The following is a 220,453-nucleotide window of genomic DNA, read 5'->3' on the forward strand; positions in this document are numbered from 1 at the left end:
GTCGTCAGCATTTTTGAAATCGGGGTCGAAACCGGGCAGATGCTGGCGACTGCCGAGGTTCTGGGCGCCCTGTTCATCGGGTCGATCATCGCCGCGCTGATTGTCGAATTCGTGGGCAAGCGAGCGTCCTGAGGATGGACCTTTTCCTGTATGGCACGCTGCGCCATCCCCGGCTGCTTGACCTGATTGGCGGGCCGGGACCTGCGGTGGCGGAACCGGCCACCTTGCCGGGCTATGCCGTGGACCGGGTCCGGGACAGCCCCTTGCCGATGATCGTGCAGCGCGACGGGTCCGAGGCCGAGGGCCTGTTGTTACGCGGCCTGTCGGCGGAACAGCTGGATCGGCTGGATGCCTATGAACTTCCCTTTGGGTACGTCCGGTCGCCGGTGACGGTCCGGGCGACAGCGGGCGAATTGCCCGCTGAGGTCTATTTGCCACCGGTGGCGCAGGCGGCCAGCGGCGATCCGTGGTCGATGGATGACTGGTTTGCCGAGGATGGCGAGGTGACGCTGTACGCCGCCGAGGAGATCGCCGCCCATGCCCCCCGGCTGTCCGGGGAGGATCTGGCCCGGCAGTGGGGCATGATCCGGATGCGGGCCTATGCCCGCGCCCGCGCGGCGGCCAATGCGGCCCCGGCCACCCACCGTCGGACCTCCACCCCCGGCGATGCGCGCGTGTTGTCCGCCACGCCGCCAACTGGCGGGTTCTACAAGTTCCGGCAGGCGACCCTGTCGCATGACCGGTTCGACGGGTCCGACAGCGGCCCCTTGCCGCGCGAGGTCTTCCACGCAGTCGATGCGGCGCTGGTGCTGCCTTATGACCCGGCGCGGGGCCTTGTGCTGCTGGTTGAACAGTTCCGGGTTGGCCCTTTCATGCGGGGCGACGCGAACCCTTGGGTCCTTGAACCCGTTGCGGGGATCGTTGACGCGGGTGAAACCCCCGCCGCCGCCGCCCGCCGCGAGGCCGAGGAAGAGGCCGCGCTGGGGCAGATTACCCTGCATCATATGTTCGACTATTACGCCTCTCCGGGGGGATCGACGGACTATTTCTATTGCTATGCCGGGGTGGCTGATCTGGGCGGAGCACAGCAGTATTCCGGCGGGCTGGAAGAGGAAGCGGAAGACCTGCGGCTGCATATCCTGCCGCTGGCCGAGGCGCTTGCCCTGATCGACACGGGCGAGGTGAACGCCGGGCCGCTGATCTCGATGCTGTACTGGCTGGACCGGAACAAAGACCGGTTGACCGCCGCCCCTGCTTGAGTTCCCGCGCCCCCGCCCATACACATGGATCAACGCCCGGTTCGCCGGGCCATGCCACGCTGAATGAAAGGCCCGAAGATGCAGATCAAGCCCGACCTCGCCGCCAGTATCGGCAACACGCCCCTGATCAAGCTGCGCGCCGCGTCCGAGGTCACGGGCTGCACCATTCTGGGCAAGGCGGAATTCATGAACCCGGGCCAGTCGGTCAAGGATCGGGCGGCGCTGTTCATCATCAAGGACGCGGTGGAAAGGGGCCTGCTAAAGCCGGGCGGGACCATCGTGGAGGGCACGGCCGGGAATACCGGGATCGGCCTGGCGCTGGTGGGCGCGTCGATGGGGTTCAAGACGGTCATCGTTATCCCCGAAACCCAAAGCCAGGAAAAGAAGGACATGCTGCGGCTGGCCGGGGCGGAACTGGTTCAGGTGCCTGCTGCGCCCTACCGCAATCCCAACAACTACGTCCGCTATTCCGGGCGTCTGGCCGAGGAACTGGCGAAGACCAGGAACGAGGGCGTCATCTGGGCCAACCAGTTTGACAACGTCGCCAACCGTCAGGCCCATATCGAGACCACCGGCCCCGAAATCTGGGACCAGACCGGCGGCAAGGTCGACGGGTTCATCTGCGCGGTCGGGTCCGGCGGGACGCTGGCCGGGGTGGGCATGGCGCTTCAGCCCAAGGGCGTGAAGATCGGTCTGGCCGATCCGGATGGCGCGACGCTGTTCAACTATTACACCACCGGCGAACACAAGGCCGAGGGCGGGTCGATCACCGAAGGGATCGGGCAGGGGCGGATCACCGCCAACCTTGAAGGGTTTACGCCCGACATGGCCTTCAACATCCCCGATGCCGAGGCGCTGCCGATCGTCTTTGACCTTTTGGAACACGAGGGCCTGTGCCTTGGCGGATCGTCCGGGATCAACGTGGCCGGGGCCATCCGCATGGCCCGCGAAATGGGGCCGGGGCATACGATTGTCACGGTTCTTTGCGACTATGGCACGCGCTACCAGTCCAAGCTGTTCAACCCCGATTTCCTGAAGGACAAGGGGCTGCCGGTTCCGGGTTGGCTGGATCGTGGCCCGCAGTCGATCCCCGGTGTGTTCGAGGACATATGACAGGCCTGAGGACCCTTTGGTTCTGTTTGGGGCTGGCCCTTTGCGGGCTGGCGGCCCCGGCCTTCGCACAGGATGCACCGGAGCCGGTTCTGGCCGATCCGGCGGCAGGCCCGGTTGACGAAGGCGCGGTCCCGGCTGAGATCGAGCTGCCGGAAACCGGGCTGGACTATGCCGAATGGGAGGCGCAGGCCGAACAGGCCGAGGCCGTGATTTCCGATGGTGCCGAGCCGGCCTTCATCCTTGAAGAAACCCGTGCCTTTCTGGTTGTCTGGCGCGACCGGTTCGATGCCGTTCAGAACCGCAACGAACAACGTCTGGCCACGATCCGCGACCAGATCGCGGCGCTGGGTCCGGCACCGGAAACGGGAACCGAAGACCCGCGTGTTTCTGCCCGGCGCGATGCGCTTGACCGGCAGTTGGCCCGCCTGAGGGCGCCCGGACTGCTGGCGGCAGAGGCCCGCAGCCGCGCCAACGGCATGGTCGGCGAGATCGACCGGCAATTGCGGGACCGGCAGACGACAGAACTGACCAAGCGCGATCCGTCGCCGTTGAACCCCGCGCATTGGCCCGACGCGCTGGCCGCGGTCAGCGGGTCCGTTACCTCGGTCGTGTCCGAGGCCCATACCGTCCTGTCGATCGACGAACGCCGCAAAGCCGCATTGGACCGCTTGCCGCAATCCGTCCTCTTCGTGCTGTTGGGGATGCTGTTCATGGCGCATGGCAGGCGCTGGATGGAACGCGCGCGGGGGCTGCTGCCGCTGTCGGGGCTGCGCGCGCAGGGGGTGCGGGACTTTGTCCTGTCGCTTGGTGAACTGCTTTTGCCCATTGCCGGGATTGTCCTGCTGGTCGAGGCGGTGGATATCCTTCAGCTTCTGGGGCCGCGCGGGCGCAGCCTGCTCAACACGCTTCCCGAAGCGGCGGCGATGGTGATCACGGCCAAATGGCTGGCCCGGCGGTTGTTTCAGGAAGAGTTTGAACAGGCGCTTCATGTGGGCCCGGAGGGGCGGGCGACCGCGGCCCGGCTGACCGGGTTGCTGGGCTGGGCATTGGGGCTGTTCATCCTCGTGTCAGGGATTGTGTCGATCTCTCGGGTCGATGCGGGCGGGGCGGCGGCACTGTTGTTCCCCGTGCATCTTCTGTCGGCTGTGCTGTTGTTTCGCTTCGGTCAGTTGCTTGCCCATGGTGGGGCGTCCGGCGATGGGGCAGAGGTCGGCACCGAAGGCGGCGACGCGCTGGTGATCGAGACCACGCGCGACAAGACCTACCGGACCCGGATCTTCCGCATGATTGGCCGGGTCGCCATGATCATCGCGGGGCTGGCGCCGCTGGCCGCCCTGATCGGGTTTCGCGCCGCATCCGAGGCGGCCCTTTACCCGGCGGTCGAATCCCTTGCCCTGATCGGGGCGCTGGTCCTGTTGCAGCGGCTGATCTTCGACATCTACGGGCTGATCCTGACGGGGCGGCAATCGGGGGATGACGCGCTTGCGCCTGTGCTGCTGGGGTTTGCGCTGGTCCTTCTGTCACTTCCGGCCTTTGCGCTGATCTGGGGGGCGCGGGTCACCGACCTGACCGAGATCTGGACCCGGTTTAGCGAAGGTTTCGCAATTGGCGAGACCCGGATTTCCCCCACCGATTTCATAACTTTCGCCATCGTGTTCGCGGTTGGCTATACCCTGACCCGGCTGGTGCAGGGGACGCTGCGCAATTCGGTCCTGCCCAAGACGCGGCTGGATGTCGGCGGGCAGAATGCCGTTGTCGCCGGTCTGGGCTATGTCGGGATCTTCCTTGCGGCACTCGCCGCGATCACCGCCGCCGGGATCGACCTGTCGGGGCTGGCGATTGTCGCGGGCGCGCTGTCGGTCGGGATCGGGTTCGGCCTTCAGAACATCGTGTCGAATTTTGTCTCGGGAATCATCCTGCTGATCGAACGGCCCATCGCCGAAGGCGACTGGATCGAGGTCGGGGGGCAGATGGGCTATGTCCGGGATATCTCGGTTCGGTCCACCCGGATCGAGACTTTTGACCGGACCGATGTGATCGTGCCAAACGCCGATCTTGTCAGCGGGCAGGTCACGAACTGGACCCGCGGCAATTCGGTCGGTCGGGTGATCGTCCCGGTTGGCGTGGCCTATGGCACGGATACCGCCCGTGTCGCCGGTATCCTGCGCGAGATTGCCGAGGCAAACCCGATGGTCGTGATGGCGCCGCCGCCGAATGTCCTGTTCGTCGGCTTTGGGGCCGACAGCCTTGATTTCGAGATCCGGGCGATCCTGCGGGACGTGAATTTTGTGATGAATGTGAAATCCGAGATCAACCACGCCATCGCCAAGCGATTTGCCGAGGAGGGGATCGAGATTCCCTTTGCGCAGCGCGATATCTGGCTGCGCAATCCCGAGGCGCTTCGGGCAGATGACGCAGCCGGCAAGACGGAGGACGACAGATGACAGAGCCGCTTTTCCGCGCTGACGCCTATTTGCGGGACGCTTCCGCCAAGGTGGTCGCGATCACCGAAGAAGGGGGGATCGTGCTGGACCGGTCGATCTTCTATCCCACGGCGGGCGGACAGCCGGGCGACAGCGGGCGCCTGACCTGGGACGGTGGCGGGATCGATGTGGCCACAACGGTCAAGGGCGAAGGGGAGGCGATCGTCCTTGTCCCGGCAGAGCCGTCGGCCCTGCCGCAGGTGGGTCGCGCGGTCATGCAGGTTTTGGATTGGGAACGCCGCCACCGGCATATGCGGGTCCACACGGCCTTGCATCTTTTGTCCGTGGTGATCCCGCTGCCGGTCACCGGCGGGTCGATTTCCGCAGACAAGGGGCGGCTGGATTTCGACATGCCCGAGGCACCCGAGGACAAGGAAGCGCTTGAGGAAGCGCTGAACGAGTTGATCGGCCGCGATCTTCCCGTCGCCGACGAATGGATCACCGAGGCCGAGCTGGATGCCAATCCCGGGCTGGTGAAGACCATGTCGGTACAGCCGCCACGGGGGGCAGGACACATCCGCCTTGTGCGGATTGGTGCCGGTGACACAACTGTCGATCTTCAGCCCTGCGGCGGAACCCATGTGGCGCGCACCACCGAAATTGGCCGGGTTCGTTTGGGGAAGATCGAAAAGAAGGGCAAACAGAACCGCCGGGTCTATCTCCATATCGAAGGGTAGGGGCGCTAGTCCTCGTCCTCCTCAGCCTCGATCAGGGTGATGTCGCCCGCGTCGGCCTTTGCCCGGATCGCACCGATCAGAAGCGCCTGCGCACCTTCGCCATCGGATTTCTTGATCTTGCCGCGTTCGCCCATTTCCTCGCGCAGTTGGTCGGCCATGCGTTGCGACATGTTCGACAGGATGAAATCGACGGCGGCCGCAGAATCCCCGCCGACCGAGACGGAATAGGCCAGCGCGGTGACAAGGGCGGCGCCTTCGACCTCGCGGATGACCTTGGGCACATCGTTGGGAAGCAGACGTGCGGGGATGTCGGGGAAGGTAAAGATCGCCTTGCGGACCTCGTCGGCAAGGGCAGGGTCGTCGGTGCCAAGCGCTTCGAGCAGGGCATCGCGGGTATCGGCCCCGCTGGAATTCAGAATGGCGCCGATCCGCTGCGACGGGTGGACGTCGAAGGCGGGCATCGGGCGATTGGAGTAGTCGGCGGCGAGCGAGGCGCCTATTCGGGCCACCGCATCGGGTGTCACGGCCCCGGTTTGCGAGACGGCATAGGTGATCCGCCGGGCCCGTTCGCCGGGCAGCTTACCCAGGACCTCTGCGGCGCGGGCAACGGGGAGTTTCGACAGGGCGACGGCGCAAACCTCGGTGCTTTCGGTTTCCATCAGCGAAACGAGGTCGGGAACCTCCAGCGCCAGAACCTGCTGCCAGGGATCGCCCCCCTTGGCGCGGGCGTTTTCCTCGCGAAGCCGGGCGGCGGCTCGCGGGCTTAGGGTATCACTCAGGGCAGCCAGCGCCGCCTCGACCCCGTCGGGCGCAGTCAGCGCGACTTGTTCCAACTCTCGCGAGAATTCCTCGATCACGGTGTTGAGTGTCGTATGGTCGATGACCTTCAGACCGCCAAGTTCGCGGGTCAGTTGCAGTTGCAGGTCTTCGGGCAGTTGGGACAGCCCCAAGGGGGCACCTTCCTTCAACAACAGCTGCACCACCATCGCGGCCTTACGGCGGCGGCTGATGGTTCGTGCGGGCGGGGACGGGGTAGGGGGATCGATCGGCTGGGTTAGGGTCATCGGGTGCGGCCAGTCAGGACAGGGACACCCCGAGATGACCACGAATCCCGTAAACAGCGGGTTACGGACCCTTTGCAAGATTTGGCGGAATCCCCCGAATCGTAGCCGAAAATGCTACAAATCCGAGCCTTTGGGAATTGGTTGACGCAACGTCAACCACAGGCGCTCCGCTTGCTCGCGCGGTTGGGGATTTAGGGGTGTGTGAAGGAAATGGACATGCGGCGCAGATCTTCGCGGACCTCGGGCGAGACGGATTTCGCCTCTGCCGTCATGGTGTGCAGATCCTGAACAAGACCTTGCAACTGGTCGATCTCGGCATCGGTCAATTCCCGGTCACTGCGGGCGAAACCGGCGACAGAGCGGCTTCCGCCGTCTTCGATGCCACAGGCCATACCGTAGACAAGCCCATATTTACTTGCTTCCGACAGGACTTCGGCAGGGTCGTTGGCAGCAAGTTCGGACCAACGGATCGTTCCGTTGTTTTCAAAGCCGAAGCCGACGATCGGGTCTTGCATGACCATCCCGCGTTTGTTGTAGAGATTGATCCATTCTTTGGGGTAAGTTTGGAACAGGAACGCCGGAGTCGTGAACTGGATATGAAAAGCAATCGCAAATCCCGCCGGAGCGATGTCCTGCATGGTCGTAAGGATACGACGAATCTCTGCGGTTGTATTCATGGCGTTGCTTTTCCCCTTTTAGGTTGCCTGTCGAACACCGATAACATTAGGTAACATCACAAGAGCCTGTCATAAAACTGACGGTCCAACAATCAAAGACTGACGCCGGGAAAGATCTTCAGAGTGAGCGAAAGCCCGCAAAACGAAACATTGACTGCCGAAGAGTTGGAGCATCTTGCCCCGTCGGGGTACTACCTTGCGCTTCGGTTGGGTTTTGCCTTTCCGCTTGAAGAAATCAACGCGCTTCCGACGCAATGGATCGAACATTACACGGCCAACAGGTTCATGTTGCACGACCCGGTCATCCGCTGGGTCTATGTGAATACAGGGGCCGTCCGCTGGAGTGACATCGACCTGCCGGACCCGCAGAAAGTCTTTGAAAGGGCTTACAATTTCGGTCTGCGATTTGGTCTGGCGATCTGCTGTGCCGACGATTCCGCGGAAGGCCAGCGGTCGTTCGGGTCCTTTGCACGACCGGACAGGGAATTCACCAAGGCCGAGATCGCGCGCCTGTCCGGCCATCTGCACGCGCTGCACTTCCAAAAGGCTCCGCCAACCAACCTGACTCAGGCCGAGATCGAGGCGCTGGTGATGGTAAAGCAGGGCCTTCGCCTGAAGCAGATCGCCCATGAGTTGGGGGTCAGCGAAGGTGCCGTAAAGCAACGTATCCGCAACGCCAAAACGAAGCTCGGGGCGCAGACTGCGCCCCAGGCGGTTACTTTGGCGAGCGGATTTGGCCTGATCTGATCCATTTCCCCTGATTGATTCGCTGCTGCGCCACTCCCGTCAGGGCGGTGGAGCGTTGCCAAAACAGCGCGCCCCGCGACAAGACGTCCATCGGCGTTTTTTCGCCCTATCCCAAACATCCGGAAAACAAGGGTTTTCATCGGTTCATGGCCTGAACTGATGCAACCTTCTGTTAATGCTTAATCAAGCGTTAAGAATAGGAGAGTGATTATCACTTTGCTACAACTTGAGATAATTAAGATGCAATCTACAGGATATTGTAGCTAATACAACACAACCAAGAGGAGAGTTGGCGTGCAAAATATCACTTTCGATCTGCTGGGGATGCACCGCCATGGGGCTGCTTTCGAAGACTATCTGGCACTGCGAAAGGCATTCTTTGTGGACACGTTGAACTGGGGAATTCCACATAACGCCAGAGTGGAAATGGACCAATACGACAACCCGCTGGCGTTCTATTCGCTGGTTCTGGATGACGATGGCGAGGTGATCGCGGGCGCGCGCACCTTGCCGTGTTCCGCGAACTGGGGAAGCCATAGCTACATGCTGCGGGATGCCGCGTTGGGGACCCTTCCCGAGATACCGGCCCTGATCGAGCCGGACATGGTGACGGACACGGTTTGGGAATGCACCCGGCTGGTCGTGTCGGACAAGGTCAAATCGATGCGGGAACGGATTTCCGTGCTTGGCCTGATCGTGGATGGGCTTGTCGATATTGCCCGGCCACGCGGCGGCAAGATCCTGATGTCGCTATCAAACCTGTGGCTGCATCGGGCGCTGAACAAGCTGGGCCATCCGACAGACCTGTGGTGCGACCCCTATGTGAACGCGGATGACGGGCACAAATACGCGGTTATGGCGATGCCGGTTCCCGCCCTGCCGGATTATGTGCGGATCCCTGCGGCTGCGGCGGTTCCGACGCATCTGCCACATCCCGGCATGGTTCATGCCCCATCCTTTGGCTAGGGCAGGTCGCGGCGGTCCCCCGATTGGGCACCGCCGCGATTGATCATGCGCCGAAGACGCGGGCGAAAATCGTGTCGACGTGTTTGGTGTGGTAGTCCATGTCGAACCTCGCGTTGATGCCGTCCTCTCCGAGGGCGGCAACGACCTCTGCGTCCTGCAGAAGAAGCTCGCGGAAATCGACCCGCTCTTCCCAGACCTTCAGGGCGTTGCGCTGCACCATGGCATAGGCGTCCTCGCGGCTGACGCCGGCCTGTGTGAGGGCCAGAAGCACACGCTGGCTCATCACAAGTCCCGGGAACTTGTTCATGTTGTCGAGCATGTTGTTCGGGAAGATCAGCATTTTTTCCACAACCCCGGCCAGACGGTGAAGCGCGAAGTCCAGCGTGATGGTCGCGTCCGGGCCGATGCCGCGTTCGACGGAGGAATGGGAAATGTCCCGTTCGTGCCACAGCGCCACGTTTTCCATCGCCGGGATCACGGTCATCCGCACAAGGCGGGCAAGGCCGGTCAGGTTCTCGGTCAGAACCGGGTTTTTCTTGTGCGGCATGGCCGAAGAGCCTTTTTGCCCCATCGAGAAAAACTCGGCGCCTTCCAGAACCTCGGTCCGCTGCATGTGACGGATCTCGATTGCGACGTTTTCGATGCTGCTGGCGATGACGCCCAGCGTGGCAAAGAACATGGCGTGGCGGTCGCGGGGGATCACCTGGGTCGAGATCGGTTCCGGGATCAGGCCCAGTTTTTCGCAGACGTGCGCCTCGACCGCCGGGTCGATATTGGCGAAGGTGCCGACCGCGCCGGAAATCGCACCGGTCGCCACCTCGGCCCGCGCGTTTTGCAGGCGGGTCTTGTTGCGGTCCATTTCCGCGTAGAAGCGGGCAAAGGTCAGGCCCATGGTGGTCGGTTCGGCGTGAATGCCGTGGCTGCGGCCGACGCGGACGGTGTCCTTGTGTTCGTAGGCGCGGGTCTTGAGCGCGGCCAGAACCCGGTCCATGCCGTCGAGCAGAATATCGGCGGCGCGGACCAGTTGAACGTTCAGGCAGGTGTCTAGCACATCCGACGAGGTCATCCCCTGATGCACGAAACGGGCCTCTTCGCTACCCACATGTTCCGCAAGGTGGGTAAGGAAGGCGATCACGTCGTGCTTGGTCACGGCCTCGATCTCGTCGATGCGGGCCACGTCGAATTCCACATCCTTGGCCTTCCAAACGGCTTCGGCGTTTTCCTTGGGGATCACCCCAAGCGCGGCCTGCGCGTCGCAGGCGTGGGCTTCGATCTCGTACCAGATCCGGAACTTGGTGGCGGGTTCCCAAATTTCGGTCATCTGGGGGCGGGAATAGCGGGGGATCATCGGTGTGGCAGCCTTTATTCCTTGGGGAAACGGGATGGGGTGGGTCATACGGCGGATCGGTCCCGGTCACAACCCATCGACCCGGCAAATTGGCGGGACAGGCCAGCAGTTTGCCGCCTGTCCCGCCCGGCCTACTTGCGCCCGGGGGTGCCGCTGGCGATAGTCCCGCCATCGCGGTCGGATGGATGGGAACAACGATGCGGAGAGGAAGCCTGATGCGGGCCCTTTGGGGGCTTCTTGCCGTCATTGGTCTTGTGGTCCTTGCCCTGACGCACCTCGGCGCTGCTGTGCCGTTGGGGGACGCGCTGGCGGTTCTGCGGCCGCATGTGATCTTGCTTGGTGTGCCTGTCGTTCTTGGCCTGCTCTTGGCCCGACTGGGGCGGGTGGCCCTTGTCGCCCTTGCTGCGGTCTCGGCATCGGCCTGGTTCACCTATTCCGACTGGCACGGCACAGCGGATCGTCTGACCGGGACGGGCGCGCTGTCGATCTATCAAAAGAACCTTTTGTGGAACGGCACGGACCGCGACGCCCTGTTGCAGGACATCCGGACCTCGGACGCGGATTTCGTGACCCTGCAAGAGGTCAGCCGGGAAAACGCCGCGATCGTTGATGGGCTGGCCGACCTATACCCCCATCGCCAGATTTGTCAGAGCGCGGGCAACGGCGGCATCGCCATCTTGTCCCGCCATCCGTTGCAGGACGGGCAGGACGGGTGCCGTGCCGGAGAGGGGATCATCCTTGCCCGCGCCGACCTGCCGAACGGTGACAGCCTGTGGATCGGATCGGTGCATCTGAACTGGCCCTTCCCCTATGATCAAGCGCGGCAGGTGCCCGGCGTGATCCGGGGCCTGGCCGCGCTGGACGAGCCGGTGCTGATCGGCGGGGATTTCAACATGGTCCCCTGGGGCAGTGCCGTGCGCCAGATCGCGCGGGCAGCACGGGCCGACCGTGTCGGCGGTTACGGGTCGACCTTTCCGGGGTTTGGCTGGTTCGCGCCATTGGCCATCGACCATGTGCTGGTGCCCGACGGAACCGCCGCGCGGGCAGAGGTGCGGCCCCGGTTCGGGTCAGATCACCTTGGGGTGCTGGTCAGGCTGGATCTGCCGGGGCAAGCGCCGTCTCGATGACCGAAGCGTTTTCCATCGTCCGGTGAACCGGGCATTTATCCGCGATTTCCAAGAGCCGCTGTCGTTGGTCGTCCGATAGAGCGCCGGTCAGGTGAACGGTCCGCGTGAACCGGTCGACCCGTTCCTGTGAACCGGTCGCCGCGTCCTGTGCGTGGGATTTGTTATGCACCACCTCGACGCTGACCCCGTCCAGCGGCCAGCCTTTGCGCCGTGCGTACATCCGGATCGTCATGGAGGTGCAGGCGCCGAGCCCCGCCGACAACAGCCCGTAGGGGGAGAGCCCGCGGTTGGTGCCGCCATAGGTGATCGGCTCGTCCGCCAGAATGTGATGATGCGGCCCGCCCTGAATGTCCTGAAGGAACCCGGTTGCGTCGGCCTCGGTCACGCGTACGATCCCCTCGGGCACGCCGGGTGGCGGGGCGGGGGGGCGCAGGTCAAGGTATCGGCCCGCCCAGGCGGCGATGACCTCGGCCACATATTCGGCGTCTTCGGCCCGGCTGAGCAGATGGTCCGCATCGTCAAGGGTGACAAAACTTTTCGGATGACGGGCCGCGGCAAAGATCTGCGCCGCGTTGTCGATCCCCACGATGGCGTCAAGTGGCCCATGCAGCACCAGAAGCGCCGCGCGCAGCGCGCCAATCCCGTCCTCAAGGTCGTGGGTTTCGACATCCTGCACGAAATCCCGACCAATCCGGAACGGCCGCCCCCCCAGATTGACCTCGGCGACGCCGTCCGTCTGAATCCGGTCGATGTCGCTGCGGAAGTTCGCGGTGACATGGCCGGGGTGAAACGGGGCGCCGATGGTTGCAATGGCCCGGATGCCCTCGATCCGCTGGCCTGCGCTCAGAACGGCGGCCCCGCCCAGCGAATGGCCGATCAGCAGGCTTGGCGCCATACCGCGCTTGGACAACGCCTCTGCCGCCGCTTCAAGATCGGCGATATTGGACGAGAACGTCGTGTTTTCGAATTCGCCGCCCGAATGGCCCAGCCCGGTGAAATCGAACCGAAGCACCGCGATCCCCATGCCCGACAGCCGTGCCGCGATCCGCCGGGCGGCGGTGATGTCCTTGCCGCAAGTGAAGCAATGGGCAAAGACCGCAGTCGCCAGATGTGGCCCGTCGGGCAAATCCAGCCGGGCGGCGAGCTTGTCGCCGCTGTGGCCAGGAAAAGTGAAACGTTCGGTGGGCATCGGCGGACCTCCTTTGGATCGGACCAAAGTGGTCGGCAGGGGGCTGCCGCTCAACCCATGTTTCAGCAGTCTCTCGGGAAGGTGAGGGCCGGTAACCGGCCCGCCCTATTCGCCCATCAGCGCCGGATCGAAGGGGTATTTCGTCAGGTTCTCGAACCCGTCTTCCGTCACCAGCACCTGATCTTCCAGCTTGATGGAAAAATCGCCGCCAACCGCGCCCACTGCCGCTTCGACACACAGGACCATGCCCGGTTGCAGTTCATAGTCAAAACTGCCCGGAACCGCGTTGTCTGGATAGGCGACCAGCGGCCATTCATCGCACAGGCCCACACCATGCATCATGCAGCCGTATTTCTGCGCCTGAAACTGGTGGTCCAGCCGGTGGCAATTCGCGGTCAGCTCCGGGATCGAAACGCCGGGTTTGATCATCTGCATGTTGGTCATGATGTGTTCATGGGCGTGGCGCATGGCATAGATCATGTCCTCGCGCGGTTTCCTGTCGCCGATCCACCATGTCCGGCTGATGTCGATACAGATGCCGTAGCTGCCGATCAGATCGGTGTCGAAGGCCACGATCTCGTTGTTCTGCACGATCCGGGGGCCGCATTCCTGAAACCACGGGTTGGTGCGCGGGCCGGAGGCCAGCAGCCGGGTTTCGATCCATTCGCCGCCCCGGCGGATGTTTTCGGCGTGCAACACGGCCCAGATATCATCCTCGGATGTTTTGCCTTGGGGCACGGCGGCGCGGGCGAAATCCTCCATCGCCTTGACGGCTGTCTCGCAGGCATGGCTGGCGCAGCGCATCGCCTTGATCTCGTCGGGGCCTTTAATGGCGCGTGATTTCTCGGTCACCTCCTCGCCCGGCATGATTTCGAACCCCTGCGCCTCAAGCGCGCGAAGCCCGTGCAGCATGACCTTGTCAACGGCAAGCCGCCGGTTGCCCCCGGCGTGGTCCGCGACCAGTTTGCGCACTTCGTTGGCAAAGACATCGGCGGCCACATCCACCTTGTCGCCCCGATCGAAGTAGAACAGGTCAGCCCCGGACCGGATTTCGCGCACGAGCGGATTGAATTCGGCAAGGAAGGGCGAATTCTTGTAGTCCCACAACACCATGTAGCCGTCCGGCAGGACAAGGCAGGCGCGGAACGGGTTGTGCGTGTTCCACAGCTGCATATTGGTCGAGTCAGTAGCGTAGCGGATGTTCAGCGGGTCGAACATCAACAGGCCGGCATAGCCCCGGTCCACGATCGCCTGTGTCAGACGGTTCAGACGGTAGCCGCGCATGGCGTCCAGATCAGGAAGCTCCAGCCCCGCGGCCGCCCATTCCCCGAAGGCCAGTTGGGTCGGCCCTATTTCGATCCGGTCATTGTCATTGGGACTGCCGTCGCCCAGTCGATCACCACGGGTCGGGTCGATCTTGCGTCGGTCGCGGTAATGGTCGTTCATCTGGGCCTCCCTGCCTGCCGTGGAATGCTGCGCCGGGGGCTGGGAAAAATCCGGCCTGTTTTCGACATTTTCGGGTATGGAATCTCCGGGCTGGTCCTGCCAAGAATTCGGCATGACGCAATCTGCCCCAATCCTGCAAAGCCATATCCCGCAGATCCAGCGGGACAGGGCCGCCGCGCGGCTTCCGTCGATGGTGCCTGTCGCCCCGGGGGACTGGCTGCAGGTGGATGATGCCTATGCCGGGCAATTGGCGGAAAAGGCGCGGTTGATTGCTGCCCATCGGGACCGGGTGATGGCCTGCCTTCCTGAGGCGCGGGATGCGGCGGCGGAACTTCTGACGGTGGTTCTGGCAGAGATCGCCATGCGGCCCGATTTCGCGATGGTGGGGCATGGGATCAGGCGGCCGGATGGGGTGGTGGTGTCACCTGATCCAAAGGACCCGCTGTTGACCCTGTCGCAATTGGTGCAGGAAGACCTGTGTATCCTGCAAAAACAGGGCGACGAGCATGTTCTGACGGCGGCACTTCTGTGCTTTCCGGCCAGTTGGACGCTGGCGGAAAAGATCGGGCGGCCGTTGACCGTGATCCATGTTCCTGTCGCCCCCTATGACGACGGGATCGCGGCGCGGGTTCAACGGTTGTTTGATGGGGTGCAACCGGGGCGGCCGGTCTGGCGGGCCAACCTGTTGCGCTATGAAGACCCGACCCTGTTCCAACCCCGGGCCGAGGCCGATCAGCGCCCCGTGGGGCGCCCCGACAGCGCCTTTGAACGATCTGAACGGCAGACGGTCTTGCGGCTGCCGGGCACCAGGGCGGTCGTGTTTTCGATCCACACGCACGTTGTGCGCCGGGGTGCGATCAGTCAGGGGTAGCGAGCGTGTCACCCTTTGGGGCCGACAGGGTGACGACCTCGCCCGATTGTTCCATCCCGAACAGGCGCGTTGACAGCCCTGTGGACAGGTCAAGGTGCATCAGCCCGAAGTAGAGCAGGATGGCGAGGCCGAATTGAACGACCTTACCCAAGGGGCCGAAGCTGGCTGCCCGAAGCAGGGTGCGGAGGACAGCCAGCCGGTCTGTTCGTGGTCGCGCCATGCGGGCAGGGCGGGGGTTTGACACCGTCCTTTTACCGATCTCAGGCTGACGGGCCTGCGCTTCACGAAGGAAGTCGCTGACCTTGATGCTGCCGCCGGTTTGGTGTGACCGTCCGCGCTGCTTCTCCATGGTCAGAACAGCACTTTCAGCAGTTCCTGCCCGGCCTCCAGCTGCGATGTGCCCATCGCGGTTCCGGTCAGGGCCATCGTCCGCGCCGTCATCGAAAGGCTTTCGCGCCCCAGAGCGGCAAGCACGAACATCGCCAGACCGATCGGTAGGGAAAACGCGAGAAGCGCGGCGTTGAGGGCGTTGGTCGACAAGCGGCGTTCAAGCGGAACCGTGGTTTTCGGCTTTTCCGGAAGGGCCGACAGAAGCCGACGGATGTCAAACCAACGCCGGCGCCGGACGTGCCGGTTGCGCAAAGCGCGCTTTGCATCCCGTTCGGCCATTTCGGCATCGAAACGGGCGGTGAGCGCGGGCAACACCTCTTCCGGGCGCAATCCACATCCCAGTCGGGCCGGGACCGGCTGATGCCGGGCCTGCGGCGGTGCGTAGGTTCGTTTCAGTGTTGTGGACATCGCTCGATCTCCTGTCCGTCGTTTGACCCTTGGTGGGCCTTTTCGGTCTTGTTCATGTCAGCAGCACCAGTATCTGCGGGGTCAGATCCGAATGGGTGACACCAACCGATGCCCCTGCCAGCCCCATCATCCCGGCGCTAAGCGAGAGGCTTTCGCGGCCAAGGATCGACATGGTCAGCACGACCGCCCCCAAGGGCAGCGAGAAGGCGATGACCGCAGAATTCAGGGCGTTGACCGCAGCCCGGTGCACCAAGGGCTTAGCGAGCCTTGGAACGGGCAGTTCGTCTTCGGTCGGGTAGAGGGCCGTTCGGACCCGTGCACGGTCAAACCACTCCTCGCAGCCCTCGGGAGGGCATGGAACGGGCCGGAACGCCCGGCTTTGCACCGCGCGCCCTGACATCTTGGCGGGGCGGACGGGGACCACTGCGCCCGGCGTCGTTTGACGCGGTCGTTGGTTTGCCTGCCTTGATCTTTCCAGCGCTTTCTTCACAAGTGGGACAAGGCACTCCACAAGGGTGCCGCAGATATCCGACCCAATGGTCTGATCGACCTCGATCATCAGAAGTTCATCCGCGGGGTGGTACGACTGAACACGGTCGGCCAGGCCCCGGCATACATCGGACCGTTGACTGTACAATGGACCGAACCCGGACCCGTCCGGCCCACTTCCCACGGAAAACACAACGGCCTCGGCAAAGTCGCGAAAACAGTCGATATCCGCGAAGTCACGGCGGAAGTCGCAGAAGGCCACGCAGATGCGCAGCCCGGTCATATCGAAGATTACGAAATCGTCGGACCGGGACGACTGCGTCGCATCCAGCTCTGGGTTATTGCACAGCGTGTCCGAGAGTTCCCGGCAGAGCGCCGAGAAGTCCAGACGGGATGGTTTGGCATAGCACAAAGCCGAAATCGTACTGATGGATCCATTCTTCATGGTCAATCCTCCAGCGTTGTTTCGAAATGGTTAACACCGAAATTGTGTGGAGAATTTGGAGTGACTGTGAGCATTTTGGCGACAATCATGTCAGGCTTGGTGCCAAAATGTGAAACGGTCAGGCCCGGGGCGGGCGATTGTTGCCGGGTTTTGGCCGGGCAAAAGGAAAGGGCGCCCCGGTCGGGACGCCCTTCCTGATCTGATGGTCCAGCTGGATCAGCAGCTGTAGTACATCTTGTATTCCACCGGGTGCGGGGTGTGTTCGTAGGCGTAGACCTCTTCCCACTTCAGCGCCATGTAGCCTTCGAGCTGCCCCTTGGTGAACACGTCACCGGCCAGCAGGAACTCGTGATCGGCTTCAAGGGCTTCCAGCGCTTCGCGCAGCGAGCCACAGACGGTCGGGATCTCGGCCAGTTCTTCCGGCGGAAGATCGTAGAGGTCCTTGTCCGAGGCTGCGCCCGGGTCGATCTTGTTCTTGATGCCGTCGATGCCGGCCATCAGGAGGGCAGCGAACGCCAGGTAGGGGTTCGCGGCCGGATCGGGGAAACGAGCCTCGACGCGCTTGGCTTTCGGCGATTCCGACCACGGAATACGAACGCAACCAGACCGGTTGCGGGCCGAGTAGGCGCGCAGAACGGGGGCCTCGAAGCCGGGGATCAGACGTTTGTACGAGTTGGTCGCCGGGTTGGTGATGGCGTTCAGCGCCTTGGCGTGCTTCAGGATGCCGCCGATGAAATACAGGGCTTCCTGGCTGAGGTCGGCGTATTTGTCGCCAGCGAACAGCGGCTTGCCGTCTTTCCAGATCGACATGTTGACGTGCATCCCGGTGCCGTTGTCGCCCGAGATCGGCTTCGGCATGAAGGTCGCAGATTTGCCATAGGCCTGAGCCACGTTGTGGATGACGTACTTGTACTTCTGGATTTCGTCGGCCTGCTTGGTCAGCGTGCCGAAGATCAGGCCCAGTTCGTGCTGGCACGAGGCCACTTCGTGGTGGTGCTTGTCGACCTTCATGCCCATGCGCTTCATGGTCGAGAGCATTTCCGAGCGCATGTCCTGCGCGTCGTCGATCGGGTTGACCGGGAAGTAGCCGCCCTTGATGCCGGGACGGTGGCCGGTGTTGCCCATTTCGTATTCGGTGTCGGTGTTCCAGGCGCCGTCGATGGCGTCGACCTCATAGGAGACCTTGTTCATCGAGACCGAGAAACGGACATCGTCGAAGATGAAGAATTCGGCTTCGGGGCCGAAGTAGGCGGTGTCGCCCACGCCCGAGGACTTCAGGTAGGCTTCGGCCTTGAGCGCGGTGCCGCGCGGGTCACGGTCGTAGGCTTCGCCGGTGTCGGGCTCGACCACGTTGCAATGCAGGCAGATGGTCTTTTCCGCGTAGAAGGGATCGACGTAGACGCTTTCGGTGTCGGCGATCAGTTTCATGTCGGACTGGTCGATGGACTTCCAGCCAGCAATGGACGACCCATCGAACATGAAGCCTTCTTCAAGGAAGTCTTCGTCGACCAGATCGGACACGATGGTCACGTGCTGGAGTTTGCCCTTGGGGTCGGTGAACCGGATATCGACGTAGTCCACGTCTTCGTCGCGGATCAGCTTGAGAACGTCAGCTGCGCTCATGTTTGATACCTCTTTTGGAGTAGCAGTGTTGGAATTACAGCGCGTCGTCGCCGGTTTCACCGGTCCGGATGCGAATGGCTTGTTCGACGGGCGAGACGAAGATCTTGCCGTCGCCGATCTTGTCGGTCTTGGCAGCGCCGATGATCGCCTCGATGGCGCCGTCGACCTGATCGTCGGCCAGAACCACCTCGATCTTCACCTTGGGAAGGAAGTCGACGACATATTCAGCGCCCCGATACAGCTCGGTATGGCCCTTCTGCCGGCCAAAGCCCTTGACTTCGACCACGGACAGGCCCTGGACGCCCGCCTCTTGCAGGGCCTCCTTCACCTCGTCGAGCTTGAACGGCTTGATGATGGCTTCGATCTTTTTCATGGGCGCGACTCCCCCGTGCATGGTGTTCTAGGGCGTCTGACCACTTCCCATTCGCGGGGACAATTGGATAGGCTGTGATAGCGGTATCCGCCGGGGGCATTTCGGGTGGAGTGCCTAAATTTTGTGCAAATAGCCCGTCTGGCGGGCAGTTTGAAAACTTTGCGGGGCTCAATCCATGACCGAACTCCTCACCGCCGCCCAAATGCGCGCCATAGAACAGGCCGCCATCGACTCTGGCCGGGTGACGGGGCTGGAACTGATGGAACGGGCCGGGCGTGGCGTGGTCGAGGCCGTGTTCGAGGAATGGCCAGAGCTGGCGCAATCCCCGCACCGGGCGGTGGTCCTCTGCGGACCGGGCAACAACGGCGGCGATGGCTTCGTGGTGGCGCGGCTGCTGAAAGACTGGGGCTGGGAGGTGGAGGTGTTCCTCTACGGCGACCCCGACAAGCTGCCGCCCGATGCGCGGGTGAATTACGAGCGGTGGTTGGAGAGGGGGGAGGTCGTCGGTCTGTCTTTCCCTGCACTCACGAACGACGAGATTGACCTTGTCAGTTCAGCGATAGCTTTGGTCGGCCATGATAGCGCGGTCTGTATCGACGCGTTGTTTGGGACAGGACTTGGCCGCCCGATCGACGGCCTGCAAACATTGATCGGAGAGTCATTGTTGGGGGGATCGGCATATGACAGCCACCCTCCCTATATTGTCAGCGTTGATATTCCGTCGGGCCATTGCTCTGATAGCGGCCGTATTCTTGGTGGCAGCGACGATCTCGCGGTCGGTGCACATCTGTCAGTCACTTTTCAGTTCGCAAAGAGCGGTCATTTTCTGGATGCTGCGGGACGGAATGGTCGTCGACTTAGGATAAAGGATATCGGGATCGATCCGTGCAAGGCGCGTCGCGTGCTGGGAGCGTGGCCGGGGCCGGAAAATGAACTCGATAGGCCGGACCCGTCAATCATCGCTCAGACCATCGAAAGATACCGCTATGAGCCAGCATTCAATCGGGGGAAAAGCAGCCTCGACAAACACGCCTCTGAGCACAAATACACCCACGGCCACGCCCTGATCCTCTCTGGCGGGTCCGGTAAGGGCGGGGCGGCCCGGCTGTCTGCGCGCGGCGCGCTGCGGATCGGGGCGGGGTTGGTGACGGTGGGCTGCCCGCCGGAGGCGCTGGTCGAAAACGCGGCCCGGCTGGATGCGGTGATGCTGACGCAGATCGCGGATGGGGATGCGCTTGGCCGCGTGCTGGAGGATCAGCGGATCAATGCCCTGTGTCTTGGTCCCGGTCTTGGGCTGGATCGGGCGCGCGAGCTTGTTCCAGTGGCACTGTCGGCAGGGCGGCGGACGGTCTTGGACGCCGATGCGTTGACCGCTTTCGCCGACCGCCCGGAAGATCTGTTCCGTCTGCTGCATAAGGCTTGCGTTCTGACCCCGCACGCGGGCGAATTTGCGCGCCTGTTTCCAGATATTGCTGAACGGCTTGCCGAACCCGCCACCACCGGCCCCGCCTATTCCAAGGTGGATGCCACGCGCGATGCGGCGGCGCGGGCGGGGTGCACGGTCCTGTTCAAGGGGCCGGACACGGTGATTGCCTCGCCAGATGGACGCTGCGCGATCAACTCCGCCCATTATGACCGCGCCGCGCCCTGGCTGGCGACGGCGGGGTCTGGGGATGTGCTTGCGGGGTTCATCACCGGGCTTCTGGCCCGCGGCTTCAGCCCGCAACAGGCCGCCGAGACCGCCGCGTGGCTGCATGTCGAATGCGCGCTTTCCTTCGGGCCGGGGCTGATTGCCGAAGACCTGCCCGAGGAACTGCCGAAAGTGTTCCGCTCTCTCGACCTGTAACCCCTTCTTTGGGTCGGAAATATCCCGGGGGTGAGGCCCGCAGGGGCCGAGGGGGCAGCGCCCCCTGATGTCACCATGGGTCTTGACCCATGGGCCCCCGAACGAAAACAGCCCCGGCCGGAGGCGCGGGGCTGCTTCAAATCGGGTGGTGTCCGGCTCAGACCGAGGCGGAGGCCATTTCGACGCCGTCGGCGTAGATGATGTGCTGCTTGTCGAAGACCATTTCATAAATCTTCACGCGCGTCTTGGGCTGTTCGGCGACGAATTCGCCGTCAGCGAGGCGGGAGGCCTTGACCAGAACCTGCTTGGCCCCAAACAGCGCCTCTGCCCGCCAGTCACGCAGGTGGATCAGCGTGTCGGGCGCCACCACCATGTCCCGGTCCGGGCGGGTGTGGCCAAGGCTGCCGGCCTTGATGCGGATGCAGGCGGCATCCTCTTCGCGGATGCGCATTTCCTTCAGCACTGCCACACCCGTGTCGCGGGTGATGATGCGGTCGCCTGGGGCGATATGTTCAATCGGAAGTTCCCCTTCCATCGTCATGACGATGGCACCGGCCAGAAGCCCGGCAGAGGTTTTGGTTACAACGGCGTCTGCCGTGGCCGCAGATGCGGTCTTGATCCCTTGGTGCATGGCGGTTCCCGCTCTTGCTGATGTCTGCCTCAATCTTTTGCGGCAGAATGTGTCAAAAAATGGTTCATGTCATGCTCTTTTTGGGATGTGGTCTGACAATTTCGGGGCAAAGAATTTTCGAAAATGCCTCTCGCCTCTGCCGTTTTGCTTTGCTAGAGAACCCCCGGACGCGGGTGTGGCGAAATTGGTAGACGCACCAGATTTAGGTTCTGGCGCCGCAAGGCGTGGGGGTTCAAGTCCCTCCACCCGCACCATCATCAGGACAGAGGCAGGAAACCGCGCCCGGGCGGGTGTTTTGGGCCTTAAACGCCTTGCGCAGGTTGGCTTCGGCCAATAGAAGAGCCCCTGATTTGGGATCGGCCGCGCCCTTCGCGGCCTCTATTGACGTAGAAGGACAGAAGATGCAGGTCACCGAGACCCTCAACGAAGGCCTCAAGCGCGCCTATTCCATTACCCTGACGGCGGCCGAGCTTGAAGCCAAGGTCAACGAGAAGCTGGAAGAAGCCCGCCCCGAGGTCGCCATGAAAGGCTTCCGCAAGGGCAAGGTGCCCATGTCGCTGCTGAAAAAGCAGTTCGGCCCCCGCGTTCTGGGCGAGGCCATGCAGGAAGGCATCGACGGCGCGCTGAACAACCATCTTGAAACCTCGGGCCATCGTCCGGCTGCCCAGCCGGAAATGAAGATGACCGACGGCGAGAACTGGAAAGAAGGCGACGACGTGAACGTCGAGGTGAGCTATGAAATGCTCCCCGAGATTCCGGATGTCGATTTCTCGAAGGTCAAGCTGGACCGCATGGTCGTGAAGGCCGACGATGCTGCCGTGACCGAGGCGCTGGAAAACCTCGCCAAGACCGCGCAGAACTTCGAAGACCGCAAGAAGGGCTCGAAAGCCAAGGATGGCGATCAGGTCGTGATCGATTTCGTCGGCAAGGTCGATGGCGAAGCCTTTGAAGGCGGGTCCGCTGAAGACTATCCGCTGGTTCTGGGGTCCAATTCCTTCATTCCGGGCTTTGAAGAGGGTCTGGTCGGCGTGAAGGCCGGGGATGAAAAGGACGTGGAAGTGACCTTCCCGGCCGAGTACGGCGCAGAGCATCTGGCAGGCAAGGCCGCTGTCTTTTCCTGCACCATCAAAGCCGTGAAAGAGCCGAAGGCCGCCGAGATCAACGACGATCTGGCCAAGCAGTTCGGTGCCGAGGATCTGGCGTCGCTGAAGACCCAGATCACCGAGCGTCTTGAAGCCGAATATGCCGGTGCGTCCCGCGCGGTGGCCAAGCGCGGCCTGCTGGACGCGCTGGATGGTCTGGTTGACTTTGATCTGCCGACCACGCTGGTCGACGCCGAAGCCAAGCAGATCGCGCACCAGCTGTGGCACGAGGACAACCCCGATCACCACGGCCATGACCATGGCGAGATCGAAACCACCGACGAGCACGTCAAGCTGGCCAAGCGCCGCGTGAAGCTGGGCCTGCTGCTGGCCGAGATCGGCCAGAAGGCCGAGATCAAGGTCTCTGACGCCGAACTGACCCAGGCCGTGATGAACCAGGCCCGCCAGTACCCGGGTCAGGAGCGTCAGTTCTTCGAGTTCGTCCAGCAGAACGCCGCCTTCCGGCAGCAGCTGCAGGCGCCGATTTTCGAAGACAAGGTCGTCGATCACATTCTGGATGCCGCCAAGGTGACCGAGAAAGAAGTGTCCAAGGCTGACCTTGAGAAGGCCGTCGAGGCGCTTGAAGAAGAATAAGGTCCGGGCGCATCAGCACCGGATCGGAAAGGGCACCTTCGGGTGCCCTTTTTCGTTTGCGCGGAGCCCGGCGGAGCCATCGTTTCAGGAACGGTCGGGATATCCTGACCAAAAGACAGAAGGTTTTGTTTTGAAAATTGCCGGGGATGGGGGCACACTTCGGCCAATAATATCGATACGAAGGGACATGAAATGAAACGTATTCTTGCCGCTATGGCGATTTTGATGGGGTTTGCCGTTTCGGCGCAGGCCTGCCCCGATTTCAATCAGTGGGGTGAAAGCTATAAGGCGACCGGCCAGCAGTTGTTTCAAGAGCGTCAGTTTAACGTGGTTGCCGGTGGGTCCAACTATATCTGGAATTGCCCGAACGTCCGGCCGGGAACGGACCGGGGGGCGGGGTATTTCACGACCGCGCCCGATTTCACATTCGATCTGTCGGGGATGGGGGGCTATCAGCTGGTCATCAGTGTCGTCAGCCGCTGCGATGCCGCGCTGCTGGTCAACACCGCATCGGCCAATTGGTACTATGATGATGACGACAACGGGAACCTTGACCCGCGCATCGTCCTGACCCGCCCGGCCAACGGCTATCTGGACATCTGGGTTGGTACCTATGACGGAGAGTACTGCGACGCGGTCCTGTCGCTGGAAACCTTCCGCCGCTGATTTCAGCACCGCCAGACATGAAAAGGGCCGCGCAGGTTGCGCGGCCCTTCGTCGTTTGGGTCAGGATGGGTGGACGCCTCAGGCGTCGTCATCCCCGGCAGCCGGGGCGTCGCCATCGTCATCCATCTGGGCGCCGCCGATATCATCGAACAGCTCCTGGATTTCAAATTCAGCGGCGGCTTCTTCTTCGGCGGCCAGTTCCTGGATCGATTTGCCCGAAGCCTGAAGTTCGGCTTCTTCCGGCGAGCGCGCAACGTTCACGGCGACCGAAACGGTCACTTCCGGGTGCAGCACAACGGCAACGGTGTGCAGGCCCAGGTACTTGATCGGCTCGGACAGGACGACCTGCTTGCGATCGACCGAGAACCCTTCGGCGGTCGCGATTTCGGAGACGTCACGCGGGGTGACGGAGCCGTAGAGCGCGCCCGAGTCGGCGGCGGAGCGAATCACGACGAACTGCTGGCCATCCAGCTTTTCGCCGAGGGCTTCGGCCTCTTTGCGGGTTTCGAGGTTGCGGGCTTCCAGCTGGGCCTTTTCGTTTTCGAAACGGGCCATGTTGGCGTCGTTTGCACGAAGGGCCTTGCCTTGCGGCAGCAGGAAGTTGCGGGCGTAGCCATCCTTGACGGAGACCACTTCGCCCATCTGGCCAAGCTTGGCCACGCGTTCGAGAAGGATCACTTCCATGATGTCAGCTCCTTACTTCACTGCGTAGGGCAGAAGGGCCAGGAACCGGGCGCGCTTGATCGCCTGGGCGAGCTTGCGCTGGTTCTTGGCGCCAACGGCGGTGATGCGGGCCGGGACGATCTTGCCGCGCTCAGAGATGTAGCGCTGCAGGGTCTTGGTGTCCTTGTAGTCGATCTTCGGGGCGTTCTCGCCTTCGAACGGATCGCTTTTACGACGGCGGAAAAACGGTTTGGTAGCCATGACTTACAGTCCTTTCGGGATCAAGTTAGCGACGTTCGCGGCGTTCGCCACGGTCGTCACGCTTCTGCATCTGGACCGAGGGGCCTTCCTCGTGCGCATCGACCTTGATGGTCATCACGCGCATCACGTCGTCATGCAGACGCATCAGGCGTTCCATTTCCTGCACGGCGGCCGAGGGCGCGTCCGAACGCAGGAAGGCATAGTGCCCTTTGCGGTTCTTGTTGATCTTGTAGGCCATCGTCTTGACGCCCCAGTATTCATTCTCGACAACCTTGCCGCCGTTGTCGGCAAGCACGGTCGAGAAATGTTCGATGAGGCTTTCGGCTTGCGCGTTGGACAGGTCCTGACGCGCAATGAATACATGCTCGTAAAGCGGCATGCGGGCTCCATTTCTATCGCGGCGCATTTCATAGGGTAGGGGGTCGATGCCTTCCGCACCCCACCCACGAGAGTCTGCGCGGTTCATAAAATTACCGCGGAAGGATGCGGCCTTATACAGGTGGAGCCGCCACAGGCAAGGCGAAATCGACATCCCGAAAGCCCCGCGGAGGCGTCGGAAATCGCCGTTAATCAAGAGTAAATTTTCCAACAGCCGCCCCAGCCGCGCCAGACTTTGGCCACAGTCCTGCATTTGAGTCGAATGCGGATGGAATAGCAGGAGAGACGTCATGCAAAAGATGTCCGAAACGCACCGGGGATCGCAATCGTCACGCATGGCGGACACGCCCGCCAACGGGGTCCGCGTCGATCAGACCTATTGGGGATACGTCCTGCAGGGGCAGGGCGACGAGATGAAACTGGCGAATATTTCGGCTGGCGCTGCCTGGCTTGTCGGGATCGGGTTCATGATCGCCGCCGCCGGGATGTGGATCATGCCGGGTGCGGTTTTTTCCGGAAGCGTGCTGGGAATGAAGCTTGGGTCGTCGGTTGTACTTGCGGGGATCGGGGCGCTCTTGCTCAATTGGTCGGGCAAGACCGGGGACCAGATCGTTGAAGTGGATACAACCCGTGGCGAGATCCGGTTCGTGGTTCAGTCCCGCGTTGGGCGGCCTGCCGTCGTTGGCCGCATCGGGGTCGACGCGATCGGCGGCGTTCTGATCGATCGCAGCCGCGTCGGGCTGTGCACCCTGAAACTGCGCCTTGGCAATACCCACCGCACGATCGACCTGATTTCCGGCCCCGAAGCCGATCTGGTTCCGGTTCGTGACCGCCTTGGCCGGGATCTTCTGGTTGGTGCGCGCGGCGCCCCGTCGACCGAGAAGAGGGCGGTCAAGGAGCCCCGGCCCGATTTCTCACCCGACAGCTTGCGGAAATCCATCCCGGCCTGAACAGGGCCTTCCCCATGTCTGAAAGGCGGCCGATCCGGTCGCCTTTTCTTGTTCTGGGGCCGCGCGCGCGCTATGGCAGGAAAAACAACGGACCTCTGACGCAAGGGAAGGGACAAGAACATGCGGGCATTCGTATTTCCGGGACAAGGCGCCCAGGCCATCGGGATGGGCAAGGCGCTGGCAGATGCCTATCCGGCAGCCAAGGCCATTTTCGAGGAGGTCGACGAGGCCCTGGGAGAGAGCCTGTCGGCGCTGATCTGGGAGGGTGAGATCGAACATCTGACCCTGACCCGCAACGCGCAACCGGCGCTGATGGCGACCTCGCTGGCGGCGATGCGCGCGCTTGAGGCGGAAGGGGTCAGGATCGAAGACGCATCTTTCGTGGCGGGCCACAGTCTTGGCGAATATTCGGCGCTGGCCGCTGCGGGCGCGCTGACCGTGGCCGATACGGCGCGCCTGCTGCGCATTCGCGGCACGGCGATGCAAGAGGCCGTTCCGGTCGGTGTCGGCGCGATGGCCGCGCTTCTTGGGCTGGATTTTGCGGGGGCGACTGCGGTGGCAAAGCAGGCCGCGCAGGGCCAGGTCTGTCAGGCTGCCAACGATAATGATCCCGGTCAGGTGGTTGTGTCGGGCCACAAAGAGGCCGTGGAACGCGCTGTCGAGATTGCCAAGGACATGGGCGCCAAGCGGGCCCTGCTGCTGCCGGTTTCGGCCCCGTTTCATTGCGAATTGATGGAGCCTGCTGCCCGCGTGATGGCCGAGGCGCTGAACGCGGTGGACATCAACGAACCCAAGGTGCCGGTCGTGGCCAATGTCGAAGCCCGCGCGGTTTCCGACCCGGCGACCATCCGGTCGCTGCTGGTCGAGCAGGTCACCGGGTCTGTCCGCTGGCGCGAATCCGTGGCGTGGATGGCCGAACAGGGCGTGACCGAAGCCTGGGAGATCGGGGCGGGCAAGGCCCTGTCGGGGATGATCAAGCGGATTTCCCGTGAGATGGGAACTCGCGCCATCGGCACCCCCGAGGATGTTGCCGCCGCGGCCGAGAGCCTGCGCGGCTGAACTTCAGAAGTTACTTCAGAAAAGGAATCCAGATGTTTGATCTGACTGGGAAAAATGCCCTTGTAACCGGTGCGTCCGGCGGAATCGGCGGCGAGATTGCCAAGGCGTTGCACGCGGCTGGCGCGACCGTCGCCCTGTCGGGCACCCGCGAGGCGCCGCTGCAGGAGCTGGCCGCCGAACTGGGTGACCGGGTGCATGTGCTGCCCTGTAACCTGTCCGATGCCGAGGCGGTTACCGCGCTGCCGGGCCGGGCGGTCGAGGCGATGGGATCGCTGGATATTCTGGTGAACAACGCCGGGATTACCCGTGACAATATCTTCATGCGGATGTCGGACGAGGAATGGGCGAGCGTGCTGGAGGTCAACCTGACCTCGACCATGCGCCTGTGCAAAGGCGCCATTCGCGGGATGATGAAATCCCGCTGGGGCCGGATCGTGAATATCTCGTCCATCGTCGGGGCCACGGGAAATCCGGGGCAGGCCAACTATGCCGCGTCCAAGGCCGGCATGGTGGGGATGTCGAAATCCATCGCCTATGAGGTCGCTAGCCGGGGAATCACCGTGAACTGCGTCGCCCCGGGGTTCATCGCCACGGCCATGACCGACAAGCTGAACGACGATCAAAAGGCGAAGATCAACGGCCAGATTCCGGCCGCGCGCATGGGCACGCCTGAAGAGATTGCCGCCGCCGTTCTGTATCTGGCATCGAACGAAGCGGGATACGTGACGGGCGCCACGTTGCATGTAAATGGCGGCATGGCAATGATCTGACCCTTGGGCAAGGTGGCATCGGCTGGCCGGTCTGCGACGGTTGCATATTGGACCGTTGACCTGATCGCATAGCCGGTGTCACATGACCCGAAAGCGTTTGCCTTGGCCGATTTCTCTGCTATAGGCCACGCAGTTTTGCCGCGGCGCGCCCTTGTGCGCTGGCGGTTTCATCCCCAACTGGGGACCCATAGCCGCCCCGCGGGGCAAGCAAGAACGGGCGAAGTGCCCAAATGGAACGTGAGGAACAGACATGAGCGACGTCGCTGACCGCGTGCGGAAAATCGTTGTAGAGCACCTGGGTGTGGAAGAAGACAAGGTTGCCGAGAACGCTTCGTTCATCGACGATCTGGGCGCTGACAGCCTTGACACCGTCGAACTGGTGATGGCCTTCGAAGAAGAGTTCGGCATCGAGATCCCGGATGACGCGGCCGAAACCATCCAGACTTTCGGCGACGCCGTGAAGTTCATCTCGGAAGCCCAGTAAGCTTTCGAAGGTTTTCGAACCGGAAACGGCGCCCCGTAGGGCGCCGTTTTTCTTTGTGCGCAATGATTGCCCGCGCGCGGTCGCCAAATCGTCAGGGACTTTGCCCAATACCCTGTTCTTGGCCTCTTTCCCTTGCCCACGGATTGCCGCCTGCGCTATCAGGGGCCGAAGGAAACCTGACAGAGGTGAGGGCAGAATATGCGCCGTGTCGTCGTAACTGGGCTGGGGCTTGTGACCCCTCTTGCAGATGGTGTCGAAGAAAGCTGGACCCGTATTCTGGACGGGCAGTCCGGAGCGGGCACCATTGCCCAGTTCGATGCCAGCCATCTGACCACGAATTATGCCTGCGAAGTAAAGCGCGGCGATGGCACGGACGGCACGTTCAATGCTGACAAATACCTTGAGCCGAAAGAGCAGCGGAAGGTCGACGACTTTATCCTGTTCGGGATCGCGGCCGCGCAGCAGGCGGTTGAGGATTCGGGCTGGGTTGCCGAGACCGATGAGCAGAAGAACCGCACGGGTGTTCTGATCGGGTCGGGGATTGGTGGGCTGAAGTCCATCGCCGACACGGCCGTCATGATCAAGGAACGTGGCCCGCGTCGGGTGTCGCCGTTCTTTATCCCGGGCGCGCTGATCAACCTGATCTCTGGTCAGGTCAGCATTCGCTATGGCTTCAAGGGTCCGAACCACGCGGTTGTTACGGCCTGTTCGACCGGCGCACACGCGATTGGTGACGCCGCCCGCCTGATCAAATACGGCAATGCCGATGTCATGGTTGCCGGTGGGGCAGAGGCGGCGATCTGCGAAATCGGGATCGCGGGGTTCAACGCCTGCAAGGCCCTGTCGACCAAGCGCGCCGACGACCCCAAGGCCGCCAGCCGCCCCTATGACGCCGACCGTGACGGGTTCGTGATGGGCGAAGGCGCAGGTATTGTGGTGCTGGAGGAATACGAGCACGCCAAGGCCCGTGGCGCGAAGATCTATGCCGAGGTTCTGGGCTATGGCCTGTCTGGCGACGCCTATCACATCACCGCCCCGTCCGAGGACGGCGAGGGTGGCGAGCGGTCCATGCGGGCGGCGCTGGCCGATGCCGGCCTTCAGCCGGCGGATATCGACTATATCAACGCGCACGGCACATCGACCATGGCAGATGTGATCGAACTGGGCGCGGTCGAGCGGATGATGGGCGATGCGGCGTCCAAGGTCACGATGTCGTCGACCAAGTCGATGACCGGCCACCTTCTGGGAGCGGCTGGCGCGATCGAGGCGATCTTCTCGATCCTTGCGATCCGCGATCAGGTGGCGCCGCCGACCATCAACCTTGACAATGTCGCGGTGGAAACCAAGGTCGATCTGGCCCCCAACGCCAAGCGCGAGCGGGAAATTAACGTGGCCCTGTCGAACTCCTTCGGCTTCGGCGGCACCAATGCGAGCGTGCTGTTCGGGAAACCCTCCTGATGTGGCGGCATATCGCCTCTAACGCGCTGACATTCTTCATCATTGTCCTGTTCCTTCTGGCCGGGGTGGTGATGCTTGGCGCGCGCCAGTATTCGGAGCCAGGACCGCTGGTGCAGGCGATCTGCCTGCGGGTCGAAAGCGGCACCAACATGCGGGCCGTGTCGCGCGATCTGGAATCGCAGGGGGCGATCAGTTCGGGGTCGATCTTTCGGATAGGCGCCGATTATTCGGACAAGTCGGGCCAGCTGAAGGCCGGGAGTTTCCTGATCCCGCCGCGCGCCACGATGGAAGAGATCACCGATATCATCACCCGTGGGGGTGCCAGCACCTGCGGCACCGAGGTGGTCTATCGGATCGGGGTGACCCGGTCGGTCATTCAGGTGCGCGAGTTGGACCCGGCCGACAACCGCTATGTCGAGGTGGCAGAGTTCGAGCGCGGCGCCGAGGAGATCCCGGCCGCCTATCTTGAGGTGCAGGAGAAGTCCGACACCCGGTACCGCGTGGCCATGGCCGAGGGCGTGACCAGCTGGCAGGTGGTCGATACGCTGAACGCCATTGATACGCTTGGCGCGGATTACGAGGGCGTCCCGCCCGAAGGGTCGCTGGCCCCTGACAGCTATGAGTTCACGCCGGGCACGCCGGTCGCTACGATCATCGACCGCATGACAGACCGTCAGGCCGCGATCCTGGCAGAGGCTTGGGCGGGCAGGGCCGAAGGGCTGCCGCTGGCATCGCCGGAGGAGGCGCTGATCCTGGCTTCGATCGTCGAAAAGGAAACCGGCGGCTATGACGAGGTCCGCACGGTGGCGAGCGTATTCGAGAACCGTTTGAACCGTGGGATGCGCCTGCAGACGGACCCGACGGTGATCTATGGCATCACCAACGGCGTCGGTGTTCTGGGCCGAGGTCTGCGGCAAAGCGAGCTGCGGGCCGAAACCCCCTATAACACCTATGTCATCGAGGGCCTGCCGCCGACGCCGATCGCGAACCCCGGCCGGCTGTCGATCGAGGCGGTGATGAACCCGGAAGAAACCGACTATATCTTCTTCGTGGCCAAGACGCTTGATCCGAGGGACGGGCATAATTTCGCGGCCACGCTGGACGATCATAACCGCAATGTGGCGGCCTATCGGGCGCTGGAGGCCGAGGCGGCGGCAAACCAATAGGTTTCGAAAACCTGAATGATACCGGGCGGTTGGTTGCGCAACGCGTTGACCGTCCGCCCGGTTTCGCGTATAAGTTGTGACATGCTGGAAGACGTGTGACGCGGCCCGGGGGCGACCCTTCGGGCCGTTTTTCGTCTCAATGGACGAACCCCTAGCAAGGCACAAGACCCACATGACAACACAAGAACGGGGCCGGAATGGTGAGGTGGCCGAAGCCGAGCGAAAGCTGGGTGAAATCCTGAACGTGCTGACCAGCGCCCAGACGGTGCTGGCGGCGCAGATCACCGCAATCGAGCAAACAGAAGCAACCAAGACAACCGAGGTTCGGCAGGCGCTGCGATCGCTGCATGAGCTGTATCTGAACTTTCGCGCTGCCGAGGAGAAGTTCCATGAAAAATACGGAAGCGGCTTACGAGCCGGAGACATCGACTTTGACGCCGTCCGGGCCCAGATCGGGAGCCGTCTGGATAGCCTCCGCCGCGCGCGAAGTGCAGGAGAAGTTTCTGGAGACCCTGAATGAAGATGATTTGCGCGCGCTGCCTTATCTGTTCGAGTTCTGGGCGTTGGAGCACCAGTTGCCGCCGGAGGGAGAGTGGCGCAACTGGGTGATCCTTGGCGGGCGCGGCGCGGGCAAGACCCGTGCCGGGGCAGAGTGGGTCCGGTCGATGGTCGAAGGGTCGCGTCCGCGCGACCGGGGCCCGGCCCGGCGCATCGGCCTGGTCGGGGAAACCGCCGATCAGGCTCGTGAGGTGATGGTTTTTGGCGAAAGCGGCATCATGGCCTGTTCGCCGCCGGACCGACGCCCCCAATGGATTTCGGGCCGCAAGATGCTGGTCTGGCCGAATGGGGCCACGGCGCATGTCCTGTCGGCGCATGATCCGGAATCCCTGCGCGGGTGGCAGTTTGATGCGCTTTGGGCGGATGAACTGGCCAAGTGGAAGCGCGGTCAGGACAGTTGGGACATGCTGCAACTGGGGTTGCGGCTGGGCGATGACCCGCGTGCCTGTATCACTACGACCCCGCGCAATGCCCCAGTTCTGCGCGACCTGTTGGACCGCGAGAGCACGGTCATGACCCATGCGCCGACCACGGCGAACGCGGCCAATCTGGCGGCTGGGTTCCTTGAGGAAGTACAGCGTCGCTATGCGGGCACCCGACTGGGCCGGCAGGAGTTGGATGGCATGCTCTTGGGCGATATCGAGGGCGCGTTGTGGACCAACGACCTGATCGCTGCCTGCGCGGTGGACAAGGCGCCCGAACTGGCCCGGATCGTCGTCGCCGTCGATCCGCCGGTGACGGGCCACAAGGGGTCCGACTTGTGCGGGATCGTCGTGGCCGGGGTGGTCACCGATGGCCCGCCGCAGAACTGGCGGGCCTATGTCCTTGAGGATGCCAGCGTCGGCGCGGCCTCGCCCAACGAATGGGCGCGGGCGGCGCTTGCGGCGATGGAACGGCACGGGGCCGACCGGCTGGTAGCGGAGGTCAACCAAGGCGGCGATATGGTCGAGGAGGTCATTCGCCAGATCGACCCGCTGGTGCCCTATCGTGCGGTCCGCGCGGGCAAGGGCAAGGCCGCCCGGGCAGAGCCGGTTGCCGCGCTTTATGAACAGGGACGGGTGTCGCATATGCGCGGGCTGTCAGAGCTTGAAGACCAGATGTGCGAGATGACCACCCGTGGCTTTACCGGGCGCGGGTCGCCTGACCGCGTGGATGCGCTGGTCTGGGCACTGCATGACCTGATGGTCGCGCCCGCGGCCCAATATCGCCGCCCCCGGCTGCGGTTGTTGTGATCTTTGGGGCGCCCGTCCCGCGTGGTGGGCGCCCTAGCCGATGCCGCCGAGGCAGAGGTATTTCATTTCCAGATAGTCATCGAGCCCGTGCCGCGACCCTTCGCGCCCCTGGCCCGACTGCTTGATCCCGCCGAAGGGCGCGGCCTCGGACGTGGTCAGCCCGGTGTTGATCCCGACAATCCCGTATTCCAGCGCCTCGGCCATGCGCCAGACCCGCCGCATGTCGCGGGTGAAGAAATAGGCCGAAAGCCCGTAGTCTGTGGCATTGGCGGCGCCAAGCACTTCTTCCTCGGTCTCGAAACGGAAGAGGGGGGCGACGGGGCCAAAGGTTTCTTCCCACGCCACCTGCATGTCGGCCGTCACGCCGGTGAGCACGGTTGGTTCGTAGAACAGCGCTCCAACATCCGACCGTTTACCGCCGGTGGCGACCTTGGCACCCTTGGCGATGGCATCGGCGACATGGTGTTCGACCTTGGCCAGGGCCGCCGCGTCGATCAGCGGGCCGGTCGTGGTGTCGGCGTCGAACCCGTTGCCCAGTGTCAGCCCCTGTGCGGCCTCGGCCATGCGGGCGGCGAAGGCATCGTAGATCCCCGATTGCACGTAGATCCGGTTGGCGCAGACGCAGGTCTGGCCGTTATTGCGGTATTTGGAGGCCATCGCGCCGTCGACCGCCGCCTCAAGGTCGGCGTCATCGAAGACGATGAAGGGCGCGTTGCCGCCGAGTTCGAGCGAGAGCCGAAGGATTTTGTCCGCGCCCTGCCGCATGAGGATGCGTCCGACCTCGGTCGAGCCGGTGAAGCTGAGTTTGCGCAATTTGTCGTGGCGGCACATGGCCTGTCCCATCCCGGCGGCGTCCAGCCCCGGAACAACCGACAAGAGCCCCGCAGGCAGGCCCGCCCGTTCGGCCAGGACCGCCAGTGCGATAGAGGACAGCGGCGTCGCCTCGGCCGGTTTTGCAACCATGGCGCAGCCGACGGCCAGTGCCGGGGCCATCTTCCGCGCCAGCATGGCGGAGGGGAAGTTCCAGGGCGTTATCGCGCCCACGACCCCGACCGGCTGCCGGAGCACCATGAGTCGCCGGTCCTCGGCCATGGAGGGGATGGTCTCGCCGTAGACCCGTTTGGCCTCTTCCGCGAACCATTCAATATAGGAGGCACCGTAGAGCACTTCGCGTTTGGCATCGAAATGGGGTTTGCCCATCTCGGCGGTCAGGATCGTGGCCAGATCGTCGGCATTGTCGTGGATCAGGTCATGCAGGCGGCGCATCGTGTTGGCGCGGTCCTTGGCGGTGCGGGCGGCCCAGCTTTTTTGCACCGGTGCCGCTGCGTCAATCGCCTCGTTGATCGCTTCGGGGCCGAGGTCGGGCAGGGTTGCGACCCGGTCGCCGGTGGCCGGATCGGTCACGTCGAAGGTGCGCCCATTGGGGGCCGAATGAACCTGTCGTCCGGCAATGATCCCTGCGGCGGGAATCAGGGTCGGATCGGAAAGGCGGTCGAGCAGGGCAGGAGAGATCGACATCGGCGTGGTCCTATGGTCGGCGGTTTGGCGGCATCTGGTCATTTTCTCGTGGGGAAGAAAACCCTTTTTGACCCGATTTCCGATTGGATTTGATCATACTCGTCCGGCGCTGCATTATGGGGCCAATGTTCATGCCCGATGAAGGGAACCCCAGACGTGCCAGCCATCCCCGCAAAACAGCCGGAGCACCAGATCGTCTATCAGCGCCTGCGCGAGATGATCCTGTGTGGTGAATTGGAACCAGGGCAGGCGGTGACCATCCAGGGGCTGATCGGGACGCTGGGCGCGGGTATGACCCCCGTACGCGAGGCGATCCGCCGGTTGACCTCGGAAGGCGCGCTGGAGTTTCAGGGCAACCGTCGGGTGTCTGTCCCTGTCCTGACCCTGCCACAGCTGGACGAGTTGGCCTTTGCCCGACTGGCGCTGGAACCCCAACTTGCCTTTTGGGGGGCGGAGAAGGTTTCGACCGAACAGATTGCCCGGTTGACCGAGATCGACAACGAAGTGAACCGCGCCATCGCGCGGGGCGACGTGAAAGCCTATCTGACGAAGAACCACCAGTTTCATGCCGAGCTGTATGCGGCATCCGGCGCGACGATCATGATTTCGATCGCCGACACGCTGTGGTTGCGCATGGGACCGTCGCTGCGGGTCATGTGCGGCCGGTTCGGCACCTCCAACCTGCCGGACATGCATGAAGACGCGCTGTCAGCCCTGCGGGACGGGGATGCGGCCCGCGTTCGCGATGCGATTCACGCCGATATCGCGCAGGGGTTCGACCAGATTCGCGCCTCTCTGTCCTCCTGATCCCTTACAAATAGCCTTTGGCCCGTTGCGTGGCCCACCGCGCGGTGGGTCAGCCCGTTCTTTAGCATTTCATCCGATTGTTCCCCTCACGCACCGCAGCCCGCGTTTCCGGCGGCACGCAGGATCGAGGAGAATTGGATGTTTGACTTTCTGAAGCGGCCCGAGGCGACCGGCCCCGCCAGCATGGAGGCGAAGGCCTCGGCCACGGGCAAGGTTGTCGCGCTGGCCTCTGGCCGCGTGGCGTGGAGCCCGCGCGATGTTGTGTCGCTGACCAAGAACGGTTTTGCGGGAAACCCGGTGGGGTTTCGCGCGGTCAAGATGATTGCCGAGGCCGCCGCGGCCCTTCCGTTGGTTCTGCAGGACCGGGAACGCCGCTATGACACGCACCCGGTGCAGGCGCTGCTGTCGCGCCCCAATGCGCTTCAGGGACGGGCCGAGCTGATGGAAGCGGTCTTTGCCCAGCTTCTGCTGACCGGCAACGCGTATGTGGAGGCTGTCGCGGGCGAGGCCCTGCCGGTGGAGATGCATGTGCTGCGGTCCGACCGGATGAGCCTTGTTCCCGGCGCCGATGGCTGGCCCGTCGCCTATGACTATACCGTCAATGGCCGCAAGCACCGGTTTGCCGTCGGTTCCGATGCCAGCCCGATCTGCCATATCAAGTCGTTCCATCCGCAGGATGACCACTATGGGTTTTCGCCCTTGCAAGCCGCCGCCACCGCGATTGACGTGCATAACGCGGCCAGCCGCTGGTCTAAGGGGCTGTTGGACAATGCCGCGCGTCCGTCGGGGGCCATTGTCTATAAGGGCGCGGACGGGCAGGGCAGCCTGTCGTCGGACCAATATGATCGCCTGCTGACCGAGATGGAGACGCAGCATCAGGGGGCACGAAACGCGGGCCGACCGATGCTGCTGGAAGGTGGGCTGGACTGGAAGCCGATGGGCTTTTCGCCGTCGGACATGGAATTCCAGAAGACCAAAGAGGCCGCCGCGCGGGAGATTTCCATCGCCTTCGGTATTCCGCCGATGATGCTGGGTATTCCGGGCGACGCGACCTATGCGAACTATCAAGAGGCGAACCGGGCGTTCTATCGCCTGACCGTCCTGCCGCTGGCGACCCGGGTCTATGCGACGCTGGCGGACTGGCTGTCGGATTTCACCGATGAACGGCTGGATATTCGTCCTGACCTTGACCAGATCCCGGCCCTTGCCGCCGAGCGCGAAGCGCAGTGGCGCCGCGTGGGCGAGGCGAGTTTCCTGACTGACGCGGAAAAGCGCGCCTTGCTGGGCCTGCCCGCGCTGGAGGTCGGCGATGAAGGGTGACGTCGTGGACATGGAGGGCCGACCCCGCCGCGACCCGGCCCCGGTGTCGGATTTCTGGTTCGCGCAGATGGATGTGCGTCTGGGCAAGATCGAATTCGTGGTTGGCCGTCTGGAAAAACAGGTCTGGCTGATCGTCTGCGCCGCCTTTGCGCTGGTGGGGATCGAGGTCGTCGCGGCGCTGGTCGGCGGCAATTGAAGGGACAGGATATGGAACTGGAACACAAGTTTTGCGCCCTGGGCCAGGAGGTGCAGGTCACTGATGGTCATTTGATCGAAGGTTACGCCTCTTTCTTTGGCAAAACCGATCAGGGCGGCGATGTGGTGCAGCCGGGGGCCTATGCGGCGTCGCTGGCGCGGCTGGGCGCGAAGGGCGGAAAGGTGCGGATGCTGTGGCAGCACGACCCGACCCAGCCCATCGGTATCTGGGACGAGGTGCGGGAAGACGGCAAGGGCCTTTGGGTCAAGGGCCGGATCCTGACCGACGTGGCCAAGGGGCGCGAAGCGGCGGCCCTTGTGGCGGCGGGGGCCATTGACGGTCTGTCGATCGGCTATCGCACCATCCGGGCCACGAAGAATGACAAGGGTCAGCGGCTCTTGTCCGAGCTGGAGCTGTGGGAGGTGTCTTTGGTCACGTTCCCCATGCTTCCCGATGCGCGGGTCGGCGCCAAGGGGGACACCCCGGATGCGGCGATCCTGCGTGAGATGGCAGCGGCATTTCGCGATGCCCGCAGCCTGCTGGCCCCGGACGACTGACCGAGCCGGCGTTTCACATCAAGAAGGACTGATTGATGAGCAAACCCGAGACCAAGGCTCGGGCCGGGGAGCTTTCGTCTCCGGCTGAGGAGCTGAAGTCGGCGATCGCCGATTTCGTCACCGAATTCAAAGACTTTTCCAACGGCATTGATGCCAAGCTTCAGAAACAGGAAGAACGTATGAACAAGCTGGATCGCAAATCCCTGATGGCCGCGCGGCCTGTCCTTGCCTCGGGCGCCGAGGTTGAAGCCCCCCACCAGAAGGCCTTTGCCGCCTATCTGCGGTCGGGCGACGATGACGCGCTGCGCGGGCTGACCCTTGAAGGTAAGGCGATGTCCACCGCCGTGGCCGCTGATGGCGGCTATCTGGTGGATCCGCAGACCGCGGAGACCATCAAATCAACCCTGTCCTCCACTGCGTCGATCCGGGCGATTGCCAATGTCGTCAACGTCGATGCCACGTCGTTCGACGTGCTGATCGACCACACCGAAATGGGTGCGGGCTGGGCGACCGAGGTCGATCCGACCACCGAAACAGGCACCCCGACCATCGACCGCATCACCATTCCGCTGCACGAGCTGTCGGCCCTGCCGAAGGCGTCGCAGCGCCTGCTGGACGACAGCGCCTTTGACATCGAGGGCTGGCTGGCCGAGCGCATCGCCAACAAGTTCGCCCGGTCCGAGGCGGCTGCCTTCATCAACGGTGACGGCATCGACAAGCCGCGCGGCTTCTTGGACTACGCACAGGTTGCCAATGGCACCTGGTCCTGGGGCAATATCGGCTATGTCACCACTGGTGTTGCGGGGGACATCACCGATGGCGATCCGATCATCGACCTTGTCTATGCGCTGGGCGCTGAATACCGCGCCGGGGCCAGCTTTGTCATGAACTCCAAGACCGCCGGCCTGATCCGCAAGCTGAAGGATGCCGATGGCCGCTTCCTGTGGTCGGACGGTCTGGCCGCGGGTGAACCGGCCCGCCTGATGGGCTATCCGGTGCTGATCGCCGAGGACATGCCCGATGTGGCCGCCGACAGCGCCTCGATCGCCTTTGGCGACTTCGGCGCGGGCTACACCGTTGCCGAACGTCCGGACCTGCGCGTGCTGCGTGACCCGTTCTCGGCCAAGCCGCATGTGCTGTTCTATGCCACCAAGCGCGTCGGTGGTGCGGTGTCCGACTTTGCCGCGATCAAGCTGCTGAAGTTCGGCATCGCCTAAGGGTTGATGACCGAAGGGGCCGCCCGACAGGGCGGTCCCGCCGGGCGCGCGCCGGGGTGAAACGGCCTCGTGTTGTCCAGCTGCTCCCATCCGTCCGAGCAATACGGGGGTGCGCGGCGTGCGTCCGGTCCAATCGCCAACGTGGACCGGAGATCGGAGTAATTCCATGATGTTAGTCGAAGAGACCACGGTGCCCCAGGCGGCCCTTCCCGTGGCCGTATTCAAAGAGCACCTGCACCTTGGCTCTGGCTTTGCCGATGATGGTCTGCAGGATGCGGTGTTGGAGACCTACCTGCGTGCCGCGCTGGCCGCGGTCGAGGCCCGGACCGGAAAGATCCTGATCGAGCGGGACTTCAGCTGGACCCTGAGCGCATGGCGCGACCATGCCGAGCAGGCCCTGCAGGTGGCCCCGGTCAGCGCGATTGCCGATCTGCGGATCGCCGGGCGCGACGGGATCGAAACGAGCGTGAGTGTTCAGGCCTACCAGTTGATCCCGGATAGCCAGCGTCCGCGCCTTGCGGCGACTGGGGGCGCGTTGCCGACGATCCCGCCGGGCGGGTCGGCCCGTGTGGTGTTCATGGCGGGCTATGGGCCCGACTGGGCCGATCTGCCCGCCGATCTGGCGCAGGCTGTGCTGATGCTGGCCGCCCATTATTACGAATTCCGCCATGATATGCGGGGCACGGGCGGGGCGATGCCGCAGGGCGTGGCCGCCCTGATCGACCGCTACCGCACGGTCCGCCTGTTTGCGGGGGGACGCGGATGAGACGCCCCCGGTTGAACCGAAAGCTGGTGCTGGAGGCGCCGGTGCGCGTGCCGGACGGCGCTGGCGGCTATTCCGTGACCTGGACGGCGCTGGGCACCCTGTGGGCCGATCTTGACGCCCGCACGGGGCGGGAGGCGGCGGGCATCGCCACGCCCCTGTCCAAGGCGGCCTATCGCATCGTTTTGCGGGCCGCGCCGGTGGGATCGCCCCGCCGCCCGTTGCCGGAACAGCGGCTACGGGATGGGACGCGGGTGTTCCAGATCAATGCCGTCACCGAATGGGACGCGGATGCGCGGTTCCTTGTCTGTCACGCCCATGAGGAGGTGGTCACATGAGCTATGGCGTTGCGGCGGCGCTTCAGGCTGCCGTCTATCAGCATCTGTCGACCGATCCGGCTGTGACCGCGCTGGTCGGAACGGCGATCTATGACGCCCTGCCCACCGGAGCCCTTCCCGGGTTGTACGTGGCCCTTGGCCCGGAAACCGCGCGGGACCGGTCGGACAAGACCGGGGGTGGGGCAGAGCATGAATTCACCGTCACCGTTGTGACCGACAGCGCGGGCTTTGCCAGTGCCAAGGATGTGGCGGCTGCCATTTCCGACGCGTTGGTCGATGCCAACCTGATCCTGTCGCGCGGCGTGCTGGTGTCGCTGAACTTTTACCGGGCTGTCGCGGCCCGGGTCGAAACGGGCGACACCCGCCAGATCAACCTGGTGTTCCGCGCCCGTGTCGACGACGTCTAGCCCGTTCGGGCACCCAAACTGAAACGATCAACCAAGCGGAGTGATGGCTATGGTAGCCCAGAACGGCAAGGATCTTCTTATCAAGGTCGACATGAACGGCAGTGGCACGTTCGAAACCATCGCGGGGCTGCGCGCCACGCGGTTTTCCCTCAATGCTGAAACGGTGGATGTGACCAGCATCGAAAGCACTGGTGGCTGGCGCGAGCTTTTGGGCGGGGCCGGGGTCCGGTCCGCGTCGATCTCGGGGTCGGGCGTGTTCAAGGACGCGGGCACCGACGAACGGGCGCGGCAGATCTTCTTTGATGGGGAAACCCCCGATTTCCAGGTGATCGTGCCGGACTTTGGCATCATCGAAGGCCCGTTCCAGATCAGTTCGATCGAATATGCGGGCAGCCACAATGGCGAGGCGACCTATGAGCTGTCCATCGCCTCGGCCGGGGCGCTGAGCTTTACGGCCTTTGTCTGATGGCCAATCCGCACGCGGGCGAGGTGGCGCTGGTCATTGATGGCCAGCCCCACAGCCTGAAGCTGACCCTTGGCGCACTGGCCGAACTGGAGGTGCAGATGGGCGAGGATACCATCGTCGATCTGGTCCGCCGGTTCGAGGGCGGCGCCTGTTCCAGCCGCGATGTCATGGCGCTGATCGTGGCGGGCCTGCGGGGCGGAGGATGGCGCGGCACGGCTGCCGATCTCCTGTCGGCCGAGATCGCGGGCGGCCCGGTGGGCGCGGCGCAGGCGGCGGCGGAACTTCTGGCCCGCGCCTTCCTGCCGCCGGGATCATGAGCGGTGGTCTGGACTGGCCGGGATTGATCCGGGCAGGCCTGTGCGGGCTGCGGTTGCGCCCGGCAGAGTTCTGGGCGCTGACCCCGGCCGAACTGATGCTGATGCTGGGTCTTGATGACGGCGGGCGGGCCCCGATGGTTCGGGACCGGCTGGACGATCTGATCCGGGCCTTCCCGGATGATGTGAAAGGAAGCGACAATGAACGAGATTGACCGGCTGGACGATCTGGAGGCCGAGGTGAGCGCGCTGGAGCGCACCCTGGGCGATGCCAGCGCCATGACCCGCGCCTTCGATGCCCAACTGCGCGATGTGCAGGTCAGCATGGGCGCCGCCGTCCGCGATCTTGGCACTCTGGAACGCGGGTTTTCAGGCGGGTTGCGCAAGGCGTTCGACGGGCTTGTCTTCGACGGGTTGCGGCTGTCGGATGCGCTGGGCGTGCTGGCCAATTCTATGATCCAGACCGTCTATAACGCGGCCCTGCGTCCGGTGACCGACCATTTCGGCGGGATGCTGGCCAATGGGCTGAATTCGATCGTGTCGGGGATGATGCCCTATGCCGATGGCGGGGCGTTCTCTCAGGGCCGGGTGATGCCCTTTGCCAAGGGCGGTGTGGTGGCGCAGGCCACGGCCTTTCCGATGCGGGGCGCGACCGGGCTGATGGGCGAAGCGGGGCCAGAGGCGATCATGCCGCTGACCCGCGGTGCCGATGGCCGGCTTGGCGTGCAGGCGCAGGGCGGGGCCAATGTCACCGTCAATATGAACATCACGACCCCAGACGTTCAGGGGTTTCAGCGCAGCCGGTCCCAGATCGCCGCCCAGATGGCGCGCGCATTGGGGCAGGGCAGCCGCAACAGGTAGGGGAGCAAACAGATGGCCTTTCACGAGATCCGGTTTCCGACCTCGCTCAGCTTTGGTTCGACGGGCGGCCCCGAGCGGCGCACCGAGGTGGTGACCCTTGCCAACGGGCATGAGGAACGCAATACGCCTTGGGAGCATTCGCGCCGCCGCTACGACGCGGGCATGGGCCTGCGGTCGATGGACGATGTGGAAACCCTTATTGCCTTCTTCGAGGCCCGCAGCGGCCGGTTGCACGGGTTCCGCTGGAAGGATTGGGCCGACTACAAGTCCTGTCGCCCCTCGCAGGAGACTGACAGCGCGGACCAGTTGATCGGCGAAGGCGATCAGGTCACGACCGCGTTTCAACTGGTGAAGACCTACGAGTCGGGCGTGCACACCTATGTCCGTCCGATCCGCAAGCCGGTGGCCGGGTCGGTTCGGGTCGAGCTGAGCGGCGTGCCGCAGTTGGAGGGGACCGACTACACGTTGGATGTGACGACGGGCGTTGTCACTTTCAGCCATCCGCCGGACGAGCGGGCGCAGGTCTTCGCGGGGTTCGAATTTGACGTGCCGGTGCGGTTCGACACGGACATGATCCGCACCTCGCTTGCGTCGTTTCAGGCGGGTGAAGTGCCCGATGTGCCCGTGCTGGAGATCCGCACATGACCGCGTTGATGGACACGCTGGCCACCGGGGCCACGTCCCTGTGCCGCTGCTGGGCGCTGACCCGCCGCGACGGGGTCACGATGGGGTTTACCGACCACGACCAACCGCTGGTCTTTGACGGGATCACCTTTCGCGCCGATACCGGCATGACCGCCCGCGCGCTGGAAACCTCGACCGGGTTGTCAGTAAACAATACCGAGGCGATGGGCGTGCTGTCGGATGCGGCGATCCGCGAGGCGGATATCGACGCGGGCCGCTATGACGGGGCCGAGGTTCGGTCCTGGCTGGTCAATTGGCGTGACGTGACCGAACGGGCACTGCGGTTTCGTGGCACCATCGGGGAAATCCGGCGCGGGGCGGGGGCGTTTGACGCGGAACTGCGCGGGCTGACCGAGGCGCTGAACCAACCTCAGGGCCGCATCTACCAGCGACCGTGTTCCGCGGTTCTGGGGGACGCGGCCTGCCGGGTCGATCTGGATGCGCCCGGCCTGTCGGCTGACCTGCCCGCCGAAGAGGTGGAGGACGGTCGGCTGTTTCGCTTCGTGGGACTGACCGGGTTTTCCGACGGTTGGTTCGAAAAGGGGCAGCTTCGGGTTCTGTCGGGCGGGGCGGGTGGTCTGAACGGGGTGATCAAGGCCGACCGGATCCTCCCCGATGGCCGCCGCGAAATCGAGCTTTGGCAAGAGCTTCGCGCCGAGGTGCTGGCGGGTGATCCGCTTCGGATCGAGGCGGGTTGCGACAAGCAGTTCACAACCTGCCAGTTGAAATTCGCCAATGCACTGAATTTCCGGGGGTTCCCCGACATTCCCGGCGATGACTGGCTGGTTTCGGTGCCAACCCAGAGCGGCCAGAACGACGGGGGCAGCTACCGGTGAGCGGGCCAGAGGTGGTTGCAGAGGCGCGTCGCTGGATCGGCACGCCCTACCGCCATCAGGCGGCGACCCGTGGCGCGGGTTGCGATTGTCTTGGCCTGATCCGGGGTGTCTGGGCGGCCCTTCTGGGTGATCTGCCCGAACGGGTTCCGGCCTACAGCTCCGATTGGGCCGAACCGCAACGGCAAGAGGTGCTGTTGCAAGCGGCGCTGCGCCATCTGGTGCCCCGCCCGCTGACCGAGGCGGAGCCGGGCGACGTGCTGCTGTTTCGGATGCGGGCGGGGGCGGTGGCCAAGCATCTGGCGTTTCAAGGGGAGGTCGGAGCGCATCCGACTTTCATTCATTCCTATTCCGGGCATGGGGTCGTGGAAAATCCGCTGACCCGGCCCTGGGCGCGCCGCATCGTGGCGCGGTTTCATTTTCCTGAAAGGGGCGCGTGATGGCGACGATTGTTCTTTCTGCGGCGGGGATGGCCCTTGGCGGTTCGCTGGGCGGCTCGGTGCTTGGGTTGTCGACGGCGGTGATTGGCCGGGCGGTCGGCGCAACCCTTGGCCGGGTGATCGACAACCGCCTGATGGGGGCCGGGTCGGAGCCGGTGGAAACCGGAAGGATCGACCGGTTCCGACTGATGGGGGCTTCGGACGGGGCGCCGGTGGCGCAGGTCTATGGCCGGATGCGGGTTGGCGGGCAGGTGATCTGGGCGACCCGGTTTCTGGAGGATCGCACGACATCGGGCGGGGGCAAGGGCAGCCCGCGCCCCACCACGATCAGCTATTCCTACACCATCAGCCTTGCCGTGGCCCTGTGCGAGGGCGAGATCACCCATGTGGGCCGCATCTGGGCCGACGGGCAGGAAATCTCGCCCGATGACCTGAACATGCGCGTCTATACCGGGGCCGAGGACCAACTGCCGGACCCGAAGATGGAGGCGGTGGAGGGTGCGGGCAATGTGCCGGCCTATCGCGGCATCGCCTATGTGGTGTTCGAGGATCTGGACCTGTCCCGCTTTGGTAACCGCGTCCCGCAGTTTTCCTTCGAGGTATCCCGTCCGTCGCAGCCCGATGCGGCGCCGGAGGTGACCGACATTGCCCGCTTGGTGCCCGGCGTGGCACTGGTTCCCGGCACCGGGGAATACGCATTGGCGACCGAGCCGGTCTATGCCCGCGCTGGCGTTGGAGAAACCGCGCCGATCAACGTGAATTCGGCCAGCGGCCAACCTGATTTCGTCGCCTCGATGGACGCGCTGGAGGGCGAATTGCCGGCCTGCGGGTCGGTTAGCATGGTGGTCAGCTGGTTTGGCGATGATCTGTGCTGTGGGGACTGTGCCATCGCGCCCAAGGTCGAACAGGCGGCAAGTGACCCGGTGGAAATGCCCTGGGTCGTGTCGGGGATCACGCGGGCCTCGGCGGGGCTTGTGCCGCGCGACGGCGACGACCGGCCGGTTTATGGCGGCACCCCAGCGGATGCGTCGGTTATGCAGGCCATCGGCGATCTGACCGCGCGCGGCAAATCTGTCGTGTTTTATCCGTTCCTGCTGATGGGCCAGATGCAGGGCAACACATTGCCTGATCCGTGGTCCGGTGCTGTTGGCCAGCCGCATTTGCCGTGGCGGGGGCGGATTACCACCTCGCTCGCGCCCGGCGTGGCGGGCAGCCCGGACCAAACCGCAGCGGCCGAAGCAGAGGTCGCGGCCTTTTTCGGCACGGCGGCGCCCGGCGATTTCACCGTGACCGGCACTTCGGTCAGCTATACCGGACCGGCCGAGGCGTCATATCGCCGGTTCATCCTGCACTATGCGCACCTATGTGCCGCGGCAGGCGGGGTCGATGCCTTTTGCATCGGGTCCGAAATGCGCAGCCTGACCCAGATCCGGGGGGCGGGCGGCAGTTTTCCGGCGGTGGCGGCCCTGCGGCAACTGGCGGCGGATGTGCGCGCGATCCTTGGGCCGGGGGTCAAGATCGGCTATGCGGCCGATTGGTCGGAATACCACGGCTATCAACCGGCGGGCACGGGCGACAAGCTGTTTCACCTTGATCCGCTTTGGGCTGATCCGGAGATCGATTTCATCGGCATCGACAACTACATGCCGCTGTCGGACTGGCGCGACGGACAGGACCACGCCGACGCGGGGTGGGAGTCGATCTACAACCTCGACTATCTGCGGGCCAATGTCGAAGGCGGCGAGCTTTACGATTGGTTTTACCATTCCGAGGAGGCCCGTGCGGCGCAGATACGTACCCCGATCGTCGATGCCGACGGAGAACCCTGGGTCTGGCGGACCAAGGACATTCGGGGCTGGTGGGAAAACCATCACCACGACCGGGTTGGCGGGGTGCGCGCGGCCTTGCCGACCGATTGGGTGCCCGGATCAAAGCCGATCTGGTTCACGGAAATCGGCTGTGCTGCCGTGGAGAAGGGCACGAACCAGCCCAACAAATTCCTTGACCCCAAGTCGTCGGAATCCACCTTGCCGCGCCATTCGAACGGCCAGCGAGATGAGTTGATCCAGAACCAGTATCTTCGGGCGCTGATCGGACACTACACCGACCCGGCCAACAACCCCACCCATGCGGGGACCGGGGTGCAGATGATCGACATGGGGCGGACACATGTCTGGGCATGGGACGCGCGGCCCTATCCGGCATTTCCGGGCAATGCTGCGCTGTGGTCGGACGGCGAAAACTGGTCGCGGGGGCATTGGATCAGTGGGCGGACGTCGATCCGGACGCTGGCCGGCGTAGTGGATGAAATCTGCGCCCGCTCTGGGGTGACCGGGGCGGATGTGTCGCGCCTGCATGGGATCGTGCGGGGCTATGCGGTGACGGATGTGGATACCGCCCGCGCGGCGCTGCAACCCCTGATGTTGGCCCATGGGTTCGACGTGATCGAACGCGATGGCGTTTTGTCGTTCGTTTCCCGCGGGTTGGAAGACCCGGTTGAGGTGGATGCCGGGAAGGCCGTTCTGGTTGACCCCGACCAGCCAACGGTCGACCGAAGCCGCGCGCCTGCCGCCGAACTGGCGGGGCGGGTGCGCCTTCTGCACGTCGATCCCGACAGTGATTACGCCGCGCGCGCGACCGAGGCGATCTTCCCGGACGAGGCGACATTCGCCGTCTCGCAATCCGAATTGCCGATGGCGTTGATCGGGTCCGAGGCGCGGGCCATCACCGAACGCTGGCTGTCCGAAGCGCGGGTGGCGCGGGACCGGGTGCAGCTGGCCCTGCCGCCGTCGCGGTCTGACATCGGGGCAGGTGACGTGATCCGGTTGGACGGAGCCGACTACCGGGTGGACCGGGCCGAAATCTCGGAACATAAGATGCTGGATGCCGTGCGGATCGAACCGGCGCTGTATGACCGGCGGTTGTCGGGGGCGGACAGCTTTGGTCTGTCGTCCTTCGCGGTCCCGGTTCCGGTCGAGGGGCTGTTCATGGACCTGCCGCTGCTGCGCGGGGATGAGGTGCCACATGCCCCCCATTTTGCCGCCTTCAGCGACCCATGGCCGGGCAGCGTGGCGCTGTATTCCGCGCCTGCGGACTATGACTATGCGCTGAACACGGTTTCCCCCTCGACCTCTGTCGTGGGGATCACGGAAACCGCGATTGTTCCGGCCCAACCCGGGCTGTTTGACCGTGGTCCGGCCCTGCGGGTGCGGCTGGTCACGGGGGCGCTTGGGTCCGTTTCGGCCGAGGATGTGATCGCCGGGGCCAATGTGGCGGTGATCGGCAACGGGACGCCCGACAATTGGGAGGTCATCCAATTCGCCGAGGCAGTGCTGGTGGCGGAAGATACCTATGAGCTACGGATGCGCCTTCGGGGGCAGGCCGGGTCGGATGGGATCGCCCTGACGGGGTGGCCAGTGGGTAGCCTTGTGGTTCTGATGAACGCAACGCCGAGGCAGATCGCGCTTGCCGCCTCTGCCCGTGGGGTGACCCGGCATTTCCGCTGGGGCCCGGCCTCGCGGCCGATCGACCACGCCAGTTTCCGTCACGCCGAATATGCCTTTTCGGGCAACGGGTTGCGGCCCTATCGCGTCGGGCATCTGCGGGCCGGGGGCGGGGCGGAACCTGTCCTGTCCTGGGTCCGGCGCAGCCGTGTCGACGGCGACGGCTGGGAGGGGTTTGAGATCCCGCTGGGCGAGGATATCGAGCTTTACCGGGTTCAGGTGATCGAAGCAGGTACGGTCTTGCGCGAAGAGATCGTGACCTCACCGGGTTTCACCTACACCTCCGCAATGCAGGCGGCAGACGGGAATCCCGGCCTCTACCGGATCGAGGTGGCGCAAATCTCGGCCCAGTTTGGGCCGGGTCCGGCAGTTGGCCTTGATCTGGCGGCCTGATCGGTGCGCCCGCTTCTTCCCGGTGATCTGGATATGGCGGTTCGGGCGCTTCTTGCGGTGCCTGAACCGGACCGGCCCGGGCTGGCCCGGCAATTGCTGGACGAGGCGCAGGTGGCCGACAAAACCTGCCGCCGCCTTGGTCGGGCGCATCCCGCGTTTGGGGATGGAAGCCTCTACGAGGCGGCGCGCAGGCATCAGCGCGAAAGCCTGCCAGACTATTGCAACGACAGCTATTGCGCGGCCCTTGCCGTGCTGATCGAGGCTGTCATGGCCCGAAAATCGGCCTAGCCGCGCATGCAGGACAGGCAGCGCGGGACGGTCGGGTCGGCCTCCAGCCGGGCAGGGGGCAGGTCTTCGCCGCAGTCGGTGCAATAGCCGAACTCGCCCTCGTCGATCCGGGCCAGAGCCGCGATAATCCTTTGTCGTTGCGCCTGTCTGCGCCCGGCCTGTGCCTGCGCCATCGCCTGATTTTGCAGGGCATCCATGCGGGACAGACGGCCAACGGCCTGCTGATCCAGTTCAACCACCTTTTGCGCGTCAGCGCCACGGGCGTCTTCATCCTCCAGCCCGGCCAGAAGGGCGCGCAGTTTTTCGCGATAGAACTCAAGGTCTTGGTCATTCATTCGCGTGATCCCTTCCATCACGGCTTTGTTCTTGGCCAAGGAACCCTATCTGGGGTAGAACGCCAGTGAAAGACAAAGAGGTGCCCCATGGCCCGGACCCAACCACAGCTTGCCAATATCGATCCCGTCTGGGACCGCATCTGCCGCGAGGCCGAAGAGGCGATTGCGGCCGAACCGCTTATGGGCAGCCTGCTGCATCAGGGCATTCTGCACCACGCCTCCTTTGACCGGGCGCTGGCCTTCCGGATTTCGATGAAACTCGCCTCCGAGGAAATGTCGGAACAGATTCTGCGCGAGATCGCGGATCATGCCTTTGCCTCTGCCCCAGATCTTGTCGCGGCCTGCCGCGCTGACCTTGTCGCGGTCTATGAACGTGACCCGGCCTGCCACCGCTACATGCAGCCGCTTTTGTATTTCAAAGGCTATCAGGCGGTGCAAAGCTATCGACTGGGCCATTGGCTGTGGCAGCAGGGGCGCAAGGATCTTGCCTATTTCATCCAGATGCGGGTGTCCGAGGTGTTCGGCGTGGACATTCACCCCGCCGCGCGGATCGGCAAAGGGCTGATGATCGACCATGCCCATTCCATCGTGATCGGCGAAACCGCCGTGGTGGGCGACAATGTGTCGATGCTGCATTCGGTCACGCTGGGCGGGACCGGCAAGGAAGAGGAAGACCGGCATCCGAAGATCGGCAATGGCGTGCTGATCGGGGCCGGCGCGAAGGTTCTGGGCAATATCACGGTGGGCTGCTGTTCGCGGATCGCCGCCGGGTCGGTGGTGCTGAAGGATATCCCGTCGTCGGTGACGGTGGCGGGTGTGCCGGCCAAGATCGTGGGCGAAGCGGGATGCGACCAGCCCTCGGTCGAGATGGACCAGACCCACATCGGCAAGGACGACTGACCCTTTACGGGCCGACAGATAGGGGCCGCACCTTCGGGCGCGGCCCTTTTTCGTTTCAGGTCAGCTGGTCGTAGGCTTCCAGCGCCTTGACCCCGTACATGTAGGACGGGCCGCCGCCCATCATGATGCAAGTGGCGATGGTTTCGACGATCTCGTCTCGGGTAGCCCCGGCCTTGACCGCGCCACGGACGTGAAACCCGATACAATCGACGCAGCGGGTGGCAATGCCGATGGCCACGCATTGCAGTTCCTTGTCCTTCGTGGACAGGGCCCCGTCTGACAGGGCGGCATGGTGCATCTGGGTAAAGGCCTTGGCCGCCTCGGGGTGGGCCTTTCGGAAATCCTTGGTCAGGTCGGTCGTTTCGTTCAGTGCGGCGGTCCAGTCCATCTGGCTCTCCTGTCATTGGTGTCGCCCCCTGATAGGGCAGCAACCGGGACAGGGCTTTGCGATGGATCAACTTCTAAACGGGCGGACTTGGGACAGCCCAAAGCAGATGTGCTACCTTGGATCTACACACAGCAGATGGAGGGATGGATGACTGGCTTCTCGACCAAGGGGCGCGGCAAAACCTACGATTCGATCGTGGATACGGTGGGGGATACGCCCGTTGTCCGTATCAATCGGATCGCCCCGAAGAATGTGACGATCTATGTGAAAACCGAATCCGCCAATCCGGCGGGTTCGGTCAAGGACCGGTTGGCCCTGTCGATCATCGAAGCGGCCGAACGGGAAGGGGCGCTGAAACCGGGGCAGACGGTGGTTGAGGCCACCTCGGGGAACACCGGCATCGGTCTGGCGATGGTCTGCGCGGCCAAGGGCTATCCGCTTGTCATCACGATGGTCGAGACCTTCTCGGTCGAGCGGCGGCGTCTGATGCGTTTTCTGGGCGCGAAGGTCATCCTGACCCCGAAGGAAAAGAAGGGGTTCGGAATGTACCGGAAGGCGGAAGAGCTGGCCAAGCAGAACGGCTGGTTCTTTGCCCGGCAATTCGAGACCAAGGCGAACGCGGATATCCACGAACGGACCACGGCACGGGAAATCATCACTGATTTCGCGGGCGAGCGCCTTGATTACGTCGTGTCCGGCTACGGGACCGGCGGCACCGTGACGGGAATCGGACGGGTCCTGCGCAAGGAACGGCCGGACACGAAGATCATCCTGACCGAACCGGCCAATGCCGCGATTGTCGGCTCCGGCTCTGCCCAGGAACGGCTGGAAGACGGTTCGCCGGCAGGCAGCCACCCCAATTGGGAACCGCATCCGATTCAGGGCTGGACCCCAGATTTCATCCCGCTTGTCCTGCAAGAGGCCATCGACAAGGCCTATTACGACGAGTTGCATCCGGTGACGGGGCCCGAAGGTATGGCATGGGCAAAACGGCTGGCGGCAGAGGAAGGCATCTTTACCGGGATTTCCGGCGGGTCGACCTTTGCGACGGCGATCAAAGTGGCCGAATCCGCCCCGGATGGGTCGGTGATCCTGTGCATGCTGCCCGATACCGGAGAACGGTATCTGTCGACGCCGCTGTTCGAGGATGTCGAAGCGGTCATGACCGAAGAAGAGATCGCCCTGATGAAATCGACGCCCGGCTATCACTACGGCGTCTGATCGGGCGAGGCCGAAAGGAAAGGGCGCCCGATGGGGCGCCCTTCCGATTTCCGGAACTTGGTGATCAGGCCAGCATGACCATCGGGTTTTCAAGGTTGTCCTTGATCGCCTGAAGCAGGTTCGCCCCAAGCGCCCCGTCGATCACCCGGTGGTCGACCGAAAGGGTCACCGACATCACCGTGCCGACCGCCAGTTCACCATCCTTGCCGACGATCGGTTTCTTCACCCCGGCACCGACCGCGAGGATCGCGGCATGGGGCGGGTTGATGATCGCGTCGAAATTATCGACCCCGAACATGCCAAGGTTGGAGATCGCAAAGCTGCCGCCCTGATATTCATGCGGGGCCAGTTTGCGGTCCCGGGCGCGCGCGGCCAGATCCTTCATCTGCGAGGACAGGGCCGAGAGCGATTTGGTGTCGGCGTCCTGAAGGACCGGGGTGAACAACCCGCCTTCGATAGCGACGGCCACGGCCACGTCCGACTTTTCGAACCGCAGCACCCGATCCCCGGCCCAGACCGCATTTGCATCCGGCACCTGTTGCAGGGCAAGGGCGCAGGCCTTGATGATGAAGTCGTTGACCGACAGCTTCACGCCACGCCCTTCAAGCTGGGCGTTCAACTGGCCACGGAACTTCAAGAGCGCATCCAATTGAATGTCCCGGCGCAGGTAGAAATGCGGCACGGACTGCTTGGCCTCGGTCAGGCGGGCGGCAATGGTCTTGCGCATCCCGTCCAGCTTGACTTCTTCAAAGGGGCGGCCCTCGTAGGTCTTGAGGACCAAATCGGTCGACGGGCCAGAGGCCATGGCGGCGGGGGCAGCCGCGGCAGGCGCGGCGGCAGGGGCCGAAGCCGGAGCCGCGGCAGCGCCGGGCTGGGCGTTTTCGACATCCGCCTTCACGACACGGCCATGCGGGCCGGAGCCCTTGACGGCCGCCAGATCGACACCCTTCTGCGCCGCGATCCGACGGGCGAGGGGAGAGGCGAAGATGCGTCCACCGTCGGCAGCCTTGGGGGCTGCGGGGGCAGGGGTTGCGGCCACCCCTTCGGGGGCCGCCTTGGCGTCCGCGGCGGGCTGCGCCGCCGGGGCCGGAGCCGGAGCGGCGGCGCCAGAGCCGATATCATCGGCGCTTTCGCCCTCGTCCAGCAGGATGGCGATGGGAGTGTTGACCTTGACCCCTTCGGTGCCTTCACCGATCAGGATCTTGCCGACGGTGCCTTCGTCAACGGCCTCAAACTCCATCGTCGCCTTGTCGGTTTCAATCTCGGCGATGATGTCGCCGGACGATACGGTATCGCCTTCCTTCACAAGCCACTTGGCAAGGGTCCCTTCCTCCATCGTGGGGGAGAGGGCGGGCATCAGGATTTCGGTGGGCATGTCTCGATCTCCTTAGCGGTAAGTGACTTGTTTCACGGCGTCGATCACCTCGGCGGTGGTCAAAAGCGCGTGCTTTTCAAGGTTGGCGGCATAGGGCATGGGCACGTCCTTGCCGGTGCAGTTCAGGACCGGCGCATCGAGGTAATCGAAAGCGTTGGTCATAATATAGGCCGACAGGTGGTTGCCGATGGAACCGACGGGCCAACCCTCTTCCACGGTGACGCAGCGGTTGGTCTTCATGACCGAGGCAATCACGGTGTCGTAGTCGAGGGGGCGCAGGGTGCGCAGGTCGATCACCTCGGCGCTGATGCCTTCGGCGGCCAGCTTTTCGGCGGCCTCCATCGCATAGGTCATGCCGATCCCGAAGGAAACGATGGTCACATCCTCGCCCACACGGGCCACGCGGGCCTTGCCGAAGGGCACGGTGAAATCATCCATTACCGGCACGTCGAAGGTCTTGCCGTAGAGGATTTCATTTTCAAGGAAGATGACCGGGTTCGGGTCGCGAATGGCGGTCTTCATCAGGCCCTTATAGTCGGCGGCCGTGTAGGGCATGACGACCTTGAGGCCCGGAACCATCGCATACCACGCGGCATAGTCCTGGCTGTGCTGTGCGCCGACGCGGGCGGCCGCACCGTTGGGGCCACGGAAGACCATGGGCGCGCCCATCTGGCCGCCGGACATATAGAGCGTCTTGGCGGCAGAGTTGATCAGGTGGTCGATCGCCTGCATGGCAAAGTTGAAGGTCATGAATTCGACGATCGGCTTCAGCCCGCCAAAGGCGGCACCGGTGGCGATCCCGGCAAAGCCGTGTTCGGTGATCGGGGTGTCGATCACGCGCTTGGCGCCAAATTCGTCCAGAAGGCCTTGGGAAATCTTGTAGGCGCCCTGATACTCACCGACCTCTTCCCCCATCAGGAACACGTCTTCGTCGCGACGCATCTCCTCGGCCATGGCGTCGCGCAGGGCTTCGCGGACCGTCTGGGTCTTCATCTCGGTGCCTTCGGGCCAGTCGGGGCTGGTGTCGGGGGCCGGGGCCGCGGCGGCGGCCTGCGCCGGCACGCTGGCCGGGGCCTCGGACGCGGCGGGGGCGGCCTCGGCGGTCGGCGCGGCGCTTGCCACGTCATCCGCGCTTTCGCCCTCTTCGACGAGGACCGCGATGGGCGTGTTGACCTTCACAGCCTCGGTCCCTTCGGCCACGAGGATCTTGCCGACGATGCCTTCGTCGACGGCTTCGAATTCCATCGTGGCCTTGTCGGTTTCAATTTCGGCGATGATATCGCCGGATTTGACGGTGTCGCCTTCCTTGACCAGCCATTTGGCCAGCGTGCCTTCCTCCATCGTGGGGGAGAGGGCGGGCATAAGCAGTTCGGTTGCCATTGGGGTATCTCCTCCCGGAACTCAGGCGTAAATGTCGGTCCAAAGCTCCGCCAGCGCGGGCTCGGGGCTTTCTTTCGAAAACTCTGCGGCCTCGTTGACGATCTCTTTGATCTCTTTGTCGATCTTCTTGAGATCGTCTTCGCTCGCGTGCTTTCCGGTCAGAAGGATGCCGCGCACCTGTTCGATGGGGTCGCGTTCTTCGCGCATCTTCTGCACTTCTTCGCGGGTGCGGTATTTCGCCGGGTCGGACATCGAATGGCCGCGATAGCGATAGGTCTTCACCTCAAGGATGTAGGGGCCCTTGCCGGCGCGGCAGTGGGCGACGGCGCGTTCGCCTGCCTCTTTCACAGCCAGAACCGACATCCCGTCAACTTCTTCGCCCTCGATGCCGTAGGCGGCACCGCGACCGAAAAGCGAGGTCGACTTGGTCGACCGCTTCACGCTGGTGCCCATGGCGTATTGGTTGTTCTCGATCACGAAGATGACCGGAAGGTCCCAAAGCTCGGCCATGTTGTAGGTCTCGTAGACCTGGCCCTGGTTGGCCGCGCCATCACCAAAATAGGCGAAGGTGACGTTGTCGTTGCCCTTGTATTTGTCGCTGAAGGCAAGACCTGCGCCCAGCGGCACCTGCGCGCCGACGATCCCGTGGCCGCCGTAGAAATGCTTCTCTTTCGAGAACATGTGCATCGAGCCGCCCTTGCCCTTGGAATAGCCGCCTTCGCGGCCGGTCAGCTCGGCCATGACGCCCTTGGGATCCATGCCACAGGCCAGCATATGGCCGTGGTCGCGGTACGAGGTGATGCGCTTGTCGCCATCCTTTGCCGCGGCTTCCAGACCGACGACAACCGCTTCCTGACCGATATAAAGGTGGCAGAAACCGCCAATCAGGCCCATACCATACAGCTGGCCCGCTTTTTCCTCGAACCGGCGGATCAGCAGCATTTCGCGGTAATAGTGAAGCAGTTCATCAGCCGATACGTTCGGCTTTGCGGCGGCGTCCGCCGTTTTCTTCTTCGCGACCATGAGTCCTCCGTCCTGGCTAGCGAGATAGTTTAGCTTTAAACTATCTATAAAGCATGACGTGACGAAAAGCGAGCGTCAATGAGAAAGCCCGGCGAATAGGTGCCTTGCGCGGGGCGCAAGGGTGGGCACATCATCCCCAAGGGCCGTAATGAAGGAGGATCAGATGAAGCAGGTGGACGGCGGATGCCTGTGCGGCGCGTTGCGCGTTTCTGCGCGCGGTGCGCCGCTGCGGGTCGGAATCTGCCATTGTCGCGACTGTCGCAAACATCATGGCGCCCCGTTCTATGCCGCCGCGATCTTTCCCAAGCTTGCGGTCACGATCAGCGGATCATCCAGCAGCTACGCGGGGCGGCATTTCTGCCCAACCTGCGGATCGTCCGTCTTTGCGGTTTCGGGGGACGAGGTCGAGGTGCATCTTGGCGCGTTGGATCACTCCAGCGTCTTCAAACCGGACTATGAATGCTGGACGGACCGCCGCGAGGGCTGGTTGTCACCATTGGTCGGGGCAGGGCAGTTCGCGGGAAACCGGGACGACGGTTAGCGGATCACGATTTCATCGGCGCGGATCATGCCGAGGACGTCACGGGCCTGTTCGTCCAGGAGATCAAGGTCCAGATATTGGTCAGACAGGCGGCGGGTCAGGTTTTCCATCCGCGCGACCTCGATCTCAAGCCGGTCCAGTTCTGCCTGAAGGGCGCGGCCCTCGGCCTCCACTTCTGCCCGTTTGAACACGCCATAATCCCCTTGCACGGCGGCAAAGGTGAAATAGACGCCCAGCATCAGAAGCGTCACGAAGTATAGAAGCGTGCCCAGGCTTGGGCGGCTGCGTCTGGTCATGGTCTGCCTCGGTCCCGCCTCGTTGATCGGGCGGTTTCAACCAGAATCGCATATTCGATTCGGTTTGTGAATCCCCCAAGTGGCGTCCAGACAAAAGAAAACCCCGGCCGCACGGCGCGACCGGGGTGGATTTCAAGCGCGGCAGGTGATCAGCCCGCGATCGACGCCTCGTAGATCGACTGGATCGCGTTGCCCAGTTTCGCGTCAAACTCGGCATCCGATTGTTGCGCCGACAGGCCCTCGGTCAGGGCGCGGCTGAAGCTGGCGATCATGCCGGTGTTCTGGGACAGCAGTGCGTTCGCCTCGTCCCGGCTGTAGCCGCCGGACAGGGCCACGACCTTCAGCACCTTGGGATGATCCACCAGCGGCTTGTAGAAATTCGCCTCGGTCGGGAGAGAGAGTTTCAGCATGACCTGCTGGCCCTCGGGCAGGGCGTCCAGACAACGCAGGATCTCGTCCCGCAGGATCGCCTCGGCCTCGGCTTTGTCGGCGATGGTGATGGTCACCTCGGGTTCAAGGATCGGCATCAGCCCGTGGGATGCGACCTGCGCGCCCACGGCAAACTGCTGGTCGACGATAGCGCGGATGCCTTCGGGGTTCGCGGCGTTGATGACCGACCGTTCCTTGGTGCCGAAGATGCCCTTGGCGGCGGCACGGGACAGAAGATCGTCCAGCCCCGGCATGTCCTTCATCAGCTGCACGCCGTTTGCCTCGGCCTCAAGCCCCTTGTCGATCTTGAGGAAGGGAACCACACCCTTGTTCCACAGCGCCTGCGCCGCGGGCACGCCGCCGATGTCGCGGTCCATGGTCATTTCGAACAGGATCGCGCCAACAACCCGGTCGCCGGTGAAGGCGGGGCTTTCGACGATCCGCGACCGCATGGCGTGGATCAGGTCGAACATCTCGGCCTCGGACCCATAGGCGTCTTCTTCGATCCCATACAGGCGCAGCGCCTTGGGGGTGGACCCGCCGGATTGGTCCAGCGCGGCGATAAAGCCCTGACCGTTACGGATCGTTTCGGCCTGTTCGGTCTTCGACATGTGGTGTTTCCCTGACAGCAGATGGTTGACGGTGTTCTAGGCCACGGGGGCGCGGGGTGCAATTGCGGTCGTGGTCGCGCCTATCCCAGCGCGGCGACGCCCGGCAGGGTCTTGCCTTCCATCCATTCAAGGAAGGCGCCCCCGGCGGTAGAGATATAGGTGAAATCCCCGGCGACCCCGGCCTGATTCAGCGCGGCGACGGTATCGCCACCCCCGGCGACCGAGGTCAGGCTGCCCGCTTTGGTCAGCGCGGCGGCGGCGCGGGCGGCAGCATTGGTGGCCGCATCGAAGGGCGCGATTTCAAAGGCGCCAAGCGGCCCGTTCCAGATCAGCGTTTTGGCGGATTTCAGCACTTCCTCGATATAGGCGACGGTCGCGGGACCGGCATCAAGGATCATGGCATCGGCCGGGCATGCATCGGGGGGCAGGGTCTCATTCTCGGCCCCGGCCTTGAACTCGCGGGCGACCACGATGTCGCGGGGCAGGATGATCTCGCAGCCTGCGGCCCCGGCCTTGGCCAGAATCTCGCGGGCGGTTTCGGCCAGATCGTGTTCGCACAGCGATTTGCCCACATCCACGCCCTGCGCCGCAAGGAAGGTGTTGGCCATGCCGCCGCCGATCACAAGGTGATCCACCTTGCCGACAAGGTTGCCCAGAAGGTCCAGTTTGGTCGAAACCTTGGCGCCGCCCACCACGGCCACCACGGGCCGGACCGGGTTACCAAGGGCCGCGTCCAGCGCCGACAGTTCTTCGGCCATCAGGCGCCCGGCGCAGGACGGCAGCAGATGCGCCACCCCCTCGGTCGAGGCATGGGCACGGTGCGCGGCGGAAAACGCATCGTTGCAATAGACATCCCCGAGGCTGGCAAGGAAATTTGCCATCATCGGGTCGTTCTTTTCTTCCATCTCGGTGAAGCGGGTGTTCTCGATCAGGACAACTGTATCCATCGGCAGGGCGTCGATCTGATCGCGCGAGGGTTTTTCGATGAACGTCACGGGGCGGCCAAGCGCCTCTTCCAGCGCGGGCAGGGTCACACGCAGGCTCATGTCCGGGACGTATTTGCCCTTGGGCCGGCCGAAGTGGGCCAGAAGGATCGGGGTCCCGCCCTTGGCCAGAATGTCCTGAACGGTGGGGACGATCCGGGTGATGCGGGTGGCGTCGGTGACGCGCCCGTCTTCGACCGGCACGTTGATATCGACACGGGTCAGCACCCGCTTGCCCGCCAGGTCCATGTCGTCAAGGGTTTTCCAGGCCATGATCGCCTCCGCTAGAAATGGTTGGCCTTTCACCTACCCGCTGGGGGCAAAAGGTCAAGCATTCTGGACTCTTCAGCGCCGGGTCGCACAGCGGCCCGGCATGCGCCCGCCCGCCCCACGGCGGGCGCATTCGCGCCCACCCTGGCGTCCGCATGCCTGTTGTGGTTCTGATGGCCCGGGAAAGGCAGGATCAGCCTTGGCCGAGCACCTCGGGCAAAAGCCTTGCCGCCTCGGCCCGGATATCGGCCAGACCGCTGCGGTCCTCGCCGGGGTAGAACCGGGCGCGGGTGGCAGTGGGCATCGGCGCGGGCGACAGGATGGCGACCTGCGGGCCGGTCTTGACCGTTTCCGCCTGCCAGCTGCGGGCCAGCGCGATCTGCGCGGCCTTGGTGGCGCCATAGTGGCCAAAGAATTTCTCGCCCCCGCGCGGATCGTCGAAGAACACCGCGCGCCCCTCGGTCCCCAGCAGTGGGGCGATATAGCCCATCAGGCGGGCTGTCGCCTCGATATTGGTGGCGATGGATTTGGTCAGGTCTTTTGGCGCCAGTTGGCTGGCCGGGGCCAACGGCCCGGCGTGTACGGCGGCATGGACCCAGAGGTCCAGCTTGCCCCAGCGGTCAAAGATCGACCGGCATAGCTGCTGCATCGCTGCCTCGACGGTGATGTCCATCGGCGCAAGGGTCGCCTGACCGCCTGCCGCCTTGATCCGGTCGTCCAGTTCCTCCAGCGCGCCAACGGTCTTGGCCACGGCCACGACATGATGGGTGGGGGCCAGCGCTTCGGCAATCGCGGCGCCAAGACCGCGGGAAGCACCAGTGACAAGGGCGACGGGGCGTTCGGAAAGATCAGTCATGGGCACGCTTTGGCACGGGCCGCGCGTCTAGGCAAGGGGCGGCGGCAGGTCGACGCCCGCCTCGGCACAGCGCGCAGCAATCATCCGGTGCAAAAGGTCGTCGGGCAACGGGGTTTGGGCCGTGAAATGGACCGCCGATTTCGTGTGGGTCAGACCTAGCGCGGCAAGATCGGCGGCAAAGCGCGGGACGATCCCGCCGGAATGGGGATAGAACGAACCGTGCGCCTTCCACACGGCAAACCCGGCAACCGCTTTGCCCCCGACCCGGTAGGCGGGCATCCCGTAGGAAATGCAGGGTTGTGCGCCCGGCAGCATCGCCTCGACCCTACGGCGAAACTCGTCCAGCAGGGACCGCGCGTCGGGCGCCAGCCCTGTCAGATATTCATCAATCGTGGTGGGTTTGTCCGGCATCTGGAAAGATTACCCGGTCAGGCGGCGGCGGGCAATTCCAGCCGTTCGTCCCGGCCCCAGGCCCGCAGGACGACATAGTTCTCGCCGATTGCCATCAGGTCGCCAAGCGCGGTGCGTTCGCCCGGCATCGCCACAACGATCCGCCCGGCGCGGCTGCGCAGGAAGGCGCGGGGGCCGGCATCATCGACGCTGATTCCGATCAGCGCGGTCTCGTTCAGGGGCAGGGCCTGCGGCGCGGTCGCGGCGGCCTCGGTCTGCGGTGTGGTTGTCTGAACCTCGGATGAGGACATGTCGGTGCCTTTGTGTCTGTTGCCCCGATGATGGGGGGAAGGCGCGCCCATGACAGAGCCATGGATGAATGAAAAGTGCCGACACCGGTGGAATGCTGCGCTGCGGCGGAAACCTGCCACCGGGACGGGCGGGGCACGGCCCACGCATTCCCTTGGCAAGGCCCGTCGCGCCGAATATGTCAGTGCCAACGCATTTCAAACCAAAGGAGAGGCCCGTGGCCGAGATCAAGGACCCCGAAAACACCATCATCGTTGAACTGAAGGGTGGCCCCGTCACCATCGAGCTTCTGCCCGATGTCGCCCCGCAGCACTGCGCCCGGATCAAGGAACTGGCCCGCGCCGGGGCCTATGACAACGTCTGCTTTCACCGGGTGATCGACGGGTTCATGGCCCAGACCGGCGACGTGGCCCACGGCAATATGGAGAAGGATTTCAACCTTGGCCGCGCCGGCACCGGCGGGTCGGACCTGCCCGATGTTCCGGCCGAGTTTTCCAAGCTGCCGCATGATCGTGGCACCCTTGGCGCGGCCCGGTCGATGAACCCGAATTCCGCCAACTCGCAGTTCTTCATCAACTTCAAGGACAACCATTTCCTGAACGGCCAGTACACCGTTTATGGCCGGGTGATCTCGGGGATGGAGCATGTGGATGCGATCCAGCGCGGCGAGCCGCCGATGAACCCCGACCGGATGATCAGCATGAAGGTCGCCGCCGATGTATAAGCTGGCTGCGATCCTGACCCTTGCCGCCGGTCCGGCGCTGGCCAGCGGTCTGGACATCACAATCGAAGGCGAGGCGAACGGCACCATCCATATCGACCTGTTCGAGGATCTGGCCCCGCAGCATGTGGAACAGATCACTGCGCTGGCCGCGGAAGGCGCCTATGACGGGGTTGTGTTTCACCGGGTGATCGACGGGTTCATGGCCCAGACCGGCGATGTGCAGTTCGGCGATTCCACCGCCGAAGATTTTGACATGCGCCGCGCGGGAATGGGCGGCTCTGACCGGGGCAATCTGCCGGCGGAGTTCTCGGACCGGTCCTATGAGCGTGGCATCGTCGGCATGGCCCGTGCACAGGACCCCAACAGCGCCAATTCGCAGTTCTTCATCATGTTCGAACCGGGCTATTTCCTGAACGGGCAATACACCGTCGTCGGTGAAGTGACCGAAGGAATGGATATCGTGGACGCGATCAAGCGGGGCCTTGGCGCCAATGGCGCCGTGATTGGTGAACCTGACCGGATGACGTCCGTCACCGTGACCGACTGATCCTTTGGGCCGCCCGGGGTGCATCCGGGCGGCCTCACCCCTGATCACCCTTGGGTGAGGGGGGATAGGCAGGGCAGGCCCGGCCAAGGCATGATCCCGGAAACGGAGATGCCGATGCGACTGCCCCTTTTGTCTCTTGTCCTGACATTCGTCGCAGGTCTGACCACGGCCGAGCCGCAGTTCTGGCGGCACGAATGGCCGAACACCGATTTCACCACCACCACTGTTGAAAGCTGGACCGAGGTCCTTTCGGGTGGGCCGCCGAAGGATGGTATACCGGCCATCGACGACCCGTCGTTCCATCCCGTGGCAGAGGAAACCGTCCTGGCCCCGCGCGAACCGGTGATCGCCGTCGAACTGCCCGGCGAGGTGCCCCGCGCCTATCCGATCCGCTACCTGATGTGGCATGAGATTGTGAATGACCGGATCGGCGATACGCCCGTGACCGTCACCTTCTGCCCGCTGTGCAATTCCGGGCTGACCTTTGATCGGCGGGTTGGCGGTCAGGAACTGTCCTTTGGCGTCTCCGGCAAGCTGCGCAATTCCGACATGATCATGTACGACCGCCAAACCGAAAGCTGGTGGCAGCAGGCCGTGGGCAGGGGCATCGTCGGCGAGATGACCGGAACAGAGCTGCAAAGCCTGCCCAGCTGGATGGAGGCCTGGGAGGTTTTTGCCGCCCGCAACCCGGATGCGCTGGTGATGTCCGAACCGACGGAAGTTGCCCGCAGCTATGGGGAAAACCCCTATGTCCGCTATGACAGCGCGTTCCGCCCCTTCCTGTTCAACGGAGAGATGCCGCCGCATGACATCTCGCCGCTGGCCCGTGTCGTGCGGGTGGGCGATGCCGCATGGCCGCTCACCCGGCTGGCCGAGGCGGGCAGGATTACCGAACGGGGCGTGACCTTGACATGGGTTGCCGGACAGGCCTCTGCGCTGGATGGGCGCGACATTGGGGACAGCCGCGACGTCGGTAATGTGCGGGTCCGGGACGGGGCAGGGGACGACGTGGTGCATGACGTGATGTTCGCCTTTGCCTTTCATGCCTTCTGGCCCGAGGGGGAATGGATGCTGGGGCAGTAGCGTCGCGCCAGCGCAGGCGTTGACTTTGCCGCAGACCGGCCCTTTTGTGGCCGGATGGAACGCAAACCCGGTATCGACACATTCGGCGCGCTGGCCCTGACAGGCTTTGCGCTGCTTCTTGCCTTCAATCAGGTGGTGATCAAGGTCACCAACGGCGGGCTTCAACCGGTGTTCTTTGCAGGGTTGCGGTCGCTTGGGGCGGTGCTGTGCGTGTGGCTTTGGCTGCGCTACCGGAAGATCCCGCTGCATTTCCCGCCCGGCGCGCTGGCCGCAGGGCTGCTGACGGGGGTTCTGTTCGCCGGGGAATTTCTGTGCCTTTTCGTGGCGCTGGATCTGACCACCGTGGCGCGGTCGGGGATCATTTTCTATTCCATGCCGCTGTGGATGGCGGTCATCGCCCATTTCGCCACGCCCGATGACCGTGTCAGCCCGATAAAGCTCCTCGGGCTTGCGCTGGCGCTGGGCGGGGTGGCGCTGGCCTTTGCCGACCGGCAGGGCGGGCAGGCGTCGATCTGGGGGGATCTGGCGGCGCTGGGCGCGGCGATCGGCTGGGCCGCGACGGCGATGATGGCCAAGGCCTCGCCGCTTCGACAGGCCCGGCCAGAGGTGCAACTGTGGATTCAGGTTGCGGTCTCCGGCCCGATCCTTGTGCTGGTGGCGCCGCTGTTTGGCGACCTGGTGCGGGATCTGCAGCCGATCCACATCTGGGGGCTGGCGTTCCAGATCGTCGTCGTGGTGAGCGCCGGGTTCATCTTCTGGCTTTGGCTTTTGTCGATCTACCCGGCCTCCGGGGTCGCCTCGTTCAGTTTCCTGTCGCCGGTGTTCAGCGTGTTTCTTGGCTGGTGGCTTCTGGGCGAACGGATCACCCCCGGCATCTGGGGGGCGCTGTTGCTGGTGGCGGCGGGGATCGTCCTGATCAACCGACCGCCCCGCCGGGTCAAAGCACCCGCGCCAACTGCATAACACCGGTCAACGGGGCAAAACCGGTGCGGGCGAACAACCCGTCTGCCCGGTCGGCCTGCAGGGTGAGGATCCGCACCCCGGCGTCGCGCAATTCGGGGGCCAGCGCGTTCAGCACCTCGGTTGCTATGCCATGCCCCCGGATCGAGGGGCGGACCCAGATTTCGTTTACGCAGGCGGACAGGCCGCCCATCTCGGTCGACCAGCCAAAGGTGATGATCACATAGCCCGAAGGCGCGCGGGACGGGCCAAAGACATAGGCCGCGCCAAAGGGCGATCCGTCCAACAGGGGACGAACGCCCGCCGCGCGGCTTTCCGGGTCAGATGCGATCCCGGCCTCGCCATGGCAGCGTTCAACCAGCGCCAGAAGGCGGTCGGCATCGTCGGGGCCGCAAAGGTGGATGGCGGTCGTCACAGCCGGGCCAGCCTGTCTGTCAGCATTTGGTAAAACCCGTCCGCATGTAGGTCGCCGATGAACAGGGCATTGGGTTTACGGTCGGTCACCCGCCACCAATCCGCAACGGTCATACCCAAGGTCAGGTCCGAGGAGGTTTCGATCTCCACGTTGATATGGCGGCCTTTGAACAGATGCGGGTCGATCAGATAGGCGATGACGCAGGGATCGTGCAGCGGCGCGCCTTCGGACCCATATTTCTCCATGTCGAAGCGTTCAAAGAAATCAGTCCAGGCGGCGACCATCGTGCCGACCCGCGTGCCCATCGCGCGGAAGGCGTCGATCCGGGGTTTAGTGGTCAGGGCCTTATGGGTGACATCCAGCGGCATCACGACCAGCGGAACGCCAGATCTAAACACGATATCAGCGGCTTCCGGGTCGACGTAAATGTTAAACTCGGCTGCCGGGGTAATATTGCCCACCTCGAAATAGGCGCCGCCCATCAGGATGATTTCCTGCACCCGATCCACGATATCCGGGGCGCGGGAAAAGGCGGTGGCGATATTGGTCAGGGGGCCAAGCGGGCAAAGGGTGACGGTGCCCGCAGGTTCCGCCCGCAGCGTGTCGATAATGAAATCGACGCCGTGCTGGTCTTGCAGCGGCATGGTGGGGTCGTCCATCTTTGGACCGTCAAGGCCGGTCTTGCCGTGGACATGTTCGGCGGTGACCAGCTTGCGGCGGATCGGGGCGTCACAGCCCGCGAAGACGCGGGTCTCCGGCTTGCCCGCCAATTCGCAGACGATGCGGGCGTTCTTCTGGGTCAGGGGCAGCGGCACGTTGCCCGCGACGGCGGTGATCCCCAGAACCTCCACATCCTCGGGGCTGGCCAGCGCCAGAAGGATTGCGACGGCGTCGTCCTGTCCGGGATCGGTGTCGATGATGATCTTGCGTGGTGCCATGTCCGCCTCCGGTCTTGCCTGAAGCGGCAGACTGTCCTGTTGTTGATGGCGGCGCAAGGGGGTGGTGGGTCAAGACCCACCTTACCCGGGGGCGCGTCACCCGCCGGACCCAAGCGGATATTTGAGACCCAAAGAAGGACAGACGTCCGAACCTATCCAATTTCGTAAGGTGGGTCTTGACCCACCATCCCGTCAAACCCGGTCTTCAGCGGCCAGCCTGTCGCGCAGTTCCGGTACGCGGGGATGGTTTAACTCAAGCCCGTAAATATAGGCGTGGGTTAGAAAAAAGCAGGCGGCATCAACCGTGTTTGCCTGATCCGCCGCCTCTGCATAAAGGTCCACAAGCGCGGGACGGTCGTCCCGCGCGTGGGCCGCCAGCAGACGGTCGTCAAGGTCGCTCATTCGCTGGCGTTGCGGTGCGCTTCGATCCGGCCCGCGACCCAGTCGTGGAAGCAATGGGTCGGACCATCCATCGCCGGGCTGAACTTGCCGCCGTCGAACTGCGGCGCCATCCGGCCTTTCTGCATCCCTTCCACCACGAAGATGTCTTCGACAAAGACGGTTTTCCACTGCGTGGCGTTCTTTTCGCGCAGGGCGTCGTCGGTGTCCTTGGTCGAATAGAACAGGTGGATATGTTCGCGGGTCTTGGTCTGGGTGACCGGTTCCAGCACGATCGAGAAGCAGTGGTCCCGCTGCGCGCCCAGAAGCACGTTGGGGTAGACGGCCATGTATTCCGCGCCCGTATCCCATTTGTCCGACAGGTTGGGGAAGTCTGGGAAGACCGCGCCGTCGTCGCCCTTGATCTGGCGATAGAGCAGCGAGCCCTGACCAGAATAGAGCCCCATTTCGGCGATGTTGTAGTGGTCTTCCAGCCGGGAATAGCTGTTCAACCCGGGGTGCACCCAAGGCAGGTGGTAGCTTTCGCAGTAGTTTTCGACGGCGAGTTTCCAGTTGGTGTCGACCTCGAGCGTGAACATGCTGTCCGGCCCGCCATGTACCATCGGCTGGTCGAATTCTTTCCAACGCTCGATCAGGTCGGCGTGGATTTCCTCGAACGGGGCGGCTTGACCATCGATGTTGATGAACACGGTGCCGAACCAGATGTGGCTGCGGACCTCGTTCAACCCAAGGTCTTCGCGCACGATGGCGTCATGCTTGTTATGGCCGGGGCCGCCGACATGCGGGGTGGACACCAGCCGCCCGTCAGTCCCGTAGCACCACGAGTGATAGGGGCAGCGGATCGCGCCTTCGATCTTGCGGGCTTCCTCGACAAGGATCATGCCCCGGTGGCGGCAGATGTTTTCGAACACCCGGACATGGCCCTGCCGGTCGCGGATCAGCAGAAGCGGCACGCCGAGGAAGGTCATCGGCTTGGCGTCGCCCGGTTCGGGCACTTCGCCTTCGACGGCCAGACCGGCCCAAGTGGAAAACAGGACCGCCTTCTTTTCCTCTTCCCACAGCGCCGGGTCGACATAATGGGCGTTGGGCAGGCCGCGCGCGGTTTCAACCGGGCGGCGGACAGCAGAGATATCGGAAATCGGGGAATCCTTGGCCATGACGGCGCTCCTTGCTCAGAATCGTGGTGATCCTACTCCGAATCCGAGGAACCGGTTGCAGCAAGGCGACATAGGCCTGTATCAGGGCGACATGCGCCGGACCTGCGCCCGGCGCGGTCTTTCGGGCGATCAGGCCCCGCGGGCCAGTGCCGCAACTCCGGTGCGCGCGATTTCGACCAGACCTAGCGGGCGCATCAGATCGGCGAAGGCGTCGATCTTGTCCGAGGTGCCGGTGATTTCGAACACAAAGCTTTCCAGCGTCGAATCCACCACATTGGCGCGGAAAATGTCGGCGATCCGCAGCGCCTCGACCCGGTCGTCGCCCTTGCCGGCGACCTTTAGCAGGCCCAGTTCGCGTTCGACCGGACGGCCTTCGACCGTCAGGTCGTGGACGTCGTGCACGGTGACGATCCGGCCCAGCTGCGCCTTGATCTGTTCGATGACCTGCGGGGTGCCGGTGGTGACCACGGTGATCCGGCTCAGGTGGCCGGCATGGTCCACTTCGGCCACGGTCAGGCTTTCGATGTTATAGCCCCGGCCGGAAAACAGGCCGATGACGCGGGCCAGCACGCCCGGTTCGTTTTCCACGAGGATCGCCAGCGTGTGCCGTTCTTCCACGTCCGAAAAATCGGGCCGCAGGTTATAGGCGGAATGGCTGGTGGAGCCTTTCTTGATGCGTAGTGCAGACATGGGTCACTCCGTCCGTCAGGTCGTGGCCGGGCAGTCGAGCCCGGCGATATAGGAATTCACACCCAATTGCTGGGTGAGCGTTGTCACGGTGCAGCCGGTGAGCTGTTCGGCAGCGGCACGGGCATTGCCTGCCAGCCGTGCCTGATTGCGCAGCCCGGTTGCGTAATTTCGGATCAGGGCGCTGTCGCCCTGAACCTTGATAAAGAACACATCGCCCCCGGCCTCGACCCGCGTCGCGGCCCCGCCTTCGTCCAGCGGCAGCCCGCCGCCGGTGCAGGCGGCAAGCGCCAAGAGAAGGGCAGGGGCGCTGCGCATCAGACCAGAACCGCGCCGCCGGACTGGATCGCGCCTTCGGTCGAGGCGTCGCCCAGAAGCATTTCGTTATGCGGCTTGCCGCTCGGGATCATGGGGAAGCAGTTTTCGTGCTTTTCCACCAGGCAGTCGAACAGGACCGGCCCGTCGTAGTTCAGCATCTCCATGATCGCGTCGTCCAGATCCTTCGGGTCGGACACCTGAATGCCCTTGGCCCCGAAGGCCTCGGCCAGTTTCACGAAATCAGGCAGCGATTCCGACCAGCTGCTGGAATAGCGCTCACCGTGCAGCAACTGCTGCCACTGGCGCACCATGCCAAGCCGTTCGTTGTTCAGGATGAACTGCTTCACCGGCAGGCGATACTGCATCGCGGTACCCAGTTCCTGCATGTTCATCAGCCAGGATGCCTCGCCCGCGACGTTGATCACCAGCGCGTCGGGATGCGCCAGTTGCACGCCGATGGAGGCCGGGAACCCATAGCCCATGGTCCCGAGGCCACCGGAGGTCATCCAGCGGTTCGGATCATCAAAGCCAAGGAATTGCGCCGCCCACATCTGGTGCTGGCCGACCTCGGTGCAGATGTAGCGGTCCATGCCCTTGGTCAGCGCCTCAAGCCGCTCTAGCGCGTATTGCGGTTTGATGGTGGTTTCCGACCCGGTGTAGGTCAGGCATTTCACCGCCCGCCATTCGTTGATCTGGGTCCACCACTTGGTCAGCGCCTCGGTGTTGGTCTTGCGGCCGCGCGATTTCCAGACCTTCAGAAGGTCTTCCAGCACATGGGCCACATCGCCCAGGATCGGGATGTCAACATGGATCACCTTATTGATCGACGAGGCGTCGATGTCGATATGCGCCTTCTTCGACCCCGGCGAGAATTTCGAGATCAGCCCGGTGATCCGGTCGTCGAACCGCGCGCCGATGTTGATCATCAGATCGCAGTCATGCATCGCCATGTTGGCCTCGTACAGGCCGTGCATGCCTAGCATGCCGATCCATTTCTCGCCCGAGGCCGGGTAGGCGCCCAGCCCCATCAAGGTCGAGGTGATCGGGAAACCGGTGGCTTCGACCAGTTCGCGCAACAGCTGGCTGGCCGCCGGGCCAGAGTTGATGACGCCGCCGCCAGTGTAGAACACCGGGCGCTTGGCCTTTTCCATCGCTTCGGCCAGTTCGGTGATAGCGGAAAGATCGCCCTTCACCTGCGGCTGATAGCGCGATTTCAGCACCTTCTTTTCAGTATAGCTGCCGGTGGCGAACTGCACATCCTTGGGGATGTCGATCAGCACCGGACCGGGGCGGCCCGAGGTGGCGACGTGGAACGCCTCGTGGATGGTCGAGGCCAGCTTGTCGGTCTCCTTCACCAGCCAGTTATGTTTGGTGCAGGGGCGGGTGATGCCGACGGTATCGGCCTCCTGAAACGCGTCCGAGCCGATCATGAAGGTCGGAACCTGCCCGGTGAAGACCACGATCGGGATCGAATCCATCAGTGCATCGGTCAGGCCGGTGACCGCGTTGGTCGCACCGGGGCCCGAGGTCACCAGCGCAACGCCCGGCTTGCCGGTAGACCGTGCATAGCCTTCGGCGGCATGAATCGCGCCCTGTTCGTGACGAACGAGGACATGCTTGACGTCATTTTGCAGGAAGATTTCATCATAGATCGGTAGGACAGCCCCACCCGGGTATCCGAATACCGTGTCCACACCCTGATCCTTCAGGGCTTGAACCACCATTTTCGCTCCGGTCATCTGACGTGTCATCTGTCTCTTCCTATCTTCGACGTCGTCGTTTCACTTGTCTTGCGGCACAAAAAAGCCCCCGGGATTTGATCCGAGGGCGCATGGGGAACCGGTATGGCTGGCCTCAGGCCTCCATGCGCCAATCACCTACGATTACGAGTAGTTCCGTCATCTTTGGTTTCCGTTCCCGTGCGGGGTTTCGTGCTGGCGGGACCTTATGCATCTGCGGAAATGATGGTCAACCGTCTTTGTGGGGAAAATTTCGCCGGGTGGCCGGATTTCGCAACTTTCTTTCAGGGCGTCGGGTGCCGCGATGGGGCCGGTGGCGGCAAATCAGCGGCAATCTCGTGATTCTTGACGACTAGAAATCTTGTCGAACGATGGTTTCCGACCAAAGGTTGTTGTCGGGCGTGTCTGGTTCCGCGTGTGTTTGCGATAACATCGGGCGGAATACGCTTTCATCCAGCGCAGAGTCGCAATTGTCGCACTGAATTTTCTTGAAATCATGAAATTGGTAAGTAAACCTTACCACACGGCAGGGTTTGCGAAATTGTGGGCCCGACATGAACGAGAGGCTGGCGATTGTTTCGAAAGACGCTAGGCTCCGACACGAACCATAAGGGAGGAAAACTATGGATCGTCGCTCTTTCTTGAAAACCTCGGCCCTTGGCGGGACCGCTGCAGCCGCATCCACGCTGGCGGCTCCGGCTGTTGCGCAGGGCACCCGGACCCTGACCATGGTCACGTCCGTGCCCGACGGCTTTGCGGTTTTCGATGACGCGGCCCAGCACTTTGCCGATCTCGTCACTGCCATGACCGATGGCGCGCTGACCGTCGACAAAAAGCCGGCGGGTTCGCTCGTGGGTGCGCTGGAAGTGTTCGACGCGGTCAGCGCCGGGCAGGCCGACATGTATCACTCGGCCGACTACTACTTCATGAACCAGCATCCGGCCTACGCCTACTTCACCGCCGTGCCCTTCGGCGCGACCGGCCCGGAAATGATGAGCTGGTATCAGCACGGCGGCGGCAAAGAGCTGCACGACGAGCTGGGCCAGATCTTCGGCCTCAAGTCGTTCCTTGCCGGCAACACCGGCCACCAGCCGGGCGGTTGGTTCAACAAGGAAATCAACACCGCCGAAGACCTTCAGGGTCTGCGGTTCCGTATGCCGGGCTTTGGCGGCAAGGCCCTTGGCCTGACCGGTGCCTCTGTACAGAACATTCCGGGCGGTGAAATCTATCAGGCTCTGTCGTCGGGTGCGATCGACGGTGCCGAATGGATCGGCCCCTTCGCGGACGAACGTCTCGGGTTCCAGGAAATCTGCGAATTCTACTACACCTCGGGCTTCCACGAGCCGGGTTCGGCCCTGTCGGCCGCGATGAACCGCGATGTGTGGGACTCGCTGACGCCCTCGCAGCAGGCGATCGTCGACACCGCAGCCGCTGCAACCCACAGCTGGTCGCTGGCCCAGTCGAACGCCAACAACGCCGTCGCGCTGGAGCGTCTGAAGGCCGCTGGCGTCAAGGTTCTGCAGTTCTCGGACGAAATCTGGGATGCGTTCGGCACCGCGTCGAAGCAGGCCCTGGACGAGTTCATGGGCGACGACATCTTCGCCCGGACCCGCGCCAGCTTTGAAGCCTCGGTGCAGGGCACCTACGACTGGATGAGCGTGTCCGACAGCGTCTTCGCCAACCAGCGGAACCGCGTCAACAACGGCTGATCCTGACAGATCGCACATCAACTGAACCGGGCCAGAAATGGCCCGGTTCTTGCAAAAGGGGCGGAGGAGCCGCCTTTTGCCAACCTGCATCCGATGGAAGGGGGACAGCCCATGGGACTGGTCGAAGCGTGGGGGGGGAATCTCCTCGGGTGGATCGTCGCCAACCTGATCGAATCCGTCTACAACCTGTTTTACGCGCTGACCCATCCCGGCCTCTGGCTGGATTGGGTTACCTGGAACAACACGACGGAAGACAAGCAATCGCTGATGCGGTTGGTTTACTACGGTGCCTCGGTCGAGCTGTTCTTTGTCCTTGCGATGCTGTTGATCGTCTACACGGCCGTCGCCATCTGGCACCGGCCGCTGATGTGGGCCACGGTGCGGGGGCTTGAAAAATTCGCCAATACGGTCGGGCGCACCTTTGCCTGGGCCGGTCTGGCAATGGTCCTGATCCAGATCCTGATCATCTTTACGCAGCGGATCTTCGCGGTTGCGCAGATCACGCTCGGTTTCGGCATCGCGGTGTCCTTCGACGTCAGCTGGTGGTCCGAAAGTCTTAAGTTTTACAATGCGATGGTGGTCGCTCTTTGTGCGACTTACACCTTCGTTCAGGGCGGGCATGTGCGCGTCGATCTGGTCTATTCGGCGGTCTCGTTCCGCACCAAGAAGATCATCGACATGTTCGGCAGCCTGGTCTTCATGATCCCGGCGGGTGTCGTGATCTGGATGTATTCCTGGTTCTTCTTCTGGCGGCACATGATCGTGCCGAACGCCTCGGCTTCGGACGCGCTGGACCGGCTGGTCGCCAAGTCCGCCGCCCTGCGGTGGAACATCGAAACCACGGGGTTCAGTCCGAATGGCTTCAACGCCTACTTCCTCTTCAAGGTCCTGATCCTTGCCTACACCGGCATGATCCTGATCCACGCCGTCAGCTTCTTCTACCGGTCGTTCCTTGAATGGCGCGAAGGCGAAGCATCGGAAGGCAAATACCTTGACCGTGACGTTCTGGGCGATCCGACCGCCGAACGCGTCGCCGAAATCCACTAAAGCGTAAAGGAACGGAACCCATGCTTTTCGGACTTGATGGCGTCGAGATCGGCCTGATCATCGTTTTCCTGACGCTTTTTGCCGCGATCCTGTCGGGCTTTCCGGTGGCCTTTGCCATCGGTGGTGCCGGGATGATCGCATTCGGAATCATTGCCGCGCTGGATAATGCGGGGCTGCTGATCCACCAGGCGATTGACAAGGGGTCGGCGGAATACGCGGCCGTTGTGGCCGAGGGGATCAAACCCGGCGCGATATCCGTCTTCAGTTATCCAGAGCTTCCAAGGATCGCCGAACCGGTGTTCCCCGCAGGCTGGGAAGTGGCGATGGACCGTAACGTGTCCTTCATCGTCAACCGGATGAACGAACGGGTCTTTGCGGGCCAATCCATTGAAACCCTTCTGGCGGTGCTGATGTTCGTCATGATGGGGATCGTTCTGGAACGGTCGCGGATCGCGGATGAACTTCTGACCAAGATGGCCAAGGTCTTCGGCCCGCTGCCGGGTGGCCTGGCCGTGTCGATCGTGGTGGTGGGGGCCTTCCTTGCCGCCTCGACCGGGATCGTGGGCGCGACCGTGGTCACCATGGGCCTTCTGGCCCTGCCGACCATGCTGCGCAACAATTACTCGCCTGAACTGGCGACCGGGGTCATCGCGGCCTCGGGGACGCTGGGGCAGATCATTCCGCCTTCGATCGTTCTGGTGCTTCTGGGCACGCTGACGGGCGACCTTTATTCAGCGGCGCAGGAAGACCGGGCGCAACTGGCCGGGTGTAACGACGCGCTGACCTATCTGGGCGAACCGGCCGTGGTGTCGGTGGGCACGCTGTTTCAGGCCGCGCTTCTGCCGGGGATCCTGCTGGCCTTCCTTTACGCCGCCTATGCCTTTGGCTTTGCGCTTCTCAATCCGTCGAAGGCCCCCGCGGTCATGTTCGAGGATGAAGAGGGCATTCCCGCAACCCGCAATGACAAGCTGACCTGGTTCCTCTATGCGCCGGCCGGTCTTGTCGCGGCCTTCATCATTCTGATGCAGGTCGGCGTTCTGGGTGGCCAGAGCACCATCGTCGACACCTATTCCGACACCGGCGAGGCGGCATCGCTGCGCACCAACGTCGGCCCGGAATGTCAGGCCGCGATGATCGACCTGCACGGGCAGGAGGCCTGGGATCAGGCGGTTGCCGAACAGGCCGCCATCGACGCGGCTGGCGGGGCACAGGAATCGCGCGAACTGACCGAGGACGAGCGCGCAGAGCTGCTTGTCGACCTGCTGGACAACGCCCCGGCGCTTGGCACCGGCCTGTCGGTGATCGCGCTGCTTCTGGGGCTGCTTCTGGCGCTTGGGCGGGGGATCAACCCGACCCTGTCCGCCACCCCGCTTCTTGCCGGGGCCGTGGGGGTTCTTGGTGTCCTTCTGGTCGATGTGGCCTTCCTGACGCCGCTGACCAGCCCGGGCATGACGCTGGTGCTGATCGCTGTGCCGTTGGCGCTGGCCGCCTATGGCAGCTGGGAGGCGCTTGGCCGTCTGTTCCAGAATGATCTGTTCCGCGTCGTCTTCCCGCCGCTGGTGCTGATTGTCGCGGTGCTTGGGTCGATCCTTGGCGGGATCACCAACCCGACCCCGGCGGCAGCACTTGGGGCCGGTGGGGCGATCCTGCTCGCCTCGGCCCGGAAGCTGACCGAAGCGGGGCTGAAGCCGACGATCATCATCCGCACCGCACTGGCGATGATGGTGATGATCCTGCTGGGCACCAATTTCGACATGCGGCTGAACCAGAATACCTCGTTCGAGAACATGGTCGCCTTCCTCGTGACCTTCGCGGCCTTCCTCTACTCGATGTTCGGCCTCGGCTGGGCCTGCATCCACTTGCTGCGAGAAAACGTTCTGGGTCCGGTGGTCCGGGAAACGGCCAAGGTGACGTCGATGGTCTTCACCATCCTGATCGGGTCGCAGGTTCTGAACCTCGTGCTGATCTCCTTTGGCGGGGAACATTACATTCAGGACTTCCTGCGCTCGTTCTCGAATGAATGGACGGCCTTCCTGATCGTGATGCTGGTGCTGTTCATCCTCGGCTTCGTGCTCGACTTCCTCGAGATCATCTACATCGTGATCCCGATTGTCGGCCCGGTGATCTACGGCGGGTCGTTCGATCCGAAATGGGTCACGATCATGGTCGCGGTGAACCTTCAGACCTCGTTCCTGACGCCGCCCTTCGGGTTCGCGCTGTTCTACCTGCGCGGGGTTGCCCCGAAAGAGGTGACGACGGGCCATATCTACCGCGGGGTCGCGCCCTTCGTGCTGATCCAGGTGTTCGGGCTGCTCTTGTTGGCGCTGTTCCCGGCGGTGGTGACGATCATTCCAAACCTGTTGAACTGATCAGCGGGAGTGGCCGAAACTGAAAACGCCGGGGCATGTCCCCGGCGTTTTTTATTCTAGCGAGAGAAGGGCCACCAACCGCGCCTGCGACCAGCGTCCGGTGTCTCGTCAAGGGCGGCAAGCATGGCCGCTCTTTCGGCCTCGAGATCGGCGATCAGACCGGCCCGATCCTTTCGGAACCGGGCAGCGAAGTCGGCGTTCTTGTCGGTCCCGATCTTGGCGTGACCGGTTCTGATCGGGGTGGATTTGCCAGCCACCGGGCCGATTCCGATGGCCTTTGCGATCTCGTTGACCACGGCTTCGGGCGGGCGGGCGGTCATCCGTTCATAGCTCATCCGGACGGGCGTCAGCGGATAGTTGGCGAAGAACTTCTCGGCCTGCACTTCCATTTTGCGGATATGGCCGACCCATTTCTCGATGTCCTGCGCGTCATAGGCAAATTCATCATCCGCCCGCGCAAGCGCATCGGCATCGCCATGAACGGCGTGCCCGATCCGGCTTTGCGCCTTCTTGGACAGAGAGACGGCCTGTGCGACGATATCTTCGCGGATCAGCCAGAAATGGGTCGCGTCTTGAAAATGGGCAAGGAAGGGTTTTGGCCCGCCAAAAGTCCTGCGCAGTTGGAAAAACGTGATCTCGAACCCAAAGACCCCGCCGACTGTCCGGTCCCGTGCAATCGCCCGGGCGTAATCGTCGATATTGTCGATCCCCATGTGTCGGGCGATGTCCGGCACGAACCGCGGGCTGAACATTTCGCCGGGACGTCCAAGCCGCCCGGTCTGTTCACAGATATCCGTAAGCCAGGAACTTCCGGACCGGGGCGTGAAATGTATCACAAAGGTCTTTTCCGGCGCGGGCAACGCCAGAGCCTGCCGCAGCTTTTCGGGGTCGGCCGCAATATTGGCAAACGGATTGGGAGGCATAGCGCGATAAAATCCGGCAAATGAAGGTCCGCGCACCCTATGCCACCATTTGACAGGTGGACAAGTGCGCGCGGCTGGCAAATCCTGCACCCACATCGCGAAGGAGCAAAGCAATGGCCCTGACCCGCCTTGAACAGATCCCCGAGACCGCGCTGGACTGGCATCGCGCGGGGCGGGGCGTGGCCGTTGCAACGGTCGTCGAGACCTGGGGATCGGCGCCGCGCCCGGTGGGCAGCCAGTTGGTGGTGGACCGGGACGGCGCGATGGAAGGGTCGGTGTCGGGCGGCTGTGTCGAGGGTGCGGTAATCACCGAGGCGATCGAGGCCGTCGAGGGCGACGGCAAGCCCCGGTTGATGGAATTCGGCGTGTCCGACGATCAGGCCTTTGCCGTCGGGCTGGCCTGTGGCGGCCGGATCAAGGTGCTGGTTGAACCGGTGGGCACGGCTCTGCCGTTGCCGGTTCTGGAGGATCTCGTCGCGGAGCGCGCCGTCCGCAGGCAGGTGGCATATGTGGCGGATCTGGAAGGGCCCGCGCGGCGCCTTGCCGGGGCCGGGGATTTCCCGGACCGGTTTCGCATGGACCGGTCGGGGGTCGAAGAGGACAACCGCACCTTCGTTGCCATTCACAACCCGCCCCTGCGGATGATCATTGTCGGCGCTGTGCATATCGCCCAGCATCTTGCACCGATGGCGCGGGCCTGTGGCTATGACCCGGTGCTGATCGACCCGCGCCCGGTCTTCGGGTCCGAAGACCGGTTTCCCGGCGAGGTCATTCTGGATGGTTGGCCGGACGAGGCGATGGCAGAGGTCGGTCTTGATCCTCGCACCGCCGTTGTGACCCTGACCCATGACCCAAAGCTGGACGATCCGGCGATCCGTGCCGCGCTTGGGTCCGACGTGTTTTATCTTGGTTGCCTTGGATCGACCCGCACCCATGCCAAGCGGGTGGACCGGTTGACCGAAGCGGGGTTCGGCCCCGACGACATCGCCCGCATCCATGCCCCCGTCGGGTTGAACATCGGTGCGCGGTCCCCGGCAGAGATTGCCGTGTCGGTCATGGCCCAGATCACCGAACGGCTGCGGAAAGGGTAGGGCGGTGGAGTTCGGTCCGATCCCTGTGGCCGCGGCGCGCGGCGCGATCCTTGCCCATTCGCTGGACCTGACGTCGGGGCGGCTGCGCAAGGGCCGGGTACTGACCTGCGAGGATCAGGCCCTGCTGCGGGCCGATGGGGTGGCCACGGTCATTGCCGCGCGGCTGTCGCCGGGCGATCTGCATGAAGACGCGGCGGCGACGCGCATCGCGGCGGCGGTGGCGGGGCAGGGGCTGCGGGTGACGCAGGCGGCGACGGGGCGGGTGAACCTTCACGCGACGGGGCCGGGGATTGTCCGGGTCGATCGGTCGGCGGTCGATGCGCTGAATGCTGTCGATCCTATGATCACGCTGGCCACCGTGCCGGAATGGCACCGCGCCGATCCGGACGGAATGGTCGGAACGGTCAAGATCATCGCCTACGGGGTGGACGGAACGGCGGTGGATCGCGCGGCGGCGGCGGGGGCAGGGGCGCTATGCCTTTTGCCGCCGGTCTTTCGGACGGTGACCCTGATCGAGACGACGACCACCGATACCGATCCCAACCCAAAGGGGCGGGCCGCGATGCAGGGGCGGCTGGACCGGCTGGGGATCGGGCTGGACGGGCGGGTGATCGTTCCACACCGAGCCGATGCCATCTCCGACGCCCTGCACGCGGCCGAGGGCGAGGTGCTGATGATCCTGACCGCCTCTGCCACCTCTGACATTCATGATGTGGCTCCGTCGGCCGTGGGGCTGGCCGGGGGGCGGGTGGACCGGTTCGGTATGCCGGTCGATCCGGGCAACCTGCTGTTGATCGGCGCGATGGGGTCAAAGCCGGTCATCGGCCTGCCCGGTTGTGCCCGCAGCCCGGCCCTGAATGGCGCCGATTGGGTGCTCGAGCGGGTCTTGTGCGGTGTGCCCGTCGGGGCCGCTGAAATCGCGGCGATGGGGGTCGGCGGTCTTTTGAAAGAGATTCCCACCCGGCCCCAGCCCCGGACCCTGCCAAGGGGCTAGGACCGGCCCCGCGCCGCAGATTCGCCGAAAAGGGGCGAATTTGTCTGAAAGCCCGCGTTTGGTATGCCGTCGCATACTGCGCAGATGGTCGCACCCCGCGCCAAACCTTTGAAAACAGGTGCCCGACCGCCCCATCTTTCCGCGTCAAGGCGGTTGCCCCGTTATTAAGGCTCTGCTACATCCCCCCTGATTTTGCCGCCCAGCCGACATGGCCGGGCCCACGAACCTGCCCTCCCGCTGACCGAGACCCGGACCAGCGGGCAGGGCAAACTAACATCGGAAGGGTGGACGTGTCCGAACCAGCTTCGATCTCCTCCGGCATCGCGCAGCGCTATGCGTCCGCGGTGTTCGACCTCGCCAAAGACAGCAAGGGGCTGAAGGGCCTCGAATCCGACATCGACGCATTGTCGGCCGCACTTGACGGCTCTGACGACCTGCGGGCGCTGATTTCCTCGCCGCTTTACAGCCGCGACGAACAGGCCGGCGCGATGGCGGCCCTTGCCAAAAAGATGAAACTTTCCGGCATGACCGGCAATACGCTGGCGCTTCTGGCGTCCAAGCGTCGCCTGTTCGTGCTGCCTCAGCTGCTTGCCACGCTGCGCGACAAGCTGGCCGAGGAAAAGGGCGAAGTGACGGCCGAGGTGATCTCGGCCAAGGCCCTGACCAAGACCCAGTCGGACAAGCTGGCCAAGACCCTTGCCGCGCAGGTCGGGAAGACCGTGATAATCAATACGACCGTCGATGAAAGCCTCATTGGCGGTCTTGTCGTTAAAGTTGGCTCGAAGATGATCGATACCTCGATCCGCTCCAAGCTCAACGCTCTCCAGAACACCATGAAAGAGGTCGGATAATGGCGATCCAAGCTGCAGAAATTTCTGCGATCCTGAAGGACCAGATCAAGAACTTTGGCCAAGAGGCCGAAGTGGCCGAAGTGGGCCGGGTGCTGTCGGTTGGCGACGGGATCGCCCGCGTGTACGGCCTCGACAATATTCAGGCCGGTGAAATGGTCGAATTCCCCGGTGGTATCCGCGGGATGGCGCTGAACCTCGAAGCCGACAACGTCGGCGTCGTGATCTTCGGCTCTGACCGGGACATCAAGGAAGGCGACACCGTCAAGCGCACCAAGGCCATCGTGGACGTGCCGGTTGGCGACGAGCTGCTGGGCCGCGTTGTGGACGGTCTGGGCAACCCGCTGGACGGCAAGGGCCCGATCAAGACCAAGAAGCGCGGCGTTGCCGACGTGAAGGCCCCGGGCATCATTCCCCGTAAATCGGTTCACGAACCGATGGCGACCGGCCTGAAATCCGTCGACGCCATGATCCCGATCGGCCGTGGCCAGCGGGAACTTATCATTGGTGACCGTCAGACCGGCAAGACCGCAATCGCGCTCGACACCATTCTGAACCAGAAGTCCTACAACGAAGCCGCCGGCGACGACGAGAGCAAGAAGCTTTACTGCGTCTACGTGGCCGTTGGTCAGAAGCGGTCCACCGTGGCCCAGCTGGTGAAAAAGCTGGAAGAAAACGGCGCACTGGAATACTCGATCGTCGTGGCCGCCACCGCGTCCGACCCGGCGCCGATGCAGTTCCTTGCCCCCTATGCGGCAACCGCGATGGCCGAACACTTCCGTGACAACGGCCGCCACGCTCTGATCATCTATGATGACCTGTCCAAGCAGGCCGTTGCTTACCGTCAGATGTCGCTGCTTCTGCGTCGTCCGCCGGGCCGCGAAGCCTACCCGGGCGACGTGTTCTACCTCCACTCCCGCCTGCTGGAGCGTTCGGCCAAGCTGAACGAAGACTTCGGCGCCGGTTCGCTGACCGCTCTGCCGGTCATCGAAACCCAGGGCGGCGACGTGTCGGCCTTTATTCCGACCAACGTGATCTCGATCACCGACGGTCAGATCTTCCTTGAAACCGAACTGTTCTATCAGGGCATCCGCCCCGCCGTGAACACCGGTCTGTCCGTGTCCCGCGTGGGCTCCTCGGCGCAGACCAACGCGATGAAGTCGGTCGCCGGTCCGGTGAAACTGGAACTTGCCCAGTACCGCGAAATGGCCGCCTTTGCGCAGTTCGGTTCGGACCTTGATGCCGCCACCCAGCAGCTGCTGAACCGTGGTGCCCGCCTGACCGAGCTGATGAAGCAGCCGCAGTATTCGCCGCTGACCAACGCGGAAATCGTCTGCGTCATCTACGCCGGCACCAAGGGCTACCTCGACAAGATCGCAGTCAAGGACGTTGGCCGGTTCGAAGCCGACCTGCTGCGTCACCTGCGCGGCAAGCACGCCGACCTTCTGGCCTACCTCACCAAGGAAGACCCGAAGATCAAGGGCGAGGCCGAGGACAAGATCAAAGCCGCTCTGGACGAATTCGCCGCCGATTTCGCCTAAACCCCGGCTTTGGATAAGGAGACAAGGCAGTGCCAAGTCTTAAGGACCTGAAAAACAGGATCGAGTCGGTCAAATCGACCCGCAAGATCACCAAGGCCATGCAGATGGTGGCCGCCGCGAAACTGCGGCGGGCACAGGATGCGGCCGAACAGGCCCGTCCCTATACCGAGCGTTTCAATGCTGTGGTGTCGGGGCTTGCGGCCTCGGTGGGCGGGTCGAATTCCGCACCGAAGCTTCTGTCGGGGACCGGCAGCGATCAGATCCACCTTCTGGTGGTAATGACCGCTGAGCGGGGCCTCTGCGGTGGCTTCAACTCCTCGATCGTCAAACTGGCCAAGCTCAAGGCGGAAGAACTGACCGCCAAGGGCAAGACCGTGAAGATCATGACCGTCGGCAAAAAAGGCCGTGAACAGCTGCGCCGCGACTTCGGAAATCTTCTGATCGCGCACGTGGATCTGTCCGAGGTCAAGCGCATCGGCTATGCGAATGCCCAGGACGTCGCCCGCGACATCCTGAGCCGCTTCGAAGGCGGTGAGTTCGACGTGGCGACGATCTTCTATTCGCAGTTCCAGTCGGTGATCAGCCAGATCCCGACGGCGCAGCAGATCATCCCGGCCGCCTTCGACGCCGAAGACGACGGGGCCAGCACGCTTTACGACTACGAGCCCAGCGAAGAGGCCATTCTCGCCGACCTGCTGCCGCGTGGTGTGGCGACGCAGATCTTTGCTGCCCTGCTGGAAAATGCCGCCTCGGAACAGGGTGCCCGGATGTCCGCCATGGACAACGCCACCCGCAACGCTGGGGAAATGATCGACAAGCTGACCATCGAGTTCAACCGCTCGCGTCAGGCTGTGATCACCAACGAGCTGATTGAAATCATTTCGGGCGCCGAGGCGCTCTAAAGAACCGGAGAAACGAATATGGCAAACGCAAAAGGCAAGATCACGCAGGTGATTGGCGCCGTTGTGGACGTGCAGTTCGGGGATCAGCTGCCGGCGATCCTTAACGCACTTACCACGGACAACAACGGCAAGAAGCTGGTTCTTGAAGTGGCCCAGCACCTTGGCGAAAACACCGTCCGTACCATCGCGATGGACGCGACCGAAGGTCTGGTCCGTGGTCAGGAAGTGGTCGACACCGGCTCGCCGATCTCGGTGCCGGTTGGCGACGCGACCCTGGGCCGCATCCTGAACGTCGTGGGCGAGCCCGTGGACGAAAAAGGCCCGGTGAAGGCGAAGGAAACCCGCGCCATCCACCAGCCCGCCCCGGAATTCGCTGACCAGTCGACCGAATCCGAAATCCTGGTCACCGGGATCAAGGTTGTGGACCTTCTGGCCCCCTACGCGAAGGGCGGTAAGATCGGCCTGTTCGGCGGCGCCGGCGTGGGCAAGACCGTTCTCATCATGGAACTGATCAACAACATCGCAAAGGTGCACTCGGGTTTCTCCGTGTTCGCCGGTGTTGGTGAACGGACCCGTGAAGGCAACGACCTTTATCACGAAATGATCGAATCCGGCGTTATCGTCCCCGATAACCTGACCGAATCCAAAGTGGCCCTTGTTTACGGCCAGATGAACGAGCCGCCGGGGGCCCGTATGCGCGTCGCCCTGTCCGGTCTGACCCTTGCGGAACAGTTCCGCGACCAGTCCGGCACCGATGTTCTGTTCTTCGTCGACAACATCTTCCGCTTCACGCAGGCCGGTTCCGAGGTGTCCGCACTTCTGGGCCGTATCCCTTCGGCCGTGGGCTACCAGCCGACGCTGGCCACCGACATGGGCGCCCTGCAGGAACGCATCACCTCGACCAAGGCAGGCTCGATCACCTCGGTTCAGGCCATCTACGTTCCCGCGGACGACCTTACCGACCCGGCGCCGGCAACCTCGTTTGCCCACCTCGACGCCACCACCGTTCTGTCGCGTGCGATTTCGGAACTCGGCATCTACCCCGCCGTGGACCCGCTCGACTCCACCTCGCGTCTGATGGATCCGGCGATCGTGGGCGAAGAGCACTACGAAGTCGCCCGTTCGGTTCAGGGTATCCTTCAGCGCTACAAGTCGCTGCAGGACATCATCGCCATTCTCGGCATGGACGAACTGTCGGAAGAGGACAAGCTGACCGTGGCCCGCGCCCGGAAGATCCAGCGCTTCCTGTCCCAGCCGTTCGACGTGGCGAAGGTGTTCACCGGCTCCGACGGTGTGCAGGTGCCGCTTGAAAAGACCATCGCGTCCTTCAAGGCCGTGGTGAACGGTGAATATGACCACCTCCCCGAAGGTGCCTTCTACATGGTTGGCGACATCGAGGAAGTGATCGCCAAAGCCGAACGCATGGCGGCCGCCGCCGCCTAAGGAGGCCAATTAGATGGCAGAGATGCTGCAATTCGATCTCGTGTCGCCCGAACGGAAGCTTGCTTCCGTTCAGGCCCGCGAGGTCCAGATTCCCGGTGCCGACGGGGACATGACGGCCATGGCCGATCATGCTCCGACGATCACCACCCTGCGCCCCGGCATCCTTCGGGTCGTGCATGGGTCCGGGGCCGACGAATACCTCGTGTCCGGCGGCTTTGCCGAGATCACGCCGGAAGGCGTCTCGGTTCTGGCCGAACAAGCCCTGCCGAAAGACGAAGTGACCCAGGACGCCTTCAACGGCATGCTGGCCGGCGCCCGCGAGGCGCATGAGATCGCCAAGTCTGACGACAGCGCCAAGGTTGTCACCGACCTTCAGGCGGTGGGCAGCCAGCTGGGTCTGTCGGCCAGCTGATCGGCTGACTGATACCGGAACGATACACTGGGCCCCGCGGGAAACCGCGGGGCCTATACTTTTTCAACTGGACGGTGAACCATTGACGGTGTTCTTCATCGCCTTAGTTTTTTCGAAAATTAACCATTAGTCCGCGATACCGATTGCACAATGAAACGTTTGCGCAACTATCTTGTCGGCGTCGACCACGGAGAAGTGGTCCTGTTTTCCGACTTTGAACATGACGGGGTCATGTGGACGGGGCAGGGACCGCGCCAGACCCGTGCCGTTGTCATGTTCTCCGAAGCGTTCAAGACCCCGCCGGTCGTGACCTGCTGGCTGACGATGTGGGACGTGTCCAACGAAACCATCGCCCGCATGGATATTCAGGCCGAAGACGTGACCGAACGAAGCGCCGCGCTGGTGTTCCGCACCTGGGGCGACACCAAGGTCGCCCGCGTGCGGGTGTCGTGGCAGGCCATCGGTGAATTGCCGCACGACGACGATTGGACCGTCGACTGACATGAAAAGGGGCGCCCGCGGCGCCCCGAATTCTGTCGGTCTGTCAGGTCGGATTAGCCCGCCTGATACATGCCTTCGTAGATCGGCACGAGCGTTTCATGTTCGAACAGCGACGACACCGAGGTGCCGTTCCAGATGTTCAGAATCGCCTGGGCGAACATCGGCGCGGTCGGAACGATGCGGATGTTGGGGCAGTTCTTCACCGGCTCGGTCGGTTCGATCGAATCCGTGATGACCAGCGATTTCATCACCGATTTGGTGATCCGCTCGACCGCGGGGCCGGACAGAACGCCGTGGGTGATATAGCTGTGCACTTCGGTCGCGCCATGTTCCATCAGAACCTCGGCGGCCTTGCACAGGGTGCCGGCGGTGTCGCAGATGTCATCGACGATGATGCATTTCTTGCCGGACACATTACCGATCACGGTCATTTCGGCCACTTCGCCCGGCTTTTCGCGGCGCTTGTCGACGATCGACAGGGGCGCGCCGATCCGCTTGGCCAATTCGCGGGCGCGGGCCACGCCGCCCACGTCGGGCGACACCACCATCACGTCCTGTAGCTGGCCTTTGAAGTGGTGCATGATGTCCAGCGCGAAGATGGGCGATGCATAGAGGTTATCGACGGGAATATCGAAGAAGCCCTGAATCTGGGCGGCGTGCAGGTCCATCGTCAGAACCCGCTCGATGCCGGAGGTGACCATCATGTTGGCAACCAGCTTGGCCGAGATCGGCGTGCGGGCCTTGGCGCGGCGGTCCTGACGGGCGTAACCGAAATATGGGATCACGGCGGTGATCCGGTCGGCCGAAGACCGCCGCATCGTGTCGGCGATGATCAGCAGTTCCATCAGGTTGTCGTTGGCCGGGTTCGACGTGGGCTGGATGATGAACATGTCCTCGCCGCGGACGTTCTCGTAGACCTCGACAAAGATTTCCTGGTCATTGAACCGTTCGACGCGCGCGTCCACCAGCCCCACGTTCATGCCCCGGTGCATGGACATGCGCCGCGCCATCGCCTTGGCCAAGGGCAGGTTGGCGTTTCCGGAAATCAGTTTCGGTTCGGTCATGGTCGGCATGTCGATAGGGTCCCCAGGTTCTGCCTTCCGTCCCGGTTTGGTGACGGAATCGTGACGTTGACACCGCGTAGCACAGGGATACGGTCAGGCAAAGAAAACCTGAGCAGGGAGTGGGCAAATGCCGCAGATTGATTACTTTTTCACGACGATCTCGCCCTATACCTACCTTGCGGGTGACCGGCTGGAACAGATCGCGGCGGCCCATGGGGCAACGATCACCTACAAGCCGATGGATATCGTGGGGCTGTATGCCCGGACCGGTGGCCAATTGCCCAAGGACCGGCATCCGAACCGTCAGGCCTATCGCCTGCAGGATCTGCGCCGGAGCGCGGCCAAGGCCGGGATGCCGCTGAACCTGCAACCGATGTTCTTTCCGACCAATGCCGCGCCGTCCTCCTATGCCATCATCGCCGCGCAGGCGGCGGGTGGGGGCGACGTGGGGGCGCTGGTGCGCGCCTTCCTGCGGGCGGTCTGGGCCGAAGAGAAGGACATCAGCCAGGATGATGTGATCCGGGCCTGCCTGTCCGGGGCCGGGTTCGATCCGGGGCTTGCCGACAGCGGGCTATTGATGGGGGCGGAAACCTATGCCGCCAATCTGGAAGAGGCGGTCAATCGGGGCGTCTTCGGCGCGCCGTTCTACATCACCGACGGGGATGAACGGTTCTGGGGGCACGATCGGCTCGAACATCTCGACGATCATCTGGCGGGGCGGCTCTAAAGAGCGGCCCAGGCCGACCCCTGCGCCAGAGGCTTGGCTGTTACCCCTGCGCGAGCAATTCCAGAAACCTGTCGGTTTCCGCCGGGTCCGCGCTCCAGTCCAGGACGAAACGACCCAAAAGCTGCTCCTCCGGGTCGCCGCTAAACGCGTCCCCGTCCCAGACATAGTAATGCACCCCGGCGCGCAGCATCTTGGCGTGCAGATGGCGCGGGAACCGGGCGAAGACGGTGTTCGCATCGGCCGGATGGGCGAGGGTCACCTCGGGGTGGGTGGCAAACCCGTCCGCCAGTCGCGCGGCGGCGGCATTGGCGGCGCGGGCACTGTTCAGCCACAGGTCGTCCTGCAAATAGGCCTGCATCTGTGCGGCCAGATAGCGGTGCTTGGAAAACAGATGGGCGCCCCGCTTGCGGCGCAATTCGAATTCCCACGCCTTGGCCGGGTCAAAGAAGATGCAGGCCTCGACCCCAAGACAGCCGTTCTTGGTGCCGCCAAAGCTGACCGCGTCGATGCCGGCCTTCCACGTCATCTCGGCCGGGGTGCAGCCAAGGGCCACCAGCGCATTGGCAAACCGCGCCCCGTCCAGATGGGTCTTCAGGCCGAAATCGCGGGCGATACCGGTGATCGCGCGGATCTGGTCCAGCGAATAGACGGTGCCGCGTTCGGTCACCTGCGTGATCGACACCGGGCCGCGCTGCGGGCCATGGACGCCCCGGCTTTCCTCGGTGGCGATGGCGGCGCGCAGGGCCTCGGGGTCCATCCGGGCGTCCGTGTCGTCCACCAGCGTCAGCTTGGTGCCGCCGGTGAAGAACTCCGGCGCGTTGCATTCGTCTTCGTTGATATGGGCCATGGAGGTGCAGAACACCGTGTCCCAGGGGTTGGTCAGCGTGGCAAGGATCAGCGCATTCGCCGCCGTCCCGGTGCCCACCAGATAGACTGCGGCCTCGGGCGCCTCGAATATGTCACGGATGCGGGCCTGCACGGCTTCTGTCACGCTGTCGGTGCCATAGCCGCCGGCATAGCCCGCATTGGCGGCGATCAGCGCCTCAAGCACTTGCGGATGGGCCGGGCCCGCATTGTCGGATGCAAATTCCATTTTAGAGCGGCTCCTCGATCAGGTGGTCTTCCCAGTCTTCCTCGGCCACCTCGTATTCGGGCACGGTGATGCCCTGCACCGACACACCCGCCGCATGGACGGAGGCCGGGTCGCCGGAAATCAGCGGGTGCCAGTGAAACAGGTCGCGGCCTTCGTGGACCAGCCGGTAGGCGCAGGTCTGGGGCAACCAATACAGGTTGTCGATGATGGTCTTTGGGGTCAGGACGATGCATTCCGGCACGAACTGATGCCGGATGTCGTATTGGCTGCACAGGCAGCTGTCATCGTCCAGAAGGCGGCAGGCGACGCGGGTCAGCACGACCTCGCCGGTCTCTTCATCCTCCAGCTTGTTCAGGCAGCATTTGCCGCAGCCGTCACACAGCGCCTCCCATTCGTCCTTGGTCATCTTGGACATGGGGACGTTGGCCCAGAACCGGGGGCGCAGCCCGTCGCGCGCGGGTCCGTCAGACATCGGCCAGGATCTTTCGGGCGCGGGCGCAATCGGCGTCCATCTGGGTGATCAGCGCCTCAAGGCTGTCGAACTTTTCTTCCGGGCGCAGGTAGTCGATCAGGGCGACAGACAGGTCTTCGCCGTAAAGATCGCCCTTGAAGTCGAACAGGAAGGTTTCGCAGTTGGGGTGGTTCTCGCCAAAGGTCGGCCGCACCCCGATCGACGCGGCCCCGTCATAGCTGCCCGCATGTGGGCCGGTCAGCACATCGACCTTCACCGCGTAGACGCCAAAGTGGGGCGGGTGCAGCCCGGCGATGGACATGTTCGCGGTCGGATAGCCAAGGTCGCGGCCCCGCTGGTCGCCTCGGATCACCGCCCCGTCGATCCGGTGCCAATGGCCCAGCATTGCCGCCGCGTCGCGCGGGCGGCCCTCGCCAAGCGCCTGCCGTATCGCGGTCGAGGAGACCTCTCCGGTGCCGACCTCGACCAGGGGCAGGACGGTGACGCCAAAGCCCATCTCGGCCCCGAAAGCCCGCAGCATCCCGGCGTCTCCGGCGCGGTTCTTGCCGAAAAAGAAATCCTCGCCCACGACGACATGGCGCAGGCCCAGTCGGTCGGACAGGATGGTCCGCGCGAAGTCCTCGGGCGTCAGCGAGGCAAGCGTGTCGTTAAAGGTAATCTCGAACAGCAGGTCGATGCCGATCTTCGCCATCCGGTGCGCCTTGGCTTCGGCGCTCATCAGGCGGAAGGGGGGCATGTCGATGCCCTTGACGCTGGCAAAATATTCACGCGGGTGGGGTTCAAACGTCATGACGGCCAGCGGCGCGCCCAGTTCGTCGGCCACGGCGCGGGTCGCGTCGATCACCGCCCGGTGGCCCAGATGGACCCCGTCGAAATTGCCGATGGCCGCGACCGCGCCGCGATTGGCGGGATCAATGAAGAGGGTGTCACGAAGAATACGCATGACCGCTTGGGTAGCCGCATGACGCGGAGGGCGCAAGACGGCCCGTGCCCCGGTATGCCAAGGAATGCATTCGCGGCGCGAAAGCAGGCTAATTTCGCCCATGTCTTTTCCCCGTTCCGGCTGGTCGCAAACAAGACGCACGCGCGGCGAATCCGGGAGTAGCAAGCAAACAGAGGTGCCGCCGTGAGGCGGAGAATTGGGAAGCCGGTGAAAGGCCGGCACTGCCCCCGCAACGGTAGGGACGGGAAGGTCATGACGGATACCACTGGGTCGCCCCCGGGAAGGTGTCATGACCGGGCCGACGGGCCCCGTCCAAGTCCGGAAACCAGCCTCTGAAAACGTCAACCGCGGGCGGCGGTCTTGGGCGGCTGGTCAGGTTTTGCCTGCCGCTTTCCCTTGTCCGCCAAACGCTTAACCGATGCCGCGGGGCTGCGGCGGAAAGGCAACCATGCTGCGTGACAGCGAGATTCTGACCAAATTGATGACCCGGGCCCCGGCCCATTCCCTTGAACAGGCGCTGTATACCGATCCGGGCGTGTTCGATCTGGATATGCGCCAGATCTTCTATCGCAACTGGCTGTTCGCGATCCCCGCCTGCGAGATCCCGAAGACCGGAAACTATGTCACCCACAAGGTCGGCCCCTATAATGTCATCATCGTGCGCGGCGGCGACGGCGAGGTGCGCGCCTTTCACAACGCCTGCCGTCATCGCGGGTCGGTCGTCTGCAACGCCAGGAAGGGAACCGCGCCGAAACTCGTCTGTCCCTATCATCAATGGACCTACGAACTGGATGGGTCGCTGCTGTGGGCCCGCGACATGGGCGCGGAATTCGACGCCTCGCGTCATGGGCTGAAGCCGGTTCATTGCCGCAACCTTGCCGGGCTGATCTATATCTGCCTTGCCGATGAGGCGCCCGATTTCGACATCTTCGCCGATGTGGCGCGGCCCTATCTGGCCCCGCATGATCTAAACGACGCAAAGATCGCGTTTGAATCCTCGATCGTTGAGAACGGCAACTGGAAGCTGGTCTGGGAAAACAACCGCGAGTGCTATCACTGTGGCGGCAATCACCCGGCCCTGTGCCGTACCTTCCCCGAAGACCCGTCGATCACCGGGATCGAAGGCGGCGAAACCCCGCCCTTCATGCAGGCCCATATGGACCGCTGCGAGGCTGCGGGCTTTCGGTCGGCGTTCCACCTTTCGGCCTCGGGGCAATACCGTCTTGCCCGTGTTCCCCTGAACGAAGGCGCGGAAAGCTATACGATGGACGGTAAGATCGCGGCGACGAAGAAGCTGGGTCAGATCCCGTTCAACGACGCGGGCAGCCTGTTGAAGTTCCATTACCCGACCACCTGGAACCATTTCCTGTCGGATCATTCCATCGTCTTCCGCGTCACCCCGCTGACCCCGACCACGACCGAGGTCACGACCAAATGGCTGGTGCACAAGGACGCGGTCGAAGGGGTCGATTATGACCTCGACCGGCTGACCGAGGTCTGGATCGCCACCAATGACGAAGACCGCCGCGTGGTCGAAGACAACCAGCAGGGCATCAATTCGCCCGCCTATGTGCCCGGTCCCTATTCGGCCCGGCAGGAAAGCGGCGTGATCCAGTTCACCGATTGGTATGCCCGCACCCTTGTGCAGGCCCTGACCGGCAAAACCCTGATCGCGGCGGAGTAGACATGGGACTTCAAGCAAATTTTACCGCCCTTGAGGAAGCGGCCATCTGGTCCGACAGCGAACCGCTGGAATGCGTGACCGTGGTGCCCGAGGCCCCCAATACTGCCACCTTCAGCTTTCGCGCCGCCTCTGGCGCGACCTTCCGGTTCCGGCCCGGTCAGTTCCTGACGCTGGAGTTGCCGGTGCCGGGGGAAACGATCTGGCGCACCTATACAATCTCGTCCTCGCCGTCGCGGCCGCTGTCGATCTCGGTCACGGTCAAGGCGCAGGAGGGCAGCATCGGCACCCGCTGGATGCTGGACCATCTGCGGCCGGGGATGCGGATCAAGGCCAGCGGTCCGGCGGGCATCTTCACCTTGCCGCAGCCGCCTGAAGGGAAATACCTGTTCATCTCGGCCGGGTCGGGGATCACCCCCAGCCTGTCGATGACCCAATACCTGTTCGACCGGGGGCAGTCGCCGGATATCTGCGTGGTCAACTGCGCCCGCAGCCCGTCCGAGATCATCGCCCGCCGCCAGTTCGAGCACATGGCCGCCCGGGTTCCGGGGATCAAGATCCATTGGGTCGTGGAACAGGACGACCCCTATGGCGTCTGGACCGGCTATCGGGGCCGTCTGACCCAGATCATGCTGGGGATGATGGCGCAGGATTACATGGACCGCGATGTCTATTGCTGCGGGCCAGAGCCGTTCATGCAGGCCGTGCGCGAAATGCTGATCGGCCTTGGCTATGACATGAGCCGCTACAATCAGGAAAGTTTCCAGGCCCCGGTCGAGGAAGCGGCTGACGCCCCGGAACTCGACGACGTGATCCCCGAGGCGGACGCCCTTGCCGAGGTGATGTTCAGCCTGTCGGGCAAATCCGCCACCTGCCGGGAAACCGATACGGTGTTGTCCGTGGCCAAGGCGGCGGGGTTGAACATTCCGTCTGGCTGCACCTTCGGCATCTGCGGCACCTGCAAGGTCCGCAAGACCGAGGGCGAGGTGGTCATGGTCCACAACGGCGGCATTTCGGACGATGACATCGAGGCGGGTTATATCCTTGCCTGCTGTTCGAAACCGCAGGGCCGGGTCGCCATCGACGTCTGACCCCGGATCGGGCCGCACCCTGCGACGCGGGGTGCGGCGCCCATCGCCCGCTGGGGGCATCCGTTGACAAGGGCGGTCCGATTGCCGCTAATCCCGGCATGAAGGTTTTACGGTTTCTGTTGCGTCTTGTCGGGGTGGCCCTGTTTCTGGGCGGGCTCTATGTCACTTTGTTTTTCGGGTTGGCGCTGTCGCAACTGAATGGCCATTCCCCAAGTGTTGGTGAAATGGCGTTCATGGCGATCATGGCGCTTGGTATCGTAGGGCCACTGATGGTTCTGGGGGTGCATCTTGCCTATTGGCGGTGGCGCAGGCCACGGCGGTCGGACGTGGCGTTTCACGTCCTTGTCTGGCTTCTGACCATTCCGGGGCTGACCTACTTGCCGCTGTTCGCGCTGATCTCCGCAGCCCTATCTTCGATTTTCATCGCAGTCGGGCGGGGGGAACCAAGGGCCTAGCGGCACCCGCAGGCGCGTTTGGCCCGGTCAAGCTTCGTCACAACTCAGTCGAACTTGCGGCTGGGAGCCAACACGGTCGCTTCGCCAATCAGGACCTTCTTGCCGTTCACCAGACAGCGGGTATCCATCGTCACCCGCCGCTTGGAATGGTCGATGCCGGTCACTTCGACCTCGGCCAGAACCATGTCGCCGGGCCGGACGGGGCCAAGGAATTTCAGGCTTTGGCCCAGATAGACCGTGCCATGCCCCGGAAGCTGTTCCCCGATCACCGCAGATACCAGCCCGGCGGTCAGCATCCCATGGGCGATCCGGCCTTCAAAGATGGTGTCCTGCGCATAATCGTCGTCCAGATGCACCGGGTTCCGGTCGGTCGATACTTCGGCGAACAACTCGATATCGCGGTCGGTCACCACTTTGCGCAGCGACCGCACCATGCCGATTTCAATGTCTTCGATGCAGATCGTCCCGCGGGGGGCATTGTCCAGCATGTCGCGCTCCATCAGGTAACAATTAGTCCAGTTCGTATCCGATTTTGAAACTTAATTACTTTGCAACTGCAGAAAGATCAAGGGGGATTCGGTTCGGGCAGCCGGAAATGATCCACCCCCAATGGGGGCGGATGACGGGGGCGATGTCAGGAAAATCAGCGCAGGAAGCCGATGGCGTAAGTTGGTGTTACCTGTTCCGCCGCGACCAGATCGTCCAGCGCGGCCGGGTCAGGCTGGTCCGTTGTCTTGGTCTCTGCCGCGGCAAGGCCGCCGGTGATGAACAGGCTGTCGATGTCTTCGCCCTGCGCGCCAAGGATATCGGTGCGAATGCCGTCGCCGATGGCGATGATCCGGGGGTCAGAAACCGCCCCGTCCAAGGCGGCATAGCGGCGGCGCGCGAGGTCATAAATCGGCGGGTGCGGCTTGCCGAAATACAGGCTCTCTCCCCCCATTTCTGTATAGAGGCGCGCCAATGCCCCGGCGCACCATTCACGGGATTCGCCCCGGTCGACTACGATATCAGGGTTGGCGCAGAGAAGTTTCATGCCCTTGGTCTTGGCATAAAGGAACTCGGGCCGGTTGACGTCCGGGTCGGCGTGCGGGTCGAAAGGGCCGCAACAGACGATGCCCTCTGCCTCGTCCAACGGAACCTTACGCACCGGGACCGGGTTGTCGATGATCGCCAACGGCTCGAAAAAGCTTTCGTCATGCGCCTCGCCCATGAACCAGACCTTTTCACCAACCGCCCCCCGGAACATGGCCGCGCGGGCGCTGTCGCCGCTGGTGGCGATGCTGTCCCAGGCGTCGTCTGGAATCCCCAGACGGTCGATCTGGACGGCGACGGGGCCACGGGCGCGGGGGGCGTTGGTCACCAGAACCACTTTGCCGCCACGGGCGCGGAACCCCTGCATCGCCGCGACGGCGTCGGGGAAGGCGCGCAGCCCGTTGTGCATACAGCCCCAAAGGTCCACGAAAGCCACGTCGTATTGGTCCGAAATCTCGGCGAAGGTCTGGATAATGCGGGTCATGGGCCTGTCCTTGTTCGTTCGCCCCGTTCCTAGCACGTCACGTCAACCGGGGCGAGGGGCTGGACGCCGTCCGCTGGGCGCGTAGTATCCGCCGGAACCTGAACCAGTGAGGCTGTGCATGACCGACGAATCCCTTCCCTTTGACGTAACCCGTCTGGACAAACTGGCCGAGGTTGCCGTGAAGGTCGGCCTGCAATTGCAGCCCGGTCAGGATCTGGTGATGACGGCCCCGGTCGAAGCATTGCCGCTGGTGCGCCGGATCGCGGCGGCGGCCTATCGGGCGGGGGCGGGCGTGGTGACGCCGATCCTGTCGGATGAGGGCGTGACGCTGGCCAAGTTCAACAACGCAAGCGACGAGGCCTTCGACCGCGCGCCGGACTGGCTTTATGCCGGGATGGCCGAGGCATTCGCCAATAATGCCGCGCGTCTGGCGATTTCGGCGGACAACCCGATGCTGCTGAAAGGGCAGGACCCCGAGAAAGTGGCCCGCGCGGGCAAGGCCAATTCGATGGCCTATCGCCCGGCGCTGCAAAAGATTGCCAATTTCGACATCAACTGGAACATCGTGTCCTATCCCGGCAAGGCCTGGGCGAAACAGGTCTTCCCGGACCTGCCGGAAACCGAGGCCGTTGCGGCACTGGCCAAGGCCCTGTTCGCGGCCAGCCGCGTTGACCGCGACGATCCCATCGCCGAATGGGAGGCCCATAACGCCCGCCTGAAGGCCCGCACCGAATGGCTGAATGATCAGGCGTTTTCGGCCCTGCATTTCACCGGAGGCGGCACCGACCTGACCGTTGGCATGGCGGATGGTCATGCGTGGAAGGGTGGCGCGTCCAAGGCCAAGAACGGCATCACCTGCAACCCGAACATCCCCACAGAAGAGGTGTTCTCGACGCCCCATGCCCAGCGGGTCGACGGGGTCGCCAAGGCATCGAAGCCGCTGGTGCATCAGGGCACGCTGATTTCCGATATCTCGGTTCGCTTCGAAGGCGGTCGCATCGTCGAGGCCACGGCGAGCGAGGGCGAGGCGGTGTTCCGCAAGCTGATCGAAACCGACGAGGGCGCGGCGCGTCTGGGAGAGGTGGCGCTGGTGCCCCATTCCTCGCCCATTTCGCAATCGGGCCTGCTGTTCTTCAATACGCTCTATGATGAAAACGCCGCCTGCCATATCGCGCAGGGGCAGTGCTATTCCGATTGCTTCAAGGACGAGATCGCCAGCAACCCCGAGGCGGTGACCGCCGGGGGCGGCAACACCAGCCTCATCCACGTCGACTGGATGATCGGCGGGCCCGAGACCGACATCGACGGGATCAAGCCCGATGGCACCCGCGTGCCGGTGTTCCGCAAGGGCGAATGGGCGCAGTAGGGGCTTTGACTGGACTTTCGGGCCTGTGCTGCTAGAGCGGGGCAAGCCCGAAAGGAAAGATCAATGACAACTTGCCTCCTGTGCGGCGCCGACGGCGCCATTGCCCATGATATCGCCGCGACGGATCTGTCCGCGCCCCTTTGCGCCACCTGTCTTGCCGGGGTGGAAGATGGGCCGCAGGACGCGCCCCATTGGCAGTGCCTGAACGAGGCGATCTGGTCCACCGAACCGGCGGCGCAGGTTCTGGCGTTTCGGCTGCTGAAATCCCTGCCCGAGGCACCCTGGGCCCGCGATCTTCTGGACATCGCCTATCTGGAGCCCGAGGTGATGGCACTGGCCGAGGCTGGCATATCCGGGGTGCCCGACATCATTCACCGCGACAGCAACGGCGCGGTCCTTGCGCAGGGGGATACGGTCGTCCTGATCAAGGACCTGCCGGTCAAGGGCGCGGGCTTCACGGCCAAGCGTGGCACGGCAGTGCGAGGCATTTCGCTGGTGCCGGACAACGCGGGCCATATCGAAGGCCGGGTCGAAGGCCAGCGGATCGTCATCCTGACCCAATTCGTGAAGAAAAGCTGATCGTCTACCCGCGCAGGTGCCGGGCATAGCCCAAGGCGAACAGGGCTTCGGGGATCACGGCGACAAAGATCCCCATCCCGACCCGCCCGGCGGCAAATTCGGCCAGCCCAAGCCCGACGAGCCCGGCCATCATTGCGAAGACAGACAAGGCAACGCCACGCCGCATCGGTCCTTCGGGCAGGTCGCGGGTTGCATAGACCATGCCACCAAGTCCCACGAACAGGACGGCCGCCCGTCGCGCCATGACCGCCGCCTCTGTCACCGGGTCCAGCCCGAAGGTGGCGGCGAAGAAACCGGGGGCCACCATCAGGCCAACCGCAAGCGCCGCGCAAAGGGCGGTGGTGGCAATGGCAAGCGCACGAAAACTCATCAGGGGTTCCAAATGAAAAGGGCCGCGAAACGCGGCCCCTTCCATATCAGACTTTCAGGTTCGGGATGATCTGCTTTTTCCGGCTCATGATGCCGGGCAGGACCACCGTGTCGCCGCTGACCGTCGCGCCAAAGCTTTTCTCGGCCACGGTTTTCACAAGGTCGTTCGGAACCAGCAGGGTGGCTTCCTCGTTCAGGATGTCGACCACGAACAGAAGCACCTGATCGGCACCGTCTTCAGCGGCCACATCGACCATCGACGCCATCAGGCTGTCCTTGCGGTCCAGCACAATCTTCGGCGCGGTGGTTTCCAGAACCGAGACCCGGAACTGCTTGCCACCGACTTCGTATTCCTTGGAATCCATCCGCAGCAGTTCAGCATCCGAGAAGGCCGAGACATCGGATTTCGCGGCGAACATTTCGGCGGCGTAGTCAGGGATCGAGATGCCCAGATCGGCAGCCAGCGCCTCAGCCAGCGCCTTGTCGGTCGGCGTGGTGGTGGGCGAACGGAATTCCAGCGTGTCGGACAGGATGCAGGACAGCATCAGCCCCTTGATCGCCTCGGGCATGGCGTCGGCATCGTCGCCCATCAGGTCGTGCATGACGGTCACGGTGCAGGCCAGCGGGCGGATGGTGATGTCGATCGGCCCTTTGGTTTCCAAACCGCCAACCAGCTTGTGGTGGTCGATGATCGCCTGAACGTCGGCGTTGTTGATGTTGGTGGGCAGCTCGGCGGGGTTGTTGGTGTCCACGATCACGCAGGCCTGATCGTCGGCCACATCCGCGATGATCTCGGGCAGGTCAAAGCCCCAGCGCTGCGCGACAAAGGCCGCTTCGGTGTTGGGCTGGCCCAGAAGCCGGGCTTCGGCCGGCTGGCCCTTGTGCGACAGGTACCAGGCCCAGATCAGCGGGGCGCCGGTGGAATCGGTGTCGGGGGCCTTGTGCCCGAAAACGAGGGTGGTCATGGGTTATCGTCCTGACGTTCAGATGTGTTTCGCGCGCCTTATAGGCAGGGGCAGGGGGCTTGTCACGGGGGACGGTTCGCCGCATGGATCAGCCCCGCCATGCGGGCAGGTCATGGGTCTTGCGTCCGGCCTGTCTTTGGCGTCGGATGCGCCCATGAAGGAACGCGATCTATACCCGCCGTTGAAAGCCCATCTTGAGGCGCAGGGCTATACCGTCAAGGGCGAGGTCGGCGCGGCCGATGTGGTGGCGCGACGCGGGGCGGAAGAGCCGCTAATTGTCGAATTGAAACTGGGGTTTTCCTTGGCGCTGTTTCATCAGGCCATTGCCCGGCAGGCGGTCAGCGACCAAGTCTATATCTGTGTGCCGACCCCGAAAAAGGCCGCCCGAGACAACGTGAAACTGGCCCGGATGCTGGGGCTGGGGGTGATCTTTGTCCGGCCCCGCGACGGGTTCGTCGAGGTGCAATGCGACCCCGGCCCCTTTCGCCCCCGAAAGTCAGCAAAGAAATCGGCCCGGCTTTTGCGCGAATTCGACCGGCTGCGCGGTGACCCGAACGATGGCGGCGCAACCCGGCACGGGATCGTCACCGGCTATCGGCAGGATGCGCTGGCCTGCGTCCGGTTCCTTGCTGTGCACGGGCCGTCGCGTGGGGCCAAGGTGGCGGATTGGGCTGAGGTGCCGCAGGCGACCCGGATCATGGCCGACAACCATTATGGCTGGTTCGAACGGGTCGCGCGGGGTGTCTACGGGCTAACCATGGAAGGTCAGCGCGGGCTGGCCGACTGGGGCGAGGGGCCGGACTAGCGCACTTACCTTCGCCGGTGCGCGAAGCGAACCGGCATGCGCCCGCCCGCCCCACGGCGGGCGCATTCTGCGCCCACCCGGTCGGTCACATGCCTCTGCTGAGCTACACCGTCTGTTTCAGCGCCTTGGCATCCAGCGCCGCGTTGAAGGCGGCGGGGGACATCCCTTCGGACAGGGCGCGGCGGAACAGGGCGGCCTGCGATTCCGGGGCCAGCCCGCCCACCGGCGGATCGCGGTCAAGATTGGTCGGGAAGGGATAGCCCTCTGCCGTGGCGGAAATGGCGGCGTCGATCTCCTCTGCCGAGATGCCCGAAATCCCCTTGTGCAGCACCGGATACAGCAGGCGGCACATCCGGTCGCGGTTGATCGCCTCAAGCGACCGGCCAAAGGCCGAGGACACCTGCACAAGGTTCACGAACCTTTCCTGATCCGCGGTCCGGTTGGCCCCGGCGGCATGGAATAGTGCGGGGTTGAAGAAGATCGCGTCGCCCTTTTCCAGCGGCAGTTGCACGAAGTTCTCTTCGAAATAGTCGCGGAAGGCGGGCAGGCGGTAGGCGGCGTATCCGGCGCGGTAGGCCTGGCTGAATGGCAAGAGCTTGGTCGGGCCGCTTTCCACCGGCATGTCGCAATGGGCGATGCCGCCCTGAAGGGTCATCACCGGCGACAGGTCGTGTACATGGGCCGGGTAGCGGGCCGAGATATCCGCCGTCTGGAACCCAAGGTGATAGTCCCGGTGCGCCTGCTGCGCCGCGCCGCCCGGATGCACAAGGTTCACCTGCGCGGTCATCTGGTAGTTCGGACCCAGCCACGCCTCGCAGGCGGCGTCGATGTTCACGTTGCCGAAGTAGCGGGCAAAAATCTCGGGGTCGGCCTCGCACAGTTTTTGCAGGCTGTTCCAGACCCGGTCGTTCGACCCGGCGGCGGCAAAATGGTCGGCGGCGGTATGGCCGTCCTTTTCGTCGGCGATGATCTGCATGTAGATTTCGGTCGCCCGGTCGATGGGCGCGGTATCGGCATAGGCGCCCTTGATGACGAAAACCCCCGCCGACCAGCGCAGAAGATGCGCCCATTCCGCCAGAAGGTGGGGCCGGGCCGCCGTGTCGGACAGGGCGGGGCGCAGGGCGCGGGCCTCGTAGATTGCGACGTTCTGGTCCACCGCTGCCGCATGGGGCACATCGCTGATGGACAGGGTCTGTTCACACAGGGCCTTCAGGTCGTTCAGGTCGCAGTCTTCGGCCCGGAAGAAGGCGGGCGCGGTCTGGCTCAGGTCTTTCATCTTCGGTCCTCCCGTTCGCATGTCCGGGTCAGGCTATCCCCGGCGCGGGATTGCCGTCAGCGCCGAAATCCATCAATAATCCATCAATGACCCATCGCTTTCCAATCAAGGAGATCGCCGCGCAGGCGGGCCTGTCTACTGCGACCGTGGACCGGGTGATCAATGGCCGCCCCCACGTCAGCCCGCAAACGCGGGCGCGCGTGGCCGCAGCCCTGCGCGAGCTGGAGGGTCAAGAGGCGCAACTGTCCGCGCGGGGACGTCGGCTGTTCGTCGATCTGGTGGTCGAGGCGCCGCGCCGGTTTTCGGCCGAGATCCGCGCCGCGACCGAGGCTGTTCTGCCCCGTCTGGGCGGGGCGGTCCTGCGGCCCCGGTTCGATTTTCACGAACGGATGGAGGCGGCGCAGACCGTGGCGATCCTTGACCGGATCGCTGGGCGGGGCAGTCAGGGCGTGGTTCTCAAGGCGCGGGATACCGGGCCGATCCGCGCCGCCATCGGCCGGCTGGCCGCGCGAGGCATCCCTGTGGTCACGCTTCTGACCGATGTGGAAGCGCCCGGTCGTCTGGCCTATGCCGGGCTGGACAATGCCGCGGCCGGGCGCACGGCGGCCTTTCTGATGGCGCAGATGCTGGGCGGGCAGCCCGGCGTGGTTCTGACCACCATGTCCGACAGCGCCTTCGCGGGCGAGGAGGCCCGGTTTGCCGGTTTCGCCGCCGACCTTGCCCGTCTGGCCCCGGGCCTTGTGATCCGCGACGCCAGCGGCGGCGGCGGGCTGTCCGACGGAACGGCAGAGAAAGTCGGGCAGGCGCTGGCCGATTTGCCCGACATTCGCGGGGTCTATTCCATGGGGGGCGGCAACCGCACCATCCTTGCCCAGCTGGACAAGGCCGGGATCGCGCCGCAGGTCTATATCGCCCATGATCTGGACCGGGAGAACCGCGCGCTTTTGCGGCAGGGGCGGCTGACCGTCGTTCTGGAACACGACCTGCGGGCAGACATGGAAACCGCGTTCCGGCATTTGCTGGCCGCGCATCGGATCGGGCCGGGGCCGGACCGGCCGGGCCCATCGGACATCCGGGTGATCACCCCCGCGAACCTGCCCGGCGTCTGACATGAAAAGACCGCCCGCGTCTGCGACGGGGCGGTCCTTCTCTCGGATGGGATCGGGCGCTACTTCAGCGGGCCGATCATCATGACCATCTGGCGGCCTTCCATCTTCGGCATGTTCTCGATCTTGCCGTGTTCTTTCACGTCCTCGGCAATCCGGTGCAACAGCTCGCGGCCAAGATCCTGGTGGGCCATCTCGCGGCCACGGAACCGCAGGGTCACCTTCACCTTGTCGCCGTTCTCAAGGAACTTGTACACATTGCGCATCTTCACTTCGTAATCATGGGTGTCGGTCCCGGGGCGGAACTTCACTTCCTTGATCTCGATGATCTTCTGCTTCTTGCGGGCCTCGGCCTCTTTCTTCTGGGTCTCGTACTTGAACTTGCCGTAATCCATGATCTTGCAGACCGGCGGATTGGCATTGGGCGAGATCTCCACGAGGTCAAGGCCGGCCTCTTCAGCCAGGTCCATTGCCTTCGCGGGATGAACGACGCCAAGGTTTTCACCTTCGGCACCGATGAGGCGGATTTCAGGGGCCCGAATGCGATCGTTGACGCGGGGGCCGGTGTCACGCACCGGGGGTGCGTTATGAGGTCTGCGAGCTATGGTTTTTACCTTTCGAACATTGAAGAATTCGGCCTGCAAACTAGACCTCGGGCCGCGGGACCGCAACCCGCAAAAAACGGCCGCTCAGCCAATAATTGCGGGGGGAGAATGGTGTTTTCGTTCCCGCTTCCGTATCTTTGCTGCATCTGACATAGAGTAGGTCGAATCTCCCTTGGGGGGAATTCCGTTTTGAAAGGGATCGTGAGATGAGAGCGACAATCATTATTGTCATCGCCGCCGTGCTTGGATTTTTCGGCTACCAGTATGCTGCAAACGGCCGTGGGCCGGTGGAGGCCGTCAAGGCGCTGACCGGTCAGACCGAGGAAGCCGCCGCGACCGCCGAGGAAATGGCGACCGAAGCCGCTGACGAAGCTGCCGAAGCCGCAGAGGAAGCGACCGAAGAAGCTGCCGAAGTGGCCGACCAGGTGACCGAGGCGGTTGAAGAAGCCGTCGAGGAAGCAACCACCGCCGTCGAAGAGGCCGTAGAAGACGCCACCGATGCGGTGACCGAGGCTGTTGAAGGCGTTGTCGACGACATCACCGGCGCCGCCGACGAGGCGACCGATGCCGCCGCAGAGGCCGTTGAAGAGGCTGCAGATGCAGCCGAAGGTGCTGCCGAGTCCGCCGAACGCGTCGCCGATGACGCCGCCGCCGCGACGGAAGACGCTGCCGATGCCGCCGCCGACATGGCCGATGACGCCGCGGCCGCGACCGAAGAAGTTGTGGACGATGCCGCCGCTGCCACCGAGGAAGCTGCTGACGCCGCTGCCGACATGGCTGATGACGCCGCTGCCGCGACCGAAGAAGCCGTGGACGATGCTGCCGCCGCCGCCGAGGAAGCTGCTGACGCTGCCACCGACATGGCCGACGATGCCGCCGCTGCGACCGAGGATGCCGCGACCGACATGACCGACACTGCCGCCGATGGCACGGATCTGTCGTCGCTGCTGACCGCCGACGGCTTCGATGCCGCCAAGATCGTGGAAGCGATCGAAGCCTCTGACCTTGGCGCGCTGCAGAAAACCGCGCTGACCACTGCCGTGAACCAAGCCGCCGACAACCCGGATCTGGTCGAAGGCGTGATCACTCAGGTGAAAGAAGCGCTGGGGATGTAATCCCCGCCTTATCCAAGAACGAAGGGCCGCCCAATTGGGCGGCCCTTTTCATGTCCGGCAGTCGGTGACGTCAGTCAAGGAACGCCTTTTCCACCACGTAATGCTGCGGCTTGGAGTTTGCCCCTTCGACAAGCCCGTAGCCTTCCAGCATCTCTTTGAGTTCGAGGTTGAAGGCAAGGTTGCCGCAGATCATGGCACGGTCGGTTTCCGGCGACAGGGGCGGCACGCCAAGGTCTTCAAAGGCCTCGCCCGAGCGCATCAGGTCGGTGATCCGGCCCATCTTGGGGCTTTGTTCGCGGGTGGTGGTGGGGTAGTATTTGATCTTCTTCCAGAACCCTTCGCCGATCACCTCGTTCAACAGCTCGTCTTCTTTCAGGCTGTCGATGATATTGCGGCCATAGGTCAGTTCGCCCACCTCGCGGCAGGTGTGAGTGATGATCACCTCGTCGTAATCCTCGTAGGTCTGCGGCTCCCGCAGGAGCGAGGCAAAGGGCGCAAAGCCGGTGCCGGTGGCAAAGAACCAGATCCGCTTGCCCGGCAGAAGTGCGTCATGCACCAGCGTGCCCACGGGTTTCGGGCGCAGGATCACCTGATCGCCGGGCTGGATGTGTTGCAGCTTCGACGTCAGCGGCCCGTCTTGAACCTTGATGGAATAGAACTCCAGCTCTTCGTCCCATGCGGGCGAGGCAATGGAATAGGCCCGCAGAAGCGGTTTGCCGTTGTCGCCCATCAGACCGATCATCACGAATTCGCCCGAGCGGAACCGCAGGGATTGCGGGCGTGTGACCCGGAAGGAAAACAGGCGGTCGGTATAGTGCTGCACCTCGGTCACGGTCTGCGCGTCGGGCAGGGTGGGGGTGGCTTTCACGGCGGTGGTTTCGGTCACGGGCATCAACTCTGTCATATTTCGCTCGCGGCATGTATTGATGCCACGTCCCCTTCTAGTCTTTGATCTGGGTCAGTTAAAGGGACTTACCCGCGCAGGCGGCGCTGGTAGTCATGGGATTGCCAGTTGGCGCGGACCAGCCATTGGTCCTCGGGCTGGCGGGCGGCCAACTCGGCGCTGATCTCGACCTCGTCAAACCCGACGCGGCGGGCCATCGCATATTGGTCGGCGATCACATGGCCACGGGCGCGCAGCCGCCCGGTATAGCCACGGGCGCGCAAGAGCCGGGCAAGGGTGAAGCCCCGCCCGTCGGAAAAGGCCGGAAAGGCGATCCGGATCAGGCCGATCCGCGCACCGGACAAGTCCAGCCTCGCAAGGTCGGCATCCGGGGCAAGGTCCAGCCCGATGGCGCCGCCGTCATTGGCGGGCAGGGCATCGGGCGTCACGATATCGCCGGTCCAGTCATCAGGGCCAAAGCCCGCGTCGGTTACGATCACGTTCATTGTCTTGTCCTCTCAGGCGGCGTCGGTGGTGACCGGGCCGCGCACGATCTTGCCATCCACGAAATGGATGCCGCATTCGGTCTTGTCGCTGCCGCGCCAGCGGCCCGCGCGCGGGTCTTCCCCGTCGTTCACGCGGGTGGTGCAGGGGGCGCAGCCGATGGATGGGTAGCCTTTGGACACCAGAGGGTGACGGGGCAGGCGGTTTTCGGCGATGTAATCCTTCACATCCTCGGTGCCCCAATGGGCCAGCGGGTTGATCTTGATCCGCCCGGTGCCGTCCTCGGCCTCGAAGAATTGCAGGGCCTCGCGCTTGCCGCCCTGATACCGTTTGCGCCCCGTGATCCAAGCGTCGAACCCGGACAGGGCCTGTTGCAGCGGCACCGTCTTGCGCAGAGAGCAGCAGGCATCGGGGTCGTGCAGGTGCAACAGCCCCTCGTTGTCGTCCCTGAACACAGCTTCGCGCGTCGGGCGGATGATCCGCACGTCTTCCAGCCGCAACCGTTCCGCCAGTTCCTGCTGATAGACCAGCGTCTCGGCGAACAGCATTTCGGTGTCGATGAACAGGACCGGGGTTTTCCGGTCGATCACCGACACAAGATGCAGCAGAACAACCGATTCCGCCCCGAACGAAGACACCAGGGCGATCTTGCCGATCTCGGCGTCGCCCAAGGCGCGTTCCAGCACGGCGGTGGCGCCATGGTGGCGGTAGCGGTCATTCAGCCCGGCAACTTTATTGGTCAGGTCAAGCGGCATCGGCCTTTTCCTCCGCTTCATAGAGCGCGGATTTGAACGGAGTCATGCCCACCCGGCGGAAGGCCTGAAGAAAGGTCTCTTCGGGGCTTTCGCGCAGGGAAACATAGGCGCGGACGATCCGTTCGATCGCGGGGACGATTTCATCGGCGGAAAAACCGGGGCCGGTCTTTGTGCCGATGGCGGCGTCTTCGGTGCCGTCACCGCCAAGGGTGATCTGGTAGTTTTCCACCCCGGCGCGATCCAGCCCCAGAATGCCGATATGGCCGACATGGTGATGACCGCAGGCGTTGATGCAGCCCGAAATCTTGATCTTCAGCGGGCCGACCTCGTGCTCCAGCTTCAGTTCGTCAAAGCGGGTCGCGATCTCTTGCGCGATCGGGATCGACCGGGCGGTGGCAAGGGCGCAGTAGTCCATGCCGGGGCAGGCGATGATGTCCGAGGCCAGCCCGATATTCGCGGTTGCCAGCCCTGCGTCGCGCAGGCGGGCGTAGACCTCGGGCAGGTCGGATTTATGGACATGCGGCAGGATCACGTTCTGTTCGTGGCTGATCCGCAATTCGCCGTGGCCAAAGACCTCGGCCAGATCAGCAAGCGCGCGCATCTGGTCTGATGTGGCGTCGCCCGGCGTCTGCCCATGCGCCTTGATCGAGACCGAGACGATGGCATAGCCCTCCGCCTTGTGCTGGGCCAGGTTGGTATCGGTCCAGCTGCGGAAGGCCGGGTTCGCGGCGCGGGCGGCCTCGTATCCACCCGTCGGCTTGGTCACGAAGGCGGGCGGCTGGAAGTGTTGTTCAATCTCGGCCAGAAGGTCCTGATCGACGCCGGTGAAGGCGGGACGCAGTTCCGCGAACCGGTCCTCGACCAACCGGGAAATCTCTTCGATTCCATGCTCGTGCACGGTGATCTTGACGCGGGCCTTGTATTTGTTGTCGCGTCGGCCCAGCAGGTTCCAGACCGAGACGACCGCCTCGACATAGGGCAACAAATCAGCCTGCGGCAGGAAGTCCCGGATCACCTTGCCGATCATCGGGGTGCGGCCAAGCCCGCCGCCGACGATCACCTCGAACCCCGGCTCGCCCGCGTCGTTCAGGACCATGCGCAGCCCGATGTCATGGGCGCGGGTCACGGCGCGGTCGTTGGGGCTGCCGGTGATTGCGATCTTGAATTTGCGCGGCAGGAACTGAAACTCCGGGTGGTCGGTAGACCATTGGCGCAGCAGTTCCGCCACGGGGCGCGGATCGGCGATTTCATCGGCAGCTGCGCCCGCGAAATGATCGGCGGTCACGTTGCGGATGGTATTGCCGCTGGTCTGGATCGCGTGCATCCCCACATCGGCCAGCGCGTCAAGGATATCCGGTACATCAGCCAGTTTGGGCCAGTTGTACTGGATGTTCTGACGCGTGGTGAAATGGCCATAGCCCTTGTCCCAACGGTCGGCGATATAGGCTAGCTGGCGCATCTGGGCGGGGTTCAGGGTGCCATAGGGCACGGCCACCCGCAGCATATAGGCGTGCAGTTGCAGATACAGCCCGTTCATCAGGCGCAGCGGGCGAAACTCGTCCTCGGTCAGCGATCCGTCGATCCGGCGGTTCACCTGGGCCCGGAACTGGGCCACGCGTTCGTGGACGAATGCGGCGTCAAAGTCGTTGTAGTGATACATCTTACACCTCTGCCTGCTTGCCGTGGGCATAGTTCGACGGGCCGCGGGTGCGGAATGCCTCGCGGAAGTGGATGGGTTCGGGGCCGGTCTGGCCGGGCTTGGCATCGGCAAGGTAGGGGCCGACGACGTGGTCGGGTTGGGACAGGGCGAACAACAGCCGGATATCGGCGTGGGCCTCGTCCTCGATCAGTTCTGCCTCTGCCATGTCGCGGGTCCAGCGGTCGTCCTCGGTCAGCCAGATGGCATCGCCGTCCAGAAGGGCGTTGGCAGTAACAACCTTGGGGGTGAAGGGGCGGCTCATTGGGTGGCCTCTTTCAGCTCGGGTGTGGTCAGGGCGGCCAAGGCGGCGCGGGGCGCAAGGCCAAGGAAGGTCAGGGCAGGGCCGGACAGATTGGCGCGGGTCAGGTCCGGTTCCAGGTTGGACAGCGTGGTGGACAGAACCCGGCTGTCGGGGCGGCTGGCGTTTTCAATCACGGTGACCGGGGTTGCCGGGTTCGCGCCATGCATCAGCAGGCGGCCCTGAATGAAACGGGCGGATTTCTTGCCCATGTAGATCGCAGCGACCTCTCCGGGCCGGGCCAGCGCGCGCCAGTCGTGGTCGCAGAACCCCTTGGTGTCATGGCCGGTCAGAAAGCGGACCGATGAATTGCGGTGCCGCTTGGTCAGGCTCTGGCCGATCTGGGCCACGGCGGCGGAGGCGGCGGTGATCCCCGGCACGATGTGCCAGTCGATCCCGGCGGCGTCCAGCGCGTCGATCTCTTCGTCCAGACGGCCAAAGACGGTCGGATCCCCGGCCTTGAGCCGCACAACCTGTGCGCCCCCGGCGGCGTGTTCCACGATCAGCGCATTAATGTCCGACTGGCTGGTGGAGGTGCCAAAACCCTCTTTGCCGACGTCGATCATCAGCGCCTCGCGCCGGGCAAGTTCAAGGATCTCGGGCGAGACAAGCCGGTCGTAGATGACCACATCCGCGGTATCCAGCGCCTTGCGGGCCTTGAGGGTCAGCAGGTCCGGGTCACCGGGGCCCGCGCCGACAAGGGCGACGTGGCCGTCGCGGCGGGCCTGCATGACATGGGTGTCCAGCAGGTCGGACAGGGCTCGGTCCACCGCCGGTTCGCCGCCCTGATCCAAGGCGCGGGGGCCATCGCGGAAGTAATAGTCGGCCCAGAAGTCGCGCCGCTTGCGCCCCATCGGCAGCACATCGGCGGCATGGCGGAAGGCCTTGCCGATCCGCGCCAGCAGCCCCAGCGTCGCAGGCAGTCGTTCTTCCAGATCGGCCTTGATCGCGCGGGCCAGCACGGGGGCTGCGCCTTCGGTGCCGATGGCGACGGTGACGGGGTCCCGGTCGACGATGGCGGGGGTGATGAAGTCGGACCCATGCAGGTTATCGACAATGTTCACCAGCGCGCCCTCGGCCCGGGCAATCCCGGCCACGCGGGCGTCTTCCACTTCGTCCTCGGCTGCGCCATAGACAAGCGCGGCACCGCGAGCGTCCCCCGTGGTCAGGGCGCGGGGGATCAATGCAATCTTGCCGTCATACGCAAGGCGCAGAAGATCGGGGTGGGGCGCATCGGCATAAACCTCGACCTTCGCCTCTGTCTTGGTCAGAAGGCGCAGCTTGGCCAGCGCGGCCTCGCCACCGCCGGCAAGGACGATCCGGGCGTTCTTGACGTCCAGGAAAATCGGGAAGTGCTGCATCGGGTCATGTCCTATGGTCGAAATCTGACCCCAATATAGGAAATTGTCCCTGTATTTGGCTATTGCACCGCAGAAATAAGGACGTATGTTCACATCCATCGCCCGGCGATAGCTTCTGTTCCAAACTGCGGAGAAAACCGGAATGGCGTTTCGAATTGACGATATGGATCGGAAAATCCTTGGCGAATTGCAGCGTGACGCCGGGCAGTCGCTGGATGAAATCGCCAAGAATGTCGGGTCGTCCAAGACCCCGGTCTGGAACCGGATTCGCAAGATGAAAGAGGCCGGGATCATCGGTCAGCAGACCGTCTTGCTGGATGCCGAGGCGCTGGGGTTCGAGGCGACATTCTTTGTCCTGATCCGCACGTCCGAGCACGAGGCGGATTGGCAGAACAAGTTTCTTTCCGCCCTGCGCGACCGGCCCGAGGTGCAGGAGGCACACCGGCTGGCGGGCGATATCGACTATATCCTCAAGGTGCGGGTCAAGAACGCGCGGGCCTATGACGTCTTCTATCAGGCGCTGATTTCCGAGGTGAAGATCCACAACGTCACCGCCCTTCTGTCGATGGAAGAACTGAAATCGACGGTTTCCCTGCCGCTCTGATCCGCTTGGCTCTGGTCAAGGCCCGTGCCGGTTTCTAGGGTTGGCCCATGTTCGCGCCCCGTCTGCGCCGCCTTGCGGTGATCCTGTCCTTTCTTGCCGCCGTGGCCGCCGTTGCGGGCGGGGTCTGGGCCTATGGCTATGCCGGGGCGCTGCGGCAGCTGCAAAGCCGGGGCCAGTCGGACCTTGCCCTTGCCGGTGATCGGCTGACCGGCGAATTGCAGCAATTCCGGTCACTTGCGGTGTTGATGGCCGATCACCCCACAGTGACGGGGCTGCTGGCGGGGACGGTTGATCCGGCCACCTCCCGCGCCCTGCTGCTGGAGGTCGCGGACAAGACCGGATCGCTGGATGTGATCGTCGTGGACCAAACAGGCCGCGAACGCGCCGCGGCCAGTGGCACACCGCCCGATCCCCACGCTGGGCGGCCCTATTACGAACGGGCGATGGATGGGGCGCTTGGCGTCTATCATCAGTTGTCGGACCGCTACGGTCGGCGCACGTTCCTCTTCGCCGCGCCCGTGTTTTCCGAAGACGGCCCACCATCCGGGGCGGTTCTGGTGTTGGCCGATGTCGAGGAAGTCGAGGCCGTTTGGCGCGGCGACCGCCCCACGGTGTTCTTCACCGACGAACTGGGTGTCATCTTTGTGTCGAACCGATCTGAATTGGTGTTTCGGTCCCGCACCGGGGACATGCGCGCGGCAGGGCAAAGCGCGGAATACCCCACCGGGCGGATCATGCCCTTTGTCCATTACGAGGCCCGCCTGTGGCAGGGGATGGACCTGTGGCGGGTCGATGCGGGCCGCTATGTGCCGGAACGGGCGTTGCATCTTGAACTGGACCTGCCGGTGATCGGCCTTGTGGGAGAGGCGCTTTTGGACGTGGCCCCGGCGCGGCAACTGGCTCTGTTGCAGGCAACGGTCACGGCGGCGCTGTGTCTTGCCTTTGGGGCGCTGCTGTTTCTGGCTACCGAACGCCGCCGCACCCTGGCGGAAGCGAACCAGAGGCTTGAGGCGCGGGTGGCGCAGCGGACGGCCGAACTGTCCGACCTCAACGCCGACCTGCTTCGCGAGGTGGCGGAACGGACCGCCGCCGAAGCGCGGTTGAAGAAGGCGCAGGCGGACCTTGTACAAGCGGGCAAGCTGTCGGCGCTGGGGCAGATGTCGGCGGGCATCAGCCATGAATTGAACCAGCCCCTGATGGCGATCCGGTCCTTTGCCGAAAACGCCGAAGTCTTTCTGGCCAAGGGAAAACAGGATGTGGCCGCCCAGAACCTGACCCGCATTTCCGACCTGGCCCGTCGGATGGGTCGGATCATCCGCAACCTGCGCGCCTTCGCCCGACAGGAAAGCGAAGCCCTGTCGGACGTGGATATCACCGCCGTCGTCGATGTTGTCCTTGAGATGGCAAGCGCAAGGCTGACCCAATCGACCGTCACCGTGATCTGGGACCGCCCGTCCGGCCCGGTCATGGTCCGAGGTGGAGAGGTGCGCCTGCAACAGGTGATCCTGAACCTTGTCACCAATGCGGTCGACGCGATGGAAGAGACGGGCGAGAAGCGGCTGGAGATTGGGGTGTCCTCCGAGGGGGCGAAGGTGTTCGTGACCGTGCGGGACACCGGCCCCGGCATTGACGAGCCGGAAAAGATATTTGATCCCTTCTATTCGACAAAGACCGTGGGCAGCGGCGACGGCATGGGGCTTGGCCTGTCGATTTCCTACGGGTTGGTGCAAAGTTTCGGGGGCAATATCCGGGGCCGCAATCACCCGGACGGCGGCGCGGTCTTTACCGTGGAACTGGCCGGGGTGGCCGGGAAGGGGGGCGCATGACGCGCAAGGTTCTTCTGGTGGACGATGACCGCGAGGTGCGCGAGGCGCTTGGCCAGACGCTGGAACTGGCCGATCTGGACCCGATCCTTGCCGGCAGCTTTGTCGAGGCGAAGGACCGGATCGAACCGGGGTTTGACGGGGTGATCGTCACCGATATCCGGATGCCGGGCCGCGACGGGTTTCACCTTCTGGATCACGCGCGCAAGCAAGACCCGGACCTGCCGGTGATCCTGTTGACGGGTGAAGGCGACATTCCCATGGCGGTTCGCGCGATGGACGCGGGCGCCCATTCGTTTCTGGAAAAACCCTGCGCCCCGTCCGACCTGATCGCGGTCGTCGAAAAGGCGCTGGACCAGCGGCGCGCGGTTCTGGAGGACCGGCGCCACAAGCTGGAAATGGAAAGCGGCGATGCGGCGGCGCGGATGCTGTTCGGTACGTCGGACCTTGCCCGCGACCTGCGCGGCCGCGTCCGCACCGTGGCCCGCGCCAGCGCCGAGGTTCTGGTCACCGGAGAGCCGGGCAGCGGCACCCCCAAGGTGGCCGAGGTGATCCACCTTCTGTCCGCCGCCGCCCGCCATCCCTTTGTCAAACGGGCCGGGGCCGGGCTGAGTGTCGAAGGTCTGGCGCAGGCGATCGACGCCGCGCAGGCCGGATCGCTGTATATCGACGAGGTGGGGGCGATGCCGTTGGGGGTTCAATTCGACCTGCTGGACCGGCTGGAAAACGGGGTGCAATGCCGTGTCATCGCGGGCACCACCGGCGATCTGGCCCGTGATGTCGGGGCAGGGCGGTTCAACGCCGACCTCTATTACCGGCTGGACCTGATGCGGGTCCGCATTCCGGCGATCCGGGAACGGACCGAAGATATTCCCGTGCTGTTCCGCCATTATGTCGCCCAGGCCTGCGAACAGGCGAACCTGCCGGTTCCGGCGATCCAGCCGGATGTTCTGGCCCGTCTGATGGCGCAGGACTGGCCGGGCAACGCGCGGGCCCTGATGAACGCCGCGATGCGCTTTGCCTTGGGGCTGGGCGAGGTTGAAGAAGCCGAAGGGTTGGGTCTGGCCGAACAAATGGCGCGGGTCGAAAAATCGCTGCTGATCGCCGCCCTGCGTCGGGTGCAGGGCAACGCAACCGAAGCGGCGCGCGCCCTGAAACTGCCGCGCAAGACCTTCTATGACAAGCTTACCCGGCACGAAATCCGGGCCGAGGACTACAGGGTTTAGCACCCCCACGGTTCCGCCAGAGCATCCCGGCGCGGGGACCATAGCGGCGAGTCGATGGGCCGGTGTGTGCGGAAATCCGCACGGTTACCGGTAACCTATGTGCGGTTTTCCGCCCTTGGGTGCCAGGCGGCAGCGGTCGTCGCCCCAGCTTTGCCTCATAACTATATGCGATGGAACGAAAAATCCGGTAGCTGCGAAGAATTTCATCATTTCTTGCACCGGTCGGGGCAGGTCGGGGCACACTCTTGGCGCGCCCCGTAGTTTGCGGGGGTCACATATGTCTCATGGGAGGAGACCACATGAAATTCGCAAAACTCGCCACCTCTGTCGCTGCCATCGCCCTGACCGCCGGTCTGGCACAGGCCGACCCGATGGGCTGTGACGATGGCGAAATCGTCGCCAAGTTCAGCCACGTCACCAACACCGACCGTCACCCCAAGGGTATTGCCGCGACGCTTCTGATGGAGCGGGTCAACGCCGAGATGGACGGCGTGATGTGCATGGAAGTTTTCCCGAACTCCACGCTGTACAACGATGACCAGGTGCTTGAAGCCATGCTTCAGGGCGATGTGCAGCTTGCCGCGCCGTCGCTGTCGAAATTCGAACAGTTCACCAAGCAGTTCCGCATCTTCGACCTTCCCTTCATGTTCACCAACATCGATGCGGTCGACGCCTTCCAGACCTCGGAAACCGGTCAGGCAATGAAGGACAGCATGCAGCGCCGCGGTCTTCAGGGCCTAGAGTTCTGGCACAACGGGATGAAGCAATTCTCGGCCAACGTGCCGCTGATCTCGCCGTCGGACGCGTCTGGGCTGAAGTTCCGGGTGCAAACCTCGGACGTGCTGGTTGCCCAGATGGAAGCCCTTGGCGCGAGCCCGCAGCCGATGGCCTTCTCGGAAGTTTACGGTGCCCTGCAAACCGGCGTTGTGGACGGACAGGAAAACACCTGGTCGAACATCTATGGCCAGAAGTTCTTTGAGGTGCAGGACGGGATCACCGAAACCAACCACGGCGTGATCGACTATCTGGTCGTGGCCTCGGTTGACTGGCTGGACAGCCTTGAACCGGCGACCCGCGACCAGTTCCTGACCATCCTCAACGAGGTCACCCTTGAGCGCAACGCCGCCGTGGGCGCGGTGGATGCCGCCGCCCGTCAGTCGGTTCTGGATGCCGGTGGCGTGATCCGCGAACTGAGCGCCGAACAGCGTCAGGAATGGGTCGATGCGATGAAGCCGGTCTGGGAACAGTTCCTCGAGGACGTCGGCCAGGAAAACATCGACGCCGCCCAGGCGATCAACGCCTCTCTCTAAGGGCTGAAAACCCGGCCCGGCGCGCCCGAACGGGACAGCGCCGGGCCCTTTCCAACACCGAACACGGGGGGCGCCGGTTTTGCCGCCGCCCCCGACTTGCACAGGGTGGGGATATCCATGTCATCGTCAGGCACAACACCGCGCGGCCCGGTCGGCCGTATCGTCCACGAGCTGGAAGAAAGCATGATTGCCCTGCTGCTGGGCCTCATGACCGTGGTGACCTTCGTCAACGTGGTCATGCGCTACGGGTTCAACAGCCAGCTGATCTGGGGTCTTGAGGTCACGCTGATCCTGTTTGCGTGGCTGGTCCTGTTCGGGATCAGCTACGGGTTCAAGGTGGTGTCGCACCTTGGGGTAGACGCGCTGATCAACATCGTGCCCGCGCCCGCGCGCCGGGTGATGGGTATTCTTGCCGCCGCTGCCTGTCTGGCCTACGCCTTCCTGTTGCTGAAAGGGGCCTGGGACTATTGGGCACCCTTCGCCGGGCTGGATGCGACCTCGGGCCGCTGGTTCCCGACCGGGTTCGAAAACTCACGCGATCAGGGCTGGTATGAAACCGAACAGGTGCCGATCCCCTTCGCCAAAGAGTGGCTTGAGGCCAATTTCAACCTTGGCGAGGACTACGAGAAACTGCCGCGGTTCGTTCCCTATGTGATCCTGCCCGTCGGCATGGCGCTGATGCTGTTCCGCATCGCGCAGGCCACTGTGCGCCTGATCCGGGGCGACATCGACTGCCTGATCGTCAGCCATGAAGCCGAAGACGCGGTGGAAGAAGCCGGTCGCGAATTGAACAAGGAAGCCCGCTGATGGACGTCGTCATCCTGTTTGCAATGGTCATCGCCCTTCTGGCGGTCGGGGTTCCGATTGCCGTGGCGCTTGGCCTGTCGTCCACCATCTTCCTGCTGATGTTCTCAGACAGCTCCTTGGGGTCTATCGCCCAGTCGCTGTATCAGGCGATGGCGGGGCACTATACGCTTCTGGCCATTCCCTTCTTCATCCTCGCCTCGAGCTTCATGTCCACGGGTGGGGTGGCACAGCGGATCATCAGCTTTGCCATTGCGGTGATCGGCCATGTGCGGGGCGGTCTAGCGATTGCGGGTGTTCTGGCCTGTATGCTGTTCGCGGCGCTGTCCGGGTCATCGCCCGCGACGGTGGTCGCGGTTGGGTCTATCGTCATCGCCGGGATGCAGAAGGTGGGCTATTCCAAGGATTTCGCCGCCGGTGTGATCTGTAACGCAGGCACGCTGGGCATCCTGATCCCGCCTTCCATCGTGATGGTCGTCTATGCTTCGGCCACCGATGTGTCGGTCGGTCGGATGTTCCTTGCGGGCGTCATTCCGGGCCTCTTGGCGGGCTTCATGCTGATGGCCGCGATCTATGTGATCGCGCGGGTCAAGAACCTGCCCAAGGGCGAATGGCTGGGCTGGACCGAGGTCTTCTCGACCATCCTTGATGCGTCCTGGGGCCTGTTCCTGATGGTGGTGATCCTTGGCGGGATCTATGGCGGGGTCTTCACCCCGACAGAGGCTGCCGCGATTGCTTCTGTCTATGCCTTCCTTGTCGCGGTCTTCGTCTATCGGGACATGGGGCCGCTGAAGGGCAAGCCGTGGATCCCCGAAGAGGACAAGGACCGGGCGCTTCTGGGGCTGCGGGTCTGGGGCTTTACCCTTGTCTCGACCATCATCTATGTCGTGGCCGCCTTCATGCTGGGCGCGCCGATCATGAACGGGGTCTGGGGCGGTCTGGCCTTCCTCGTCGTGGCGGTGATCCTTGGTGGAACCATGCACAAGGCGGTTGCCGCGGGCTGGGGCCAGAAACTTTCTGCCGCCGTGGTGGTGATCTTTGGTGTCCTGCCGCTTCTGTTCGTCCTGCGCGGCATCTGGGGCAGCGATAATTCGGTCGCGATGGATATCATCCTGACCGTCCTTGCGGTGATCATCCTTGTCCTGCCGCCCGCTGTTTTTGCCTTCGCGCTGCTGCGGTCCGCGGAACGGCTGGTCGCCTCTGGCGCCAGCTTCGAGGACAGCCTGATGTCGGGTGTCGGCCATCTGGTCCGGGCGAACCTGCAGAACCTTGCCATGTTCGTGCCCGCGCTGGTCCACAAGGACACCAAGCATACGCTTCTGGAGGCGGGCAAGCTGACCATCATGCTGATGTTCATCATCGCCAACGCGCTGATCCTCAAGCACGTGCTGACCGACGAACAGGTGCCCCAGCACATCACCGAGGCGATGCTGGCTGCGGGTCTTGGCCCGATCGCCTTCCTGATCGTGGTGAACGTGATCCTGCTGATCGGGGGTCAGTTCATGGAACCCTCGGGGCTGATCGTGATCGTGGCGCCGCTGGTGTTCCCGATTGCGCTGGAACTGGGGATCGACCCGATCCACCTGGGCATCATCATGGTGGTCAACATGGAGATCGGGATGATCACCCCGCCGGTCGGCCTGAACCTCTTCGTCACCTCCGGTGTGGCGGGGATGCCGATCATGCGGGTGGTCCGGGCGGCGCTGCCGTTCCTGATGGTCCTCTTCGTCTTCCTGATCATGGTGACCTACATCCCGTGGCTGTCGACCTTCCTGCCGACCAGTCTGATGGGTCCCGAGATTATCGTGAGGTAGAGGGCACTTATGCCTACTGGCCCGGGCGACCAGCCCGGGCCGCGCCCGTCCCGCCCCATGGGCTGGCGCATTGCACCGTCACCAATTGCTCAGCCGCCGGGATGGTGTTGGACCATAAATCGACATAGCGGCCACGAACCCAAGCGCCCACCCCGGGACGGGCGCGTCCCTCGGTTCAGCTTGCCTCAAGTGCTTCGATGATCGGGCTGAAATCAGCGGCCTTCAGGCTCGCGCCGCCCACCAGCGCCCCGTCCACATCTCCCACTGCAAATATCTCGGCCGCGTTCGACGGTTTCACCGACCCGCCGTAAAGGATGCGGAACCCGTTGCCGTCCTCGCCAAACCGCTTCACCAGTTCGGCGCGGATGAAGCCATGCACCTCGGCGATCTGGTCAAGGGTAGGGACCTTGCCGGTGCCGATGGCCCAGACAGGTTCATAGGCGATCACGGTGTTGACGGCAGTGGCGGCATCGGGAGTGGACCCGGCAAGCTGCGTGCCCACAACGTCCAGCGTCTGGCCGCCGTCACGTTCGTCCAGCGTTTCGCCAATGCAGATCACCGCGACCAGCCCGTCCGCCAGCGCGGCCTCGGCCTTGGAGCGGACCTGCGCATCGGTTTCGCCGTGGTCTGTGCGCCGTTCGGAATGGCCAAGGATCACATGGGTCGCCCCTGCGTCCCGCAGCATCGCGGTCGAGATGTCGCCGGTATGGGCGCCCTTGGCGGCGGCATGGCAGTCCTGCCCGCCAATGGAAACGGGGCCCGCGACCTGCGCCATGCGGTCGATCAGCGTGGCAGGGGGGCAGAGCAGCAGATCGACGCCGGGGGCAGGGTGGGCGGCGGCCAATGCGGCGACCTCGGCCAGATCGGCGGCAGTGCCGTTCATTTTCCAGTTTCCGGCAGCAAGCTTGCGGCGCATGGGGACCCTCCTGTTATCGCTCACGCTGTCTGTAGCAAGCGCAGGGGCAGAGTGCTAGAGGCAGGCGAGCGCGGCGCGGGCAAGGCGGCAGGCCTCGTCGGGGTCGTCCAGCGCGGCATCAGGCAGCCGCCAATAGGGCATCGCCGTGGTCTTCTTGCCATCGCGGGAATAGGTCCAGAGTTCCCAGCATTCCGCCGTCATGTGATCGGCCCAGTCGCCTGCACCCTTGAGCCACAGCGAGGCGTCCGAATGCAGGATCGCAAAGATGGTCCCATCGGAATAGAGGCACAGGCCCCCCATCATCTTGCGATGGGTGAGCGGGCCAAGCCCGTCGAACAGTTCCAGTGCAAAGTCGATATCGGCGGCGGAAACGCTCACCGCGCAGCGCCAAGGGATTCGTCGAACTTGATCGACTCGCCGCAGCCGCAGGCATCCACCACATTGGGGTTCTTGAACTTGAACCCGGATTCGAGAAGCGAGGTTTCATAGTCGATCTCGGTCCCGAAAAGGAACATCTGGGCCATGGGGGCGATGATCACCTTGGCCCCGTCCTGTTCGACCACCTCGTCATGGGCTTCGACGACATCGACGTAGTCCATGGTGTATTCCATGCCCGCGCAGCCGCCCTTCTTCACGCCGATGCGCAGGCCCGCATGGTCGCCCTTCTGCATCAGCTTGGCGATCTGGGCCGCGGCGCGCGGGGTGATGGTGACAGGCGATTTTCCGGGAATGCCGAACATGGGGGTCTCCTTTGATCCCAATCTAGGGATTTGGGGTCAAACTACAAGCCGACTGGACTCGGGCAGCCGTTGCTTCGATTACTGTGCCGCAACTGTCAGGAACGCAAAGAACTTTGCCACAAATGCCAAAGAATAAAAGATCATTGCCCCTCGAAGAAGTCTTGTCTTGCTGCGAATTATTTGCGCCAAGGAAAGCAGTTGCGCCGCAGCATTCTCAGGGTTGTTACTGAAGTGTGATATTACAGCCGAGGGGGTTTCAAGTCGTGAAATTACAGGCCAAGAATTTTCAAATGCGTTAAGTCTTGATCGAGGAACCAACACGACGCCGCAGCAAGTCAGCCCACTCAGGAAGAAGAAGAGGGCAGCCCAGTCGAAAAACTCCGCGGGCTTACCGAAGAGCGCCACCGCAATCGTACCCATTGCAACCAACGCCGTTACCTTGTTGTCGTAGGACCGAAGTACGCCTTGGAACTCGGCAATTTTGTCATTCAGTTCTTTCATACAGCAAGAGTATGAAGGGAAGGCGCAAACGCAACTTAAATTGGTTGCGTTTACCGGTGTGCAGCCAAAAAAGGGTGCGCTTTACATGAAGCCCAGTTCCAGCCGCGCTTCGTCGGACATCATGTCCATGCCCCATTGCGGTTCCCAGGTCAGTTCGACCTCGACATCCTTGACCCCGGCAACCGGGCCGATGGCGTCGGAGATCCAGCCGGGCATTTCACCGGCCACGGGGCAACCGGGGGCGGTCAGGGTCATGATGATCTTCACCTCGTTTTCATCATTGATATCAATGGTGTAAACAAGGCCAAGGTCGTAGATATTGACCGGGATTTCCGGGTCATAGACCGTGCGGCAGGCCTCTACGATGCTATCGTAAAGCGGATGATCCGTCGATGACGGCTGGATCAGCGGTGCGCCTTCAAGGTGGCCGGTGGCTTCGGTCATGATGCAGGTCCCATAATTCCTGACCGTTCATATAGGGTTTTGCCGCGGGGGCGTAAAGGGCGCGAAGAAAACCAACTGTCTTCGCGCCCGAACGACCCTATTCGCCGTAGGGCACCCAGATGTTCTTGACCTGCGTGGCCCGGTGCAGGAATTCGCGCCCTTGCCCGGCGGGACCGGTGAAATCGCGGATGCCCGCCACCTCGGTCCAGGTTTGCTTCAGGTTCCCGGCCGAGGCGGTTTCGACCATCGTGCAGCCCTCGGCGCTGCCGAAATACCACATGGTGGCCACGTCATCGTGGTCGGCCAGCGTTTTGGCCAGTTCGTCGCGCGGGCCGGTGACAAGGTTCACAACACCGCCCGGCAGGTCCGAGGTGTCGAAGACCTGATACAGGTCGGTCGCGGCCAGCGGATGCGACTGGCTGGGCAGGGCCACAACAGCGTTGCCCATCGCGATTGCGGGCAGAACCAGCGACATCAGCCCCAAGAGCGGCAGGCTGTCCGGGCAGGACACGCCCACCACGCCCAGGGGTTCGTTCATCGCCAGCGTGACATAGGGGTTTGACGTGGAATGCACCGCCCCGTCGAATTTATCCGCCTGCGCGGCATACCAGAAGGCCCGGCGCAGGGTTGCGTCCACCTCGGCCTCGGCCGTTTTTTTCGACTGGCCAAAGCTGTGCAGCCGGTCGGCGAATTCCTCCGCCCGCGCCGACAGGTTTTCGGCGAGGTAGTAGAGGACCTGCGCCCGGTTGTGGCCGGTCGCCTTGCCCCAGCCCGCGGCCTTATGCGCGGCCTCGACCGCGTTGCGGATGTCCTTGCGGTTGCCAAGACCGGCCATGCCGACAGGCCCCTTCGGCCCCATCACCTGATAGACATATCCACTGTCGGGCCGGGCCTGTTTGCCGCCGATGTACATCTTTGCGGTGCGGTCGATCGGCTGCGCCGGGCCGGACAGCGCAGGCAGCGGGTCGGGCGTGGCGGGGGCGGCTTCGGGCTTGCCCGGTTTGCCGGGGCGGGCCGGGCGCAGATAGGCCATCATGCCCTCGCGCCCGCCTTCACGGCCAAAGCCGCTTTCGCGGTAGCCGCCGAACCCGGCGGCGGCGTCAAACAGGTTGGTCGCGTTGATCCAGACCACGCCTGCCTTGACCTTGGCCGCCACATCCAGCGCAAGGTTCACGTTTTCCGACCAGACCGAGGCCGCCAGCCCGTAGTTCGTCGCATTGGCCAGCGCCAGTGCGTCTTCGGGGGTGCGGAAGGTGGTCAGGGTGACCACGGGGCCAAAGATTTCCTCGGTTGCGAGGATATTGGCCGGTTCCACGTTCTCGGCCAATGTGGGCGGATAGAAACAGCCCTGCGGCGCGGTGCCTTGGGTAATCGCCGCCCCCGATGCCTTGCCCTGATCCACAAGGCTGGCAATCCGGTCAAGCTGCACCGGATGCACGATCGCCCCCATGTCGATGCTTTTGTCCAGCGGGTCGCCGACGCGCAGTTTCGCCATCCGCTGTTTCAGCAGATGGGTGAAGCGGGGCGCGATGCTTTCGGCGACAAGGATGCGCGACCCGGCGCAGCAGACCTGCCCCTGATTGAACCAGATCGCATCGACCACGCCTTCGACGGCGGCGTCGATATCGGCGTCGGCAAAGACGATGAAAGGGGATTTGCCGCCCAGTTCCAGCGTCAGCCCCTTGCCCGATCCGGCGGTCTGGCGGCGGATGATCCGGCCCACCTCTGTCGAGCCGGTAAAGGCGACCTTGTCGATGTCCTTGTGGCCGACAATGGCCGCGCCTGTTGCCCCGTCACCGGTGACGATGTTCAGCACGCCCTTGGGCAAGCCGGCCTCTGCCGCGATTTCGGCCAGCGCCAGCGCGGTCAGGGGGGTGTATTCGGCGGGTTTCAGGACGACGGTGTTGCCCGCCGCCAGCGCCGGGGCCACCTTCCATGCCAGCATCAGCAGCGGGAAGTTCCACGGGATCACCTGCCCGCAGACACCCTGCGGCGTGGCGCCGGGGAATTCATCGGCCAGGATCTCGGCCCAGCCCGCGTGGTGATAGAAATGGCGCGCCACCAGAGGCACGTCGATGTCGCGGGTTTCGCGGATCGGCTTGCCGTTGTCGATGGTTTCCAGCACGGCAAGGAAGCGGGCGTGCTGCTGCACATGACGGGCCAGCGCATAAAGGTGCTTGGCGCGGGCGTGGCCGGGCAGGGCGGCCCATTTCGGCTGGGCGGCGCGGGCGGCCTTGACGGCGGCATCCACATCCTCGGCCGCGCCTTGGGTGACTTGCGCGATCTCGGCCCCGGTGGCGGGGTTCGACACGGAAAAGGACTGTCCCGGTTTGGTAAATTGGCCGTTGATGAAATGGCCAAAGCCGCCGGAATGCTTATCCAGCCAGCTTTGCGCAATCTTGGCGTCTTCGGGGGCGGGGCCGTAGTCCATGGTCTCGAGGATCTCTGTCAGGGTGGGCATGGGGTGGCTCCTTTACGCGATCGCGTGGCGGTGGGCGGCGGCGTAGCGGCCCGTAACATGGTGTACTAGCTGGCGTTCGATGTCGCCCAGCATGGAAGAGGCGCCGAGCCGGAACATGTCCGGTTGCAGCCAGCGGTTGCCCATTTCCTCTTTCATCAGGATCTGCCAGGCGATGGCGTCCTTGGCGGATTTCATGCCGCCCGCGGGTTTGAACCCCACGTCGTGCCCGGTGGCGTCCCGGTAATCGCGCAGGGCACGCACCATGGTCAGCGACACGGGCAGGGTGGCGTTGACCCCTTCCTTACCGGTCGAGGTCTTGATGAAATCCGATCCGGCCTGCATCGCCACCATCGACGCGGCGTAGACGTTGCGCAGGGTTTGCAGGTCACCGGTGGCGAGGATCGCCTTCAGATGGGCATCGCCGCAAGCCTCGCGCATGGCGGCGACCTCGTCATAAAGTGCGGACCAGTCCCGATTCAGCACATGTTCGCGGGTGATGACGATGTCGATCTCTTCCGCGCCTTCCTCGACCGCATAGCGAATTTCGGCCAGCCGCAGGTTCAGCGGCATCAGCCCCGCCGGAAACCCGGTCGCGACCGAGGCGACGGGGATGCCGGTGCCTTTCAGCGCCCGGACCGCATGGCCAACCATGGTCGGGTAGACGCAGACCGCGCCGGTGTGCAACAGATCCAGCTCGAGGCCCGCCATGATATGCGGGGCAAGCGGCTGGCGGGCCTTGGCGCAGAGGCGCCGGACCCGGCCTTCGGTATCGTCGCCCGCCAATGTTGTCAGGTCGATGCAGCGGATCGCGTTCACCAGCCAGGCCGCCTGCCAGGTCTTCTTGACCGTACGGCGGGTGGTCAACTGGGCGGCGCGGCGTTCGGCGGCGGTGCGGTTCACGCCGTGGCCTTCGAACATGGCGGTATCCAGCGCCATGCCGGGATTGCGGGCGTGGTTGGCCCCGTGTTGGGGGGTGTCGGTCATTGGGATGTCTCCAATGCATGGGCGGCGGTGGCCGCGTCGGTGATGAGTGTATTGACGAAACCCGCGCGCAAGGCGGCACAGGCGATGGCATGTTTGTCGGTGCCGGTGACAACGCCAATCCGGCGGTCGTGGCGGCCCAATTGGTCCAGTTTCAGCCCGATGGTCCGCGCGTCGATTCCGGCGGATGCAATCTGCCCGTCGGCGGTCACAAAGCGACCAAGGATATCGCCCACCGCACCCGCGACCCGCAGCCGGGCAATCTCCTCGCCGGTAAGATTGCCGGAATGCAGGTGGGCGCTGTCGTCGGTCATCGCGCCCATGGAAAAGCACAGGACCGGGGCGGACCGGGCCAGCGACAGGACATCGGCGACGATCCGGTCGTCTTCCAGCACGCGGGCGGTTTCGGCCCGGCCAAGGATGGCGGGGACGGGCAGGGGCGTGAACCGGCCCTGACCCTTGCGGGCAAAGGTGGCGGCCACGTCGTCATGGCCGCTGGCCTGCGGCTTCGGGGCGACGGTGCCGTTGATCTGCACCACCCGAACCCCATCGGCCCAGCCCATCGGCAGCCAATGGGCCACCTGCGCCATGGTCCGGCCCCAGCTGACCCCGATCAGCTCGGGCGTGGGGCGCAGGGCGGCCAGATAGCGGCCGGCGGCCTGTGTCACTGCCTCGGGCCCGGCCTCGGTCCCGATGACCACGGCATCGCGCAGGCCAAACCGGGCAACCAGCGCAGCCTCCAGCGCCGGCTGGCGCAGGTCGGGCGGCAGGATTTCGATCCGGACGATGCCCTGATCGCGGGCCTCTTGCAGCAGGCGGGCGACCTGCCAACGGTTCAATCCGGTTTCCGAGGCGATCTCGGTCTGGGTGCGGTCCTCGGCCCAGGCCATGCGCGCGACCTGCACCATCAGATGGGTGCGGGTGTCGTCCTGGGGCAGGCGTTGAGCTTCGGCAGACATGGGGATTCCTTTGGTGCAGCACGATTGGTATATCACAACTGTGACGAAGTTCAACATTTGTGATTTAGCGGTCAGCGGGGGCTTTCTTTCGGCGGGATTTCGGCTATCACCCGCCCGACCCAAATGCGGACCGATCCCATGACCAAGTTCTCCTTTGATCTGAAAGCGACCGACGGGAAGGCCCGGACCGGCGTGATTCACACGCCGCGCGGCGATATCCGCACCCCTGCCTTCATGCCCGTGGGCACGGCGGCCACGGTCAAGGCGATGATGCCGGAAAGCGTGGCGGCAACGGGGGCCGATATCCTGCTGGGCAATACCTATCACCTGATGCTGCGGCCCACGGCGGAACGGATTGACCGGCTGGGCGGGCTGCACAGGTTCATGAACTGGAACAAGCCGATCCTGACCGATTCCGGTGGGTTTCAGGTGATGAGCCTTGCCGAGTTGCGTAAGCTGACCGAGAAGGGCGTGACCTTTCGCAGCCATATCGACGGATCGCGGCACGAGATCACCCCGGAACGGTCGATGGAGATCCAGAAGCTGCTGGGGTCCGACATTGTCATGGCCTTTGACGAATGCCCGGCGCTGCCCGCCGACCGCGACAGGATCGCATCCAGCATGCGCCTGTCGATGCGGTGGGCGCAGCGGTCGCGCGATGCCTTTGGCGACCGGCCGGGCCATGCGCTGTTCGGTATTCAGCAAGGCGGGCTGGAAGAGGACCTGCGCGCCGAAAGCGCCGAGGCCCTGACGCGGATCGGGTTCGACGGCTATGCCATCGGCGGGCTGGCCGTGGGCGAGGGGCAAGACGCGATGTTCGCGGCGCTGGACTATGCGCCGGACCAACTGCCGGTGGACAAGCCCCGCTATCTGATGGGGGTGGGCAAGCCCGGTGATATCGTCGGCGCGGTGAAACGCGGTGTCGACATGATGGATTGCGTGCTGCCCAGCCGGTCAGGCCGCACCGGGCAAGCCTGGACACGGCGCGGGCAGGTCAACATCAAGAACGCCCGGCACGCGGACGACCCGCGGCCATTGGACGAACATTGCACCTGTCCGGCCTGCACCAATTATTCGCGGGCCTACCTGCACCACGTCTACCGGTCGCAGGAAATGATTTCGGGAATGCTGCTGACCTGGCACAACCTGCACTACTTCCAGGAGATCATGCAGGACATGCGCGAGGCGATTGCCGAAGGGCGGTTTGCCGCCTGGGAAGCGGCGTTTCACGCTCAGCGGGCTGAGGGCGATATCGACCCGGTCTGATAGCCGCAACGGCGGGTGCGCGTGACGGCGGACAGCAGGCTTCGGTCGCGCCCGCCATCGACCCGATGCCGCAACAGGGCCAGATCGTCGGCCAGATCGTCATCCAGATAATGGGCCAACATCTGCAGGTAGCTGGGCCGGGCATAGACCTGCCGCCAGATCACCTTGGTCCCCGACCCGTGATCCAGAAGGTCGATGGTGTTTTCATTCTCGGTCGACGGGTCGCCCGCGTCGATCCGCGACCGCCAGTGCTGGCGGGTCTCGGGGATGGATAGAAGGATGTCCACAACCTCGGTCACCGACTTTCGGGACCATTCGTGGGTCAGGTGGAATTGTCCGGGCGCATCACCTTCGGCGACATTTGTCAGGGTCTTCTGGAAATAGCGACCCGCGGCGTCCGGGTCGATCACGATGGCCGACCAGACAGCGGCCCTTGGGGCGTTCAGCACGATGGTGCGTTCCCGGTGCAGCGGGTCGAAGTGGAACAGCCTGTCGATCAGCCCGCTACGAATCGCGAGGAAGTGCAGCAGGTTCGGCAGGACAAAGATACCGATTGTCAGACCTGCGTGCCTGGCAATAAAGGTCAGGGCAGAGGGCCAGAGCGTGGCAAGCAGGATCAGCAGGATCAGGACAAGCGCCAGCTGTTCGACAAAGTGGCGGGCGCCGGGCCAGATCGCCGCCCCCAGGACCAGCCCGAAGGCGGCAAAGCAGGCGAAGATACCAGACAGGGTCGCATAGGACGACAACAGCATTTCCAGCGCTTCCGGCAATTTGTCGGGATTGCCGAAGATGCTTTTGCCGACCAGCAGAAGCAGGAGCAGAAGCCCCACCGATAGAACGATCCCTGCAAAGAGAATGACCCGTCCGCGCTGCCGCCAAAGCCGCCCGCCCATCAGGCGGGCTTGCCTGTCAGGGCCTGCGTGGGGACCACGGTCCAGCGGTGGTTGCGCTGCAATTGGGTGGCGAAATTGTGCAACTCGTCCCCGAAGCAGTCGTCGAACCAATGTTCAAAAGCCAGCCGGATCGGCATTGCTTCCTGTTCCAGCCGGGTTTCAACCTCGCAGCGGCCAAGTTCGGGTTCGTTCAGGCAGATGGTCATCATCACGTCGTCGGCGCCGGTTGGGTCCACCCGTTCCAGAAGGTAGCGCGCCCGCTTGTGCGGCACCCGTTCGAGGAAGGTCAGGGTCATTTCCTCGGGCGTGTCATCGGGACGGGCGAAGCGCAAATAGATGGTTTCAGCATCATCCGCGTCCTTGTCGAAATCGACAAGACGGCCGGTCCAGTGATCTTCGGGGTGAGATTCGCCAGGGATCACGGCGTTCCAGACCTGAACGGCGGGCAGATTGACCAGCGACTTGCGGGTGCTGACAAGGCCGAGGCGCAGCGGCAACCGGTCGGTCCATGACCCGTGCAGCGCGGCATGGGCGGCAAGGATACAGACAATCGCGGTGCCGGGAAAAATCTGGGCGGGTAGGGGAAGAAGTGCGGCGATCACAAGACCCAACGACAGGCTTTCCGCCATGCCGCGATAGTTTGGGGCCAGCACGATGATGAACAGCCCGATGACGGCCAGCAGAACGCCGGTTCCGATCGCCCCGAGACCGGGGCCGAACAAAAGGGCGTGGGCCAGCATTCCCGCGACCCCGGCAAAGATGATCCGACGCTTCTGGCGAAGGAGGTAGGTGAGCATAGGCACGATCCTGACGGTCTTGTTTGGCGTCACCTTGACCGCGAAATCTGGCAAGACAGCGGCGCGGAGCGGGTGATTTTCGCGCGAACCCTGCCAATCGGACAGATTTCCCGACGATGGTCCCTTGCAGCGGGTCGATGCCAAAGGCATTCTGCGCCGACCCAGACACGGTTGATTTGGCGGCACACCGGCCCCATTTGTTAAAACCGAGAAGAGGAGACGCCGGTGGCTGCCACCAAACGGGGCCCGGTCGCGTCTTGCCAGAACAAGGAAACGAGCATGCAAGAACCCCTCGCCACGTCCTACCCGGTGCTGCCGCTGCGCGACATCGTGGTGTTCCCGCACATGATCGTGCCGCTGTTTGTCGGCCGCGAGAAATCGGTGCGGGCGCTTGAGGAGGTCATGGCCGACGACAAGCAGATCCTGCTGTCCAGCCAGATCGACCCGGGTCAGGACGACCCCGATGAAAACGGGATTTACAAGGCCGGCGTGCTGGCCAATGTCCTGCAACTGCTGAAATTGCCCGATGGCACCGTGAAGGTGCTGGTCGAAGGCAAGGCGCGGGTGCGGATCACCGAATTCCACGAAAACGACCGGTTCTTCGAAGCAAGCGCCGAATATCTGACCGAATTCCCCGGCGAGGAAAGCGAGCTGATCGCCCTTGTCCGGTCGGTTTCGGAAGAGTTCGAACGCTACTCGAAAATCAAGAAAAACATTCCGGAAGAAGCACTTGCAGCGGTTTCTGAAACCTCTGAACCGGCGCGGCTGGCCGACCTTGTGGCAGGCCACCTTGGGATCGAGGTTGACCAAAAGCAGGAGCTTCTGGAAACCTTGTCGATCAGCGAGCGACTTGAGAAGGTCTATGGCCTGATGCAGGGCGAAATGTCGGTCCTGCAGGTCGAGAAGAAGATCAAGACACGCGTCAAGAGCCAGATGGAGCGCACCCAGCGCGAGTACTATCTGAATGAACAGATGAAGGCCATTCAGAAGGAACTGGGCGACGGCGAGGAAGGCGCGAACGAGATTGCCGAGCTGGAATCGCGGATCGCCGAAACCAAGCTGTCCAAGGAAGCCCGTGACAAGGCCGAGGCGGAGCTGAAAAAGCTCAAGTCGATGTCGCCGATGTCGGCAGAGGCAACTGTCGTGCGCAACTACCTTGACTGGATGTTGTCCATCCCGTGGGGCGTGAAATCGCGCACCAAGAAAGACCTTGGACATGCCGAAAAGGTTCTGAACGCCGACCACTACGGCCTTGAAAAGGTTAAGGAACGCATTGTCGAATACCTTGCGGTCCAGCAGCGTTCGAAAAAGCTGAAGGGGCCGATCATGTGCCTTGTCGGCCCTCCGGGCGTCGGCAAGACCAGCCTTGGCAAATCGGTGGCCAAGGCCACGGGACGCGAGTTTATCCGCATCAGCCTTGGCGGCGTGCGCGATGAAAGCGAGATCCGCGGCCACCGCCGGACCTATATCGGGTCGATGCCCGGCAAGATCATCCAGGCGCTGAAGAAGGCGAAGACCACCAACCCGCTGATCCTTCTCGATGAGATCGACAAGATGGGGCAGGATTTCCGGGGCGACCCGGCGAGCGCCATGCTTGAAGTGCTGGACCCGGAACAGAACTCGACCTTCGTGGACCACTATATGGAGGTGGAATACGACCTGTCGAATGTCATGTTCCTGACCACGGCGAACTCCTACAACATGCCCGGCCCGCTTCTGGACCGGATGGAGATCATCTCGCTGGCCGGCTACACCGAGGACGAAAAGCGCGAGATCGCGCGCCAACACCTGCTTCCGAAAGTGATGAAAAACCATGGGCTTAAACCCAAGGAGTTCACGCTGGATGACAGCGCCCTGACCGCGATGATCCGCACCTATACCCGCGAAGCCGGGGTGCGGAACCTTGAACGCGAAATCGCCAAGGTCGCCCGCAAGGCGGTGACCCGGATCGTCAAGGGCGAAACCAAACTGGTGGAAGTCACTGACGCCAATATCGATGATTTCCTCGGGGTGCCGAAGTACCGCTACGGTCTCGCTGAAAAGGAAGATCAGATCGGTGTGGTCACCGGGCTTGCCTATACCTCAGTCGGGGGCGAGATCCTGTCGATCGAGGCGCTGCGCCTGCCGGGCAAGGGCCGGATGAAGACAACCGGGAAATTGGGCGATGTGATGAAGGAATCCATCGATGCGGCCAGTTCCTATGTCCGGTCCATCGCGCCGCAGATCGGGGTAAAGCCGCCGAAGTTCGACCGCTTGGACATCCACGTCCACGTGCCGGACGGGGCGACGCCCAAGGACGGACCGTCGGCCGGTCTGGCGATGGTGACGGCGATCGTGTCGGTGCTGACCCAGATCCCGGTGCGCAAGGACATTGCCATGACCGGCGAGGTGACGCTGCGCGGCAATGCCAGCGCCATCGGCGGGTTGAAGGAAAAGCTGCTGGCGGCCCTGCGCGCCGGGGTGAAGACCGTGCTGATCCCGACCGAGAACGAAAAGGACCTGCCCGAGATCCCGGACAACGTGAAAGAAGGGCTGGAGATCATCCCGGTCAGCCATGTGTCCGAGGTTCTGGAACACGCGCTTGTGCGCAAGCCGGAGCCGATCGACTGGGACGAGGAGGCCGAGGAAGCCGCAGCGGCGGAACGGGCCTTGTCCGGATCGCCGGAGGATGGCGCGTCGGCCACTACCCACTAAGGGCCCTTGGAGAGTAAGCAAAAGGCGCGGTGAAAACCGCGCCTTTTGTCTTTCAGGTCAATGCGATGAACCTATCAGGTTTCGGGCAGTGAATCGGACGTCGAGGACGACATCGCCGCCGCGATCAGCGCGATCAAGATCAGCGGAATGATCAGTCCAGCGGAAGAGGAGGAGCCAGCCTGCTCTTCCACGATCACCGGGGCCATTTCCATCACGGGCTCGGCCATGCCACCGGCGAGGGCGGCACCGGCGGTGCCCAAAAGGGTGGCGGCGGACGCGAGGATTTTCTTCATCTTGGTCTCCTAGTCTTTCAAACGTTGCTTCGCGGATCAGAGATCTTCGGACCCGGTCGAGCTGGACATCGCCGCCGCGATCAGCGCGATCAGGATCAGCGGGATGATCAACCCGGCGGAAGAGGAGGAGCCAGCCTGCTCTTCCACGATGACGGGTGCCATTTCCATCACGGGTTCGGCCATGCCACCGGCGAGGGCGGCACCGGCGGTGCCCAGAAGGGCGGCGGCGGACGCGAGGATTTTCTTCATGAAATACTCCTACCTATCAGAAAAGGGGTTTGGACGGGTCAGTTGATGTTGGTCGATTCCGACGAGGACGACATCGCCGCCGCGATCAGCGCGATCAGGATCAGCGGAATGATCAGCCCAGCGGAAGAAGAGGAGCCAGCCTGCTCTTCCACGATCACCGGGGCCATCTCCATCACGGGTTCGGCCATGCCACCGGCAAGTGCCGCGCCGGCAGATCCGATAAGGGCGAAAGCAGAGATTGCGAATTTTTTCATGTCTAATGTCCTTTGTTCCTTCCGGCGACGTTGGGCAGCCCACCGGTATTGATGATACTGAAACTGTGGCCCGTCCAACCCCAACGGTCAAGCATGGCATTCCATGCCCCGGCGGGAATGCCGCCTTTCGGAACAGGATTTCGCTGGCATTTCCCGCCTGCACGGATCAACATCGCGCAAACCGGTCGCGAAAAGCGGAATGGAAAGGCAGGCATCGAGAATGGCAAAGACAGCAAAGCCGCAGGGCGCGTCGCTGCAAGTGGTGGGCGCCTCTGCGCCGACAGAGGCGGGCGAGCCGCTGGGACGCAAGGAATTCGTTGCAAAGGTTGCGGCCGAGAGCGGGATGAAGCCGAAAGACGCCCGCGCGGCGGTCGATGCGGTGCTTGCGGCGCTGGCCTCCTCGTTACGGGCGGGCGAGGAATTGAACCTGCCGCCGCTGGGCAAGGTCAAGCATGTGAAAGCCAAGGATATTGGGACCGCGCGGGTCGCGACGATCCGGGTTCGTATCCCCGAACAGGGGCCGAAAAAAGCGGGATCAGACCCCCTTGCAGAGACGGGCGAGGAAGGCTAAAGACCCGCCAACGGGTGATTAGCTCAGTGGTAGAGCGCTTCGTTCACATCGAAGATGTCAGGAGTTCGAATCTCTTATCACCCACCATTCTTCTTTTGAAACGCGTCCGGACCGGGCGCGTTTTTGCTTTCGGGGGTCAGGCGGGCGGGCTATCCCAAGCGCATGAGCCTGCCCGAGATCATCATCGCCCGCCACGGACAAACCGAATGGAACCGCGCTGGCCGCTGGCAGGGCGGACTTGATTCGCCCCTGACGGCCAAAGGTGAGGATCAGGCGCGTGGTTTGGGTGAAATTCTTGTCCGAGAGGGGATTGGCCCGGACGGATGGAACTTCCTGACCAGCCCGCAAGGGCGGTCGGTCGACACCGCCCGGATTGCGTTGGTCGGGATCGGGGCCACGGCGCAAGTTGTTCATGATTTGCGGGAAATCGACGTCGGGACATGGGCAGGTCTGACCGTAGATGAGATCGACAGCAGATGGCCGGGGCCGGAAGACGAGCGCTTCATCGACAAATACACCCGTGCTCCGGGCGGCGAATCCTTTGACGCGCTTTGGGATCGGGCCGGGGTGATCCTTGGGTCGCTGAACCGCCCGACGGTCCTGTTCACCCACGGGATGACCTCGCGTTTCCTGCGAACCCGGGCGCTGGGGATGAGCCTTGCCGATCTCATGGACGTGCCGGGCGGGCAGGGGTGCCTGTTCCGTATCCGCGATGGGGCGCACGAGGTGCTTTGGCCCTGACGCACAGGCCCTTGCAGGGGCAGGCGGAAGCGGCTAAACGGCGCGGGCCGGGTGGTTAGCTCAGTTGGTAGAGCGCTTCGTTTACACCGAAGATGTCGGGGGTTCGAGTCCCTCACCACCCACCATTCCCCAGCTACCAATCCATGTGGAAATCGAACCAGTCCTGAACCTGTTGCAGGCGGCTGCGGGCGACGGGAATTGCGGCAAGGTCCGGAAGGTCGAAGCCGGGCAGGTGAATAGTTGCACGTGCGCCGTCGCGTGTCAGCCGGGGGCAGGCGTGGCGGCACACCCACCAGGACCGGTGCGGGCGGACGCCGTCGCTGTCGTGCAGCTGGTCGATCACATCTCCAAGCTTGGCGCGTTGAACGAGGGTTTCCTGTTTCGTCACGACGCGCAGGTAATGCTCCTCGGACGCGATGTAGCGCAGATTGTCGACCCGGATGCGGCGATCGCCGACTTCAATCATGCGCGGAGACATGTCCGGTGTTCTTGCGGGGGCATCCTGGTTGTCCGGCTTGGCGGCAGGGGGGATGTGCGGCGACAGATCAAAGGTCGACAGAAGAAACCGCATGAACAATGCCTCGACAATCAGAAGCGTGATCAGAAGAAAAGGGAAGGCCGTGAGGTGATCGAACCGGTAACTGTCGTCTACCAACCCCATTTGCGCCTAGAGCATCACGAAGAAGACGGCGGTGAATTCCACGGTTGTCAGAATTGGCAGGTAGATTTTCGGCGTTGGCCGTCCGTAGGTCAGGGCCGACAGGCAGGCAAAGACCAGTAGCTTGCTGAGCACCAGGAGACCTGCGGCGACCTGCCAGATCAGCACTTCGTAGAGAAGGGGCATATGCCCCCTGTAACCATGCGGGTTAGTGCCAAAGATCGCGATGGCCACGAGGCTGACCAGCCCCAAAGTTCGCCAGTTGCAGATCAGGGTCCAGATTTGGGCGAAGGACAGCGGATGAACCCTGCCAAACATGTCAACCAGACGCATTTCATGACAAAACCGTGGCGAACGGCGGATCTTTTGATCAACTTGATGGATGAGTACGGGCTGGGGTTCGGTTTCGTCCATCGAGTGGTCTGTAATCTGTTTTCCGGTGTTTTCAGGTTAACGAGTTGGCCCCTAGGCGCGGTCGCCGCAAAGGTTGACCGCGCGCCTGTGCCGCGTGCCCTGCACTTGTGATCAAAACTGCCGGCCACGCTAGCGTCTTAGCATTTCCCGATCAACAGTGTCGTTGGACGCCTCACCGAGAATTCAAGTGGATTTTACCAAATCCGGGCCGGTGTTGACGCACGGTTTTCTTGTATGTTGGAAAATCGGAAAATTGCGCCGAACGGCGCTTGACGGGGGGCGGGCCTGCCCGTAGAAGGCGCCTCACGTTCGGTCGAATGGCCGAAAGACAGATACGCGGTTGTAGCTCAGTTGGTTAGAGTACCGGCCTGTCACGCCGGGGGTCGCGGGTTCGAGCCCCGTCAACCGCGCCACTGTCTTTCTTGCCCGACGCAGACGTATGCGCGGTTGTAGCTCAGTTGGTTAGAGTACCGGCCTGTCACGCCGGGGGTCGCGGGTTCGAGCCCCGTCAACCGCGCCACTTTCCCCTCCCGATGGACGATGAAAGACCAGAACACCTCTGCGTGGTCTCGGGCTTGTTATATTTGTAAAATGGAATATGTTTGGACTGCTGACAGGAGGGTCCCGTGCAGTTTCTTGATCAAATCCCGTGGAATATCGTCATCATCGCCGCCCTGACGCTTGGGCTGGCGCCGTTCTTTCCGGAGCCGCATATCTGGGAAAAGCTGAAGATGCTGGTGGCCGGAACGCTGTCGCGTCCGGTCGATATCTTTGACTTGCTGATGCATGGCGCACCGTGGCTTTTGTTGATTGCCAAGGGGCTGCGGGAAGTGTTGCGCGGCCAGGGGGCCTGACCGCGCAGTTCATTTGCCGGTGACGATTAGCGCGACAGGGCGTCCAGCACCCGCGCCCAGCTGCGGATGCCCTTGTGGAAACTCTGGACGTCGTATTTTTCGTTCGGGCTGTGGATGGCGTCGTCGTCATTGGCGAAACCGATCAACATGGCGTCCATCCCGAGGATCGTCTTGAAGTAGCCGGCGATCGGGATCGACCCGCCCATGCCGACCAGCACCGCCTCGCGGTTCCATTCATCGGACAGGGCCTGCCGCGCCAGTTCAAACTCGGGCCGGTCGGTATTCATGACCGATGCGGGCGCCCCTTCCAGATCGTTGTCCCAGGTCACGCGCGCATCCGGCGATAGCCGGTCTTCGACATGCTTGCGCACCTTGACCCGCAGGTCGTCGGGGTCCATGTCGCCCACCAGCCGGCAGGTGATCTTGCAATGCGCCTCTGCCGGGATCACGGTCTTGGACCCGGCCCCCTGATATCCGCCCCAGAGCCCGTTCACCTCGAGCGTGGGGCGCGACCATTGCTGTTCCAGCGTGGAATAGCCCGCCTCGCCATGGGGGCGGCTGTAGCCGACGGAGTTGAGGTAGGTGGCTTCGTCGAAGCCCGAGTTCTCCCACTGACGCAGGATCTCTGCCGGGACCTCGTGGACACCGTCATAAAACCCCTCGACCGCAACCCGGCCCGTATCATCATGGAACGAGGCGACGATGCGGGCGATTTCCTTCAGCGGGTTCAGGCCGGGGCCGCCATAATGCCCCGAATGCAGGTCGATCCTGGGGCCGTGGATGGTGAATTCATCCTTCAGCATCCCCCGCAGTTGCGAGGCAATGGACGGCACGCCGGGCGAGACCATGGAGGTGTCGCAGATCAGGGCGATGTCGCTGGTCAGCTCTTCGGCGTTGTCCTTCATGAAAGGGATGAGCGAGGGCGAGCCCGATTCTTCTTCGCCCTCAAAGAAGAAGGTGATCGAGCAGGGCAGGGTGCCATTGACGGCGGTCCAGGCGCGGCAGGCCTCGACGAAGGTCATCAACTGGCCTTTGTCATCGGACGATCCGCGCCCCCGGATGACCTTGCCGTTCGGGGTGTCTTCGATCCGGGGATCGAACGGCGGGGTCTTCCACAGGTTCAGCGGGTCCACGGGCTGCACGTCATAATGGCCGTAGAACAGAAGATGCGGACCGTCCCCCCGTACGTGGCCCACCACCATGGGGTGGCCGGGCGTGACACGCTTTTGCGCATCGACGCCCATGGATTGCAGGTCGGCCACCAGCCAGTCGGCGGCCTTGTCGCACTCTGCCTTATAGGCCGGGTCGGTCGAGATAGATTCGATCCGCAGAAGGGTCATCAACCGGTCGATGGCGGCGTCCAGATCGGTGTCGATACGCGACAATACCTGATCGAGGCTCATGTCAGGGGCTCCGTGTTTGTTTGAATTTGGGGGCAGGTTACGCCCCTTGTGGCCACTGTCCATGGCAAACCCTGTGCGATTATGCGGAAGGGGCGGCAAATTGTAGCGTATTGCGACAGGGGGCATGGGGTTATATGACCCTTGAAACACCTTTGGCCCCTCGCGCCAAAGAGGCTGCTGCAAGGACGACCCATGGATTACAACGCCCAGCTTGACGCCGCGCTGGACCGGCTGCATTCGGAAGGCCGCTATCGCACGTTCATTGATATCGAGCGCAAGCGCGGGCATTTCCCCCATGCGGTCTGGACCCGGCCTGACGGATCCAAGCAGGATATCACCGTCTGGTGCGGCAATGATTACCTTGGCATGGGGCAACACCCGGCGGTCCTGTCGGCCATGGCAGAGGCGCTGGAAGCGACCGGTGCCGGGTCGGGCGGCACGCGCAACATTTCCGGCACCACCGTCTATCACAAGCGGCTGGAGGCAGAGCTTGCTGACCTTCACCAGAAGGAAGCGGCGCTGCTGTTCACCTCGGCCTATATCGCCAATGACGCGACGCTGAGCACCCTGCCCAAGCTGTTTCCGGGGCTGATCATCTACTCGGATGAATTGAACCACGCCTCGATGATCGAAGGCATTCGCCGCAATGGCGGGGCCAAGCGCATTTTCAAGCATAACGATCTGGCCGACCTGCGGGCCAAGCTGGAAGCCGACGACCCGGCCGCGCCCAAGCTGATCGCCTTTGAAAGCGTCTATTCGATGGATGGCGATTTCGGCCCGATCGAGGCCCTGTGCGATCTGGCCGACGAATTCGGCGCGCTGACCTATCTGGACGAGGTGCACGCGGTCGGCATGTATGGCCCGCGCGGCGGTGGCGTTGCCGAACGCGACGGTCTTCTGGACCGGATCGACATCATCAATGGCACGCTGGGCAAGGCCTTTGGCGTGCATGGCGGCTATATCGCGGCCAGTGCGAAAATGTGTGACGCGGTGCGGTCTTACGCGCCGGGCTTCATCTTCACCACCTCGCTTCCGCCGGTTGTGGCGGCAGGGGCGGCGGCGTCGATCCGGGTTCTGAAGGAAGACCAGTCGATCCGGGACCGGCACCAAGAGGCGGCTGCGGTTCTGAAGCTGCGGCTGAAGGGCCTTGGCCTGCCGATCATCGACCACGGCAGCCATATCGTTCCGGTGATCGTCGGCGATCCGGTGCATACCAAAAAGCTGTCGGACATGCTGCTGGATCAGTTCGGCATCTACGTGCAGCCGATCAATTTCCCCACCGTCCCGCGCGGGACAGAGCGGCTGCGCTTCACCCCGTCGCCGGTCCACGGGCCGGGCGAGATCGACAAGCTGATCAAGGCGATGGACGCGCTCTGGTCCCATTGTGCGCTGAATCGCGCCGAAATGGCGGGTTAAGATTTTTCGGCGGGTGCGCCCGGTTTTGGTGTATGCTAGGCGCAATTAAAGCGCTTGGGAAAACTCGAATCGATTCCCATTGCGCAGAGGCAAATTGGGCAGTTTGGGACAGCCGGATGATTTTGAAGGGCTTCAAGCGCAAGCAAGCCGTCGAGGAAGTTGAACCCAAAGGGTTCGATGCCTACGAGCTGCGTCTTGGGGACCTCATGCGCGGTGAGCGGGCGACCCTGGGCAAGAGCCTGCTGGACGTTCAGCGCGAGCTGAAAATCAAGGCCGCTTATATCGCAGCTATCGAAAACGCCGACCCGTCGGCCTTTGATACCCCCGGTTTCATCGCGGGCTATGTGCGGTCCTACGCCCGCTATCTGGGTATGGATCCGGATCAGGCATTTGCGACCTTCTGCAAGGAAAGCGGATTTTCCACGGCGCATGGCATGTCGGCGGCGGCTTCTTCGGTCCGGCCGACGCGTGAAGAACGGCTGGGAAACCGCGGCGACGCGGATATATTCGCAACCCCCGCCACGCCCTTTGCCCCCGGCAAGGACGCCTTGCTGTCGCATGTAGAGCCGGGCGCGGTCGGGTCCGTTCTCGTGCTGGTCCTGCTGATCGGCGGGCTGGGCTTTGGTGCCTGGACCGTGTTGCAGGAAGTCCAGAAGGTTCAGTTCGCCCCGGTGGAACAGGCCCCCGTTGTGGTGGCCGATGTGGACCCGCTGGCCGGTGGCGCGGGTGCAGGCGACGCGGTCGCCGTCTTTACCCCGCCCTCGACCGAGGCGCTGGACCGGCTTTACCGTCCGCAGGCGCTGGACGTGCCGGTTCTGGTCAGCCGCGATGGTCCGATCTCGACCCTTGATCCGGCCTCGATCGGCAGTTTCGCCCCCGAGGCGGCCGAGTTCGCCACCGATCTGGCCGTTCTGCCCACCGATGTGGCCGAAGGCAGCCCGGTGCGCGTTACCGACGGGCCGGTGCCCGAGGTGCAGATCGTCGCCGTGCGCCCGGCCTGGGTCCGGGTCCGGTCCGCCGATGGCACCGTGATCTACGAAGGAATCATGGAGGCCGGCGCCACTTATGACCTCGCCCAGACCGAGGAACCCGCGACCCTGCGCGTCGGCGAATCCGGGGCGATCTATTTCGCGGTCAACGGGGTCCACTACGGCCCCGCCGGGGACACCGGCACAATCACCTCGAACCTGGCACTGTCGGTCGACAATCTGACCACCGCTTACCAGGTGGCGGACCTGAGCGGCGACGCCGACCTTGCCGCCGTGGTCAATGTGGCCGAAGTCACCACCGACTGATCCCTGACAATCCGCGCCCGCGCCTGTTGCCCTTGGCCCCGGGGCGGCTTACCTATGCGCGGACAGTTTCGGCCACCATTCAGGACGCCCCGATGACCCACAACCCCGTCCGCCCCTGGCGCAACATCGACCGCCGCAAAAGCCGCCAGATCATGGTGGGCAACGTGCCGGTCGGGGGGGATGCGCCGATTTCCGTGCAGACGATGACCAACACGCTGACCACGGATGTAAAGGCTACCATCGCGCAGGTGCAGGCGGCGGCCGAGGCCGGGGCGGACATCGTCCGCATCTCGGTCCCGGACGAGGCCTCCTCTAAGGCATTGAAAGAGATCGTTGCGGAAAGCCCGGTGCCAATCGTGGCGGATATCCATTTCCACTATCGCCGGGGGATCGAGGCGGCAGAGGCGGGCGCGGCCTGCCTGCGGATCAACCCCGGAAATATCGGCAGCCCGGACCGGGTGCGCGAGGTGATCAAGGCCGCCCGCGACCACAACTGTTCGATCCGGATCGGGGTGAACGCCGGCAGTCTGGAAAAGCACCTTCTGGACAAATACGGCGAACCCTGTCCGGCGGCGATGGTCGAAAGCGGGCTGGATCACATCAGGATCCTGCAGGACAACGATTTTCACGAATTCAAGATCAGCGTGAAGGCGTCTGACGTGTTCCTTGCCGCCGCCGCCTATCAGGAATTGGCCGAGGCGACGGACGCCCCGATCCACCTTGGGATTACCGAAGCCGGGGGGCTGATGACCGGCACCATCAAATCGGCCATCGGGCTGGGCAACCTGTTGTGGATGGGGATCGGTGACACGATCCGCGTCAGCCTCTCCGCTGATCCGGTGGAAGAGGTGAAGGTCGGCTATGAGATCCTGAAGTCGCTGGGTCTGCGGCACCGGGGCGTGAATATCATTTCCTGCCCCTCCTGCGCCCGGCAGGGGTTCGACGTGATCAAGACGGTCGAGGCGCTGGAAGACCGGCTGGCCCATATCAAGACCCCGATGAGCCTGTCGATCATCGGCTGCGTCGTCAACGGGCCCGGAGAGGCGCTGATGACCGACGTGGGCTTTACCGGCGGCGGGGCCGGGTCGGGCATGGTCTATCTGGCGGGCAAGCAAAGCCACAAGATGTCCAACGACCGGATGATCGACCACATCGTCGAAGAGGTCGAAAAGAAAGCGGCCGAGCTGGAGGCCGCCGCGAGTTCCGAGGCGAAATGAGTGATTTAATCGATCAGCTTGAAACCCTCATCGCGATGCACCGGGAACGGGGACGCCCGATTGCGAAATATGCCAAGCGAAAGCGCCCTGACCCGCGCCGGAGGGCGATGATCGAGTCCCTTGCGGATTGGGTGCCGGAGGACCTGTTCCTGCTCTACGAACGGTATGATGGTGCCGAACCGCCCCAGACCATGTGGCAGGGACTGGGCAATTTCTTTGGTCCGTTCTTTTGGCATGCGTCGGACATTCTGAAGATCATAAATAGGACCTCGAAGTTGCGAACACCTTTCCCTCTTTGCGACGAGATCGCTCTCTGTCAATCGGTCAGTGCACCAGACCTGACACTTTCGCCGATTGGACATAGCTATGTCCTTACAGCAACTCGGTCTCCGAATAGCGATGTTCGCTATCCAGCATTCGATACTCTTGGCTCAATGATCGAAACCTACATCGCGGCCATGAATGCGGGTGTCTGGAGCTTCGCGGAAGACGGATCGAGCCGGATCGACAAGGCGGAATTCGCGGATCTGGTCAGCCAGTTCAACACTCATTGCGACTTTTGGGCGTTGGACCGGGATGGGAAGGCGGATTTCGATATGCCGGCCTATGAACGCGGCGAGCGTCGGCCCAGACTGGAACCGGTTTCCGGTCAAGACCTGCTTGCGGCTTCGGGGTTTGACCTCAGGGCGTAGCGCCGCAGCTGTTGGACATTCGTGCCTAACCTTTTGCCCCCAGGACGGACAAACCGAAGGGCGTCCTAGAAATCGGCGACGGGGCGCATTTCCAGTTCAACTACTGATCGGCCAACCAAAGACAAGAAAGGCGGGCTAGGGCCCGCCTTTCTGCGTTTCAGGGCATCGGATGGTCAGCCATCGGCCCGCAGCGAGGCGGCGTATTGCTGCATCACGTTCAGCGGCACGTAGCCGCGCAGCATCTGGTCATCCATCACGAAGGTCGGGGTGCCCGAGATGTTCAGCCGTTGGGCCAGCAGCCGGTTCTCTTCCAGCACCCGCGTGACCTCGTCACTGGTCATCCGCTCAAGGATCGGGTCAGGCTCCAGTCCAAAGGTCTCGGCCAGCCGCACAAGGCTGTCGGCGGTGATATCGCCCCGCACCTGCATCAGCGCGTCATGCACGTTCTTATACGCATCGTCGCCATGCAACTGATGCACCGCGACCGCGAAGCGCGACGACAGGACCGACTGTTCGCCAAGGATCGGGAATTCCTTCAGGATGAAGCGGATGTTGCCATCCTGCGCGACCAGCGCCTCGACCTCTTCGAAGGCGCGTTTGCAGTAGGTGCAGCGATAATCCATGAACTCGACAAGGCTGATGTCGCCCTCGGGGTTGCCGCCGACCCAGGAGAACCCGTCGTTGAACAGGGCGTCCGCATTGGCGCGGGCAAGATCCTCGTCGGCCTGCGCCTCGGCCACGGCCTGACGGTCTTCCAGGACGGCGATCGCCTCCATCAGAACCTCGGGGTTTTCCAGAAGATAGGCCCGCACTTCGTCGCGGAAGGCTGCGCGTTCCTCGTCGGTCATCGTGGCCATGTCAAAGGCACTGGCCGACCCGGCCAGAAGACCAAGGGCAAGGGCAGCGGGGGCGAAAAGGCGTTTCAGCATGTCATCTCCGTGTCAATTGTTCCGCAGCAACAAGCACATCCTGCGCCCGCTGCCAACCCACACTTCCGCGAGGAAGCTGATCCGCCGCACGGCCCGCGTGGAGTGCCGCATCGGACATCCGGCCCATGAGCGCATAGCGTTCGGCGATGGCCAGCGAGGCAAGTCCCGGTTGCCCGGCGCGGGCATGGGCCTGTGCCAGATCCCGCAGCACCCGGGCGTCCTGCCCATCGCGGTCGCGCGCCCGCTGCAAGGCCTGCAGCGCCCGCGCGTCGCCATCGGCGGTGTCCAGCGTCAACAGTGCCCGCCCGTAGCCGCCAAGGATCAGCGCATTGTTCTGGGCAAGGTTCACCCCCCGCCCGTAGGCATTGACCGCCGCCGCGAACTGCCGGTTTTCCAGCAGGATCTGCCCCTGCAATTCCGCGATGAAGGGATCATTGGGGTAGGCGGCGGCAAGCTGGTTGATCGCCCGGATCGCCCCGTCGCGGTCGGGCTTGCGATGCAGCGCGATGGCGGCCCGCATCTGGCTGATGAGGTCGGTGTTTCCGCGCACCCGGCGCAGGGTCCAGTTGGAGTTCTGGGTAAAGGCCGACAGTTTCCCCTGCGCCCGCGCGAACCAGTAATCGGCGGTGGTGCTGTCGGCGGCCCGCCCGGTATTGGCGGCCACCAGTCCGCGCAACTGCCGCATCCGGTCGCTGGTCAGCGGATGGGTCCGGACATAGGGGTCTTGCCGCCCGACCGACAGCGCCTCTTGCCCCCGGAAGATGTCCAGCACCTCGACCGCGGCCTGACCATCGACCCCGGCGGCCAGCATGAACCGCAGGCCGGATTGGTCGGCGGCGGATTCCTCGGCGCGGGTGTGGGAAAACAGGACCCGCTGGGCCGATCCCGCCGTGCCCGCCGCGATCCCCGCCGCCGCGTCCGCATTGCCCGAGGCCGCCGCGGCGATGGCCAGCGCCACGCCCAGCCCCGCCGCCGTCTGCGCGTTGCGGATATTGGCCCCGCGCCGGGCAATATGCCCGTTGGCGATATGCGCGGCCTCGTGTGCGATGACCGATTGCAGCTGCGCCGCGCTTTCCAGTTTCAGGATCAACCCAGAATGGAGAAAGATCGCCCGTCCGTCGATGACGAAGGCGTTCAGCGACCGGTCATCGACGACAAGGATGCGCGTGTTGGAGGGCGACAGACCGGCGGCCAGAAGGATCGGCCGGGCCAGTTCCGACAACGCGTGTTCGATATCCGGATCGCGCAGAAGCGAGGCCGCGCGGACAGGCTGCGCCACCGTCACCGCCCAGAAAAACGCGGCAAGGATCAGCTTGAAGGGGGAAAGGTGCATTGACGGGCCAAGCCTCCTACGGGCAAGACAGGGGTAAGATACAAGAAACCAGAATGAGGCGGTCAGGTGCGGAACTCAAGGCGCGGCGAGGTCGATCCCTTCATCGTCATGGATGTGATGGAACAGGCGCGGCAGGCCGAGGCCGCCGGACGTCATATTATCCATATGGAAGTGGGCCAGCCGGGCACCGGCGCCCCGAGTGAAGCGCTACAGCGGCTTTCCGCCGACATGGCCCATGGGCCGCTGGGATATACCGTGGCCCTAGGTCTGCCAGAGCTGCGCGCCCGCATCGCCGGGCATTACAAGGACTGGTATGGCGTCGACCTGAACCCGGAACGGGTGGTCATCACCGCCGGGGCCTCGGGCGCGTTCATCCTTGCCTTCACCGCGCTGTTCGATACGGGCGCGCGGGTGGGTCTGGGCGAACCCTGCTACCCGTCCTACCGGCAGATCCTGAAATCCATGGATATGCAGCCCGTCGGCATCCCGACCCATATGGACACGCGGTTTCAGCCGGTCCCGGCGGATGTGGCCACCCATGATCTTGACGGGCTGATCGTCGCCTCGCCCGCCAATCCCACGGGCACCATGCTGGGCCGGGATGACCTTGCCGCGCTGGCGTCGGCCTGTTCGGCGCATGGAACCGCGTTCATCTCGGACGAGATCTACCACGGGGTCGGAGAGGTCAGCCCGGTGACCGCGCTTGAGGTCACCGACGATGTTTATGTCATCAATTCCTTTTCCAAGTATTTTTCGATGACGGGCTGGCGGGTCGGCTGGATGGTGGTCCCCGAGGCGCATGTCCGCACCATCGAACGGTTGGCGCAAAACCTGTTTATCTGCCCCTCGCACGCGGCGCAGCGGTTGGCGCTTCACGCGATGGACTGCACGGCAGAGCTGGAGGCCAATGCCGCCGTTTACCGCGAAAACCGCCGGTTGATGCTCGAGGGGTTGCCGAAGGCCGGGTTCACCCGGATCGCGCCGCCCGATGGGGCGTTTTATGTCTATGCGGATGTGTCTGACTATACCGACGACGCGCTGGGGTTTGCCAAGGAGATCCTTGATCAGGCCGGGGTCGCGGTCACGCCGGGGCTGGATTTCGATCCGCACCGGGGCCACCGCTGGCTGCGGTTTTCCTATGCGCGGGCCACGGCGGACATCGTCGAAGGTCTGGACCGGTTGCAGGCCTTCATGAAAGGCCGGACATGATCCGCGCACTGGCCCTGATCCTTGCGCTGGTGCTGCCCGGTCTGGGGCAGGCGCAGGACCTGACGGCGCTCGCGCGGCTGGACGTGGGCCAAAGCGCGGTGCGCGATACCCGGGCCGGGCCAGAGGTGGACCTGTTCCTGTCACAGCCGGTTCCGTGGCGGGCGTTTACCCTGACTGATCCCGCCCGGCTGGTCCTTGACTTCCGTGAGGTGGATTGGCGCGGCGCGACGGCCGAAACCCTGCTTCAGGGCAGGGTCGGGGCCAGCGACCTGCGGTTCGGCACCCTGCGCCCCGGTTGGTCCCGGCTGGTGCTGGACCTGACCGGCCCCTTTGCCATCGACACTGCCGGGATGCGCGTGTCCGAGGTGGACGGAACGGCCCATCTGACCGTGGCCCTGCACCGCGTCACCGAGGCAGAGTTCGTGGCGGCCAGCGGTGCCCCGCCCGAAGGGCCGGAATGGGCGGCGCTGACCCTTGCGGACCCGACCTTGCCGGCCCCGGACCCCGCCGAACCCGGTGTCCTGACCGTGGTGGTGGACCCCGGCCACGGCGGCATCGACCCCGGCGCCGAACGCGACGGGCTGCAAGAGGCGGACCTGATGCTGCGCCTTGGTCTGGATCTGGCCGAGGCGATCAACCGGTCCGGCACCATGCGCGCGATCCTGACCCGGACGGACGACAGCTTTGTCCCGCTGGAGGCGCGGATGACCGTGGCCCGGCAGGTCGGGGCGGATGTGCTGATCTCGCTGCACGCGGATGCGCTGGAAACCGACGCGGCGCAGGGGGCGTCGGTCTATACGCTGACCGAAGAGGCGCTGGACCGCGCCTCGGCCCGGATGGCGGAACGGCATGATCGGGGCGATCTTCTGGCCGGGTTGGACCTGTCGGGGCAGGATGACACGGTTGCGACAGTGCTGATGGACCTTGCCCGGCTGGAAACCGCGCCGCGCACGGACAGGCTGGCCACGGCGCTGGTGTCCGGACTGCGCCAATCCGGCGCGACGCTGAACAGCCGTCCCCGGCGCGAGGCGATGCTGGCGGTGCTGACGGCGGCGGATTTCCCATCGGTCCTGATCGAGGCGGGGTTTCTGTCCAACACGGACGACCGCGCCGCGCTGACCCTGCCAGAAGGCCGGGCCAAGATCGTGTCGGGGATCGTTGCGGCCCTGCAAAGCTGGGCCGCAGAGGAACAGGCGCGCGCGGCCCTTATTCGTCAGTGAACCGCGCCAGCCAGACCGTGCGGCCGCCGCATTCGGGGTCTTGCGGTTTGAAATCCACCACTTCGAACCCTGCCTTCGTCAGAAGCGCCCGGTAATCATCGGGTGACAGAGAGGCGTGATAAACCGGTTCGCCTGCAATACTGCCAATTTCTTCGCCCTCCTCGGGGCCAGAGGTGAACATCAGCGCAGCGCGGGGGGCGGCGTGGCTTGCAAATGTGGAAAACATCGCCCGCTGGTCCCGCGCGGACAGGTGGAAAAAGCTGTCCCAGGCAAGGATCGCATCGAAGGGTTCGCCAAGGGCAAGCCCGCGCATATCGGCGTGAATCGCCCGCGCCCGCGGCAGGGCCTGCCGAAACAGCGCAATCATGGCCGCAGCCCCATCAACCCCGGTGACGGTCAGCCCGCGTTCCGACAGGTATTGCGCGATCGGGCGGCCCGATCCGCAGCCCAGGTCCAGCACCCGCCGCCGCGAGGAATGCAGCGGCGTATGGGCAATCATCCGATCCAGCCAGCGCTTTTCCACAAGACTGCGATCCCGGCTTTTCGCCCAATCGGGGCCGTGAGATTCGTAGGTGGGCAGGATCAGGTCGGGGGTGCTCATGCGGGCATCTGCACCGGCGCCGGGGATGGGTGCAATGGGGTGTGACGGGGCCGTGCGAAAACTGGCGCAAACCAGCCGATCCGGGCCCATCGCCTTTTGACCTTGCCCGCCGGTCCCCATATAAGCGGACCAGATCAGAGCAAGGCGATATCGGTGCTGCGTTTCATCCTGTCCTTCTTCGGGGCCATTTTCTCGATGGCAACCCTTGGCCTTGGCATGGCCGCCCTGACGCTGGGCGCCATTTTCTATATGTATGGCCGTGACTTGCCCAGCCATGAGGTGCTGTCGCAATACACCCCCAAGACCATCAGCCGTATCTATTCCGGCGAGGGCCAGATCATCGACGAATTCGCCGTCGAACGCCGCCTGTTCACCCCGGCCGAAGAGATTCCCGATATCGTGAAATTCGCCTTCGTCTCGGCGGAAGATCAGAATTTCTACAGCCACCCGGGCTATGACATCCGTGGCATCGCGGCCGCCTTTGTCGAGGCGGTGCAAAGCCGGGGCGAAGACCTGCGTGGGGCGTCGACCATCACCCAGCAGGTGATGAAGAACTTCCTTCTGTCGGCGGACCGGACGGTGGAACGCAAGATCAAGGAATTGATCCTTGCAGTGCGGATCGAACGGGCGATGGACAAGGACCAGATCCTTGAACTTTACCTCAACGAAATCTTCCTTGGTCAGAATTCCTATGGGGTCGCCGCCGCCGCGCAAACCTATTTCAACAAACCGCTGGCAGAGCTGATCCCGGCAGAGGCGGCCTATCTTGCCGCCCTCGCGCAGCGGCCCGGCAACCTGCACCCCGTGCGCCAGTATGACGACGCGGTGTCGCGCCGGAACTACGTGCTGCGGCGTCTGGCCGAAGATGGCTATATCACGCCCGAGGTTGCCGCCGAACAGCAGGCCTTGCCGTTGTTGACCGTGCAGTCGGGCGATATTGAAAGTTTCCGGTCGGCCCTGCCGCCACGCGACTATTTCACCGACGAAATTCGCCGCCAGCTGAGCCGCAACTTCGGTGAGGAAGAGTTCTTTACCGGCGGTCTGTCGATCCGCGCCACCATTGACCCCGATCTTCAGGTGACCGCCGCCCACGCACTGCAACGGGCGCTGGAACGGTTCGACCGGGGGCAGGGGCGTTGGACCGGCACCGGCAAATCGATCGAGGCCGAGGCCCTTGCGACCGAAGAGGGCTGGCGCGCCGCGCTCGCTTCCACGCAGGTGCCCCGCGACGTGACGCTGGATGGACAGTGGCATCCGGCGGTGGTGCTGGAAGTGCAGGACCAGCAGCTTGTCATCGGGATCGAGGACATCGCTCTGGACGATCCGCGCGGAAACACCGTTCCCCGGTCTGACACCGGCTGGTTCTCGGGCAATCTGTTCGACAATTTCAGCGTCGGCGACGTGATCCACGTGAGCGAGGCGACATCGGGCGGGTCGTTCGATCACTGGACCCTACGGCAGGTGCCCGAGGTGCAGGGCGGCTTCATGGCGATGGATGTGAACAGCGGCCGGGTTCTGGCGATGCAGGGGGGCTTTTCCTACCAGCATTCGGTGTTCAACCGCGCCACGCAGGCCCAGCGGCAGCCCGGGTCCAGTTTCAAGCCCTTCGTCTATGCCGCCGCGCTGGACAGCGGCTATTCCCCCGCGACGATCGTGGTTGACGCCCCCATCGAGATTCAGACCGGTGCGGGCATCTGGCGCCCGACTAACGCATCGAACCAGTTCTACGGGCCGACCCCGCTGCGAACCGGTATCGAACAGTCGCGAAACCTGATGACCGTGCGTCTGGCGCAAGAGGTGGGGATGGATGTCGTCGCCGAATATGCCGAAAGGTTCGGCGTCTACGACAACATGAACGCCTTCCTGTCGGCTTCGCTCGGGTCCGAGGAAACCACCCTGTTCAAGATGGTCGCCGCCTATGCGATGTTTGCCAACGGCGGCGAGCGGGTCGAGCCGACACTGGTTGACCGCGTTCAGGACCGTCTGGGCAACACGGTCTATCGGCATGACCAGCGCGACTGCCCGGACTGTTCTCTGTTGAACCTGCCCGAAGGTCAGGCCCCGGCGGTCGTGTCGAACCGCGACAGGATCATGAACGCGGTGACCGCCTATCAGCTGACCTCGATGATGCAGGGGGTGGTGCAGCGCGGCACGGCCAGCGGGTCGGTCAACCTGCCGGTTCCGACCGCGGGCAAGACCGGGACAACCAACGATTCCAAGGACGTCTGGTTTGTCGGCTTCACGTCGAACATCGTGGCGGGCTGCTACATCGGCTATGACACGCCCCGGCGGATGCCCGGTGCCTCGGGCGGCGGCATGTGCGGCCCGGTGTTCCAGGAATTCATGACCGAGGCGGTGGCCCGGTTCGGCGGTGGCCCCTTCAACGTTCCCGAGGATTGCCAGTTCATCAAGATCGACCGTTACACCGGTGCGCGTCTGCCCAACGATGCAGGCGGGCCGAATGTCGTCAGCGAATGTTTCCGCGCGGGCGAGGAACCGGTGTTCGGCATCATGTTCGACGGGGGCTTTGCCATGGCCGCCGATCTGCCGCTGTTTGACGAGGTGCCGCAGGCTGGTCGTCAGGTCACCACCTCGGACGGCGGCACCGCGACCGTGGGGCCGAAGGCCAGCTTTGGCACGCTGTCGTCCGGCGGGCTTTACTGACGCCGCCGCTTGCCCGTCCGGTCGGGGCGGGCTATCACCCCCTTCGAACCAACACCCGGAAGACCCATGCGCGCTGAAACCCAGAATATCGTCACGGCCATTGAAAAGTCGCTTAACCTGCTGGCCCAGCGGATGGATTGGGAAACGGCGGAATACCGGCTGGAAGAATTCAACGCCCGTGTCGAGGACCCGAACCTGTGGAACGATCCGGAGGCGGCGCAAAAGCTGATGCGCGACCGGCAGATGCTGGTCGATTCCATCACCGGCTACAAATCCATCAAGCAAGAGCTTCAGGACAATATCGACCTGATCGAACTGGGCGAGATGGAAGACGACACTGAGGTGGTGACAGAGGCCGAGGCCGCGCTGAAGGCGCTTCAGGCCAAGGCCGCCGAAAAGGAGCTGGAGGCGCTTCTGGACGGCGAGGCTGACGGCAACGACACCTTCCTTGAAATCAACGCCGGTGCAGGCGGGACCGAGGCCTGCGACTGGGCGCAGATGCTGCAACGGATGTATGTCCGTTGGGCCGAAAAACGCGGCTACAAGGTGGAACTTCAGTCGGAAGAAGCGGGCGCCGAGGCCGGGATCAAATCCTGCGCCTACAAGATTTCGGGGCCCAACGCCTATGGCTGGCTGAAATCCGAAAGCGGCGTGCATCGGCTGGTCCGCATTTCCCCGTTCGGCAAGGGCACGCGCGAAACCTCTTTCGCGTCCGTCTGGGTCTATCCGGTCGTGGACGACAATATCGAGATTGAAGTGAACCCGTCCGACATCCGCATCGACACCTACCGGTCGTCGGGCGCGGGCGGGCAGCACGTGAATACCACCGATTCCGCCGTGCGGATCACCCACCTGCCCACCGGGATCGTGGTGACCAGTTCGGAAAAGTCGCAGCACCAGAACCGCGATATCGCGATGAAGGCCCTGAAATCGCGTCTGTACCAGATGGAACTGGATCGGCGGACGGCGGATATCAACGCCGCGCACGAGGCCAAGGGGTCGGCCGGCTGGGGCAACCAGATCCGGTCTTACGTGTTGCAACCCTACCAGATGGTCAAAGACCTGCGGACTGCGCATGAAACCAGCGACACGCAGGGCGTGCTGGACGGGGCGCTGGACCCGTTCATGGCCGCCACGCTGGCCCATGGGGTGTCCGGCAAAAGCCGGGCCGAAGCCACGGCCGAGGACTAAGCCGCAGTCTTCACGCGCGTCAGGCTTGACAGGTGCCCCCTGTCGGGTGGTCATATATTCCAACGGAGGAATGCATGACCGACATCCTGACAGAAGCGGGCCCGCCGCCCAGCCCCTTGCCTGCGACCCGCATGGTCAGGCTGGCAGATATCCGAGATTGCCTGAAGGCCGGGGTACGGGACTTTCGCGCCGCGCCACAGTTCGGGCTGTTCTTTTCGGCCGTCTATGTTCTGGGCGGGTTCGGGATGCTGTGGCTGTCTGCGGGCCATGTGACATGGGTTCTGGCCACCTCGCTTGGCTTCCCTCTGGCCGCGCCTTTCGCGGCAGTTGGCCTGTACGAAGTTTCCCGGCGGCTAGAGGCGGGGTTGCCGCTGAACTGGTCCGACATCCTTGGCGTGGTCTGGCAGGAACGCACCCGGCAGATCCCCTGGATGGGGGCGATCATCGTGATCTACTTCCTGTTCTGGACTTTCCTCGCCCATATGCTGTTCGCGGTCTTCATGGGCCTGTCCACAATGACCAATATCTCCTCAAGCTATGAGGTGTTCCTGACGCCGAACGGTTTGACCATGATCGCGGTTGAATTGGGGGTCGGCGCGGTGCTGGCCTTCCTTCTGTTCGCCATGACGCTGACCAGCCTTCCGCTGCTCCTTGAGAAAGAGGTCGATTTCATCTCGGCCATGCTGCTGTCGATCCGGGTGGTGTCCGAAAACCTGCCGGTCATGCTGGTCTGGGCGGTGATCATCGCGGTGCTGTCCATCATCGCGTTGATCCCGTGGTTTCTGGGGCTTATCGTGGTGCTGCCGATATTGGGCCATGCCACATGGCATCTTTACCGGCGCGCGCTGGAACACCCGGAATAAAGCGTCATGCGAAAAACCTGAATCACCTAGCGCTGCCTGAAATCCAAGATTTCAACGCGTTAGGTGATGCTTGTTGCTTTGGGTATTTCGTCAGACGCTTTGGAAACGAAAACGGGCGCCCAAGGGGCGCCCGAAATGCATTGGGATGATCGCGTGATCAGTCGGCCTTGTCGGCGGCGGCTGCCTTGGACTTGCCACCGTTCACGTCCAGCGGGTTGTCCTGACGCTGCACGGAGCCTTCGAAATGGGCGCCGCTTTCGATCGCGATGGTCTTGTGGATGATGTCGCCTTCGACGCGTGCGGTCGAGGTCAGGCGCACCTTCAGGCCGCGCACACGGCCCACGATGCGGCCATTAACGACCACGTCATCGGCAATGACTTCGCCCTTGACGGTGGCGGTTTCACCGACGGTCAGCAGGTGGGCGCGAATGTCGCCTTCGACCTGACCTTCGATCTGGATGTCGCCGGTGGTCTTCAGGTTGCCCTTGATCGTCAGGTCCGACGACAGGATCGACGGCGCCGGTTTCGACTTCGGCGCAGAGGATTTGAAATCTGCGGGCGGGATCGTCGCGGAAGACGTCACCGGCGCGGCAGGGGTTTCTGTTTCGGATGCCTTCGGCCCCGGCTCGTTGATTTTGCTCTTAGAAAACATCTCGTCCAGCTCTTATATAGATCATGGGATTGACAGGTTCACCATCGACGCGAACTTCGTAGTGTAGATGAGGTCCGGTCGAACGTCCGGAATTCCCCATATCACCGATCCGGTCCCCGCGCGAGACCCTTTGGCCGACTTCGACCCGAATGGCGTTAAGATGCGCATAGCGGGTTTCGATGCCAAATTCGTGGCGGATCTTGATCAGGCGACCATAGCCCGACGACCACCCGGCATGGACCACAACGCCGTCGGCGGTGGCGTAGACGGGCGTGCCCACCGGACCGGCCATATCGGTGCCAGCATGCAGGCGGCCCCAACGCTGACCGAACCCAGAGGTGAAGCGGTAGTTGGACCGCACCGGGATATCGAAAGGAAGCTGTTCGGCGGCGATCCGGTACAGGTTGATCCGGTCCATCGCTCCAAGGATCTGATTGGCGCGCAGCGTATCGGCATCCGGTTCTTCGCCGCGGGTCGAGAATTGGATCGGCATCAAGGGCCCGCCCTGTCCGGAATAGCCCCGGCGCACCTGATCAATCAGCCGATCCGGGTCCATCCCGGCGGCGCGGAACATGTTGTCCAGCGGTTCGACCGAGACAAGCATCGCCTCTTCCAGCTGCCGGAAGATCTCGTCGTTGCGGTCCTGAAGCAGGCGCAATTCAAGCTGCATGTCGGCGGCGGTTTGCAGGGCTTCTTGCGCGTCCGCTTCGATCTGGTCGCGTTCAGCGGCTGTCTTGGACAGCGCATCGGCAAGGATATCGACGGTCGAGGTCAGTTCGCTGTCGCCTACGATGCCCGGCACTGCGCCCTCACCGTTTTCGATGGCCAGCGTGATTTCCTCAAGTTCTGACTCAAGCGCCTGCCGGTCCTGCATCGTGCGCCGCAGCGTCGCCTGAATCACTTCGATCCCGGTTTCCAACTCGCGCCGCCGATCTTCGGAGGCCAGGAGTTCCGACTGCATCGCCGAAATCTGTTCAAGGGCAGAGCTGAACCGGGCCTGTGCGGCGGCGGCCTCATCGGCGCGCATGTCGCGTTCCTCGCTCAGCGCGTTCAGCCGGTCTTCGTACACCATCTGGTCGCGCTGCGCCTGCGCCCGGAAGTTCCCGGCGCCGATCGAATCCATCAAAAGGATCGCGGTTGCGATGATGGTCCAGGCGACAAGCAGGGTGCCACCGGTCCAGATCACAAGCTGGGTTTCAGGCTTCAGCCGGATGAACCGGGTTTCCGCGTCAGACCGCAAGAACAGGCGCTTTTCAGGGAACCGGCGTTCCAGCGCGTCATGAATTTTCTTGATCAGTCGTGACTTCAACTGCCCGGTCCCGTCCATCCCGTTTTCGACACTCCGGCCCATCTGCCGGGTGCGTCCCGAAGGGTGTTAGCCTCCACTTCGCCCGGTCGCAAGATTTTTGAGCAAATTTGCACAGCTAGACCCCGGAGGGCCGCTGTCTGGGCGGTATTCTGCCTAGGGCGCGCGGCCCTTCGCTGGCGTCTCCTCGGCCAGCGGCCAGTAGAAATCCGGGGGCAGTCCGGCCTCGGCCCGCTTCTCCTCGTTGAAGGGGGGCTTCAGCGTCGAATGAAAATAGGTGCGGACAAGATCGTGGAAGGCGTCTTTCGGGTCCAGATCGTGGCGGCCGCAGAGGAAATGAAACCACTTGGACCCATAGGCGACGTGGTGCACCTCTTCGGCATAAATAACTTCAAGCGCCTCGACCGCCGCCGCGTCGCCCGCCCTGCGGAAGATGTCGATCATGCCGGGGGTCACATCCAGGCCCCGCGCCTCCAGCACCATCGGGACAACGGCCAGACGGCCCATCAGGTCGGTTGCCGTGTCCTCGGCCGCGCGCCACATGCCCGCATGGGCGGGCAGGGCGCCATAGTGGCTGCCCAGCCGGTTCAGACAATCGCAGATCAGGTTGAAATGCTTGGATTCCTCGTCCGCGGCCTTCACCCAGTCGTCATAGAACCCGATCGGCAGGCGGGTCTCCGAAAACCGCGCGATGATGTCCCAATGCAGGTCAACCGCGTTCAGTTCGATATGCGCAACGGCGTGCAACAGGGCGATCCGGCCCTGCGGGCTGCCGGGGCGGCGGCGGGGCACGTCACGGGGCGGCAGCAACTCTGGCCGGTCGGGACGGGCCGGTTGGTCTGGCGGGGTCGCGGTGCCCACCGGGATCGGGGTGCCCGCATCGCGCGCGGCAAACCAGCGGGCGGCATGGCGGCGGGACAGGGCGGTCTTTTCGCGGCCATCGGCGGTGCGCAGCACCTCTTCGGCCATCTGGGCAAGGGTCTGTGTCATGACCCGCCTTCTGCCCAGTCGGGGGGCGGCCGGTCAAGTCCTTGCCGCCCGCGCCCCCCAGCCTGCGTTTGTTCGTCACCCCTGTGCGGACGCGAGTTTGCTCAGGTAGTCGAGTTCAATTTCAAGATCCGCAGTTGCTTTCACTTTGCTGCGCGCCCTGATCTCCTCGGCCACGACCTTGCGGACCTTTGCGAATTCCTTCGCCTCCGCCCGAGCCAGACCAGCACTTGTGCTGTCACCCGCATAGGTGTCAACACTCCAGCCCGCGGTTCCCAAAATCTCGCAGGCACTGCCTTTGTGGCTCAGGCCATAGGGCTGGCTGTAAATCACCTCCCCCGGTTCACCGCCACCGGCAGACGGGGTCGTGACGTAGCTTCGTTCGCCAAGGCACAGGCTGTAGTCCGCTGTCCTGAGCGCCGTTTGCGCCGTCAGAAGTGTGTCGCCGATTTCCGGAAGCGCGGCGACAAGCGATTCCGAATGTGCATCTGACCAATGCTGTAGCCCGCTGGCGGCGTGGATAGCCAAGCGGAATGCATTGTGGCGGATGAACAGCTTCCCAAGAACCACCTTGGTTTCGTCGGTCATGAAATCCGGCGGGTTCCGCAGTGTCCCTACAAAACGATAGTCCAGCGCCTCGACCAAACTCAGGGCCCCTTTGGCAAAAGTCGGGTCCCCGGTCTCGGTCCAGGCGCGGACTGCCTCGCCGACACCGTAGACATCGGCTGCAAAGACCCTGGCCGTCTCCTCGTCCAGCACGGCAAAGACGTGGGCCTTCACGTCCTCCACATCCTGCTGAACCTTCGCGATCTCGGACCGCAGCTCTTCTAGCTGCTGCGGTGTCACAGACCGTTGCCCACTGGGTTTCGGAGACCCGAACTTGATCACCGCGAATACCGTTGCGGCTACAATCAGGCCAGTTCCCAAATCCTTGTTGCCTGTGTCCTCCAAGGCCAATTCTCTCAACATGCTCAACAAATCTCCCTTCGTTGAAAGGGTCAGATTGGAAATATTATTGAGGGAATTCAAGGCTAAAAGTCAGAGCGAGCGCACCGCCTCAAGCACTTCTTCGGCGTGGCCGGGGACTTTGACCTTGGGCCAGACCCGGGCGATCTGCCCGTCCGCGCCGATCAGGAAGGTGGCCCGCTGGATGCCCATGTAGGTCTTGCCGTACATGTTCTTTTCGACCCATGTGCCATAGCGTTCGCAGGTGTCGCTCTCTTCGTCCGAGGCAAGGATCACCGAAAGCCCGTGTTTGTCGCGGAACTTGTCGTGTTTCTTGACGCTGTCCTTGGATACCCCGATCACCACCGCGCCTGCGGACTCAAACGCGGAGGCATGGTCGGTGAAGGCAATCGCCTCTTTCGTGCAGCCGGGGGTGTCATCCTTGGGGTAGAAATACAGGACGACGGGTTTGCCCTTGAGGTCCGACAGCGCGATGGTGCCGCCACCGTCGCGGGGCAGGGTGAAGTCGGGGGCGGCGGCGCCGGGTTCTGGCATCGACATGGCGGGGTCCTTCCTATTTGCCCGGCCGGTGCCGGCCGGGGCTGTTTTCGGTCCCGATTTGTTTTAGAGCGGGATGAGAAAAGATAAAGGGCGGCCCGACGCCCGGTGCGGGATCACGATGACCGAAGACGCAGGCGCGGAAAAAGAGACAGAGGAGACCGGCGCCCGCCGCCCGTCCCCCCGTCCGCCGCATCACGGGCCGTGGTTCTACCTGCGCGCGGGTCTTCTGATTGCCGTGCTGGCGCCGGTCCTTTTCGCCATCGTGGCCCTGTTCCTGATCGTCGGACGCGAGGTTGACGCGCCCAGCTGGGTCGTCTCGCGGATCGAGGCCGAGGCCAGCGCGGTTCTGGGCGGCGGCAGTCTGGACTTCGACCGGATGACCGTGACCATCGGGCGCGATCTGCATCCGACCGTGGTCCTGGAGCAGGCCAGCCTGCGGGATGCGGATGGCGCGCCACTGGCGCGGGTGCCCCGGATCGAAACCCTTGTGTCGCCGCGCGGGCTGATCCTGCGGCAGGATGTTCTGGTGCAGGAGGTGCGGGTCAGCGGCGCAGAGATTGCGCTGCGGCGATCCGCCGACGGGTCTGTTGCGCTGTCCTTCGGGACATCTGCGGGGCCGCTGCGCGAAGCGCCCGGCCTATTGGCCCTGATGGACGAGGTCGACCGCGTCCTTGAGGGCCCGAGGTTGGAGGCGCTGGAGCAGGTGAGCGTCGACGGGGTCATCGTGAATTTCGCCGATGCGCGGGCCGGGCGCAGCTGGACCGTGGATGGGGGCCAGATCAACCTTGACCTGCGGGGTGGTGAAACCGCGTTGCGGGCGGATCTGTCGCTGTTGTCGGGGCGGTCTTTCGTGACCGGGGTGATGATCAGCTATGCCAGTCCGCGCGGCAGCCGTGCGGCGCAGATGGGCCTGTCGATCACCGACGGGGCGGCGGCGGACCTTGGCAGCCAGTTCCCGGCGCTTGGGTGGCTTGGGGCGCTTGATGCGCCGCTGTCTGGCAACCTCCGGGCGGAACTGGACAGCGCCGGGGCCCTTGGTCCGGTCAGCGCGACGCTTGAGATCGGCCCCGGTGCCCTGCAGCCCACCCCGGCAACCCGCCCGATCCCCTTTGAAACCGCCAAGGCCTATCTCACCTATGACCCGGCACAGGCCGAGGTCCGCTTTGACCGGCTGGATGTGCAATCGGACTGGGGGGGATTCTCGGCCGAGGGGGTCAGCTATCTGCGGGATATGCGCGACGGCTGGCCCGGTGCCCTGATCGCCCAGTTCAACCTTGGCGATCTGAGCCTGAACCCCGATGGGGTCTTTCCCGAACCCCGGCGGCTGGACCGCGCGGCGCTGGATTTCCGGCTGCGTCTTGATCCCTTCTCGATCGAGGTGGGGCAATTCCTGATCGCGGCAGAGGGGCAAGACATCGTTGGCGCGGGCCGCATCCGGGCGGCGGAAGACGGTTGGCAGGTGGCGGCAGACCTGCGTGCCGATACCCTGCGCCCCGAGGTGGTCATGTCCTTCTGGCCCGAAGTGGTGAAACCGCGCGCCCGCACATGGTTTGCCGACAACTTGATCGCGGCCACGATCACCGATCTGTCGCTCGGGTTTCGCTGGACCCCGAACGTGCCGGTCCGCATGGCAGGCAGCGCGAATTTCAGGGGCACCACCCTGCGCTATATGAAAACGCTTCCGGTTCTGGAGCAGGCCGCCGGGTTCCTGACCATCGACGGCAGCAGTTTTGTCGCCTCGGTCGAGGAAGGGTATGTCATGGCCCCGCAAGGGGGGCGGATCGACCTTGCCGGGTCTGTCTTCTCGGTCGCTGACATTACCCGCCCTGGTGCGCAGGCCGAGGTGGGCTTGACGCTGGACAGCACGATCACCGCCGCCCTGTCGATCCTTAATCTGCCACCGTTTGAGTTCCTGACAAAGGCGGGGCTGCCCGTCGACCTGGCGGATGGCCGGTTTGCCGGGGGCGGGCGCCTGTCGTTGCCGCTTCGGCCCCGTCTTGGGCCGGACGAAGTCGTCTTTGATCTGTCCGGTCAATTGCGCGACGTGCGGACCGACAGGCTGGTGCCCGACAGGATGCTGGCGGCCAGCCGCTTGACGGTTACTGCCGACAATGCGGGGCTGGCGATTGGTGGCGCGATCCGGCTGGGACAGGCGCAGATGACGGGCGAATGGACCCGCGCCTTTGACCCCGACAACGACGGGCTGAGCCAGGTCGCGGCGGCGGTGACGCTGGACCCGGCGTTCCTGTCCGAATTCAACATCGGCCTGCCCGCAGGAAGCGTGGCCGGGTCGGGAACCGGGGTTCTGGCGCTGGACCTGCGGCCCGATACTGCGCCGTCCTTCACACTGCGGTCGGACCTGACCGGGCTGCGCCTTGGACTGCCGGCAATCGGCTGGACCAAACCAGCGAACCAGCAAGGGGTGCTCGAGGTGACGGGGCGTCTTGGGGCCGTGCCGGTGATTGACCGGCTGACCATCGACGCGGGCGGGCTGCGTGCCACGGGGGATATCGCCCTGCGCGAAGGCGGCGGGCTGGAGGCGGCGCGGTTCGACAGGGTCGTGGCGGGGGGATGGCTGGACGGGCCGGTTGTCCTGCGCGGGCGTGGGCCGGGTGCCGCGGTCGGGATCGAAATTTCGGGTGGTACCTTTGACCTGCGGCGCGCGCAGTTCGGGGACAGCGCGGGGCAGGGTGGGCCGATGGCGATCGTGCTGGACCGGCTGCAAATTTCGGATGGGATCGCCCTGACCGGTTTTGCCGGGCAATTTGACGGCGCGGGCGGGTTTTCCGGGCAATTCACCGCGCGCCTGAACGGGGGCACGCCGCTGCGTGGGTCTATTGTTCCCTATGAGGGCCGGTCGGCCGTGCGCATTCTCAGCGACGACGCGGGCGGGGTGTTCCGGTCGTCTGGGCTGTTGGAGAATGCGCAGGAAGGGGCCTTTGAGATGGTGCTTTTGCCCACCGGGGCAGAAGGGACCTATGACGGCACGATGGCGGCGACGGACCTGCGGGTCCGGGACGCCCCGGCACTGGCCGCGCTTCTGGATGCAATCAGCGTCGTGGGGCTTTTGGGGCAATTGGACGGGCAGGGCCTGTCGTTCACCAACGTCGATGCGAAATTCCGGATCACGCCCGACCGGATCGTGGTCACCGAAGGCTCTGCCGTGGGCCCGGGGCTTGGCATCTCGATGGACGGGGTCTACATGCTGGGGCCAAAGCGGATGGAGTTTCAGGGGGTTATTTCGCCCATCTACCTTCTTAACGGCATTGGATCGGTGCTGACCCGGCCCGGCGAGGGGCTGTTCGGCTTTACCTACCGGTTGGACGGCGTGGTTGGAAACCTGCGGGTGTCGGTCAATCCGCTGTCCGCGCTGACGCCGGGCATGTTCCGTGAAATCTTTCGCCGTCCGCCGCCAGAACTGAACCAATAGGACCAGACCGTGAAGCTGAGCGACTTCGACTTTGACCTTTCCGAAGACCTGATCGCAACCCGGCCCGCGCGGCCCCGGTCGTCGGCCCGGCTGCTGCTGGCCGTTGGCGACGGGATCGACGACCGGCATGTGTTCGACCTGCCCGATATCCTGCGGCCCGGCGACCGGCTGGTGCTGAACGACACCAAGGTGATCCCGGCCCGCCTGACAGGCCTACGGCGGCGCAGCGGCCCCGAAGGTGAAACCGAGGCCCGGATCGAGGCGACACTGCTTGAGCCCCGCGCCGACGGAACCTGGGGCGCGCTTCTCAAACCGCTGAAGAAGGTCCGTGATGGCGAGGTGATCGTGTTTTCCCCGGACCTTTCCGCAACCGTCGAGGGCCGGGCCGACGGGCAAGGGCATCTGCGGTTCAACCTGACCGGCGAGGATTTCGACACGGCGCTGGCCGAGGCGGGGGCGATGCCATTGCCGCCCTATATCGCGGCGTTGCGGGCGCCGGACGAACAGGACAAGCAGGATTACCAGACCGTCTGGGCAAGGAATTCCGGGGCGGTGGCCGCGCCCACGGCCTCGTTGCATTTCGACGAACCGCTGATGGCGGCGCTGGCCGTGCGGGGCGTGGACCTGACCCATGTCACCCTGCACGTCGGTGCGGGCACCTTTCTGCCGGTCAAGGTCGATGACATTCGCGACCACAAGATGCACGCCGAATGGGGCGAGGTGACGGAGAAGGCCGTGGCCGACATCATGGCGACCAAGGCGGCGGGTGGTCGGGTGATCCCGGTCGGGACCACGGCGCTGCGGCTGATCGAAAGTGCGGCAGTGGGCGGCACGCTGACCCCGTGGCGGGGCGAGACGGATATCTTCATCACGCCGGGGTTCACCTTCAACGTGGCGGATGGGCTGATGACCAACTTCCACCTGCCCAAATCGACCCTGATGATGCTTGTGTCCGCCTTCATGGGGGTGGACCGGATTCGCCGGATCTACGACCATGCAGTGGCCGGGAAATACCGCTTTTTCAGCTATGGGGATGCCTCCCTGCTATTGCCGGGCGGGCAATAGGGCTGGTTTGCACCCAGCAAATACCTGCCATGCCACCAGCCCCCTTTAGCTGGATGCGAAAATAGTTTAACGTCAAACTAATTTCAGATGGAGGAGGCTCTGATGGCCGCGAAAGAATTCGACCTTATCGTGATCGGCGCTGGTCCCGGCGGCTATGTGGCCGCGATCCGGGGCGCGCAGCTTGGGCTGAAGGTTGCCTGCGTCGAGCGGGAACACCTTGGCGGCATCTGCCTGAACTGGGGCTGTATCCCAACCAAGGCGATGCTGCGGTCGTCGGAAGTGTTCCACCTGATGCACCGGGCCAAGGAATTCGGCCTGAAGGCCGACGGGATCGGCTACGACCTGAACGCTGTCGTGCAGCGGTCGCGCGGTGTCGCAAAGCAGCTGTCGGGCGGCATTGGCCACCTGTTCAAGAAGAACAAGGTGACCGTGGTCATGGGCGAGGCGAAACTGGCCGGGAAGGGCAAGGTTTCGGTCAAGACCGACAAGGGGACCGAGGACCTGACCGCCAAGTCGATCATCGTCGCCACCGGCGCCCGCGCCCGCGAACTTCCGGGGCTTGAGGCCGATGGCGATCTGGTCTGGACCTACAAGCACGCGCTGACCCCGCCCCGGATGCCGAAGAAGCTGCTGGTAATAGGGTCCGGCGCAATCGGCATCGAATTCGCCAGCTTCTACAACACCCTTGGCGCTGACACGACCGTGGTCGAGGTGATGGACCGTGTCCTGCCCGTCGAGGATGCCGAGATCAGCGCCTTCGCCAAGAAGCAATTCGTCAAGCAGGGCATGAAGATCATGGAAAAAGCCATGGTTAAGCAACTGGATCGCACCCCCGGCAAGGGCGTCGTCGCCCATATCGAGGTGGGCGGCAAGATCGAGAAGATGGAGTTTGACACCGTCATTTCCGCCGTGGGGATCGTCGGCAATGTTGAAGGTCTGGGCCTGGAAGAGGCGGGCGTGAAGATCGACCGCACCCATGTGGTGACCGATGAATATTGCCGCACCGGGGTCGAGGGGCTTTACGCCATTGGCGATATCGCCGGCGCGCCCTGGCTGGCGCACAAGGCCAGCCACGAAGGCGTCATGGTCGCCGAACTGATCGCGGGCCAGAAACCCCATGCGATCAAGCCGAATTCGATCGCAGGCTGCACCTATTGCCATCCGCAGGTGGCCAGCGTCGGCCTGACCGAGGCGAAGGCCAAGGAGCAGGGCTATGAGATCAAGGTTGGCCGCTTCCCCTTCATCGGCAACGGCAAGGCCATCGCCCTGGGGGAACCCGAGGGCATGATCAAGACCGTGTTCGACGCCAAGACCGGCGAACTACTGGGCGCGCATATGGTTGGCGCGGAAGTGACCGAGCTGATCCAGGGCTATGTGGTGGGCCGCCAGTTGGAGACCACCGAAGAAGACCTGATGCAAACCGTCTTCCCGCACCCGACCCTGTCGGAAATGATGCACGAGGCGGTTCTGGATGCCTACGGTCGCGCGATCCACTTCTAGGCCGATCGCCCAATAGGAAAAGCCGCCGCGCAGGGATGCGCGGCGGCTTTTTTCGTTCTTGGGGAGGGGATTAGCGGGTGATCTCGCCCCCTGCCTGCGCCCAATGGGCCAGCCCGCCGATGTTGTGCACATCCTTGTGGCCCATCTGCCCCAGCGCCTGTGCGGCCATCGACGACCGTGCGCCAGAAGCGCAGTAAACCGCGATGGGCTTGCCGCTTTTGAGTTCGGCGAGGCATTCAGGGCTGGACGGGTCCGCCTTCATCCGCAGCACGGCCAGCGGCACATGCAGCGCACCCTTGGCCTTGCCGGACATGGCGACCTCGCCGCCATCGCGAATGTCGAGAACGACAATCTCGCCGGCGGCGGATTTCTGGATCGCCTCTGCGGCGGTCATGCCCGGCGTCGCGGGCTGAGACGAAAACATGCGAAACATTTTGGGCATCCTTGGTATGGCTGTGTTACGGAAGGTATATACATTAGAAAAATGAAATGTAAAGACCGACGCTCCAAATTGCTCAAGTTTCGTAGATGTAGCCCGCGTAGATCGTGTGATCGACCGAGTTGGCGACGTAGATCCGGTGGCGCTGAATCCACGGCGCGGGATTCCACGGGATCGTGTAGTCGCCGGGCGCGGACCCGTCGCTGGGCGGTATGACCTGCGGCATGTATTCGTGGTTGACCACATAGTCGAAGGCCACCGCATCCAGCCCACCGGGCGCGCCGGGGGCGGGCACCGTGCCGCGTTCATTGCCGAAGGGGTCAAGCACGACGATCTCATCTGCGTTCTTGTCTGCCAGTAGCCAGCCGATCCCCGCCGCCGACGCACCCGAAATATTGCGCCCCGGATAGTCCCGCTGCCCCAGCTTGACCCCGCTTAGCGAGCGAAGCTCGACCCGGTTGCCACCGCCGCGGATGAAGAAGAACCCGTTGGTGCCGATCCCCTCGGCATAGGCCGGGATGTCATCGTCCAGCGAGAGGTCGATGTCGGCCACTGCCTGTTCGGTGACCGGGTCGAAGGCCATGACCTGATGCATGTTGGTCGTGCCATTGGCGCAGGCCACGATGTTGCGGATCGGGTCGAAGGCGAAACCGGAGATGACATTCCAGCCGGGCGGGTTGTCATGTTCCTTGTAGGTGTGGTCCAGCGCCAGCGACAGATAGGTGATCGGGTCTTCGTAGGTCGTCTGGTTGAGATACAGGACCATCGGATCGCCGCTGACCTTGGCGACGGTCAGGGCAACCGCCTCGTCATTTCCCAGATAGGGAAAGGGGCCGGTATTGGTGACTTCGAAATGGAGTGCCATGAATTCATCCTTTCGTGAAGAAATGAGAGAGAATGACCCAAGGTTAACGCCGGTTGGCCCGTGCCGCAGGTCCGGAGAACCTGACCGAATCCGTCCCAAACACCCAATTGTTCGCGCAATGTTCCGCTTTTTTGGTTGGAGACTCGCGCCCGGTCCACTATCTGTTAACGCTGAGTGGCCCCGGGGGATCAGATGCCGGAACTGAAGTATATCGAGGTGCGCGGTGCGCGCGAACATAACCTCAAGAACATCGACGTGGATATTCCGCGCGATCAGCTTGTGGTGATCACCGGGCTGTCCGGGTCGGGCAAGTCATCGCTTGCCTTCGACACGATCTATGCCGAGGGGCAGCGGCGCTATGTCGAAAGCCTGTCGGCCTATGCGCGGCAGTTCCTTGATATGATGGAAAAGCCCGATGTGGACCACATCAGCGGGTTGTCCCCGGCGATTTCCATCGAGCAGAAGACCACGTCGAAGAACCCCCGGTCGACCGTCGGCACCGTCACGGAAATCTACGACTATATGCGGCTTCTGTTCGCCCGCGTCGGCACCCCCTACAGCCCCGCAACCGGCCTGCCGATCGAGGCGCAGCAGGTGCAGGACATGGTCGACCGGATCATGGGGATGGAGGAAGGCACGCGCGGCTATCTGCTGGCCCCCATCGTGCGGGACCGCAAGGGCGAATACCGCAAGGAATTCCTTGAACTGCGCAAGCAGGGGTTCCAGCGGGTCAAGGTGGACGGGCAGTTCTACGAATTGGACGAACCGCCGACGCTGGACAAGAAATTCCGCCATGACATCGACGTGGTGGTGGACCGGATCGTCGTGCGCGCAGGGCTGGAAACCCGGTTGGCCGACAGTTTCCGCACCGCGCTGGACCTTGCCGACGGGATCGCCATTCTGGAAACCGCGCCGACCGAAGGCGAGCCGGAGCGGATCACCTTCAGCGAAAACTTCGCCTGTCCGGTGAGTGGCTTCACCATTCCCGAAATCGAACCGCGCCTGTTTTCCTTCAACGCGCCCTTTGGGGCTTGCCCGTCCTGCGATGGGTTGGGGGTAGAGCTGTTCTTTGACGAACGGCTGGTGGTGCCGGACGTGACCCTACGGATTGCCGATGGGGCGCTAGCGCCGTGGCGCAAGGGCAAATCCCCCTATTTCCTGCAAACGATCGAGGCGATTGCCAAACACTACGGGTTCGACAAGAACGCCCGCTGGAAAGACCTGCCCGAAGCGGTGCAGGAGGTGTTCCTGCGCGGATCGGGCAAAGAGGAAATCCCGTTCCGCTATGACGAAGGCGGGCGCGTTTATCAGGTGACCCGCGCGTTCGAGGGTGTGATCCCCAATATGGAACGCCGGTACCGCGAGACCGACTCGAATTGGATCCGCGAAGAGTTCGAGCAGTACCAGAACAACCGTCCCTGTGGCTCTTGCGGCGGCTTCCGCCTGCGGCCTGAGGCACTGGCCGTGAAAATCGGCGGGCTGCACGTGGGGCAGGTGGTGCAAATGTCGATCAAAGAGGCGCTGGCCTGGGTCGAAGCGGCCCCGGAGAGCCTGACCACGCAAAAAAACGAGATCGCCAAGGCGATCCTGAAGGAAATTCGCGACCGGCTCGGGTTTCTGAACAACGTCGGCCTTGATTACCTGACGCTGTCGCGGAATGCGGGCACGCTGTCGGGAGGGGAATCGCAGCGGATCCGGCTGGCCAGCCAAATCGGGTCGGGGCTGACCGGGGTACTTTATGTGCTGGACGAACCGTCGATCGGTCTGCACCAGCGCGACAACGACCGGCTGCTGACCACGCTGAAGAACCTGCGCGATCAGGGCAATACCGTCATCGTTGTCGAACATGACGAAGAGGCGATCCGCGAGGCGGACTACGTTTTCGACATCGGGCCGGGGGCCGGGGTTCATGGCGGGCAGGTGGTGGCCTGCGGCACGCCGGCCGAGATTATCGCAAACAAGGCGAGCGTCACCGGCGATTACCTTGCCGGACGGCGCGCGATCGAGGTGCCGAAAACCCGGCGCGACGGCAACGGCAAGACCGTGACCGTGGTCAAGGCGACGGGCAACAACCTGCAAGAAGTGACGGCGGAGTTTCCGCTGGGCAAGTTCGTCTGCGTGACCGGCGTCTCGGGCGGAGGCAAATCCACCCTGACGATTGAAACCCTGTTCAAGACCGCCAGCATGAAGCTGAACGGCGCGCGGCAGACGCCCGCGCCGTGCGAGACGATCAAGGGGCTGGAGCATCTGGACAAGGTGATCGACATCGACCAGCGGCCCATCGGGCGCACGCCGCGGTCGAACCCCGCGACCTATACCGGTGCCTTCACGCCGATCCGCGACTGGTTTGCGGGCCTGCCCGAGGCGAAGGCCCGCGGTTACAAGCCCGGTCGGTTTTCGTTCAACGTCAAGGGTGGGCGCTGCGAGGCCTGTCAGGGCGATGGGGTGATCAAGATCGAAATGCATTTCCTGCCCGATGTCTATGTCGAATGCGAGACCTGCAAGGGCAAGCGATACAATCGCGAAACTTTGGAAATTCACTTTAAAGGCAAGAGCATAGCCGACGTTCTTGATATGACGGTTGAAGAGGCTCAGGAGTTTTTCCGGGCGGTTCCGAGCATCCGCGAGAAGATGGATGCGCTGATGCGGGTGGGCCTTGGTTATATCAAGGTCGGCCAGCAGGCGACGACCCTGTCCGGGGGCGAGGCGCAGCGGGTCAAGCTGTCCAAGGAACTGGCGAAGCGGTCAACCGGCCGGACCCTCTATATTCTGGACGAGCCGACCACGGGCCTGCACTTCGAAGACGTGCGCAAGCTGTTGGAAGTGCTGCATGAATTGGTGGATCAGGGCAATACGGTGGTGGTGATCGAACACAATCTGGATGTGATCAAGACTGCCGATTGGCTGATCGATATTGGTCCGGAAGGCGGCGACGGTGGCGGAAGGATTGTGGCGCTTGGCACGCCCGAAGAGGTGGCCAAAGTGGCAGAGAGCCATACCGGCCACTACCTTGGCCCGATGCTTAGCCCCGGACGGGTCGCGGCAGAGTGATCCAAAGGCGCGGCTGCCGCCGCATTCCTATTATGAAATCGGTACGGCGTCGCGCCGACCTATCCTATACGCCAAATGAAAAGAGGGGGCTGTCTGCCCCCTCTTGGCCCGTGGGGCCAATTCACCCCCGAGGATATTTATCAACCCAAAGAAGAGGTTATCAGCCCTTCTTCATCGGGCAGGTGGAGATTCCGAGCATCGTGTAGATCGGGCAGGACCCGATCAGCCCGGTCACCAGCGGAATGATCCCGAGAAGATAGAGCCAGCTGTAGGCCCCGTCGGAGTTCATGAAATAGCCCAGGATCAGTGCCGCCCCAAGGACGACCCGCAGAATGCGGTCGATGTTGCCTTCGTTCTTCTTGAGCATGTGCCCATCCTCCAGTTCAGGTTATGAGCCGATCCTAGCGTAGTGCGGCCTGCCTGTCTGTGACTAGATCACCGAAGATCACCCGCGACCGCGTTTTTCGAACCGGGGCAACATGGCCGAGAAATCCATGCCGCGTCCGTCTTCATCTTCGACGAATTGCCGGTAGAGCGCCAGCGCGGCGGCCCCCATGGGTGTATCCGCATCCACCGCCTCTGCCGCCATTTGCGACAGCCCAAGGTCCTTGAGCATCAGCTCTGCCGCGAAACCGGGCTTGTAGCCGTTGTCGGCGGGCGAAGTCGGGCCGACCCCCGGGGCCGGGCAATAGGCGTTCATGGTCCAGCTGTAGCCCGAGGAGGTGGAAACCACGTCGAACATCTTTTGCCGGTCGAGGCCCAGCTTATCGGCCAGCGCAAAGGCTTCGCAGGTGGCGATCATGGTGACGCCGAGGATCATGTTGTTGCAGATCTTGGCGGCCTGACCCGCGCCAGCATCGCCGCAATGGACGGCCTTTTGGCCCATGATGTCGAACAGTGGCTTGACCCTGTCGAAGGCGACGGCCGGGCCGCCTGCCATGAAGGTCAGCGTGCCGGCCGCCGCGCCGCCGACCCCGCCCGAGACCGGCGCGTCGACCGCCATCAACCCGGCCGCTTCGGCGGCGCGGGCCACGGCACGGGCGCTGTCCACATCCACGGTCGAGCAATCGAGGTGCACCGCGCCCGCCGCCATTACCGGGTGGATCTCGGCGGCGACCGATTGCAGGATTGCGCCGTTGGGCAGCATGGTGATCACCACGTCGGCCCCCTTGGCGGCCTCGGCCGCGGTGGCGGCCATGGGCATGCCTTCGGGGCGGGCGGCCAGATCGAAGCCGGTCACAGCATGTCCGGCGGCGATCAGGTTCTGCGCCATCGGCGCGCCCATGTTTCCAAGTCCGATGAAGCCGATATTCATGAGCCGTCCCTTTCATCGTCGAATTGCAGTTCGTCCGGTCCCAGCGGGCCGGTCATGGCGTGTACGTCCCCACCGGGCACCGCCCGCCAATCCTTGTGCGCCCATTTGGGGGTGCGGTCCTTGTCGATGATGGCGGCGCGAATCCCTTCAAGGAAGTCGCCCTGTTCCATCGACCGGTGGGTAAAGCGGTATTCCTGCCGCAGCGCCGTGCGCATGTCGTCCCTGATCCGGGCCCGGTGGACGCATTCCACTGCCGAGGCCATGGCAAGGGGCGCGTTGCGGTCCATCAGTCTTATCGCGTGCCGGATGGGTTCGGGCCAGTCGTCTTCGGCGGGCAGCCCCCGCCAGATATCGCCCAGCGTTTCGCCGCCGAAATAGTCGTCGATCACCGGTTGCCAACCGGCAAGCCGCGCGGCGGGGGCAGGGCGGGCGGCGCGGTCTACCGCCTCCCAGTCGCCGGTTTGGCAGAGGGCTGTTTTCAGGGTGTCCCATTCCGCTTCGGGGATGAAGTAATCCGCGAAGCCGGCAAAGATCGCATCGCCCGCATCCATCCGGTCGCCGGTGGTGCCAAGGTATTCGCCGATCCGTCCCGGTGCGCGGGCCAGAAGAAGCGTGCCGCCCACGTCCGGCAACAGGCCAATGCCGCATTCGGGCATGGCAATCTTCGATGTCTCCCCGACGATCCGGTGCGATCCGTGGCAGCCGACGCCGACGCCGCCGCCCATCGTGAACCCTTGCAGGAAACTGACCACGGGCTTCGGAAATTCGAACAGCCGCGCGTTCATCCGGTATTCATCGCGCCAGAACCGCCGCCCGTAGGAATAGTCGCCCGCCGTGCCGGTGGCATACATTTCCGCGATATCGCCGCCCGCGCAGAACGCCTTGTCACCGGCCCCGTCGATCACCAGAAGCGCGACATCGTCGTCCCTCGCCCAGTCCTTCAGCGCGGCGTCGATGGACATGCACATGTCATAGGTCAGCGCGTTCAGGGCCTTGGGCCGGTTCAGGGTGATCCGGCCCGCGCGCCCGTCTTTTCGGATCAGGATGTCTTCGGTCATCTGGCCACCATCTGGCGGGCGACGATCATCCGCATGATTTCATTCGTGCCTTCCAGGATCTGGTGGACCCGCAGGTCGCGGACGATCTTTTCGATGCCATAGTCGGCAAGATAGCCATAGCCGCCGTGCAGCTGAAGGCATTGATCGGCGACCCGGCTGCCGGCCTCGGTCACGAATTTCTTGGCCATGGCACAGAATTTCGTGGCATCCGGCGCGCCCATGTCAAGTTTCCATGCCGCCTGCCGCAAGAAGGTGCGGGCGGCCTGTAATTCGATCTCCATATCGGCCAGCCGGAATTGCAGGGCCTGAAACTGGTCGATGCTTTGGCCAAAGGCCTTTCGTTCGGCCATATAGGCCAACGTGGCGTCCAGCGCCGCCTGTGCTGCCCCAAGGCTGCAGGCAGAGATGTTCAGGCGGCCGCCGTCCAGCCCCTTCATGGCATAGGCAAAGCCCTTGCCCTCTTCGCCCAGCAGGTTGCCTGCGGGCACGGTGCAGTCATCCATCTGGACCTGGCGGGTGGGTTGCGATTTCCAGCCCATCTTTTGTTCCAGCCCGCCGAAGGACAGGCCGGGGGTGCCATCCTCGACCACCAGGGCGCTGATCCCCTTGGGACCGTCCGCGCCGGTGCGGGCCATGACGATATAGGCGTCCGAATACCCCCCGCCCGAGATGAAGGCCTTGGTTCCGGTCAGGCGGTAGCCCTGATCGTCCTTTTCCGCGCGGCTGCGCAGTGCGGCCGCGTCTGACCCGCTGCCCGGTTCGGTCAGGCAGTAGGAAAACACGGTCTCCATCGTCAGGGCCTTGGGCAGGAACCGCGCCTTGATCTCGTCCGAGCCGAAATCGTCCAGCATCTTGGCGCACATGTTGTGGATCGACAGAAAGGCCGCGACACTGGCGCAGGACATCGACAGGGCCTCGAACACCAGCGTGGCATCAAGGCGCGACAGGCCTGAGCCGCCGGAGTCTTCGGAAACGTAAAGCCCGCCAAAGCCAAGTTCCCCGATCTCGGGCCATAGCTCTTTCGGGATCGTGCCCTCGGCCTCCCAGTCTCGCGCGTTTGGCGCGATCCGGTCGGCACCGAACGCGCGGGCCATGTCAAAGATGGCTTCCTGTTCCTCGGTCAGGGCGAAATCCATTGCGGCCTCCCGTCAGCAAATGAACGCTTGTTCAATTTATGCCGGAGGCCCGTCACGCTTGCAAGGGGGTGGCAGCGCTAACTCACCGTGATCTTGCCTTTCATCGCCCGGTGGAACTGGCAGATGTAGTCGAATGTTCCCTCGGCCTCGAAGGTGAGGCTGACGCTGTCGCCGCGATTCAGGCGGCCGGTGTCGAAACTGCCGTCGCTGGCAGTCGCGGTATGGGGGGCGCCGTCGCGGTTGGTAAAGACGACCGTATCGCCGACGCCGATGGTCAGGTCGTCGGGGGCGAAAGCAAAGCCTTCGATCGCCACCTCGTGGGTCATGGCGTGCGATGCGGCGCGGGCCGTGCCGGATAGGGCGGCAAGCGGGGCGGCGGCAAAGAGGGCAAGGGTGGTGCGTCGGGTCAGGTGCGGCATGGTCAATCCTCCTGTTGATGCCGCTAGCCTAACACAGGTCGGCCTTCAGCCCGTGAAACCTTTTCGTGAGGGTCACAGGTCGGCGTGGAATTCCTCGATCAGGTGGGACACCACCGCCCGCATCTGCCCGTCGTGATCATCGCCCCGTGCCTCTGCCGCTGCGCAGACGGCCCGCTGGCGTTCGGCGCTGGTGCCGCCTTCGACGATGCCCATGACCTGCTCCAACTCGGTCGCGCAGCGCAGGACGCCCGCGTCTTCGGCCACCAGGTCTATTAGCTCGGACATGAGTTCCCGGAACGGCACGATCTCGGCGCGGCCAAAGTCGATCAACCCCTCGGTCACGCCATAGCGCTGCGCCCGCCAGCGGTTTTCGCCGATCAGGAATCGGTCATAGATGCGCCAGCGCTGGTTCTTCATCCGCAGGCGCCACAGCATCCGGGTCAGCGACTGGATCACGGCGGCAAGGGACAGGGTATGTTCCAGCCGGGGCTGCACATCGCAAATCCGTGCCTCGAGCGTGGGGAAGCGGGCCGAGGGGCGCAGGTCCCACCAGATTTTCGAGCTGTCTTCGATGATGCCCAGATCAATAAGGGCCGACACCGACCGGTCGTATTCCCCCCAGCTTTCGAACTGCGGCGGCAGGCCGGTGCGGGGCAGGTTGTCGAAGACCGAGATCCGGTAGCTGGCCAGCCCGGTATCGCGCCCCTGCCAATAGGGGGACGAGGTGGACAAGGCCAGAAGATGCGGCAGGAAGTAGGACAATTGCCGCATCAGATCGGCCCGCAGGTCGTTGTCCCCCAACCCCACGTGCACATGCATCCCGCAGATCAGCATCCGCCGCACGACGCCGCCAAGGTCGCGTTGCAGGCTGTCATAGCGGTCCTTGCGAGTGTGGTGCTGGTCCTTCCAATCGGCAGAGGGGTGGCAGGACACGGCGATGGGCGCGAGGTTGTAGGTTTTCGCCACCCGCGCCACGGTTGCCCGCAGCCGCCGCAGGTCTTCACGGGCGTCGCCGATGGTGGCGCAAACCCGGGTTCCGATCTCGATCTGGCATTGCAGGAATTCGGGGCTGACCTGTCCTTCCAGCTCGGCCACGCAGGCCTCCATCAGACCTTCGGGCGCCTGGGCCAGTTGCAGGCTGTCGAGGTCCACCAGCAGGTATTCCTCTTCGATCCCAAGGGTGAAATCCGGTTCCTGCATGGAGTGCTCCTGTCGTGGCTTTCAGACAGTTGAGCAGATGCGCCCCGCTCGGGCAAGCAAGGTCAGTCTGTTGGCGGGGCCGACAAAAGACTGTCGTCCGGTTCCAACCCCAAAAAATCAAAGGCTTCCTCTGCCGTGCGGAAGACCGCAAGTTCAGAGGGCAGTTGCCCGTCCGTCAGGCTTTGATACATGCGCCCGATTCCAAACGACAGGTCGTCCGGCGCCAGGATCGCGGCGCGGGTGCCCTTTGGCCGGTTCGCGTAATGCGGGATCTGGTGCAGCACCATCTGGAACATGGCCTTGAAGTCGATATCGAAGCCAGTCGCGGTGGTCATGTTCATCAGGATGCGCAGGTCCGGCGCATAGTCCGGGTCCTTGAGATATCTGTCGAAAGATTCGAGGTATTGGTCGGGCGTCACCTCGCCGCTGTAGGTGACGCACACAAGGTGCAGGTTAGGGTGAATCTTGTAGCTGACCGTCATACCCTAGGGGTCACAGCAATTCACAACATAATCAACCTAAAAGCGAATGCGGCCGCAACGTTAGGTTGCGGCCGCCCTGTTTTCGGGACTGGTTGGATCAGTCCATGGCCTTGAAGTTGAACTCGCCGCCTTCCTTGATCCCCGAGGGCCAGCGCGAGGTGACCGTTTTCGTCCGGGTGTAGAAACGGAAGCTGTCCGGCCCGTGCTGGTTCAGGTCACCAAACATGGATTTCTTCCAGCCGCCAAAGGTGTGATAGGCCAGCGGAACCGGGATCGGCACGTTGATCCCCACCATGCCGATGTTGACGCGGGCGGCGAAATCGCGGGCGGTGTCACCGTCGCGCGTAAAGATCGCGGTGCCGTTGCCGTATTCGTGGTCCATCGCCAGCTTCAGCGCTTCCTCGTAGGATTTCGCGCGGACGGTCGACAGAACCGGGCCAAAGATTTCCTGACGATAGATGTCCATGTCGGGGGTGACGTGGTCGAACAGGTGCGGCCCGACAAAGAACCCGTCCTCATACCCCTGAAGGCTGAAGTTGCGGTTGTCGACGACCAGTTTCGCGCCCTGTTCCACGCCCGAGTTGATCAGGCCAAGGATACGTTCCTTGGAGGCGGCGGTCACGACCGGGCCCATGTCCACATCGTTGCCAGCGGTATAGGGACCAACCTTCAGCGCCTCGATCCGGGGCACCAGTTTTTCGATCAGCCGGTCGGCGGTTTCATCGCCCACAGGAACGGCGACCGAGATGGCCATGCAGCGTTCGCCAGCGGCGCCATAGCCCGCGCCAACCAGCGCGTCGGCGGCCTGATCCATGTCCGCATCTGGCATGACGATCATGTGGTTCTTGGCACCGCCAAAGCACTGGGCGCGTTTGCCGGTCGCGGTCGCACGGCTGTAGATATACTGCGCGATCGGGGTGGAGCCGACAAAGGACACGCCCTGAATGATCTCGCTGTCAAGGATGGCGTCCACCGCTTCCTTGTCGCCGTTGACGACCTGGAAGCAGCCTTCGGGCAGCCCGGCCTCGACAAACAGTTCGGCCAGCATCATCGGGACCGAGGGGTCACGCTCGGACGGTTTCAGGACCACGGCATTGCCGCAGGCCAGCGCCGGGCCGACGTGCCACAGCGGCATCATGGCCGGGAAGTTGAACGGCATGATCGACCCGACCACGCCCAGCGGCTGGCGCATGGAATACATGTCGATGCCGGGGCCGGCGCTGTCGGTGAACTCGCCCTTCAGCATCTGCGGCGCGCCGATGCAATATTCGATCACTTCCAGCCCGCGCTGAAGGTCGCCCTTGGCGTCGGGGATGGTCTTGCCATGTTCGCTGGACAGAACTTCGGCCAGCTTGTCCATGTCGCGGTTCATCAGCGCGACCATCTTCATCATCACGCGGGCGCGTTTTTGCGGGTTGGTCGCGCCCCAGGCCACCTGGGCCGCCGCCGCGCGGGCGATGAAATCGTTGGTCTCGGCGGCGCTGGCCATGGCGCATTGCGCCTGCACCTCGCCCGTGGCCGGGTTGAAAACATCTGCCGTGCGGCCCGAGGTGCCGCTGACGACCTTGCCGTCGATGAAATGTCCGATCTCGCGCATCGGTATCCTCCCTGATGGGTGCGCCCGCGCGGGATGGCGGGCGATGAAAACTGCCCCCCTTATAGCCTTGCAAATTTCCCGGTAGAAGCGCTAGCTTTCCAAAATGGTCTTGCATTTATGCAAAACGAGGGCGCGATGCCGAATTGGGATGATCTGAAGGTGTTCCTGGCGGTTGCGCGGGCCGAAAGCCTGTCGTCTGCGGCACCTGTTCTGAAGATGGACCCGGCCACGGTCAGCCGCCGGATCGCGCGGCTGGAGGACGAGCTTGGCGCGGCGCTGTTCCTGAAATCGCCGCAGGGCTATGCCCTGACCGATCTGGGCGAACGGATGCGGGACCGCGCGGCCGAGGCCGAGGAGACCATGAAACTGGCCTTCGACGAGGGCCAGAAGACCACCGAGGGCCTGACCGGGCAGATCCGCATCGGTGCGCCGGATGGCAGCGCGAACTACATCCTGCCGCAGGTCTGCGCGACGATCCAGAAGGCCAACCCGGGGCTGGAGATCCAGATCCTTGCCCTGCCGCGGGTCATCAACCTGTCCCGGCGCGAAGCGGATATGGCCATCACCGTAAGCCCGCCCGAGGCTGGGCGGCTGACCGTGCAGAAGCTGACCGATTATCACCTTCATCTGGCCGCCCACGCCGATATTGCCGCCAGGATCCGGACCATGGCGGACCTGAGGGGCGTGCCCACGGTCGGCTATATCCCCGATATGATTTTTGACCGGGAACTCGACTATCTGGGCGACCTTGGGGCAGGGGGGGTGCAGATGGCGTCGAATTCGGTCGCGGTGCAGGCGATGATGTTGCGGGCAGGCGGCGGCGTCGGGTTCATCCACGATTTCATCATGCCGGTGGCGCCGGAATTGCGCTTTGTCCTGACCGGCGATGTTGCCCTGACGCGGTCCTTCTACCTTGTCCGGCATGCCGCCGACCGGCGCAACGACCGGCTGAACCGGTTCGCGACCGCGCTGGCCACCGGCGTCCGGGCCGAGGTGGCCCGGCTGGAGGCCCGGGCCTTCGACCCAGAGGGCCGCGATCATTTGAGTGCTTGACAGGATGGGCCGGACGGGGGGACGCTGGACCCATAACGAAGGTCAAGGAGCCCCATCATGCTTGTTCAGCAAATCCTGAAAGCGAAAGCCAATGCCGGAATTTTGTCTGTCACCCCCGACAGTTCGGTGCAGGACGCTCTGAAGGTGATGTCGGACAACCGGGTCGGGACCGTGGTGGTGTCCAAGGACGGCAAGAGCCTTGATGGCATCCTGTCCGAGCGCGACGTGGTACGCGAGGTGGGCCAGCGCGGCGCCCCGGTTCTGCAGGACCCTGTCAGCGCGATCATGACCGCCAAGATCATCACCGCAAGCGAAGACCAGACCGCGCTGGCGATTCTGCGGGTCATGACCGAGAAGCGGTTCCGCCACATGCCGGTGATGCGCGACGGGGAAATGGTCGGCCTGATTTCCATCGGTGACGTGGTGAAGGGACGGCTGGAAGAGCTGGCCATGGAACGCAATGCCCTTGAAGGGATGATCATGGGTCACTGACCGCGCGTCAGCGCGGGCCAATGCCGCACTTGCAAAATGGCGCGCAATATTGTTGCGTGCGCATCAGCACCGCGTCGCTGAAAGGAAGATCATGCGTATTGGCCTGTACCCCGGCACATTCGACCCGATCACGTTGGGCCATATCGACATCGTCCGGCGGGCCTGTTCGCTGGTCGACCGGCTGGTGATCGGCGTGGCGATCAACCGCGACAAGGGGCCCTTGTTCAATCTGGAAGAGCGGGTGGCCTTCATCGAACAGGAGGTCGTGCCGATCGGGGCCGACGTCGGGTGCGAGATTGTCGTGCACCCTTTCGAAAACCTGCTGATCGACTGCGCCAATGATGTTGGTGCCTCGGTCATCATCCGTGGCCTGCGCGCCGTGGCCGATTTCGAATACGAATATCAGATGGTCGGGATGAATCGGGTGCTCGATTCCTCGATCGAGACGGTCTTTCTGATGGCCGAGGCGCGGCATCAGGCGATTGCCTCGAAACTGGTCAAGGAAATCGCCCGGCTGGGCGGGGATGTTTCGAAATTCGTGACCCCCGCCGTGCGCGAGGCGCTGGAAGCCCGGCTGCGCTAGCCGAACTTGTTGTTGACCGCGGGGAAGGCGGTGACGACCGATCCGGATTGTGCCGACCCGACCCAGATTCTCTGGGTCCCGATCTTGGCCAAACCGACCCAGTTCAGACCGAATTTCGCTTTCATCTGCCGGTAGATGTCTGCCTCTTTCCCGCCGTGCGCGCCGGTGCCGAAGTGGCAATAGTCGGACCAGGCGTCGCGGATATAGTCCTTGGCCTGATTGATTGTCGTGCCAAACGGGAAGAACGTGCTGGTCTTGCTGTTACCGTAGATTTCCACATCGGCCTTGAAGACCCCGCTTCGGCTGTCCTGTTCTAACAGCCTGACGGTCATGGCACGGTTGACGCCCGCGCCGATCAGGCGCCCGGCGGCATCCTGATTGAGCGCGAGCTGTCCGGCCGACATCGGCGCCCCGTTGCGGGTGAAGTAGTTGGTCAGGTGCAGGCCAGAATGGGTGTGCCCCCTTTGATCGCCGGTCATCATGTGCCCGTCAAAGGTGCCCGCGAATGTCAGAGCCGGCACGGTCACATTGCCCGGCTTTACGCCCAGCTTGTCAGTCATCTGAAAATCCTTTCGTGCAATAATGCGACAAGGCTATTCAGGTTGAGGTTGCAAAGCAAGAACGCCGCTGCGGGGGGCAGCGGCGTTCCAAATCTTGGTCATTCAGGCGTCTGATCAGATCAGCTTGCCCATGGCGACAGCGGTGTCGCTCATCCGGTTGGAGAAGCCCCATTCGTTGTCATACCAGGTCAGGATGCGGACCATGTTGCCGTCCAGAACCTTGGTCTGGTCCAGATGGAAGACCGAGGAATGCGGGTCGTGGTTGAAATCCGAGCTGACCAGCGGTTCGTCGGTATAGCCAAGGATGCCCTTCAACGGGCCATCGGCGGCGGCGATGATCGCGGCGTTGACCTCTTCCACCGTGGTGGCGCGGGCGGCTTCGAACGTCAGGTCGACGACCGACACGTTCGGGGTGGGGACGCGGATCGCCACGCCGTCCAGCTTGCCGTTCAGTTCCGGCAGCACCAGACCCACGGCCTTGGCCGCACCGGTCGAGGTCGGGATCATCGACAGGGCGGCGGCGCGGGCGCGGTACAGGTCCTTGTGCATCGTGTCCAGCGTCGGCTGGTCGCCGGTGTAGCTGTGGATCGTGGTCATGAAGCCCTTGGTGATGCCGATGGCATCGTTCAGCACTTTGGCCACCGGCGACAGGCAGTTGGTGGTGCAGGAGGCGTTCGACACGACGATGTCATCGCTTGTCAGCGTGTCATGGTTCACGCCGTAGACGATGGTCTTGTCCGCGTCCTTGCCGGGGGCAGAGATCAGAACCCGGCTGGCGCCGTTTTCAAGATGCGCCTGACAGGCTTCCTTGGAGGTGAAGATGCCGGTGCATTCCATGACGATGTCGATATGGGCCCAGGGCAGGTCCGCGGGGTTGCGGATTGCCGTTACCGCGATCGGGCCACGGCCCACGTCGATGGTGGTTTCCGTGGTGGTCACGGTCGCCGGGAACCGGCCGTGCACGCTGTCGTAGCGCAGCAGGTGGGCGTTGGTCTCGACCGGACCCAGATCGTTGATGGCGACCACTTCGATATCGGTGCGGCCCGATTCAATGATCGCGCGCAGCACGTTCCGCCCGATGCGTCCAAATCCATTGATGGCAACCTTAACGGCCATGTCGGTCTCCTTTCCGGGAGGTGATGTCGGATGTTGGCGCTAACATTGCGATTTAAGCGGAAAGGTCAACCGCCTTTATGGGGTATTCGGGCCGGATCGGCGGGGATCAGCGCCAGAATTTCAGGTATTCGATCAGGGAAACGCCCCAGCGGGCGAGTTGCAGGCCGATTTCGGTCCCAATGCGCTGGTCGATAATGATCGCCACAATCAGCAAGACAAAAAGGATCAGGGCAAGACGGGTGGTCATGGACCGGTTCTAACCCGCGGGATCGCCGCCGGATAGCCCCTTGCCGTGGCCCTCGGCGTTGGGTTGGAACTCCATCAGGTCGTCCAGAAGCAAGGACAACAGCTCGCCCCGGTTGCTTGCGCCGGCCTTGCGGTAGATCGCATTCAGATGTGACTTGACCGTGCCTTCGGCCGATCCGCGCAGGCGGGCGATATCGGCAATCGACAGGCCCTTGATCGTGAAATGGGCCACATCCCGTTCCGAAGGCGTCAGCCCCCAGCGGTCAAGATGCGCCTCGATCACCTCGTGCAGCGCCTTGGAGGCCTGCGACACCTGCCGTTCAAGATGGGCCGTGCGTTGCAGCATCCCCGACAGAACCCGGATTTCGAACAGGATGCCCGCAATCAGGGCGACCACCGCGATGAATTCGATGCCGAAGTGGCTGGTGAAGAACCCAGCCAGCCCCATTTCAAACCCATCCGCGACCACGTCGAACAGGAAGAAGGCGGCGCAAAGGGCCTGCGCCACGATCAGGAGCGAAACAAACAAGGGCCTGTCGAAAATCGGGGTTTTCATTCCGCAATCGTAGCATTGGCCGGAACGGACTTGACACCTGTTATCATCGCCTGAGGCAAATTGACACCGGTGCGGCGGCTTTCCCAGACAACGGCAACAACATGCGCCACGACCGAGATTTCGGCCCAGGTGACAAAGACCTCGTGGGCCTCTTCAACCCATTCGATCCCGAAATAGGCGTTGGTGGTCATCATGTAGCCGGTCGCTCCGATCACCAGCATGGCAGCCAGAAGGTTCAGGATCATCAAGGCACCAAGGGGCGTATGCCCGAGGTGAACCCGGGTGCGCCCTGTCGCCATGTCCCCCATTTGCCCGACAACCCCGGCGCGGGTTGGCCAGAAACTCGAGAATCGGGCAAAGCGGGGCCCGACCAATCCCCACAGGATCCGGGCGCCGACCAGCCCCACGACGATGTATCCAAGGGTTTCGTGAAGGTCCTTTTCGGGATTCGTGAACAGGGCGTTGGCCGCGAAACACACGACAACGGTCCAGTGAAAGACCCGGACGAACGGATCCCAGATGCGGTATTTGGTCATGATTGCTGTCCTTTGAGATGGCAGGCCGGGCCGGGGCGGGCCCGACCCGGTTCCAACGATCAATCGTTGTCGTTGCGGTCGACGATGTTGAAGTCGGCGTCGAGGAACAGTTCGAACTGTTCGCCATCCTTGAGGGCATAGACCTCGAAGTAACCATCTTCGGTCTTGATCCGGCGGACCTCATAGCCGTCGGCGACCATCAGTTCGGTGATCTGGGTGCGGATTTCGTCGGTCAGAACCGGCTCAGCGCCCGAGGCAAAGGCAAAGTTGGCAGGCCCGATCAGGGCGAGGGCGAGGATAAGTTTCTTCATTGCGTTGGTCCTTTTCACGATGTGCGGGCACCGGATTGGCGCACCGTCGGGACCAAGGATTTGCGTCGTCACGCCGACAGACCATTCGCCCAAGGTTTAGGTCGGGCGGGGCATCACGACGGTTCAGGGGCCTCAAACCCAGGTTCAGAGAAAAACCGCCGAGGCGCTGGCCTTCTGGAATGGATCGGCTCGGGGTGCGTTGTTTCGGCGGCATTGTGCCGCTGGCGGCGCCGCACAGTGTGACGCCGTCAAAATGAAAACTCCTGCCGCGGGGGAACCGGGGCAGGAGCCTATTGCGTAGGTTTAGGCGAAAGTCGCGGGATATTACGCGCCAAGACGTCCCATATGGGCGGCGACATCGGCCATCCGCGCCGAGAAGCCCCATTCGTTGTCGTACCATGCCAGCACCCGGACCAGCCGCTTGCCCGAGACCTTGGTCTGGTCGGGGGCGAAGATGGAGGATTGGGTGGTGTGGTTGAAGTCGATCGACACTTTCGGCTCCGGGTCATAGGCCATGACCATGCCCATGTAGCCCGATGCGGCCTCGCGCACGATTTCGTTGACGTCATTCACGGTCACGTCCTTGCCCGCGACAAAGGTCAGGTCCACGGCGCTGACGTTCGGGGTGGGGACGCGCATGGCCGTCCCGTCCAGCTTGCCCGCCAGTTCCGGCAGAACCTCGCCCAGGGCCTTTGCGGCACCGGTGGAGGTGGGGATCATCGCCATGGCGGCGGCGCGGGCGCGGTACAGGTCACTGTGGCGACGGTCCAGCGTCGGCTGGTCGCCGGTGTAGCTGTGGATGGTGGTCATCAGCCCGCTTTCGATGCCGATGGCGTCGTTCAGCACCTTGGCCAGCGGGGCAAGGCAGTTGGTGGTGCAGGACCCGTTCGACACCATCCCGTCGTCGGGCAGCAGGTCGCGGTGGTTGACGCCGTAGACGACTGTGCGGCCCACGTTCTTGGCCGGGGCCGAGATCAGCACCTTCTTCGCGCCGCGATCCAGGTGGACCTTCGATTTCAGGCCGTCGTTGAATTTGCCGGTGCATTCCAGAACCACGTCGACCCCGGACCAGTCCAGCTCTTCGGGGTTGTAGGTGGACATTACCTCGATCGGGCCACGGCCAAGGTCCATCGTGTTGCCGTTCACCCGGACATCGCCGCCGAACCGGCCGTGAACGCTGTCGTAGCGCAGCAGGTGGGCGTTGGTTTCGATCGGGCCGGTGGCGTTGATCTTGACCACTTGCACATCGTTGCGGGCGCTTTCCGCGATATGGGCGAGGGTGCAGCGTCCGATGCGGCCGAAGCCATTGATGCCGACGGTGACGGTCATGGGGGCGTCCTTTCGAGCATGCCTTAGGTTGGGGCCTCGTTAGTCGGTCATGCCGCATGTGCAAAGAATAAAATTCAATCCCGCCAATATGTTAACGGTAACAGGTCCAATCGGTCACAGGTGCGCGCTAACGGTTAGCGCGAACATGGGCGCATCGAGTTTGGGCTTGCGTCAGAGGTGAGTCGCGTTAGGAAAGGTGACAGTACATGTATGAGGGCAGGACATGAGCGGACTTCTGGCGCTTCTGGACGATGTAGCGGCGATCGCAAAGGTTGCGGCGGCGAGCGTGGATGATGTGGCCGGAATGGCGGCCAAGGCGGGGTCCAAGGTGGCTGGCGTCGTCATCGACGATGCCGCGGTCACCCCGAAATACGTGCACGGCTTCGATGCCAAGCGCGAGCTGCCGATCATCTGGCGCATCACCAAAGGGTCGCTGTTCAACAAACTGGTGATTCTGTTGCCGCTGGCCCTGATCCTGAACGCCTTTGCGCCGTGGATGGTGACGCCGCTGTTGATGCTGGGCGGGGCCTACCTGTGTTTTGAAGGCGCCGAGAAGGTGTTTCATTGGCTGTTCCCGCATGGCGACGCCCATGTGGAGGCGGACCTTGACGTCAAGGACCCGGCCCATCTGGAAGAAGAACGGGTGAAGGGTGCGATCAAGACCGATTTCATCCTCTCCGCCGAGATCATGACCATCACCCTGTCGGCGATCGAAGCCGACGGCTTCTGGATGGAGGCGGCGACGCTGGCTGTCGTGGCGGTGGCGATCACGCTGGTAGTCTATGGGTCGGTCGCGCTGATCGTGAAGATGGACGACATTGGCCTCTATACCGCCGCGACCGCCCGTACCCGGTTCGGCCAGAACCTTGGCCGGGGGTTGGTCAAGGCGATGCCGCGCCTGATGAAGGTTCTGTCCATCATCGGCACGGTGGCGATGCTGTGGGTTGGCGGGTCGATCATCGTGCACGGGCTGGAAGTGACCCACCTGTGGGCCTGGCCCTATGAGACGATCCACCATTGGGCCGAGATGGCGGCGCATGGGGTGTCCGCATCGTGGCAGGGGTTCGCCTCATGGGCGGTCACGGCTTTCAGCGACGGGGTGATCGGTCTGGCCCTTGGCCTTCTGCTAATCCCGGTGGTGACCCGAGTGATCGGGCCGGTCATGGCGCGGTTCAGCGGGAAACCCGCCGCACATTAATTCCGGGCCAGCAGGCTGTTCACGGTATAGACCTGCGCGACAGCGTCCTCTTCGAAGGGGCGCCAGATCGGGTCGCGGTAGACGCATCCCAACCCGCAGACCTGCCGGGCCGTCCGGGTCGCATAGTCCACATGCCAGACCCGCCCACCGGGGGTCGAAATATATCCGTCCATCCCGAAATCGAAATCGCTTTGCAGGTCGGCGACCGAGGGAACCTCGTTGTCATAGGCAAAGGAATAGGAGCCGTGGGTGTGGTAGCTGGCAAAGATGCGCGGGTCGTCGGGGATGGAATAGTCGCAGCTTGCGAAGGTGCCGCGCACGGGCGGTGAGGCCGCGAAACTGCCGTCCGGGTTCACAAGGAAATAGCCGCAAAATTCCCGCTGCTCGCGGATCGAGATGCGCTGCAATTCGTCAAGGAACGACCGGGCAAAGGCGGCAGCCGCCGCTTCGGGCGGGTTCGGGACGGGGATGCGGCGTTGTGGCTGGACCTGACCACCGGTCGGGCGGTTTTCAACCACTTCCCCCTTGGGGGAAATCGGCGCAGGCCCGCCAACATAGCTTGCGTCGCAAGCTGCGAGGGCAAAGGCGGAAAGCGCGGTGAAGGCTATGGTCCGGATCATCGCGCTTTCCTGTCGTTTTGGTGTCAGCCCAGCAGGGCCTTGGCCTTGTCTGCGGCCGCTTCGGCGGTGATGCCGAACTTTTCGTAGAGGACGGTATCGGGGGCAGAGGCACCAAAGCCTTCCATCCCGATGAAGCCGGCCTTGGCCTCACGCCCGCGTTCACCCAGCAAGAGCGCATCCCAGCCCTGACGCACGCCCGCCTCGATCGCGACGCGGACCGGCCCGGCGGGCAGCACCTTGCGGCGATAGGCTTCGTCCTGCGCGGCGAAGAGTTCCATGCAAGGGACCGAGACGACACGGGTGCCGATGCCTTCGGCCTCAAGCGCGTCGCGCGCCTTCAGCGCGATGCTGACCTCGGAACCGGTGGCCATCAGGATCACCTGACGCTTGCCGGTGGCTTCGCCCAGAACATAGGCCCCGCGCGACACGAGGTTCTGCGATTTGTATTCGGTCCGCACGGTCGGCAGGTTCTGCCGCGACAGGGCCAGAACCGTCGGGGTCGACGTCTGGGTCATGGCGATTTCCCAGGCCTCGGCGGTTTCGGCGGTATCGGCGGGGCGGATCACCAGCATATTCGGTGTGGCCCGCAGCATGGCCAGATGTTCGACCGGTTGGTGGGTCGGGCCGTCTTCGCCAAGTCCGATGCTGTCATGGGTCATGACATAGGTGACCGGAACGCCCATCAGGGCCGACAGGCGCATCGCCCCACGGGCGTAGTCGGTGAAGCACATGAACGTCCCGCCATAGGGCCGGGTGCCGCCATGCAGCGCCATGCCGTTCATCGCCGCGGCCATCCCGTGTTCGCGGATGCCGTAATAGACATAGCGACCCTTGCGGTCGGTCGGGTGGAAGACACCCATATCGGCGGTCTTGGTGTTGTTGGACCCGGTCAGGTCCGCGGACCCGCCGATGGTTTCCTTCATCACCGGGTTGATCACCGCCAGCGCCAGTTCCGACGACTTGCGGGTCGCGACCTTGGGTTGGTCCTCGGCGACCTGCTTTTTCATGCTGCGCACGACCGAGGCAAGTTTCTTCGGGGCCTCAGCGGCGTAGGCGCGGTTGAATTCGGCCTGACGGCTGAGCGACAGGGTCTGGAATTCCGCTTCCCATGCGGCGCGGGCACCGGCGCCACGGGCGCCCATGGCTTCCCAGCCGGCCTTGACCTCTGCCGGGATCTCGAACGGGCCGTAGGGCCAGCCATAGGCCTCTTTCGCGGCCTTCAGCTGGGCGGCATCGGTCAGGGCGCCGTGCCCCTTGGATGTGTCCTGTGCGGCGTGGCCAAGGGCGATGTGGGTCTTGCAGGCAATCATCGACGGACGCGGATCGGCCTTGGCGGCGGTGATGGCGGCGTCAATGGCTTCGGGGTCGTGGCCGTCGATTTCCTGCACATGCCAGCCAGACGCCTTGAAACGGGCGACCTGATCGGTCTTGTCGGAAATATCGACGGTGCCGTCGATGGTGATGTTGTTGTTGTCCCAGAAGACGATCAGGTGGTCGAGTTCCTGCATCCCGGCAAGGCCGATGGCTTCCTGGCTGACGCCTTCCATCAGGCAGCCGTCCCCGGCCATGACATAGGTGTAGTGATCGACGATCTTCTTGCCGTAGCGGGCGCGCTGGTTGGCTTCGGCGATGGCGAAACCGACCGAGTTGGCAATGCCCTGACCCAGCGGGCCGGTGGTGGTTTCGATGCCGCGGGCATGGCCGTATTCCGGGTGGCCGGCGGTCTTGGCGCCCCACTGGCGGAAATTCTTGATTTCGTCGAGGGTGATGTCCTCGTAGCCGGTCAGGTAGAGCAGCGAATAGAGCAGCATGGACCCGTGGCCGGCGGACAGGATGAACCGGTCGCGGTCCGGCCAGTTCGGGGCCTTGGGATCAAAGCGCAGGTGCTTCTCGAACAGAACCGTCGCCACATCGGCCATGCCCATCGGCATGCCGGAGTGGCCGGAGTTCGCGGCAGCCACGGCATCAAGCGTGAGCGTGCGGATGGCGGCGGCTTTCATCCAATGATCGGGGTGCGCGGTGCGCAGGGTGGCAATATCCACGGGCTGTTCCTCTGCTGGATCGCAAAATGTCGCAAGCGTCATAGCAGGCAAGGGCGCAAGATCAAGCCGCAGCGGGCTGCCCTTATGCCGCAACGGGCGAATATGCCGGGATATTTGCGGGGCTGGGGGGGATCGCATAGGCTTTTCAAAAGCGGTTCGATTCGGCCCGGTCGACGCTGGGCGACCTGGGCCGACGAAAAACGGGCATCAAGGACAGGCAGATGAGCGAGATTTCAGATTTCGAAAGCAGGATTGCCGCGGCGCTTGACCGGATCCGATACAGTGCAGAGCGGCTGACGCGGCCGGTCCAGACGGAGCATGCAGAGCCTGCCGATCATTGGCCCCATGACCCGCAAGACGCGGACCCGGCCGCCGCGCCGGCCGAGGCAGGGCCGGACCCGCGTGTGGCCGAGTTGGAAAAGAAGCTGGAGGAAGAGCGGCTTGCCAATGCCCAGCTGGAAGAGCGGGTGCGGGCGTTGAAAGAGCGGCAGGATGGCCGTGTGGCCGAGCTTGAAGCCGCGGCCGAAGGCAACCTTGCCAAACTGGCCCGGTTCGAAAAGGACATCAACCGCCTGCGCGAGGTGAACGCCGAGCTGCGCGCCAACAATGGCCGCCTGCGCGAGGCGCTGGAGGACGGGATCACCGAGCCGGAGTTGATCAACCGCGCCATGGCCGCCGAACTGGACGCGCTGCGCGCGCTGCGGCAGGCAGACGCGACCGAAGTGGACGCCGTGCTGGATGAACTTCGGCCGCTGATAGAGGGGGCAAGCTGATGCCGCACGTGGAAATCAGGATCGGGGGCCGCAGTTTCGAAGTGGCCTGTCAGGACGGCGAGGAGCAATTCCTGCACGCCGCTGCCGCCATGCTGGATACCGAGGCCGCAGCACTGTCGTCGCAGATCGGGCGGATGCCGGAATCGCGGATGCTGCTGATGGCGGGGCTGATGCTGGCGGATAAGACCGCGGGGCTGGAGGACAGGCTGCGAGAGGCCGAGACCCGCACGGCGGAGGCGCTGGCTGAACTGACCCGGCTGAAGGAAAACCCGCAGAAGGTGGAGGTGCCGATCGTTCCGGCCTCGGTCACGGAAACGCTGGCCGAACTTGCCGCGCGGGCGGAATCCCTTGCTGACGAGATCGAGGAACGGGTCGACTCATGAGCCTTCTGACCTTCGGAAACCCGGTTTTCGCTGTCTTCGCAATCTGCGCGGCGCTTGGGGTTCTAAAGGTTATGGGGCAGGGGTGGTGGACCGTGCGCCAGATGTTCGCGGTCAATGGCGGCTATGCGACCCCGGAAGACGCGGACGCCGGACTGATCAACCCGGACCCGCGCCCCGGGCAGCTTGATCCGCATGAACCGGTCGAACGGTCCCGCCGGATGCACCGCAATGATCTTGAAAACATCCCGGCCTTCTGGGTTGCGGGGCTGTTGTTCACGATGACGGACCCGGTGGCCTGGGTCGCATACATCCTGATGGTTGGGTTCGTCGTGGCGCGGGCCGGGCACGCCTTCGCCTATTGGACCGCAAAGGGGCACGACTTGCGCGCCACCTTCTACACCCTCGGGTCCTTGTCCGTCATTGCGATGGGTGTTTGGGTTGCGGTGGTTGGCGTAATGTCGCTGTGACGCACGCGGCCGAAGTGCCGCAAGTCTTGTCCTGAAACGAAAACGGGGGGCCAAAGCCCCCCGAATATCTTGCCGCTCCAACGCTTGCCTTACTGGTTCGCAGCGCGGATCTGGTCGGCCTTTTCCTTGTCGTAAGCGACACCGTGCTGTTCGAACAGCTGGTCCAGCTCGCCCGAGAGGGTCATTTCCGTCACGATATCGCAGCCGCCGACGAATTCGCCCTTTACGTAAAGCTGGGGGATGGTCGGCCAGTCGGAATATTCCTTGATCCCCTGACGGATGCCTTCGTCGGCCAGAACGTTCACGTCCTTGTAGTCGACCCCCATGAAATTCAGCACGCCCGCCACGCGGGACGAAAACCCGCATTGCGGCATGGAGGCGGTGCCCTTCATGAACAGCACGACATCGTTGCCGGTCACGGTTTCCTTGATCTGGTCTTCAGCGCTCATCTTGATGTTCCTGTCATTCGGGGGCTTTGGTGGTCAGGGCCAGTGCGTGCAATTCGCCGTTGGACCCGTCCATCTTGCCCTTGAGCGCGGCATAGACCGCGCGTTGCTGCTGCACCCGGTTCATGCCGCGAAAGCTTTCGTCGACCACAAGTGCTGCGAAATGCGCCCCGTCATCACCCTGCACGGTAATCTGCGCATCGGGGAAACTCTCGCGGATCAGGTGTTCGATCTCTTCGGCGGTGATGGCCATCTTGGTGCTCTCCTCGTCTTCTTCCCAGATGTAGAGCGGGGCAGGAGGGGCCGCAAGGGGGCGGCCCCGGTTGCCTAGCCGAACGCGGCTTCAAAACTGCCGCGGAAGATCGCGGACAGCTCGTCCAGCGCGGCCTCGCTGCTGCCGAAACGCACCTTGTCGCCGCCGAAACGTCCGACCGTGGTGATCGGCACGCCCGCGGCGCCGGCCTCGGTCATCAGGGCTTCGGCCTTGTCGAAGGAACAGGCGATCAGGTAGCGGGCCTGATCCTCGCCAAACAGGGTCGGGGTATCGTCCGCGTCCACCGTCACGCCGACACCCGCGGCCTCGGCCATTTCGAAGGCGGCCAGCGCCAGCCCGCCGTCGGCGATGTCGGAACAGGCGTCGATCAGCGCGTGGTTGGCACGAATGAAATCCCCGTGCTTGCGCTCCGCGTTCAGGTCCACATGGGGCGCGTCGCCGTCTTCGCGGTTGAAGACCTCTGCCAGCAGGGCGGTTTGGCCAAGGTGACCCTTGGTTTCGCCGATCATCAGCAGAACATGCCCGTCCCGCGCGGTCCCGGCGATTAGTTCCTCGGGGGAGGAGATCAGGCCAACGGCGCAGATCGTCGGGGTCGGCAGGATGCCTTGCCCGTCGGTTTCGTTATACAGCGACACGTTGCCCGAAACAATCGGGGTGTCCAGCGCAAGGCAGGCCTCGCCAATGCCGCGCAGGGCGCCGACGAACTGGCCCATGATTTCCGGCTTTTCGGGGTTGCCGAAGTTCAGGTTGTCGGTGGTGGCCAAGGGTTTGGCCCCGACCGCGCAAAGGTTGCGGAAGGCTTCGGCCACGGCCTGCTTCCCGCCCTCGACCGCGTTCGCCTTGACGTAGCGCGGGGTCACGTCCGACGTGAAGGCGAGCGATTTCTGGGTGCCGTGCACCCGCACGACGCCCGCGCCAAGGCCCGGCGCCTGCGTGGTGTCACCCATCACGCGGCTGTCGTATTGTTCATAGACCCACTGCTTCGACGCATAGTTGGGCGAAGCGATCAGCGCCTTCAGCCCGTCGATCGGGTCGACACCCGGCACGTCGTCCATGTCGGCGTTGACCACGGGTTCGTTCCACGGCCGGTCGTATTCCGGGGCAGAGCCGGCCAGACGGGCCAGCGGCAGATCGGCCTTGCATTCGCCCCCGTGCATGATCAGGAACCGGTCTTCGGGGATGGTTTCGCCGACGATGGCGAAATCGAGGTCCCATTTTTCGAAGACCGCGCGCGCCTCGGCCTCTTTCTCCGGGCGCAGCACCATCAGCATCCGTTCCTGGGATTCCGACAGCATCATTTCGTAGGCGGTCATGCCCTCTTCGCGCTGTGGCACGTTGTCGAGGTCGAGCCGGATGCCCAAGCCCCCCTTGTCGCCCATTTCAACGGCAGAGCAGGTCAGCCCCGCCGCGCCCATGTCCTGAATCGAGATCACGGCGCCGGTCTGCATCAGTTCCAGCGTAGCCTCCATCAGGCGCTTTTCGGTGAAGGGGTCGCCGACCTGAACGGTGGGACGCTTTTCTTCAATGGTGTCGTCAAACTCGGCACTGGCCATGGTTGCGCCGCCAACACCGTCGCGCCCGGTCTTGGCGCCAAGGTAGACCACGGGCATCCCCACGCCAGAGGCGGCGGAGTAGAAGATCTTGTCGGCATCGGCCAGACCGGCGGCAAAGGCGTTCACAAGGCAGTTGCCGTTATAGGCCGGGTGAAACCGGACCTCGCCCCCGATGGTCGGGACGCCAAAGCAGTTGCCGTAGCCGCCCACGCCTTCGACAACGCCATGCACCAGCTGGCGGGTCTTGGGGTGGTCCTTTTCCCCGAACGAGAGAGAGTTCATCGCCGCAATCGGCCGCGCCCCCATGGTGAACACGTCGCGCAGGATACCGCCAACACCCGTCGCCGCGCCCTGATAGGGTTCGATGTAGGAGGGGTGGTTGTGGCTTTCCATCTTGAAGACCACGGCCTGCCCGTCGCCGATATCCACGACGCCCGCGTTTTCGCCGGGGCCGCAGATGACCTGCGGGCCTTCGGTGGGCAGGGTGCGCAGCCATTTCTTCGACGACTTGTAGGAACAATGTTCGTTCCACATCGCCGAAAAGATGCCAAGCTCGGTAAAGGTTGGTTCCCGGTTCAGGATGCGCAGGATCTCGTCGTATTCGTCGGGCTTGAGCCCGTGTGCGGCGATAAGATCAGCGGTGATCTGCGGTTCCTGCATGGTGGTCCCCCGGGGCTGTGCTGGAATTGGCGCCCTAATAGGGCAAGCGAGCCAAGGGGGGAAGGGCCGTGGCGCCGCACCAGCGCGTTTTTTCACAGTGCACAATGCTTTGGCACAAAAAAAATTGCCGGGCACAAGGCCCGGCAAGTCCAACAGGGAGGTATGAAGTTGATGAGCGTTTCAGCATCACCGGCTTCGAGATTTCAGATAGGGTCGCTTCAGTAGGCAATCAAGGAAAAAACGGCCACAAAACGACATGCCCGATATGCACCGATTGCATAGCTCGACGTCAGGTCTCCTCCGCCAGAACGCGCATCCGGCGGCGATGGGCAAAAATCTCGTCCTGCACGAAGTCGCGGAAGGCCGAAACGCGCTTCGACTGGCGCAGCTCTTCGGGGTAGGCAAGGAACACGGGAACCTCACCGGATTCAACGTCAGGCAAGACCCGGATCAGGTTCGGGAAATCCTCGGTCAGGTAATCGGGCAGAACGCCGACACCGACATTCGCCAGAATGGCCTGAAGCGCGCCGAAGTAGTTGTTCACGGTCAGCAGGCTTTGCGGTTCGAACGTCAGAAGGTGCTGGACCAAGGTCGACCCGGCCGACACCTGGAACGAATTGGGTGACTGGCAGATCAGCCGGTGGTTCGGCATGTCCGACAGGGAATCGATGGGTTTGTGGGAATCAAGATAGTCCTGCGACGCGTAAAGGCGCATCCGCACGCTCATCAGCTTCTTACGGATCAGGTCGGCCTGGCTGGGCTCTTTCATGCGGATCGCCACGTCGGCCTCGCGCATGGGCAGGTCCAGCACCCGTTCTTCCAGCATCAGGTCGATCTTCAGGTCAGGATACATTTCATACAGCTTGTGCAGACGCGGGGCGAGCCACAGCGTGCCGAAGCCCGTCGTGGTCGTCACCTTCAATTCGCCGAACACCTCTTCTTCGCTGTCGCGGATGCGGGCAGCGGCGGCGTCCAACCGTTTCAGCATGGATTTCGTCGCGTCGAACAGAAGTTCGCCCTGTTCGGTAAGAATCAGGCCCCGCGCGTGGCGGTGAAACAGGGTGGTGTTCAGCGACTCTTCCAGCGCGCGGATCTGGCGGGACACGGCGGATTGGCTCAGGTGCAGTGTATCGCCCGCATGGGTCAGGCTGCCCGCATCGGCCACCGCGTGAAATATTCTTAGCTTGTCCCAGTCCATGACGTTTCCCTGTTGTCGCCGTTACCGCTCGCGAAGTTTCATCTGTTACTTTGGCTAACATGCCTCATGCAACTATAAGTGTCAGGTGTTTATCGGGAAAAGAGGGCGGAAAATCCCCTTGGTAGGTCAGCAATTTTGACCTATAATGGGGGGAGGACCACAGACCGTCAGGGAGGACGCCATGACCCGGGCCGAAATCAGTCTTCACGACAAATACGATCTGGAAAAGCGGCAGGTGCTGCTGAACGGGACGCAGGCGCTGGTCCGGCTGATGCTGATGCAGAAGGCGCGGGACGCGCGGGCCGGGGCGAACACGGCGGGCTATGTGACGGGCTATCGCGGCTCGCCCCTTGGGGCGGTGGATCTGCAGATGGCAAAAGCCAAGACCGATCTCGATGCCGCGCAGATCACCTTTCAGCCGGGTTTGAACGAAGACCTTGCCGCAACAGCACTTTGGGGGACGCAGCAGGCGGAATTGCGGGGCGAGGGCAAATACGACGGCGTGTTCGGCCTGTGGTATGGCAAAGGCCCGGGCGTGGACCGGTCGGGCGACGTGATGAAACACGCCAATATGGCGGGCACCTCGCCGCTGGGCGGGGTCATCATGGCGATGGGGGACGACCACACCGGCGAAAGCTCAACCGTCTGCCACCAGTCCGATTGGGCCATGGTCGATGCCTATATGCCGGTTCTGTCCCCCGCCGGGGTTCAGGAAATCCTTGACTACGGGCTCTATGGCTATGCGCTGTCGCGCTATTCCGGGCTTTGGGTCGGGCTGAAGACGATGAAGGACACGGTCGAGGTGACCTCGGTCGTGGATGGCGATCCGCACCGCCTGTCCTTCGTGACGCCGGACGATTTCCCGATGCCCGCGGACGGGTTGAACATCCGCCTTGGCGATCACTGGATCGCACAAGAGGCGCGGATGATCGACCACAAGAGGTTCGCCGCCGAAGCCTTTGCCCGCGCTAATAAAATTGATCGCAGGGTCTGGGGCAAACCCGGCGCGAAAATCGGGTTTGTCGCCGCAGGCAAGAACTGGCTTGACCTTGTGCACGCGCTGCAAATGCTGGGTCTGGACGAGGCCGAGGCCGAACGGCTGGGGATCACCACATATAAGGTCGGGCAGACCTTCCCGCTGGATATGACCAGCTTCCACGAATGGGCCGAAGGGCTGGACCTGATCGTGGTGGTCGAAGAAAAACGCAAGCTGATCGAGGTGCAGGTCAAGGAAGCGATCTTTGACGACCGGCGCGGTCGGCGCGTCTATGGCTGGCACAAGGGCGACACCTGGGAACATGGACGGCAGGTGGAACTTTTCCCGACCCGGATGTCGCTGGACCCGGTGCTGATTGCCGAACGGATCGGGGATATCCTGATCGAGGAGGGGCGCGGCACCGATCGGGTCAAATCCGCGCTGGAGGCGCTACAAACCGCCAAGACGGCCGACAACGCCCCCGAGATCGCCAGCCGGACGCCGTATTTCTGTGCCGGCTGTCCGCACAACACCTCGACCCGGCTCCCGGATGGGTCGCGCGCCTATGCCGGGATCGGCTGTCATATCATGGCGCTTTGGATGGACCGCGAAACCAGCGGCTACACCCATATGGGCGGCGAAGGGGCCAATTGGGTGGGCGAGGCGCCGTTTTCCACGCGCGACCATGTGTTTCAGAACCTTGGCGATGGCACCTACAACCACTCGGGCCTGATGGCGATCCGCTTTGCCGTCGCGGCGGGCACGAACATCACCTACAAGATCCTCTATAACGATGCTGTCGCCATGACCGGCGGGCAGCAGAACGAAGGGGATCTGAGCGCGGAACAGATCTGCCGCGAGCTTCAGGCGATGGGCGTGAAGAACGTGGCGCTCGTCCATGATCCGAAAGAGGAAATTGACCTTTCGGTCTTTCCTTCCGGGTTGATGATCCACGAACGGGATGAATTGCCCGCTGTCATGGAAAAGATGCGCAATATCAAAGGTGTATCGGCCATTGTTTATGTTCAGACCTGCGCCGCCGAAAAACGGCGCCGCCGCAAGCGGGGCAAGTTTCCCGATCCGGACAAGCGGGTCTTCATCAACACCAATATCTGTGAAGGCTGCGGCGACTGCGGCGTACAGTCGAACTGCGTCGCCATCGTTCCGGTCGAAACCGAACTGGGCCGCAAGCGCGCGGTGGACCAGTCCGCCTGCAATAAGGATTTCAGCTGTCTCAAGGGGTTCTGCCCCTCTTTTGTGACGATCGAAGGCGCAAAGCCGAAAAAGGCGGCCACCGCCCAGCTTGACCTGCCGGATATGCCCGAGGCTGATTTCGGGCCGATCGCTGGCACCCATAACGTGGTCATCACCGGGGTCGGCGGCACCGGGGTTGTCACCATTGGCGCGATCCTTGCGATGGCCGCCCATGTGGACGGCAAGGGTGCGGGCATGATGGAAATGGCCGGGTTGGCGCAGAAGGGCGGCGCCGTTCACATTCATTGCCGTTTGGCGGAAAACCCTAGCGATATCAGTGCGATCCGGGTCGCAACGGGCGAATGCGACGCCCTGATCGGTGGCGATCTGGTGGTCAGCGCAGGGGCCAAGACACTTGGCCTGCTGCGTCCGGGCACCGCCCGTGCCGTGGTCAACAGCCATGACATCACCACCGGGGAATTCACCCGCAATCCGGATTTCCGCATCCCGACCGAAGATCTGACCCTGTCCTTGCAGGCCCGGCTTCAGGACCGTTTGGCGCTGTTCGATGCCTCGGCCCTTGCCGCCGCCCTGTTGGGGGATTCCATCTATTCCAACATGATGGTCTTTGGCGCCGCCTGGCAGGCGGGGGCGATCCCGCTGTCACGCAAGGCGATCCATCGGGCGATCGAGCTGAACGGGGCCGGGGTGGAGGCCAATATCCGCGCCTTTGAGATGGGGCGTTGGGCGTTTCTTCATCCCGAAGATGTGGTTAGAATGATCGGCGAAGGACCGGTCGAAAAGCCATTGACCTTGCAGGAAAAAATCGACTTCCGGGCAGAGGCGCTGACGGTCTATCAAGGCCCGGCACTGGCCCGCAAGTATCGTGATTTCGTGGCCCGGTTCGATAGCCCCGCGATGAAAGAGGCCGTGGCCAAGTCCTATCACAAACTCTTGGCCTACAAGGATGAATACGAAGTCGCCCGGATGCATCTGGACACCGAAGCGAAGGCGCGAGAGGCCTTTGATGGTGACCTGCGCCTGTCCTATCACCTTGCCCCGCCGATCCTTGGCGGGACGGGGGCAGACGGACGCCCGAAGAAACGGCAATTCGGCCCGTCCACGCGGATGCTGTTCAAACTTCTTGCCCGGATGAAGGGGCTGCGCGGCACGCCGTTGGACATCTTCGGCTATACGTCGGAGCGGCGGACGGAACGCGCCCTGATTGCCCTGTTCGAAGCGGATATGGATCGGGTTCTCGCTCTTGGGGGCCGTGTGAATGCGGATGCCGCGCTGGCGCTTGCCGCGCTTCCGCAGACGATCCGTGGATTTGGTCCGGTCAAGGCCGCAAACATCGAAAAGGCCGCGAAACAGCGCGACAATTTGCTGGCCGCGCTGGAATCCGGCCCGGAAAAACTGGCGGCGGAGTAGCTGTCACAAGGCTGAAACTTTCGCTGGATAACCTAGCGTCAACCGCACTAGAACATGCGCGACGATTCAGCCTTGGATTGCCCGATGAACGACCGCCAGATCGCCCGTGACATCAGCTATGCCAGCGCCGTGCAAAGCCGAAAGGCACGCGCGGTGGTCCGGGTGATGGAGAACGCCACGGGCCGGCTGCGCCTGATCCGCAAGGCGCGGGGCTATCAGGAGGAGGTGGCGCGGGGCCGGGATTTCTGGGCGGTGCTGTTCGACCGTTACGGGCTGAGCCTTGAGATCGTGGGTGGCAGCCTTGACAACATCCCCGAGACCGGGCCGCTGGTGGTGGTGGCGAACCACCCCTATGGCATCCTGGACGGGCTGACGATGGGGCGGATCCTGTCCGAGCGACGCGGGGGTGATTTCAAGATCTTGGCGAATAGCGTCTTTTGTCGCTCGCCCGATCTGCAGCGGGTGATCCTGCCAATCTCCTTTGACGAGACGAAAGAGGCGGCCAAGACCAACCTTGAAACCCGGGCAGAGGCGCAACGCTATCTGGCCGAAGGGGGCGCGGTCGGCGTGTTTCCCGGCGGCACGGTGTCCACCGCGGCCCGCCTGTTCGCGCCGCCGATGGACCCCAGCTGGCGCAATTTCACCGCCAAGATGGTGCAGCGGTCTGGCGCCGTGGTCGTGCCGATCTTCTTTGAGGGGCGCAACAGCCGCTTGTTCCAACTGGCCAGTCGGCTGCATAGCACCCTGCGTTTGGGGATGCTGATCCGCGAATTTCGCGCCCGTGTCGGCACCCCTGTCCGGGTCGTGATCGGTGCGCCGATCCCCGCCGAACGGCTGGCCGAATTCAAAGGCGATTCAAAAGCCTGCATGGATTTCCTGCGCAAAGCGACGTATGAGCTGAGTCCTGATCCGGTTGATCCCAACCGCGTCGGCTATGAATTCGAGGCGAAATACAAAGGGCGCGGCAATGGCGGTCGGAGTTTTTGACAGTGGTTTGGGCGGGCTGACGGTTCTGGACGCGGTGCAAAAGCGCCTGCCGGATGTGCCGTTCGTCTACTTCGCTGACAGCGCCCATGCGCCCTATGGGGTGCGGGACGCCGATGACATCTATGAGCTGACGACCGCCGCCGTGCAGCGGCTGTGGGACGCAGGCTGTGATCTGGTGATTCTGGCCTGTAACACTGCCAGTGCCGCCGCCCTGCGCCGGATGCAGGAAAGTTTCATTCCGCGTGACAAGCGGGTTTTGGGCGTCTTCGTGCCGTTGATCGAGGCGCTGACCGAACGTAACTGGGGCGACAATTCCCCGCCGCGCGAGGTTGCGGTGAAGCATGTGGCGCTGTTCGCCACGCCCGCCACCGTGCGCAGCCGCGCGTTTCAGCGTGAACTCGCCTTTCGCGCCATCGGCGTCGATGTCGAGGCGCAGGCCTGTGGCGGTGTGGTCGACGCGATCGAAGAGGGCGACACGATTTTGGCAGAGGCGCTGGTGCGGTCCCATGTGGACGCGCTCTTGCGCAAGATGCCGGAACCCGATGCCGCGATCCTTGGCTGCACCCATTATCCGCTGATGGAAGAAACGTTTCAGGATGCGCTGGGGCAGGGGGTGAAAGTGTTCAGCCAGGCCAATCTGGTGGCCGAAAGCCTGGCCGATTACCTTGGGCGGCATCCGGCGATGATCGGGCCGGGGACCGAGAGCGGCTTCCTCACCACAGGCGATCCGCGCAAGGTGTCGGACCGGGCGACGCAGTTCCTGCGACGACAGGTCAGTTTTACCGCCGCCTGATGCGGCGCGGGCGCACATTGCCCAAAGCCATCACAGCCCCTAAATACCCTCCTGTAACGGAGCATGACATGACCAAGACCGTCGCCATTCTGGGCGCCTCGGGATACACCGGCGCCGAACTCGTGCGAATCATCGCAACCCACCCTTCGCTGCGGATCGGGGCCCTTTCGGCTGACCGCAAGGCCGGGATGGAGATGGCGGATGTGTTTCCGCATCTGCGCCATCTGGATCTGCCGACCCTTGTGACCATCGACCAGATCGACTGGTCCGGGATCGACCTTGCCTTTGCCGCGCTGCCCCACGGGTTGTCGCAGGCGCTGGTCAAGGACTTGCCGCGCAGCGTCAAGATCGTGGATCTTGGCGCAGATTTCCGGCTACGCGATCCGGCGGATTACGAAAAATGGTATGGCAAGCCCCATGACGCGCCCGAGCTTCAGCCCGAGGCAGTCTATGGCCTGACCGAGTTCTACCGCGACGAGATCAAGGGCGCGCGGCTGGTTGCGGGCACGGGCTGCAACGCGGCGACGGTGCAATTTGCCTTGCGCCCGCTGATCGAAGGCGCGCTGATTGATCTGGATGACATCATCTGCGATCTGAAGAACGGAATTTCCGGCGCGGGCCGCAGCCTGAAAGAAAACATGCTGTTTGCCGAACGGTCCACCGATGTGGCGGGCTATAGCCAAGGCGGCAAGCACCGGCATCTGGGCGAGTTTGATCAGGAATTCACCATGATCGCGGGCCAGAAGGTGGAAATTCAGTTCACCCCGAACCTTGTGCCGATCAACCGGGGCATCCATGCATCCTGCTACGTCAAGGGGGACCCGCAGGCGATCCATGCGGCCCTTGCGGCGCGTTACGCCGATGAACCCTTTATCGTGGTCCTGCCCTTTGGACAGGCGCCGCAGATGGGCCATGTGGCCGGGTCGAACTTCTGCCATATCGGCGTGGTGGGTGACCGAAAGCCGGGCCGGGCGCTGGTGGTGTCGACCCTTGATAACCTGTGCAAAGGGTCGTCGGGGCAGGCGGTGCAAAACGCGAACCTGATGCTGGGCTTTGACGAAACAACCGGGCTGATGCTGGCCCCGGTATTCCCATAGGGGCGACAGATGGCGGGATTGAAGAACCTCAAGAAACGGCGGCGGGTGCAGGTGATAGCGCTGGCCTTCGTTGCGCTGGCAATCTCGGCTGTTCTGATCGGCTATGGCTTCAAGGACGGGATCAATTTCTTCCGCTCCCCGTCCGAGGTGATCGCCGAACCGCCCGCGGAAACCGAGGTGTTCCGCATCGGCGGGTTGGTCGAGGAAGGCAGCCTGATCCGAGGGCAGGGCGAAACCGTGACCTTCAACGTCACTGATGGCGGTGCGTCGATCCCGGTCAGCTATACCGGCATTCTGCCGGACCTGTTCAACGAAGGGCAGGGCATGGTCGGGCAGGGCCGCTATGTGAACGGCACCTTCGAGGCGGTCGAGATTCTGGCCCGCCACGATGAAACCTACATGCCCAAGGAAGTCATCGACGCGCTGAAGGAACAGGGCACCTACGTCGAACCCGAAAGCTGACGGGGGCGCGCAACGCGCGGTCCCAAAGCCGGGATTTAACGGATTTTCCGCAGCCTGTGCCTGATCAACAGGCGAGGCGCGGAAATGCAGACTGTCCGGCAGATAGCAGAGGCCATCGTCGCCCGCGAGGGTGGCTATGTGAACGATCCCGACGATCCCGGCGGGGCCACGAAATACGGGGTCACCATTCATACGATGCGCCGTCTGGGCCGCGATCTGACCCATGATGGGCTGATCGACGCGCGGGATGTTCAGGCCCTGGGCCGGGAAGAGGCCACCCGCATCTTCATCGACCACTATTACCGCGCGCCGGGGATCGACCGTCTGCCGCAGGCGATTCAGGCCTCGGTCTTTGACATGTATGTCAACGCGGGCAGCCATGCGGTGAAAATCCTGCAACGGCTGATCCGGGATATGCGGATCGAGATTGCCGTCGACGGGGTGATCGGGCCGCAGACCGTTCAGGCGTCTTTTGCCGCCGAAGCTGCCGCGCCGGGCCATTTCGCCGATGCCTATGGGATCGCGCGGCGCAACTATTACTACGCCTTGGCCGATGCCCGCCCGGCCAGCCGCAAATATGCCCGGCGCCGCGACGGCGGCAAGGGCGGCTGGATCACCCGGGCCGAGGAATTCATCTCGCCGAAGTATCACCTGACGGACGCCGAACACCGGGCGCGGGTGGCGGCATGGGGCTGATGTCGAACATCCTGGGAGTCCTGTTCGGGGACGGGCGCAACGTGGTGGTGGAAACCATGGGGGCCTTTCGCGAGAATGCCGAGGCCGGGGCAGCGCGCGACGCCCACGCCAAATCCGAAAGCCTGTCGCAATTCGCGGCGGAATTCGCGCATCCGCGCAAAGGCATCTTCGACCGGTTCATCGACGGGCTGAACCGCCTGCCGCGCCCGCTGTTGGCCTTTGGCACGCTGGGCCTGTTCGTCATGGCGATGGTGGACCCGATCTGGTTTGCCAGCCGGATGCAGGGGATCGCGCTGGTGCCCGAACCGCTGTGGTGGCTGATGGGGGCGATCGTCAGCTTTTATTTCGGGGCGCGGCATCAGGCCAAGGCGCAAGAGTTCCAGCAATCCGTTGTCCTGACCGCCGCACAGGCGGGCGAGGTCAGCCGCCGGGTCCGCGCGATCGAGGCGCTGGGGGCCGGCGCCGCCCTGACCGCGCCCGGCACGCCCGAGGAGCAGGCGGAAGAGGCGCTCGCCCTTGCCCCGAACCCGGCCCTGACCGATTGGAGGAGCGCCCGCGATGACCAATGAAGACTGGGGCCGGACCATCGAACGGCGTCTGGCATCGCTTGAAACCCGCAACGCCGTGGACGAGGTGCACCGGATCAACGTCGAAACCCGGCTGTCCGCCATCGAGGACACGCTGAAATGGCTGGTCCGGCTGGTGATGGGGGCCATCATCATGGGCGCGCTGGCCTATGTGCTGCGCGGCGGTCTGTCGCTGGGGGGTTGAATATATGCCTCAGACAAAATGTCTCGCCCCGATTTGATTGGGCTTTCCCCGCCCCTGCGCTAGAACGGGGGCATGATAGCAGAGCTTGGACATTTCACCCTGATTCTGGCGGCCCTTGTGGGGGTTGCCCAAATGATCGTTCCCATGGTCGGGGCCAGCAAAGGCTGGCGCGGCTGGATGGGATTTGGTGACCCGGCCGCGACGACGCAGTTCCTTCTGGTAGGCACCTCTTTTGCGGCGCTGACCTATAGTTTCGTGATCTCGGATTTCTCGCTGAACCTCGTGTTCCAGAACTCCAACTCGTTGAAGCCGATGCTGTACAAGGTTTCGGGCGTCTGGGGGAACCACGAAGGGTCGATGCTGCTGTGGCTGTTTATCCTGACGCTGTTCGGCGCCTGTGCCAGCTGGTTTGGCGGCAATCTGCCGGCCACGCTGAAGGCGCGGGTGCTGTCGGTTCAGGCGGCGATCGGAGTGGCCTTCTATGCCTTCATCCTGTTCACCTCGAACCCGTTTACCCGATTGTCGGTGGTGCCCTTTGACGGGCGCGACCTGAACCCGTTGCTGCAGGACCCGGGGCTCGCCTTCCATCCGCCGTTCCTCTACCTCGGCTATGTCGGGCTTTCGATGTCGTTCTCCTTTGCCGTCGCCGCGCTGATCGAAGGCCGGGTCGATGCGGCCTGGGCGCGCTGGGTCCGACCCTGGACATTGGCGGCCTGGTTGTTCCTGACCGTGGGGATCGCGCTGGGGTCGTGGTGGGCCTACTACGAATTGGGCTGGGGCGGATTCTGGTTCTGGGATCCGGTGGAAAACGCGTCCTTCATGCCCTGGCTGATCGCCGCCGCGCTGCTGCATTCGGCCATCGTGGTAGAGAAACGTGAAAGCCTGAAAAGCTGGACGATCCTTCTGGCGATCCTTGCCTTCGGGTTCTCGCTGCTGGGGACATTCATCGTCCGGTCCGGCGTCATCACGTCGGTCCACGCCTTCGCCAATGATCCCGAGCGCGGCGTCTTTATCCTGATCATCCTTGCGATCTTCCTAGGCGGGGCGCTGACCCTTTATGCCGCGCGGGCCGCGTCGATGGAGGCAAAGGGCGTCTTTTCGGTGGTCAGCCGCGAAAGCGCGCTGGTCGCCAACAACATCCTTCTGGCGGTGTCGGCTTTCGTGGTCTTCATCGGCACGCTGTGGCCGCTGCTGGCCGAGGTCGTGCTGGGCCGCACCCTGTCTGTCGGGCCGCCGTTCTTCAACGCGGCCTTCACCCCCTTCATGGTGGCGCTGGCGCTGATCCTGCCGGTGGGCGGTATCCTTGCGTGGAAACGTGGGTCTTTGGCCAAGGCGATGCGGCCGCTGTGGCCGGTGGTCGTGCTTGCGGTGGCCCTTGGCGGGCTGGTCTTTGCGATGCAGACCGGGCGCACGGCGCTTGGCCCTGTTGGCGTGGCGCTGGGGGTCTGGGTCGTGTTCGGGGCCATCACCGATATCTGGATGCGGACCGGGCGCGGGGCGCTGGCCGACCGGCTGGGCCGCCTGACCCGCCTGCCGCGCGCGGATTGGGGCAAACTGCTGGCCCACGCCGGCCTTGGCATCACCATCTTCGGGATTGCCACCCTGATGGCCTGGGAACAGGAAGACATCCGCACCGCGCAGGTGGGCGAAACTTTTACCGTCGGTCAATGGGATATTGAACTGCGCGCGGTGCGCGAACGGGTCGAGGGGCCGAACTATATCTCGACCATGGCCGAAATGGTCGTCTGGCGCGACGGGGCCGAGGTGACGACGCTTTACCCCGAAAAACGGTTCTACCCGGTGGCCGGAATGCCCACGACCGAGGCGGCGATCCGCAACGGGATTTTGCGAGACATCTACCTTGTGATCGGCGATCCGCAGGATGGCGGCGGCTATGCGGTGCGCACCTATATCAAACCCTTTGCCAATTGGATCTGGGGCGGCGCGATCCTTATGGCGCTTGGCGGCATGGTGTCCCTGACCGACCGGCGGTTGCGGGTCGCGGCAGGGGCGGCCAAGACGCGGGTCGCCAATGGCGGGGTGCCTGCCGAATGAAACGCCTGATCCTGATCCTTGCCTTGCTGGCCTCGCCCCTTTGGGCGGTGCAGCCCGATGAAATTCTGGACGATCCGGCGCTTGAAACCCGCGCCCGCGAAATTTCCAAGGGATTGCGCTGCCCGGTTTGCCAGAATGAAAGCATCGACGAATCCAACGCGGCGCTTAGCCGGGAATTGCGCATCCTTCTGCGCGAACGTCTGGTGGCAGGGGACAGCGACGCCGAGGCGGTGGATTTCATCGTCACCCGCTATGGCGAGTTCGTGCTGCTGAACCCCACGCGGGACGGGGCCAACCTGATCCTGTGGTATGCCGCGCCGGCGATGCTGATTATCGCGCTTGGGATCGGCTGGGCGACGATCCGGCGCCGCGGCGGCAAAGAGGCCGAGACCCTGACCGAGGACGAAAAGGCCCGGCTCGACGAAATCCTGCGGTCGTGACGCCGGGTTTGGCTTTTCTGAACCGACAAGTTCACTAGGTTAGGCGGCAGACAAGACCGCAAAGGGATTCCAATGGAATATCAGGCCATCCGCTCTGTCCTGAAGGACGATATCGCCACCATCACGCTGAACCGGCCCGAGGTGATGAACGCGCTGAATACCCAGATGCGGGCCGAGATCACCCATGCGGTGCGCGAGGCCGAGAAGTCCGCCCGCGTCGTGGTGATCACCGGTGAGGGCCGGGCCTTTTGTTCGGGGCAGGATCTTGGCGACAATACCAATGCCGCGAACATGGATCTGGAGCGGGTTCTGCGCGACGAATACGTGCCGATGCTGAACGCGATCTACAATTGCCGGGTGCCGACGATTGCGGCCGTCAACGGGGCGGCAGCCGGGGCAGGGGCGAACCTTGCGCTGGCGGCCGATGTGGTCATCGCCTCGGAGGACGCGTTTTTTCAGCAGGCCTTTACCAAGATCGGCCTGATCCCCGATGCCGGGGGAACCTGGTATATGCCGCGGCAGGTCGGCCTTGCGCGGGCCATGGGGGCGATGCTGTTTGCGGACCGTATCCCGGCGACGCAGGCGCGCGATTGGGGCATGATCTACGAAGCGGTCGCCCCGGCCGAATTCGAGACCCATTGGAAGGGTCGCGCCACGCAACTGGCGATGGGGCCGACGGTGGCCTATCGCCAGTTGAAGAAGGCGCTGGCCGATACCTTCGAACATACGCTGGACCAGCAGTTGTCGGTCGAGGCAAAGCTGCAGGGCCGCTGTGGCAAGACCCGCGATTTCCAGGAAGGCGTTCTGGCCTTCCTGGAAAAACGGCCCCCGCACTACGAAGGGCGCTAGCGCCGCCGCAGGCTGCGGATGATGGCCTCGGCCTCGGCGGGCGGGGTCGTCTCGACCCGCCGATAGACGGACCCATCGGCGGTCCGCGTCGCAAGCCCAAGGTCGATCAGGGTGCGGCGCAGCATGACATGGTCGCCAATGTCGCTACGGGCCATGATGACCTCGTTCACTTCCCGTTCGCTCATGGGTTGCCGGGCGGGTAGGGCCGCCCAAAGCGCCCAAAGGGCAAGGGTCCGGGCCGAGGCCTGTTTGGGCCAACGGACAAGAACCCCAGCCTCGTCGAAACACCGAAGCGCGCGTTCCATCGCGCGGCCCCGCAGGGCCGGGTCGCTTTGAACGCCGGTGTCGCGGGCATGGGCGCGCAGGTGCTGATGGTTGCGGAACCCAGCCGCGCGGGCAATCGCGCCTAGCATGGCGCTGTGCCCGGGGGTGGCGTCCGGCGGTAGGGCAAGTTCCCTTCGCAGCATCTTTGCAAAGGTCGAAAGGTCGTCAATGACGACGGGTATCGCGGTCTGCGACATAAGAGAGCACTCCTGCTTTGGTCAGTGCCGCCCGGACAGGGTCCGGGGTCGATGGCCGCCCTTGTCGATGGCACCGAAGAAGGGGTGCGATCGGTTGGTCGTGGCAGGTTTAGCGTGTCCTGTGACGGATGGCGGCGCCTGGGTGAAATGCGGACCCTGACGCCCAAATAGGAAATACCGCTGCAGATTACAAGAAGAAGGCCGCCCGGTGGGGCGGCCTTGTCTGGTTCAGCGTCTGGTTCAGCGCTTTTCGATGTCGACGTAATCGCGGCTCGCCTCGCCCAGATACAGCTGCCGGGGGCGGCCGATCTTGAGTTGCGGATCGGCAAGCTGTTCTTTCCACTGCGAAATCCAGCCCACGGTCCGCGCCAGCGCGAAGATCGGGGTGAACATCGAGGTGGGAAAGCCCATCGCGTCAAGGATGATGCCGGAATAGAAGTCCACGTTGGGATACAGCTTCTTCTCGACGAAATAGGGGTCTTCCAGCGCGATCCGCTCCAGTTCCTTGGCGACCTGAAGCGTCGGGTTGTTTTCGATCCCCAGAAGCGCCAGCACCTCGTCGGCGCTTTCTTTCATCACCTTCGCGCGCGGGTCGAAGTTCTTGTAGACCCGGTGGCCGAAGCCCATCAGGCGGAAGGGGTCGTTCTTGTCCTTGGCGCGGGCGATGTATTCGGGGATGCGGTCGACCGTCCCGATCTCGCGCAGCATTTCAAGGCAGGCCTGGTTGGCGCCGCCGTGGGCCGGGCCCCAAAGGCAGGCGATCCCAGCGGCGATACAGGCAAAGGGGTTCGCGCCCGAGGAGGAGGCCAGACGCACCGTCGAGGTCGAGGCGTTCTGTTCGTGGTCGGCGTGCAGGGTAAAGATCCGGTCCATCGCGCGGGCCAGGATCGGGTTGACCTGGTATTCCTCGGCCGGGACCGCAAAACACATGTGCAGGAAGTTCGACGCATAGTCGAGGTCGTTGCGCGGATACACGAACGGCTGGCCGATGTGGTACTTATAGGCCATCGCGGCGATGGTCGGCATCTTCGCGATCAGGCGGATCGAGGCGACCTCGCGCTGGTGTTGGTCGTTGATGTCGGTGGAGTCGTGATAGAAGGCCGACATTGCGCCAACGACACCCACCATGGTGGCCATCGGGTGCGCGTCGCGCCGGAACCCACGGAAGAAGTAATGCATCTGTTCGTGGATCATCGTGTGGCGGGTCACGAGGTTCTCGAACTTCTCCAGCTCGTCCGCCGAAGGCAGATAGCCGTAGAGCAGCAGGAAGCAGACCTCGAGGTAGTGAGACTTCGAGGCAAGCTGGTCGATCGGGTAGCCCCGGTGCAGCAGTTCGCCCTTGTCCCCGTCGATAAAGGTGATGGTCGAGTCGCAGGATGCGGTCGAGGTAAAGCCCGGATCGTAAGTGAACACCCCGGCCTGACCGTAAAGCTTGCGGATATCAATGACGTCGGGCCCCGCGGTTGGCGAATGGATCGGCAATTCGAAGGCTTGCCCGTCAATCGTCAGCGTGGCGGTCTTGGTCGTTTCGGCCATGTATATCCCCTCGTCTCAGGAACCGGCACGCAAGGATTGCGTCCGGGCGGTTTCTTGGTCGCCGCCCGAAGCATTATCGTCAAGGTGTGACGAAAGTCTTAGGCGCCGATATCGGTCAATCGGGCGATGGTTTCGTCCCGCCCGAGGACCAGCATCATGTCGAAGACGCTGGGCGAAACAGCCCGCCCGGCGAGTGCGGCCCGCAAGGGGCCTGCAAGCTTTCCGAGCTTCGTGTCATGCGCCTCTGCGACGGCAGCCACAAGCCCTTCTAGGCTTTCGCGATCCCAGCTAGCATTTTGCAACTGCGGCGTCAATTCACTCAGTATACCACGGGATACAGAGTCGAGCGCCTTGTCGGCCTTCTCGTCCCGGTCAATAGGCCGGCTTGTCAGGATAAAATGCGCCTTTTCAAGGAGTTCGGGGAAGGTCTTGGCCCGTTCCTTCAGGCAGTACATCCCGCGCGACATGCCGTCACGCTGTTCCCCGGTCAGTGCGTTTTCACCCGTGGCTGCAAGAAATGCCTCTAATTCGTGCAGCAGTGCAGCATCGTCACCCGCGGCGATGTGCTGGCCACAGAGATTTTCCAGTTTCTTGAAGTCAAACCGCGCGGGCGAGCGCCCGATTCCCGGCAGGTCGAACCACTCCATCGCCTGCGCATCGGTAAAGAATTCGTCGTCGCCGTGGCTCCATCCCAGCCGGGCGAGGTAGTTGCGCATCCCCGCCGCCGGGTAGCCCATCTGTTGGTATTCGGCGACGCCGGTCGCACCGTGCCGTTTTGACAGTTTCTTGCCGTCGGGCCCGAAAATCAGTGGGATATGGGCATAGACGGGCAGGGGCCAGCCCATGCCCGCATAGATCAGCATCTGCCGTGCGGCATTGTTCAGGTGATCGTCGCCCCGGATCACATGGGTCACGCCCATGTCGTGGTCGTCCACCACCACGGCCAGCATATAGGTCGGCGTGCCGTCGGACCGCAGCAGGATCATGTCGTCCAGTTCGGAGTTGCGGATCGTCACATCGCCCTGCACCTGATCGCGGATCACGGTTTCCCCGTCCAGGGGCGCCTTGATCCGCACAACGTAGGGCGCATCGGGGTGGCTGGCGGGGTCGGCATCGCGCCAGGGGCTGCGATACAGCGTCGATTTGCCCTCGGCCCGGGCAGCCTCGCGGAAGGCCTGAATCTCGTCCTGCGAGGCAAAGCATTTGTAGGCCGTGCCTGCTGCCAGCAATTCATGCGCCACCTCGGCGTGCCGGTCGACACGGGCGAACTGGCTGACCGCCTCGCCATCGTAGTCCAGCCCAAGCCACTCCATGCCCTTCAGGATCGCCTCGGTCGCCTCGGGGGTGGACCGTTCCCGGTCCGTGTCTTCGATCCGCAAGAGGAACTTGCCGCCGCGCCCACGCGCATAAAGCCAGTTGAACAGCGCGGTGCGGGCCGTGCCGATGTGCATGTATCCCGTGGGCGACGGGGCGATCCGGGTGACGACCTGCTGTTCGGACATGGGGTATTAACCTTTCGCTAACCAAGGCGGATTTAGGCTTGCGGGATACTAAGGCCGGGGGGCAAGGGCAAGTCTGTCCGCAGTTGGAAGGGGATTACCCGTGGGCATCGCGCCGGGACAGCAGATGGCCGAGATCTGGATCAGGCAGCGCGGATCGCTATTCGGCTGGGCACCGGTGGTCTTGTCGATCGGGATCGGGGCCTATTTCACGCTTCCGGTCGAACCGTCCCTGTCACTCTACGTCATCCTTGGCGGCGTGATCGCTGTAGCACTTGGCCTGTCGCGCTGGCTGCCCTATCTGGCGCGGCCCCTGGCGGTGGCAGTCCTTCTGCTGTGCCTCGGGCTGGCCTGGGCCGGCATCCGGGCGCAGTCGGTTGCGGCCCCGGTCTTGGGTTTTCGGTACTACGGCACGATCGAAGGGCGGATCGTCGTCGTGGACAGGTCGCAATCGGATGCGGTGCGTCTGACGCTTGACCGGGTCGTGCTGGACCGGATGAACCCGGACCGGCGGCCAGACCGGGTGCGGGTGTCGCTGCACGGGCAACAGGGGTTCATCGACCCGGTGCCGGGGATGCGGGTGATGATGACGGGGCATCTGTCGCCCCCCTCTGGCCCGGTTGAGCCGGGGGGATTTGATTTCCAGCGCATGGCCTGGTTCGACCGGCTGGGCGCGGTGGGATACACCCGCACGCCGGTTCTTGCGCTCGCCCCGCCGAAGGGAGGGGCAGAGCTGTGGCTCTACCGGCTGCGCATGTCCATTTCCGCCGGGGTACAGGCGCGGCTACCGGGGGAAACCGGGGCCTTCGCGGCGGCGATCCTGACCGGCGACCGGTCCGGCATGGGTCGCGACACGCTGGACGATCTGCGGGCCACGAACCTTGCGCATCTTCTGGCCATTTCGGGGCTGCATATGGGGTTGCTGACCGGCTTTGTCTTCGGGGCGGTCCGGCTGGGGCTGGTTCTGGTGCCGGGGTTGGCCCTGCGCCGGCCGGTCAAGAAATACGCGGCGATTGCCGGGTTGTTGGCCGGGGCCTTCTATCTGGCCCTCTCGGGCGGGAATGTGGCCACCATGCGGGCCTTTGTCATGGTGGGCGTGATGTTCGTCGCCGTCCTGCTGGACCGGCGGGCCCTGACCCTGCGGGCGGTGGCCATCGCCGCGCTGATCGTGTTGGCGATCCACCCCGAGGACCTGACCGGGCCGGGGTTCCAGATGTCCTTTGCCGCGACCACGGCGCTGGTGGCGGTCTTTGAGGCGCTGCGGGGGCGCACCGACTGGTTGCCGCGCTGGCTGCGCCCGGTCTTTGCCGTCGTGGTGTCCTCGGCCGTGGCGGGGCTTGCCACCGCGCCCATTTCGGCGGCGCATTTCAACCAGATTTCCCATTTTGGCCTGATCGCCAACCTTCTGTCGGTGCCGTTGATGGGGGTGCTGGTGATGCCCGCCGCCGTGCTGACCGCCTGCCTGTCGCTGATCGGGCTGGAGGGGGTGGGGTTGTGGCTGATGGATTTGGGCCTGCGCTGGATTCTCGGCGTCGCCCATCGGATCGCCGGCTGGGACGGGGCTCTTGGCCATGTGCCCAGCCCGGGTGGCTGGGTCCTGCCGCTGATCGCGCTGGGGGGGCTGTGGCTGATCCTCTGGCAGGGGCGGGGGCGCTGGCTTGGGCCGGTGGTGATGGGTTGCGGTTTCTGGCTCTGGTCCGGGGTCGACCGGCCGGTTCTGCTGGTCACAGATACGGGCGGGCTGATGGGGGTTATGACCGATGACGGGCGGGCCCTGTCGCGGCCCTCGGGCGACGGGTTCGCGGCAACGGCCTGGCTGGAAAACGATGGGGCGCCCGTTGCGCAAGAGATCGCAGCGGCACGGCCGGGGATCGACGCGACGGGGCGGGAATGGCGCGTCCGGCTGGAGGCGGGAACCGTTTTGCTGGTGCGAGGCAAGACCGCGCTGGACGCGCTGGAGGGATGCGGCGGGGCCGAAGTGTTGATCACCGATCAACGGCTGGCGGGCGATCGGCCCTGTATCGCCTACGACGCAAACCGATTGCGGGCGACCGGTGCACTGTCGATCCGCGAGGGCGCGGATGGGCTGGAGATCGTCACCGCCCATGAGGTGGTGGGCGAGCGTCTGTGGAACGGCGGGGCTGCGCCCCTTAGCCTGCCATGGCGGCCTTGAACCGCAGCAGCGTTGCAGCCGGATCGTCGGTGCTCCAAATCTCGTCGCCGATGCCAAAGAAATCCGTATGCGGGGCGATGGCGCGGATCAGATCCTCGTCCAGCGCGCCCTCGGCCACGACCGGCACTTCGATCATCTGGCTCCACCATTCGAACAGTTCCTGCTCGGCCCGGGTGCCGGTGCCAAGCGGGCTGTCCCCGACCGGGCCAAACGACACATAGTCCGCGCCCAGTTCCCCGGCGGTCATCCCGTCGTGGCGGGAATTGCCGCAGAAGGTGCCGACGATGGCATCTTCGCCCAGATCCTTGCGGGTCTTGCGGACAGAGCGCGACCCATCGGTCAGGTGGACCCCGTCAAGGCCCAGCCGTTCGACCATCAGCACATGGCTGTCGATCACCAGCGCCACGTCGCGGGCATGGGTCACTTCGCGTAGCGCGTCGGCGGCGCGTGACAGGCGGTCTTCGTCACGTGTGGCCAGCGCGAGGCGGACACAGGCGATATCGGTCACGTCAAGGCAGGCGGCCAGCCGGTCGGGATAGCCCGACAGGTCCAGTTCGGGCGGGGTGATGAGGTAGATTTGCGGCAGGTCGGTGTCGTCGCTCATGTCCTTGCCCCCTTTGGCCTTTGTCCGGTTCCGCGCCGCTATAGCCCATGGAGCGGAACGGCGGAAGGGGGATGGTGGGTCAAGACCCACCTTACAGGTGCCGCCGATTTCGTAAGGTGGGTCTTGACCCACCATGGCCGCCAGTCCCTTGTCAGCCGCGCCGCCCCGGCCTATCAGGCGGCACGACGTGCAAGGAGCCCGCCATGATCAGCCCGACCCCGCAACCCGCCTTTGTCCTGATCCGCCCGCAGATGGGCGAAAACATCGGCGCGGCCGCCCGGGGCATGTGGAATTTCGGGCTGGAGCGGATGCGGATCACCAGCCCGCGCGACGGCTGGCCCAATTCGCGGGCGGTGGCCATGGCCTCGGGCGCGGGGCGGCTTCTGGACGAGGCGCAGCTTTTCGAAACCACAGCCGAGGCGGTTGCCGATTGCACCTATGTCTACGCCACCACCGCGCGGCCCCGCGGGCTGACCAAACCGGTTCTCAGCCCCGAGGAAGCGCTGCGCGATGCCGCCGCCCGGACCCGCGAGGGCCAGAAGGTCGCGGTGATGTTCGGCCCGGAACGGGCGGGGATGGAAAACGACGATATCGCCTTGGCCAATGCGATCATCAACGTGCCGGTCAACCCCGAGTTCTCCTCGCTCAACCTTGCGCAATGCGTCCTGCTGTGCGGCTACGAATGGCGGCGTGCCAGCACCGAGGTCGTGGCCTCGCGGATGGAGATGGCAGGCGAATGGGCCGAGCAGCACGAGGTCGAAAAGCTGGCGGAACATTACGAGGAACGGCTGGACGAGGCCGGGTTCTTCTATCCCGAGCACAAGGCGCCTTCGATGAAGCTGAACCTGCGCAATCTTTGGTCCCGGATGCCGCTGACCCGGCATGACGTGCAGATGCTGCATGGCGTGATGCGGCAGATGGTGCGCTGGAAGGACCGCGGCTAGGCGGGCCGGGGCGCGTCTGGCCCTAGCGGTCGGGATCGGACCAATCGGACGTGGGCGCGTTGCGGCGCTGAAGCCGCAGTGCAAGGCCCACGGCAACCCCGACGCCAACCGCGACCGACAGATCCACCAGCACCGTCAGCCCCATTGTCAGGACCAACAGGAACCGGTCGGATTTTCGCAGGGCAAGATAGCCGCGCCATTTGTGTGGCTCGCTCATGTTCCAGGCAGTCAGGATAAGAAGCCCGGCTAGTGCGGGCATCGCGATCTTGCTGACCAGACCCGCAGCAAAAAGCAGGGCGGCCAGAATCGTCACGGCATGCACCAGCCCGGCGACGGGCGTCGTGCCGCCTGCCCGGACATTCGTCGCAGTGCGGGCGATGGCGCCAGTGGCGGGTAGCCCCGCGAAAAGGGCAGAGCCGATATTGGCCACCCCCTGCGCCAGAAGTTCCGCATTCGGACGATGCCGCCCGGCGATCATCTTGTCCGCGACCATCGCCGAGAGAAGGGATTCCACGCCGGCAAGAAAGGCGATGATGACGGCGGAGGGCAGCACCTCTACCACTTTTGCAAGCGAAAATTCGAGCAGTGAGGGCCATGGCAGCGCGTTGGGCAGGGTGCCGAACCGCGACTCGATTGTCTCGACCGGCAGGTCGGCAAGGACGACAAGGGCGGATGTCGCGGCAATCCCGACAATCAGGCCGGGCAGTTTTGGCGCGGCGCGCCGGAACAGGACGATAAGAACCATGGTCCCCAGACCGATGGCCGCGGAAACCGGCGTCACCGTTGGCAGGGCGTGCCAAAGGGCCGCTACCTTTGCGACAAACTCTGCCGGGACTTCCGACATCGACATGCCAAGAAGGTCCTTGATCTGGCTGGTGGCGATAATGATCGCAATCCCGATGGTAAAGCCGTGCACGACCGGTTCTGGAATGTGCCGGATCAGGTTTCCGGCCCGCACCGATGCGGCCCCCAACAGGATCAGCCCGGCAAGCAATGTTGCAAGGACCAGTCCATCGTAGCCGTGTTCGGCGATGACACCGAACACCACGACAATGAAGGCGCCGGTGGGTCCGCCGATCTGCACCCGGCTGCCCCCCAGCAAGGATATCAGGAATCCGCCCACGATTGCCGTGACAAGTCCCGCCGCCGGGTCCGCGCCCGATGCGATGGCAATGGCAAGGCTCAATGGCAGGGCGACCATCGCGACGGTGATCCCAGCGACAAGGTCCTGCGTGAACGCCTGAAAGGTATACCCCGGAAGCGTCGATAGAATCTTTGGCTTCAATCTCGCCTCCCTTGGCGGTTATGCCCAGTCCGGTTTCCGCTTTTCCAGAAACGCCGTGATCCCTTCGTCGGTATCCCGGTTCAGCATGTTTTCCACCATCACCGCGCCGGAATAGGCATAGGCCTCGGCGGTGGTCAGTGTTGCCTGTTCGTAAAAGGCCCGTTTGCCCACGCGCACCGCGCTGGCCAGTTTCGCGGCCACGGTTTCGGCCAGCTCGCGCGTGGCCGCGGCCAGTTGGTCCGCCGGGACCGCCTTGTTGATCAGGCCGATCTCCTTGGCCTCGACCGTGTCGATCAGGCGCCCCGTCGTCAGCATTTCGAACGCGGCCTTGCGCGGCACGTTGCGGGTCAGCGCCACCATGGGCGTCGAACAGAACAACCCGATGTTCACCCCGTTGACCCCGAATTTCGTGCCCTCGGCGGCCACCGCCATGTCACAGGTCGCGACAAGCTGGCAGCCCGCGGCCACCGCCACCCCATGCACCTGCGCGATGACCGGCTGGGGGATGGTCTGGATCGTCTGCATGACCTTCGAACAACGGGCGAACAGATCGGCGAAATAGGCGGCACCGGCGTCCTCTGCCTGTCGCCCGGCCTGCATTTCCTTCAGGTCGTGCCCGGCGCAGAACGCCTTGCCCGCGCCGGACAGGATAACCGCGCGGATGTCGGGCGACGCGCCGATGTCGTCCAACGCCTCTTGCAGCGCGGCAAGCATCCCGTCGGACAGGGCGTTCAGCCGGTCGGGCATCACCATGTGCAAATGGGCCACGCCGCCGCTGACGTTGCGTTCGATATGGGTCATGACCTTGTTCCTTGTTCCGAATTCGGGGCAACCTTAGGCCAGTCAATGGGGCAGGGGAAGCCGATGCAGATCGTGATGGACAAAGGGTCGCTGGAGGCGTTCCTGATCGAACATTTTCCGCAGGTCGGGCCGGAGTTTGCAATCGACGCGGTGACCGAGGACGGTATCCGGGTCCGGCTGCTGACCGATGACAAACACCTGCGTCCCGGCGGAACCATTTCCGGCCCGTCGATGTTCGCGCTGGCCGATGTGGGGGTTTATCTTGCCATCCTCAGCCGGATCGGCCCAAAGGCGCTGGCGGTGACGACAAATTGTTCCATTGATTTCATGCGCAAGCCCGAGGCGGGCAAGGACCTTGTGGCCGATGTGCGCCTGCTCAAGCTGGGGCGGGTTCTGGCGGTGGGAGATGTGCTGATGCGGTCGGATGGCGCGGGCGCACCGGTGGCGCGGGCCTCGATGACCTATTCGATCCCTCCGAAATGATGGGGTAAAATAATACCTATTTTGCAAGTCATTGTAATTGCGTAATTTATTCGAATAACTCCCGCTTGACTGCGCAATCCGGCCCTATATAACCCGCCCATCCCAATGACGGGCAGGGTTTCTGCCCCCACAACGCATCTGGTGAACAATGAAGACTTTCTCTGCTACTCCGGCAGACATCGACAAGAAATGGATCCTGATCGACGCTGAAGGCGTTGTTCTGGGCCGTCTCGCCTCGATCGTCGCCATGCGGCTGCGCGGCAAGCACAAGCCGTCCTTCACCCCCCATATGGACATGGGTGACAACGTTATCGTCATCAACGCCGACAAGGTTCAGCTGACCGGCAACAAGCGGTCGGACAAGATCCATTACTGGCACACCGGGCATCCGGGCGGCATTAAGAACCGTTCGGCCGGTCAGATCCTCGAAGGGGCACACCCCGAGCGTCTGGTCACGCTGGCGGTCAAGCGCATGCTGCCGGGCAACCGCCTGAGCCGCAAGCAGATGACCAACCTGCGCGTTTTCGCCGGTGCCGAGCACGGCATGGAAGCCCAGAAGCCCGAAGTTCTGGACGTCAAGTCCATGAACAAGAAGAACACGAGGGTCTAAGACATGGCTGATCAGATCAATTCGCTCGAAGAGCTGGGCGCCGCCACTGGTGAAGCCGTGGTTGAAGTTTCCGCCCCCCGCGAGCCGGTTCGTGACGAACTGGGCCGGTCCTATGCCACTGGCAAGCGGAAGGACGCGGTTGCCCGCGTCTGGATCAAGCCGGGCTCCGGCAAGGTCACCGTCAACGGCAAGGAGCAGAAGGAATACTTCGCGCGTCCCGTGCTGCAGATGATCCTGCGCCAGCCGTTCCAGGTTGCCGGCGTCGACGGTCAGTTCGACGTTTACGCCACCGTCAAGGGCGGCGGCCTCTCCGGTCAGGCCGGTGCGGTCAAGCACGGCATCTCCAAGGCGCTGCAGCTGTACGATCCGTCGCTGCGCGGTGCCCTGAAGGCTGCTGGCTTCCTGACCCGTGACAGCCGCGTCGTTGAACGTAAGAAGTACGGCAAGCGCAAAGCCCGCCGGTCCTTCCAGTTCTCGAAGCGCTGATCCCTTACAGGATACAAATTGGAAAAGGCCCGTGCGATGCGCGGGCCTTTTTCCTTATCCGAGCTTGCGGCGGATCAGCCGCAGGGCGGGTCGTTCGATGAACCGCATCAGAAGGGCGGCGACCCCAAGGCTGATGATCGCGGTCACGATCCATGTCGCCAGCACATGCAGCGTTGTGGCCTGTCCCAAAAGCGCGTGATCGGTGCCCCGGAACACAAGGATCGCGCCCACCGCCAGAAGCGGCATGTGGAACAGGTAGATCCCGAAGATATTCACCGAAAACGGCCGCGCGATCTGCGCAAGCCGGTCGGACGCACCCCAGCCCCGCGCAAGCCCGACCCACAGCAGCAGCGCCGCGCCGATGGAAAACACCGGGATCGCCAGTCCGAAGTAGAGCCGCCACGGGGTTTCCCCATCTGGCATCACCGCCCCGAGCCATGAGGTCGGGTCATGCGCCGGGATGCCCGCCGTGACCCAGCACAGAACGGCGCCAGCCAGCCCCAGCGGAAGGGCGTAGCGCCGGGCGAAGGTCATCGCCCGGTCCCGATGCCGCACCAAGACCCAGGCCAGTCCCAGCCCCGCGATGAAGGGCGGCAGCCGGAACCAGAGTCGGAAATACAACTCGAACCCGGCATCGGTGGGTTGTCGGGTGGCGTAGAGGTCGTGCAGCATCCAGGCAAAGGGGTCGTCGCTGGCCCAGATGAACCCAAGCCGGGCCAATGCGCTGGCGGCGAAGGCAACACCGATCCAGAAAAGCGGCCTACCGGTTCGAAACAGCCCGGCAACAGCAAAGGGCAGGAGGATGTAGACGATCATCATGACTTCCATGGTCCAGCCGACGGGGACCACGTTCATGTCATCGACGATATAGCCCACGAAGGCCGCCGATTGCAGGATTTGCAGTGCCGTCGCCCCCCCGGCCAGCCCGAAGAACAGGACCGCGAACCAATAGAGCGGCAGGATGCGGCTGACCCGGCGGACGTAGTAGTTGCGCAAGTCGATCCGGCCCGCCTCGTGCCGTTCTGAAATCAGACCGACCCCCAAGAGGAAGGCCGAGACGAGGAACACAAGGTCCACGCCAAAGGCCTGCCACGCGAAATCCAACACGCCGGGCAGGCGGGCGACCACACCGGGCAGGTCCTCGGGCGGGGCAAAACGGATGATGCCGAACAGCACGTGGAACAGGACCACCTGAAGGATCGCCACGGCGCGGAACAGGTCGATCCAGTTGCGGGCGGCCTTGTCGTCAAGAATGGGTGTCATGGGTTACTTGTCCGGTGGGATCAGGCCCAGCCCGCGCAGATAGACGCCGATGCCGGATTCCAGCAGGTCTTCGGGCGGGAAGGGCGATTTGGTGCCGGGGCTGCCGCGCGCGAACAGTTCGACCACCCCGTGGCTAAGCGCCCAGATATGGGCGGAAAACATCTGTGGCGGTGGCCGTTTTTCCGGCGGGATCTGCATGGACAGTTCCACGGCGGCCTTTTCCAGCACCCCCATGGCGCGGGTCGCGACGGCGTGCAGTTCTGGTGTGCGCTGGATCGAAATGCCGCTTTCGAACATCGCCACGTAATGTCCCGGAAACCGGCGGGCAAAGGCAAGATAGGCGCGTCCCGTCGCCTCGAACGCGGACAGCGGGGTGGGCTTGCCGTTGTCGTAGGCGTGTTCCATCAGGTCGGCGAAAATCTCGTAACCCTGCCGGGCGGCCTCGGCGATCATGTCCTCGCGCCCTTCGAAATGGCGATAGACCGCCGCCGGGGTGACGCCCGCCTCGCGCGCGGCCTCGGACAGGGTAAACCCGGTCGGGCCCTTCTCTTCGATCAGGCGCAGACAACCGGCGATCAGCGCTTCGCGCAGGTTTCCGTGATGATAGCCGCGTTTAGCCATGCCAGATGTCCGGGCCGCCGGCGATCTTCGGATCGACCGTGCCAAGGGCCGCGCTGTCCTTGCGGGCGTAGTCCAACTGGCACAGCACCGACCGGATCGCATTGACCCGGGCGCGGCGTTTATCGTCTGACCGGACCACCGTCCAGGGCGCGTGGTCGGTATGGGTGCGGGTCAGGGTCTCGCCGATGGCGTCGGTATAGGCGTCCCAGCGCGACAGGCCCTTGACGTCGATCGACGACAGTTTCCATTGCTTGAGCGGGTCCTGTTCCCGGTCGAGAAAGCGGCGCAGCTGCTCTGCCCGGCCCACGTTCAGCCAGATCTTGAACAGCTTGATCCCGTCGTCCACCAGCATCTTTTCGAATTCGGGCACCTGTGCGAACCAGGCTTCGCGCTGTTCAGGGGTGCAAAAGCCAAAGACATGTTCCACGACGCCCCGATTGTACCAGCTTCGGTCGAAGAAGGCGATTTCCCCGGCTGCGGGCAGATGCGCGATGTAGCGCTGGAAATACCATTGGGCGGCTTCGGTTTCGGTGGGTTTTGACAGGGCGACCACGCGGGCGCCGCGCGGGTTCAGGTTTTCGCGGAACCGCTTGATCGTGCCGCCTTTGCCTGCGGCATCGCGGCCTTCGAAGACCACGGCAATCCGTTGGCCCGTATCCTTTACCCAGCGTTGCATCCGGACTAGCTCGACCTGAAGCGCCTCTAGCGCCTCTTCGTATGCGCCCTTGTTCCAAAGCCTGTCATAGGGGTAGCCGGGATCGAGGATATCCTTCTTGCCGCCGTCCCTGATCGCCGCGCGGACCTGTTCCGGGGCCTCATCGCGAGAATAGCTGCTGATCGCGCCGTCGAAAGGAAGTTCCATGCCCGTCGTCGCCTTGTCTCTTACTGCTTTGCGCCACTATGGGCCGGGGGGCGGGTTAACGCAATCCGGCCCGGTCGGCGGCGCGGTCAATGGCCGCGATCACCACCTCGGGGTGGGTGTGGTGCGGCATATGCCCGGCGGCCGGGATCTCGGTCAGGTTGGCGCCGGGGATGATCCGCGACACGGGCCGCGCGTGGATGTCGATGGGCACAATGGTGTCGGCGTCCCCGTGGACCAGTTCAACGGGCAGCGACAGGGTGGGGTAGTGCGCGGACATGGCGACGACGAAGGGCCGCAGGTGGTTCACCTGCCGGGCATTGGCGCGGATCGTGTCGCGCCGCAGGGTCAGGGCCGGGGCGACATGGTGGCCATAACCGTCGGGCGCGGGGGCCGGGGCAAAGATCTCGGCGATGGTGTTTTCGACATAGCTGTCGGGCACGAAGGCACTCAGCAGCGGGGCCAGAACCGCGCCGCCGAAGGGCGTGCCGACATAGCGGTAAAGCGGACCAAGGTCGCCGGGCCAGGGCAGGGCGACCCCGCCCACGCTGACCAGCCCCGCGATATTGTTGGGGTGGTTCAATGCCCAGGCCAGGGCCACCGCCCCGCCATAGGAATGGCCCAGCACCAGCGGACGATCCGCCCCCAGCTTTGCCGCGGCCGCCTGTAGCAGTGCCGCCTGTTCCGCCGGGCTTTCGCCGCGCGGGGCGAAGGCCGCGTTGAACCGGTCATCGACCCGGTCGGAATAACCAAGGCCGGGCCGGTCAAAGACGATCACCCGGTAGCGGTCGGCCAACATCGGCGCGAAGGCAAAGGTCATGTCCCGCGTGCTGCCGCTGGCCCCATGGATCAGCACGAGGTCCGGCCCCGATCCCATGACAACCGCGTGGACGGTGCGGCCGTTCACATCCACCAACTGCCCGGTCGGTGGAAACTCGGCCCGGGCAAGCCGTTCGTGCCGCGCCGCGCGCCAGTGCACCAGCGCGACGAAGACAAGGGACAGAACAAGGACGATAACAAGGATACGCATGGGCCAAAGCCTAGGTCACGACGCCGGAAATGCCAGACCGACCCGGCGTCAGCTGCGCCAGTCGGTGGATTTGCTGCCAATCTCCGCCATGTCATAGGGCGTGGTCAGATAGACCTCGGAAATCCAGTTGCCGTAAAGCAGATGCGCGTGGCTGCGCCAGCGGTTCTGCGGCGCCTGCGACGGATCATCGTCCGGGTAGTAGTTCGCGGGCACGTTAATCGGCGTGCCGTTGGCTACGTCGCGGTCGTATTCCTGCTTCAGCGTATCGCTATCGTATTCGAGATGGTTGAAGATATAGAGCGCGCGATGGCCCGGGTCTTCGACCAGCGCCGGCCCCGTCTCCTCGCTGTCGATCAGGATGTTCAATCCGGGTTTCGACAGGATTTCGTCGCGCTTCATCTCGGTCCAGCGGCTGACCGGCATGACCATATCGTCCGAGAACCCGCGCAGGTAGGGCGAGGACGGCACGCAGTTGCGGTGCCGGATGCAGCCAAAGGCCTTGTGGTCCAGCATGTGTTTCTGGACCCCGTGGAAATGGTTGATCATCGCCATCCCGCCCCAGCAGACGCCAAAGGTGGAATGCACATGGGTCCGCGTCCATTCAAAGACGCGGGTCAGTTCCTCCCAATAGGTCACCTCTTCGAACGGCAGGTGTTCGATGGGGGCGCCTGTGATGATCAGCCCGTCCAGTTTCTCGCCCGAGGCTTCGATCTCCGAAAACGGGCGATAGAACTCCTCCATATGTTCGGCGGCGGTGGTCTTGGTCTGATGTTCGGACATGCGGATCAGGACGAACTCGATCTGCAAGGGCGTGGCGCCGATCAGCCGGGCGAACTGGTTCTCGGTCTGGATCTTCTTCGGCATCAGGTTCAAAAGCCCGATCCGGATCGGCCGGATGTCCTGATGGTCGGCCGCGTCCACGTCCATCACCATCACGCCTTCGCGCTTGAGCACGGCGTGGGCGGGCAGGGTGGATGGCAGCTTGATCGGCATCAGTCAGCTCCGGTTGAATGTCTGGAAGGTCAGGTAGATAGGCGGTTCAGCCCCGCATCTCAAGGGCGTCTGCAATCACCTTTTCAAAGTCCGCGGCGGTCTGGACCGCGCCCATCTTTTCGGCGCAGACGGTCAGGCCCCAGCGGTCCGCCATGGCGCGGTAGCGGGGCTGGCGGTGGGCCAGCGCACGGGCATAGGTCCAGCGGATGAAGGCATCCGGGTTCACGGCGTTTTCGGCGCAACCCTGTTCGGCCAGGTAGTCAGTCCAGCATTGGGTCAGGAATTCGGGCTGATAGGCCATGGGTTTCGGCGCGCGGTCGAACCGGCGGACCAGTTCGGCGGTATGCGCGTCGGAGCCTTCGATCCAGACCATCAGGGTCTGGGCCGAGAGTTCCGCCATGATCGGATCGTCCGGGTTGTCCGGGTCCACCCATTCGCAGATCGACCCGCCCGTATCGCAGACGAAATGCGGGTAGCCATACAGCCCCTCGGCCCGGTCGATGAAGTATCCGGTGTCCATCAGCGCGTTGATCTCGGCCCGGCGAAACTGGTCCTGCCTGCGGCGGTATTCGGCGATTGGGGTGCCGCCCGCCTCCGGGTTGCCCGGCTTGCCCAGATAGGTCGACACCGGGGTCAGGTTGTTGAAGGTGATGTTGGACCCGATGTAGATCGAATCCGACATCAGTAGATCGCGCAGGAATGGCACTTTCATCGCTTCGCGCTTGGCGTTGTCGGCGATGAATTCCCCCATGTAGCGGGTGCCGATCCGGTAATCGACGGAATAGTGGAACCAGTCGCCCTGCGCCCGCAGGACGTTGGACAGATGGGTCTTGCCCAGCCCGGACATTCCGAACAGAAGAACGCGCTTGCGCGGGGCGTTGAGCCAGTCAGAGGCGGTGTCGTAAATCATGCGCCCTGCCTAGACGGTCGGGCCCGCCCTGTGAAGATGGATTGTGCAACGAAAAACCCCGCCCGAAGGGGGCGGGGCCGTGTTTCCGGATCGCGGAGCGATCAGAAGGTGGTGGACAGTTTGACGCCGATTGCAATGGCACTGTTGTCGCTGAAATCCGCGCCCGCGCCGCTGGTCGTGGCATCGCCGATCATCAGGTAACGCACCCCGCCGCTGATCTCGGTTCCGTTGCCAAGGTCATAGGCAGCACCGATCTGCAGGCTGAGGTAGCCGTCGGTCGGGGACAGGTCGGTGACCGGGTCGCCCACGGTCTTTTCGTAGCCGATGGCGACAGAGCCGGACAGCTGATCCGAGAACCGCCGTCCGACACCAAGGCTGTAGGTGATCGTGTCCTGATCGTAGGACAACAGCGGGTTGGCGGGATAGCCGAAGGGGTTCAGTTCGGTCACGGTCCAGTCCACCCAGCGGATCGAGCCGAACAGCAGCGTGTTGGCGGCGATGCCGGTCTGGAAATCAAGGTTGACGGATTGCGGCAGCGTGGCTTCGGTCGACGGGACCGGGCCAAGCGCAGGGGTGGTCAGCGTGGTCGGCAGCGACACGTCGATGGCCGAGCTGTAGGTCAGGGCCACGCGCAGGGCGATTTCCGGTTTCTCATAGGCGCCGCCGATGACATAGCCGGTGCCCGTCGCATTCGAGAAATCCGCCGCATAATCGACGCCGGGGCCGTTGGTCGGGTCGTTGACCGCGACATTGCCGCCGATGCTGAGCATCCGAAGGCCACCGTGCACGCTGAAGGCGTTATTCAGCTTGTAGCGGCCAAGCGCGGTGAAGGACATCGAGGTCACTTCGGCCGCCGTTTCATAGAGCGCATAGCCCGGGTCGGCATAATCGACCGACGCGCCGAACGGCTGGTCCATGATCAGTGCAAACGACAGCGCATCGTTCACGTCGGTTTTGACCGCAAAGCCAATCTGGCTGTAGGCCGGCGCCACATTGCCAGAACCCGCAAGACCGGTAAACGACGGGTTGGGGCCAACCCCGGTGACGCTTGGCGTGACGTAGCCAAAGCTGAGTTCCGCATGGTTGCCGTCTTCGAAAATCGCGCCGATCCCCTGGCCGGATCGGTCAAGACCACCGGCCTGCGCCAGCGTGGTCGTCATCAACAGGGCTGCACTGCCCGCCAGAAACTTGTTCATTGTTGTCCTCCCGTCGCACGGGTTGTGGCCCATGCTGTTCCTCTCCTGCGCGAACACTAGGGATGGAGCCGTTTTTCGGTCAATTCTTTACGCAACGTCAGGTTGGGTGAAGCGCCGTAGCGTCACAAAAATGTCCCGCGCGTTAACCTTTTGCCGCCCGGACGTTGATCCAGTTGGCGGCAAAGATGACGGCCGCGCCGACGAAGACCAGCGCGTCGATCGGCTCGGCGTAGACCAGCATTCCGATGATCGCGATCAGCGGCAGGCGAGCAAAGTCGAAGGGCATGACAAAGGACGCCGGGGCAAGGCGCAGCGCCGTGGTAAGGCAGAAATGCGCGAGCAACCCGGCGCATCCGATCAGGAACAACCATGGCGCAGTCGCGGCGGACGGAAACATGAAATCCCCATCGTAACCCGCTGCAATCGCGCCGAAAATGGCTTGCAGGACTGTGAGATAAACAAGGATACCGGTGATGGTTTCGGTGCGCGTCAGGCGGCGCGTCAGCACAGCCGTCAGCCCGAACCCGACCGCCGAAAGGGCCGCCGCCCCCAATCCCCAGGACAGCGCGTCGGGGCTGGGCCTTGCCACGATCAGGATACCGACGAAGCCAAGCGCCGCGGCGATGGCGCCGGTTCGGGTGATCCGTTCGCCCAGAACCAGCGGGGCCAGCAGGATTGCCCAGATCGGCGTGGTGAATTCCAGCGCAAAGACCTGCGCCAGCGGGATCGCGGTCAGGGCATAGAACCAAAGGTTCTGACCCGAGAAATGTGCAAGGTTTCTAACAAGATGCAACCCGAACTTCGCACGGCTGACCTGTCCCAGAGTACCCGCATAGCCCGCGACCGAAAAGACGATCACGATCCCGACGCAGGACCGGTAGAACATGATCTCGAAGGTATCGAGCTCGAACGAGACCGCGCGCCCGGCCACGGCCATCGAGGTGAACGAGACGATGGCCCCGATCATCCAGAAGGCCGCGCGGATGTGCGGCGCCATGATCAATCGTCCGTTTCAGAGATCTGGTAGTCGCGCGGAATGCCCGCGCTGACCTTGGCCCAGTCGGAGGACCCGGCGCGGGCCTGATGGGCGTCAAACGCGGCCCGGTCGGTGAACAGTTCCGCAACCATGAACCGGCCCGTGACGCTGTCGCTTTCGACCACATTGAATTCGATGCAACCCGGCTCGGCCCGTGTCAGGGAGATATGCGTGGGCAGGGCGGCACGGATGTCGTCCAGCCGCTCTGCCGGCACGTCGATATGTCCCGTCAGCCGGATCATTCGAGTTCGATCGTCCCCGGCGGTTTCGAGGTGCAGTCGTAGAACACGCGGTTCACGCCTTTCACCTCATTGATGATCCGGGTGGAGGTTTCTCCAAGGAATTCATGGGTGAAGGGGTAATAGTCGGCGGTCATCCCGTCGACAGAGGTCACGGCCCGCAGCCCGATGGCATAGTCATAGGTCCGCCCGTCGCCCATCACGCCCACGGTCCGCATCGGCAGGATCGCAGCGAAGGCCTGCCAGATCTCGTCATACAGCCCGTGCTTGCGGATCTGGTCGATATAGACCGCATCGGCTTGGCGCAAGATGTCCAGCTTTTCACGGGTAATCTCGCCGGGACAACGGATGGCAAGGCCGGGGCCGGGGAAGGGGTGACGCCCGATGAAATGGTCGGGCAGACCCAGTTCGCGGCCCAATGCGCGCACCTCGTCCTTGAACAGCCCGCGCAGCGGCTCGACCAGTTTCAGCCCCATCTTTTCCGGCAACCCGCCGACATTATGGTGCGATTTGATCGTGACCGAGGGGCCGCCCGAGAAGCTGACGCTTTCGATCACATCGGGGTAGAGCGTGCCCTGTGCGAGGAATTCGGCGCCTTCGATCGTATCTGCGTATTTCTGGAACACGTCGATGAACAGCTTGCCGATGGTCTTGCGCTTCACCTCAGGGTCGCTGACCCCCTCCAACTCTCCCAGGAACAGGTCGGATTCGTCGGCGTGGATCAGGTTCAGGTTGTAGTTGTCGCGGAACATCGCGACGACCTGTTCGGCCTCGTTCAAGCGCAGCAGGCCGTGGTCCACGAAGACGCAGGTCAGCTGATCGCCGATCGCCTCGTGCAGCAGGATGCCGGTGACAGAGCTGTCGACGCCGCCGGACAGGGCGCAGATCACCTGCTTGTCTCCAACCTGTGCGCGGATCGTTTCGATCATTTCCTCGCGGTAGGCGCCCATGGTCCAGTCGCCGGAGAATCCCGCAAGACGCACGAAGTTTTCATAAAGCTTCGCGCCGTTCGGGGTGTGGTGCACCTCGGGGTGGAACTGAACCGCAAAGAAGTTGCGCGCGGGATCGGCGGTGATGGCGAAGGGCGCGCCGGGCGAGGTGCCGAAGACCTCGAACCCGGGGGCGATTTTCGACACGTGGTCACCGTGGCTCATCCAGACCTGTTCGCGCCCGCCGTCGAACCAGCCCTCAAGAAGCGGCAGCTTGGCATCGGTCGGGGTGACATAGGCGCGGCCGAATTCGGCGGTGCCATGGCCCGATTCCACAAGGCCGCCAAGGCATTGCATCATGACCTGCTGGCCATAGCAGATGCCCAGAATCGGCACCCCAAGGTCGAACACCGTTTCCGGTGGCCTGGGCGACCCGTCGCGGGTGACGCTGTCGGGCCCGCCCGAGAAGATCACCGCCTTTGGCGCAAATTCGGCCAGGAAGGCGTCGGTGACGTTCTGGTAGGGGTGGATTTCGCAATAGACGTTCAGCTCGCGCAGGCGCCGCGCAATCAGCTGCGTGACCTGGCTGCCGAAGTCGATGATAAGCAGTTTTTCGTGGGACATGCTGGACATGCCGCCTGATAGGCTTGACCCGCGATTTGCGCAAGCCCTTCGCGTGACGGGGCGGCACGGCGCGGTCTGACCCGTCAATGTCGCTTTTGCCCCTAGCAGGACGCAATTCAAGCACAGGGGTTTGGCTGTGCGGCGTATCAGCATCCCACATACCTTACGGAGGGAATCAAGATGTCGGATGTTGCAGCTGCTGGTGGTGGTCGTCGCACACGGGGTGGTGGCGGCGCAGCCCGCCGGGCCGAACGGTCCGCGGTCAGTGTCGAAACCGCGAAATATATCGAACGCAACATCCCCAACCTTGATATCCTGCACCCCGAAGCGGTGGAGATCATCGAAGCCAACGCCGAATTGATCCTGGAAGAGATCGGCGTCAACTTCGTTGAAAATCCCGCCGCGCTTGAGCGCTGGCGCGAGGCCGGGGCCGATGTGGATGGCGAACGCGTCCGCCTGCCCAAGGGGCTTGCCCGCGAGCTGATCAAGACCGCCCCGTCGGAATTCACACAATACGCCCGCAACCCGGAGCGCAACGTGGTCATCGGCGGCCGGAACCTTGTTCTTGCCCCGGTCTACGGCCCTCCCTTCGTCCGCGACATGGACGGCGGCCGCCGCTATGCCACGATCGAGGATTTCCAGAAGTTCGTGAAACTGGGCTATATGTCCAAGTGGCTGCACCATTCGGGCGGCACGGTCTGTGAACCGACCGACGTTCCGGTGAACAAGCGCCACCTTGATATGCTGCTGGCCCACATGACCCTGTCCGACAAGCCCTTCATGGGGTCGGTGACCGAGCCCAGCCGGGCGCAGGATTCGGTCGATATGGCGTCGATCCTGTTCGGGGCGGATTTCGTCCAGAACAACACGGTGATGACCTCGCTGATCAACATCAACTCGCCCATGACCTTTGACGGGATCATGATGGGCGCGTTGGAAGTCTTTGCCGCGAACAATCAGGCGTCGATCATTTCGCCCTTCATCGTCGGTGGCGCCATGGCGCCCGTGTCGGTGACCGGCACCCTGACCCAGACGCTGGCCGAGGTTCTGGCCGGGGTCGCCTATAGCCAGTTGGTCCGCAAGGGTGCGCCGGTGATTGCCGGCACCTTCGTGACCTCGATCGACATGAACTCTGGCGCGCCGACCTTCGGCACGCCGGAAGCCAGCCAGATCACCTATGGCATGGGTCAGATCGTGCGCCGCCTTGGGCTGCCCTACCGGTCGGCCGGGTCGTTCACCGGCTCGAAGCTGCCCGACGCGCAGGCCGCCTATGAAACCGCGAACAGCCTGAACATGGGCCTTCTGTCCGGCGTGAACTTCATGCTGCACGCCTGCGGCTGGCTGGAAGGGGGCCTTGTGTCCAGCTTCGAGAAATTCGTGATGGACGCCGACCAGTTGGGCACCCTGCACAAGATGGCCGAGGGTGTGAAGTTTGACGAAAACGCGCAGGCTCTGGACGCGATCCGCGAAGTGGGACCGGGCGGCCATTACCTTGGCTGCGCCCACACGCAGGCCAACTTCAAGACCTCGTTCTGGCGCTCCGACCTGCTGGACTACAAGCCCTTCGAACAGTGGGACGAAGAGGGCGCGCGCGATACGATGACCCTTGCCAACCTGCGCGTGAAGAAGCTGCTGGAGCAATACCAGAAGCCGGCGCTGGACGCAGGCATCGAAGAGGCGTTGAACGCCTATGTGGCGGAAAAGAAAGCGTCGATGCCCGATGCCTTCATGTGATCCAGACTGACCATCGGGGCGCCTTCGGGCGCCCCTTTCATGTTGCAGGTCAGGCGCGGGTCACGGCGCGCAGAATGCGGGCCTCGCCCATGATCGCGATCAGCACCTCGACATGGCGGGCTATGGAATAATCAGCACGGTCCTCGCGCCGTTTTGTGTCCAGTTCGCGCTCAAGCTCCAGAAGATGAAGAATCGCCTCGCCCGGGCGGGGCGGTGCCGGGCGACGCAGAATTCGGCCCAGATGCTGATCCCGGCTGTAGTCATCCACCCCGATCCGGGCCGACTGAACAAGGAGTTTGGGCCGGTTCAGCTGGCCGACGAGTCCGAGAATATCTAGCATGGTGCCCCCTTTGGCTTAACGAATTTGTTCGAAAAGTGACACAACTATGGCGTGTGTTGCGCCATCGACGATTCCAGCGAACGCAATCGTTACGGGCGTTTAGACTTTCTAAACCATGCTGATCCATGGCTGCCCTGTTAAGGTTTAGGTAAGAAAATCAACTTTAGGTTGTTACCGGTACCAGAAAGGTGCTGCCGGATGCTGGGTCCGACCAAGGGGGTAACGGATGGCTGCCGAAGATCGGCTTTCTGTCGTGGTGCGCATGCCCGATTGGGTTCCGCACGCGGCCCTGAATTACCTTGTCCATACCGAAATGGGCCTGTCGATCCGTGCGCTCGCGCGGGCGTCGGATTGTCATGCCTCGACCATTCTCAGGCAGGTGCGGCGTTATGAAAACCGGCGCGACGATCCGCTGGTCGATGATGCCCTGCGACGGTTGTCCCGGCACGTTCCCAAACCATCGGACCAAGGCGAGGAGGCGGCCCAACCCATGACGATAGATATCCGCAGGTCGGCGATCGGGGTCGATGACAAACCGTCAGAGGCCCGGATTGCCGCCGAGGGGCTGCGCATCCTGCGCCGTCTGTGCGAAACCGGTGCGGTTCTTGCGGTGGGCCGGGACATGGATACCGCCGTGGTCGTGCGCGACGTGCCCGGCGGCGACACGACCCGGACTGCGACCGTCGGCTGCGACGTGGCACAGGCCATGGCGCTGCGCGAATGGATCGCCTGCGCCGAGCCGGGCGCGCGGGTGGTCCGTTACCGCATCACCAACACCGGACGCGCCGAGTTGAAGAAACTGATGGCGGCGGACGAAAACCGCGCGGTGCAGGGGTTCTCCGAGGCGCGCGCCGAATTTCGCGGCCGTGCCGCCGAGATCGAGGATCTTGCCGGGGACGATGGCCTTGATGGGCGCGGAATGCGCTACACCCTTGGGGAAAGCCCGCTGATCGGCCTGTCCCGCCGCCGCGACAAGGATGGCCAGCCGTTCCTGACCCGGGATCTGGTGGCGGCCGGGGAACGGCTGCGCGAAGATTTCGAACTGGCCAGCATGGGCCCCAAGGTGACAACCGACTGGACACGGTTCCTGACCGGACCGTCCCGTGGTGTTGGCGGCGGCGGGCAGGGCGGTGCAGAGGCCGCCCATGGGCGCGTCGCCGCGGCGCTGGCCGATCTTGGACCGGGGCTGGGCGACGTGGTGCTGCGCTGTTGTTGCTTTCTTGAAGGGCTGGAACAGGCCGAAAAGAAACTGGGCTGGGCGGCGCGATCCGGAAAGATCGTGCTGCGCATTGCCCTGCAACGGTTGCGCAGACATTACGAGGAAACCCAAGGGAAATACGGGCCGAAGATCGGCTAGGCGCGTCCGGTTTGATCCCAGCGCAGCCCGGCCTTGCACCGGGCCGCGTTGCCTTGGGCCGCGCTTGGGATTATGTGGGGGGAAACGCCGGCCGGAGGAGCCCCCATGCGTGACCTGAAAATCCCAGAGCAGCGCCACCCCGAAAAGGCGCATCGCCCGGACAATCCGCAACCGCGCAAGCCGGAGTGGATCAGGGTTAAGGCCCCGACCAGTCAGGGGTATAAGGAAACCCACCGCATCATGCGCGAGCATAAGCTGGTGACGGTCTGCGAAGAGGCGGGCTGTCCCAACGCCGGCGAATGCTGGAGCCAGGGTCACGCCACCATGATGATCATGGGCGAGATCTGCACCCGTGGCTGCACCTTCTGCAATATCGCCACCGGCCGCCCCGATGCGCTGGACCAGTTCGAGCCGGGCCGCGTGGCCGATGCGGTGCAGAAGCTGGGGCTGAACCATGTGGTGATCACGTCGGTAGACCGGGACGATCTGCAAGATGGCGGGGCCGAACATTTCGCCCAGACGATCCGCGCCGTCCGTCACCGCAGCCCGAACACCACAATCGAAATCCTCACGCCCGATTTCCTGAAATGCGATCCTTCGGTTCTGGAAACCGTGGTCGCGGCGAAGCCGGATGTGTTCAACCACAACCTTGAAACCGTCCCGGGCCTTTATCCCGAGGTGCGCCCGGGTGCCCGCTATTTCCATTCGCTGCGCCTGCTACAGCGGGTCAAGGAACTGGACCCGACCATGTTCACCAAGTCGGGGATCATGGTGGGGCTGGGCGAGGATCGTCAGGCCGTGATGCAGGTGATGGACGACATGCGTGCCGCCGACATCGATTTCCTGACGATCGGCCAATACCTGCAACCCACGCCCAAGCATCACGCCGTTGAACGGTTCGTCCATCCGGATGAATTCAAAGCCTATGAAAAGGCCGCCTACGGCAAGGGGTTCCTGATGGTGTCGGCCACGCCGCTGACCCGCTCCAGCTATCACGCAGGGAACGATTTCGCCCGCCTGCGCGAAAACCGGATGAACAAGCTGGGCCGCGCCTAGCCCGCGATCGGGAAACTGGTCTGGATTTGCAGGGTTCCGTTGATCCCGGCGACCGCCTTGACGAAGCCGCGCACGGCATAGCCCTGCGTGTGCGTCGATCCCGCACCCATCCGGCCCGCGTTGTTGCGTCCAAGATGCCCCGCGCCGCCGCCCTTGTCGCTGTCGTCATGGGCGCTGGAAATCTTGTATTTCCGGTGCGGTAGCGGCGCTTCCATGACGCAATCCTTTTCCCCGATTTCCAGCCGTTGCAGCGCGATCTGGCCCTGCATCGAATTCAGGATCTCGGTCGTCGCGGAAACCTGATCGTCAAAGGTCCAATAGGTGCCGGTGGTCCGGGGTTCGCCGGGCGTGTTCACCCGCGCGCGCTGGTCCAGAAAACTTGCCCCGCCGTGCACGCTTGCGTGGGCCGGGGCCGGGGACCGTTGGGTTCGTCCCCCCGGGCCGACACCTGTCATCATCCGGTTGCCGCCGTAAATTTGCAGCATCCCGCGGACTTCCATTTCAGTATATCGTTTGCGATAGCTGGCCATCTGACCCTCCCCCTTGGCGTCGCCTATTTCCGAAAATCGCACCCTTTTCGGGATCGTTACCCGGACAGGGTGATCCCCTCGCCGCTGCAAGGCAAGGTT

229 protein-coding genes, 5 tRNA genes and 1 riboswitch (1 of these 235 cut by a window edge) are annotated in these 220,453 nt (G+C 63.6%); of the genes, 119 read left to right on the plus strand and 115 right to left on the minus strand.

Annotation, left to right across the window (positions count from 1 at the left end):
- The 5 genes from EU803_RS05395 to EU803_RS05415 form a co-directional block, all read left to right on the plus strand.
- Positions 1-132: the final stretch of a TrgA family protein gene (locus EU803_RS05395; RefSeq protein WP_129680572.1), read on the plus strand. 309 nt of this gene lie to the left of the window's left edge; 132 of the gene's 441 nt are visible here — the last part of the coding sequence; the start codon falls outside the window, past its left edge; it ends in the stop codon at positions 130-132.
- Between the two features lie 2 nt (positions 133-134).
- Positions 135-1,259 carry a gamma-glutamylcyclotransferase gene (locus EU803_RS05400; protein WP_129680574.1) on the plus strand — a complete coding sequence of 375 codons (1,125 nt, stop codon included), beginning with the start codon at positions 135-137 and terminating at the stop codon, positions 1,257-1,259.
- 78 nt (positions 1,260-1,337) lie between these two features.
- A complete protein-coding gene (locus EU803_RS05405) occupies positions 1,338-2,372 on the plus strand; it encodes a cysteine synthase A (RefSeq protein WP_129681574.1) in 1,035 nt (344 codons plus the stop codon).
- Positions 2,369-4,816, plus strand: a complete 2,448-nt coding sequence (locus EU803_RS05410; protein ID WP_129680576.1) for a DUF3772 domain-containing protein — start codon at positions 2,369-2,371, stop codon at positions 4,814-4,816. The genes EU803_RS05405 and EU803_RS05410 overlap by 4 nt, the downstream gene beginning before the upstream one ends.
- Positions 4,813-5,532: an alanyl-tRNA editing protein gene (locus EU803_RS05415; RefSeq protein WP_129680578.1), complete on the plus strand. Its 720-nt coding sequence runs from the start codon at positions 4,813-4,815 to the stop codon at positions 5,530-5,532. Before EU803_RS05410 ends, EU803_RS05415 begins: the two co-directional genes overlap by 4 nt.
- A gap of 5 nt (positions 5,533-5,537) precedes the next feature.
- On the opposite strand, the gene EU803_RS05420 is transcribed toward EU803_RS05415, so the two are convergent.
- On the minus strand, positions 5,538-6,596 hold the full coding sequence (locus tag EU803_RS05420) for a FliG C-terminal domain-containing protein (RefSeq protein WP_129680580.1): 1,059 nt from the start codon (positions 6,594-6,596) through the stop codon (positions 5,538-5,540).
- 191 nt (positions 6,597-6,787) lie between these two features.
- The gene (locus EU803_RS05425) at positions 6,788-7,234 is read right to left on the minus strand and encodes an autoinducer binding domain-containing protein (RefSeq protein ID WP_207209169.1); all 447 of its coding nucleotides are present in this window, start codon (positions 7,232-7,234) and stop codon (positions 6,788-6,790) included.
- A 162-nt stretch (positions 7,235-7,396) separates the two neighbouring features.
- Between EU803_RS05425 and EU803_RS05430 the strand changes: the two genes are divergently transcribed.
- On the plus strand, positions 7,397-8,020 hold the full coding sequence (locus EU803_RS05430) for a LuxR family transcriptional regulator (RefSeq protein WP_242494289.1): 624 nt from the start codon (positions 7,397-7,399) through the stop codon (positions 8,018-8,020).
- A 294-nt stretch (positions 8,021-8,314) separates the two neighbouring features.
- A complete protein-coding gene (locus EU803_RS05435; RefSeq protein WP_129680585.1) occupies positions 8,315-8,986 on the plus strand; it encodes an acyl-homoserine-lactone synthase in 672 nt (223 codons plus the stop codon).
- A gap of 43 nt (positions 8,987-9,029) precedes the next feature.
- Here the strand turns inward: EU803_RS05435 and purB are convergent, their stop codons facing one another.
- Entirely contained in the window at positions 9,030-10,334 is a 1,305-nt protein-coding gene (purB, locus tag EU803_RS05440) for an adenylosuccinate lyase (protein WP_129680587.1), read from the minus strand.
- Positions 10,335-10,549: 215 nt separating this feature from the next.
- Between purB and EU803_RS05445 the strand changes: the two genes are divergently transcribed.
- Positions 10,550-11,461 carry an endonuclease/exonuclease/phosphatase family protein gene (locus EU803_RS05445; protein ID WP_165352785.1) on the plus strand — a complete coding sequence of 304 codons (912 nt, stop codon included), beginning with the start codon at positions 10,550-10,552 and terminating at the stop codon, positions 11,459-11,461.
- Here EU803_RS05445 and EU803_RS05450 read toward each other — a convergent pair.
- Together EU803_RS05450 and dddP are read right to left on the minus strand one after the other, a co-directional pair.
- Positions 11,424-12,650, minus strand: a complete 1,227-nt coding sequence (locus tag EU803_RS05450) for a bifunctional alpha/beta hydrolase/OsmC family protein (protein WP_129680591.1) — start codon at positions 12,648-12,650, stop codon at positions 11,424-11,426. The genes EU803_RS05445 and EU803_RS05450 overlap by 38 nt on opposite strands.
- Positions 12,651-12,755: 105 nt before the next feature.
- Positions 12,756-14,096: a dimethylsulfonioproprionate lyase DddP gene (dddP, locus tag EU803_RS05455; RefSeq protein ID WP_129680593.1), complete on the minus strand. Its 1,341-nt coding sequence runs from the start codon at positions 14,094-14,096 to the stop codon at positions 12,756-12,758.
- A 112-nt stretch (positions 14,097-14,208) separates the two neighbouring features.
- Here dddP and EU803_RS05460 point away from each other — a divergent pair, with 112 nt between their 5' ends.
- A complete protein-coding gene (locus EU803_RS05460; RefSeq protein WP_129680595.1) occupies positions 14,209-14,967 on the plus strand; it encodes a DUF3445 domain-containing protein in 759 nt (252 codons plus the stop codon).
- Here EU803_RS05460 and EU803_RS05465 read toward each other — a convergent pair.
- From EU803_RS05465 to EU803_RS05485, 5 genes are all read right to left on the minus strand, one after another.
- Positions 14,954-15,187: a hypothetical protein gene (locus EU803_RS05465; protein WP_129680597.1), complete on the minus strand. Its 234-nt coding sequence runs from the start codon at positions 15,185-15,187 to the stop codon at positions 14,954-14,956. The two genes, EU803_RS05460 and EU803_RS05465, sit on opposite strands and share 14 nt — an antisense overlap.
- A 131-nt stretch (positions 15,188-15,318) precedes the next feature.
- Entirely contained in the window at positions 15,319-15,765 is a 447-nt protein-coding gene (locus tag EU803_RS05470) for a hypothetical protein (protein ID WP_129680599.1), read from the minus strand.
- 52 nt (positions 15,766-15,817) lie between these two features.
- Positions 15,818-16,699, minus strand: coding sequence for a hypothetical protein (locus tag EU803_RS05475; RefSeq protein ID WP_129680601.1), 882 nt, complete (start codon positions 16,697-16,699; stop codon positions 15,818-15,820).
- A gap of 216 nt (positions 16,700-16,915) precedes the next feature.
- Positions 16,916-18,322 (minus strand): type I glutamate--ammonia ligase, encoded by a 1,407-nt coding sequence (gene glnA, locus EU803_RS05480; RefSeq protein WP_129680603.1) that lies wholly within the window; start codon positions 18,320-18,322, stop codon positions 16,916-16,918.
- Positions 18,323-18,356: 34 nt separating this feature from the next.
- Positions 18,357-18,695, minus strand: coding sequence for a P-II family nitrogen regulator (locus EU803_RS05485; protein WP_129680606.1), 339 nt, complete (start codon positions 18,693-18,695; stop codon positions 18,357-18,359).
- A gap of 175 nt (positions 18,696-18,870) precedes the next feature.
- On the opposite strand from EU803_RS05485, the gene EU803_RS05490 reads away from it, so the two are divergent.
- Complete coding sequence (locus tag EU803_RS05490) at positions 18,871-20,541, plus strand: NAD(P)H-hydrate dehydratase (RefSeq protein WP_129680608.1); 1,671 nt, start codon at positions 18,871-18,873, stop codon at positions 20,539-20,541.
- 157 nt (positions 20,542-20,698) lie between these two features.
- Here EU803_RS05490 and EU803_RS05495 read toward each other — a convergent pair whose 3' ends face one another.
- Positions 20,699-21,172, minus strand: a complete 474-nt coding sequence (locus tag EU803_RS05495; RefSeq protein ID WP_129680610.1) for a Hint domain-containing protein — start codon at positions 21,170-21,172, stop codon at positions 20,699-20,701.
- A 169-nt stretch (positions 21,173-21,341) separates the two neighbouring features.
- Between EU803_RS05495 and EU803_RS05500 the strand changes: the two genes are divergently transcribed.
- The 3 genes from EU803_RS05500 (at position 21,342) to EU803_RS05510 (ending at position 23,574) form a co-directional block, all read left to right on the plus strand.
- A tRNA-Leu gene (locus EU803_RS05500) sits at positions 21,342-21,426 on the plus strand.
- A gap of 147 nt (positions 21,427-21,573) precedes the next feature.
- A complete protein-coding gene (tig, locus tag EU803_RS05505) occupies positions 21,574-22,908 on the plus strand; it encodes a trigger factor (RefSeq protein WP_129680612.1) in 1,335 nt (444 codons plus the stop codon).
- A 192-nt stretch (positions 22,909-23,100) separates the two neighbouring features.
- On the plus strand, positions 23,101-23,574 hold the full coding sequence (locus EU803_RS05510; protein WP_129680614.1) for a hypothetical protein: 474 nt from the start codon (positions 23,101-23,103) through the stop codon (positions 23,572-23,574).
- A gap of 78 nt (positions 23,575-23,652) precedes the next feature.
- Here EU803_RS05510 and rplI read toward each other — a convergent pair whose 3' ends face one another.
- The 3 genes from rplI to rpsF are packed head-to-tail and all read right to left on the minus strand — an operon-like array spanning position 23,653 to position 24,877.
- The gene (gene rplI / locus EU803_RS05515; protein WP_129680616.1) at positions 23,653-24,258 is read right to left on the minus strand and encodes a 50S ribosomal protein L9; all 606 of its coding nucleotides are present in this window, start codon (positions 24,256-24,258) and stop codon (positions 23,653-23,655) included.
- Between the two features lie 12 nt (positions 24,259-24,270).
- Complete coding sequence (gene rpsR / locus EU803_RS05520) at positions 24,271-24,498, minus strand: 30S ribosomal protein S18 (protein WP_129680618.1); 228 nt, start codon at positions 24,496-24,498, stop codon at positions 24,271-24,273.
- Between the two features lie 25 nt (positions 24,499-24,523).
- Positions 24,524-24,877, minus strand: coding sequence for a 30S ribosomal protein S6 (gene rpsF / locus EU803_RS05525; protein WP_129680620.1), 354 nt, complete (start codon positions 24,875-24,877; stop codon positions 24,524-24,526).
- A 289-nt stretch (positions 24,878-25,166) separates the two neighbouring features.
- Between rpsF and EU803_RS05530 the strand changes: the two genes are divergently transcribed.
- From EU803_RS05530 to EU803_RS05560, 8 genes are all read left to right on the plus strand, one after another.
- Positions 25,167-25,826: a hypothetical protein gene (locus tag EU803_RS05530; RefSeq protein ID WP_129680622.1), complete on the plus strand. Its 660-nt coding sequence runs from the start codon at positions 25,167-25,169 to the stop codon at positions 25,824-25,826.
- Positions 25,827-25,946: 120 nt separating this feature from the next.
- Entirely contained in the window at positions 25,947-26,885 is a 939-nt protein-coding gene (gene fabD / locus EU803_RS05535; protein ID WP_129680624.1) for an ACP S-malonyltransferase, read from the plus strand.
- A 32-nt stretch (positions 26,886-26,917) separates the two neighbouring features.
- The gene (gene fabG / locus EU803_RS05540) at positions 26,918-27,655 is read left to right on the plus strand and encodes a 3-oxoacyl-[acyl-carrier-protein] reductase (RefSeq protein WP_129680626.1); all 738 of its coding nucleotides are present in this window, start codon (positions 26,918-26,920) and stop codon (positions 27,653-27,655) included.
- A 250-nt stretch (positions 27,656-27,905) separates the two neighbouring features.
- Positions 27,906-28,139: an acyl carrier protein gene (locus tag EU803_RS05545; protein WP_129680628.1), complete on the plus strand. Its 234-nt coding sequence runs from the start codon at positions 27,906-27,908 to the stop codon at positions 28,137-28,139.
- A 198-nt stretch (positions 28,140-28,337) separates the two neighbouring features.
- On the plus strand, positions 28,338-29,597 hold the full coding sequence (gene fabF, locus EU803_RS05550; RefSeq protein ID WP_129680630.1) for a beta-ketoacyl-ACP synthase II: 1,260 nt from the start codon (positions 28,338-28,340) through the stop codon (positions 29,595-29,597).
- Complete coding sequence (gene mltG, locus EU803_RS05555; RefSeq protein WP_129680632.1) at positions 29,597-30,763, plus strand: endolytic transglycosylase MltG; 1,167 nt, start codon at positions 29,597-29,599, stop codon at positions 30,761-30,763. Before fabF ends, mltG begins: the two co-directional genes overlap by 1 nt.
- Before the next feature lie 172 nt (positions 30,764-30,935).
- On the plus strand, positions 30,936-31,283 hold the full coding sequence (locus tag EU803_RS18790; RefSeq protein ID WP_242494290.1) for a hypothetical protein: 348 nt from the start codon (positions 30,936-30,938) through the stop codon (positions 31,281-31,283).
- A complete protein-coding gene (locus EU803_RS05560) occupies positions 31,252-32,553 on the plus strand; it encodes a terminase family protein (protein WP_242494291.1) in 1,302 nt (433 codons plus the stop codon). The genes EU803_RS18790 and EU803_RS05560 overlap by 32 nt, the downstream gene beginning before the upstream one ends.
- A gap of 33 nt (positions 32,554-32,586) precedes the next feature.
- Here EU803_RS05560 and EU803_RS05565 read toward each other — a convergent pair whose 3' ends face one another.
- Positions 32,587-34,071, minus strand: a complete 1,485-nt coding sequence (locus EU803_RS05565; protein WP_129680636.1) for an NAD-dependent succinate-semialdehyde dehydrogenase — start codon at positions 34,069-34,071, stop codon at positions 32,587-32,589.
- A 156-nt stretch (positions 34,072-34,227) separates the two neighbouring features.
- Between EU803_RS05565 and EU803_RS05570 the strand changes: the two genes are divergently transcribed.
- The 17 genes from EU803_RS05570 (at position 34,228) to EU803_RS05650 (ending at position 47,458) form a co-directional block, all read left to right on the plus strand.
- Entirely contained in the window at positions 34,228-34,878 is a 651-nt protein-coding gene (locus EU803_RS05570; protein ID WP_242494292.1) for a GntR family transcriptional regulator, read from the plus strand.
- 138 nt (positions 34,879-35,016) lie between these two features.
- Positions 35,017-36,198 carry a phage portal protein gene (locus EU803_RS05575; RefSeq protein WP_129680640.1) on the plus strand — a complete coding sequence of 394 codons (1,182 nt, stop codon included), beginning with the start codon at positions 35,017-35,019 and terminating at the stop codon, positions 36,196-36,198.
- Entirely contained in the window at positions 36,188-36,394 is a 207-nt protein-coding gene (locus tag EU803_RS05580; RefSeq protein WP_129680642.1) for a hypothetical protein, read from the plus strand. Before EU803_RS05575 ends, EU803_RS05580 begins: the two co-directional genes overlap by 11 nt.
- 11 nt (positions 36,395-36,405) lie before the next feature.
- A complete protein-coding gene (locus EU803_RS05585) occupies positions 36,406-36,951 on the plus strand; it encodes an HK97 family phage prohead protease (protein ID WP_129680644.1) in 546 nt (181 codons plus the stop codon).
- Between the two features lie 35 nt (positions 36,952-36,986).
- Positions 36,987-38,168, plus strand: coding sequence for a phage major capsid protein (locus EU803_RS05590; protein ID WP_129680645.1), 1,182 nt, complete (start codon positions 36,987-36,989; stop codon positions 38,166-38,168).
- Between the two features lie 166 nt (positions 38,169-38,334).
- On the plus strand, positions 38,335-38,934 hold the full coding sequence (locus EU803_RS05595; RefSeq protein WP_129680647.1) for a phage head-tail connector protein: 600 nt from the start codon (positions 38,335-38,337) through the stop codon (positions 38,932-38,934).
- Positions 38,931-39,269 (plus strand): head-tail adaptor protein, encoded by a 339-nt coding sequence (locus EU803_RS05600; protein WP_129680649.1) that lies wholly within the window; start codon positions 38,931-38,933, stop codon positions 39,267-39,269. Before EU803_RS05595 ends, EU803_RS05600 begins: the two co-directional genes overlap by 4 nt.
- Positions 39,266-39,676 (plus strand): DUF3168 domain-containing protein, encoded by a 411-nt coding sequence (locus EU803_RS05605; protein WP_129680651.1) that lies wholly within the window; start codon positions 39,266-39,268, stop codon positions 39,674-39,676. The genes EU803_RS05600 and EU803_RS05605 overlap by 4 nt, the downstream gene beginning before the upstream one ends.
- Before the next feature lie 49 nt (positions 39,677-39,725).
- A complete protein-coding gene (locus tag EU803_RS05610) occupies positions 39,726-40,142 on the plus strand; it encodes a phage major tail protein, TP901-1 family (RefSeq protein WP_129681578.1) in 417 nt (138 codons plus the stop codon).
- A complete protein-coding gene (locus EU803_RS05615) occupies positions 40,142-40,459 on the plus strand; it encodes a gene transfer agent family protein (RefSeq protein ID WP_129680653.1) in 318 nt (105 codons plus the stop codon). Before EU803_RS05610 ends, EU803_RS05615 begins: the two co-directional genes overlap by 1 nt.
- The gene (locus EU803_RS05620; protein ID WP_129680655.1) at positions 40,456-40,671 is read left to right on the plus strand and encodes a rcc01693 family protein; all 216 of its coding nucleotides are present in this window, start codon (positions 40,456-40,458) and stop codon (positions 40,669-40,671) included. The genes EU803_RS05615 and EU803_RS05620 overlap by 4 nt, the downstream gene beginning before the upstream one ends.
- Positions 40,658-41,317 carry a phage tail tape measure protein gene (locus EU803_RS05625; RefSeq protein WP_129680657.1) on the plus strand — a complete coding sequence of 220 codons (660 nt, stop codon included), beginning with the start codon at positions 40,658-40,660 and terminating at the stop codon, positions 41,315-41,317. The genes EU803_RS05620 and EU803_RS05625 overlap by 14 nt, the downstream gene beginning before the upstream one ends.
- 12 nt (positions 41,318-41,329) lie before the next feature.
- Entirely contained in the window at positions 41,330-41,962 is a 633-nt protein-coding gene (locus tag EU803_RS05630; protein WP_129680659.1) for a DUF2460 domain-containing protein, read from the plus strand.
- A complete protein-coding gene (locus EU803_RS05635) occupies positions 41,959-42,837 on the plus strand; it encodes a DUF2163 domain-containing protein (RefSeq protein ID WP_129680661.1) in 879 nt (292 codons plus the stop codon). Before EU803_RS05630 ends, EU803_RS05635 begins: the two co-directional genes overlap by 4 nt.
- Complete coding sequence (locus EU803_RS05640; RefSeq protein WP_129680663.1) at positions 42,834-43,274, plus strand: NlpC/P60 family protein; 441 nt, start codon at positions 42,834-42,836, stop codon at positions 43,272-43,274. Before EU803_RS05635 ends, EU803_RS05640 begins: the two co-directional genes overlap by 4 nt.
- Complete coding sequence (locus EU803_RS05645) at positions 43,274-47,170, plus strand: glycoside hydrolase/phage tail family protein (protein ID WP_129680665.1); 3,897 nt, start codon at positions 43,274-43,276, stop codon at positions 47,168-47,170. The genes EU803_RS05640 and EU803_RS05645 overlap by 1 nt, the downstream gene beginning before the upstream one ends.
- Before the next feature lie 3 nt (positions 47,171-47,173).
- Positions 47,174-47,458, plus strand: coding sequence for a hypothetical protein (locus tag EU803_RS05650; RefSeq protein ID WP_129680667.1), 285 nt, complete (start codon positions 47,174-47,176; stop codon positions 47,456-47,458).
- Here EU803_RS05650 and EU803_RS05655 read toward each other — a convergent pair.
- Positions 47,455-47,793, minus strand: a complete 339-nt coding sequence (locus EU803_RS05655) for a TraR/DksA C4-type zinc finger protein (protein WP_129680669.1) — start codon at positions 47,791-47,793, stop codon at positions 47,455-47,457. The two genes, EU803_RS05650 and EU803_RS05655, sit on opposite strands and share 4 nt — an antisense overlap.
- 87 nt (positions 47,794-47,880) lie before the next feature.
- Between EU803_RS05655 and cysE the strand changes: the two genes are divergently transcribed.
- The gene (gene cysE, locus EU803_RS05660; protein WP_129680671.1) at positions 47,881-48,693 is read left to right on the plus strand and encodes a serine O-acetyltransferase; all 813 of its coding nucleotides are present in this window, start codon (positions 47,881-47,883) and stop codon (positions 48,691-48,693) included.
- 55 nt (positions 48,694-48,748) lie between these two features.
- Here cysE and EU803_RS05665 read toward each other — a convergent pair whose 3' ends face one another.
- Complete coding sequence (locus EU803_RS05665) at positions 48,749-49,081, minus strand: carboxymuconolactone decarboxylase family protein (RefSeq protein WP_129680673.1); 333 nt, start codon at positions 49,079-49,081, stop codon at positions 48,749-48,751.
- A gap of 147 nt (positions 49,082-49,228) precedes the next feature.
- Between EU803_RS05665 and cysK the strand changes: the two genes are divergently transcribed.
- The gene (cysK, locus tag EU803_RS05670) at positions 49,229-50,302 is read left to right on the plus strand and encodes a cysteine synthase A (protein ID WP_129680674.1); all 1,074 of its coding nucleotides are present in this window, start codon (positions 49,229-49,231) and stop codon (positions 50,300-50,302) included.
- A 64-nt stretch (positions 50,303-50,366) separates the two neighbouring features.
- Here the strand turns inward: cysK and EU803_RS05675 are convergent, their stop codons facing one another.
- From EU803_RS05675 to pdhA, 3 genes are read right to left on the minus strand one after another with little or no spacing between them, the layout of a single operon-like run.
- A complete protein-coding gene (locus EU803_RS05675) occupies positions 50,367-51,677 on the minus strand; it encodes a pyruvate dehydrogenase complex dihydrolipoamide acetyltransferase (RefSeq protein ID WP_129680677.1) in 1,311 nt (436 codons plus the stop codon).
- Positions 51,678-51,689: 12 nt separating this feature from the next.
- Positions 51,690-53,057 carry a pyruvate dehydrogenase complex E1 component subunit beta gene (locus EU803_RS05680; RefSeq protein ID WP_129680679.1) on the minus strand — a complete coding sequence of 456 codons (1,368 nt, stop codon included), beginning with the start codon at positions 53,055-53,057 and terminating at the stop codon, positions 51,690-51,692.
- Between the two features lie 21 nt (positions 53,058-53,078).
- Entirely contained in the window at positions 53,079-54,080 is a 1,002-nt protein-coding gene (gene pdhA, locus EU803_RS05685; RefSeq protein ID WP_129680681.1) for a pyruvate dehydrogenase (acetyl-transferring) E1 component subunit alpha, read from the minus strand.
- 163 nt (positions 54,081-54,243) lie between these two features.
- On the opposite strand from pdhA, the gene EU803_RS05690 reads away from it, so the two are divergent.
- Complete coding sequence (locus EU803_RS05690) at positions 54,244-54,621, plus strand: GFA family protein (protein WP_129680683.1); 378 nt, start codon at positions 54,244-54,246, stop codon at positions 54,619-54,621.
- Here EU803_RS05690 and EU803_RS05695 read toward each other — a convergent pair.
- The 6 genes from EU803_RS05695 to EU803_RS05720 form a co-directional block, all read right to left on the minus strand.
- Positions 54,618-54,917: a septum formation initiator family protein gene (locus EU803_RS05695; protein ID WP_129680685.1), complete on the minus strand. Its 300-nt coding sequence runs from the start codon at positions 54,915-54,917 to the stop codon at positions 54,618-54,620. The genes EU803_RS05690 and EU803_RS05695 overlap by 4 nt on opposite strands.
- A 149-nt stretch (positions 54,918-55,066) precedes the next feature.
- On the minus strand, positions 55,067-55,957 hold the full coding sequence (locus tag EU803_RS05700) for a fructose bisphosphate aldolase (protein WP_129680687.1): 891 nt from the start codon (positions 55,955-55,957) through the stop codon (positions 55,067-55,069).
- An 80-nt stretch (positions 55,958-56,037) separates the two neighbouring features.
- On the minus strand, positions 56,038-57,213 hold the full coding sequence (locus tag EU803_RS05705; RefSeq protein ID WP_129680689.1) for a phosphoglycerate kinase: 1,176 nt from the start codon (positions 57,211-57,213) through the stop codon (positions 56,038-56,040).
- Positions 57,214-57,403: 190 nt separating this feature from the next.
- Complete coding sequence (locus tag EU803_RS05710) at positions 57,404-58,066, minus strand: SDR family oxidoreductase (protein WP_129680691.1); 663 nt, start codon at positions 58,064-58,066, stop codon at positions 57,404-57,406.
- A 27-nt stretch (positions 58,067-58,093) separates the two neighbouring features.
- Positions 58,094-58,477, minus strand: coding sequence for a DUF1801 domain-containing protein (locus EU803_RS05715; RefSeq protein ID WP_129680693.1), 384 nt, complete (start codon positions 58,475-58,477; stop codon positions 58,094-58,096).
- Between the two features lie 17 nt (positions 58,478-58,494).
- On the minus strand, positions 58,495-58,767 hold the full coding sequence (locus tag EU803_RS05720; protein ID WP_129680695.1) for a hypothetical protein: 273 nt from the start codon (positions 58,765-58,767) through the stop codon (positions 58,495-58,497).
- Between the two features lie 215 nt (positions 58,768-58,982).
- Here EU803_RS05720 and EU803_RS05725 point away from each other — a divergent pair, with 215 nt between their 5' ends.
- From EU803_RS05725 to EU803_RS05740, 4 genes are all read left to right on the plus strand, one after another.
- Positions 58,983-59,489 (plus strand): peptidylprolyl isomerase, encoded by a 507-nt coding sequence (locus tag EU803_RS05725; RefSeq protein WP_129680697.1) that lies wholly within the window; start codon positions 58,983-58,985, stop codon positions 59,487-59,489.
- Positions 59,482-60,036, plus strand: coding sequence for a peptidylprolyl isomerase (locus EU803_RS05730; RefSeq protein WP_129680699.1), 555 nt, complete (start codon positions 59,482-59,484; stop codon positions 60,034-60,036). Before EU803_RS05725 ends, EU803_RS05730 begins: the two co-directional genes overlap by 8 nt.
- Positions 60,037-60,150: 114 nt before the next feature.
- Positions 60,151-61,119, plus strand: coding sequence for a DUF3179 domain-containing protein (locus EU803_RS05735; RefSeq protein WP_129680701.1), 969 nt, complete (start codon positions 60,151-60,153; stop codon positions 61,117-61,119).
- A gap of 54 nt (positions 61,120-61,173) precedes the next feature.
- Positions 61,174-62,082, plus strand: a complete 909-nt coding sequence (locus EU803_RS05740) for a DMT family transporter (RefSeq protein WP_129680704.1) — start codon at positions 61,174-61,176, stop codon at positions 62,080-62,082.
- Here the strand turns inward: EU803_RS05740 and EU803_RS05745 are convergent.
- The 7 genes from EU803_RS05745 to EU803_RS05775 form a co-directional block, all read right to left on the minus strand.
- Positions 62,057-62,494: a GNAT family N-acetyltransferase gene (locus EU803_RS05745; protein ID WP_129680706.1), complete on the minus strand. Its 438-nt coding sequence runs from the start codon at positions 62,492-62,494 to the stop codon at positions 62,057-62,059. The genes EU803_RS05740 and EU803_RS05745 overlap by 26 nt on opposite strands.
- A complete protein-coding gene (locus EU803_RS05750; protein ID WP_129680708.1) occupies positions 62,491-63,432 on the minus strand; it encodes a nucleoside hydrolase in 942 nt (313 codons plus the stop codon). The genes EU803_RS05745 and EU803_RS05750 overlap by 4 nt, the downstream gene beginning before the upstream one ends.
- Positions 63,433-63,624: 192 nt before the next feature.
- Positions 63,625-63,834: a hypothetical protein gene (locus EU803_RS05755; protein ID WP_129680710.1), complete on the minus strand. Its 210-nt coding sequence runs from the start codon at positions 63,832-63,834 to the stop codon at positions 63,625-63,627.
- Positions 63,831-64,988 (minus strand): aromatic ring-hydroxylating dioxygenase subunit alpha, encoded by a 1,158-nt coding sequence (locus EU803_RS05760; protein WP_129680712.1) that lies wholly within the window; start codon positions 64,986-64,988, stop codon positions 63,831-63,833. Before EU803_RS05760 ends, EU803_RS05755 begins: the two co-directional genes overlap by 4 nt.
- Positions 64,989-65,117: 129 nt before the next feature.
- Positions 65,118-65,678 (minus strand): acetolactate synthase small subunit, encoded by a 561-nt coding sequence (ilvN, locus tag EU803_RS05765; protein WP_129680714.1) that lies wholly within the window; start codon positions 65,676-65,678, stop codon positions 65,118-65,120.
- A gap of 15 nt (positions 65,679-65,693) precedes the next feature.
- Positions 65,694-65,993 carry a hypothetical protein gene (locus EU803_RS05770; RefSeq protein ID WP_129680716.1) on the minus strand — a complete coding sequence of 100 codons (300 nt, stop codon included), beginning with the start codon at positions 65,991-65,993 and terminating at the stop codon, positions 65,694-65,696.
- The gene (locus tag EU803_RS05775; RefSeq protein ID WP_129680718.1) at positions 65,993-67,744 is read right to left on the minus strand and encodes an acetolactate synthase 3 large subunit; all 1,752 of its coding nucleotides are present in this window, start codon (positions 67,742-67,744) and stop codon (positions 65,993-65,995) included. The genes EU803_RS05770 and EU803_RS05775 overlap by 1 nt, the downstream gene beginning before the upstream one ends.
- Before the next feature lie 611 nt (positions 67,745-68,355).
- Between EU803_RS05775 and EU803_RS05780 the strand changes: the two genes are divergently transcribed.
- From EU803_RS05780 to EU803_RS05790, 3 genes are all read left to right on the plus strand, one after another.
- A complete protein-coding gene (locus EU803_RS05780) occupies positions 68,356-69,441 on the plus strand; it encodes a TRAP transporter substrate-binding protein (protein ID WP_129680720.1) in 1,086 nt (361 codons plus the stop codon).
- A gap of 111 nt (positions 69,442-69,552) precedes the next feature.
- Complete coding sequence (locus EU803_RS05785; protein WP_129680721.1) at positions 69,553-70,488, plus strand: TRAP transporter small permease subunit; 936 nt, start codon at positions 69,553-69,555, stop codon at positions 70,486-70,488.
- 20 nt (positions 70,489-70,508) lie between these two features.
- Positions 70,509-72,857, plus strand: a complete 2,349-nt coding sequence (locus tag EU803_RS05790) for a TRAP transporter large permease subunit (protein ID WP_129680723.1) — start codon at positions 70,509-70,511, stop codon at positions 72,855-72,857.
- A 56-nt stretch (positions 72,858-72,913) separates the two neighbouring features.
- Here the strand turns inward: EU803_RS05790 and EU803_RS05795 are convergent, their stop codons facing one another.
- Entirely contained in the window at positions 72,914-73,780 is an 867-nt protein-coding gene (locus EU803_RS05795) for a Stf0 family sulfotransferase (RefSeq protein ID WP_165352786.1), read from the minus strand.
- 119 nt (positions 73,781-73,899) lie between these two features.
- Here EU803_RS05795 and EU803_RS05800 point away from each other — a divergent pair, with 119 nt between their 5' ends.
- The 8 genes from EU803_RS05800 to EU803_RS05835 all read left to right on the plus strand — a co-directional run bounded on the left by EU803_RS05800 (position 73,900) and on the right by EU803_RS05835 (position 81,512).
- Positions 73,900-74,871 (plus strand): XdhC family protein, encoded by a 972-nt coding sequence (locus EU803_RS05800; protein WP_129681580.1) that lies wholly within the window; start codon positions 73,900-73,902, stop codon positions 74,869-74,871.
- Positions 74,872-74,875: 4 nt separating this feature from the next.
- The gene (locus tag EU803_RS05805) at positions 74,876-75,865 is read left to right on the plus strand and encodes a molybdopterin-binding protein (RefSeq protein WP_129680728.1); all 990 of its coding nucleotides are present in this window, start codon (positions 74,876-74,878) and stop codon (positions 75,863-75,865) included.
- A 290-nt stretch (positions 75,866-76,155) separates the two neighbouring features.
- Positions 76,156-76,716 carry a F0F1 ATP synthase subunit delta gene (locus EU803_RS05810; RefSeq protein ID WP_129680730.1) on the plus strand — a complete coding sequence of 187 codons (561 nt, stop codon included), beginning with the start codon at positions 76,156-76,158 and terminating at the stop codon, positions 76,714-76,716.
- Positions 76,716-78,254, plus strand: coding sequence for a F0F1 ATP synthase subunit alpha (atpA, locus tag EU803_RS05815; protein WP_129680732.1), 1,539 nt, complete (start codon positions 76,716-76,718; stop codon positions 78,252-78,254). The genes EU803_RS05810 and atpA overlap by 1 nt, the downstream gene beginning before the upstream one ends.
- A gap of 29 nt (positions 78,255-78,283) precedes the next feature.
- Entirely contained in the window at positions 78,284-79,156 is an 873-nt protein-coding gene (locus EU803_RS05820) for a F0F1 ATP synthase subunit gamma (RefSeq protein ID WP_129680734.1), read from the plus strand.
- 18 nt (positions 79,157-79,174) lie between these two features.
- Complete coding sequence (gene atpD / locus EU803_RS05825) at positions 79,175-80,599, plus strand: F0F1 ATP synthase subunit beta (RefSeq protein WP_129680736.1); 1,425 nt, start codon at positions 79,175-79,177, stop codon at positions 80,597-80,599.
- A 13-nt stretch (positions 80,600-80,612) separates the two neighbouring features.
- The gene (locus EU803_RS05830) at positions 80,613-81,011 is read left to right on the plus strand and encodes a F0F1 ATP synthase subunit epsilon (RefSeq protein ID WP_129680738.1); all 399 of its coding nucleotides are present in this window, start codon (positions 80,613-80,615) and stop codon (positions 81,009-81,011) included.
- 150 nt (positions 81,012-81,161) lie between these two features.
- A complete protein-coding gene (locus tag EU803_RS05835) occupies positions 81,162-81,512 on the plus strand; it encodes an H-type lectin domain-containing protein (protein WP_129680741.1) in 351 nt (116 codons plus the stop codon).
- A gap of 53 nt (positions 81,513-81,565) precedes the next feature.
- Here the strand turns inward: EU803_RS05835 and EU803_RS05840 are convergent, their stop codons facing one another.
- The gene (locus tag EU803_RS05840; protein WP_129680743.1) at positions 81,566-82,585 is read right to left on the minus strand and encodes a ribose-phosphate pyrophosphokinase; all 1,020 of its coding nucleotides are present in this window, start codon (positions 82,583-82,585) and stop codon (positions 81,566-81,568) included.
- A 118-nt stretch (positions 82,586-82,703) separates the two neighbouring features.
- Here EU803_RS05840 and EU803_RS05845 point away from each other — a divergent pair, with 118 nt between their 5' ends.
- Positions 82,704-83,303, plus strand: coding sequence for a 2-hydroxychromene-2-carboxylate isomerase (locus EU803_RS05845; protein WP_129680745.1), 600 nt, complete (start codon positions 82,704-82,706; stop codon positions 83,301-83,303).
- 40 nt (positions 83,304-83,343) lie between these two features.
- Here EU803_RS05845 and EU803_RS05850 read toward each other — a convergent pair whose 3' ends face one another.
- Genes EU803_RS05850 through EU803_RS05860 form a run of 3 tightly spaced genes read right to left on the minus strand, consistent with a single transcriptional unit; the run spans position 83,344 to position 85,811 of the window.
- A complete protein-coding gene (locus EU803_RS05850; protein WP_129680747.1) occupies positions 83,344-84,396 on the minus strand; it encodes a beta-eliminating lyase-related protein in 1,053 nt (350 codons plus the stop codon).
- Position 84,397: 1 nt separating this feature from the next.
- On the minus strand, positions 84,398-84,868 hold the full coding sequence (locus EU803_RS05855) for a YcgN family cysteine cluster protein (RefSeq protein WP_129680749.1): 471 nt from the start codon (positions 84,866-84,868) through the stop codon (positions 84,398-84,400).
- Positions 84,861-85,811 (minus strand): bifunctional riboflavin kinase/FAD synthetase, encoded by a 951-nt coding sequence (locus EU803_RS05860; protein ID WP_129680750.1) that lies wholly within the window; start codon positions 85,809-85,811, stop codon positions 84,861-84,863. Before EU803_RS05860 ends, EU803_RS05855 begins: the two co-directional genes overlap by 8 nt.
- A gap of 156 nt (positions 85,812-85,967) precedes the next feature.
- Positions 85,968-86,160, plus strand: a riboswitch (cobalamin riboswitch).
- A gap of 99 nt (positions 86,161-86,259) precedes the next feature.
- Here EU803_RS05860 and EU803_RS05865 point away from each other — a divergent pair.
- From EU803_RS05865 to EU803_RS05875, 3 genes are all read left to right on the plus strand, one after another.
- On the plus strand, positions 86,260-87,495 hold the full coding sequence (locus EU803_RS05865) for an aromatic ring-hydroxylating dioxygenase subunit alpha (protein ID WP_129680752.1): 1,236 nt from the start codon (positions 86,260-86,262) through the stop codon (positions 87,493-87,495).
- A gap of 2 nt (positions 87,496-87,497) precedes the next feature.
- A complete protein-coding gene (locus tag EU803_RS05870; RefSeq protein ID WP_129680754.1) occupies positions 87,498-88,583 on the plus strand; it encodes a hybrid-cluster NAD(P)-dependent oxidoreductase in 1,086 nt (361 codons plus the stop codon).
- Positions 88,584-88,681: 98 nt separating this feature from the next.
- Entirely contained in the window at positions 88,682-89,038 is a 357-nt protein-coding gene (locus tag EU803_RS05875) for a hypothetical protein (RefSeq protein WP_129680756.1), read from the plus strand.
- 44 nt (positions 89,039-89,082) lie between these two features.
- On the opposite strand, the gene EU803_RS05880 is transcribed toward EU803_RS05875, so the two are convergent.
- Both EU803_RS05880 and EU803_RS05885 read right to left on the minus strand, forming a co-directional pair.
- Positions 89,083-89,526: a MaoC family dehydratase gene (locus EU803_RS05880; RefSeq protein ID WP_129680758.1), complete on the minus strand. Its 444-nt coding sequence runs from the start codon at positions 89,524-89,526 to the stop codon at positions 89,083-89,085.
- A 155-nt stretch (positions 89,527-89,681) separates the two neighbouring features.
- Entirely contained in the window at positions 89,682-90,554 is an 873-nt protein-coding gene (locus EU803_RS05885; protein WP_129680760.1) for a TIGR01459 family HAD-type hydrolase, read from the minus strand.
- A 118-nt stretch (positions 90,555-90,672) separates the two neighbouring features.
- Between EU803_RS05885 and EU803_RS05890 the strand changes: the two genes are divergently transcribed.
- Positions 90,673-91,920 (plus strand): aminopeptidase, encoded by a 1,248-nt coding sequence (locus tag EU803_RS05890; protein ID WP_129680762.1) that lies wholly within the window; start codon positions 90,673-90,675, stop codon positions 91,918-91,920.
- 63 nt (positions 91,921-91,983) lie between these two features.
- On the plus strand, positions 91,984-92,499 hold the full coding sequence (locus tag EU803_RS05895; protein WP_129680764.1) for an alkylphosphonate utilization protein: 516 nt from the start codon (positions 91,984-91,986) through the stop codon (positions 92,497-92,499).
- A 4-nt stretch (positions 92,500-92,503) separates the two neighbouring features.
- On the opposite strand, the gene EU803_RS05900 is transcribed toward EU803_RS05895, so the two are convergent.
- The gene (locus EU803_RS05900; protein WP_129680766.1) at positions 92,504-92,869 is read right to left on the minus strand and encodes a hypothetical protein; all 366 of its coding nucleotides are present in this window, start codon (positions 92,867-92,869) and stop codon (positions 92,504-92,506) included.
- Positions 92,870-92,915: 46 nt separating this feature from the next.
- A complete protein-coding gene (locus EU803_RS05905) occupies positions 92,916-93,833 on the minus strand; it encodes a manganese-dependent inorganic pyrophosphatase (RefSeq protein ID WP_129680768.1) in 918 nt (305 codons plus the stop codon).
- 154 nt (positions 93,834-93,987) lie between these two features.
- On the opposite strand from EU803_RS05905, the gene EU803_RS05910 reads away from it, so the two are divergent.
- Positions 93,988-94,638 carry a DUF2161 family putative PD-(D/E)XK-type phosphodiesterase gene (locus EU803_RS05910; RefSeq protein WP_129680770.1) on the plus strand — a complete coding sequence of 217 codons (651 nt, stop codon included), beginning with the start codon at positions 93,988-93,990 and terminating at the stop codon, positions 94,636-94,638.
- Positions 94,639-94,741: 103 nt separating this feature from the next.
- On the opposite strand, the gene EU803_RS05915 is transcribed toward EU803_RS05910, so the two are convergent.
- On the minus strand, positions 94,742-95,914 hold the full coding sequence (locus EU803_RS05915; protein ID WP_129680772.1) for a phytanoyl-CoA dioxygenase family protein: 1,173 nt from the start codon (positions 95,912-95,914) through the stop codon (positions 94,742-94,744).
- Between the two features lie 86 nt (positions 95,915-96,000).
- On the opposite strand from EU803_RS05915, the gene EU803_RS05920 reads away from it, so the two are divergent.
- Positions 96,001-97,023, plus strand: coding sequence for a LacI family DNA-binding transcriptional regulator (locus EU803_RS05920; RefSeq protein WP_129680774.1), 1,023 nt, complete (start codon positions 96,001-96,003; stop codon positions 97,021-97,023).
- Positions 97,024-97,082: 59 nt separating this feature from the next.
- On the opposite strand, the gene infC is transcribed toward EU803_RS05920, so the two are convergent.
- Positions 97,083-97,595: a translation initiation factor IF-3 gene (infC, locus tag EU803_RS05925; RefSeq protein WP_347400078.1), complete on the minus strand. Its 513-nt coding sequence runs from the start codon at positions 97,593-97,595 to the stop codon at positions 97,083-97,085.
- A 236-nt stretch (positions 97,596-97,831) separates the two neighbouring features.
- On the opposite strand from infC, the gene EU803_RS05930 reads away from it, so the two are divergent.
- Positions 97,832-98,740 (plus strand): hypothetical protein, encoded by a 909-nt coding sequence (locus EU803_RS05930; RefSeq protein ID WP_129680776.1) that lies wholly within the window; start codon positions 97,832-97,834, stop codon positions 98,738-98,740.
- Between the two features lie 70 nt (positions 98,741-98,810).
- Here the strand turns inward: EU803_RS05930 and EU803_RS05935 are convergent, their stop codons facing one another.
- The 6 genes from EU803_RS05935 to cysG all read right to left on the minus strand — a co-directional run bounded on the left by EU803_RS05935 (position 98,811) and on the right by cysG (position 104,240).
- Complete coding sequence (locus EU803_RS05935) at positions 98,811-99,644, minus strand: ferredoxin--NADP reductase (protein WP_129680778.1); 834 nt, start codon at positions 99,642-99,644, stop codon at positions 98,811-98,813.
- A 68-nt stretch (positions 99,645-99,712) separates the two neighbouring features.
- The gene (locus tag EU803_RS05940) at positions 99,713-100,129 is read right to left on the minus strand and encodes a DUF934 domain-containing protein (RefSeq protein ID WP_129680780.1); all 417 of its coding nucleotides are present in this window, start codon (positions 100,127-100,129) and stop codon (positions 99,713-99,715) included.
- A 12-nt stretch (positions 100,130-100,141) separates the two neighbouring features.
- Positions 100,142-100,882: a phosphoadenylyl-sulfate reductase gene (locus EU803_RS05945; protein ID WP_129680782.1), complete on the minus strand. Its 741-nt coding sequence runs from the start codon at positions 100,880-100,882 to the stop codon at positions 100,142-100,144.
- Positions 100,872-102,542, minus strand: a complete 1,671-nt coding sequence (locus EU803_RS05950; RefSeq protein ID WP_129680784.1) for a nitrite/sulfite reductase — start codon at positions 102,540-102,542, stop codon at positions 100,872-100,874. Before EU803_RS05950 ends, EU803_RS05945 begins: the two co-directional genes overlap by 11 nt.
- 1 nt (position 102,543) lies before the next feature.
- Positions 102,544-102,843, minus strand: a complete 300-nt coding sequence (locus tag EU803_RS05955; protein ID WP_129680786.1) for a DUF2849 domain-containing protein — start codon at positions 102,841-102,843, stop codon at positions 102,544-102,546.
- Positions 102,840-104,240: a siroheme synthase CysG gene (cysG, locus tag EU803_RS05960; protein ID WP_129680788.1), complete on the minus strand. Its 1,401-nt coding sequence runs from the start codon at positions 104,238-104,240 to the stop codon at positions 102,840-102,842. Before cysG ends, EU803_RS05955 begins: the two co-directional genes overlap by 4 nt.
- Before the next feature lie 142 nt (positions 104,241-104,382).
- On the opposite strand from cysG, the gene EU803_RS05965 reads away from it, so the two are divergent.
- The 6 genes from EU803_RS05965 (at position 104,383) to EU803_RS05990 (ending at position 111,821) form a co-directional block, all read left to right on the plus strand.
- On the plus strand, positions 104,383-104,844 hold the full coding sequence (locus tag EU803_RS05965; protein ID WP_129680790.1) for an Lrp/AsnC family transcriptional regulator: 462 nt from the start codon (positions 104,383-104,385) through the stop codon (positions 104,842-104,844).
- 47 nt (positions 104,845-104,891) lie between these two features.
- Positions 104,892-106,670 (plus strand): ATP-binding protein, encoded by a 1,779-nt coding sequence (locus EU803_RS05970; RefSeq protein ID WP_129680792.1) that lies wholly within the window; start codon positions 104,892-104,894, stop codon positions 106,668-106,670.
- Positions 106,667-107,893 carry a sigma-54 dependent transcriptional regulator gene (locus tag EU803_RS05975; RefSeq protein ID WP_129680794.1) on the plus strand — a complete coding sequence of 409 codons (1,227 nt, stop codon included), beginning with the start codon at positions 106,667-106,669 and terminating at the stop codon, positions 107,891-107,893. Before EU803_RS05970 ends, EU803_RS05975 begins: the two co-directional genes overlap by 4 nt.
- Positions 107,894-108,192: 299 nt before the next feature.
- Positions 108,193-109,203 carry a DctP family TRAP transporter solute-binding subunit gene (locus EU803_RS05980; RefSeq protein WP_129680796.1) on the plus strand — a complete coding sequence of 337 codons (1,011 nt, stop codon included), beginning with the start codon at positions 108,193-108,195 and terminating at the stop codon, positions 109,201-109,203.
- Positions 109,204-109,320: 117 nt separating this feature from the next.
- Positions 109,321-110,010 carry a TRAP transporter small permease gene (locus tag EU803_RS05985; protein ID WP_129680798.1) on the plus strand — a complete coding sequence of 230 codons (690 nt, stop codon included), beginning with the start codon at positions 109,321-109,323 and terminating at the stop codon, positions 110,008-110,010.
- Positions 110,010-111,821 carry a TRAP transporter large permease gene (locus tag EU803_RS05990; RefSeq protein WP_129680800.1) on the plus strand — a complete coding sequence of 604 codons (1,812 nt, stop codon included), beginning with the start codon at positions 110,010-110,012 and terminating at the stop codon, positions 111,819-111,821. The genes EU803_RS05985 and EU803_RS05990 overlap by 1 nt, the downstream gene beginning before the upstream one ends.
- Before the next feature lie 175 nt (positions 111,822-111,996).
- Here the strand turns inward: EU803_RS05990 and tpiA are convergent, their stop codons facing one another.
- The 8 genes from tpiA to EU803_RS06030 form a co-directional block, all read right to left on the minus strand.
- A complete protein-coding gene (tpiA, locus tag EU803_RS05995) occupies positions 111,997-112,737 on the minus strand; it encodes a triose-phosphate isomerase (protein WP_129680802.1) in 741 nt (246 codons plus the stop codon).
- 54 nt (positions 112,738-112,791) lie between these two features.
- The gene (locus EU803_RS06000) at positions 112,792-113,115 is read right to left on the minus strand and encodes a TfoX/Sxy family protein (protein ID WP_129680804.1); all 324 of its coding nucleotides are present in this window, start codon (positions 113,113-113,115) and stop codon (positions 112,792-112,794) included.
- Positions 113,112-113,477 carry an iron-sulfur cluster assembly accessory protein gene (locus EU803_RS06005; protein WP_129680806.1) on the minus strand — a complete coding sequence of 122 codons (366 nt, stop codon included), beginning with the start codon at positions 113,475-113,477 and terminating at the stop codon, positions 113,112-113,114. The genes EU803_RS06000 and EU803_RS06005 overlap by 4 nt, the downstream gene beginning before the upstream one ends.
- 78 nt (positions 113,478-113,555) lie before the next feature.
- On the minus strand, positions 113,556-113,978 hold the full coding sequence (locus tag EU803_RS06010; RefSeq protein ID WP_129680808.1) for a hypothetical protein: 423 nt from the start codon (positions 113,976-113,978) through the stop codon (positions 113,556-113,558).
- Between the two features lie 81 nt (positions 113,979-114,059).
- Positions 114,060-114,422, minus strand: a complete 363-nt coding sequence (locus EU803_RS06015; protein WP_129680810.1) for an SUF system Fe-S cluster assembly protein — start codon at positions 114,420-114,422, stop codon at positions 114,060-114,062.
- A 97-nt stretch (positions 114,423-114,519) separates the two neighbouring features.
- Positions 114,520-116,883 (minus strand): aldehyde dehydrogenase family protein, encoded by a 2,364-nt coding sequence (locus EU803_RS06020; protein WP_129680812.1) that lies wholly within the window; start codon positions 116,881-116,883, stop codon positions 114,520-114,522.
- A 12-nt stretch (positions 116,884-116,895) separates the two neighbouring features.
- Complete coding sequence (deoC, locus tag EU803_RS06025) at positions 116,896-117,819, minus strand: deoxyribose-phosphate aldolase (RefSeq protein WP_129681584.1); 924 nt, start codon at positions 117,817-117,819, stop codon at positions 116,896-116,898.
- A gap of 44 nt (positions 117,820-117,863) precedes the next feature.
- The gene (locus tag EU803_RS06030) at positions 117,864-118,823 is read right to left on the minus strand and encodes a sugar-binding transcriptional regulator (RefSeq protein WP_129680813.1); all 960 of its coding nucleotides are present in this window, start codon (positions 118,821-118,823) and stop codon (positions 117,864-117,866) included.
- A 138-nt stretch (positions 118,824-118,961) separates the two neighbouring features.
- Here EU803_RS06030 and tgt point away from each other — a divergent pair, with 138 nt between their 5' ends.
- Positions 118,962-120,089, plus strand: a complete 1,128-nt coding sequence (tgt, locus tag EU803_RS06035) for a tRNA guanosine(34) transglycosylase Tgt (protein ID WP_129680815.1) — start codon at positions 118,962-118,964, stop codon at positions 120,087-120,089.
- On the opposite strand, the gene EU803_RS06040 is transcribed toward tgt, so the two are convergent.
- Positions 120,056-120,982 carry a hypothetical protein gene (locus tag EU803_RS06040; RefSeq protein ID WP_129680817.1) on the minus strand — a complete coding sequence of 309 codons (927 nt, stop codon included), beginning with the start codon at positions 120,980-120,982 and terminating at the stop codon, positions 120,056-120,058. The genes tgt and EU803_RS06040 overlap by 34 nt on opposite strands.
- Entirely contained in the window at positions 120,982-121,779 is a 798-nt protein-coding gene (locus EU803_RS06045) for a hypothetical protein (protein WP_129680819.1), read from the minus strand. The genes EU803_RS06040 and EU803_RS06045 overlap by 1 nt, the downstream gene beginning before the upstream one ends.
- A gap of 279 nt (positions 121,780-122,058) precedes the next feature.
- Between EU803_RS06045 and lon the strand changes: the two genes are divergently transcribed.
- The gene (gene lon, locus EU803_RS06050) at positions 122,059-124,473 is read left to right on the plus strand and encodes an endopeptidase La (protein WP_129680821.1); all 2,415 of its coding nucleotides are present in this window, start codon (positions 122,059-122,061) and stop codon (positions 124,471-124,473) included.
- A gap of 74 nt (positions 124,474-124,547) precedes the next feature.
- On the opposite strand, the gene EU803_RS06055 is transcribed toward lon, so the two are convergent.
- From EU803_RS06055 to EU803_RS06065, 3 genes are read right to left on the minus strand one after another with little or no spacing between them, the layout of a single operon-like run.
- A complete protein-coding gene (locus EU803_RS06055; protein ID WP_129680823.1) occupies positions 124,548-124,766 on the minus strand; it encodes a hypothetical protein in 219 nt (72 codons plus the stop codon).
- A gap of 36 nt (positions 124,767-124,802) precedes the next feature.
- Positions 124,803-125,015 carry a hypothetical protein gene (locus EU803_RS06060; RefSeq protein ID WP_129680825.1) on the minus strand — a complete coding sequence of 71 codons (213 nt, stop codon included), beginning with the start codon at positions 125,013-125,015 and terminating at the stop codon, positions 124,803-124,805.
- Positions 125,016-125,053: 38 nt separating this feature from the next.
- A complete protein-coding gene (locus EU803_RS06065) occupies positions 125,054-125,269 on the minus strand; it encodes a hypothetical protein (RefSeq protein ID WP_129680827.1) in 216 nt (71 codons plus the stop codon).
- A gap of 220 nt (positions 125,270-125,489) precedes the next feature.
- Between EU803_RS06065 and EU803_RS06070 the strand changes: the two genes are divergently transcribed.
- The 4 genes from EU803_RS06070 (at position 125,490) to EU803_RS06085 (ending at position 126,706) form a co-directional block, all read left to right on the plus strand.
- Complete coding sequence (locus EU803_RS06070) at positions 125,490-125,840, plus strand: HU family DNA-binding protein (protein WP_165352787.1); 351 nt, start codon at positions 125,490-125,492, stop codon at positions 125,838-125,840.
- Between the two features lie 12 nt (positions 125,841-125,852).
- A tRNA-Val gene (locus tag EU803_RS06075) sits at positions 125,853-125,927 on the plus strand.
- Between the two features lie 75 nt (positions 125,928-126,002).
- Positions 126,003-126,581 (plus strand): histidine phosphatase family protein, encoded by a 579-nt coding sequence (locus EU803_RS06080; protein WP_129680831.1) that lies wholly within the window; start codon positions 126,003-126,005, stop codon positions 126,579-126,581.
- Positions 126,582-126,630: 49 nt separating this feature from the next.
- Positions 126,631-126,706 (plus strand) — tRNA-Val (locus EU803_RS06085).
- Positions 126,707-126,714: 8 nt separating this feature from the next.
- On the opposite strand, the gene EU803_RS06090 is transcribed toward EU803_RS06085, so the two are convergent.
- On the minus strand, positions 126,715-127,242 hold the full coding sequence (locus EU803_RS06090; protein WP_129680832.1) for a LytTR family DNA-binding domain-containing protein: 528 nt from the start codon (positions 127,240-127,242) through the stop codon (positions 126,715-126,717).
- Between the two features lie 6 nt (positions 127,243-127,248).
- Positions 127,249-127,653, minus strand: coding sequence for a hypothetical protein (locus EU803_RS06095; RefSeq protein ID WP_129680834.1), 405 nt, complete (start codon positions 127,651-127,653; stop codon positions 127,249-127,251).
- Positions 127,654-127,989: 336 nt separating this feature from the next.
- Between EU803_RS06095 and EU803_RS06100 the strand changes: the two genes are divergently transcribed.
- The 3 genes from EU803_RS06100 to EU803_RS06110 all read left to right on the plus strand — a co-directional run bounded on the left by EU803_RS06100 (position 127,990) and on the right by EU803_RS06110 (position 128,507).
- A tRNA-Asp gene (locus EU803_RS06100) sits at positions 127,990-128,066 on the plus strand.
- A gap of 30 nt (positions 128,067-128,096) precedes the next feature.
- Positions 128,097-128,173 (plus strand) — tRNA-Asp (locus EU803_RS06105).
- A 106-nt stretch (positions 128,174-128,279) separates the two neighbouring features.
- Positions 128,280-128,507 carry an RND transporter gene (locus EU803_RS06110; RefSeq protein ID WP_129680836.1) on the plus strand — a complete coding sequence of 76 codons (228 nt, stop codon included), beginning with the start codon at positions 128,280-128,282 and terminating at the stop codon, positions 128,505-128,507.
- A gap of 26 nt (positions 128,508-128,533) precedes the next feature.
- Here EU803_RS06110 and EU803_RS06115 read toward each other — a convergent pair whose 3' ends face one another.
- Positions 128,534-129,910, minus strand: coding sequence for a M20/M25/M40 family metallo-hydrolase (locus EU803_RS06115; RefSeq protein WP_129680838.1), 1,377 nt, complete (start codon positions 129,908-129,910; stop codon positions 128,534-128,536).
- Between the two features lie 192 nt (positions 129,911-130,102).
- On the opposite strand from EU803_RS06115, the gene hemA reads away from it, so the two are divergent.
- The 4 genes from hemA to EU803_RS18710 all read left to right on the plus strand — a co-directional run bounded on the left by hemA (position 130,103) and on the right by EU803_RS18710 (position 134,530).
- Complete coding sequence (gene hemA, locus EU803_RS06120; protein ID WP_129680840.1) at positions 130,103-131,326, plus strand: 5-aminolevulinate synthase; 1,224 nt, start codon at positions 130,103-130,105, stop codon at positions 131,324-131,326.
- A 116-nt stretch (positions 131,327-131,442) separates the two neighbouring features.
- Positions 131,443-132,621, plus strand: coding sequence for a helix-turn-helix domain-containing protein (locus tag EU803_RS06125; RefSeq protein WP_129680842.1), 1,179 nt, complete (start codon positions 131,443-131,445; stop codon positions 132,619-132,621).
- 92 nt (positions 132,622-132,713) lie between these two features.
- Complete coding sequence (gene ispG, locus EU803_RS06130) at positions 132,714-133,838, plus strand: flavodoxin-dependent (E)-4-hydroxy-3-methylbut-2-enyl-diphosphate synthase (protein ID WP_129680844.1); 1,125 nt, start codon at positions 132,714-132,716, stop codon at positions 133,836-133,838.
- The gene (locus tag EU803_RS18710; RefSeq protein WP_207209170.1) at positions 133,835-134,530 is read left to right on the plus strand and encodes a hypothetical protein; all 696 of its coding nucleotides are present in this window, start codon (positions 133,835-133,837) and stop codon (positions 134,528-134,530) included. The genes ispG and EU803_RS18710 overlap by 4 nt, the downstream gene beginning before the upstream one ends.
- A gap of 173 nt (positions 134,531-134,703) precedes the next feature.
- Here EU803_RS18710 and EU803_RS06140 read toward each other — a convergent pair whose 3' ends face one another.
- Together EU803_RS06140 and EU803_RS06145 are read right to left on the minus strand one after the other, a co-directional pair.
- Positions 134,704-135,459, minus strand: a complete 756-nt coding sequence (locus EU803_RS06140) for a DsbA family protein (protein ID WP_129680848.1) — start codon at positions 135,457-135,459, stop codon at positions 134,704-134,706.
- Position 135,460: 1 nt separating this feature from the next.
- Positions 135,461-136,792: a M48 family metalloprotease gene (locus tag EU803_RS06145; protein WP_129680850.1), complete on the minus strand. Its 1,332-nt coding sequence runs from the start codon at positions 136,790-136,792 to the stop codon at positions 135,461-135,463.
- A gap of 66 nt (positions 136,793-136,858) precedes the next feature.
- Here EU803_RS06145 and EU803_RS06150 point away from each other — a divergent pair, with 66 nt between their 5' ends.
- Positions 136,859-138,001: an aminotransferase class I/II-fold pyridoxal phosphate-dependent enzyme gene (locus EU803_RS06150; RefSeq protein ID WP_129680852.1), complete on the plus strand. Its 1,143-nt coding sequence runs from the start codon at positions 136,859-136,861 to the stop codon at positions 137,999-138,001.
- Complete coding sequence (locus EU803_RS06155) at positions 137,998-139,221, plus strand: N-acetylmuramoyl-L-alanine amidase (protein ID WP_129680854.1); 1,224 nt, start codon at positions 137,998-138,000, stop codon at positions 139,219-139,221. The genes EU803_RS06150 and EU803_RS06155 overlap by 4 nt, the downstream gene beginning before the upstream one ends.
- On the opposite strand, the gene EU803_RS06160 is transcribed toward EU803_RS06155, so the two are convergent.
- Positions 139,208-139,822 carry a class I SAM-dependent methyltransferase gene (locus EU803_RS06160; protein ID WP_129680856.1) on the minus strand — a complete coding sequence of 205 codons (615 nt, stop codon included), beginning with the start codon at positions 139,820-139,822 and terminating at the stop codon, positions 139,208-139,210. The genes EU803_RS06155 and EU803_RS06160 overlap by 14 nt on opposite strands.
- 153 nt (positions 139,823-139,975) lie before the next feature.
- On the opposite strand from EU803_RS06160, the gene EU803_RS06165 reads away from it, so the two are divergent.
- From EU803_RS06165 to EU803_RS06175, 3 genes are all read left to right on the plus strand, one after another.
- The gene (locus tag EU803_RS06165) at positions 139,976-142,486 is read left to right on the plus strand and encodes a PBP1A family penicillin-binding protein (RefSeq protein WP_129680858.1); all 2,511 of its coding nucleotides are present in this window, start codon (positions 139,976-139,978) and stop codon (positions 142,484-142,486) included.
- A 66-nt stretch (positions 142,487-142,552) separates the two neighbouring features.
- Complete coding sequence (prfB, locus tag EU803_RS06170) at positions 142,553-143,677, plus strand: peptide chain release factor 2 (RefSeq protein ID WP_129680860.1); 1,125 nt, start codon at positions 142,553-142,555, stop codon at positions 143,675-143,677.
- A 74-nt stretch (positions 143,678-143,751) separates the two neighbouring features.
- Positions 143,752-144,540 (plus strand): DUF2189 domain-containing protein, encoded by a 789-nt coding sequence (locus EU803_RS06175; protein ID WP_129680862.1) that lies wholly within the window; start codon positions 143,752-143,754, stop codon positions 144,538-144,540.
- A 157-nt stretch (positions 144,541-144,697) separates the two neighbouring features.
- Here EU803_RS06175 and EU803_RS06180 read toward each other — a convergent pair whose 3' ends face one another.
- The 5 genes from EU803_RS06180 to bcp all read right to left on the minus strand — a co-directional run bounded on the left by EU803_RS06180 (position 144,698) and on the right by bcp (position 148,991).
- The gene (locus tag EU803_RS06180; RefSeq protein ID WP_129680864.1) at positions 144,698-145,192 is read right to left on the minus strand and encodes a polymer-forming cytoskeletal protein; all 495 of its coding nucleotides are present in this window, start codon (positions 145,190-145,192) and stop codon (positions 144,698-144,700) included.
- Positions 145,182-146,501, minus strand: a complete 1,320-nt coding sequence (locus tag EU803_RS06185) for a M23 family metallopeptidase (protein WP_242494314.1) — start codon at positions 146,499-146,501, stop codon at positions 145,182-145,184. Before EU803_RS06185 ends, EU803_RS06180 begins: the two co-directional genes overlap by 11 nt.
- 153 nt (positions 146,502-146,654) lie before the next feature.
- On the minus strand, positions 146,655-147,488 hold the full coding sequence (locus tag EU803_RS06190; RefSeq protein ID WP_129680866.1) for a ferritin-like domain-containing protein: 834 nt from the start codon (positions 147,486-147,488) through the stop codon (positions 146,655-146,657).
- Positions 147,489-147,563: 75 nt separating this feature from the next.
- Positions 147,564-148,514 carry a hypothetical protein gene (locus EU803_RS06195; protein ID WP_129680868.1) on the minus strand — a complete coding sequence of 317 codons (951 nt, stop codon included), beginning with the start codon at positions 148,512-148,514 and terminating at the stop codon, positions 147,564-147,566.
- Between the two features lie 9 nt (positions 148,515-148,523).
- Entirely contained in the window at positions 148,524-148,991 is a 468-nt protein-coding gene (gene bcp, locus EU803_RS06200; protein WP_129680870.1) for a thioredoxin-dependent thiol peroxidase, read from the minus strand.
- Positions 148,992-149,064: 73 nt separating this feature from the next.
- Here bcp and EU803_RS06205 point away from each other — a divergent pair, with 73 nt between their 5' ends.
- The 3 genes from EU803_RS06205 (at position 149,065) to lpdA (ending at position 154,986) form a co-directional block, all read left to right on the plus strand.
- Positions 149,065-152,421 (plus strand): DUF3971 domain-containing protein, encoded by a 3,357-nt coding sequence (locus EU803_RS06205; protein WP_207209171.1) that lies wholly within the window; start codon positions 149,065-149,067, stop codon positions 152,419-152,421.
- A 9-nt stretch (positions 152,422-152,430) separates the two neighbouring features.
- Complete coding sequence (gene queA / locus EU803_RS06210) at positions 152,431-153,486, plus strand: tRNA preQ1(34) S-adenosylmethionine ribosyltransferase-isomerase QueA (protein WP_129680872.1); 1,056 nt, start codon at positions 152,431-152,433, stop codon at positions 153,484-153,486.
- Positions 153,487-153,588: 102 nt separating this feature from the next.
- A complete protein-coding gene (lpdA, locus tag EU803_RS06215; RefSeq protein ID WP_129680874.1) occupies positions 153,589-154,986 on the plus strand; it encodes a dihydrolipoyl dehydrogenase in 1,398 nt (465 codons plus the stop codon).
- Positions 154,987-155,056: 70 nt separating this feature from the next.
- On the opposite strand, the gene EU803_RS06220 is transcribed toward lpdA, so the two are convergent.
- Together EU803_RS06220 and EU803_RS06225 are read right to left on the minus strand one after the other, a co-directional pair.
- Positions 155,057-155,419 carry a rhodanese-like domain-containing protein gene (locus EU803_RS06220; protein ID WP_242494293.1) on the minus strand — a complete coding sequence of 121 codons (363 nt, stop codon included), beginning with the start codon at positions 155,417-155,419 and terminating at the stop codon, positions 155,057-155,059.
- An 82-nt stretch (positions 155,420-155,501) separates the two neighbouring features.
- Entirely contained in the window at positions 155,502-156,290 is a 789-nt protein-coding gene (locus tag EU803_RS06225) for a hypothetical protein (RefSeq protein WP_129680876.1), read from the minus strand.
- 192 nt (positions 156,291-156,482) lie between these two features.
- Between EU803_RS06225 and uvrA the strand changes: the two genes are divergently transcribed.
- The gene (uvrA, locus tag EU803_RS06230) at positions 156,483-159,341 is read left to right on the plus strand and encodes an excinuclease ABC subunit UvrA (RefSeq protein WP_129680878.1); all 2,859 of its coding nucleotides are present in this window, start codon (positions 156,483-156,485) and stop codon (positions 159,339-159,341) included.
- A gap of 160 nt (positions 159,342-159,501) precedes the next feature.
- Here uvrA and EU803_RS06235 read toward each other — a convergent pair whose 3' ends face one another.
- The 8 genes from EU803_RS06235 to EU803_RS06270 form a co-directional block, all read right to left on the minus strand.
- Positions 159,502-159,708, minus strand: a complete 207-nt coding sequence (locus EU803_RS06235; protein ID WP_129680880.1) for a DUF2892 domain-containing protein — start codon at positions 159,706-159,708, stop codon at positions 159,502-159,504.
- 78 nt (positions 159,709-159,786) lie between these two features.
- Entirely contained in the window at positions 159,787-160,656 is an 870-nt protein-coding gene (gene mmsB, locus EU803_RS06240) for a 3-hydroxyisobutyrate dehydrogenase (RefSeq protein WP_129680882.1), read from the minus strand.
- Entirely contained in the window at positions 160,653-161,714 is a 1,062-nt protein-coding gene (locus tag EU803_RS06245) for an enoyl-CoA hydratase/isomerase family protein (RefSeq protein WP_129680886.1), read from the minus strand. The genes mmsB and EU803_RS06245 overlap by 4 nt, the downstream gene beginning before the upstream one ends.
- A complete protein-coding gene (locus tag EU803_RS06250; RefSeq protein WP_129680888.1) occupies positions 161,711-162,850 on the minus strand; it encodes an acyl-CoA dehydrogenase family protein in 1,140 nt (379 codons plus the stop codon). The genes EU803_RS06245 and EU803_RS06250 overlap by 4 nt, the downstream gene beginning before the upstream one ends.
- A gap of 77 nt (positions 162,851-162,927) precedes the next feature.
- Positions 162,928-163,269, minus strand: a complete 342-nt coding sequence (locus EU803_RS06255; RefSeq protein ID WP_129680890.1) for a cupredoxin family copper-binding protein — start codon at positions 163,267-163,269, stop codon at positions 162,928-162,930.
- A gap of 72 nt (positions 163,270-163,341) precedes the next feature.
- Positions 163,342-164,469 (minus strand): carboxylate-amine ligase, encoded by a 1,128-nt coding sequence (locus tag EU803_RS06260; protein WP_129680892.1) that lies wholly within the window; start codon positions 164,467-164,469, stop codon positions 163,342-163,344.
- 62 nt (positions 164,470-164,531) lie between these two features.
- Complete coding sequence (locus EU803_RS06265; RefSeq protein ID WP_129680894.1) at positions 164,532-164,951, minus strand: STAS/SEC14 domain-containing protein; 420 nt, start codon at positions 164,949-164,951, stop codon at positions 164,532-164,534.
- A 97-nt stretch (positions 164,952-165,048) separates the two neighbouring features.
- Complete coding sequence (locus tag EU803_RS06270; protein ID WP_129680896.1) at positions 165,049-166,548, minus strand: CoA-acylating methylmalonate-semialdehyde dehydrogenase; 1,500 nt, start codon at positions 166,546-166,548, stop codon at positions 165,049-165,051.
- 135 nt (positions 166,549-166,683) lie between these two features.
- On the opposite strand from EU803_RS06270, the gene EU803_RS06275 reads away from it, so the two are divergent.
- The 3 genes from EU803_RS06275 to coaD all read left to right on the plus strand — a co-directional run bounded on the left by EU803_RS06275 (position 166,684) and on the right by coaD (position 168,676).
- Entirely contained in the window at positions 166,684-167,601 is a 918-nt protein-coding gene (locus EU803_RS06275; RefSeq protein WP_129680898.1) for a LysR family transcriptional regulator, read from the plus strand.
- A 57-nt stretch (positions 167,602-167,658) separates the two neighbouring features.
- Positions 167,659-168,093 carry a CBS domain-containing protein gene (locus EU803_RS06280; protein ID WP_129680900.1) on the plus strand — a complete coding sequence of 145 codons (435 nt, stop codon included), beginning with the start codon at positions 167,659-167,661 and terminating at the stop codon, positions 168,091-168,093.
- 91 nt (positions 168,094-168,184) lie between these two features.
- Positions 168,185-168,676, plus strand: coding sequence for a pantetheine-phosphate adenylyltransferase (gene coaD, locus EU803_RS06285; protein WP_129680902.1), 492 nt, complete (start codon positions 168,185-168,187; stop codon positions 168,674-168,676).
- On the opposite strand, the gene EU803_RS06290 is transcribed toward coaD, so the two are convergent.
- The 7 genes from EU803_RS06290 to gap (EU803_RS06315) form a co-directional block, all read right to left on the minus strand.
- Complete coding sequence (locus tag EU803_RS06290; RefSeq protein WP_129680904.1) at positions 168,673-169,236, minus strand: hypothetical protein; 564 nt, start codon at positions 169,234-169,236, stop codon at positions 168,673-168,675. The two genes, coaD and EU803_RS06290, sit on opposite strands and share 4 nt — an antisense overlap.
- 114 nt (positions 169,237-169,350) lie before the next feature.
- Positions 169,351-170,352: a type I glyceraldehyde-3-phosphate dehydrogenase gene (gene gap / locus EU803_RS06295; RefSeq protein WP_129680906.1), complete on the minus strand. Its 1,002-nt coding sequence runs from the start codon at positions 170,350-170,352 to the stop codon at positions 169,351-169,353.
- A gap of 106 nt (positions 170,353-170,458) precedes the next feature.
- A complete protein-coding gene (locus tag EU803_RS18515; protein ID WP_165352788.1) occupies positions 170,459-170,599 on the minus strand; it encodes a hypothetical protein in 141 nt (46 codons plus the stop codon).
- Positions 170,600-170,608: 9 nt separating this feature from the next.
- Positions 170,609-171,154, minus strand: coding sequence for a LuxR C-terminal-related transcriptional regulator (locus EU803_RS06300; RefSeq protein WP_129680908.1), 546 nt, complete (start codon positions 171,152-171,154; stop codon positions 170,609-170,611).
- Entirely contained in the window at positions 171,151-171,690 is a 540-nt protein-coding gene (locus EU803_RS06305; protein ID WP_129680910.1) for a cytochrome b/b6 domain-containing protein, read from the minus strand. Before EU803_RS06305 ends, EU803_RS06300 begins: the two co-directional genes overlap by 4 nt.
- A gap of 59 nt (positions 171,691-171,749) precedes the next feature.
- Entirely contained in the window at positions 171,750-172,001 is a 252-nt protein-coding gene (locus EU803_RS06310) for a PepSY domain-containing protein (RefSeq protein WP_129680912.1), read from the minus strand.
- Positions 172,002-172,325: 324 nt separating this feature from the next.
- The gene (gene gap / locus EU803_RS06315) at positions 172,326-173,330 is read right to left on the minus strand and encodes a type I glyceraldehyde-3-phosphate dehydrogenase (protein ID WP_129680914.1); all 1,005 of its coding nucleotides are present in this window, start codon (positions 173,328-173,330) and stop codon (positions 172,326-172,328) included.
- 223 nt (positions 173,331-173,553) lie between these two features.
- Between gap (EU803_RS06315) and EU803_RS06320 the strand changes: the two genes are divergently transcribed.
- Positions 173,554-174,528 carry a DUF808 domain-containing protein gene (locus tag EU803_RS06320; protein WP_129680916.1) on the plus strand — a complete coding sequence of 325 codons (975 nt, stop codon included), beginning with the start codon at positions 173,554-173,556 and terminating at the stop codon, positions 174,526-174,528.
- Here EU803_RS06320 and EU803_RS06325 read toward each other — a convergent pair.
- Together EU803_RS06325 and tkt are read right to left on the minus strand one after the other, a co-directional pair.
- Entirely contained in the window at positions 174,525-175,148 is a 624-nt protein-coding gene (locus EU803_RS06325) for a DUF4329 domain-containing protein (RefSeq protein WP_129680918.1), read from the minus strand. The two genes, EU803_RS06320 and EU803_RS06325, sit on opposite strands and share 4 nt — an antisense overlap.
- A gap of 23 nt (positions 175,149-175,171) precedes the next feature.
- Complete coding sequence (gene tkt, locus EU803_RS06330; protein WP_129681591.1) at positions 175,172-177,190, minus strand: transketolase; 2,019 nt, start codon at positions 177,188-177,190, stop codon at positions 175,172-175,174.
- A gap of 221 nt (positions 177,191-177,411) precedes the next feature.
- On the opposite strand from tkt, the gene EU803_RS06335 reads away from it, so the two are divergent.
- The 3 genes from EU803_RS06335 to EU803_RS06345 are packed head-to-tail and all read left to right on the plus strand — an operon-like array spanning position 177,412 to position 178,813.
- A complete protein-coding gene (locus EU803_RS06335) occupies positions 177,412-177,963 on the plus strand; it encodes a hypothetical protein (protein ID WP_129680920.1) in 552 nt (183 codons plus the stop codon).
- Positions 177,963-178,346, plus strand: coding sequence for a cell division protein ZapA (locus tag EU803_RS06340; RefSeq protein WP_129680922.1), 384 nt, complete (start codon positions 177,963-177,965; stop codon positions 178,344-178,346). The genes EU803_RS06335 and EU803_RS06340 overlap by 1 nt, the downstream gene beginning before the upstream one ends.
- The gene (locus EU803_RS06345) at positions 178,343-178,813 is read left to right on the plus strand and encodes an MAPEG family protein (protein WP_129680924.1); all 471 of its coding nucleotides are present in this window, start codon (positions 178,343-178,345) and stop codon (positions 178,811-178,813) included. Before EU803_RS06340 ends, EU803_RS06345 begins: the two co-directional genes overlap by 4 nt.
- Before the next feature lie 89 nt (positions 178,814-178,902).
- Here the strand turns inward: EU803_RS06345 and grxD are convergent, their stop codons facing one another.
- The 4 genes from grxD to EU803_RS06365 form a co-directional block, all read right to left on the minus strand.
- On the minus strand, positions 178,903-179,262 hold the full coding sequence (grxD, locus tag EU803_RS06350; RefSeq protein ID WP_129680926.1) for a Grx4 family monothiol glutaredoxin: 360 nt from the start codon (positions 179,260-179,262) through the stop codon (positions 178,903-178,905).
- A gap of 13 nt (positions 179,263-179,275) precedes the next feature.
- Entirely contained in the window at positions 179,276-179,512 is a 237-nt protein-coding gene (locus tag EU803_RS06355) for a BolA/IbaG family iron-sulfur metabolism protein (protein ID WP_129680928.1), read from the minus strand.
- 74 nt (positions 179,513-179,586) lie between these two features.
- On the minus strand, positions 179,587-181,746 hold the full coding sequence (gene purL, locus EU803_RS06360; RefSeq protein ID WP_129680930.1) for a phosphoribosylformylglycinamidine synthase subunit PurL: 2,160 nt from the start codon (positions 181,744-181,746) through the stop codon (positions 179,587-179,589).
- Positions 181,747-182,035: 289 nt separating this feature from the next.
- Positions 182,036-182,944 carry a LysR family transcriptional regulator gene (locus EU803_RS06365; RefSeq protein WP_129680932.1) on the minus strand — a complete coding sequence of 303 codons (909 nt, stop codon included), beginning with the start codon at positions 182,942-182,944 and terminating at the stop codon, positions 182,036-182,038.
- A gap of 181 nt (positions 182,945-183,125) precedes the next feature.
- Here EU803_RS06365 and EU803_RS06370 point away from each other — a divergent pair, with 181 nt between their 5' ends.
- The 11 genes from EU803_RS06370 to EU803_RS06420 all read left to right on the plus strand — a co-directional run bounded on the left by EU803_RS06370 (position 183,126) and on the right by EU803_RS06420 (position 194,695).
- Positions 183,126-186,545: an indolepyruvate ferredoxin oxidoreductase family protein gene (locus EU803_RS06370; protein ID WP_129680934.1), complete on the plus strand. Its 3,420-nt coding sequence runs from the start codon at positions 183,126-183,128 to the stop codon at positions 186,543-186,545.
- 84 nt (positions 186,546-186,629) lie between these two features.
- Positions 186,630-187,532, plus strand: coding sequence for a lysophospholipid acyltransferase family protein (locus EU803_RS06375; RefSeq protein ID WP_129681593.1), 903 nt, complete (start codon positions 186,630-186,632; stop codon positions 187,530-187,532).
- Positions 187,513-188,325, plus strand: coding sequence for a glutamate racemase (gene murI / locus EU803_RS06380; protein WP_129680936.1), 813 nt, complete (start codon positions 187,513-187,515; stop codon positions 188,323-188,325). Before EU803_RS06375 ends, murI begins: the two co-directional genes overlap by 20 nt.
- Before the next feature lie 68 nt (positions 188,326-188,393).
- Positions 188,394-189,422, plus strand: a complete 1,029-nt coding sequence (argC, locus tag EU803_RS06385) for an N-acetyl-gamma-glutamyl-phosphate reductase (RefSeq protein WP_129680938.1) — start codon at positions 188,394-188,396, stop codon at positions 189,420-189,422.
- Positions 189,423-189,440: 18 nt separating this feature from the next.
- The gene (gene ccmE, locus EU803_RS06390) at positions 189,441-189,884 is read left to right on the plus strand and encodes a cytochrome c maturation protein CcmE (RefSeq protein ID WP_129681595.1); all 444 of its coding nucleotides are present in this window, start codon (positions 189,441-189,443) and stop codon (positions 189,882-189,884) included.
- Positions 189,885-189,968: 84 nt separating this feature from the next.
- Positions 189,969-190,580 (plus strand): holin-associated N-acetylmuramidase, encoded by a 612-nt coding sequence (locus EU803_RS06395; protein ID WP_129680941.1) that lies wholly within the window; start codon positions 189,969-189,971, stop codon positions 190,578-190,580.
- Positions 190,571-191,149, plus strand: coding sequence for a holin family protein (locus tag EU803_RS06400; protein ID WP_129680943.1), 579 nt, complete (start codon positions 190,571-190,573; stop codon positions 191,147-191,149). The genes EU803_RS06395 and EU803_RS06400 overlap by 10 nt, the downstream gene beginning before the upstream one ends.
- On the plus strand, positions 191,139-191,351 hold the full coding sequence (locus tag EU803_RS06405; protein WP_129680945.1) for a hemolysin XhlA family protein: 213 nt from the start codon (positions 191,139-191,141) through the stop codon (positions 191,349-191,351). The genes EU803_RS06400 and EU803_RS06405 overlap by 11 nt, the downstream gene beginning before the upstream one ends.
- Positions 191,352-191,423: 72 nt before the next feature.
- A complete protein-coding gene (locus EU803_RS06410) occupies positions 191,424-193,406 on the plus strand; it encodes a heme lyase CcmF/NrfE family subunit (protein WP_129680947.1) in 1,983 nt (660 codons plus the stop codon).
- On the plus strand, positions 193,403-193,846 hold the full coding sequence (locus EU803_RS06415; RefSeq protein WP_129680948.1) for a cytochrome c-type biogenesis protein: 444 nt from the start codon (positions 193,403-193,405) through the stop codon (positions 193,844-193,846). The genes EU803_RS06410 and EU803_RS06415 overlap by 4 nt, the downstream gene beginning before the upstream one ends.
- 72 nt (positions 193,847-193,918) lie before the next feature.
- Positions 193,919-194,695, plus strand: coding sequence for an enoyl-CoA hydratase-related protein (locus EU803_RS06420; RefSeq protein ID WP_129680950.1), 777 nt, complete (start codon positions 193,919-193,921; stop codon positions 194,693-194,695).
- Here EU803_RS06420 and EU803_RS06425 read toward each other — a convergent pair.
- The 3 genes from EU803_RS06425 to gltX all read right to left on the minus strand — a co-directional run bounded on the left by EU803_RS06425 (position 194,692) and on the right by gltX (position 198,254).
- Positions 194,692-195,216: a DUF2087 domain-containing protein gene (locus EU803_RS06425; protein ID WP_129680952.1), complete on the minus strand. Its 525-nt coding sequence runs from the start codon at positions 195,214-195,216 to the stop codon at positions 194,692-194,694. The two genes, EU803_RS06420 and EU803_RS06425, sit on opposite strands and share 4 nt — an antisense overlap.
- A gap of 240 nt (positions 195,217-195,456) precedes the next feature.
- Entirely contained in the window at positions 195,457-196,752 is a 1,296-nt protein-coding gene (locus EU803_RS06430; RefSeq protein WP_129680954.1) for a citrate synthase, read from the minus strand.
- Between the two features lie 98 nt (positions 196,753-196,850).
- The gene (gene gltX, locus EU803_RS06435; protein WP_129680956.1) at positions 196,851-198,254 is read right to left on the minus strand and encodes a glutamate--tRNA ligase; all 1,404 of its coding nucleotides are present in this window, start codon (positions 198,252-198,254) and stop codon (positions 196,851-196,853) included.
- A gap of 100 nt (positions 198,255-198,354) precedes the next feature.
- On the opposite strand from gltX, the gene EU803_RS06440 reads away from it, so the two are divergent.
- Positions 198,355-200,424: a ComEC/Rec2 family competence protein gene (locus EU803_RS06440; protein ID WP_347400079.1), complete on the plus strand. Its 2,070-nt coding sequence runs from the start codon at positions 198,355-198,357 to the stop codon at positions 200,422-200,424.
- Here the strand turns inward: EU803_RS06440 and EU803_RS06445 are convergent.
- Complete coding sequence (locus EU803_RS06445) at positions 200,402-201,028, minus strand: thiamine phosphate synthase (RefSeq protein WP_129680958.1); 627 nt, start codon at positions 201,026-201,028, stop codon at positions 200,402-200,404. The genes EU803_RS06440 and EU803_RS06445 overlap by 23 nt on opposite strands.
- Positions 201,029-201,231: 203 nt before the next feature.
- Between EU803_RS06445 and EU803_RS06450 the strand changes: the two genes are divergently transcribed.
- On the plus strand, positions 201,232-201,972 hold the full coding sequence (locus EU803_RS06450) for an RNA methyltransferase (protein WP_129680960.1): 741 nt from the start codon (positions 201,232-201,234) through the stop codon (positions 201,970-201,972).
- Positions 201,973-201,994: 22 nt separating this feature from the next.
- Here EU803_RS06450 and EU803_RS06455 read toward each other — a convergent pair whose 3' ends face one another.
- Together EU803_RS06455 and EU803_RS06460 are read right to left on the minus strand one after the other, a co-directional pair.
- Entirely contained in the window at positions 201,995-203,257 is a 1,263-nt protein-coding gene (locus tag EU803_RS06455; RefSeq protein ID WP_129680962.1) for a SulP family inorganic anion transporter, read from the minus strand.
- Positions 203,258-203,275: 18 nt separating this feature from the next.
- A complete protein-coding gene (locus EU803_RS06460) occupies positions 203,276-204,058 on the minus strand; it encodes an enoyl-CoA hydratase (protein WP_129680964.1) in 783 nt (260 codons plus the stop codon).
- A 63-nt stretch (positions 204,059-204,121) separates the two neighbouring features.
- On the opposite strand from EU803_RS06460, the gene EU803_RS06465 reads away from it, so the two are divergent.
- The 3 genes from EU803_RS06465 (at position 204,122) to rpsI (ending at position 205,637) form a co-directional block, all read left to right on the plus strand.
- Positions 204,122-204,541, plus strand: coding sequence for a PaaI family thioesterase (locus EU803_RS06465; protein WP_129680966.1), 420 nt, complete (start codon positions 204,122-204,124; stop codon positions 204,539-204,541).
- Positions 204,542-204,689: 148 nt separating this feature from the next.
- The gene (rplM, locus tag EU803_RS06470; protein ID WP_129680967.1) at positions 204,690-205,151 is read left to right on the plus strand and encodes a 50S ribosomal protein L13; all 462 of its coding nucleotides are present in this window, start codon (positions 204,690-204,692) and stop codon (positions 205,149-205,151) included.
- Between the two features lie 3 nt (positions 205,152-205,154).
- Entirely contained in the window at positions 205,155-205,637 is a 483-nt protein-coding gene (rpsI, locus tag EU803_RS06475; protein ID WP_129680969.1) for a 30S ribosomal protein S9, read from the plus strand.
- A 54-nt stretch (positions 205,638-205,691) separates the two neighbouring features.
- On the opposite strand, the gene EU803_RS06480 is transcribed toward rpsI, so the two are convergent.
- The 10 genes from EU803_RS06480 to guaA all read right to left on the minus strand — a co-directional run bounded on the left by EU803_RS06480 (position 205,692) and on the right by guaA (position 215,346).
- Positions 205,692-206,900 carry an acyltransferase gene (locus EU803_RS06480; protein WP_129680971.1) on the minus strand — a complete coding sequence of 403 codons (1,209 nt, stop codon included), beginning with the start codon at positions 206,898-206,900 and terminating at the stop codon, positions 205,692-205,694.
- 3 nt (positions 206,901-206,903) lie between these two features.
- Positions 206,904-207,521: a TetR/AcrR family transcriptional regulator gene (locus EU803_RS06485; protein WP_129680973.1), complete on the minus strand. Its 618-nt coding sequence runs from the start codon at positions 207,519-207,521 to the stop codon at positions 206,904-206,906.
- Positions 207,514-208,383, minus strand: coding sequence for a polyphosphate kinase 2 (ppk2, locus tag EU803_RS06490; protein WP_129680975.1), 870 nt, complete (start codon positions 208,381-208,383; stop codon positions 207,514-207,516). The genes EU803_RS06485 and ppk2 overlap by 8 nt, the downstream gene beginning before the upstream one ends.
- Positions 208,384-208,438: 55 nt before the next feature.
- Positions 208,439-209,410, minus strand: coding sequence for an alpha/beta hydrolase (locus EU803_RS06495; protein WP_165352790.1), 972 nt, complete (start codon positions 209,408-209,410; stop codon positions 208,439-208,441).
- A gap of 48 nt (positions 209,411-209,458) precedes the next feature.
- On the minus strand, positions 209,459-210,403 hold the full coding sequence (gene metA, locus EU803_RS06500; protein WP_129680977.1) for a homoserine O-succinyltransferase: 945 nt from the start codon (positions 210,401-210,403) through the stop codon (positions 209,459-209,461).
- A gap of 46 nt (positions 210,404-210,449) precedes the next feature.
- Positions 210,450-211,313 carry an ATPase gene (locus EU803_RS06505; RefSeq protein ID WP_129680979.1) on the minus strand — a complete coding sequence of 288 codons (864 nt, stop codon included), beginning with the start codon at positions 211,311-211,313 and terminating at the stop codon, positions 210,450-210,452.
- A 101-nt stretch (positions 211,314-211,414) separates the two neighbouring features.
- Positions 211,415-212,509: an outer membrane protein transport protein gene (locus tag EU803_RS06510; RefSeq protein ID WP_129680981.1), complete on the minus strand. Its 1,095-nt coding sequence runs from the start codon at positions 212,507-212,509 to the stop codon at positions 211,415-211,417.
- A gap of 142 nt (positions 212,510-212,651) precedes the next feature.
- On the minus strand, positions 212,652-213,506 hold the full coding sequence (locus tag EU803_RS06515; RefSeq protein WP_129680983.1) for a DMT family transporter: 855 nt from the start codon (positions 213,504-213,506) through the stop codon (positions 212,652-212,654).
- A gap of 2 nt (positions 213,507-213,508) precedes the next feature.
- The gene (locus EU803_RS06520) at positions 213,509-213,787 is read right to left on the minus strand and encodes an antibiotic biosynthesis monooxygenase (RefSeq protein WP_129680985.1); all 279 of its coding nucleotides are present in this window, start codon (positions 213,785-213,787) and stop codon (positions 213,509-213,511) included.
- Positions 213,784-215,346 carry a glutamine-hydrolyzing GMP synthase gene (gene guaA / locus EU803_RS06525; protein WP_129680987.1) on the minus strand — a complete coding sequence of 521 codons (1,563 nt, stop codon included), beginning with the start codon at positions 215,344-215,346 and terminating at the stop codon, positions 213,784-213,786. Before guaA ends, EU803_RS06520 begins: the two co-directional genes overlap by 4 nt.
- Before the next feature lie 171 nt (positions 215,347-215,517).
- Here guaA and EU803_RS06530 point away from each other — a divergent pair, with 171 nt between their 5' ends.
- Positions 215,518-217,071 (plus strand): trimethylamine methyltransferase family protein, encoded by a 1,554-nt coding sequence (locus tag EU803_RS06530; protein ID WP_129680989.1) that lies wholly within the window; start codon positions 215,518-215,520, stop codon positions 217,069-217,071.
- 49 nt (positions 217,072-217,120) lie between these two features.
- Here the strand turns inward: EU803_RS06530 and EU803_RS06535 are convergent, their stop codons facing one another.
- Entirely contained in the window at positions 217,121-217,411 is a 291-nt protein-coding gene (locus tag EU803_RS06535) for a DUF6477 family protein (protein ID WP_129680990.1), read from the minus strand.
- 226 nt (positions 217,412-217,637) lie between these two features.
- On the opposite strand from EU803_RS06535, the gene EU803_RS06540 reads away from it, so the two are divergent.
- Both EU803_RS06540 and lipA read left to right on the plus strand, forming a co-directional pair.
- Positions 217,638-218,768 carry a DUF6456 domain-containing protein gene (locus EU803_RS06540; RefSeq protein ID WP_242494294.1) on the plus strand — a complete coding sequence of 377 codons (1,131 nt, stop codon included), beginning with the start codon at positions 217,638-217,640 and terminating at the stop codon, positions 218,766-218,768.
- Positions 218,769-218,873: 105 nt separating this feature from the next.
- Positions 218,874-219,824, plus strand: a complete 951-nt coding sequence (gene lipA / locus EU803_RS06545; protein ID WP_129680992.1) for a lipoyl synthase — start codon at positions 218,874-218,876, stop codon at positions 219,822-219,824.
- Here the strand turns inward: lipA and EU803_RS06550 are convergent.
- On the minus strand, positions 219,821-220,354 hold the full coding sequence (locus EU803_RS06550; RefSeq protein ID WP_129680994.1) for a hypothetical protein: 534 nt from the start codon (positions 220,352-220,354) through the stop codon (positions 219,821-219,823). The two genes, lipA and EU803_RS06550, sit on opposite strands and share 4 nt — an antisense overlap.
- Between the last annotated feature and the right edge of the window lie 99 nt (positions 220,355-220,453).

This window comes from Loktanella sp. IMCC34160 (assembly GCF_004145845.1).
Lineage (GTDB): Bacteria > Pseudomonadota > Alphaproteobacteria > Rhodobacterales > Rhodobacteraceae > SELP01.

What these genes read in the sequence shown, in the direction of transcription:
- EU803_RS06080 (WP_129680831.1), top strand. Translation starts at nt 126,003, where the DNA reads ATGAGCCTGCCCGAGATCATCATCGCCCGCCACGGACAAACCGAATGG.
- EU803_RS06355 (WP_129680928.1), bottom strand. Translation starts at nt 179,512, where the DNA reads ATGGCCATCACCGCCGAAGAGATCGAACACCTGATCCGCGAGAGTTTC.
- EU803_RS06420 (WP_129680950.1), top strand. Translation starts at nt 193,919, where the DNA reads ATGGAATATCAGGCCATCCGCTCTGTCCTGAAGGACGATATCGCCACC.
- EU803_RS06445 (WP_129680958.1), bottom strand. Translation starts at nt 201,028, where the DNA reads ATGAGCGACGACACCGACCTGCCGCAAATCTACCTCATCACCCCGCCC.
- grxD (WP_129680926.1), bottom strand. Translation starts at nt 179,262, where the DNA reads ATGAGCGCTGAAGACCAGATCAAGGAAACCGTGACCGGCAACGATGTC.
- EU803_RS05545 (WP_129680628.1), top strand. Translation starts at nt 27,906, where the DNA reads ATGAGCGACGTCGCTGACCGCGTGCGGAAAATCGTTGTAGAGCACCTG.
- deoC (WP_129681584.1), bottom strand. Translation starts at nt 117,819, where the DNA reads ATGGCGCTGGATACCGCCATGTTCGAAGGCCACGGCGTGAACCGCACC.
- EU803_RS06305 (WP_129680910.1), bottom strand. Translation starts at nt 171,690, where the DNA reads ATGACCAAATACCGCATCTGGGATCCGTTCGTCCGGGTCTTTCACTGG.
- EU803_RS05595 (WP_129680647.1), top strand. Translation starts at nt 38,335, where the DNA reads ATGATGTTAGTCGAAGAGACCACGGTGCCCCAGGCGGCCCTTCCCGTG.
- rpsF (WP_129680620.1), bottom strand. Translation starts at nt 24,877, where the DNA reads ATGCCGCTTTACGAGCATGTATTCATTGCGCGTCAGGACCTGTCCAAC.
- EU803_RS18710 (WP_207209170.1), top strand. Translation starts at nt 133,835, where the DNA reads ATGAGTGATTTAATCGATCAGCTTGAAACCCTCATCGCGATGCACCGG.
- EU803_RS06095 (WP_129680834.1), bottom strand. Translation starts at nt 127,653, where the DNA reads ATGGACGAAACCGAACCCCAGCCCGTACTCATCCATCAAGTTGATCAA.
- EU803_RS05735 (WP_129680701.1), top strand. Translation starts at nt 60,151, where the DNA reads ATGCGACTGCCCCTTTTGTCTCTTGTCCTGACATTCGTCGCAGGTCTG.
- EU803_RS05590 (WP_129680645.1), top strand. Translation starts at nt 36,987, where the DNA reads ATGAGCAAACCCGAGACCAAGGCTCGGGCCGGGGAGCTTTCGTCTCCG.
- argC (WP_129680938.1), top strand. Translation starts at nt 188,394, where the DNA reads ATGACCAAGACCGTCGCCATTCTGGGCGCCTCGGGATACACCGGCGCC.
- EU803_RS05710 (WP_129680691.1), bottom strand. Translation starts at nt 58,066, where the DNA reads ATGACTGATCTTTCCGAACGCCCCGTCGCCCTTGTCACTGGTGCTTCC.
- lon (WP_129680821.1), top strand. Translation starts at nt 122,059, where the DNA reads ATGCAAGAACCCCTCGCCACGTCCTACCCGGTGCTGCCGCTGCGCGAC.
- EU803_RS06290 (WP_129680904.1), bottom strand. Translation starts at nt 169,236, where the DNA reads ATGACTGACAAGCTGGGCGTAAAGCCGGGCAATGTGACCGTGCCGGCT.
- EU803_RS05740 (WP_129680704.1), top strand. Translation starts at nt 61,174, where the DNA reads ATGGAACGCAAACCCGGTATCGACACATTCGGCGCGCTGGCCCTGACA.
- EU803_RS06310 (WP_129680912.1), bottom strand. Translation starts at nt 172,001, where the DNA reads ATGAAGAAACTTATCCTCGCCCTCGCCCTGATCGGGCCTGCCAACTTT.
- EU803_RS05460 (WP_129680595.1), top strand. Translation starts at nt 14,209, where the DNA reads ATGACGCAATCTGCCCCAATCCTGCAAAGCCATATCCCGCAGATCCAG.
- EU803_RS05940 (WP_129680780.1), bottom strand. Translation starts at nt 100,129, where the DNA reads ATGAACGTGATCGTAACCGACGCGGGCTTTGGCCCTGATGACTGGACC.
- EU803_RS06495 (WP_165352790.1), bottom strand. Translation starts at nt 209,410, where the DNA reads ATGCGTATCCTTGTTATCGTCCTTGTTCTGTCCCTTGTCTTCGTCGCG.
- EU803_RS06065 (WP_129680827.1), bottom strand. Translation starts at nt 125,269, where the DNA reads ATGAAAAAATTCGCAATCTCTGCTTTCGCCCTTATCGGATCTGCCGGC.
- EU803_RS06325 (WP_129680918.1), bottom strand. Translation starts at nt 175,148, where the DNA reads ATGATCCGGACCATAGCCTTCACCGCGCTTTCCGCCTTTGCCCTCGCA.
- EU803_RS05890 (WP_129680762.1), top strand. Translation starts at nt 90,673, where the DNA reads ATGACCGACGAATCCCTTCCCTTTGACGTAACCCGTCTGGACAAACTG.
- EU803_RS05645 (WP_129680665.1), top strand. Translation starts at nt 43,274, where the DNA reads ATGGCGACGATTGTTCTTTCTGCGGCGGGGATGGCCCTTGGCGGTTCG.
- EU803_RS06415 (WP_129680948.1), top strand. Translation starts at nt 193,403, where the DNA reads ATGAAACGCCTGATCCTGATCCTTGCCTTGCTGGCCTCGCCCCTTTGG.
- glnA (WP_129680603.1), bottom strand. Translation starts at nt 18,322, where the DNA reads ATGAGCGCAGCTGACGTTCTCAAGCTGATCCGCGACGAAGACGTGGAC.
- EU803_RS05510 (WP_129680614.1), top strand. Translation starts at nt 23,101, where the DNA reads ATGAAACGTATTCTTGCCGCTATGGCGATTTTGATGGGGTTTGCCGTT.
- EU803_RS05955 (WP_129680786.1), bottom strand. Translation starts at nt 102,843, where the DNA reads ATGAGCCGCCCCTTCACCCCCAAGGTTGTTACTGCCAACGCCCTTCTG.
- purL (WP_129680930.1), bottom strand. Translation starts at nt 181,746, where the DNA reads ATGCAGGAACCGCAGATCACCGCTGATCTTATCGCCGCACACGGGCTC.
- EU803_RS18515 (WP_165352788.1), bottom strand. Translation starts at nt 170,599, where the DNA reads ATGACCACCCGTCTTGCCCTGATCCTTTTTGTCTTGCTGATTGTGGCG.
- bcp (WP_129680870.1), bottom strand. Translation starts at nt 148,991, where the DNA reads ATGTCGATGCCAGAACCCGGCGCCGCCGCCCCCGACTTCACCCTGCCC.
- EU803_RS05830 (WP_129680738.1), top strand. Translation starts at nt 80,613, where the DNA reads ATGGCAGAGATGCTGCAATTCGATCTCGTGTCGCCCGAACGGAAGCTT.
- tpiA (WP_129680802.1), bottom strand. Translation starts at nt 112,737, where the DNA reads ATGCGCCGCAAGCTTGCTGCCGGAAACTGGAAAATGAACGGCACTGCC.
- atpA (WP_129680732.1), top strand. Translation starts at nt 76,716, where the DNA reads ATGGCGATCCAAGCTGCAGAAATTTCTGCGATCCTGAAGGACCAGATC.
- EU803_RS05900 (WP_129680766.1), bottom strand. Translation starts at nt 92,869, where the DNA reads ATGAGTTTTCGTGCGCTTGCCATTGCCACCACCGCCCTTTGCGCGGCG.
- EU803_RS06155 (WP_129680854.1), top strand. Translation starts at nt 137,998, where the DNA reads ATGATCCGCGCACTGGCCCTGATCCTTGCGCTGGTGCTGCCCGGTCTG.
- EU803_RS06220 (WP_242494293.1), bottom strand. Translation starts at nt 155,419, where the DNA reads ATGTTTCGCATGTTTTCGTCTCAGCCCGCGACGCCGGGCATGACCGCC.
- EU803_RS05565 (WP_129680636.1), bottom strand. Translation starts at nt 34,071, where the DNA reads ATGTCGATCTCTCCTGCCCTGCTCGACCGCCTTTCCGATCCGACCCTG.
- EU803_RS06280 (WP_129680900.1), top strand. Translation starts at nt 167,659, where the DNA reads ATGCTTGTTCAGCAAATCCTGAAAGCGAAAGCCAATGCCGGAATTTTG.
- EU803_RS05400 (WP_129680574.1), top strand. Translation starts at nt 135, where the DNA reads ATGGACCTTTTCCTGTATGGCACGCTGCGCCATCCCCGGCTGCTTGAC.
- EU803_RS06405 (WP_129680945.1), top strand. Translation starts at nt 191,139, where the DNA reads ATGACCAATGAAGACTGGGGCCGGACCATCGAACGGCGTCTGGCATCG.
- EU803_RS05945 (WP_129680782.1), bottom strand. Translation starts at nt 100,882, where the DNA reads ATGCCGCTTGACCTGACCAATAAAGTTGCCGGGCTGAATGACCGCTAC.
- EU803_RS05835 (WP_129680741.1), top strand. Translation starts at nt 81,162, where the DNA reads ATGAAACGTTTGCGCAACTATCTTGTCGGCGTCGACCACGGAGAAGTG.
- EU803_RS06400 (WP_129680943.1), top strand. Translation starts at nt 190,571, where the DNA reads ATGGGGCTGATGTCGAACATCCTGGGAGTCCTGTTCGGGGACGGGCGC.
- EU803_RS06030 (WP_129680813.1), bottom strand. Translation starts at nt 118,823, where the DNA reads ATGTCTGCCGAAGCTCAACGCCTGCCCCAGGACGACACCCGCACCCAT.
- EU803_RS06430 (WP_129680954.1), bottom strand. Translation starts at nt 196,752, where the DNA reads ATGGCCGAAACGACCAAGACCGCCACGCTGACGATTGACGGGCAAGCC.
- EU803_RS05580 (WP_129680642.1), top strand. Translation starts at nt 36,188, where the DNA reads ATGAAGGGTGACGTCGTGGACATGGAGGGCCGACCCCGCCGCGACCCG.
- EU803_RS05615 (WP_129680653.1), top strand. Translation starts at nt 40,142, where the DNA reads ATGGCCAATCCGCACGCGGGCGAGGTGGCGCTGGTCATTGATGGCCAG.
- EU803_RS06460 (WP_129680964.1), bottom strand. Translation starts at nt 204,058, where the DNA reads ATGACCCATATCGAACGCAACGTCAGCGGCGGCGTGGCCCATTTGCAC.
- EU803_RS06535 (WP_129680990.1), bottom strand. Translation starts at nt 217,411, where the DNA reads ATGCTAGATATTCTCGGACTCGTCGGCCAGCTGAACCGGCCCAAACTC.
- EU803_RS06205 (WP_207209171.1), top strand. Translation starts at nt 149,065, where the DNA reads ATGAGAAAAGATAAAGGGCGGCCCGACGCCCGGTGCGGGATCACGATG.
- EU803_RS05485 (WP_129680606.1), bottom strand. Translation starts at nt 18,695, where the DNA reads ATGAAAAAGATCGAAGCCATCATCAAGCCGTTCAAGCTCGACGAGGTG.
- EU803_RS05840 (WP_129680743.1), bottom strand. Translation starts at nt 82,585, where the DNA reads ATGCCGACCATGACCGAACCGAAACTGATTTCCGGAAACGCCAACCTG.
- EU803_RS05425 (WP_207209169.1), bottom strand. Translation starts at nt 7,234, where the DNA reads ATGCAGGACATCGCTCCGGCGGGATTTGCGATTGCTTTTCATATCCAG.
- EU803_RS05475 (WP_129680601.1), bottom strand. Translation starts at nt 16,699, where the DNA reads ATGAAGAATGGATCCATCAGTACGATTTCGGCTTTGTGCTATGCCAAA.
- EU803_RS06265 (WP_129680894.1), bottom strand. Translation starts at nt 164,951, where the DNA reads ATGACGGTCAGCTACAAGATTCACCCTAACCTGCACCTTGTGTGCGTC.
- fabF (WP_129680630.1), top strand. Translation starts at nt 28,338, where the DNA reads ATGCGCCGTGTCGTCGTAACTGGGCTGGGGCTTGTGACCCCTCTTGCA.
- EU803_RS05700 (WP_129680687.1), bottom strand. Translation starts at nt 55,957, where the DNA reads ATGTCGAAGACCGAACAGGCCGAAACGATCCGTAACGGTCAGGGCTTT.
- EU803_RS05495 (WP_129680610.1), bottom strand. Translation starts at nt 21,172, where the DNA reads ATGCACCAAGGGATCAAGACCGCATCTGCGGCCACGGCAGACGCCGTT.
- mltG (WP_129680632.1), top strand. Translation starts at nt 29,597, where the DNA reads ATGTGGCGGCATATCGCCTCTAACGCGCTGACATTCTTCATCATTGTC.
- EU803_RS05665 (WP_129680673.1), bottom strand. Translation starts at nt 49,081, where the DNA reads ATGGACTGGACCGCCGCACTGAACGAAACGACCGACCTGACCAAGGAT.
- EU803_RS06250 (WP_129680888.1), bottom strand. Translation starts at nt 162,850, where the DNA reads ATGGATTTCGCCCTGACCGAGGAACAGGAAGCCATCTTTGACATGGCC.
- gap (WP_129680906.1), bottom strand. Translation starts at nt 170,352, where the DNA reads ATGGCCGTTAAGGTTGCCATCAATGGATTTGGACGCATCGGGCGGAAC.
- pdhA (WP_129680681.1), bottom strand. Translation starts at nt 54,080, where the DNA reads ATGGTCGCGAAGAAGAAAACGGCGGACGCCGCCGCAAAGCCGAACGTA.
- EU803_RS05870 (WP_129680754.1), top strand. Translation starts at nt 87,498, where the DNA reads ATGGGACTTCAAGCAAATTTTACCGCCCTTGAGGAAGCGGCCATCTGG.
- EU803_RS05655 (WP_129680669.1), bottom strand. Translation starts at nt 47,793, where the DNA reads ATGAATGACCAAGACCTTGAGTTCTATCGCGAAAAACTGCGCGCCCTT.
- EU803_RS05405 (WP_129681574.1), top strand. Translation starts at nt 1,338, where the DNA reads ATGCAGATCAAGCCCGACCTCGCCGCCAGTATCGGCAACACGCCCCTG.
- EU803_RS06375 (WP_129681593.1), top strand. Translation starts at nt 186,630, where the DNA reads ATGAACGACCGCCAGATCGCCCGTGACATCAGCTATGCCAGCGCCGTG.
- dddP (WP_129680593.1), bottom strand. Translation starts at nt 14,096, where the DNA reads ATGAACGACCATTACCGCGACCGACGCAAGATCGACCCGACCCGTGGT.
- EU803_RS06320 (WP_129680916.1), top strand. Translation starts at nt 173,554, where the DNA reads ATGAGCGGACTTCTGGCGCTTCTGGACGATGTAGCGGCGATCGCAAAG.
- EU803_RS06015 (WP_129680810.1), bottom strand. Translation starts at nt 114,422, where the DNA reads ATGACCGAAGCCACCGGCCACCTTGAAGGCGCACCGCTGATCCAGCCG.
- EU803_RS06140 (WP_129680848.1), bottom strand. Translation starts at nt 135,459, where the DNA reads ATGCTGAAACGCCTTTTCGCCCCCGCTGCCCTTGCCCTTGGTCTTCTG.
- EU803_RS05465 (WP_129680597.1), bottom strand. Translation starts at nt 15,187, where the DNA reads ATGGCGCGACCACGAACAGACCGGCTGGCTGTCCTCCGCACCCTGCTT.
- EU803_RS05470 (WP_129680599.1), bottom strand. Translation starts at nt 15,765, where the DNA reads ATGTCCACAACACTGAAACGAACCTACGCACCGCCGCAGGCCCGGCAT.
- atpD (WP_129680736.1), top strand. Translation starts at nt 79,175, where the DNA reads ATGGCAAACGCAAAAGGCAAGATCACGCAGGTGATTGGCGCCGTTGTG.
- EU803_RS06125 (WP_129680842.1), top strand. Translation starts at nt 131,443, where the DNA reads ATGATTTTGAAGGGCTTCAAGCGCAAGCAAGCCGTCGAGGAAGTTGAA.
- EU803_RS05750 (WP_129680708.1), bottom strand. Translation starts at nt 63,432, where the DNA reads ATGGCACCACGCAAGATCATCATCGACACCGATCCCGGACAGGACGAC.
- EU803_RS05715 (WP_129680693.1), bottom strand. Translation starts at nt 58,477, where the DNA reads ATGCCGGACAAACCCACCACGATTGATGAATATCTGACAGGGCTGGCG.
- EU803_RS06225 (WP_129680876.1), bottom strand. Translation starts at nt 156,290, where the DNA reads ATGGCACTCCATTTCGAAGTCACCAATACCGGCCCCTTTCCCTATCTG.
- tig (WP_129680612.1), top strand. Translation starts at nt 21,574, where the DNA reads ATGCAGGTCACCGAGACCCTCAACGAAGGCCTCAAGCGCGCCTATTCC.
- EU803_RS06060 (WP_129680825.1), bottom strand. Translation starts at nt 125,015, where the DNA reads ATGAAGAAAATCCTCGCGTCCGCCGCCGCCCTTCTGGGCACCGCCGGT.
- EU803_RS06425 (WP_129680952.1), bottom strand. Translation starts at nt 195,216, where the DNA reads ATGTCGCAGACCGCGATACCCGTCGTCATTGACGACCTTTCGACCTTT.
- EU803_RS05790 (WP_129680723.1), top strand. Translation starts at nt 70,509, where the DNA reads ATGCTTTTCGGACTTGATGGCGTCGAGATCGGCCTGATCATCGTTTTC.
- EU803_RS06520 (WP_129680985.1), bottom strand. Translation starts at nt 213,787, where the DNA reads ATGATCCGGCTGACGGGACATATCGACGTGCCGGCAGAGCGGCTGGAC.
- EU803_RS18790 (WP_242494290.1), top strand. Translation starts at nt 30,936, where the DNA reads ATGACAACACAAGAACGGGGCCGGAATGGTGAGGTGGCCGAAGCCGAG.
- EU803_RS06115 (WP_129680838.1), bottom strand. Translation starts at nt 129,910, where the DNA reads ATGAGCCTCGATCAGGTATTGTCGCGTATCGACACCGATCTGGACGCC.
- fabD (WP_129680624.1), top strand. Translation starts at nt 25,947, where the DNA reads ATGCGGGCATTCGTATTTCCGGGACAAGGCGCCCAGGCCATCGGGATG.
- EU803_RS06505 (WP_129680979.1), bottom strand. Translation starts at nt 211,313, where the DNA reads ATGATTTACGACACCGCCTCTGACTGGCTCAACGCCCCGCGCAAGCGC.
- EU803_RS05915 (WP_129680772.1), bottom strand. Translation starts at nt 95,914, where the DNA reads ATGAAAGACCTGAGCCAGACCGCGCCCGCCTTCTTCCGGGCCGAAGAC.
- ilvN (WP_129680714.1), bottom strand. Translation starts at nt 65,678, where the DNA reads ATGTCTGCACTACGCATCAAGAAAGGCTCCACCAGCCATTCCGCCTAT.
- EU803_RS05445 (WP_165352785.1), top strand. Translation starts at nt 10,550, where the DNA reads ATGCGGGCCCTTTGGGGGCTTCTTGCCGTCATTGGTCTTGTGGTCCTT.
- gltX (WP_129680956.1), bottom strand. Translation starts at nt 198,254, where the DNA reads ATGTCCGAACAGCAGGTCGTCACCCGGATCGCCCCGTCGCCCACGGGA.
- EU803_RS06540 (WP_242494294.1), top strand. Translation starts at nt 217,638, where the DNA reads ATGGCTGCCGAAGATCGGCTTTCTGTCGTGGTGCGCATGCCCGATTGG.
- EU803_RS06010 (WP_129680808.1), bottom strand. Translation starts at nt 113,978, where the DNA reads ATGAAAGAACTGAATGACAAAATTGCCGAGTTCCAAGGCGTACTTCGG.
- EU803_RS05530 (WP_129680622.1), top strand. Translation starts at nt 25,167, where the DNA reads ATGCAAAAGATGTCCGAAACGCACCGGGGATCGCAATCGTCACGCATG.
- EU803_RS05680 (WP_129680679.1), bottom strand. Translation starts at nt 53,057, where the DNA reads ATGGCAACCGAACTGCTTATGCCCGCCCTCTCCCCCACGATGGAGGAA.
- EU803_RS06260 (WP_129680892.1), bottom strand. Translation starts at nt 164,469, where the DNA reads ATGCAGGAACCGGATTTCACCCTTGGGATCGAAGAGGAATACCTGCTG.
- EU803_RS06450 (WP_129680960.1), top strand. Translation starts at nt 201,232, where the DNA reads ATGATCAGCCCGACCCCGCAACCCGCCTTTGTCCTGATCCGCCCGCAG.
- rplI (WP_129680616.1), bottom strand. Translation starts at nt 24,258, where the DNA reads ATGGAAGTGATCCTTCTCGAACGCGTGGCCAAGCTTGGCCAGATGGGC.
- EU803_RS06370 (WP_129680934.1), top strand. Translation starts at nt 183,126, where the DNA reads ATGACCCGGGCCGAAATCAGTCTTCACGACAAATACGATCTGGAAAAG.
- EU803_RS06510 (WP_129680981.1), bottom strand. Translation starts at nt 212,509, where the DNA reads ATGAACAAGTTTCTGGCGGGCAGTGCAGCCCTGTTGATGACGACCACG.
- lipA (WP_129680992.1), top strand. Translation starts at nt 218,874, where the DNA reads ATGCGTGACCTGAAAATCCCAGAGCAGCGCCACCCCGAAAAGGCGCAT.
- EU803_RS05760 (WP_129680712.1), bottom strand. Translation starts at nt 64,988, where the DNA reads ATGGCCAAGGATTCCCCGATTTCCGATATCTCTGCTGTCCGCCGCCCG.
- EU803_RS05975 (WP_129680794.1), top strand. Translation starts at nt 106,667, where the DNA reads ATGACGCGCAAGGTTCTTCTGGTGGACGATGACCGCGAGGTGCGCGAG.
- EU803_RS05675 (WP_129680677.1), bottom strand. Translation starts at nt 51,677, where the DNA reads ATGCCCACCGAAATCCTGATGCCCGCCCTCTCCCCCACGATGGAGGAA.
- EU803_RS05780 (WP_129680720.1), top strand. Translation starts at nt 68,356, where the DNA reads ATGGATCGTCGCTCTTTCTTGAAAACCTCGGCCCTTGGCGGGACCGCT.
- EU803_RS06480 (WP_129680971.1), bottom strand. Translation starts at nt 206,900, where the DNA reads ATGACACCCATTCTTGACGACAAGGCCGCCCGCAACTGGATCGACCTG.
- EU803_RS05450 (WP_129680591.1), bottom strand. Translation starts at nt 12,650, where the DNA reads ATGCCCACCGAACGTTTCACTTTTCCTGGCCACAGCGGCGACAAGCTC.
- EU803_RS05620 (WP_129680655.1), top strand. Translation starts at nt 40,456, where the DNA reads ATGAGCGGTGGTCTGGACTGGCCGGGATTGATCCGGGCAGGCCTGTGC.
- EU803_RS06465 (WP_129680966.1), top strand. Translation starts at nt 204,122, where the DNA reads ATGCAGATCGTGATGGACAAAGGGTCGCTGGAGGCGTTCCTGATCGAA.
- EU803_RS06070 (WP_165352787.1), top strand. Translation starts at nt 125,490, where the DNA reads ATGGCAAAGACAGCAAAGCCGCAGGGCGCGTCGCTGCAAGTGGTGGGC.
- ispG (WP_129680844.1), top strand. Translation starts at nt 132,714, where the DNA reads ATGACCCACAACCCCGTCCGCCCCTGGCGCAACATCGACCGCCGCAAA.
- EU803_RS05910 (WP_129680770.1), top strand. Translation starts at nt 93,988, where the DNA reads ATGAAGGAACGCGATCTATACCCGCCGTTGAAAGCCCATCTTGAGGCG.
- EU803_RS05625 (WP_129680657.1), top strand. Translation starts at nt 40,658, where the DNA reads ATGAACGAGATTGACCGGCTGGACGATCTGGAGGCCGAGGTGAGCGCG.
- EU803_RS06235 (WP_129680880.1), bottom strand. Translation starts at nt 159,708, where the DNA reads ATGCTCAAGAAGAACGAAGGCAACATCGACCGCATTCTGCGGGTCGTC.
- EU803_RS06020 (WP_129680812.1), bottom strand. Translation starts at nt 116,883, where the DNA reads ATGCCCACCCTGACAGAGATCCTCGAGACCATGGACTACGGCCCCGCC.
- EU803_RS05885 (WP_129680760.1), bottom strand. Translation starts at nt 90,554, where the DNA reads ATGACCCGCATTATCCAGACCTTCGCCGAGATTTCGGACCAATACGAC.
- EU803_RS05970 (WP_129680792.1), top strand. Translation starts at nt 104,892, where the DNA reads ATGTTCGCGCCCCGTCTGCGCCGCCTTGCGGTGATCCTGTCCTTTCTT.
- rplM (WP_129680967.1), top strand. Translation starts at nt 204,690, where the DNA reads ATGAAGACTTTCTCTGCTACTCCGGCAGACATCGACAAGAAATGGATC.
- gap (WP_129680914.1), bottom strand. Translation starts at nt 173,330, where the DNA reads ATGACCGTCACCGTCGGCATCAATGGCTTCGGCCGCATCGGACGCTGC.
- coaD (WP_129680902.1), top strand. Translation starts at nt 168,185, where the DNA reads ATGCGTATTGGCCTGTACCCCGGCACATTCGACCCGATCACGTTGGGC.
- EU803_RS05905 (WP_129680768.1), bottom strand. Translation starts at nt 93,833, where the DNA reads ATGACCACCCTCGTTTTCGGGCACAAGGCCCCCGACACCGATTCCACC.
- EU803_RS06530 (WP_129680989.1), top strand. Translation starts at nt 215,518, where the DNA reads ATGTCGGATGTTGCAGCTGCTGGTGGTGGTCGTCGCACACGGGGTGGT.
- EU803_RS05920 (WP_129680774.1), top strand. Translation starts at nt 96,001, where the DNA reads ATGACCCATCGCTTTCCAATCAAGGAGATCGCCGCGCAGGCGGGCCTG.
- EU803_RS05865 (WP_129680752.1), top strand. Translation starts at nt 86,260, where the DNA reads ATGCTGCGTGACAGCGAGATTCTGACCAAATTGATGACCCGGGCCCCG.
- EU803_RS05855 (WP_129680749.1), bottom strand. Translation starts at nt 84,868, where the DNA reads ATGTCTGACGGACCCGCGCGCGACGGGCTGCGCCCCCGGTTCTGGGCC.
- EU803_RS06410 (WP_129680947.1), top strand. Translation starts at nt 191,424, where the DNA reads ATGATAGCAGAGCTTGGACATTTCACCCTGATTCTGGCGGCCCTTGTG.
- EU803_RS05610 (WP_129681578.1), top strand. Translation starts at nt 39,726, where the DNA reads ATGGTAGCCCAGAACGGCAAGGATCTTCTTATCAAGGTCGACATGAAC.
- EU803_RS06045 (WP_129680819.1), bottom strand. Translation starts at nt 121,779, where the DNA reads ATGCTCACCTACCTCCTTCGCCAGAAGCGTCGGATCATCTTTGCCGGG.
- EU803_RS05410 (WP_129680576.1), top strand. Translation starts at nt 2,369, where the DNA reads ATGACAGGCCTGAGGACCCTTTGGTTCTGTTTGGGGCTGGCCCTTTGC.
- EU803_RS05845 (WP_129680745.1), top strand. Translation starts at nt 82,704, where the DNA reads ATGCCGCAGATTGATTACTTTTTCACGACGATCTCGCCCTATACCTAC.
- hemA (WP_129680840.1), top strand. Translation starts at nt 130,103, where the DNA reads ATGGATTACAACGCCCAGCTTGACGCCGCGCTGGACCGGCTGCATTCG.
- fabG (WP_129680626.1), top strand. Translation starts at nt 26,918, where the DNA reads ATGTTTGATCTGACTGGGAAAAATGCCCTTGTAACCGGTGCGTCCGGC.
- EU803_RS05585 (WP_129680644.1), top strand. Translation starts at nt 36,406, where the DNA reads ATGGAACTGGAACACAAGTTTTGCGCCCTGGGCCAGGAGGTGCAGGTC.
- EU803_RS05705 (WP_129680689.1), bottom strand. Translation starts at nt 57,213, where the DNA reads ATGGCCTGGAAAACCCTTGACGACATGGACCTGGCGGGCAAGCGGGTG.
- murI (WP_129680936.1), top strand. Translation starts at nt 187,513, where the DNA reads ATGGCGGTCGGAGTTTTTGACAGTGGTTTGGGCGGGCTGACGGTTCTG.
- ppk2 (WP_129680975.1), bottom strand. Translation starts at nt 208,383, where the DNA reads ATGGAACTTCCTTTCGACGGCGCGATCAGCAGCTATTCTCGCGATGAG.
- uvrA (WP_129680878.1), top strand. Translation starts at nt 156,483, where the DNA reads ATGCCGGAACTGAAGTATATCGAGGTGCGCGGTGCGCGCGAACATAAC.
- EU803_RS06485 (WP_129680973.1), bottom strand. Translation starts at nt 207,521, where the DNA reads ATGGCTAAACGCGGCTATCATCACGGAAACCTGCGCGAAGCGCTGATC.
- EU803_RS06160 (WP_129680856.1), bottom strand. Translation starts at nt 139,822, where the DNA reads ATGAGCACCCCCGACCTGATCCTGCCCACCTACGAATCTCACGGCCCC.
- mmsB (WP_129680882.1), bottom strand. Translation starts at nt 160,656, where the DNA reads ATGAATATCGGCTTCATCGGACTTGGAAACATGGGCGCGCCGATGGCG.
- EU803_RS06395 (WP_129680941.1), top strand. Translation starts at nt 189,969, where the DNA reads ATGCAGACTGTCCGGCAGATAGCAGAGGCCATCGTCGCCCGCGAGGGT.
- EU803_RS05695 (WP_129680685.1), bottom strand. Translation starts at nt 54,917, where the DNA reads ATGACCAGACGCAGCCGCCCAAGCCTGGGCACGCTTCTATACTTCGTG.
- EU803_RS05895 (WP_129680764.1), top strand. Translation starts at nt 91,984, where the DNA reads ATGACAACTTGCCTCCTGTGCGGCGCCGACGGCGCCATTGCCCATGAT.
- EU803_RS05755 (WP_129680710.1), bottom strand. Translation starts at nt 63,834, where the DNA reads ATGAGCGACCTTGACGACCGTCTGCTGGCGGCCCACGCGCGGGACGAC.
- purB (WP_129680587.1), bottom strand. Translation starts at nt 10,334, where the DNA reads ATGATCCCCCGCTATTCCCGCCCCCAGATGACCGAAATTTGGGAACCC.
- EU803_RS06040 (WP_129680817.1), bottom strand. Translation starts at nt 120,982, where the DNA reads ATGGGCGGGCGGCTTTGGCGGCAGCGCGGACGGGTCATTCTCTTTGCA.
- EU803_RS05980 (WP_129680796.1), top strand. Translation starts at nt 108,193, where the DNA reads ATGAAATTCGCAAAACTCGCCACCTCTGTCGCTGCCATCGCCCTGACC.
- EU803_RS05950 (WP_129680784.1), bottom strand. Translation starts at nt 102,542, where the DNA reads ATGTATCACTACAACGACTTTGACGCCGCATTCGTCCACGAACGCGTG.
- EU803_RS05600 (WP_129680649.1), top strand. Translation starts at nt 38,931, where the DNA reads ATGAGACGCCCCCGGTTGAACCGAAAGCTGGTGCTGGAGGCGCCGGTG.
- EU803_RS06145 (WP_129680850.1), bottom strand. Translation starts at nt 136,792, where the DNA reads ATGCACCTTTCCCCCTTCAAGCTGATCCTTGCCGCGTTTTTCTGGGCG.
- EU803_RS05935 (WP_129680778.1), bottom strand. Translation starts at nt 99,644, where the DNA reads ATGACAGAGTTGATGCCCGTGACCGAAACCACCGCCGTGAAAGCCACC.
- EU803_RS06270 (WP_129680896.1), bottom strand. Translation starts at nt 166,548, where the DNA reads ATGCGCGAGATCGGACATTTCATCGACGGCAAGGTCGTCAGCGGCACC.
- EU803_RS06275 (WP_129680898.1), top strand. Translation starts at nt 166,684, where the DNA reads ATGCCGAATTGGGATGATCTGAAGGTGTTCCTGGCGGTTGCGCGGGCC.
- EU803_RS05860 (WP_129680750.1), bottom strand. Translation starts at nt 85,811, where the DNA reads ATGCGTATTCTTCGTGACACCCTCTTCATTGATCCCGCCAATCGCGGC.
- EU803_RS05795 (WP_165352786.1), bottom strand. Translation starts at nt 73,780, where the DNA reads ATGCCTCCCAATCCGTTTGCCAATATTGCGGCCGACCCCGAAAAGCTG.
- EU803_RS05785 (WP_129680721.1), top strand. Translation starts at nt 69,553, where the DNA reads ATGGGACTGGTCGAAGCGTGGGGGGGGAATCTCCTCGGGTGGATCGTC.
- prfB (WP_129680860.1), top strand. Translation starts at nt 142,553, where the DNA reads ATGCGCGCTGAAACCCAGAATATCGTCACGGCCATTGAAAAGTCGCTT.
- EU803_RS05930 (WP_129680776.1), top strand. Translation starts at nt 97,832, where the DNA reads ATGAGAGCGACAATCATTATTGTCATCGCCGCCGTGCTTGGATTTTTC.
- EU803_RS05770 (WP_129680716.1), bottom strand. Translation starts at nt 65,993, where the DNA reads ATGCGCAGCGCCCCTGCCCTTCTCTTGGCGCTTGCCGCCTGCACCGGC.
- EU803_RS06365 (WP_129680932.1), bottom strand. Translation starts at nt 182,944, where the DNA reads ATGGACTGGGACAAGCTAAGAATATTTCACGCGGTGGCCGATGCGGGC.
- EU803_RS06245 (WP_129680886.1), bottom strand. Translation starts at nt 161,714, where the DNA reads ATGACCGAAGACATCCTGATCCGAAAAGACGGGCGCGCGGGCCGGATC.
- EU803_RS06515 (WP_129680983.1), bottom strand. Translation starts at nt 213,506, where the DNA reads ATGGCGCCGCACATCCGCGCGGCCTTCTGGATGATCGGGGCCATCGTC.
- EU803_RS06335 (WP_129680920.1), top strand. Translation starts at nt 177,412, where the DNA reads ATGAGCGAGATTTCAGATTTCGAAAGCAGGATTGCCGCGGCGCTTGAC.
- metA (WP_129680977.1), bottom strand. Translation starts at nt 210,403, where the DNA reads ATGCCGATCAAGCTGCCATCCACCCTGCCCGCCCACGCCGTGCTCAAG.
- EU803_RS06550 (WP_129680994.1), bottom strand. Translation starts at nt 220,354, where the DNA reads ATGGCCAGCTATCGCAAACGATATACTGAAATGGAAGTCCGCGGGATG.
- EU803_RS06180 (WP_129680864.1), bottom strand. Translation starts at nt 145,192, where the DNA reads ATGTTTTCTAAGAGCAAAATCAACGAGCCGGGGCCGAAGGCATCCGAA.
- EU803_RS06005 (WP_129680806.1), bottom strand. Translation starts at nt 113,477, where the DNA reads ATGTTCGGCATTCCCGGAAAATCGCCTGTCACCATCACCCCGCGCGCC.
- tgt (WP_129680815.1), top strand. Translation starts at nt 118,962, where the DNA reads ATGACCAAGTTCTCCTTTGATCTGAAAGCGACCGACGGGAAGGCCCGG.
- EU803_RS05575 (WP_129680640.1), top strand. Translation starts at nt 35,017, where the DNA reads ATGTTTGACTTTCTGAAGCGGCCCGAGGCGACCGGCCCCGCCAGCATG.
- EU803_RS05490 (WP_129680608.1), top strand. Translation starts at nt 18,871, where the DNA reads ATGACCGAACTCCTCACCGCCGCCCAAATGCGCGCCATAGAACAGGCC.
- EU803_RS05690 (WP_129680683.1), top strand. Translation starts at nt 54,244, where the DNA reads ATGAAGCAGGTGGACGGCGGATGCCTGTGCGGCGCGTTGCGCGTTTCT.
- lpdA (WP_129680874.1), top strand. Translation starts at nt 153,589, where the DNA reads ATGGCCGCGAAAGAATTCGACCTTATCGTGATCGGCGCTGGTCCCGGC.
- EU803_RS05630 (WP_129680659.1), top strand. Translation starts at nt 41,330, where the DNA reads ATGGCCTTTCACGAGATCCGGTTTCCGACCTCGCTCAGCTTTGGTTCG.
- cysK (WP_129680674.1), top strand. Translation starts at nt 49,229, where the DNA reads ATGACTGGCTTCTCGACCAAGGGGCGCGGCAAAACCTACGATTCGATC.
- EU803_RS06300 (WP_129680908.1), bottom strand. Translation starts at nt 171,154, where the DNA reads ATGAAAACCCCGATTTTCGACAGGCCCTTGTTTGTTTCGCTCCTGATC.
- cysE (WP_129680671.1), top strand. Translation starts at nt 47,881, where the DNA reads ATGGCCCGGACCCAACCACAGCTTGCCAATATCGATCCCGTCTGGGAC.
- rpsI (WP_129680969.1), top strand. Translation starts at nt 205,155, where the DNA reads ATGGCTGATCAGATCAATTCGCTCGAAGAGCTGGGCGCCGCCACTGGT.
- cysG (WP_129680788.1), bottom strand. Translation starts at nt 104,240, where the DNA reads ATGCAGCACTTCCCGATTTTCCTGGACGTCAAGAACGCCCGGATCGTC.
- EU803_RS05420 (WP_129680580.1), bottom strand. Translation starts at nt 6,596, where the DNA reads ATGACCCTAACCCAGCCGATCGATCCCCCTACCCCGTCCCCGCCCGCA.
- EU803_RS05985 (WP_129680798.1), top strand. Translation starts at nt 109,321, where the DNA reads ATGTCATCGTCAGGCACAACACCGCGCGGCCCGGTCGGCCGTATCGTC.
- guaA (WP_129680987.1), bottom strand. Translation starts at nt 215,346, where the DNA reads ATGTCCAGCATGTCCCACGAAAAACTGCTTATCATCGACTTCGGCAGC.
- EU803_RS05850 (WP_129680747.1), bottom strand. Translation starts at nt 84,396, where the DNA reads ATGGAATTTGCATCCGACAATGCGGGCCCGGCCCATCCGCAAGTGCTT.
- EU803_RS05775 (WP_129680718.1), bottom strand. Translation starts at nt 67,744, where the DNA reads ATGACACGTCAGATGACCGGAGCGAAAATGGTGGTTCAAGCCCTGAAG.
- EU803_RS05730 (WP_129680699.1), top strand. Translation starts at nt 59,482, where the DNA reads ATGTATAAGCTGGCTGCGATCCTGACCCTTGCCGCCGGTCCGGCGCTG.
- EU803_RS06090 (WP_129680832.1), bottom strand. Translation starts at nt 127,242, where the DNA reads ATGGGGTTGGTAGACGACAGTTACCGGTTCGATCACCTCACGGCCTTC.
- EU803_RS05990 (WP_129680800.1), top strand. Translation starts at nt 110,010, where the DNA reads ATGGACGTCGTCATCCTGTTTGCAATGGTCATCGCCCTTCTGGCGGTC.
- EU803_RS06345 (WP_129680924.1), top strand. Translation starts at nt 178,343, where the DNA reads ATGAGCCTTCTGACCTTCGGAAACCCGGTTTTCGCTGTCTTCGCAATC.
- EU803_RS05635 (WP_129680661.1), top strand. Translation starts at nt 41,959, where the DNA reads ATGACCGCGTTGATGGACACGCTGGCCACCGGGGCCACGTCCCTGTGC.
- EU803_RS05720 (WP_129680695.1), bottom strand. Translation starts at nt 58,767, where the DNA reads ATGTCCTCATCCGAGGTTCAGACAACCACACCGCAGACCGAGGCCGCC.
- EU803_RS05415 (WP_129680578.1), top strand. Translation starts at nt 4,813, where the DNA reads ATGACAGAGCCGCTTTTCCGCGCTGACGCCTATTTGCGGGACGCTTCC.
- EU803_RS05880 (WP_129680758.1), bottom strand. Translation starts at nt 89,526, where the DNA reads ATGCTGGACAATGCCCCCCGCGGGACGATCTGCATCGAAGACATTGAA.
- rpsR (WP_129680618.1), bottom strand. Translation starts at nt 24,498, where the DNA reads ATGGCTACCAAACCGTTTTTCCGCCGTCGTAAAAGCGATCCGTTCGAA.
- EU803_RS05965 (WP_129680790.1), top strand. Translation starts at nt 104,383, where the DNA reads ATGGCGTTTCGAATTGACGATATGGATCGGAAAATCCTTGGCGAATTG.
- EU803_RS05875 (WP_129680756.1), top strand. Translation starts at nt 88,682, where the DNA reads ATGAAGGTTTTACGGTTTCTGTTGCGTCTTGTCGGGGTGGCCCTGTTT.
- EU803_RS06190 (WP_129680866.1), bottom strand. Translation starts at nt 147,488, where the DNA reads ATGACACAGACCCTTGCCCAGATGGCCGAAGAGGTGCTGCGCACCGCC.
- EU803_RS06055 (WP_129680823.1), bottom strand. Translation starts at nt 124,766, where the DNA reads ATGAAGAAAATCCTCGCGTCCGCCGCCACCCTTTTGGGCACCGCCGGT.
- EU803_RS06255 (WP_129680890.1), bottom strand. Translation starts at nt 163,269, where the DNA reads ATGCCGCACCTGACCCGACGCACCACCCTTGCCCTCTTTGCCGCCGCC.
- EU803_RS06175 (WP_129680862.1), top strand. Translation starts at nt 143,752, where the DNA reads ATGACCGACATCCTGACAGAAGCGGGCCCGCCGCCCAGCCCCTTGCCT.
- EU803_RS06340 (WP_129680922.1), top strand. Translation starts at nt 177,963, where the DNA reads ATGCCGCACGTGGAAATCAGGATCGGGGGCCGCAGTTTCGAAGTGGCC.
- EU803_RS05605 (WP_129680651.1), top strand. Translation starts at nt 39,266, where the DNA reads ATGAGCTATGGCGTTGCGGCGGCGCTTCAGGCTGCCGTCTATCAGCAT.